176 protein-coding genes, 1 tRNA gene and 2 pseudogenes (2 of these 179 only partly in view) are annotated in these 230686 nt (G+C 62.6%); 74 read left to right on the top strand and 105 right to left on the bottom strand.

What is annotated here, in order from left to right:
* From BLU37_RS27810 to BLU37_RS27790, 5 genes are all read left to right on the top strand, one after another.
* Positions 1–312, top strand: partial view of a hypothetical protein gene (locus tag BLU37_RS27810; RefSeq protein ID WP_090210663.1) — the 3' portion only. The gene continues 207 nt to the left of window position 1, outside the view; only the last 312 of its 519 coding nucleotides appear in the window; its start codon lies off the left edge, out of view; it ends in the stop codon at positions 310–312.
* A 149-nt stretch (positions 313–461) separates the two neighbouring features.
* Entirely contained in the window at positions 462–716 is a 255-nt protein-coding gene (locus tag BLU37_RS27805) for a YkgJ family cysteine cluster protein (RefSeq protein ID WP_010447116.1), read from the top strand.
* A 34-nt stretch (positions 717–750) separates the two neighbouring features.
* The gene (locus tag BLU37_RS27800; RefSeq protein WP_010447115.1) at positions 751–1356 is read left to right on the top strand and encodes an START domain-containing protein; all 606 of its coding nucleotides are present in this window, start codon (positions 751–753) and stop codon (positions 1354–1356) included.
* Between the two features lie 136 nt (positions 1357–1492).
* Positions 1493–1729 (top strand): hypothetical protein, encoded by a 237-nt coding sequence (locus BLU37_RS27795; RefSeq protein WP_090210661.1) that lies wholly within the window; start codon positions 1493–1495, stop codon positions 1727–1729.
* Between the two features lie 212 nt (positions 1730–1941).
* Positions 1942–2280, top strand: coding sequence for a ribonuclease E inhibitor RraB (locus tag BLU37_RS27790; protein WP_010447113.1), 339 nt, complete (start codon positions 1942–1944; stop codon positions 2278–2280).
* Positions 2281–2677: 397 nt separating this feature from the next.
* Here the strand turns inward: BLU37_RS27790 and BLU37_RS27785 are convergent, their stop codons facing one another.
* Together BLU37_RS27785 and BLU37_RS27780 are read right to left on the bottom strand one after the other, a co-directional pair.
* Positions 2678–3487 (bottom strand): cytochrome c, encoded by an 810-nt coding sequence (locus BLU37_RS27785; protein WP_090210659.1) that lies wholly within the window; start codon positions 3485–3487, stop codon positions 2678–2680.
* Positions 3488–3496: 9 nt separating this feature from the next.
* Positions 3497–3973: a rhodanese-like domain-containing protein gene (locus BLU37_RS27780; protein WP_090210657.1), complete on the bottom strand. Its 477-nt coding sequence runs from the start codon at positions 3971–3973 to the stop codon at positions 3497–3499.
* Between the two features lie 590 nt (positions 3974–4563).
* Here BLU37_RS27780 and BLU37_RS27775 point away from each other — a divergent pair.
* Positions 4564–5292, top strand: coding sequence for an amidotransferase (locus BLU37_RS27775; protein ID WP_090210655.1), 729 nt, complete (start codon positions 4564–4566; stop codon positions 5290–5292).
* A 57-nt stretch (positions 5293–5349) separates the two neighbouring features.
* Here BLU37_RS27775 and BLU37_RS27770 read toward each other — a convergent pair whose 3' ends face one another.
* The 3 genes from BLU37_RS27770 to BLU37_RS27760 all read right to left on the bottom strand — a co-directional run bounded on the left by BLU37_RS27770 (position 5350) and on the right by BLU37_RS27760 (position 8111).
* On the bottom strand, positions 5350–6321 hold the full coding sequence (locus BLU37_RS27770) for a magnesium and cobalt transport protein CorA (RefSeq protein ID WP_090210653.1): 972 nt from the start codon (positions 6319–6321) through the stop codon (positions 5350–5352).
* A gap of 161 nt (positions 6322–6482) precedes the next feature.
* Positions 6483–7205: a lysophospholipid acyltransferase family protein gene (locus tag BLU37_RS27765; protein ID WP_090210650.1), complete on the bottom strand. Its 723-nt coding sequence runs from the start codon at positions 7203–7205 to the stop codon at positions 6483–6485.
* A 216-nt stretch (positions 7206–7421) separates the two neighbouring features.
* On the bottom strand, positions 7422–8111 hold the full coding sequence (locus tag BLU37_RS27760; protein ID WP_029533351.1) for a crotonase/enoyl-CoA hydratase family protein: 690 nt from the start codon (positions 8109–8111) through the stop codon (positions 7422–7424).
* A 319-nt stretch (positions 8112–8430) separates the two neighbouring features.
* Between BLU37_RS27760 and BLU37_RS27755 the strand changes: the two genes are divergently transcribed.
* A tRNA-Ser gene (locus BLU37_RS27755) sits at positions 8431–8520 on the top strand.
* Positions 8521–8784: 264 nt separating this feature from the next.
* Here BLU37_RS27755 and BLU37_RS27750 read toward each other — a convergent pair.
* The 4 genes from BLU37_RS27750 to BLU37_RS27740 form a co-directional block, all read right to left on the bottom strand.
* Entirely contained in the window at positions 8785–9201 is a 417-nt protein-coding gene (locus BLU37_RS27750) for a type II toxin-antitoxin system YafO family toxin (RefSeq protein WP_090210648.1), read from the bottom strand.
* Positions 9202–9206: 5 nt separating this feature from the next.
* Complete coding sequence (locus BLU37_RS29310) at positions 9207–9353, bottom strand: hypothetical protein (RefSeq protein ID WP_019360843.1); 147 nt, start codon at positions 9351–9353, stop codon at positions 9207–9209.
* A gap of 343 nt (positions 9354–9696) precedes the next feature.
* Positions 9697–10644, bottom strand: coding sequence for an alpha/beta fold hydrolase (locus tag BLU37_RS27745; protein ID WP_090210646.1), 948 nt, complete (start codon positions 10642–10644; stop codon positions 9697–9699).
* A 96-nt stretch (positions 10645–10740) separates the two neighbouring features.
* Positions 10741–11376, bottom strand: a complete 636-nt coding sequence (locus BLU37_RS27740; protein WP_090210644.1) for a LysE family translocator — start codon at positions 11374–11376, stop codon at positions 10741–10743.
* A 119-nt stretch (positions 11377–11495) separates the two neighbouring features.
* On the opposite strand from BLU37_RS27740, the gene BLU37_RS27735 reads away from it, so the two are divergent.
* Complete coding sequence (locus BLU37_RS27735) at positions 11496–12413, top strand: LysR substrate-binding domain-containing protein (protein ID WP_232000434.1); 918 nt, start codon at positions 11496–11498, stop codon at positions 12411–12413.
* A 7-nt stretch (positions 12414–12420) separates the two neighbouring features.
* Here BLU37_RS27735 and BLU37_RS27730 read toward each other — a convergent pair whose 3' ends face one another.
* Positions 12421–12915, bottom strand: coding sequence for a DUF1543 domain-containing protein (locus BLU37_RS27730; protein ID WP_090210640.1), 495 nt, complete (start codon positions 12913–12915; stop codon positions 12421–12423).
* A gap of 414 nt (positions 12916–13329) precedes the next feature.
* Here BLU37_RS27730 and BLU37_RS27725 point away from each other — a divergent pair, with 414 nt between their 5' ends.
* A complete protein-coding gene (locus BLU37_RS27725) occupies positions 13330–13848 on the top strand; it encodes a DUF4142 domain-containing protein (protein WP_010447094.1) in 519 nt (172 codons plus the stop codon).
* Here the strand turns inward: BLU37_RS27725 and BLU37_RS27720 are convergent, their stop codons facing one another.
* On the bottom strand, positions 13849–14109 hold the full coding sequence (locus tag BLU37_RS27720; protein WP_010447093.1) for a hypothetical protein: 261 nt from the start codon (positions 14107–14109) through the stop codon (positions 13849–13851).
* Positions 14110–14294: 185 nt separating this feature from the next.
* Here BLU37_RS27720 and BLU37_RS27715 point away from each other — a divergent pair, with 185 nt between their 5' ends.
* Positions 14295–14555, top strand: a complete 261-nt coding sequence (locus tag BLU37_RS27715) for a DUF1652 domain-containing protein (RefSeq protein WP_090210638.1) — start codon at positions 14295–14297, stop codon at positions 14553–14555.
* 17 nt (positions 14556–14572) lie between these two features.
* Here the strand turns inward: BLU37_RS27715 and BLU37_RS27710 are convergent, their stop codons facing one another.
* From BLU37_RS27710 to BLU37_RS27700, 3 genes are all read right to left on the bottom strand, one after another.
* The gene (locus BLU37_RS27710; protein ID WP_090210637.1) at positions 14573–14953 is read right to left on the bottom strand and encodes a termination factor Rho; all 381 of its coding nucleotides are present in this window, start codon (positions 14951–14953) and stop codon (positions 14573–14575) included.
* A 62-nt stretch (positions 14954–15015) separates the two neighbouring features.
* A complete protein-coding gene (locus BLU37_RS27705) occupies positions 15016–15348 on the bottom strand; it encodes a hypothetical protein (protein WP_090210634.1) in 333 nt (110 codons plus the stop codon).
* A 95-nt stretch (positions 15349–15443) separates the two neighbouring features.
* Positions 15444–15743, bottom strand: a complete 300-nt coding sequence (locus BLU37_RS27700; RefSeq protein WP_090210633.1) for a DUF6388 family protein — start codon at positions 15741–15743, stop codon at positions 15444–15446.
* A gap of 271 nt (positions 15744–16014) precedes the next feature.
* Between BLU37_RS27700 and BLU37_RS27695 the strand changes: the two genes are divergently transcribed.
* Entirely contained in the window at positions 16015–16719 is a 705-nt protein-coding gene (locus BLU37_RS27695) for an HAD-IA family hydrolase (protein WP_010447083.1), read from the top strand.
* A gap of 53 nt (positions 16720–16772) precedes the next feature.
* On the opposite strand, the gene BLU37_RS27690 is transcribed toward BLU37_RS27695, so the two are convergent.
* Positions 16773–17519 (bottom strand): 3-oxoacyl-ACP reductase family protein, encoded by a 747-nt coding sequence (locus tag BLU37_RS27690; RefSeq protein ID WP_090210631.1) that lies wholly within the window; start codon positions 17517–17519, stop codon positions 16773–16775.
* Positions 17520–17657: 138 nt separating this feature from the next.
* Here BLU37_RS27690 and BLU37_RS27685 point away from each other — a divergent pair, with 138 nt between their 5' ends.
* Complete coding sequence (locus BLU37_RS27685) at positions 17658–18590, top strand: LysR family transcriptional regulator (protein WP_029534052.1); 933 nt, start codon at positions 17658–17660, stop codon at positions 18588–18590.
* A 23-nt stretch (positions 18591–18613) separates the two neighbouring features.
* Here BLU37_RS27685 and BLU37_RS27680 read toward each other — a convergent pair whose 3' ends face one another.
* Together BLU37_RS27680 and BLU37_RS27675 are read right to left on the bottom strand one after the other, a co-directional pair.
* Complete coding sequence (locus BLU37_RS27680; RefSeq protein WP_010447077.1) at positions 18614–19342, bottom strand: aspartate/glutamate racemase family protein; 729 nt, start codon at positions 19340–19342, stop codon at positions 18614–18616.
* Between the two features lie 61 nt (positions 19343–19403).
* Positions 19404–20924: an NCS1 family nucleobase:cation symporter-1 gene (locus BLU37_RS27675; protein WP_090210629.1), complete on the bottom strand. Its 1521-nt coding sequence runs from the start codon at positions 20922–20924 to the stop codon at positions 19404–19406.
* 468 nt (positions 20925–21392) lie between these two features.
* Here BLU37_RS27675 and BLU37_RS27670 point away from each other — a divergent pair, with 468 nt between their 5' ends.
* Positions 21393–22421 (top strand): Ldh family oxidoreductase, encoded by a 1029-nt coding sequence (locus BLU37_RS27670; RefSeq protein WP_090210627.1) that lies wholly within the window; start codon positions 21393–21395, stop codon positions 22419–22421.
* A gap of 30 nt (positions 22422–22451) precedes the next feature.
* Here the strand turns inward: BLU37_RS27670 and BLU37_RS27665 are convergent, their stop codons facing one another.
* On the bottom strand, positions 22452–22772 hold the full coding sequence (locus BLU37_RS27665) for a DUF883 family protein (protein ID WP_029534056.1): 321 nt from the start codon (positions 22770–22772) through the stop codon (positions 22452–22454).
* Positions 22773–22939: 167 nt separating this feature from the next.
* On the opposite strand from BLU37_RS27665, the gene BLU37_RS27660 reads away from it, so the two are divergent.
* On the top strand, positions 22940–23194 hold the full coding sequence (locus BLU37_RS27660) for a hypothetical protein (protein WP_010447072.1): 255 nt from the start codon (positions 22940–22942) through the stop codon (positions 23192–23194).
* Between the two features lie 9 nt (positions 23195–23203).
* Here the strand turns inward: BLU37_RS27660 and BLU37_RS27655 are convergent, their stop codons facing one another.
* Both BLU37_RS27655 and BLU37_RS27650 read right to left on the bottom strand, forming a co-directional pair.
* Complete coding sequence (locus BLU37_RS27655; RefSeq protein WP_090211021.1) at positions 23204–23686, bottom strand: GreA/GreB family elongation factor; 483 nt, start codon at positions 23684–23686, stop codon at positions 23204–23206.
* Between the two features lie 14 nt (positions 23687–23700).
* Positions 23701–24126 (bottom strand): hypothetical protein, encoded by a 426-nt coding sequence (locus tag BLU37_RS27650; RefSeq protein ID WP_090210625.1) that lies wholly within the window; start codon positions 24124–24126, stop codon positions 23701–23703.
* A 125-nt stretch (positions 24127–24251) separates the two neighbouring features.
* Between BLU37_RS27650 and earP the strand changes: the two genes are divergently transcribed.
* Both earP and efp read left to right on the top strand, forming a co-directional pair.
* Complete coding sequence (earP, locus tag BLU37_RS27645; protein WP_090210622.1) at positions 24252–25385, top strand: elongation factor P maturation arginine rhamnosyltransferase EarP; 1134 nt, start codon at positions 24252–24254, stop codon at positions 25383–25385.
* Positions 25386–25433: 48 nt separating this feature from the next.
* Positions 25434–26003: an elongation factor P gene (efp, locus tag BLU37_RS27640; RefSeq protein WP_010447065.1), complete on the top strand. Its 570-nt coding sequence runs from the start codon at positions 25434–25436 to the stop codon at positions 26001–26003.
* 215 nt (positions 26004–26218) lie between these two features.
* On the opposite strand, the gene BLU37_RS27635 is transcribed toward efp, so the two are convergent.
* From BLU37_RS27635 to BLU37_RS27620, 4 genes are all read right to left on the bottom strand, one after another.
* A complete protein-coding gene (locus BLU37_RS27635; RefSeq protein WP_090210620.1) occupies positions 26219–27238 on the bottom strand; it encodes an alpha/beta hydrolase in 1020 nt (339 codons plus the stop codon).
* A 27-nt stretch (positions 27239–27265) separates the two neighbouring features.
* On the bottom strand, positions 27266–27685 hold the full coding sequence (locus tag BLU37_RS27630) for an organic hydroperoxide resistance protein (protein ID WP_029534105.1): 420 nt from the start codon (positions 27683–27685) through the stop codon (positions 27266–27268).
* Between the two features lie 303 nt (positions 27686–27988).
* A complete protein-coding gene (locus tag BLU37_RS27625; protein ID WP_010447060.1) occupies positions 27989–28441 on the bottom strand; it encodes a MarR family winged helix-turn-helix transcriptional regulator in 453 nt (150 codons plus the stop codon).
* 92 nt (positions 28442–28533) lie between these two features.
* The gene (locus tag BLU37_RS27620) at positions 28534–29490 is read right to left on the bottom strand and encodes a LysR family transcriptional regulator (RefSeq protein ID WP_010447059.1); all 957 of its coding nucleotides are present in this window, start codon (positions 29488–29490) and stop codon (positions 28534–28536) included.
* Positions 29491–29592: 102 nt separating this feature from the next.
* Between BLU37_RS27620 and BLU37_RS27615 the strand changes: the two genes are divergently transcribed.
* Both BLU37_RS27615 and BLU37_RS27610 read left to right on the top strand, forming a co-directional pair.
* Complete coding sequence (locus BLU37_RS27615) at positions 29593–30342, top strand: sulfite exporter TauE/SafE family protein (protein WP_010447058.1); 750 nt, start codon at positions 29593–29595, stop codon at positions 30340–30342.
* 113 nt (positions 30343–30455) lie between these two features.
* Positions 30456–31667, top strand: a complete 1212-nt coding sequence (locus tag BLU37_RS27610) for a winged helix-turn-helix domain-containing protein (RefSeq protein ID WP_090210618.1) — start codon at positions 30456–30458, stop codon at positions 31665–31667.
* A gap of 78 nt (positions 31668–31745) precedes the next feature.
* Here the strand turns inward: BLU37_RS27610 and BLU37_RS27605 are convergent, their stop codons facing one another.
* Entirely contained in the window at positions 31746–33092 is a 1347-nt protein-coding gene (locus BLU37_RS27605; protein ID WP_010447054.1) for a class II 3-deoxy-7-phosphoheptulonate synthase, read from the bottom strand.
* A gap of 154 nt (positions 33093–33246) precedes the next feature.
* Here BLU37_RS27605 and BLU37_RS27600 point away from each other — a divergent pair, with 154 nt between their 5' ends.
* Together BLU37_RS27600 and BLU37_RS27595 are read left to right on the top strand one after the other, a co-directional pair.
* On the top strand, positions 33247–34002 hold the full coding sequence (locus BLU37_RS27600) for a spermidine synthase (protein ID WP_010447053.1): 756 nt from the start codon (positions 33247–33249) through the stop codon (positions 34000–34002).
* Positions 34003–34356: 354 nt separating this feature from the next.
* Positions 34357–36030 (top strand): DEAD/DEAH box helicase, encoded by a 1674-nt coding sequence (locus BLU37_RS27595; protein ID WP_010447052.1) that lies wholly within the window; start codon positions 34357–34359, stop codon positions 36028–36030.
* 97 nt (positions 36031–36127) lie between these two features.
* Here the strand turns inward: BLU37_RS27595 and BLU37_RS27590 are convergent, their stop codons facing one another.
* Positions 36128–36895: a DODA-type extradiol aromatic ring-opening family dioxygenase gene (locus BLU37_RS27590; RefSeq protein WP_019360822.1), complete on the bottom strand. Its 768-nt coding sequence runs from the start codon at positions 36893–36895 to the stop codon at positions 36128–36130.
* 103 nt (positions 36896–36998) lie between these two features.
* Here BLU37_RS27590 and BLU37_RS27585 point away from each other — a divergent pair, with 103 nt between their 5' ends.
* Positions 36999–37655: a thiopurine S-methyltransferase gene (locus BLU37_RS27585; protein WP_090210616.1), complete on the top strand. Its 657-nt coding sequence runs from the start codon at positions 36999–37001 to the stop codon at positions 37653–37655.
* A gap of 9 nt (positions 37656–37664) precedes the next feature.
* On the opposite strand, the gene htpX is transcribed toward BLU37_RS27585, so the two are convergent.
* Both htpX and BLU37_RS27575 read right to left on the bottom strand, forming a co-directional pair.
* Positions 37665–38552, bottom strand: coding sequence for a protease HtpX (htpX, locus tag BLU37_RS27580; RefSeq protein ID WP_010447049.1), 888 nt, complete (start codon positions 38550–38552; stop codon positions 37665–37667).
* Between the two features lie 318 nt (positions 38553–38870).
* Complete coding sequence (locus BLU37_RS27575) at positions 38871–40082, bottom strand: pyridoxal phosphate-dependent aminotransferase (RefSeq protein WP_010447048.1); 1212 nt, start codon at positions 40080–40082, stop codon at positions 38871–38873.
* A gap of 227 nt (positions 40083–40309) precedes the next feature.
* Here BLU37_RS27575 and msrB point away from each other — a divergent pair, with 227 nt between their 5' ends.
* From msrB to BLU37_RS27560, 3 genes are all read left to right on the top strand, one after another.
* The gene (msrB, locus tag BLU37_RS27570; protein ID WP_010447047.1) at positions 40310–40711 is read left to right on the top strand and encodes a peptide-methionine (R)-S-oxide reductase MsrB; all 402 of its coding nucleotides are present in this window, start codon (positions 40310–40312) and stop codon (positions 40709–40711) included.
* A 274-nt stretch (positions 40712–40985) separates the two neighbouring features.
* Complete coding sequence (locus tag BLU37_RS27565) at positions 40986–41471, top strand: glutathione peroxidase (RefSeq protein ID WP_090210614.1); 486 nt, start codon at positions 40986–40988, stop codon at positions 41469–41471.
* Positions 41468–41920 (top strand): MarR family winged helix-turn-helix transcriptional regulator, encoded by a 453-nt coding sequence (locus tag BLU37_RS27560; RefSeq protein ID WP_090210611.1) that lies wholly within the window; start codon positions 41468–41470, stop codon positions 41918–41920. The genes BLU37_RS27565 and BLU37_RS27560 overlap by 4 nt, the downstream gene beginning before the upstream one ends.
* On the opposite strand, the gene BLU37_RS27555 is transcribed toward BLU37_RS27560, so the two are convergent.
* Positions 41913–44228 carry a hybrid sensor histidine kinase/response regulator gene (locus BLU37_RS27555; protein WP_090210609.1) on the bottom strand — a complete coding sequence of 772 codons (2316 nt, stop codon included), beginning with the start codon at positions 44226–44228 and terminating at the stop codon, positions 41913–41915. The genes BLU37_RS27560 and BLU37_RS27555 overlap by 8 nt on opposite strands.
* 178 nt (positions 44229–44406) lie before the next feature.
* Here BLU37_RS27555 and BLU37_RS27550 point away from each other — a divergent pair, with 178 nt between their 5' ends.
* Together BLU37_RS27550 and BLU37_RS27545 are read left to right on the top strand one after the other, a co-directional pair.
* Positions 44407–45297, top strand: a complete 891-nt coding sequence (locus tag BLU37_RS27550) for an ATP-binding protein (protein WP_090210607.1) — start codon at positions 44407–44409, stop codon at positions 45295–45297.
* Positions 45294–45776: a GAF domain-containing protein gene (locus BLU37_RS27545; protein ID WP_010447036.1), complete on the top strand. Its 483-nt coding sequence runs from the start codon at positions 45294–45296 to the stop codon at positions 45774–45776. Before BLU37_RS27550 ends, BLU37_RS27545 begins: the two co-directional genes overlap by 4 nt.
* A gap of 7 nt (positions 45777–45783) precedes the next feature.
* Here BLU37_RS27545 and BLU37_RS27540 read toward each other — a convergent pair whose 3' ends face one another.
* The 3 genes and pseudogenes from BLU37_RS27540 to BLU37_RS27530 all read right to left on the bottom strand — a co-directional run.
* Positions 45784–48735 carry an HD domain-containing phosphohydrolase gene (locus tag BLU37_RS27540; protein WP_090210605.1) on the bottom strand — a complete coding sequence of 984 codons (2952 nt, stop codon included), beginning with the start codon at positions 48733–48735 and terminating at the stop codon, positions 45784–45786.
* A 143-nt stretch (positions 48736–48878) separates the two neighbouring features.
* The gene (locus BLU37_RS27535; protein ID WP_090210603.1) at positions 48879–52562 is read right to left on the bottom strand and encodes a transporter substrate-binding domain-containing protein; all 3684 of its coding nucleotides are present in this window, start codon (positions 52560–52562) and stop codon (positions 48879–48881) included.
* A gap of 8 nt (positions 52563–52570) precedes the next feature.
* A pseudogene (locus BLU37_RS27530) lies at positions 52571–52654 on the bottom strand (DNA-binding response regulator); the annotation flags it as partial.
* 50 nt (positions 52655–52704) lie between these two features.
* Here BLU37_RS27530 and BLU37_RS27525 point away from each other — a divergent pair.
* A complete protein-coding gene (locus BLU37_RS27525) occupies positions 52705–54273 on the top strand; it encodes a recombinase family protein (protein WP_090210601.1) in 1569 nt (522 codons plus the stop codon).
* Positions 54274–54733: 460 nt separating this feature from the next.
* A complete protein-coding gene (locus BLU37_RS27520; protein ID WP_090210599.1) occupies positions 54734–55270 on the top strand; it encodes a DUF6945 domain-containing protein in 537 nt (178 codons plus the stop codon).
* A 395-nt stretch (positions 55271–55665) separates the two neighbouring features.
* Here the strand turns inward: BLU37_RS27520 and BLU37_RS27515 are convergent, their stop codons facing one another.
* Positions 55666–56082: a hypothetical protein gene (locus BLU37_RS27515; protein WP_090210597.1), complete on the bottom strand. Its 417-nt coding sequence runs from the start codon at positions 56080–56082 to the stop codon at positions 55666–55668.
* A gap of 30 nt (positions 56083–56112) precedes the next feature.
* The gene (locus BLU37_RS27510; protein WP_090210595.1) at positions 56113–56421 is read right to left on the bottom strand and encodes a hypothetical protein; all 309 of its coding nucleotides are present in this window, start codon (positions 56419–56421) and stop codon (positions 56113–56115) included.
* A gap of 112 nt (positions 56422–56533) precedes the next feature.
* Here BLU37_RS27510 and BLU37_RS27505 point away from each other — a divergent pair, with 112 nt between their 5' ends.
* From BLU37_RS27505 to BLU37_RS27495, 4 genes are all read left to right on the top strand, one after another.
* On the top strand, positions 56534–56755 hold the full coding sequence (locus tag BLU37_RS27505) for a helix-turn-helix domain-containing protein (protein WP_090210593.1): 222 nt from the start codon (positions 56534–56536) through the stop codon (positions 56753–56755).
* A 44-nt stretch (positions 56756–56799) separates the two neighbouring features.
* The gene (locus tag BLU37_RS27500; protein WP_090210591.1) at positions 56800–57648 is read left to right on the top strand and encodes a DUF4393 domain-containing protein; all 849 of its coding nucleotides are present in this window, start codon (positions 56800–56802) and stop codon (positions 57646–57648) included.
* A 278-nt stretch (positions 57649–57926) separates the two neighbouring features.
* Complete coding sequence (locus BLU37_RS29725) at positions 57927–58055, top strand: hypothetical protein (protein ID WP_269457975.1); 129 nt, start codon at positions 57927–57929, stop codon at positions 58053–58055.
* A gap of 52 nt (positions 58056–58107) precedes the next feature.
* Positions 58108–58323 carry a hypothetical protein gene (locus tag BLU37_RS27495; protein ID WP_090210589.1) on the top strand — a complete coding sequence of 72 codons (216 nt, stop codon included), beginning with the start codon at positions 58108–58110 and terminating at the stop codon, positions 58321–58323.
* A 99-nt stretch (positions 58324–58422) separates the two neighbouring features.
* Here the strand turns inward: BLU37_RS27495 and tnpC are convergent, their stop codons facing one another.
* The 4 genes from tnpC to BLU37_RS27475 all read right to left on the bottom strand — a co-directional run bounded on the left by tnpC (position 58423) and on the right by BLU37_RS27475 (position 61142).
* Positions 58423–59958 carry an IS66 family transposase gene (gene tnpC, locus BLU37_RS27490; RefSeq protein WP_029530957.1) on the bottom strand — a complete coding sequence of 512 codons (1536 nt, stop codon included), beginning with the start codon at positions 59956–59958 and terminating at the stop codon, positions 58423–58425.
* A gap of 63 nt (positions 59959–60021) precedes the next feature.
* Complete coding sequence (tnpB, locus tag BLU37_RS29640; RefSeq protein ID WP_157696370.1) at positions 60022–60357, bottom strand: IS66 family insertion sequence element accessory protein TnpB; 336 nt, start codon at positions 60355–60357, stop codon at positions 60022–60024.
* Complete coding sequence (gene tnpA, locus BLU37_RS27480) at positions 60354–60674, bottom strand: IS66-like element accessory protein TnpA (RefSeq protein ID WP_080589852.1); 321 nt, start codon at positions 60672–60674, stop codon at positions 60354–60356. The genes tnpB and tnpA overlap by 4 nt, the downstream gene beginning before the upstream one ends.
* A gap of 96 nt (positions 60675–60770) precedes the next feature.
* The gene (locus BLU37_RS27475) at positions 60771–61142 is read right to left on the bottom strand and encodes a hypothetical protein (protein WP_157696419.1); all 372 of its coding nucleotides are present in this window, start codon (positions 61140–61142) and stop codon (positions 60771–60773) included.
* A 199-nt stretch (positions 61143–61341) separates the two neighbouring features.
* On the opposite strand from BLU37_RS27475, the gene BLU37_RS27470 reads away from it, so the two are divergent.
* Positions 61342–61884 carry a recombinase family protein gene (locus BLU37_RS27470; protein WP_090210584.1) on the top strand — a complete coding sequence of 181 codons (543 nt, stop codon included), beginning with the start codon at positions 61342–61344 and terminating at the stop codon, positions 61882–61884.
* A gap of 382 nt (positions 61885–62266) precedes the next feature.
* Positions 62267–63280 carry a RelA/SpoT domain-containing protein gene (locus BLU37_RS27465; protein WP_090210582.1) on the top strand — a complete coding sequence of 338 codons (1014 nt, stop codon included), beginning with the start codon at positions 62267–62269 and terminating at the stop codon, positions 63278–63280.
* Between the two features lie 47 nt (positions 63281–63327).
* Here BLU37_RS27465 and BLU37_RS27460 read toward each other — a convergent pair whose 3' ends face one another.
* The 9 genes and pseudogenes from BLU37_RS27460 to BLU37_RS27420 form a co-directional block, all read right to left on the bottom strand.
* Complete coding sequence (locus BLU37_RS27460) at positions 63328–63579, bottom strand: bacteriocin immunity protein (RefSeq protein ID WP_090210580.1); 252 nt, start codon at positions 63577–63579, stop codon at positions 63328–63330.
* Complete coding sequence (locus BLU37_RS27455) at positions 63579–64892, bottom strand: S-type pyocin domain-containing protein (RefSeq protein ID WP_232000432.1); 1314 nt, start codon at positions 64890–64892, stop codon at positions 63579–63581. The genes BLU37_RS27460 and BLU37_RS27455 overlap by 1 nt, the downstream gene beginning before the upstream one ends.
* Before the next feature lie 265 nt (positions 64893–65157).
* Positions 65158–65712 (bottom strand): annotated as a pseudogene (locus BLU37_RS27450) (response regulator); the annotation flags it as partial.
* Positions 65713–66040: 328 nt separating this feature from the next.
* Entirely contained in the window at positions 66041–66436 is a 396-nt protein-coding gene (locus BLU37_RS27445) for a response regulator (protein ID WP_010447028.1), read from the bottom strand.
* 265 nt (positions 66437–66701) lie between these two features.
* Positions 66702–68033 carry a deoxyguanosinetriphosphate triphosphohydrolase gene (locus BLU37_RS27440; RefSeq protein ID WP_090210576.1) on the bottom strand — a complete coding sequence of 444 codons (1332 nt, stop codon included), beginning with the start codon at positions 68031–68033 and terminating at the stop codon, positions 66702–66704.
* 108 nt (positions 68034–68141) lie between these two features.
* The gene (locus BLU37_RS27435) at positions 68142–69305 is read right to left on the bottom strand and encodes an EAL domain-containing protein (protein ID WP_090210574.1); all 1164 of its coding nucleotides are present in this window, start codon (positions 69303–69305) and stop codon (positions 68142–68144) included.
* A 126-nt stretch (positions 69306–69431) separates the two neighbouring features.
* On the bottom strand, positions 69432–69773 hold the full coding sequence (locus tag BLU37_RS27430; RefSeq protein WP_010447022.1) for a hypothetical protein: 342 nt from the start codon (positions 69771–69773) through the stop codon (positions 69432–69434).
* Positions 69770–70147 carry a phage holin family protein gene (locus BLU37_RS27425; protein WP_010447020.1) on the bottom strand — a complete coding sequence of 126 codons (378 nt, stop codon included), beginning with the start codon at positions 70145–70147 and terminating at the stop codon, positions 69770–69772. The genes BLU37_RS27430 and BLU37_RS27425 overlap by 4 nt, the downstream gene beginning before the upstream one ends.
* A gap of 2 nt (positions 70148–70149) precedes the next feature.
* Positions 70150–70464 carry a DUF883 family protein gene (locus tag BLU37_RS27420; RefSeq protein WP_010447018.1) on the bottom strand — a complete coding sequence of 105 codons (315 nt, stop codon included), beginning with the start codon at positions 70462–70464 and terminating at the stop codon, positions 70150–70152.
* A 327-nt stretch (positions 70465–70791) separates the two neighbouring features.
* Here BLU37_RS27420 and BLU37_RS27415 point away from each other — a divergent pair, with 327 nt between their 5' ends.
* Positions 70792–72000, top strand: coding sequence for an ammonium transporter (locus BLU37_RS27415; protein ID WP_090210571.1), 1209 nt, complete (start codon positions 70792–70794; stop codon positions 71998–72000).
* A gap of 22 nt (positions 72001–72022) precedes the next feature.
* On the opposite strand, the gene BLU37_RS27410 is transcribed toward BLU37_RS27415, so the two are convergent.
* Positions 72023–73978: a monovalent cation:proton antiporter family protein gene (locus BLU37_RS27410; protein ID WP_090211020.1), complete on the bottom strand. Its 1956-nt coding sequence runs from the start codon at positions 73976–73978 to the stop codon at positions 72023–72025.
* A 173-nt stretch (positions 73979–74151) separates the two neighbouring features.
* On the opposite strand from BLU37_RS27410, the gene BLU37_RS27405 reads away from it, so the two are divergent.
* The 6 genes from BLU37_RS27405 to BLU37_RS27380 all read left to right on the top strand — a co-directional run bounded on the left by BLU37_RS27405 (position 74152) and on the right by BLU37_RS27380 (position 78339).
* Complete coding sequence (locus BLU37_RS27405) at positions 74152–75258, top strand: acyltransferase family protein (RefSeq protein ID WP_090210569.1); 1107 nt, start codon at positions 74152–74154, stop codon at positions 75256–75258.
* 6 nt (positions 75259–75264) lie between these two features.
* Complete coding sequence (locus tag BLU37_RS27400) at positions 75265–76236, top strand: acyltransferase family protein (protein ID WP_090210567.1); 972 nt, start codon at positions 75265–75267, stop codon at positions 76234–76236.
* Between the two features lie 76 nt (positions 76237–76312).
* Positions 76313–76549, top strand: coding sequence for a glutaredoxin family protein (locus BLU37_RS27395; protein ID WP_010447009.1), 237 nt, complete (start codon positions 76313–76315; stop codon positions 76547–76549).
* 135 nt (positions 76550–76684) lie between these two features.
* A complete protein-coding gene (locus BLU37_RS27390) occupies positions 76685–76885 on the top strand; it encodes a hypothetical protein (RefSeq protein ID WP_026145429.1) in 201 nt (66 codons plus the stop codon).
* Between the two features lie 147 nt (positions 76886–77032).
* A complete protein-coding gene (locus tag BLU37_RS27385; protein WP_090210564.1) occupies positions 77033–77368 on the top strand; it encodes a transcriptional regulator in 336 nt (111 codons plus the stop codon).
* An 80-nt stretch (positions 77369–77448) separates the two neighbouring features.
* The gene (locus BLU37_RS27380; RefSeq protein ID WP_090210562.1) at positions 77449–78339 is read left to right on the top strand and encodes a pseudouridine synthase; all 891 of its coding nucleotides are present in this window, start codon (positions 77449–77451) and stop codon (positions 78337–78339) included.
* Between the two features lie 106 nt (positions 78340–78445).
* On the opposite strand, the gene BLU37_RS27375 is transcribed toward BLU37_RS27380, so the two are convergent.
* On the bottom strand, positions 78446–78667 hold the full coding sequence (locus BLU37_RS27375) for a YgdI/YgdR family lipoprotein (RefSeq protein WP_010447001.1): 222 nt from the start codon (positions 78665–78667) through the stop codon (positions 78446–78448).
* Between the two features lie 64 nt (positions 78668–78731).
* Entirely contained in the window at positions 78732–79331 is a 600-nt protein-coding gene (mobA, locus tag BLU37_RS27370; RefSeq protein ID WP_090210560.1) for a molybdenum cofactor guanylyltransferase MobA, read from the bottom strand.
* 93 nt (positions 79332–79424) lie between these two features.
* Here mobA and moaB point away from each other — a divergent pair, with 93 nt between their 5' ends.
* Together moaB and BLU37_RS27360 are read left to right on the top strand one after the other, a co-directional pair.
* On the top strand, positions 79425–79964 hold the full coding sequence (gene moaB / locus BLU37_RS27365) for a molybdenum cofactor biosynthesis protein B (protein ID WP_010446999.1): 540 nt from the start codon (positions 79425–79427) through the stop codon (positions 79962–79964).
* Positions 79948–81174 (top strand): molybdopterin molybdotransferase MoeA, encoded by a 1227-nt coding sequence (locus BLU37_RS27360; RefSeq protein ID WP_090210558.1) that lies wholly within the window; start codon positions 79948–79950, stop codon positions 81172–81174. Before moaB ends, BLU37_RS27360 begins: the two co-directional genes overlap by 17 nt.
* Before the next feature lie 113 nt (positions 81175–81287).
* Here BLU37_RS27360 and BLU37_RS27355 read toward each other — a convergent pair whose 3' ends face one another.
* The 17 genes from BLU37_RS27355 to BLU37_RS27275 form a co-directional block, all read right to left on the bottom strand.
* Positions 81288–81836, bottom strand: a complete 549-nt coding sequence (locus BLU37_RS27355) for an adenine phosphoribosyltransferase (RefSeq protein ID WP_029533746.1) — start codon at positions 81834–81836, stop codon at positions 81288–81290.
* 58 nt (positions 81837–81894) lie between these two features.
* Complete coding sequence (gene fnr, locus BLU37_RS27350; RefSeq protein WP_090210556.1) at positions 81895–82629, bottom strand: fumarate/nitrate reduction transcriptional regulator Fnr; 735 nt, start codon at positions 82627–82629, stop codon at positions 81895–81897.
* 110 nt (positions 82630–82739) lie between these two features.
* Entirely contained in the window at positions 82740–84122 is a 1383-nt protein-coding gene (hemN, locus tag BLU37_RS27345; RefSeq protein WP_090210554.1) for an oxygen-independent coproporphyrinogen III oxidase, read from the bottom strand.
* A gap of 113 nt (positions 84123–84235) precedes the next feature.
* Positions 84236–84919: a sulfite exporter TauE/SafE family protein gene (locus tag BLU37_RS27340; protein WP_090210552.1), complete on the bottom strand. Its 684-nt coding sequence runs from the start codon at positions 84917–84919 to the stop codon at positions 84236–84238.
* On the bottom strand, positions 84912–85130 hold the full coding sequence (gene ccoS, locus BLU37_RS27335) for a cbb3-type cytochrome oxidase assembly protein CcoS (RefSeq protein ID WP_019361773.1): 219 nt from the start codon (positions 85128–85130) through the stop codon (positions 84912–84914). The genes BLU37_RS27340 and ccoS overlap by 8 nt, the downstream gene beginning before the upstream one ends.
* A 106-nt stretch (positions 85131–85236) precedes the next feature.
* Positions 85237–87642: a heavy metal translocating P-type ATPase gene (locus tag BLU37_RS27330; RefSeq protein ID WP_090210550.1), complete on the bottom strand. Its 2406-nt coding sequence runs from the start codon at positions 87640–87642 to the stop codon at positions 85237–85239.
* 149 nt (positions 87643–87791) lie between these two features.
* The gene (locus BLU37_RS27325; protein ID WP_010446985.1) at positions 87792–88331 is read right to left on the bottom strand and encodes a FixH family protein; all 540 of its coding nucleotides are present in this window, start codon (positions 88329–88331) and stop codon (positions 87792–87794) included.
* An 11-nt stretch (positions 88332–88342) separates the two neighbouring features.
* The gene (gene ccoG, locus BLU37_RS27320) at positions 88343–89758 is read right to left on the bottom strand and encodes a cytochrome c oxidase accessory protein CcoG (RefSeq protein WP_090210547.1); all 1416 of its coding nucleotides are present in this window, start codon (positions 89756–89758) and stop codon (positions 88343–88345) included.
* A 313-nt stretch (positions 89759–90071) separates the two neighbouring features.
* Positions 90072–91046, bottom strand: coding sequence for a cytochrome-c oxidase, cbb3-type subunit III (gene ccoP, locus BLU37_RS27315; RefSeq protein ID WP_010446980.1), 975 nt, complete (start codon positions 91044–91046; stop codon positions 90072–90074).
* The gene (locus BLU37_RS27310) at positions 91043–91228 is read right to left on the bottom strand and encodes a CcoQ/FixQ family Cbb3-type cytochrome c oxidase assembly chaperone (protein ID WP_003175465.1); all 186 of its coding nucleotides are present in this window, start codon (positions 91226–91228) and stop codon (positions 91043–91045) included. The genes ccoP (BLU37_RS27315) and BLU37_RS27310 overlap by 4 nt, the downstream gene beginning before the upstream one ends.
* A 6-nt stretch (positions 91229–91234) precedes the next feature.
* Positions 91235–91843 (bottom strand): cytochrome-c oxidase, cbb3-type subunit II, encoded by a 609-nt coding sequence (gene ccoO, locus BLU37_RS27305; protein ID WP_019361778.1) that lies wholly within the window; start codon positions 91841–91843, stop codon positions 91235–91237.
* Positions 91843–93285, bottom strand: a complete 1443-nt coding sequence (ccoN, locus tag BLU37_RS27300; protein WP_090210545.1) for a cytochrome-c oxidase, cbb3-type subunit I — start codon at positions 93283–93285, stop codon at positions 91843–91845. Before ccoN (BLU37_RS27300) ends, ccoO (BLU37_RS27305) begins: the two co-directional genes overlap by 1 nt.
* A gap of 334 nt (positions 93286–93619) precedes the next feature.
* Positions 93620–94558, bottom strand: a complete 939-nt coding sequence (ccoP, locus tag BLU37_RS27295) for a cytochrome-c oxidase, cbb3-type subunit III (RefSeq protein WP_090210543.1) — start codon at positions 94556–94558, stop codon at positions 93620–93622.
* The gene (locus BLU37_RS27290; protein WP_010446961.1) at positions 94555–94749 is read right to left on the bottom strand and encodes a cbb3-type cytochrome oxidase subunit 3; all 195 of its coding nucleotides are present in this window, start codon (positions 94747–94749) and stop codon (positions 94555–94557) included. Before BLU37_RS27290 ends, ccoP (BLU37_RS27295) begins: the two co-directional genes overlap by 4 nt.
* 3 nt (positions 94750–94752) lie before the next feature.
* On the bottom strand, positions 94753–95361 hold the full coding sequence (gene ccoO, locus BLU37_RS27285) for a cytochrome-c oxidase, cbb3-type subunit II (RefSeq protein ID WP_019361782.1): 609 nt from the start codon (positions 95359–95361) through the stop codon (positions 94753–94755).
* 10 nt (positions 95362–95371) lie between these two features.
* The gene (gene ccoN / locus BLU37_RS27280) at positions 95372–96796 is read right to left on the bottom strand and encodes a cytochrome-c oxidase, cbb3-type subunit I (protein ID WP_090210541.1); all 1425 of its coding nucleotides are present in this window, start codon (positions 96794–96796) and stop codon (positions 95372–95374) included.
* A 225-nt stretch (positions 96797–97021) separates the two neighbouring features.
* A complete protein-coding gene (locus BLU37_RS27275) occupies positions 97022–104455 on the bottom strand; it encodes an Ig-like domain-containing protein (RefSeq protein ID WP_090210539.1) in 7434 nt (2477 codons plus the stop codon).
* 178 nt (positions 104456–104633) lie between these two features.
* On the opposite strand from BLU37_RS27275, the gene BLU37_RS27270 reads away from it, so the two are divergent.
* Positions 104634–105293: an alpha/beta family hydrolase gene (locus tag BLU37_RS27270; protein WP_090210537.1), complete on the top strand. Its 660-nt coding sequence runs from the start codon at positions 104634–104636 to the stop codon at positions 105291–105293.
* 34 nt (positions 105294–105327) lie between these two features.
* Here the strand turns inward: BLU37_RS27270 and BLU37_RS27265 are convergent, their stop codons facing one another.
* The 3 genes from BLU37_RS27265 to BLU37_RS27255 all read right to left on the bottom strand — a co-directional run bounded on the left by BLU37_RS27265 (position 105328) and on the right by BLU37_RS27255 (position 109931).
* The gene (locus BLU37_RS27265; RefSeq protein WP_090210535.1) at positions 105328–106053 is read right to left on the bottom strand and encodes a hypothetical protein; all 726 of its coding nucleotides are present in this window, start codon (positions 106051–106053) and stop codon (positions 105328–105330) included.
* Positions 106054–106088: 35 nt separating this feature from the next.
* Positions 106089–107906: an addiction module component gene (locus BLU37_RS27260; RefSeq protein ID WP_090210533.1), complete on the bottom strand. Its 1818-nt coding sequence runs from the start codon at positions 107904–107906 to the stop codon at positions 106089–106091.
* 126 nt (positions 107907–108032) lie between these two features.
* The gene (locus BLU37_RS27255) at positions 108033–109931 is read right to left on the bottom strand and encodes a hypothetical protein (RefSeq protein ID WP_090210532.1); all 1899 of its coding nucleotides are present in this window, start codon (positions 109929–109931) and stop codon (positions 108033–108035) included.
* Between the two features lie 340 nt (positions 109932–110271).
* Here BLU37_RS27255 and BLU37_RS27250 point away from each other — a divergent pair, with 340 nt between their 5' ends.
* The gene (locus BLU37_RS27250; RefSeq protein WP_232000430.1) at positions 110272–112518 is read left to right on the top strand and encodes an autotransporter outer membrane beta-barrel domain-containing protein; all 2247 of its coding nucleotides are present in this window, start codon (positions 110272–110274) and stop codon (positions 112516–112518) included.
* Between the two features lie 72 nt (positions 112519–112590).
* Here the strand turns inward: BLU37_RS27250 and BLU37_RS27245 are convergent, their stop codons facing one another.
* From BLU37_RS27245 to acnA, 4 genes are all read right to left on the bottom strand, one after another.
* Positions 112591–114348, bottom strand: coding sequence for a hypothetical protein (locus BLU37_RS27245; protein WP_232000428.1), 1758 nt, complete (start codon positions 114346–114348; stop codon positions 112591–112593).
* A 432-nt stretch (positions 114349–114780) separates the two neighbouring features.
* Positions 114781–116346: a methyl-accepting chemotaxis protein gene (locus BLU37_RS27240; RefSeq protein WP_010446940.1), complete on the bottom strand. Its 1566-nt coding sequence runs from the start codon at positions 116344–116346 to the stop codon at positions 114781–114783.
* A gap of 213 nt (positions 116347–116559) precedes the next feature.
* Entirely contained in the window at positions 116560–117351 is a 792-nt protein-coding gene (locus BLU37_RS27235) for a CPBP family intramembrane glutamic endopeptidase (RefSeq protein ID WP_090210526.1), read from the bottom strand.
* Positions 117352–117484: 133 nt separating this feature from the next.
* A complete protein-coding gene (acnA, locus tag BLU37_RS27230) occupies positions 117485–120226 on the bottom strand; it encodes an aconitate hydratase AcnA (RefSeq protein ID WP_090210524.1) in 2742 nt (913 codons plus the stop codon).
* A 190-nt stretch (positions 120227–120416) separates the two neighbouring features.
* Here acnA and rlmM point away from each other — a divergent pair, with 190 nt between their 5' ends.
* Positions 120417–121487 (top strand): 23S rRNA (cytidine(2498)-2'-O)-methyltransferase RlmM, encoded by a 1071-nt coding sequence (gene rlmM, locus BLU37_RS27225; RefSeq protein WP_010446934.1) that lies wholly within the window; start codon positions 120417–120419, stop codon positions 121485–121487.
* On the opposite strand, the gene BLU37_RS30155 is transcribed toward rlmM, so the two are convergent.
* Complete coding sequence (locus BLU37_RS30155; RefSeq protein ID WP_090210522.1) at positions 121468–122883, bottom strand: prenyltransferase/squalene oxidase repeat-containing protein; 1416 nt, start codon at positions 122881–122883, stop codon at positions 121468–121470. The genes rlmM and BLU37_RS30155 overlap by 20 nt on opposite strands.
* Positions 122884–123270: 387 nt before the next feature.
* Between BLU37_RS30155 and BLU37_RS27215 the strand changes: the two genes are divergently transcribed.
* On the top strand, positions 123271–124368 hold the full coding sequence (locus BLU37_RS27215) for a terpene synthase family protein (protein ID WP_232000427.1): 1098 nt from the start codon (positions 123271–123273) through the stop codon (positions 124366–124368).
* Between the two features lie 51 nt (positions 124369–124419).
* Positions 124420–124671 carry a sulfurtransferase TusA gene (gene tusA / locus BLU37_RS27210; protein WP_019363002.1) on the top strand — a complete coding sequence of 84 codons (252 nt, stop codon included), beginning with the start codon at positions 124420–124422 and terminating at the stop codon, positions 124669–124671.
* A 181-nt stretch (positions 124672–124852) separates the two neighbouring features.
* Here the strand turns inward: tusA and BLU37_RS27205 are convergent, their stop codons facing one another.
* Positions 124853–126247, bottom strand: a complete 1395-nt coding sequence (locus BLU37_RS27205; RefSeq protein WP_090210519.1) for an MATE family efflux transporter — start codon at positions 126245–126247, stop codon at positions 124853–124855.
* A 190-nt stretch (positions 126248–126437) separates the two neighbouring features.
* On the opposite strand from BLU37_RS27205, the gene pdxB reads away from it, so the two are divergent.
* Positions 126438–127580 carry a 4-phosphoerythronate dehydrogenase PdxB gene (pdxB, locus tag BLU37_RS27200; protein WP_090210517.1) on the top strand — a complete coding sequence of 381 codons (1143 nt, stop codon included), beginning with the start codon at positions 126438–126440 and terminating at the stop codon, positions 127578–127580.
* Between the two features lie 104 nt (positions 127581–127684).
* Here the strand turns inward: pdxB and BLU37_RS29305 are convergent, their stop codons facing one another.
* Complete coding sequence (locus BLU37_RS29305) at positions 127685–127861, bottom strand: PA1571 family protein (RefSeq protein ID WP_010446922.1); 177 nt, start codon at positions 127859–127861, stop codon at positions 127685–127687.
* Positions 127862–128110: 249 nt separating this feature from the next.
* Here BLU37_RS29305 and BLU37_RS27195 point away from each other — a divergent pair, with 249 nt between their 5' ends.
* From BLU37_RS27195 to BLU37_RS30100, 3 genes are all read left to right on the top strand, one after another.
* Positions 128111–129883 (top strand): ABC transporter transmembrane domain-containing protein, encoded by a 1773-nt coding sequence (locus BLU37_RS27195; protein WP_090210515.1) that lies wholly within the window; start codon positions 128111–128113, stop codon positions 129881–129883.
* Between the two features lie 61 nt (positions 129884–129944).
* Positions 129945–130088 carry a hypothetical protein gene (locus tag BLU37_RS30105; RefSeq protein WP_408003640.1) on the top strand — a complete coding sequence of 48 codons (144 nt, stop codon included), beginning with the start codon at positions 129945–129947 and terminating at the stop codon, positions 130086–130088.
* Positions 130079–130132 (top strand): hypothetical protein, encoded by a 54-nt coding sequence (locus tag BLU37_RS30100; RefSeq protein WP_408003689.1) that lies wholly within the window; start codon positions 130079–130081, stop codon positions 130130–130132. The genes BLU37_RS30105 and BLU37_RS30100 overlap by 10 nt, the downstream gene beginning before the upstream one ends.
* A 108-nt stretch (positions 130133–130240) precedes the next feature.
* Here the strand turns inward: BLU37_RS30100 and ppnP are convergent, their stop codons facing one another.
* Positions 130241–130522: a pyrimidine/purine nucleoside phosphorylase gene (gene ppnP / locus BLU37_RS27185; RefSeq protein WP_010446917.1), complete on the bottom strand. Its 282-nt coding sequence runs from the start codon at positions 130520–130522 to the stop codon at positions 130241–130243.
* Between the two features lie 187 nt (positions 130523–130709).
* The gene (locus BLU37_RS27180) at positions 130710–131246 is read right to left on the bottom strand and encodes an exonuclease domain-containing protein (RefSeq protein ID WP_090210511.1); all 537 of its coding nucleotides are present in this window, start codon (positions 131244–131246) and stop codon (positions 130710–130712) included.
* Between the two features lie 256 nt (positions 131247–131502).
* On the opposite strand from BLU37_RS27180, the gene BLU37_RS27175 reads away from it, so the two are divergent.
* A complete protein-coding gene (locus BLU37_RS27175; protein WP_090210509.1) occupies positions 131503–132126 on the top strand; it encodes a TetR/AcrR family transcriptional regulator in 624 nt (207 codons plus the stop codon).
* Positions 132127–132290: 164 nt separating this feature from the next.
* Positions 132291–133043, top strand: coding sequence for a substrate-binding periplasmic protein (locus BLU37_RS27170; protein WP_051026159.1), 753 nt, complete (start codon positions 132291–132293; stop codon positions 133041–133043).
* Here the strand turns inward: BLU37_RS27170 and BLU37_RS27165 are convergent, their stop codons facing one another.
* On the bottom strand, positions 133044–133592 hold the full coding sequence (locus tag BLU37_RS27165; RefSeq protein WP_010446913.1) for an RNA polymerase factor sigma-70: 549 nt from the start codon (positions 133590–133592) through the stop codon (positions 133044–133046).
* Positions 133593–133897: 305 nt separating this feature from the next.
* On the opposite strand from BLU37_RS27165, the gene BLU37_RS27160 reads away from it, so the two are divergent.
* Positions 133898–134656: a thioesterase II family protein gene (locus BLU37_RS27160; RefSeq protein WP_090210507.1), complete on the top strand. Its 759-nt coding sequence runs from the start codon at positions 133898–133900 to the stop codon at positions 134654–134656.
* 72 nt (positions 134657–134728) lie between these two features.
* Positions 134729–147742 (top strand): non-ribosomal peptide synthetase, encoded by a 13014-nt coding sequence (locus tag BLU37_RS27155; RefSeq protein WP_090210505.1) that lies wholly within the window; start codon positions 134729–134731, stop codon positions 147740–147742.
* 56 nt (positions 147743–147798) lie between these two features.
* Here the strand turns inward: BLU37_RS27155 and BLU37_RS27150 are convergent, their stop codons facing one another.
* From BLU37_RS27150 to dsbD, 4 genes are all read right to left on the bottom strand, one after another.
* Positions 147799–149910, bottom strand: a complete 2112-nt coding sequence (locus tag BLU37_RS27150) for an RICIN domain-containing protein (protein WP_090210503.1) — start codon at positions 149908–149910, stop codon at positions 147799–147801.
* A gap of 189 nt (positions 149911–150099) precedes the next feature.
* Complete coding sequence (dsbG, locus tag BLU37_RS27145) at positions 150100–150879, bottom strand: thiol:disulfide interchange protein DsbG (RefSeq protein WP_090210501.1); 780 nt, start codon at positions 150877–150879, stop codon at positions 150100–150102.
* A complete protein-coding gene (locus BLU37_RS27140; RefSeq protein ID WP_090210499.1) occupies positions 150855–151724 on the bottom strand; it encodes a TlpA disulfide reductase family protein in 870 nt (289 codons plus the stop codon). The genes dsbG and BLU37_RS27140 overlap by 25 nt, the downstream gene beginning before the upstream one ends.
* Positions 151725–153482 (bottom strand): protein-disulfide reductase DsbD, encoded by a 1758-nt coding sequence (dsbD, locus tag BLU37_RS27135; protein WP_090210497.1) that lies wholly within the window; start codon positions 153480–153482, stop codon positions 151725–151727. It lies immediately after the preceding gene.
* Positions 153483–153655: 173 nt separating this feature from the next.
* On the opposite strand from dsbD, the gene BLU37_RS27130 reads away from it, so the two are divergent.
* From BLU37_RS27130 to BLU37_RS27110, 5 genes are all read left to right on the top strand, one after another.
* Entirely contained in the window at positions 153656–154330 is a 675-nt protein-coding gene (locus BLU37_RS27130; RefSeq protein WP_010446895.1) for a response regulator, read from the top strand.
* Complete coding sequence (locus tag BLU37_RS27125) at positions 154327–155658, top strand: ATP-binding protein (RefSeq protein ID WP_026007907.1); 1332 nt, start codon at positions 154327–154329, stop codon at positions 155656–155658. Before BLU37_RS27130 ends, BLU37_RS27125 begins: the two co-directional genes overlap by 4 nt.
* A gap of 90 nt (positions 155659–155748) precedes the next feature.
* Complete coding sequence (locus BLU37_RS27120; RefSeq protein WP_090210495.1) at positions 155749–156225, top strand: GNAT family N-acetyltransferase; 477 nt, start codon at positions 155749–155751, stop codon at positions 156223–156225.
* 143 nt (positions 156226–156368) lie between these two features.
* Entirely contained in the window at positions 156369–157781 is a 1413-nt protein-coding gene (locus BLU37_RS27115) for an aspartate aminotransferase family protein (RefSeq protein WP_090210494.1), read from the top strand.
* Between the two features lie 83 nt (positions 157782–157864).
* Positions 157865–158089, top strand: coding sequence for an MbtH family protein (locus BLU37_RS27110; RefSeq protein WP_019363720.1), 225 nt, complete (start codon positions 157865–157867; stop codon positions 158087–158089).
* 40 nt (positions 158090–158129) lie between these two features.
* Here BLU37_RS27110 and BLU37_RS27105 read toward each other — a convergent pair whose 3' ends face one another.
* The 11 genes from BLU37_RS27105 to BLU37_RS27055 form a co-directional block, all read right to left on the bottom strand.
* Entirely contained in the window at positions 158130–160967 is a 2838-nt protein-coding gene (locus BLU37_RS27105) for a membrane-targeted effector domain-containing toxin (protein ID WP_232000425.1), read from the bottom strand.
* Between the two features lie 10 nt (positions 160968–160977).
* Complete coding sequence (locus tag BLU37_RS27100; RefSeq protein WP_090210492.1) at positions 160978–162447, bottom strand: hypothetical protein; 1470 nt, start codon at positions 162445–162447, stop codon at positions 160978–160980.
* Positions 162444–163442: a hypothetical protein gene (locus BLU37_RS27095; RefSeq protein WP_090210490.1), complete on the bottom strand. Its 999-nt coding sequence runs from the start codon at positions 163440–163442 to the stop codon at positions 162444–162446. Before BLU37_RS27095 ends, BLU37_RS27100 begins: the two co-directional genes overlap by 4 nt.
* Positions 163443–163609: 167 nt before the next feature.
* Entirely contained in the window at positions 163610–164572 is a 963-nt protein-coding gene (locus tag BLU37_RS27090) for a metal ABC transporter solute-binding protein, Zn/Mn family (RefSeq protein ID WP_090210488.1), read from the bottom strand.
* Positions 164573–165472: a metal ABC transporter permease gene (locus tag BLU37_RS27085; protein ID WP_090210486.1), complete on the bottom strand. Its 900-nt coding sequence runs from the start codon at positions 165470–165472 to the stop codon at positions 164573–164575.
* Positions 165469–166221, bottom strand: a complete 753-nt coding sequence (locus BLU37_RS27080) for a metal ABC transporter ATP-binding protein (protein ID WP_090210484.1) — start codon at positions 166219–166221, stop codon at positions 165469–165471. The genes BLU37_RS27085 and BLU37_RS27080 overlap by 4 nt, the downstream gene beginning before the upstream one ends.
* The gene (locus BLU37_RS27075; RefSeq protein WP_029531914.1) at positions 166218–167147 is read right to left on the bottom strand and encodes a metal ABC transporter substrate-binding protein; all 930 of its coding nucleotides are present in this window, start codon (positions 167145–167147) and stop codon (positions 166218–166220) included. Before BLU37_RS27075 ends, BLU37_RS27080 begins: the two co-directional genes overlap by 4 nt.
* 62 nt (positions 167148–167209) lie before the next feature.
* On the bottom strand, positions 167210–167785 hold the full coding sequence (locus BLU37_RS27070) for a DUF6162 family protein (RefSeq protein ID WP_090210482.1): 576 nt from the start codon (positions 167783–167785) through the stop codon (positions 167210–167212).
* Entirely contained in the window at positions 167782–168138 is a 357-nt protein-coding gene (locus BLU37_RS27065; protein ID WP_090210480.1) for a hypothetical protein, read from the bottom strand. Before BLU37_RS27065 ends, BLU37_RS27070 begins: the two co-directional genes overlap by 4 nt.
* Positions 168135–168674 (bottom strand): thiamine pyrophosphate-binding protein, encoded by a 540-nt coding sequence (locus BLU37_RS27060; RefSeq protein ID WP_090210478.1) that lies wholly within the window; start codon positions 168672–168674, stop codon positions 168135–168137. The genes BLU37_RS27065 and BLU37_RS27060 overlap by 4 nt, the downstream gene beginning before the upstream one ends.
* On the bottom strand, positions 168671–169891 hold the full coding sequence (locus BLU37_RS27055) for a PepSY-associated TM helix domain-containing protein (RefSeq protein ID WP_090210476.1): 1221 nt from the start codon (positions 169889–169891) through the stop codon (positions 168671–168673). Before BLU37_RS27055 ends, BLU37_RS27060 begins: the two co-directional genes overlap by 4 nt.
* Before the next feature lie 281 nt (positions 169892–170172).
* Here BLU37_RS27055 and BLU37_RS27050 point away from each other — a divergent pair, with 281 nt between their 5' ends.
* From BLU37_RS27050 to BLU37_RS29635, 6 genes are all read left to right on the top strand, one after another.
* Entirely contained in the window at positions 170173–171156 is a 984-nt protein-coding gene (locus tag BLU37_RS27050; protein WP_090210473.1) for a TauD/TfdA family dioxygenase, read from the top strand.
* 166 nt (positions 171157–171322) lie between these two features.
* Positions 171323–174736 (top strand): non-ribosomal peptide synthetase, encoded by a 3414-nt coding sequence (locus BLU37_RS27045; protein WP_090210471.1) that lies wholly within the window; start codon positions 171323–171325, stop codon positions 174734–174736.
* The gene (locus BLU37_RS27040; RefSeq protein ID WP_090210469.1) at positions 174733–182565 is read left to right on the top strand and encodes a non-ribosomal peptide synthetase; all 7833 of its coding nucleotides are present in this window, start codon (positions 174733–174735) and stop codon (positions 182563–182565) included. The genes BLU37_RS27045 and BLU37_RS27040 overlap by 4 nt, the downstream gene beginning before the upstream one ends.
* Positions 182566–182602: 37 nt before the next feature.
* On the top strand, positions 182603–189160 hold the full coding sequence (locus tag BLU37_RS27035; protein WP_408003638.1) for an amino acid adenylation domain-containing protein: 6558 nt from the start codon (positions 182603–182605) through the stop codon (positions 189158–189160).
* A 1-nt stretch (position 189161) separates the two neighbouring features.
* Complete coding sequence (locus BLU37_RS27030) at positions 189162–197099, top strand: non-ribosomal peptide synthetase (protein ID WP_090210465.1); 7938 nt, start codon at positions 189162–189164, stop codon at positions 197097–197099.
* 15 nt (positions 197100–197114) lie between these two features.
* On the top strand, positions 197115–207689 hold the full coding sequence (locus BLU37_RS29635; RefSeq protein ID WP_090210463.1) for an amino acid adenylation domain-containing protein: 10575 nt from the start codon (positions 197115–197117) through the stop codon (positions 207687–207689).
* 257 nt (positions 207690–207946) lie between these two features.
* On the opposite strand, the gene BLU37_RS27020 is transcribed toward BLU37_RS29635, so the two are convergent.
* The 5 genes from BLU37_RS27020 to pvdM all read right to left on the bottom strand — a co-directional run bounded on the left by BLU37_RS27020 (position 207947) and on the right by pvdM (position 216099).
* The gene (locus BLU37_RS27020) at positions 207947–210448 is read right to left on the bottom strand and encodes a TonB-dependent siderophore receptor (RefSeq protein ID WP_090210461.1); all 2502 of its coding nucleotides are present in this window, start codon (positions 210446–210448) and stop codon (positions 207947–207949) included.
* A gap of 248 nt (positions 210449–210696) precedes the next feature.
* On the bottom strand, positions 210697–212361 hold the full coding sequence (locus tag BLU37_RS27015; protein WP_090210459.1) for a cyclic peptide export ABC transporter: 1665 nt from the start codon (positions 212359–212361) through the stop codon (positions 210697–210699).
* A gap of 82 nt (positions 212362–212443) precedes the next feature.
* Entirely contained in the window at positions 212444–213292 is an 849-nt protein-coding gene (pvdO, locus tag BLU37_RS27010) for a dihydropyoverdine dehydrogenase (protein ID WP_232000530.1), read from the bottom strand.
* Positions 213293–213398: 106 nt separating this feature from the next.
* Positions 213399–214685 carry a pyoverdine-tailoring periplasmic protein PvdN gene (pvdN, locus tag BLU37_RS27005; protein WP_090210455.1) on the bottom strand — a complete coding sequence of 429 codons (1287 nt, stop codon included), beginning with the start codon at positions 214683–214685 and terminating at the stop codon, positions 213399–213401.
* Between the two features lie 82 nt (positions 214686–214767).
* Positions 214768–216099 carry a pyoverdine-tailoring dipeptidase-like protein PvdM gene (gene pvdM, locus BLU37_RS27000; RefSeq protein ID WP_090210453.1) on the bottom strand — a complete coding sequence of 444 codons (1332 nt, stop codon included), beginning with the start codon at positions 216097–216099 and terminating at the stop codon, positions 214768–214770.
* Between the two features lie 179 nt (positions 216100–216278).
* Between pvdM and pvdP the strand changes: the two genes are divergently transcribed.
* Positions 216279–217892, top strand: a complete 1614-nt coding sequence (gene pvdP / locus BLU37_RS26995) for a pyoverdine maturation tyrosinase PvdP (RefSeq protein ID WP_090210451.1) — start codon at positions 216279–216281, stop codon at positions 217890–217892.
* Between the two features lie 132 nt (positions 217893–218024).
* Here pvdP and BLU37_RS26990 read toward each other — a convergent pair whose 3' ends face one another.
* Genes BLU37_RS26990 through BLU37_RS26980 form a run of 3 tightly spaced genes read right to left on the bottom strand, consistent with a single transcriptional unit; the run spans position 218025 to position 222555 of the window.
* Entirely contained in the window at positions 218025–219398 is a 1374-nt protein-coding gene (locus BLU37_RS26990; protein ID WP_090210450.1) for an efflux transporter outer membrane subunit, read from the bottom strand.
* A gap of 7 nt (positions 219399–219405) precedes the next feature.
* On the bottom strand, positions 219406–221379 hold the full coding sequence (locus BLU37_RS26985; protein WP_090210449.1) for a MacB family efflux pump subunit: 1974 nt from the start codon (positions 221377–221379) through the stop codon (positions 219406–219408).
* Positions 221380–222555: an efflux RND transporter periplasmic adaptor subunit gene (locus tag BLU37_RS26980; RefSeq protein WP_090211018.1), complete on the bottom strand. Its 1176-nt coding sequence runs from the start codon at positions 222553–222555 to the stop codon at positions 221380–221382.
* A gap of 276 nt (positions 222556–222831) precedes the next feature.
* Here BLU37_RS26980 and BLU37_RS26975 point away from each other — a divergent pair, with 276 nt between their 5' ends.
* The 4 genes from BLU37_RS26975 to BLU37_RS26960 all read left to right on the top strand — a co-directional run bounded on the left by BLU37_RS26975 (position 222832) and on the right by BLU37_RS26960 (position 228263).
* Complete coding sequence (locus tag BLU37_RS26975; protein WP_010446826.1) at positions 222832–223332, top strand: sigma-70 family RNA polymerase sigma factor; 501 nt, start codon at positions 222832–222834, stop codon at positions 223330–223332.
* 475 nt (positions 223333–223807) lie between these two features.
* Positions 223808–226573: a magnesium-translocating P-type ATPase gene (gene mgtA, locus BLU37_RS26970; RefSeq protein WP_090210447.1), complete on the top strand. Its 2766-nt coding sequence runs from the start codon at positions 223808–223810 to the stop codon at positions 226571–226573.
* Between the two features lie 110 nt (positions 226574–226683).
* A complete protein-coding gene (locus tag BLU37_RS26965; RefSeq protein WP_090210444.1) occupies positions 226684–227400 on the top strand; it encodes an MgtC/SapB family protein in 717 nt (238 codons plus the stop codon).
* Between the two features lie 236 nt (positions 227401–227636).
* Complete coding sequence (locus BLU37_RS26960) at positions 227637–228263, top strand: response regulator transcription factor (RefSeq protein WP_090210442.1); 627 nt, start codon at positions 227637–227639, stop codon at positions 228261–228263.
* Between the two features lie 8 nt (positions 228264–228271).
* Here the strand turns inward: BLU37_RS26960 and BLU37_RS26955 are convergent, their stop codons facing one another.
* Positions 228272–228493 carry a helix-turn-helix domain-containing protein gene (locus BLU37_RS26955; protein ID WP_010446818.1) on the bottom strand — a complete coding sequence of 74 codons (222 nt, stop codon included), beginning with the start codon at positions 228491–228493 and terminating at the stop codon, positions 228272–228274.
* 9 nt (positions 228494–228502) lie between these two features.
* Positions 228503–229054, bottom strand: a complete 552-nt coding sequence (locus tag BLU37_RS26950; RefSeq protein WP_090210440.1) for a DUF2975 domain-containing protein — start codon at positions 229052–229054, stop codon at positions 228503–228505.
* A gap of 262 nt (positions 229055–229316) precedes the next feature.
* Between BLU37_RS26950 and BLU37_RS26945 the strand changes: the two genes are divergently transcribed.
* Together BLU37_RS26945 and BLU37_RS26940 are read left to right on the top strand one after the other, a co-directional pair.
* Positions 229317–230183 (top strand): pirin family protein, encoded by an 867-nt coding sequence (locus BLU37_RS26945; protein ID WP_090210438.1) that lies wholly within the window; start codon positions 229317–229319, stop codon positions 230181–230183.
* Positions 230184–230260: 77 nt separating this feature from the next.
* Positions 230261–230686: the beginning of a mechanosensitive ion channel domain-containing protein gene (locus tag BLU37_RS26940; protein WP_090210436.1), read on the top strand. Its footprint extends 1038 nt past the window's final position; 426 of the gene's 1464 nt are visible here — the first part of the coding sequence; the start codon lies at positions 230261–230263; its stop codon lies beyond the right edge, outside the window.

The following is a 230686-nucleotide window of genomic DNA, read 5'->3' as shown; positions in this document are numbered from 1 at the left end:
GTTCCGACAAAAAAGGCCGCAACGAAAAAGTCCCGTTCGGTCAGCAATGAGGTGGTGAAGACCCGCCTTCCTCCCGCCAAGCTGGACCTGAGTCTGCCCCAGGAGCTGGTCAACAAGATGCAGCCGGTCGGTAAGGTGCCACTGTCCAAGAGCCGACCGCTATTGCCGCAGATGTTTGTCGAAAAGCCGGCCTCCCAGACGCCGTTTCAGCTCAACGGTCGACTGCTGAGCAATGAGATGGATCTGCAATTGCGCAACGAAAGTCGCCGGGAAGTGGAAGGCGCAGCCCTGGACTTCGAGTTCAAACAGTAGATTCCGACAGTCAGTTACGACATTTCGTCAGTGACTGGTGAGTCATCGTCCTTATTATTGAAAAACCATTGTGCGACTAATTTTAAACAGCCGTTTTAGCGGTTACTCTGTCTTTTACACCCCGGGTCCGTTGCAGGGAGCGTGTCGCCATGAACTGCCGTGAAGGGTGTGGTGCCTGCTGTATCGCTCCTTCCATCAGCTCGCCGCTGCCTGGCATGCCTGCTGGAAAGCCGGCCGGAGAACGTTGTGTGCATCTCTCGGTCGAAAACCTCTGTGAGCTGTTTGGCAGGCCGGAGCGGCCGGCCGTGTGTGGTGGTTTCAAGGCTGACCCGCAAGTGTGTGGCAGTAGTCGTGAAGAGGCTATCCGGCTGATCGGCTGGTGGGAACAAATGACGTCGGCTTGAAGCTTGTTCACCTTCAACAATAAGGAATAAGAAAATGGGTTCGCTGCATCGTATGGCTGTGGTTTGTGGTTTGACTGTGCTGTTGACCGGTACCGCGTATGCGGAAACCTGGGAGACGGCCAAGGACGAAAACGGGATCAAGGTGTCGCTCGCCGAAATCGCCGGTTCCAAGTACAAGGCCTACCAGGGTGTCACGACGATCAAGGCTTCTGTCGCCAAGATCCGTGCCCTGCAGGATGACGTGGCCAGTGCCTGTGCCTGGATCCACGAGTGCAAGTCGCAGAAGCTGGTGGACAAGAAAGGCGATGAGAGCTGGACCTACACGCAGTTCAAGGCACCTTTCCCGGTCACCGATCGCGATTCCTACCTGCATATCACCACGATTCAGAACGCCGACGGCAGCTTGACCCGTAAGCTTCAGGGCGTGCCGACCTACAAGCCGGAAGAAAAAGGCTATGTGCGTGTGGCCCAGGTTGAAGGCTTCTGGAAACTGGTGCCCAAGGGCGACAACCTCACCGAAGTGACCTACCAGGTGCACACCGAGCCGGGTGGCAGCGTGCCTTCGTGGCTGGCGAACAAGTTTGTGGTCGAAGCCCCTTACAACACGCTGCTGGCCCTCAAGGAACGCGCCGAGAAGTGATCGGCTGACGCCTGTCTGCTGCCACGCCTGTGGCAGCAGATTCTTCAAGACTGACGGCGAACCCCTTGAACGATCCTGCTGATCTCACGGTCCAGATACCTGTGAGCCCGTGCTGGGCTTGAGCGAGGAGACACCGATGAGGATGTGGGCAGTCACTTTTGTGGATGATCATGGTGTTCAGCGCGTCGAGCGCTTCGATTACGAGCAACAACCGAGTATGGAACAGGCAGCGCAATGGATTCGCGCCAGGCTGTTGCCGGTTACCGCCGAGCTGGATCTCAATGACCTCGATGGGCGCATGGCCGAGCCGACACTCAAGAGTCTCAAGGAGCAGAACAGTATCCAGATCCTGCGCATCGCGCCGGCTTCATGAAAGTCGATTTTTCCACCGTAGCGCCTCTGGCAGAGATGCTGGCATCGCGCTACTCTGCAAACGAGATCAGCGAATGATTCGCTAAGGTTGTCTGATCTTGTCAGCTACATGCTTGTTTCCCGGCGACGGACATCTGTCGTACTGCCAGCGCCGTGGGTGCCTGGTTCGGGATCGCGGAAAGTCTATCCAACGCTTGCTGAGGAGGACGTTTCATGAGCACAGCCTATCAAGAAGACATCAGCAGCCAAGTGCTGCGCCGCATGAAAGAAGGCGGTTTTGATTTCGCACGTATCCATCCCATCGAGTTCTATGCCATTTTCCCGGACGAGGAGCGGGCGCGCAGGGCTGCAGGTCAGTTTCGTGGTGAATCCTTGAACGCTCAGGTCAGCCCCAGGGACGACGGTGCCTGGTATCTGGAACTGAGCAAGGTGATGTACGCCACCTATGGCGGCATCGATGATTTCGAGCACGACTTCGGCGCGGTGGTCGAGCCGCTGGGTGGGGTGATCGAGGGGTGGGGGGTCAAGCATCCGATACGGGCGCTCAACTGAGCGCACTGAGTGTCTGGTAACAACGGCTGGCCTGCGGGTCGGCCGTTTTTGTCTGGGGTGTTTGTGCCGGGCAAAAAAAGGCCACCGTCAAGGGTGGCCGAATGGGAAGCTCATTATGTGGACGCGTATGGGGTCGATCCACCTGCCGACGTGTTTGAGCGCCTGGCAAAAAGGGGACAAGTTGCGCAATGGCTCCGGGTCGGTCGCCTTGGCTGGCTTGATGGAGTGATTATCCGCCAGCCTTTGCGCAAGCGGAAATCAACTCTGGCTATGTGCGTGATAGCTAAAGGCCATTGACTCTTGGCTTGAAGGTCACGCTGGGATTTATCCGCGAACAGGCCCGTAGGCCTTGCTCAAAACCATAAGGCCTACTGAATGGAACCCAGTGAACGGGCACCTACTGAAGCGGCACCTTGCGTTTGCTCATGTGCCTGAGATAGTCCACCAGCAGATCCAACTCACCCTCCGGCAGCACCGCCGGGGAGAACGCCGGCATTTTCGCCTGCGGCCAATGGCGCAGACTCTGCGGATCGCGGATGTAACGCTTGAGATAACCTTCGGCGAAATACTCGGTCGGGCTGTATGGCACGTTCAGGTCCGGCCCCACTTGTGCGTCACCCGCGCCATTGAGCGTGTGACAGGCCAGGCAGTTTTTCTGGAACAGCGCGAAGCCCCGGTTCACCGGATCATTGGCCGCCAGCTTGGGATCCGGCAGCAGTGCGGGGAAACGCTCGGCTACCGAGGCCAGGCGTTGAATGCGGGCTACCTGAAAAGGCCATTGCTCGGGGCCGATGTGCCCGGCTTCCGGGTGCGTCCACACCAGGTAGAACGGCCCGGCGCCTGGCTTGCCCTCGGCCAGTGGTGGCCAGGGTTTGGCCGGGTCCTCCACCGCCAGCCAGGCCTGGGCGCCGGTCTTGCCGAGCAGCGGCGCGGCGTTCATCTCGGCGGCAAACCCGTCCAGCGCCACGGCCTGCAAGTGATCGTCCGGCCGGATGCCCTTCAGCAGCGCCGCTAACGGCACGGCGCGATACGTCATCTGGCGTTTGTAGGAGACGTCGTTGTCGATGGTGATGGTCTGTGCCTTGGGGTGCGCCAGCAATGCCTCGGTTTCCCAGGTCTGACGGCCGGAGCCGAGATCGAGGGTCAGTTGCGCGGCATGCAGGTGGCTACAGAGCAGTACGGTCGTCAGCAGTATCAGGCGTTTCATTCGTGGTTTTTATTCGATCGGGGTGGTGGTAGGGGTGGATTGGTCGGCAATGTCATCGTCGTTGTCGAAGACCCAGGTCGGGGTGTCTTCGACATGATCGAACAATGCATCGCGCAATTCGTTGTAGTTGCCGCCGTTGACGATACCGAAGTAGCCACGCCGGATCAGCGTGTCCTCGGCTTCCAGGGCATGCTGATTGGTGTCGCTGTAGATCACCACGGTGGCATTCGGGTCGAGCACCACCAGGCGCAACTGATAGGCCAGGCCTTCGGCGCTGATGCCGGTGCCATTTTCCAGGGTCAGGTCGACCTGCAGGGAGTTATGGATATTGCCGGCGGCGAAGTCACTGTTGTTGCGCAGATCGAGGATCAGTGCACCGTCGCGGATTTCGTCGACGGCGCGGTTCACATCGATGATGCCCGCCTGGGCGCAGAAGCTAGCGAGTAGTGTCGTTGCCGTTACGGCTGCGGCAATCCATATGCGCATGAGCCTGTCTCCATCAAGTCATGGCTCAAGATTGGCACACAAAACCGTACCCCGGTAGTTGACCAGGGTGAGAATTCGGTTTTGTGGAAAAACGCCACGGTCTCTAGCCGGCCAATTTGGTGAGGTTCGGCAAGATGAGCAATAAAGTGGTGGCGAAAACGATCAAACCGGCTTGACGGACTTTCGATTGCTTGAACATGGCTAACTGCCTTTTTTTGTTATTCCTGGGGTAAGACTCAACACACGCTATGAAGTGCCCCGGCAAAACCCGGCGGCACTTTCCACAGAGATAACCTTAGGGCCCGCGTTTCATTTGGCTTAGAACTATTTGGTCTTTTGATTTCAATTTTTTATTTAAAACTGCATGAGATCTACAGCCAGCTGGCTAGCGGGCCTTTTGCTAGACGCCTGCAAGCACTCAAACGGTTAAGCACTTAGCACACTACCGTTCGTCCGAGCGTGACGGGCAAGGTCCATGAGGGCTTCGAGCTGAACCCGGGCTGGCGCCGGTGCGTTCTACACTTGCCTTGAACGTGGGTTTCAAGGCAGGCTCGGAACTCACTCTTTGATCTTTTGTGTCAGGTACTTTTATGTCGTTACACATCTGCATTCTGGAAACCGATGTCCTGCGTCCAGAGCTGGTCGAGCAGTATGAAGGTTATGGGAAAATGTTCGAGCGTCTGTTCTCCCGTCAGCCGATCAGTGCCGAGTTCAGTATCTACAACGTGATGCAGGGCGATTATCCGAGTGACGACCTGACCTTCGATGCCTACCTGGTGACGGGAAGCAAGGCCGATTCCTTCGGCAGCGACCCCTGGATCCAGACGCTCAAGACCTACCTGCTCAACCGTTACGAACGTGGCGACAAGTTGCTGGGGATCTGTTTCGGCCACCAGTTGCTGGCATTGCTGCTCGGTGGCAAGACCGAGCGTGCCCATCAGGGCTGGGGCGTCGGTATTCATCAATACAAGCTGGCAGCCAAGGCACCCTGGATGAACCCGGTGCGTGAAGAGCTGACGCTGTTGATCAGCCATCAGGACCAGGTGACCGCTTTGCCGGAAAACGCCACGGTGATCGCCAGCAGCGATTTCTGCCCTTACGCGGCGTACCACATCAACGACCAGGTGCTGTGCTTCCAGGGGCACCCGGAGTTCATCCATGACTACTCGCGGACACTGCTGGAGATTCGCCAGCAGCATCTCGGCGAGTCGATTTACTCCAAGGGCATCGCCAGCCTGGACCAGGAGCACCATGGCACCACCGTGGCAGAGTGGATGATGCGCTTCGTCGCCCACAAGCCTGAGGCCAAGTCCGCCTGATTCCACGCATCACCACAGGCTGACAGCTCCCCACGCTGGCAGCCTTCACGAGCGTATCTACAGCCAGCCCGATCTCTTGAAGCTGACCCACAACCCTGTGCAGCCGATCGCAATCGCACTGAGCACGGCGAAGTAGCCGTAATGCCAGCTCAGCTCCGGCATGTTCTGGAAATTCATTCCATAGATGCCCGCGACGGCGGTGGGAAATGCCAGGATCGCCGCCCAGGCGGCGAACTTGCGTTGCACGATGCTCTGCCGAGTCGACTCCAGCAGCGCGCCGACCTCGATGGTCTGGCTGGCGATGTCGCGCAGCGTCGACAAGTCTTCCATTTGCCGGGTCACATGGATCTGCACATCGCGAAAATATGGTCGCATGTTCTTGTCGATGAACGGGAAGTCCAGGCGCGAAACCTCCTCGCTGATCTCCACCATCGGTGCCACATGGCGGCGCAGACGCAGTACGTCGCGGCGCAAGTGATGGATGCGCTGGATATCGCCCTCGTTGAGTGTGCTGCAGAGCACGTTCTTTTCCAGCTCGTCGATCTCGGCATGGATGGCTTCGCTGACCGGTTGGTAGCTCTCGGTCACGAAGTCCAGCAAGGCATAGAGCACAAAATCCTCACCATGCTCCAGCAGCAGCGGACGCGCTTCACAGCGTTGTCGGACATGGGCGTAGGATTTTGAGTGACCATTACGGCAGGTGATGATGTAGCCCTTGCCGGCAAAGATGTGGGTTTCGATGAACTCCAACTTGCCTTCATGGCGGATCGGCGAGTAGGTGACGATGAACAGCGCGTCGCCGAAGGTTTCCAGCTTGGGACGGCTGTGTTTTTCCAGGGCATCCTCAATGGCCAGTTCATGCAGATTGAACTGTTTCTGCAGGTTGGCCAGTTCCTGGGCATTGGGCTCTTCCAGGCCGATCCAGACGAAATGCCCCGGCTTTGCCGCCCAGGCCGCGCCTTCGTCGAGGGTGATGTTGGTGACTTTCTTACCGGCGCTGTAGACCGCTGCGGCAACGACTCTACCCATAATACTGATCGCTTCTTCTTTTAAAGGGAAAAGACAGACAGCAGCTTAGCCTGTCGACGCTTTTCAGAGTCGGCAAAGTAGCGGGAGTTCGTGGGAAAACCGCAACTTTCATGTTGCGGCGCGAAGAGGGTAGGGCGTGCGCGTTGACGGTCTGGAAGAGATCAGGCCGCTTGCAGCTGTCGATCCATCGTGGCGATGCACTCACGCATCTGCTCCCGGCATTGGGCGATCAGCATGGGTATGTCGTCGAGTGTCAGCCCGGCGGTGGGGATCGCCGGCAGCGAGCGAATCAGCACCTCACCGCTGTGCCAGCGATTGAGGCGCATCTGTTTGATGTAGCTGCTGACACACACCGGCACGATGGGGACGCCGGCCGCGATAGCCATCTGGAAGGCCCCTTTCTTGAACGGCAACAGGTCTTCGCCCAGATTGCGCGTGCCTTCGGGGAAGACCCAGATGGAGGTGTCCTTGTGCCGCAAGGTTTCGGTGGTGCTCAGCATCGACTGACGCGCCTTGTGGGCCTTGCCCCGATCGATAAGCACATTGCCCGACAGCCAGAACAACTGACCGAACAGCGGTACCCACTTCAGGCTTTTCTTGCCGATGCACACAGTGCGCCTAGGTACCACATTACCGAACACGAACAGGTCGTAGTTGGACTGGTGGTTGGCGATGACCACGCAGCTTTGCTGCTTCTCCAGTAACGATTCCGCCTCGGCCTGGACCCGTAGACCCAGGATGCGCATGGCCGGCCAGGCATAGAGGCGTGCGCACAACCGGCTGTTGTCCGGATTGAACGGACGGCAGAGTCCGAGCAGTACACCGATCACGCCAGCAACGATAAAGTGCAGCCCCATCAATAACATACGTAACAAAAACAGCATCTAACGGGCTCGCCAGGATAAAAGGTGATGCAGTGTACGGATGTGCACTGTCTTCGGCAATTAGCCGGCCATAGGCGGGAGATAGGCGATGTTTTAGCGCATGTTTCTTAGACGGCTGTGAGGTATGGGGCAGAGCGGTTGTAGGGATGGTGAATGTGTTTGTAGGAAAGAGCCCGGTTCAGGGCTGGGCTCTTTTACGGATAATGGCTTCGAGGATCAGGCCATGTAGTCCTGGTCGAGAATGATCGCGTGATCCAGGGTCTCCAGCAGTTCCTTGCGCACTTTCAGCTTGGTCTTCTTGTGCGCGTTCATGTTGATTTTCTTCAACTGCCGGGCGGCATTCAGCGCCGTTTCCTGCAGGTCCTGCGGGGCGACCAGCTTGTCGAGGAAGCCGGCGTCTACCGCGTCTTGTGGGGAAAACATCTCGCCATTGATCACCGAGCGGTGGAACGCCGAGCGCCGCAGCCGATCACGGGCCAGCTCGATACCGGCGTGGTGCATGGTCATGCCGATCTGTACTTCGTTCAGGCCGATGCTGAAGGGACCGTCGACGCCGATGCGGTAGTCGGCCGACAGCAGTAGGAACGCGCCCTTGGCGACGGCGTGACCGGGGCAGGCAACGATCACCGGGAACGGATGGGACAGCAGGCGGCGGGCGAGGGTGGAGCCGGCGGTCACCAGGCTGACGGCTTCCTTGGGCCCGGCGGTCATCACTTTCAGGTCATAGCCTCCGGACAGGATGCCGGGCTGGCCGGTGATGATCACCACGGCGCGGTCGGTGGTGGCCTGGTCCAGGGCGGTATTGAAGGCGGCAATCACGTCCGGGGAAATGGCGTTGACCTTGCCATTGCTCAAGGTCAGTGTCGCGATACCGTCTTCGAGGTGGTAGGAGATCAATTCACTCATGACGTCATTCCTTATAAAGAAGTGGGACAGACGTTACCCAGCCGCAGGGGGCAGGTAAAGCGCCATGACTGACTGGTGAGTCAGGCATTGCGGCCCGGATGGGCGTGCCAGGTGCAGCCAAGCTCCTCCTAGCCCTGGGTTGAAGAGGGCAAGGTAAGCCGGAGATTGGCAGGTTTGCCCTGATCAACCGGAGCGCCCCTGGCGAAAAACCGGTGGTTTGACTTAAGCGCATGAAAATTCTGAAAAAAACCTTTGCCATTGGAAACGCTTTCGACTAAATTAGCGCGCCTCGACAGACTGAATCGGTTTGACGAGATACGGTGAAGTGTCCGAGTGGCTTAAGGAGCACGCCTGGAAAGTGTGTATACAGGAAACTGTATCGAGAGTTCGAATCTCTCCTTCACCGCCAAATTCTGCAAACACAACCCCCTGATTTTCCTAGAGAAAGTCGGGGTTTTGTGGTTTTTGGCGTCTGAAAAAGGGCGATATGGGAACACGAAGCTGTTTTCATTGGATAGTTAAGGTGGCGCTGGCGATGTGTCAACAGATGGCGTTTATCCCGCACAATCTGGGCGACCCTCGGCGATTGCGCCAGAGATCAAAACCTTCGAGCGGCCAGTTCAGTTCCTGAACATTGAGAATAATTACCTTCTCCGCACCATTTAGTGGTGGCTCATTTGTCCATGTCAGGATAGGTCACAGTTCCAAGTATCCAAGGTTTCACAATCTGGCTATGGATGTTGCGCAAGTACGACCCCCACTCCTTACGACTATGGGCATCCGGGCCAACGATAGTCAGCAGCAGGTATTCGTCGTGGTAGTCGTCGTAGGCGTAGATCAGCCAGAAATCGTTGTCTGGGTCGTTCAGGAGAGTCGTGCGGTGAAACTGGCTGCTTTTTTTAGCCCAACGCTGTTGCGTCTCCTGGTTGTTGGCCAGGTGCACGTGATGCATGTCGCTCAGGTCAAGCCTTTCGTCACGGCCAAAAATGTCGGGTAGGTCTCCGCACACCTTGTAGTTATAGAAGTGTGCGTAGAAATTCTGCCAATTACTGATTTGCTGAAAAAGCGGCGAGACTTTAACCGCTGTCATTCAGCTTACTTGGTGACTGGCAGCTTGCCAGAGACGACGAACGCCTCAAAGGCTTTTTGCCCGTCACGCGCCGCTTGGCGCACGTCAAGGTAGGTCAGCTCGTTGCTGATTACCTTTTTACGCGGCTGTTCGACTTTCTTGGTGGTGGCCATGGATGCCTCCAGAGATTCGGTATTCATGCCCGAATACTAGGCGATTACTCATTTTTGAGCAATCAGTCAAGCCTTGCCGGCCTGCAGCCGTCTCCATTCCCGATCCACTGACCGCTTGCCCTAGGCTTTGTTGGCGTACAGAGGGTCGGCCGAGAGCCAGGCTGTAACGGAGGGTGGCGCTGCCGATGAGCCAACAAAATTCGACAGGGATTAGCCGCGCCCAGGCCCATTCGATAGCGAAAAACCCCTGACATTGCTCAAGAATGTCAGGGGTTTTGTGTTTTTATAGTGGGTAAATACTCGTTCTCAGCCTGCCGTTTCGTCGAAATGCCCCTGAGTTTCCCTACGCGTAATTACGCCCAAGAAAATCGAGCAACGCCGCATTCACTTCCTCGGGTTTTTCGTTCTGGATCCAGTGCCCGCAATCCTTCAGCACCTGTTGCTCCAGGCGTGGCACCACACTGGGCATGCGCTTGATCGTATGCGCTTCCAGAGCGCCCACCGGGTCGCGGTCACCGATCAGGAACAGCGTCGGTTGCTGCACCTGGGCTCCGGCGAGGAATTCGGTGCTCTGCCAGTTGCGTTCAAAGTTGCGGTACCAGTTCAGGGCGCCGTGAAAGCCTTTTCCAGCGAAGGTCTGGCGATAGGCTTCGAAGTCTTCCTCCGTGCACCAGTGTGGGAGTGCCGAGGGCACGTCCACGCCGTCAAACAGCTTGGCATCGACTGGCTTGCTCTGCAGGAACACCTCGGCGTCGCCCATGAAGGCCCGCAGGGTGCGGTCGATATCCGCATCCAGTTCCTGCTCGGCGACACCCGGTTGCTGAAAGTAAAGGATGTAGTTGAAACGGTCGGCGAAAACCTCGCGCATGCCTTCGATGGCCGGGCGTTTGGCGCGGCCGGCGAAGGGGACCGACAGTGTCACCAGCGCCTGGACCCGCTGCGGTTCGAGTAGGGCCAGGTGCCAGGCTACCGGGGCGCCCCAGTCGTGGCCGATCATCGCGACCTGTTCATGGCCGAATGCCTGCATGGCCGCCTGGATATCGCCACAGAGAGTCAGCAATGCGTAGGCGGCACTCTCCGGCGGCGCGCTGCTGCGGCCATAGCCGCGCATTTCCGGGATGAAGACCCGATAACCGGCCTGGATCAGCGCGGGTACCTGGTTGCGCCAGGAATGCCAGCATTCCGGGAAGCCATGCAGCAGCCAGACCGGTCGACCGTCGTGTGGTCCTGCAACGTGCACACTCAACGTGATGCCGTTGACGGACAAGCTGTGCGGTTCGAGTACGGTCATCCCATGGGCCCCCTGATCGGATGTCTCGACCCTAGCAGAAACCTGAAGCAGCGCTAAGCACCATTCAGAGGTCGAATGATGATTGAAATACGTCTTTCAATGCAGCGCTACCAGCATCGAACGTGCCGCATAGCCGCCGCCGAAGATTGCCACCAACAGCAGCATCACGCTGGAGGCGAATGTCACCTTGGCCTTGTGCCGAGCGGAGAACATGCGGTTGGCCAAGTGGATGTAGAGACCCAGGATGGTGAAGTCGACCACCGCCCAGAGCACGGTCAGCAGCACGGCGCTGTGGCCGAACGAAGGCGTGATCTGGATGAACTGGGGGAAGAAGGACACGAAAAAGATAATGTCCTTGGGGTTGGAAATACCCACCAGGAAACCTTTCACGAAACCGCTGTGGGCACTGGGCAGCGGTTGTTGCACGGTGTCGTCGACCGGCGTACGCAGGGCGTCCTTGAGTCCCTGTACGCCGAGATGACCGATGAACAGGCAGCCGATGAAGCTCATCAGGTTCAGCAGGTGTTCGTTGAGCGACAGGCTGCCGGCCAGAATCATTATCGCCAGAAGTGCCAGTACCAGCGAAGCCCCGTTGGTGCCCAGCACCGTGAGAACGGCACGGCCGGTGCCGGCCTTCAGGCTGGTGTTGACTGCCAGGGCGACCACCGGGCCTGGCGTGACGATCAGCAGTGCAACGCTGAACAGGTAGAGCAGCATCAGCGAAAAGTTCATGGCAGCCAGGTCACCAGTATCCGGGGAATTGTGAGAGCCAAGACTGAAGCGAGGCGCAAGGTTTGAAAAATGGATAAATATGTGACCAACTATGATTATTAATCATGATGGGTTCTTTCATGTCAGAACGTATCCCTCCGCTTTACGCCCTTCGAGCGTTCGAGGTAGCGGCTCGGTCCTGCTCGTTTACCCGGGCGGCTGAGGAGTTGTCGCTGACCCAGAGCGCCATCAGTCGCCATATCCGTAACCTGGAGGAGTTGTTCGGCTGTCATCTGTTCGAGAGAAAAGGCCCGAAACTGCAACTGACCGACGCCGGACAAGGCCTGGCCCAGGAACTCAAGGCCGGTTTCAAACTGATCGAGGACGCCTGCCTGCCGTTTCGGGCCAATGCCGGTCACCTGCGTCTGAAGGCGCCATCGAGCCTGACCATGCGCTGGCTGTTGCAGGTGCTGGAGAAACTCAATGCTGCGGATCCGGGGCTGGCGGTACAGCTGTCCAGCGTGTGGATGGATATCGACAGCGTGGACTTCTACGCCGAGCCCTACGACTGCGCGATCCTGCTCGGGGACGGGCACTTCGGTGCACAGACCGAATGCTGCAAGTTGTTCGATGAGTGGCTGATCCCGATCTGTTCGAGCAAGGCGCTGGGCGCTGAAGCGTGGAGCCTGGAGACGCTGGAGCACCATGAGTTGATTCACCCGTCCTCGGATCGCCGGGACTGGCGGCGCTGGTTACGCCGCCTCGATCTCGACGAGCGAGTCCGGCTCGACCGCGGCAAGGTGTTCGGCACCCTCGACCAGGGTATTTCCGCAGCGATGCGCGGCCACGGCGTATCGATCGCCGACCTCGGGCTGGTGCTGGAGGACGTGCGCGACGGCCTGCTGGCCCTGCCGTTCAAGACCGCCGTCGGTACCGGCGACAGCTATTACCTGGTCTGGCTCAAAGGCAGTCTGCGCAAGGAGCGGATCCTGGCCTTCCGCGATTTTCTCAACAGCCAGTTGCCGCAACTCATGCTGCCGGGGATTGAGTTCTGCTGAGTCTGAATCAGGACAGAACGATGTAGTCGTTACGCTGCTCGATGCCCTGGTGAGGCGCTTCCAGCAGCTCGACATAACGGCCGTCGACCTGGTCGATCGGCAGGCAGTCATCGATATCGAGCAGGGCATCGGTATGGGGTTTTTCCCACCTCCGGAGCATCTGCCGCTTGCCTTTGATTTTGGCCTGTTCCCTGTTTTCGGCGACCACCAGCAGATACCGGTGGGCCTCGCCATAGACGCCGGCCTCGTAGCCCCCGAGGTTGATGAAGAACAGCCGGGGGGAGTCGGGCGCCGGGGCCAGGTTACTGAAACCGACTTTCCAGCGCTCGACGCCATCGACCCGCATCCAGGCATCGATATGCAGCCCCGCCGGACTGCCGAACCAGTCCTGGCGCAACTGTGGATAACTCGCCTCCAGGCTGTCGGCCCGGACGAAGGCCACATCATGCACTTCTATTTTTGCCCGGGGATGTTTTCCACCGAGCATCACCACCCACAACATTGCTGTTCCTTTCTTCGAGAGAGCGGCGTGGGCCGCATCGTGGTTTCTGTGTGCCGTTCATTATGTCGCGGTTGAGCGCAGAGAGTGGCCTCGCTGAAAAGTGCTGCAGCCGTGGGATTCACCCTGGGTGCAAGGACGCTGCGCTGCCTGGGCCAATTCCGGTCAGTCACGTTCGGGAACGTTGTTGCAATGACCTGGAGCAAGACGCCGCGAAGATGAAAATTCTTTCACTGTGAGGCGCATACGGCGCCTATATAGTGCAATCGCTCGTTCAAAAGCTTCCCTTGCCCGCCCTCCCGCGGGCTTTTTTTTTGCCTGCCGTTCGTCGCTCCCGTAGGTTTTTTCTAAACCTTTGCCGTCCGATGCATTCCCAATTCGGTATCGAGCACGGATTTTTCCAACAGGAGGACAGCCATGAGCCGCAAGGCCCCACGACTACGCCCGATGTTTTTCAGCCTGATCCTGGGTGTGAGCCTGGTCAGCCAGGTACAGGCGCAAACCCCGGCCGAGTTTATCGACAGCGCTTCGGCGGCCGGGATCGCCGAGATTGAAACCAGCCGTCTGGCGATCCAGAAAACTTCCTCTACGGATATCAACAGTTATGCCGTGGAAATGATCAAGGACCATACCGACGCCAATCGTGACCTCAAGGCCCTCGCCAGCAAGCACAACCTGCCGATGGCCTCCGAGGAGCAGATCATGGACCGCGCCCGCAAGCTGATGTTGCAGGTGCAGGAAGGGGAGTCCTTCGATGTCGCCTACGTGGCCAACCAGATCAAGGCCCACGAGCAGGCCATCGAACTGTTCGAGAGTGAGGCCGGCCAGTCACAGTCGCCCGAGTTGAAGGCATTCGCCGAACAGACCCTGCCCAAATTGCGCATGCATCTGGACATGGCCAGGAAATTGGAGATGAGTCATCACAAGGGCAGTTGATCACAGCGACTGCAATCGACTGGTTTTGCTGCCCTGGCGTGACAGCACCATTTCCTCGAGTATCTCCCGCGCCAGCCGGGACAGGGCTTCACGTCCCTTGTAGTCGGCCCGGACGATGCCGGTCACGGCGAAGTGATCGGCATTCGGGCCGCTGAGAATCGCCGAAAGTGTGCCATCAGGATGCAGCGTGCACTGCACTGTGTAGCTGGGCAAACGGGAGGCCAGTTCAGTCTCGATTTCCGACTTGCTCAGTGTGTCCATTCCAAAAGCTCCATTTCCAGGGCCATCCACTCGAAAGAATCTCGAAAGAATAGAGCGCAACGGTTGTGCCGTCGTCCACGAATGTTAGTTGAACCATTGAGCTTGAGCCTTGGCGATGGGCTGCTAGGCTCACAAACGGGCAATGATTGCCCGTTTCTCTTGTCACTCCAAAAGGATGTACCGACGTGATTTCCATTCTTGAACTGCGCAATATCATCGAGCTCGGGTTTCTGCCCCTGCGCTGCCAATGCACGGTGGGCCCTGATTCATCGCTGACGGTAAAGGTTTTCGACGAGCAGACCGGCCGGGTCGACCTGCTGGTGACCGGTATCTCCAGTAATACCCTGACCAGTGCCAGGGCGATTGCCAACCTGCTGGCCGAGTTGCGCGCGGAGTTACAGGCGAATCAGGTTGCCTCTGCGCGCGGTGCGCGAGTGACCGGCTAGATCACTCGCTGTCTGGATCAGGCCGCGTGGCGCAGGGCCTCGATCAATTCCTGCTTGCGCATCCTGTAGCGCCCGACGATGTGCTGGGCGCGAGCCTCCTGCAACAGGCTGGCCTTGCTCTGGGTCTGCAACGAATCCTGGCTGTTGCGTGGGTAACCCTTGCGACTGGCTGCTGCGCGTTTCGAGGAATCGGAACGTGTCCTGGCCTTGGCCGCTTCGGGTTTGTTGCGTCCGGAGCCGCCGGCGCGCTCGCCACCGCCCGACTGCTTGTTGACGGTGGCCCAGGCGCGGGCCTCGGCTTCTTCAGGAGGCAGGCCTTTAGCTTCGTAGCTGGATTCGATATGAGCCGCCTGGCGCTTTTGCGCGGCGGTGTATTTGGCTTTGCTGGCGCGTGGCATGGATAGACTCCTTCGTCGATGGCAGGAAGGGCGCCCCGTGTCGCGAGGCGCCATCGTCGGATCTACGGCTTGGCGGAGCCTTCCGGCTCCAACCCATTGTTGCCGGAACCGGGTGCTTTACCCTCGCCGATGGGGCCGTTGCCATCGGTATTCATGCCGCCCTGACGCCCGGTGTCGTTGCCCTGGGTGCGCGGGTCGACACCGGTGCCGGGAGGCAGGGCGCCATTTTTGATCACGCTGTCGTTGTCGGGATTGATGCCGCCCGGCAGTTGTGGCGGCTTGGGTTCCTGCACCGGGTTGGTCGGCCCGGTGGAGGGTTGCGCGGCGAAGCCCGTCAGGGATATCGATGACAGCAGGCCTGCCAGCAGCAGTGTCGCAAGTCTTGAGGCAATCATGGTGAGTCTCCTTGTTCGAGAGTCCTTACCTGATCTTGGGCCTTGCGTGCCGGGGATTGGTGCCGGCGAATCGACGAATGGCGGGCGGGAAGGGCTCAGTCTTCGGCAATATCGTTGAACGAGCAGTACTCGTCCCAATCCATACCCAGCGCTTCGGCCACTTCACGGTGCACTTCCAGGCGCATGGCCTGCAGTTCCTGCGGGCTTTCGGCGATCAGTTGCAGGGTCAGTTCCCAGGGTTCGATGCCCTGGTTTTCGGCTTCGTCGTCGAAGGCCCATTGAAATTGCTGTTGCTGCTCGGTCGGGCTCAGACCCTGGGTTTCCTCGCGCAGGTGTGGATTGGCGTCGAGGAACTTGGCGAGGGCGACCTCACTGCGGGATTCTTTGGGGATCATGCTGGCGTCTCTGTGTGATGCGATGGCGTGGTAGGGGGCCACGGGCCTGGAAAATTGCCGACATGATAGTGCGTCGGATCGAAAATGACTGCTCAAATCTGGCGTGGGGTGAGCGCGCGGGAGGGTCGGGGCGCAACCGGGCTTTTTCCGCGAGTGGACATCAAGACGTCATTCAATGATGGAAACAATCTCGCAGCTCTGCGAGGCTTGCAGTTCCCTGGCCGCACCTGAGCCGCCCTGTGTTCCACTTCCTGTATACGGATCGGATGCGATGACTGCTGCAGACTTTTCTTCCCCGGGCCCGATCAAGGCCGTGATTTTCGATATGGATGGTTTGCTGCTCGATACCGAGGGTATCTACTCGGAGGTCACGCAGATCATCGTCGGCCGTTATGGCCGCCGTTTCGACTGGAGTCACAAACAGAACATCATCGGTCGCGGCGCGGGCGACCTGGCGCGCTATGTGGTGGAGGCGATGGATCTGCCGATCAGCCCCGAGGAATTTCTCGCGGTGCGCGAGCCGCTGATGCGCGAGCGTTTTCCCAAGGCCGGCTCGATGGCCGGTGCCGAGGCGCTAGTCCGGCATCTGTCGGCGCACAACATTCCGATTGCGGTAGGGACCAGTTCATCGCGGGGCTCGTTCGAACTCAAGACCACCCTGCACCGGGAGTGGTTTGCGCTGTTTGACACGATTGTCACCGCCGATGACCCGCAGGTCGGCCAGGCCAAGCCGGCTCCGGATATTTTCCTGCTGGCGGCCAGCCGTCTCGGTGTGGCGGCCGAGGATTGCCTGGTGTTCGAGGATTCGCCGTTCGGTGTGACGGCGGCGAAGGCGGCCGGCATGTATGCGGTCGCGGTACCCGATCCGGCGATGGCGGTGGAGAAGTATCACCATGCGGATCGGGTGGTGGCGTCGCTCAAGCATTTCGCCCTGGAGCCGGTGGGGTTGCCGGCGATCGATTGGGCAAGTGACTGACGCCGAACCGCCCGTGGCGGATGCCTGCGGGCGGTTCGACAACTTCCCTGCTATCAGGCGCTGAAGCCGCCGTCGATGGTCAGGCTGGCCCCGGTGATGTAACCCGCTTGCGGCCCTGCCAGGTAGGCCACGAAACTGGCGATTTCATCGACGTTGCCATAACGCCCGCTGGCCATCAGCCCCAGCAGGCTGTCGGCGAAGTCACTGCTGGCCGGGTTCATGTCGGTGTCCACCGGCCCCGGCTGCACGTTGTTGACGGTGATACCGCGTGGTCCGAGGTCGCGGGCCAGGCCCTTGGTCAGCCCGACCAGCGCCGATTTGCTCATCGCATAGGCGGCACCGCCGGCAAAGGGCATGCGGTCGGCATTGGTGCTGCCGATGCTGATGACCCGTCCACCTTCACCCATGTACCGGGCGGCTTCCTGGGTGGCGACGAAGACGCTGCGCACGTTGACAGCCAGGGTCCGGTCGAAGTCTTCGAGGCTGAACGATTCGAGTGGCCCCATCGCCAGTACACCGGCATTGTTGACCAGGATATCCAGCCGGCCGAAGGTTTCGACTGTGCTCTTGACCGCCTGGCGCACCGCCGTGGCGTCGGCGCTGTCGGCCTGGATCGCCAGCGCCTTGCCGCCGCTGGCGATGACGCCATCGCGCAATTGCTCGGCCTTGGCCGCAGAACTCACGTAGGTGAAGGCCACCGCAGCGCCCTGGGCTGCCAGGCGTTTGACAATGGCCGCGCCGATACCCCGGGAACCACCCTGAACCAGGGCCACTTTACCGCTCAGATCATGTTCGCTCATTTTCATGCTCCATCGTTCAAGGCCGGAAAGGGAAGGGGTAGGGCCTTGTCGTTGGAGGCCAGTATCGACCGTGAATGGATGACCCGGTAGACGGACATTGCTACAGTCTGTGTAAACCAGAAGTTTATAATGGTGATCATGGAAAGCCTCGGTAGTATCGAATGTTTTGTCCGCAGCGCTGAAGTCGGCAGCTTTGCCGAAGCGGCGCGGCGCCTCGGGCTGACACCTGCTGCGGTCGGCAAGAGTGTCGCCAAACTGGAGGCACGTCTGGGTGTGCGGCTGTTTCAGCGCAGTACCCGTCGGCTGACCCTGACCGAAGCCGGGCAATTGTTCCTGGCCGAGGTCGGCGGCAGCCTGCACAGCATCCAGAATGCGATGGCCAATCTGGCCAGCGCCAAGGGGCGCCCTGCCGGAACGCTCAAGGTCAGCATGGGCACGGTGTTCGGGCGCTTGTACATCGTGCCGTTGCTCGGGGAGTTCCTGCGGCGATTCCCGGATATTCGCCCGGACTGGCATTTCGATAACCGCCAGGTCGACCTGATCGGCCAGGGCTTCGATGCAGCGATTGGCGGTGGCTTCGACTTGCCCCTGGGGGTGGTGGCGCGCAAGCTGACGGTGGCCCATCGGGTGCTGGTCGCTTCTGCGGCATATCTGGAGGGGCAGGCCCCTGTTCGGGAGCCGGACGATCTGCGCCGTTGTACTGGCATCCTGATTCGCTCGCCTCAGACCGGGCGTGTGCGCTCCTGGCAACTGACGGGGCGGGACGGCGAGCAGCAACCGTTGAACCTGCCCTCGTGCATGACCCTGAGCGATTCGGACGCGGCCTGCGCGGTGGCGGCCCAAGGTCTCGGTGTTGCCCTGGTGAGCATGCCATTCGCCGTGCCCTGGCTGCGGGCCGGGAGCTTGCAACGGGTGTTGCCCGACTGGCATGTGGACGATGGGCATATCTCGATCTACTACGCCGACCACAAGCTGCTGCCTGGCAAGACCCGCGCCTTTGTCGACTTCATCATCGAGCAGTTTGCCGAGCAGCAACTGGCGGTGCACTTTGACGCCCGCCCGTCATCCTGAGGGAACTGCCTCGTCCTGGTCCTTCAGCGGCGCAGATGCCCCGGCCAGCCAATGATCTGCTTCGGCCGGGGTTTGGCGTAGGTTCGCACCTTGGAGGTCGACAGGCCCAGGCGCACCAGCGATTCGGCGATGGTCACAGCCGCGGTCACGCCATCCACCACCGGGACGCCGGTGCGCTGGCGGATCTGTTCGTCGAGACCGGCCATGCCGCCGCAGCCCAGGCAGATGACTTCGGCCTTGTCGTCCTGCACGGCTCGCTCGGCCTGCCGGACGATGGCGTCCACTGCCCGTTGCGGGTCTTCCTCAAGTTCCAGCACCGCCAGGCCACTGGCGCGCACCGACGCGCAGCGCTGATAGAGCCCGGCCAGCTTCAACCGGTCCTCGATCAGTGGCACGGTGCGGTCGAGGGTAGTGACCACCGAATAGGCATGGCCGAGAAACATCGCCGTGCTGGCGCCGGCCTCGGTGATGTCCACCACCGGCACGTCGAGCAGTTCCTGCAGGCCTTCGCGACCATGTTCGCCGTAGCCGGCCTGGATCACTGCGTCATAGGGCTGGTCGTAGGCCAGCACCCGGTCCATCACCGCGATGGCGGCCAGGTAGCTTTCGAAGTTGCCCTCTACCGAGTCGGCGCCGAAGTACGGCGTCAGGCCGACGATTTCGGTACCCGGCGCCGCGACGGCCTGAGCCTGGCGGGCAATGGCCTCGGTGATCGAGGCGGTGGTGTTGACGTTGACGATCAGAATCCGCATGGAGCAATCCTTGTTCGGCTGTGATGGCGGCCCGCGTCAGGCAGGCCGGCCTGTTTCGTGTTCAGTGGCTGGGGTTGTCGACGGCGATGGCGGCGCCACTGATGTCGGCGTAGATCGTTTCGCGCTTGGCGATCACCCCGTAGATCAGGCCGGCGATGCCAGCGCCGAACATCCAGGAGAACGGCGCGACGCTGGCGAAGCCCGGTACCAGGGCCAGCACGATGGCGATCAGTGCCGCCGGAATGAATGCCGCCAGCGCCCGCAGGTTGATGCCACCGCTGTAGTAGTAGGGGCCGCTCGGGTCTTCGCTGTAGAGCGCCGGGACGTCGATGCGACCTTTGCGCAGCAGCCAGTAGTCGACCATGATCACGCCATACAGCGGGCCAAGCAGGGCACCGAGCCCGGAGAGGAAATAGACGATGACCAGCGGGCTGTTGTAGAGGTTCCACGGCAGGATCAGCACGGCGATCGCGGCGCTGATCAGCCCGGCGCGACGGAACGTCAGCAAACGTGGCGCCAGGTTGCTGAGGACGAAGGCCGGGGCCACGAAGTTGGCCATGATGTTCACCGCCACGGTGACGATCAGGAACGCCAGGCAACCGAGCACCAGGAAAAAGGTGTTGGGAATCGTGGCGATGATGTCGGTCGGGCTCTGGATCACCTGGCCGTTGATCTGGAACTGGGCGCCGCAGAGCAGCACGGTGATGCTGGCGAACATCAGGATATTCACCGGCAGGCCCCAGAAATTGCCGACCAGAATGGTCCGGCGGCTTGGCGCGGACCGGGCGAAATCGCAGAAGTTGAGGATCAGCGTGCCGTAGATCGACAGCCACAGCGCCGCACCGGCAAAGATGTTGCGCCACATCTCGCCACCGCTCAGCGGCTCGCGGATCGACCAGGCAATGGTGGCGCCTGCTTGTGTGTACATCCAGCCGGCGAGGGTGGCCACAGTGAGCAGGATCACCGGTCCGGCGAAACCTTCGTAGCGGCGTACCGTCTCCATGCCGTAGGCGAGGATCACCAGTTGCACGAACCAGATGATCACGAAGCAGACCCAGCCGAGTGTCGACAGGCCGAGGACCGAATCATGATCGTACTCGGCGAAGCCTGGGTGGATGGCGGTCAGCAGCACTCGGAAGACCACGGAGGCCAGGTAGGTCTGGATGCCGAACCAGGCAATCGCGATCACTGCCCTGATCAGCGCCGGTAGTTGTGCGCCATGGATGCCGAAGCTGATCCGGCTCATGACCGGGAAGGGCACGCCGGTCTTCTGGCCCATGAAGCCGGAGAGGTTCATGAAGAAGTACACCAGTGCCGCGCCGATACCCAGCGACAGGAGGATCTGCCAACCGCCCAGGCCCAGCGCATAGAGGCCGATGGCAAAGGAGTAGTTGGCGATGTTGTGTACGTCATTGGTCCACAGGGCGAAGATGCTGTAGCCGCCCCAGCGCCGACCCTGGACCTTGGTGGGCGCCAGGTCCGGGTTGTGCAGGCGCGGGCTGAGGCTGCTGCTCGACTGGGTCGGGTCGAACGATGAGACAGGGACATCCAGTGCGACAGGTGACGAGAGACTGGTAGGCATTCCGGCTGGCTCCTGGCCCCGGGCTGAGCCCCCTCGGAGTAACGGGGCAGCGCTCGGTCAGCTTTTTGTATATGGGTTGTTTGATAATTTGTATACAAGTTTACTGTCGAGCTAAGCCAGTTCTGTGCCAGTTTTTGATCTATAAAATACTCTGCTAATTTCGGTTTCTTCTATTTCTATAGATAACTTTATGAAATAAAAGAAATATAAGTTGACCAGTCGAACAGTAATTTTATTGAGCCATTTAGCGCTGATGGGTTTTAGCTCGCATCGCTCTGACAAGGGGCTGTCACTTTGTGGTGCGCGCAGAATTAGTGTGCACATCGATGTGGCACTTATGGTTACAGCTATGTGTACAGTTTTGTCTCAATTGACAGCCTCACGTTAGCCGTTCGATAGTGCCGATGCCTGCCCATGTACCGCGTTCTCTCGTTCTCCCCATAAAAACCATCGGAATCGGAGTCTTGGATGTCTGCACCTTGCGATACGGCTACTCAACACATTGCCTACGCTGATCTGGTTGTGCTGTTACAGCAGGTTTTCCAGCGCCACGGCACTTCGGCTCCGGTTGCGCAGGTGCTGGCCGAGAACTGTGCCGCTGCCGAGCGCGACGGTGCCCATAGCCACGGGGTGTTCCGCATCCCCGGTTATGTTTCGACACTGGCCAGCGGCTGGGTCGATGGCCACGCCGTGCCGGTGGTGGAGGACGTCGCTCCCGGGTTCGTGCGGGTCGATGCCGCCAATGGTTTCGCCCAACCGGCCTTGGCCGCAGCGCGCGAGCTATTGTTGGAAAAGGTCCGCAGCGCCGGGATTGCACTGCTGGCGATTCGTAACTCCCATCATTTCGCGGCGCTCTGGCCGGATGTCGAGCCGTTCGCCCACGAAGGCCTGGTGGCGCTGAGCGTGGTCAATTCGATGACCTGCGTGGTGCCCCATGGCGCCGAACGGCCGTTGTTCGGCACCAACCCGATTGCCTTCGCTGCGCCCCGGGCGGGCGCGGAACCGATCGTGTTCGACCTGGCTACCAGCGCTATCGCCCACGGCGACGTGCAGATCGCCGCACGCAAGGGCGAGCAGTTACCGGCAGGTATGGGGGTGGATCGTGAAGGGCGCCCGACCTGTGACCCCAAGGCGGTCCTGGACGGCGGCGCGCTGCTGCCGTTCGGTGGGCACAAGGGCTCGGCTCTGTCGATGATGGTCGAGCTGCTGGCGGCGGCGCTGACCGGGGGCAACTTCTCTTTCGAGTTCGACTGGTCGCAGCATCCCGGCGCGAAAACGCCATGGACCGGACAACTGATTATCCTCATCGACCCCGCACGGTCGGCCGGGCAGGACTTCGCCGAGCGCAGTCAGTTTCTGGTCAGCCAGATGCAGGGCGTGGGTTTGCAGCGCTTGCCGGGTGATCGGCGGCACCGCCAACGAGCCATTTCGCTGGCTCGTGGCATTGAATTGTCGATCGAGGAGTTGCAGCAGTTGCGCGAGCTGGCCGGTCAATAGGCCAGCTCGGCGGTGAGGCGGGGCAGTCGGTCAGGGGCGGCGGCCCAGCAGCAGGCCAACCACCAGGCCGAACCCGGCGGAGATCGCCACGGTCTGCCAGGGGTGCCCGCCGATGTAGGTCTCGGTGGCTTCGACCACCGGGCGGGTGCTTTCGCGCACGTGGGTGACCGAATCCAGCGCCTGCTTGAGTTTCTGGCTGACCTGGGCGCGCAGGCTCTCGCCTTCCTCGCCGACCAGCGAAGCGCTGTCCTTGAGCAGTTTTTCCGACTCCTGGATCAGCGATTGCAACTCGCTGAAGGCCTGGTCCTTGATCTGATCCTCGGCGGCTTGTACGGCGGATTTACGGGCCATGACAATATTCCTTTGCAAGTGAATGAGGTGCTTGAGAATGGGAGTCGAGCGGGACGGGGAAAGTTGCAAATTTTTCCCACGACGTTCGACTCGAGCGAAAAATCCCCGGTCAGATGTTGCTAGCGACAGTGTAAGATACGGCTCTATTTGCACCGCAGGATTTTCCAATGAGCTTCAATCTGGCTAACAAGTCCCTGGCCGAGCGGGCCGCCATCGAGGATGAGAAATCCCGTTTGTTCGAGCTCTGGCAGAGTAACCTGGGCAAGGCCAAGGGCGAGGCCGCGCGGCTGTTCGGCGAGCGCGCCAAGCGCAAGGGCAAGTGGGCGGAATGGGTGCGTGCCGAACTCGACACCCTGTCGCCGCCGGAGTACACCAGCATGGTGCGCAGTGAGGTCAACCGCCTGATGGCGGCCGCCAAGTAACGTGGTGGCTCAATTGACGCCGGTCACCCAGTAGCGCTGGCGCACGCCCGCCACGGCGATCTGCACCTCGTCGCCCTCGAGTTTGCCCAGCAGGGCTTGGCCCAGCGGCGAACGCGGGCTGATCACGGTGATCGAACCTGCCTGCCATTCCACCTTCAAACCGGCGGCATCCGGCGCCAGGAACAGTTGCTGTTCGCTGCCGTTCTCGGCTTCGAGGGTCAGCAGGGCGCCGAGCTGGATGCCGGCCGCTTCGTCATAGGGGCGCAACGGCAGTTCCCGGCAGGCTTTGAGCGCCTGGCGGATTTCCTCGGTACGCCGTGCCTGGCCGGTCGCCAGGTAGGAAGCTTCCAGCCCGAGTGTGTCGTATTTGTTCTCGGCGACATTCTCTTCATGCGTCGCCGCCTCGTAGGCGGTTTGCGCAGCCCGCTGCAGGACATCCAGATTGACCGCCAGGGTATCGATGATCCGCTGATGTAGCGCCTGCTTGTCCACGCTGGCCAGTCCGTTCAATTGCAGAACTGCAGGACGTTGGCCCGGCTCTTGTCGCTAGGGGCAGTCTGGTCCTGCTGCAGCCAGAACTGGCACTTGGGGTTGGACAGGTTGCGATAGCTGTTGCGGGCCTGTTCCAGGCGCTGCTGCTCTTCGTTCTTGCGCAGGTTGTCCTTGTACTGTTCGAACATCTGCGTCGAGTCGCTTGGGGCCTGTGCTGCGGCGGGGGCGGCAGGGATGGCGGCGGCTTTGGGTTGGCTCAACTGCCGGGCGGCATCGGCCAGCGGCGCCAGTGGCTGGGCCACGAACACCCGCGCCAACAGCCAGGCGGTGAGGGCTAGTGCAACGAAACCGAGCCAGATGCCCAGGGCGATGCAGCCGGTCAGTTGCAGTGGGTTGAGCGTGACATACAAGCGGCGCTGCGGTTGTGGGCGATAAGCCATGGCGGGCTCCTGGCGGTTGGGTCGGTGCAGGATGCAATTGTCCCATGAAGATTAATCGACGTGGGCTCTTCTGCGCAGGGGGATTTGCGCGGACAATCGACGCCTTTGCCAAACGGAGCCCGTGCATGCCGGCCAACTGGGATATTTTCTGCACCGTCGTCGACAACTATGGCGATATCGGCGTGACCTGGCGCCTGGCCCGACAACTGGTGGCGGAACACGGATTGGCGGTACGCCTGTGGGTCGACGATCTGCGCTCGTTCGAGCGTCTGTGCCCGGAACTCGATAGCGATTGCGCGCAGCAGATGCAGCAGGGTGTCGATGTGCGCCGCTGGTCGGGCGACTGGCAGCCGGTGGCGGCGGCCGATGTGGTGATCGCGGCGTTTGCCTGTCAGTTGCCCGCCGAATACCTGGAGGCGATGGCTGCGCGCCAGAACCGTCCCTTGTGGCTCAACCTGGATTACCTGAGTGCCGAGGACTGGATCGTCGGCTGCCACGGCCTGCCGTCGGTCAAGTACAAGCAGGTGCAGAAGTTCTTCTTTTTCCCCGGCTTCGTTCCGGGTACCGGGGGCCTGCTGCGCGAGGCCGGGTTGCTGGAGCAGCGTCGGGCGTTTCAGGCCGATCCGCAGGCACGCCGGGATTTCCTGCATGGGTTGGGCGTCGAGCCTACTCGCGATGAGCGGTTGATCTCACTGTTCGCCTACGAGAATCCGGCTGTGGCCGGTTGGCTTGATGCCTTGGCGGCCGATACTCGGCCGACCCGGCTGCTGGTGCCGGAAGGTCGGGTGCTGGCTGATGTTCGCGACTGGCTGGGGGTTTCGGCCCTCGACGTCGGCGATTGCCAGGTGCGTGATGCGCTGACAGTGCAGGTTCTGCCGTTTGTCTCCCAGCAGGACTACGACCGTCTGCTGTGGAGTTGCGACTTCAACGCCATACGCGGTGAAGACTCGTTCATTCGGGCGCAGTGGGCCGGCCGGCCGTTCCTCTGGCATATCTATCGGCAGGAGGAGGATGTCCACCTGGACAAGCTGGAGGCGTTTCTCGTGCTTTATACCCGTGGTCTGTCGGAATCTGCCCGGGAGGCGTTCAGCGGCTGGTGGCGGGCCTGGAACTGCGCGGGCGATATCGGACCGGTCTGGGCGGCGGTATTGCGTCACGAACAGGAGTTGAACACGCACGCCGAGCGCTGGTGCCGGGAGCAGGGCTCGCAGGTCGACTTGTCGACAGCGCTGGTACAGTTTCAGCAAAGTTCGATATGATATGCGGCCTAGATTTTTGTACATCTCATCCAAATTCGGATATTCGCAATGAAAACTGGTAAAGAACTGAAACCCGGTACCGTGCTGCGTATCGACAACGATCCTTGGCTGGTCCAGAAAACCGAGTTCACCAAGTCTGGTCGTAACAGCGCGATCATGAAGACCAAGCTGAAGAACCTGCTGACCGGTTACAAGACCGAAACCGTCTACGGTGCAGACGACAAGCTGGACGACGTGATCCTGGATCGCAAGGAAGCCACCCTGTCCTTCATCAGCGGTGACTCCTACACGTTCATGGATACCTCTGACTACACCATGTACGAACTGAACGCCGAGGACATCGAGTCCGTTCTGCCGTTCGTCGAAGAAGGCATGGAAGACGTCTGCGAAGCCGTTTTCTTCGAAGGCCGCCTGGTCTCCGTAGAGCTGCCGACCACCATCAGCCGTCAGGTTGTCTACACCGAGAACTCTGCTCGTGGCGACACTTCCGGCAAGGTCATGAAGCCTGCCAAACTGAAGAACGGTACTGAAGTTCAGGTTGCCGACTTCATCGAAATCGACGAGTGGATCGATATCGACACCCGTGACAGCTCCTTCAAGGGTCGCAGCAAGAAGTAATTGCGCGATGTCACATAAAAAAACCCGGACTTTTCCGGGTTTTTTTATGCCTTTTCGCAGGGCCTGGTTTGGGATCGCCAAAAGCTTCGCAGGCAAGCCTGGCTCCTGCAAGGGCGGTGTCGACGTCGAATTTCCACGACACCGCAGACCCTGCAGGAGTCAGGCTTGCCTGCGAATGGGCCCTCGAGATCACGAAGGCCTGCGCAGGGACGCGCTTACTTCAGGTGCTGCTTGAGCTCTTCGGACGCCTGCAACAGGGCCGAGCGGACTTCCGGCACCTGGCTGACCACGTTGAGCAGGCCGAAGTCGTGGATCATGCCGTTGTAGCGCACGCTGGTCACCGGCACGCCGGCTTCATCCAGCTTGCGACCATAGGCCTCACCTTCGTCGCGCAGCACATCGGCGCCGGCAGTCTGGATCAGCGCAGGCGGCAGACCCTTGAGCTGCGCGGTGGTGGCCCGCAGCGGCGAAGCGTAGATCTCGTTGCGCTGCGCGGCATCGGTGGTGTAGTTGTCCCAGAACCACTTCATCATGTTCTTGGTGAGGAAGTGTCCTTCGGCGTACTGGTTGTAGGACGCCGTGTCGAAATTGGCGTCGGTCACCGGCCACAACAGCAGTTGGAACTTGATGGCCGGGGTGCCCTTGTCCTTGGCCATCAGGCTGACCACGGCTGCCATGTTGCCGCCGACACTGTTGCCGGCCACCGCCAGGCGCTTGCCGTCGACGCCGATTTCCTTGCCGTGCTCGGCAACCCATTTCGTCGCCGCGTAAGCCTGGTTGATCGCCGTCGGGTAATGGGCTTCGGGGGACGGGGTGTAGTTGACGAACACCGCCGCCGCGCCGGAACCCGCCACCAGGTCGCGTACCAGTCGCTCGTGGGTCGGGAAGTCGCCCAGTACCCAGCCGCCGCCGTGGAAGAACATGAACACGGGCAAGGTGCCCTTGGCCCCGGCCGGCTTGACGATGGTCAGACTCAGTGGCTTGCCGTCGACCTGAATGGTCTTCTGGCTGATGTCGGTGCGTGGCAGGGTCAGTTTGACCCCCGACTGCGCCCCGGACAGTACGGCGCGGGCCTCGGTTGGCGTCATCTGTTCCATCGGTTTGCCGGTGCCGGCATTCAGCGCATCGAGAAATGCCTGGGTGTTGTGTTCGACACCGGTATTTTCGGCGGCGAATGCCCCCTGGATGGACAGGGCGAGCAGAGTACCGGTCAGGACCTTGCTGAAAGTGTTCATGTACGGCTCCTTGGTTGACGGCTCGGTTTAGACGGCTACGTGCAGACGGACGTCGACATTGCCACGGGTGGCGTTGGAGTACGGGCAGACCTGGTGGGCGGCATCGACCAGGCTCTGGGCGTCGGCCTGTTCCAGACCTGGCAGGCTGATGTGCAGGTCGATGTCCAGACCGAAACCGCCAGGGATCTGGCCAATGCCGACATGGGCAGTGATCGACGCGTCAGCGGGGATCTGGCGTTTGCTCTGGCTGGCGACGAACTTCAGTGCGCCGATGAAGCAGGCCGAGTAGCCGGCGGCGAACAGTTGCTCTGGGTTGGTGGCTTCGCCGCCAGCCCCGCCGAGTTCCTTCGGCGTAGCGAGTTTCACGTCGAGGATGTTGTCGCTGGAAATCGCGCGGCCATCACGGCCACCGGTGGCGGTTGCAACTGCGGTATAGAGAGCTTGCATGGTGGACCTCGTCATCTCAGGTTTGATTTGCGCTAAATGTTTGCGCACTAAGTAAGTACGATTTAAATGTATACCGCAAATATTTTGCGCGCAATATAAATATTCAAAAAAATTGCTCGCCGGCTTTTGAGGCTGCCCGGGAGCGGGTTGCTGCGGGTGGTATTGTCGCGGGGGCCAGGGCTCTCGGCTTGTGTGCTGGTGCTGTAATCGGCGGGGGCGGCAGGAGGGAATTGTGGTTGTGGCGATCTGACAAGGCCGCTCGCCACACCGAGAACATTGGCTCACGGGGGAGCCGGGTTGTCCTTAGAGACTGTCCTGCAGATGCCCGCGCAAGGCGAGCAGTTCGGCCTGCAGGGCCTTCAGGCGTTCCATGGACCCGCCACCGGCGGCCAGGATGCAGCGTGGAATACTCCGGGCCTGCTCGTGCAGGGCCCGTCCGGCCTCGGTCAGCTCGATGATGACCACGCGCTCGTCTTCCTTGCTGCGGGTTCGGCTCAGCAAGCCTTCGGCCTCGAGTCGCTTGAGCAGCGGGGTCAGTGAGCCGGGATCGGTCAGCAGTCGGCTACTGATCTCGCCGACGGTCAGGCGGTCCTGTTCCCACAAGACGATCATCGCCAGATATTGGGGGTAGGTCAGGTTCAGCGCCTGGAGCAGGGGTTTGTAGACCTTGGTCATCAACAACGAGGTGGAGTGCAGGGCAAAGCACACCTGGTTATCCAGGAGCAGGTCTTCGCAGTGGTCAGTGGTGCTGTTCATCGTCAAAGCCTTGTGTGTCACGTCTGTTGAATCTAGCGGGCGAATCTTTAATGCGCCAGGGAATTTTCCCGTGCCAGTCGCCGAAAAGACCACTAGTGGCGGCCCAGCCCGCTTTGCAGTGCCAGGTCCCAGGGTGGTACCGGGCTGAACCGGCTCTTGAGGAACTCCAGCAGCAGGCGGCTACGGGAGTTGGCCGGTTGTTCCAGGCGCAGGGCATACACGCCGGAGGTTTCCGGGGCTGGCAGGCCGTTGTCGCAGAACAATGGCAGCAGTTCACCGCGCAACAGGTATTCGCTGATCAGCCAGGTCGGCAGATGGGCGATGCCCAGCCCGGCCAAGGCGCCGGACAACAGGGCCTCGGCGTTGTTGGAGGTCATGCGGATGCGCGACGGGCGATGCAGCTGCACCTGTCCATCCTGCTGGAAGCGCCAGGCCATGGGCGGCGCCAGGGCATCCCAATCGAGACCGTCATGCCCGCTCAGTTCATCCGGGCGCAGGGGCGTGCCCCGGCTTTTGAGATAGCCCGGGCTGGCGCAGGCGATACGCACGATACTCGCCAGCGGCGTCGCCACCAGGCGTGTATCGACCATTTGCCCGGCGCGCAAGACCAGGTCGACCTTGCCCAGGTTGGAGCCCTGCATATCGACGAAGCTGTCGATCAGGTGCAGTTGCACGTCGAGTCCGGGGTAGTCGACCAGGAAGTCGGCAATGGCCGGGGCCAGATGGCGACGGCCGAACGCGGCGGGGGCATCGATGCGGATCAGCCCTTCCGGGGCGTTGCTCAGCGAGACCGCCTCGGCCCGGGCCAGGCGCAGTTCGGCAACGATCCGTCGGGCCCGTTCGGCGAAGGCCAACCCGGCAGGTGTGGCGCGCACCGCATGGGTACTGCGAATGAACAGGCGGGAGCCGACCGAGGCTTCCAGGCTGTCGATTCGCCGGGCTACCGCCGAAGGTGTCAGCGGGTGGCGTCGGGAGGCTGCGGAAAAGCTCCCGGTTTCCAGGACATCGAGAAACAGACCGAGTTGATCCGTGAGGCTGGTGGGATTCATGACATCTGCTTGTGCGAGATTGGCATAGCCATTGTGCGTTGTTGTGCGTTTCCCTGCCAGAGTCGACTGCGTAGCATGGGCCGCATTGAGCGGGAGGTCGTTGTGGTTGAATTGATTGAGTACCTGGTACTGGGTGTGACGATGGGCGCGGTGGGTGGCCTGTTCGGGATCGGTGGTGGTCTGATTGCGATTCCGGTGTTGGGCATTCTGTTCGGCCTGGACCAGCAGATGGCCCAGGGCACGGCGCTGGTGATGGTGGTACCGAACGTGGTGCTGGCGTTGTACCGCTATCATCAGCGTAATCGCATTCAGTTGAAACACGCATTGCCCCTGGTGGTGACGAGTTTCTGCTTCGCCTGGGTTGGCGCCCTGTGGGCGGTGGGGCTGGATCCGCGCAGCATGCGCCTGGGGTTTGTCGGCTTCCTGCTGGCCTTGGCGTTGTTCTACCTGGTGCGCTCGTTCATGGCTGCGTCCGCGGTGTCGGCGCAGATGCGTCATCCCTGGCCGTGGCTGGGTTTGCTGGGCGCCGGTTCCGGGGCCATGGGCGGGTTGTTCGGCGTGGGCGGGGCGGTGGTGGCCACGCCCTTTCTGACCATCGTCTTCGGTACTTCCCAGGTCGTGGCCCAGGGCCTGTCGCTGGCCTTGGCGTTGCCCAGCACCAGCGTCACTCTGTTGACCTATGCGCTGCACAACGAGGTGGACTGGAACATGGGAATTCCCATGGCCATCGGTGGCCTGCTGAGTATCAGCTGGGGCGTGAAAATGGCCTACGCCTTGCCGGAGAAGGTCTTGCGCGCGCTGTTCTGTATCTACCTGGTGATCGGCGCGCTGTTGCTCAGTTTCAAGGTTTGAAGCCCTCGACGATGTGCTCGGCCAGGCGCTCGACCCTGCCAGTCCAACACGCGTCGGGTACTACACAAACAGGTATCGGCTGGAGTAGTTTGCGGGATCATCAGGAGGCGTGCATGCCCGCAGATCTGTCGTTCTCGTTGAAGCAAGCCCGCCGCCTGGCGTTGGCGGCCCAGGGATTCCAGGGCCGTCGAAGCCCGGTGGTGGTCCAGCCGTTGCACGTCAATCGCCTGATCGAACGCCTGGGCGTGGTGCAGATCGATTCGGTCAATGCGCTGGTACGCTCGCATTACCTGCCGCTGTTTTCCCGGCTGGGCAACTATGCCGCCGATCTGCTCGACCAGGCCGCCTGGAGCCAGGGGCGGCGACGCACCTTGTTCGAATATTGGGGGCACGAGGCTTCGTTGCTGCCGATGTCATTGTATCCGCTGATGCGCTGGCGCATGGCGCGGGCGGCGCGGGGCGAAGGCATCTATCAACAGATGGCGCGTTTTGGTCGTGAGCAGCAGGCGACCATTCGCCGGGTGCTGGCGCTGGTCGAAGAGCGTGGCGCACTGGGTGCCGGCAGTCTGTCGAGTCGCGAGGAAAAAGCCGGTCCCTGGTGGGACTGGAGCGCCGAGAAGCATGCATTGGAATGGTTGTTCGCGGCTGGCGAGGTCACCGTGGCCGGGCGTCGCGGCTTCGAGCGGCTCTACGATCTGCCGGAACGGGTGATTCCCGGGGCGGTGCTCGGGCAACCGCCAATCGACGAGGCTGAGGCTCAGCGCGGGTTGTTGCGTCAGGCGGCATTGGCCCTCGGGGTGGCGACCGAGAAGGATTTGCGCGACTACTACCGGCTCGACCCGGCCGACAGTCGGGCGCGCCTGGCGGAACTGGTCGAGGCGGGGGAGATAGAGGTTTGTCAGGTGCAGGGTTGGCGCCAGTCGGCGTACTGCCCGATGGGGATCAAGGTACCGCGCAAGGTCGAGGCCAGTGCCTTGCTGTCGCCGTTCGACTCGCTGATCTGGGAGCGCAGCCGTACCGAGCGCCTGTTCGATTTCCGCTATCGACTGGAGATCTACACACCGCAGCACAAGCGGGTGTATGGCTATTACGTGTTGCCCTTCCTGCACGGCGAACGCATTGCCGCGCGGGTCGACCTGCGTGCCGAACGGGCGCAGGGGCGGTTGGCGGTGCATGCGGTGCACGAGGAAGAACAGGGGTTGGATGAGGCGGGAATGTTGGCCTTGGCCACCCATCTGCGGCAACTGGCGGACTGGTTGGGGTTGGCGGATATCCAGCTCAATTGCCCGCGGGAGAGTGCGCAGCGGTTGCGCGCGGTGCTCTGACGGGTGGGTGTCTGTTCTGGCGCATTCGCGGGCTTGCCCGCGAATGCGCCCTGACAGACTGCAAAAAAAACTACTGGCTCAACGCCGCACCTGCTTCAGCGTCTCGGCAATCAGGAACGCCAATTCCAGCGACTGATCGGCATTCATTCGCGGGTCGCAATGGGTGTGGTAGCGGTCCGACAAGCCATCCTCGGTAATCGGCCGTGCACCACCGATGCACTCGGTGACGTTCTGTCCGGTCATCTCGATGTGAATCCCGCCGGCATAGCTGCCTTCGGCCTGATGCACCTGGAAGAACTGCTTCACTTCGCTGAGGATCTGCGCAAAGTCGCGGGTCTTGTAGCCGCTGCTGGCCTTGATGGTGTTGCCGTGCATCGGGTCGGAACTCCACAGCACCCGCTTGCCCTCGCTTTCCACCGCACGAATCAGTGCTGGCAGGTGTTCGCCGACCTTGTTCGCGCCCATGCGTACGATGAGGTTCAGGCGGCCTGGGTCGTTGTCCGGGTTGAGGATGTCGATCAACCGGAGCAGCTCGTCGGTGTTCATGCTCGGGCCGACCTTGACCCCGATCGGGTTGTTCACCCCGCGCAGGAATTCGACGTGGGCACCGTCCAACTGGCGGGTGCGGTCGCCGATCCAGAGCATGTGCGCCGAGCAGTCGTAATAATCGTTGGTCAGGCTGTCGCGGCGGACGAAGGCTTCCTCGTAGTTCAACAGCAGGGCTTCGTGGGCGGTGAAGAAGCTGGTCTCACGCAGTTGCGGCGCACTGTCGAGACCGCAGGCGCGCATGAACGCCAGGGTTTCGTCGATGCGGTCGGCCAACTGGCTGTACTTCTCGGCCAGGGCCGAATTGGCGATGAAATCCAGGTTCCATTTGTGCACCTGGTGCAGGTCGGCGAAGCCGCCCTGGGCAAAGGCTCGCAGCAGGTTGAGAGTGGCTGTCGACTGGTGGTAGGACTGCAGCAGGCGCTCAGGGTCGGGGGCGCGACTCTTTTCGTCGAAGCCGATGCCGTTGACGATATCGCCACGGTAGGCCGGCAGGCTGATGCCGCCGATGGTTTCGTCGTTGGCCGAGCGCGGTTTGGCGAACTGGCCGGCCATGCGGCCGACCTTCACCACCGGGCAGCCGGCGGCGAAGGTCATCACCACGGCCATCTGCAGCAGCACCTTGAAGGTGTCGCGGATCTTCGCCGCCGAGAACTCCGCGAAGCTTTCCGCACAGTCGCCGCCCTGGAGCAGAAAGGCACGGCCCTGGGTCACCTCGGCGAACTGGCGACGCAGTTCCCGGGCTTCGCCGGCGAACACCAGCGGCGGATAACTGGCCAGACTCTGCTCGACGCGCAGCAGGTGAGCGGCGTCCGGGTACTGCGGTTGTTGCTGGATCGGCAGGGGGCGCCAGCTATCGGGGCTCCAGGGTTGGCTCATCATGCACTCGAGTTATTGACGGTCGGAGGCCCATGTTAGCAGCAATTAGTACGTGACCTGCTGCTGTGGCTTGGCCGACAATCGCGCTTTCCCGCTCGTTGCCGAGCGGCTGATTCATCGCGACGGCACCGACCGCTCGTGGCAAGGAGATGAAATGACTGAGGAGCGCGTCGAGCGTCTGCTGGCTGAGGTCCACGATGACTTCGGCATGATTCGCGTGCTGGAAGTGGATGATTACCGCTTCCTCGAATTTGGCGATGCGATCGAACAAAGCTGCGTGTTTACCGCCGATCCGAGTTGGCTGGAGTATGACTACACCCGCGCGATGCTGATCGGCGCCCTGTGTCACGAACAGCCGGAAAGTGCGCTGTTTCTCGGGCTGGGTGCCGGGACGTTGACCCAGGCGTGCCTGAAGTTCCTGCCGCTGGAGGATGTCGAGGCCATCGAGCTGCGTCCCGAGGTACCGCGGCTGGCCATCGAGTTCCTGGGCCTGGACGACGACCCGCGCTTGTACATTCGTGTCGGCGATGCTCTGGACCTGTTGGGCACGGCGGAACCGGCGGATCTGATCTTCGTCGACCTGTACACCGATGTGGGCCCTGGCGCGGGGCACCTGGCCTGGGTCTTCCTGGAGAATTGCCAGAAGAAACTCAATCCGGGCGGCTGGCTGGTGATCAACCAGTGGGCCACCGATGATGGCAAACCCCTCGGTGCAGCGCTGTTGCGAGGTCTGTACCATCGACATTACTGGGAACTGCCGGTGAAGGAGGGCAATGTCATTCTGATCATCCCGGCCGACCTGGACCAGACGTTGGACATGCAGGCCTTGCTCGACCGGGCCGAGGCCCTGGCGCCACGCCTGGGTTACTCGCTGCGGCCGTTGATCAAGGATATCCGTGCGGCGAGCTGATCAGTGAATCGTTTAAGCTTCCAGATCAGCGGATAATCACCACCCGTCGGCCGGTTATCCGCAAAGCCCGATACAGACGGGTTTGAGCTGGCGGGTTGCGATAAAAAAATCTCCCTTTTTTCGCCAATTCCGGTATAGTGCGCGCCGGCCTTTAGACGGGCCGCGTTTAGGTATGCAATTTCCCGAAGTCAACTTCGGGTGCTGTCCGCCCTGCGGATTACCCTCGACGATCCTTTCATTCAATCGTTTTCGCAAATCCCCGCCGACAAAGCTGCCAGGGTGACTCTCAGGGTCTTACACGGCATGTGCAGCTTTGGAGCATGGGTCTTTGCGGATGCACTTAGAGGCAGACCCATGACCCAGGAAATCGGCGGCTTCGCCGCTCTTGAACTTCATCCCAGTATTGTCGCTGCAGTAGTCGCCACCGGCTACGAAGAGCCTTCGGCCATTCAGCAGCAGTCGATCCCGATCATCCTTGCCGGTCACGACATGATTGGTCAGGCACAAACCGGTACCGGTAAAACGGCCGCGTTCGCCCTGCCTATCCTGCACCGCATCGATCCGTCCAAGCGCGAGCCGCAAGCTCTGATCCTGGCCCCAACCCGTGAGTTGGCGCTACAAGTTGCAACCGCTTTCGAAACCTACGCCAAGCAGATGCCGGGCGTGACGGTCGTGGCTGTCTACGGCGGCGCGCCGATGGGCCCACAATTGAAAGCAATCCGAAATGGCGCACAGATCGTTGTCGCCACCCCGGGCCGTCTGTGCGACCACCTGCGTCGCGACGAAAAAGTCCTGACGACCGTGAACCACCTGGTTCTCGACGAAGCGGACGAAATGCTCAAGCTCGGCTTCATGGATGACCTGGAAGTCATCTTCAAGGCCATGCCGGAAAGCCGCCAGACCGTACTGTTCTCGGCGACCCTGCCAGCTTCGATCCGTGCCATCGCCGAACGCCATCTGCGCGATCCGAAGCACGTTAAGATCCAGAGCAAGACCCAGACCGTCACCGCGATCGAGCAGGCTCACCTGCTGGTTCACGCCGACCAGAAGACCTCGGCCGTGCTGAGCCTGCTGGAAGTCGAGGACTTCGACGCGCTGATCATGTTCGTACGTACCAAGCAGGCCACCCTGGACCTGGCCAGCGCGCTTGAAGCCAAGGGCTACAAGGCTGCCGCCCTGAACGGTGACATCGCCCAGAACCAGCGTGAGCGCGTGATCGACTCGCTCAAGGATGGTCGCCTGGACATCGTGGTTGCTACCGACGTGGCAGCCCGTGGCCTGGACGTTCCGCGTATCACCCACGTGTTCAACGTCGACATGCCGTACGATCCCGAGTCCTATGTTCACCGTATCGGCCGTACCGGCCGTGCCGGTCGCGAAGGTCGTGCGCTGCTGCTGGTGACGCCGCGTGAGCGTCGTATGCTGCAGGTGATCGAGCGTGTGACCGGTCAGAAGGTGGCTGAAGTGCGTCTGCCGGATGCCCAGGCCGTTCTCGATGCGCGCATCAAGAAGCTGACCAACAGCCTGTCGCCACTGGTTGCTGACGCCGAAGCGACTCACGGTGATCTGCTCGATCGCCTGACCGCCGATATCGGTTGCAGCCCGCGTGCTCTGGCCGCTGCGCTGCTGCGCAAGGCTACCAATGGTCAGGCGCTGAACCTGGCGGCGATCGAGAAAGAGCGTCCGTTGGTGCCTAACAACATGCCGCGTGGCGATCGTCCGGAGCGTTCCGGTGAGCGTTCCGAGCGGGGTGAGCGTGAGCGTCGTGCACCAATGCCACTGGGCGAAGGCCGTGCCCGTTGCCGTACCGCCCTGGGCGCGCGTGACGGTATCGCGGCAAAGAACCTGCTGGGCGCCATCCTCAACGAAGGTGGTCTGGCACGTGAAGCCATCGGTCGCATCCAGGTGCGTGACAGCTTCAGCCTGGTGGAACTGCCGGAAGACGGTCTGGATCGCTTGCTGACCAAGCTGAAAGACACCCGCGTTGCCGGCAAGCAGCTCAAGCTGCGTCGCTACCGCGAAGATTGATCAGCCCCTGGCTTGATTGATCGATAAAAAAATCCCCGACTGGTTCGGGGATTTTTTTTGCCTGTCGCCAGGCGTTGGAGGTGGGTGCCTGCCATGTTCAGTCGAAGCGGTAGATGTCCATGCCCAGAGCGCCCAGGGTGAAACCCTGGTGGACGATCCCCATCCGCTCGCCGGCACCCCGGGCGAAGTACAATGGCAGCAGGTGTTCGTCGCTGGGATGGTTGCGCACGGCGTATGGTGCCTGGCGACGATAGTCATTGAGGGCCATGTCGTCATTGGCGGCGAGCTTGTCCACCATCCAGTCACGAAACGCCTTGGCCCAGGGCTCGATGACCTCCGGGCCGGCGCGCCAGTTCAGTTCGCCGAGGTTATGGGTGATGCTGCCGGAACCCACCAGCAGGATGCCCTGCTCGCGCAAGCCGCGCAGGACTTGTCCGATACGGGTCTGCAAGGCCGGCCCCATGTGGCTGGGCAGCGAGACCTGGACGATTGGGATATCGGCATCGGGATACATCAGTTTCATCGGTACCCAGACCCCATGGTCGAAGGGGCGGGTGTTGTCCAGTCGTGCCGGCAGGCCCGCGTCCGTCAACAGCCCGGCGACCTCGGCGGCCAGTTCCGGCTGGCCCGGTGCCGGGTACTGCACGGCGAACAGCTCGCGGGGGAAACCGCCGAAGTCATGCCAGGTTTCCGGCTGCGGGTGGCTGCTGACCAGCAGGCCCTGGCTTTCCCAGTGGGCCGAGACCACCACGATCGCCTTCGGGCGTGGCAGTTCGGCAGCCAGCCTGGCCAGCGCCGGACCGCTGGCGCCGGGTTCCAGGGCGAGCATCGGCGAACCGTGGGAGATGAACAGGCTGGGGAGCATGATGAGGGTCCTGAGCGTTAAGATGACGCCATCTTCATTCAAATCATTGATCTAAATCTAATATAAGTTTTAGTGGATTCTGATCGAATTATTGAGGTTAAACATGCAGCCTGAGTTTTGGCACACCCGTTGGGAACGAGGTCAGATCGGCTTTCATCTGGAACAGGTCAATCCTTGTCTGCAGCGCCACTGGCCGAGCTTGTCGCTTGGGCCTGAGGCCCTTGTGCTGGTGCCGCTTTGTGGCAAGAGTCTCGACCTGGCCTGGCTGGCGGCACAGGGGCTAAGGGTGTTGGGTGTCGAGTTGTCGAGCCGGGCGGTCGAGGACTTTTTCCTCGAACACCAGCTCAAGCCCCAGGTGTCTGAGTACGGTGATTTCCGGATCTACGAGGCCGGGCCCCTGCAGCTTTGGTGTGGAGATTTCTTCGCGCTGACGGCCGAGGACGTTGCCGATTGTTCGGCACTCTATGACCGTGCGGCGCTCATCGCCTTGCCAGCAGCGATGCGTGAGCGTTATGCGCACCATCTGACGCAGATTCTACCGGGTGGCTGCCAGGGCCTGCTGATTACTCTGGATTACGATCAGTCGCTGCTCGACGGACCGCCATTCGCGGTGCTGGATGGCGAGGTGCGTAGCTTGTTGGAGCCCGGGTGGGCACTGCGTGTGGAGGAAGAGCAGGATGTGCTCGGCGAGAGCTGGAAGTTCCTCAAGGCGGGGGTCACTCGCCTTGAGGAACGGGTGTATCGCTTGGAGAAGCGATAGGCGCAAGGATCAGCCGCGACGACGCAGGGCGTCGATACGCTCTTCCAGGGGAGGGTGGCTCATGAACATCTTGGCCAGACCCTGTTTCAGGCCACCGTTGATACCAAACGCGTTCAGGGTGTCGGGCATATGCACCGGCAGGCCCTGTTCGGAGCGCAGGCGTTGCAGTGCGCCAATCATCGCAGCGGTGCCGGCCAGGCTGGCACCGGCTTCGTCGGCGCGGAATTCGCGCTTGCGCGAGAACCACATGACGATGGCGCTGGCCAGGAAGCCCAGGACCACTTCGGCGAAGATGGTTGCCACGTAGTACGCGACACCCTGGCCTTCCTCGTTCTTGAAGATGACCTTGTCGACGAAGTTGCCGATGATGCGCGCGAAGAACATCACGAAGGTGTTCACCACGCCTTGTACCAGCGCCAGGGTGACCATGTCGCCGTTGGCCACGTGACCGATCTCGTGGGCCAGTACGGCTTTCACTTCATCGGGCGAGAAACGCTCCAGCAGGCCCTGGCTGACCGCCACGAGGGCGTCGTTCTTGTTCCAGCCGGTGGCGAAGGCGTTCGCCTCGTAGGCCGGGAAAATCCCGACTTCCGGCATCTTGATCCCGGCTTCGCGAGACAGTTGCTCGACAGTTTGCAGCAGCCACTGTTCGTGGCGGGTGCGTGGCTGGGTTATGATTTGGGTACTGGTGCTCATCTTCGCCATCCACTTGGAGATGAACAGCGAGAACAGCGAGCCGGCAAAACCAAAGACCGCACAGAAGATCAGCAGCTGATTGAGGTTGAGATCAACCCCGTTGGCCGCCATGAACCCGTTGAAGCCGAAAAGGCTCAGGGTGATGCTGGCAATCAGCACGACCGCCAGGTTGGTAGCCAAGAACAGCAGGATGCGCATCATGGTTGAAAGTTTCTCCTCATCTAAAGATGTAGCTTCATGCGGGGTATATAAGGTGCCGCCAACGCCTATTCAACCGGGTGACTATTTCAAACTGTGTCCTACAGCTCGATTGTAGAATCCTGCCGGCCATTTCCGAATCGCAGAGGTCGGCTTTTTTCTCCCGGCAGACGCTCCCGGTCCGCGAAAACTGCGCTGCAGAGGCTTTGACAGCATGGCGCGGGACAGTTCGGCGAATGACGTAAGTGCATACAAAAAACAGCTGATGAGAGAGAGGTGCACAGCGACTCCATGGGGGGAGTCGCCGTGGTGTGTAGGATATTACTGACGATAGGTTTTCAGGAATTGACCGATACGGCCGATGGCCTGCTCCAGGTCATCGACCCGCGGCAGGGTGACGACGCGGAAGTGATCCGGCCATGGCCAGTTGAAGGCCGTGCCTTGCACCACCAGCAGTTTTTCCGAGAGCAGCAGGTCGAGGACAAACTTCTCGTCGTTGAGGATCGGGCAGATCTTCGGGTCGATCCGTGGGAAGGCGTACAACGCGCCCATGGGCTTCACGCAACTGACGCCTGGGATATCGTTGAGCAGTTCCCAGGTGCGGTTGCGTTGCTCCAGCAGACGGCCGGGCGGTAGCACCAGGTCGTTGATGCTCTGGTAGCCGCCGAGGGCGGTCTGGATCGCATGCTGGCTCGGGACGTTGGCGCACAGGCGCATGTTGGCCAGTATATCGATGCCCTCGATGTAGCTCTGGGCATTGTGCTTGGGACCGGAGATGGCGATCCAGCCTGAGCGGAAGCCGGCGACCCGGTAGGACTTGGACAGACCGTTGAAGGTCAGGCACAGCAGGTCCGGCGCCAGCGAGGCGGTGCAGATGTGCACGGCGTCGTCGTAGAGGATCTTGTCGTAGATCTCGTCGGAAAACACCACCAGGTTGTGCTGGCGGGCCAGTTCGAGCATGCCCAGCAGGACTTCCCTGGAATACACCGCGCCGGTCGGGTTGTTCGGGTTGATGATCACCATGGCCCGGGTGTTGGGGGTGATCTTGGCCTTGATGTCGGCCAGATCAGGCCACCAGTTGGCCTGCTCGTCGCACAGGTAGTGCACCGCCTTGCCGCCGGACAGGCTGACTGCGGCGGTCCACAGCGGATAATCCGGTGCCGGGACCAGCACTTCGTCGCCGTTGTTGAGCAGGGCCTGCATCGACATCACGATCAGCTCGGAGACGCCGTTGCCCAGGTAGATATCCTCGATGCCGATCCCTTCGACCTGCTTCTGCTGGTAATACTGCATCACGGCCTTGCGGGCGCTGAACAGCCCCTTGGAGTCGCTGTAGCCCTGTGCGGTCGGCAGGTTGCGGATCACGTCCTGGAGGATTTCGTCCGGCGCTTCGAAACCAAAGGGCGCCGGGTTGCCGATGTTCAGCTTGAGGATGCGATGGCCTTCCTCTTCCAGGCGTTTGGCGTGCTTGAGCACCGGGCCGCGAATGTCATAGCAGACGTTGGCGAGCTTGTTCGATTTGCTGACCTGCATGGTGATGTGATCCCGAAAGTGGACGATCCAGGCGACCCGCTGGGGTCGTTGTGACAATACTGTGTTTGCGGCGCGTCCCGTGGCCCCTTGCCGCCGCTGCGGAAAATCCGATTTGAATGCGGTTCAAGCGGGTGCCAGACTGGCGTTCAACGAGGCGCAATCATACGTGCCACCCGATCCGTGGAAAAGATACAGATCGGGGTTTTATCAGCCGCCGAGGTACAACGATGGAAAAGCTGGAGAAAACCCTGGAAGAGTGGCGCGCAATGCTCGATCCGGAGCAGTACAACGTCTGTCGCCTGAAAGGCACGGAGCGGCCGTTTTCGGGCAAGTACAATGGCACCAGGACCGATGGGGTCTATCATTGCATCTGCTGCAATGAGCCACTGTTCGACTCGAAGGCCAAGTTCGACTCCGGTTGCGGCTGGCCGAGCTTCTACGAACCGATCGACGGCCAGGCGATGGTCGAGATCCGCGATACCAGCCACGGCATGATCCGGACCGAAGTGGTCTGCGCGCGTTGCGATGCTCACCTGGGCCATGTCTTCCCCGATGGGCCGCCGCCGACGGGCTTGCGCTACTGCATCAACTCGGTGTGCCTGGATCTGGTGCCGCGCGCTCAAGCCTGAATCCGAGTGCTGTACCGGACTTGTGGGTGCAGCACCGAAGCTGTGGGACCCACCGAACCTGTAGGAGCCAGGCTTGCCTGCGAAGCTTTTGGCGGTCTGAAGGTCCCCTTCGCAGGCAAGCCTGGCTCCTACAGGTCAGGTGTTGCGCTTGCCGGCCTTGTGGTTATCCCCAGGGGGATTTGTCTGGGGTATGAGTCTCTATAAGCTTGAGCAATTGAATTGTGTGCAATTTAATTGTTCGCTATCTTGATCGGCATTCAATGGAGGATCCGTCATGACTGCAAACCTGCTGAACATCCCGTGCACCACCATCAAGGGCGAACAAAAGACCCTTGCCGATTTCTCCGGCAAGGCCCTGTTGGTGGTCAATACCGCCAGCAAATGCGGATTCACCCCGCAATACAAGGGGCTTGAGCAGCTCTGGCAGCAGTACAAGGATCAGGGCCTGGTTGTCCTGGGTTTCCCCTGCAACCAGTTCGGCAAGCAGGAGCCGGGTAACGAAGGGGCGATTTCCGAGTTCTGCGAATTGAACTACGGCGTCAGCTTTCCCCTGTTCAAGAAGATCGACGTCAACGGTGACGGTGCGCACCCGCTGTTCGTACAGCTCAAGAAGGACGCCCCTGGCCTGTTGGGTTCCAAGCGTATCAAGTGGAACTTCACCAAGTTCCTGATCGGCAAGGACGGCAAGCTGGTCAAGCGATTCGCCCCGCTGACCAAGCCGGAAGATCTGACCCGCGAGATTGAAGCCCTGCTCGAATGAACGACCTGCCCACCGATTCGCTGCGACTCGACCGCCAATTGTGCTTCAAGCTTTATGCCGCGTCACGGGCCGTTATCCGTGGCTATAAACCGATGCTCGACCAGTTGGGGCTGACTTATCCACAGTATCTGGCGATGCTGGTGTTATGGGAGTGGCATGATCGTGCCCCAGAACACCCTACGGTGAAGGCGCTGGGGGAGCGGCTGCTGCTCGATTCGGGAACCCTGACGCCCTTGCTCAAGCGCCTGGAACAGGTGCACCTGGTGCAGCGCCAGCGTGCCTCCGATGACGAGCGCGCCGTGCACTTGAGCCTCACTCCGGCGGGCTTGGCCCTGCGTGAGCAGGTGGCGCCGCTCAAGGCCCGGCTGCTCTGCGACAGTGGGGTCGATCTGTCCCGGCTCGATGAGTTGCGCGACGGCCTGGATCAGTTGCTGGCTTACGTCAGGTAGCCGGCGCGACCCAGAGTTCGAGCAGCGCCATCAGTTCTTCGCGGCGGAAGGGCTTAGCCAGGTAATCGCTCATGCCCGCCGCCCGACAGCGCTCGCGCTCCTCGGGCATGGCGTTGGCGGTCAGGGCAACGATCGGCAGGTTCGGCCAGCGACCGCTGCGGCGTATCTGCCGGCTGGCTTCGTAACCGTCCATGACCGGCATGTTGCAATCCATCAGCACCAGATCGAAATCCTGCTGTTCCAGCTGGCTCAGCGCTTCGCCGCCATGAGCCGCGACGGTCACCTCGCAACCCAGCTTGCCGAGCATGCCCTTGGCGACCAGTTGGTTGACCGGGTTGTCCTCGACCAGCAGGATGCGCGCCCTGCGTTGTGGCGTTTTGTCCTGGGGGCGGGCTGCCAGCTCCGTGAGGTCGTCGACCTGCAAGGTCCGTTGCAGAATCTGGTACAGCGCATTGCGCGCCAGGGGCCGCGCCTGTTGCTCCAGCGGTGCCAGGGCGGTGGCTTCCTCGCTGGGCATGAAGCTGCCATAGGCGGTGACCAGCAGGATCGGCGCGGTGATGGCCGGGCGCAGACCGAACAGGCACTCCGGGCAGTCGGTGATCAACAGGTCGATCTGCAGGCCGGCGAGGCTGTCGTCGATCCCGTAGCGTTGGTATTCCAGGCCCCAGGCCGGCAGTTGGCTGTCGAGCAGTTCGCTCAGGCCGCTGCTCTCCGAGCTGACGGCGATGATCCGGCCCTTGAGCGGTTTCGGCGCGGCAGCCGGGGTATGGCAGGGCAGTGGCAGTTCAGCGCAGAACTGGCTACCGAAGCCGACCTCGGAATTGAGGGTCAGGCGACCCTTCATCGCTTCACAGAGGTTGTAGGTCAGCGCCAGTCCGAGCCCGGTGCCGCCATACTGACGGGTGATGCCGGAACCGGCCTGGGTGAACGGCTGGAAGATTTTTGCCTGGGCATCCTGGGCGATGCCGATGCCGGTGTCGCAGACCTCGATCCGCACTGCGCCATCGCGTGCGGTCAGGCGCACATCGACGCGACCGAAACGGGTGAACTTCAAGGCATTGGACAGCAGGTTGCTGACGATCTGCCGTACCCGGGTCGGGTCACCCAGCACCAGGGCCGGGAACTGCGGCTCGATCAGGCAGGCCAGTTCGACACTTGGCGCGGCGTTCTGCGAGAGCAGGTTGGCAGTGTCCTCGACCAGGGCACCGAGGTCGAAGGGGATCCTCTCCAGATCCAGTTGCCCGGCGTCGAACTTCGACAGGTCGAGAATATCGTTGAGCAGTTCCACCAGAACCTTTCCCGAGTCATGGGCAATCGACAACTGCTGGCGTTGCTCGGCATTCAGCGAACTGTCGAGCGATAGCGCGATCATGCCGAGCAGGCCATTCAACGGTGTACGGATTTCATGGCTCATGTTGGCCAGGAACGCCGAGCGCGCCTGGGCCATGTTCAGCGCGGTGCTGCGGGCGATTTCCAGCTCCTGGTTGGACTGGCTCAGGCGGGCGTTGATCGCCTTCAATTCGGTGGTGCGGGCCGAGACGATGTTTTCCAGTTGCCCAAGGTAGTCGGTCAGGCGGTTTTCGGCGTTGCGCCGCTGCTGGATCTCGGTGGCCATGGTATCGAACTGCTGGTTGGCCACCTTGACCAGAATGCCGATCTCGTCCTTTTCATGGCCGGGCGGATACTCCAGCCGTGCCTGTCTGGGCGCCCCCGGCTGGGTGCTGGCGAGGGCGTGGATGACCTTGACCAGGGGCTTGGTCAGCATCATGTAGAACAGCGTCAGGAGGATACCGGTCAGGATCAGTCCGTGGATAAGTCCATTGAGCAGGGTGATCTCGGCGCGCTTGAGGAAGCGGATGCCGAAGGTGTAGGTATCGATATCCAACTGCAGGGTGCCGAGGGAGTCCTTGGGCAGATGATTGAGGAACAACCGGTCTTCGAACTGCCGGTCAGCGCCGAACAGCATGTCGCTGATCGCCCGGTAGCGGCCGGTCTGGCGCGGCCGTTCGACGCTGGCCAGGACAGAGTTGTTGTTGTCGATCAATTGCGCTCGCAGCACCGCCGGTGAGTGCAACAGGCCCAGCGCCAGTTCCTGAGCCAGTTCGGCGTCGATGTTATAGGCGATTCTGGAGGCCGGGTTGTGGCTGATTTCCAGCAGGGAAAGGATTTCGCGATTGATGGAGGCATTTTCGCTGGCATAATCGAGACTGATCTGCAGCAGGCTGAGCAGCGTTCCCAGAATGAACCCGACTATCACGGTCAACCGGGCTTGCTTGTAGGACAAGCGCTGGGTGAATTTTATATCCATGGGATGATGCACCACGTTCGTTTCCCTTCGCCGGGCAAGCATAGCTGATCCTCAGGAACCGCCGACAGACAAGCCCGGTGGCCTTGATCAACTGCCTGCCGAAACAGCCTGCTTGATTTTCAGGCGCCGTGTGGCGCCGACGCGACATCATGAGTGTGAACTTGCCCGAGGAAAAGTCGTGGATGCCCGATTGAATGCCTTTCTGGAGCGCGCCGACGCGTTCCTCTCCCGCCTGGAGCCGCTGTTGCCCGCCCCCCGCCAGGTGATCGACTGGGATCGTTGTCTGGCGGCGCGCTGGCAGCGCGAAGGCCGCAGCGGTTTTCTGTTGCCGCTTGAGGTCAGTCTGGACATGCGTCTGTCCGACCTGATCGGCGTCGACAGGCAACGTGAGCAACTGGCACGCAATACCCGGCAGTTCATCGATGGCCTGCCGGCCAACCACGCCCTGCTCTGGGGGTCGCGAGGTACCGGCAAGTCTTCGCTGATACGAGCCCTGCTGGCCGAACATGCCGGTGCCGGCCTGCGCCTGATCGAAATCGAGCGGGATCACCTGGCGGACCTGCCACGGGTGGTGGAACAACTGATGAAACTGCCGCAACGTTTCGTACTGTTTTGCGACGACCTTTCGTTCGAGTCCGGCGAGGGCGACTATCGGGTGCTCAAGAGCGTCCTCGATGGTTCGCTGGAGCAGGCCCCGGATAACGTGCTGCTGTATGCGACGTCGAACCGGCGGCATCTGGTCCCGGAGAAGGAAAGCGACAACGAGAACTGGCAACGCGTGGACGGCGAGTTGCATCCCAGCGAAGCGGTGGAGGACAAGATAGCCCTGTCTGATCGATTCGGGCTGTGGCTGTCGTTCTATCCGTTCACCCAGGAGCACTACCTCAGTGTGGTCGAGCACTGGATCGGCGAGCTGGCGCGCAAGGCCGGCTTGCCATGGCAGCGCGATGCCGAGCTGGATGTCCTGGCGGTACGCTGGGCCACCGGACGGGGTAATCGCAATGGTCGCTGTGCCTATCAGTTTGCACGTTACTGGGTTGGATTGAAGTTGTTGGAGCAGGCACGATGATCGATTTGCAAAAAGCGGGAGCTGGGTTGGACGGCTACGGATTGCTCCATGCACAACTGGAGTCGCTGCTGGCGGACGAGCGGGATTTCATCGCCAACGCGGCGCAGTTCTCAGCGTTTCTGTTCAATCAGTTGGACGACCTGAACTGGGCGGGTTTCTACCTCAATCGCGATGGCGAGCTGGTGCTCGGACCGTTCCAGGGGCAGGTCGCCTGCGTGCGGATTCCCTTCGGCCGCGGGGTCTGCGGGGCGGCGGCGGCCAGTCTGCAGACTCAACGGGTCGAGGATGTGCATGCGTTTGCCGGGCATATTGCCTGTGACAGCGCATCGAACAGTGAACTGGTGGTCCCGCTGGTCAAGGACGGCCGCCTGATCGGCGTACTTGACCTTGACAGCCCGCGCCTGGCCCGTTTCACCGAGGCCGATCAGGCCGGCATCGAGCAACTGGCGGCGATTTTCCTGCGCCTGACCGATTGCTGAGGCGGGTTCAGCCTTGTAGCCCGGCCTTGGCCAGCAGCCCTGGTACGTCGATTGCGTCGATCTGCTGGGGTTGCAGGTAACTGTTGGCGTACTGCAGGTAGATTTCCTCCTGCATGAACAGTTCGAACAACTGCGGGTCGATGTGGGCATCCCGGCACATCGCGGCCATGATGCCCAGCGCCTCGCTCAGCGACTTGGCTTTCTTGTAGGGGCGATCGGCGGCGGTCAGCGCCTCGAAGATATCGGCAATCGCCATCATGCGCGCCGGCAGGCTCATCTGTTCGCGTTTCAGCCGTTTCGGGTAGCCGGTCCCGTCCATTTTCTCGTGATGACCGCCCGCGATTTCCGTGACCGTCGACAGGTGCCCGGGGAAGGGCAGGCGACTGAGCATCATGATGGTCTGCACCATATGATCGTTGATGATGAAGCGTTCTTCGTGGGTCAGGGTGCCCCGGGTAATGCTCAGGTTGTAGAGCTCGCCCCGGTTGAACTTGTAAAACGGCACGTCGAGTTGGAACCCCCAGGGGTTGTTGGCCGGCATCTGTTCGCTGTCGTTGCGTTCGAGCAGGTGCTCGGGCTTGTCGGCCAGCAGGTATTCGCTGACGGGCAGGTTGGGGGCGGGCGTGCGCGCCTGCCGTCGGTTCTCCTCCCAGGAGACGCCGAGGCGATCGTCCAGGGTCCGTATCCAGGTGCGTTGGGCGATGCCGCGTAGCCGTTCCAGGTCGGCCTCGGCCATGGCCTCACTGCCGAGGTTGCACTGGGCGACAAAGGCAAAGTCATCGTCCAGGGCATTCAGGCGGGCATCGCGCGTCGCCGCGAGCGCCTGTTCATCGCCGCCCTCCAGCACGCGCGCCTGCCAATAGTCGACCCAGGCATCGCGTTTGAGGACTTCGAAGCGCGTGCGTATTTCATGGATGCGGTCGTTGAGGGTCTCCAGCTTGGTCGCCTTGTCGACCACATATTCAGGCGTCGTGATCTTGCCGCAATCATGCAGCCAGGCGGCCACGTGCAAGGCTTCCCACTCATCTTCCGACGGGACGTAGTCCTTGAATGCCGGCTGCTCGCTGGCGGCGGCGGCTTTGGCCAGCATCATGGTCAGTACCGGGACACGTTGGCAATGGCCGCCGGTATAGGGGCTCTTGGCGTCGATGGCGCCTGCCAGTAGTTGAATGAATGCGTCGAGCAGTTGTTTCTGCCTGACCTGCAGGTGCTGGCTCTCGATGCACGCCGCCGCGGTACCGGATATCGCGCTGATGAAGGCGATCCGGTCCGGCTTGAGGCTTTCCAGATCGTTTTCGGTGCCGCTGTCGGGTAGCAGCAGTGCCAGGACGCCGACGGTTTCGCCGTGACGGTTATGCAGGCGGATGCCGATCAGGTGAACGCTCGGCATTTCCAGGGCGAGCATCACCTTCTGCAAGTCTTCGGCCTGCTCGAAGCCCAGGGTGCTGACCGTATTGTCGTGGCTGTCGAGTTGGCTCAGCCAGCTTGCTCGCCGGCTATCCGTGGCGGCATCGCTGCGGATGTCGAACGCTTGCGGATTTTGCTGGACGCCGTCGATGATCAGACCCTGCGGCTCGAGCCGCCGGTTTTCGCCGTTGACCAGGTAGAGCAGGCCCGCCCGGGCCTGGCCGATCTTCATCGTTTCGTTGAGTACCCGCTGCAGTAATTGTTCGAAGCGGGTTTCCGCCGAGAGGCTGGCGGATATTTCGAAGAAACTGGCGAGGGTGCTCTTCATGCGACTCATCGACACCGTCAACTGGTCGATTTCCAGCACGGGCGAACTCGGCGTGGCCGGGTAGTTGAAGTTGAAGCTGCGGATCGCATCGGCCTCACGGACCAGCGCATTCAGGGGTTTGACCAGGAGCCTGGAGGTCAGCCAGCCCAGCGGCAGGCACAGCAGCAATGTCGCCAGGGTCAGCAGCGCGCCTTGCCAACGTAGCTGATAGGCCTCGGCCAGCAACTGGTCCTCTGGCACCAGCAGGGCCAATTGCAGGCCGGTCGGCCCGCCTTCGGAGAGAGTGCTGCGGGCGACGATCCATTGCCTATCCCGGGTACGCATGTGATGGTCGCGTGTATTGGCCGGGTCCATGAACTGTTGCAACGCAGGGCTCAAGTCACGGACCGGCATCAGCCGCTCGTCACCCAAGGCGCTCAACTTGTCATAGTCGGGATAGGCCACCGCGTTGCCCTGGTCGTCGAACAGGACGATCTCGGTATCGGGAGTGACCTTGTGCTTGCGCAGAGTGGCCGACAGGTCCGCCAGGGTCAGGTCGGCGGCGATCACCACCGTCGAGGAACTGCGCCGGGCCAGTGTGGTGCCAACATTGTGGGTGGAGAAAAACACGTAGGGCGTGGTGGTGATCTGGCCGATGTCGCCCAGGGCCGTGCCGAACCAGGTGCGGGTGCGTGGATCGTAGATCTCTTCGTGATTCTCCTGGCGACTGATCAAGGTCAGGTCGGCATCGTAGAACAGTGATTGCGATTGCAGGCTGCCGGTGCTGGCATCGCGCTCGATGCTCCAGACCTGGAAGGCCGCATTCGCTGGCCCCTTGACGTAGGCCCGCACGGCCGGATCGCGCAGCGGCCGGACCATGAAGAAGTCTCCGTCGGTATAACCGAGGTACAGCGAGGCGAGGTCGGGGTTGTCATTGAGTGCCTGAGTGAAGGGCCTGAGCAGGGCCAGGCGTTCTGCCAGGGTAGTTGCCGAGTTGCATTTATCGATGGCCAGCAGGCTCAGCAGATGTCGAATGGGTTGATAGGTGTTTTGCAGGTCCTGTTGAACATCCTCCTGGATCTTGCCGAAGAGCTTTTCGCTGCTGGAGAGGATGATGCGGGTGGTGTGCCGGTAGTTGAATATCCCCAGAAGGGTGCCGGTCAGCAGCAGCAGGCAGGTGAACAGGATGCTGATATGGATGTGCAGGGGAAACCGGCGCTTGCGCATGGGCGTCGAACTGGGCATCGCAGCTATCTCCTTGGTGGTGCGGTGCACTGCTCAGCGTCCAGGGGCAGCCGATGCTTAGCCCAAGAGGCAGGCGGTCGCATTGTCCTTCATGGCCCTGCCTGAGGTGGGGCGGACACGGACAAGGCGCCACCCAGTCTGTTTTACTCCATTTCGGGGGGATTTGTCTGGGCGGCGGAGCCATCCTTCGCGGATTTTTTTCTCTCCTGTCCGTCAAGGTACTGCCGCAAGGCATCCTCCAGCGTCGAGAGGGTCTGGATGACCGCCGCGCGGGCACTTTCGACTGCAGTCTCCGGGGCATTGCGCTCGCAGGCGGTTTCCAGCGCCTCGCAATCCTCGACCAGTCTCGCGGCCTGGATGATGCGGGCCGCGCCCTTGATCTTGTGCGCCAGATCGATGAAGGCCGTGGCGCCGAGTTCCAGGGGCATTGCCTGCAATTCCTGACGGTCGGCCTGGCAACTGTTGAGCAACTCGTCCATCAGTCGACGAACCAACTTGGGTTCGCCGCCGGTCAAGGCGTACAGGCCTTCGACACTGAACGGCGGCTCGAAAGGCAATGCGCGCAGGTCGGCGAGCTTGCTGTTCAGTGCGGTCAGGCTGATCGGCTTGAACAGGCAGTCATCCATCCCGGCCTGAAGGCAGCGGGTGCGCTCTTCCGGCTGGGCATTGGCGGTAAAGCCGAACACCGTGCAGCGCGGCAGCGCATGTTGTGTTTCGTGCTCGCGCAACTGCCGGGTCAGCTCATAACCATTCATGACAGGCATGTTGCAATCGACGATCACCAGGTCGAAATGCTCGTTCTTCCAGATCTGCAAGCCGATGGCACCATTCTGTGCGGTGCTGTATCGATGGCCCAGGTAGCCCAGTTGCTGGCACATCAACAGACGGTTGGCGGGGTGGTCGTCGACCACCAGAACATTCAGTTCATGCACGGCAGGAGATATCTGCGGTTCACGTTCGACCTGTCCCTGTAGCGGTTCCAGACTGTCCAGCCGCAGGGAAACGTTGACCTGCGTGCCCTGGCCCGGAACGCTGGCAAGCGTCAGCGTTCCGCCCATCATTTCACAGAGGCTGCGGCAGATCACCAAACCGAGTCCGGCACCACTGCGGGCCAGTTGCCCGGAGTTGTCGGCCTGGGCAAAGGGCTGGAACAGACGCATCTGGTCGGCTTCGCTGATCCCGATGCCGGTGTCTTCGACCCGCAGTTGTACCTGGACCTGTCGTGCCGATTCGCCGGGTTGAAGGGTCAGGCCGACGCTGACCTGGCCCCGCTCGGTGAACTTGATGGCATTGCTGATCAGGTTGGACAGAATCTGTTTGAAACGCAGTGGGTCGACCAGCACATCGCAGCGTTGCTCACGGGCTGGCGCCTCGATCACCAGGCTCAGGCTTTTCTGGCGCGCCAGGCCATCGAAGACGCGAACGACCGACTCCACCAGCTCCTCCAGGTTGACCCGTTCGGGAGAGAGGCTCAGACGACCGGATTCAATACGGGCGATATCGAGAATATCGCCGATCAGTTCCAGCAGATCCCTGGCCGAGTTATAGGCGACCTCGATGGCCGGGCGATCCAGATGTCCCTGGTCGGCACGTTTGAGGGTCAGTTCCAGCATGCCGATCACCGCGTTCATCGGCGTGCGGATTTCATGGCTCATGGTCGCCAGGAAGGTGCTCTTGGCCCGGTTGGCCTCGTCGGCCTGTTCCTTGGCACTGCGCAGTTCCTCGACCAACTGGCGCCGCTCGCTGATGTCGATCCAGCCGCCAATGATGCCTTGCACCTCTCCCAGCGAGTTCCGGTAGGGCAGTATCCAGTGGTAGAGCGTCAGCTCGCGGCCGCCGATGTGCAGCGTGCGGTCGCAGATCAGCGGTTTGCCTTCCTCGATGACCCGCAGGTAATCGGCCTGGTACTGGCCGGCTTCCTGTTCGTTGCCGAGGGCGCGTGCGCCCTCCAGCGCGCTTTTGCCGATCAGATCTTCCAGCTTCGCCGAAAAGGCTTCCAGATAACTGTCGTTGCAGGTCTGCAACAGGCCCTGGCGGTCACGCACGTAGATCGGGTGCGGGGTGCCGTTGACCAGGGCGCGCATGAATTCGAACTGGTCGCTCAGGGCCCGTTCCGCCAGTTGGCGCTGCCTGATCTGGCGGCGCATGTAGGCATTCCAGCCCAGTGACAGCAGCAACAGCACGCTGGCACCGATGATGATCTGGATGATCAGCCGATGATAGTTGCGCCAGTAGCTGTCGGAAGCTGGCGTATAGCCCCGCCAGCGACTGTTGACGATCCCCAGTTCGTCGGGAGCGATGCTCAGCAGTGCCTTGTCGAGGATCGAGCCGAGTTCGGTCGCGCCACGGGCGGTGGCGAGGGTGAAGACCGCTTGCTGGGTACCGATGGTGGCGCTGATCTGCAGCTTGTCGTCGAACACTTGCGAGGCGATCAGGTAGTTGGCGATCACCAGCGACCCCACCGCGCCTTCCACCTGGCCCTGGGCAAGCAGTTCGACCGCCTTGAGGCTGTCGTCGGTTTCCACCAGACGGATCTGTGCGAACTCGCGGCGCAGGTAATCGATCAGGGGGTTGCCGCGCGTGATGGCCAGGCGCTTGTTCTGCATCTGCTCGAGATTGACGGGGCTATCCCGGCCTTTGGTGGTGAGCAGGACGAAGGAGTTCTCCATGTAGGGCCGACTGAAGTGCAGGCGGTCCTCCCGGGCGTTGGTCGGGCTGATGGCGGCGATGATATCGGCCTTGCCACTGTCGATCCGGCTGATCATGTCGTCCAGGCTGCGGGACTTCTGGATTTCGAAGCGCAGGCCGGTGCGCAGCCGGATCAGTTCCAGCAGGTCGGCGGTCACGCCACGGAAATTGCCATCGGCATCGAAGAAGGTGATCGGGGCCAGGGCCTCGTTGACTACCACGCGCACCTGCGGATTGGCCTTGAGCCATTGCTCTTCGCGGGGGCTCAGTTGCAACTTGTGATCGGTCAGCAGGATATCGCTGCCGGCACTCCAGCGTTGCGCGATGCTTTCACGCTCGCCGGTCGGGATGGCCTTGAGGATGTTGTTGACGATGCCCAGCAACAAAGGCTCGTCACCCTGTACGGCAAAGCTGAAACCGTAGGCTTCATGCTTGCCGAAGTTGGCCATTTTCACATTGCGCAGGTAGCCCTTGTTGATCAGGTAGTGGGTCGAGATGGTGTCGCCCAGGAACACGTCGGCCTGGTCGAAGGCCACGGCGTTGATGGCATTGAGGTAGGAGGGATAGAACTGGATGATCGCCTCGGGATACTGGGCCTTTATTTCGTCCAGGGGCAGGTAGTGATAGACCATGCTCAGGCGCATCCCGGCCAGGCCATCGGTCAGCGAGCGGGTTTCACCCTCGCGGGTGACCAGCACCGGCTGGTCGATGGCGTAGGGGATCGACAGCGAGATGTTCTTGTTGACGGCTTCGAAGCCGTTGGCGCTGCCCAGCAGATCGATCTGCCCGTCCTCCAGAGCCTGGATGGCGGCTTCCCGGGTGGCGAAGCTGTGTACCTTGATGGGCAGCCCGAGGGCGCCGGAGAGAATGCCCGCGTAGTCCGCCGTGATCCCTTCGTAGTCACGCCCGCTGGCAGTGATATCGAAGGGCGGATAATCCGGGGACGAAGTGCCCAGGACCAACCCCCGCCTGTCCTGCAGCCAGCGGCTCTGCTCCTTGTCGAGCCGCACCTCCATATGGCCAGGGCCTGAACGGCTGAGCAGGGCGAAGCCGGTGACATCGCCGGGTTTTGCATGCGCTGACAGGCACAGGAGTATTCCCGTGATGATTGTCAGATAATCCTTAAAGCGCGTGGGCATCCGTTTTCTCACACTACCGCGTTGCGTTTGGCCATTTCGATCAACTCTACAAGGGTCTTGGCTTTCAGTTTCTGCATCAGGCGTTTCTTGTAAGGTTTTCATATGTATACAATAGGCGTTCAAGTAACGGTCAGAGGGCGCCATGCCTACAGCATTCAGCTACGCACGATTCTCCAGTGCCATTCAAAAGAAGGGCTCAAGCCTTGAGCGTCAGCAGGCAATGGTCGGTAGCTGGTTACATCGACACCCCAATTACGCTTTGGGTGACCTGACGTTCCAAGACTTGGGCAAGAGCGGTTGGAAGGGCGATCACATCAAAGAAGGGGGTGGTTTTGCTGAGTTGCTAGCCGCTGTAAAAGCTGGCGTGATTCAGGCGGGGGATGCTGTTTTGGTTGAGTCTATCGACAGGGCGGGACGCCTAGACACGCTGGATATGCTTACAAGAGTTATCGCACCGATTCTGGACGCTGGCATATCCATCATTACCCTTGACGACAATGTCGCCTACACACGCCAGAGCTTGGATGGCGGTTCCATCTACATTCTGCTGGGTAAAATCCAAGCTGCTCGCCAGTACAGCGATAACTTGAGCCGTCGTCTCACGGCCTCCTACGACTCTCGCCGTAGGCTTGCGGCAGAGGGTAAGACGCCCAAACGTATTACGCCCGTATGGCTTACCTCGCATGGTGTTGTGATCCAAGAGGTTGCAGCTCAGGTGAAACAAGCCTTTGAGTTGTACACATCAGGACTTGGTAAGGCAGTCATTGCGAAACGGATGCGTGAGTCTGGTATTGCTGCACTAGCTAAAACGTCTGGGCCAGGTGTGGAGGGCTGGCTTCGTAATGAGGCTGCGATAGGGCGATGGAATGGCTCACAGGTATACGAACCAATCGTAGACATCTCGCTGTATCAGCTTGCACAGATTGAAGGCGAGAAACGCAAGACGGCCCCCAGAGCAAAGACAGCCACTCATTTTCTTGTAGGGTTGGTGAAATGCGGATGCTGTGGCCACAACTTCATCATGCGCACCATCCAAGGTGTTCAGGTTTCCATGAGGTGCAGGAAGCGGCAGGAACTGAATGGTTGCGATAACAAGAAAGTGATTCCCAAAGAAATCATTGATACGGTTTACAAATACACATCTGTCACCGCTGCTTTGGAGGTTGCAAGCCGCGAGCATAGTGGCGTGAATGAAAAGGCGATCATTGCCGCTGAATCCAAACTACTTGAAGTCTCCAAACAGTTGCAGGAGCTATCCTCTGCAATTTTGACTGTAGGTGCCATTCCTGAAGTGTTAGCCCAGCTCCAGCAGGTGCAAGAAGTACGGGAGGCCACCGAGCGAGAATTGGCCGTGCTGAAAGCCACTGTAGTTCCGTCAGCTAACGGATGGATCGAACAGGGCAGAGTGTGGGAGCTTGAGCGAAACGATCCTCAGCGCCTCTCCGCTTTGCTCCGTAGCGTTGGTTACAAAATCACGATTCATCCTGATGGTCGTCTCGTCTCTGATTCCGGTATTACATATCGCTACGCGGGCGTTGATCGAAAGGAGAACCGATACAGGCTGATGCAGGGTGACAAGCTCATGTTGATCCTGAAAGGGCCAGAGGAAGATTACCCGTACTGGGAACCGTTTGAGGAAGTGGCGGGGGAATCGACGTGGGATGAGGCGGATTATGAAGACCTGCGACGCCAGTACGAAACATCAGATTGAAATGGATGGTAGGTTCGCCGAAGGGGTGACTGTCTTGAAAACCCCTTCAAAACCCTCCAAAACTAGTTAAAAACGCAACGCACTTTCGCCACACTTCAATCCCCAACATCAGTTTCATCCCGTGTTTACGGGACTTAACGAGCCTGCGAACCAAGCAAAGGGCGCATTCCGCACCGGAAATCAGTTTTCTACAGATTCGCACTGCAATGGGCGAGGAATAGACTGGGCACCAATGATGTTATTGCCATTTTCTAGATCAACAAGTTCACGCCACGTCAACTGATGGATTGACAGAAAGTGGCGCCTCGTGTAGAGTTCACACCCTCAGCCAAACATGCCGAATACGTCCCGCACTCATACAGTGCCAGATGATCGGTAGAGTGTTGTCTGCAATTATCTACTAACCGGCAATACCCGAGGTAACGTCTATAGATCGAACTAACCACAGGAGAACAATCGCATGACCGAATCATTCTGCAAACTGCCACGCCCCTTAATGGCTGCCACGCAATGGGTTAGCTTAACAACTGGTGAACACTTGGCTCTCAGTGGTCAAGACAAGATTCTTTGGGTCTGGATGAAAGACCGATACGACTTCTTCATCGCCCAACGCAAAGACTGGTTTGATAACCAAGATGAAATCGCCAAGTTCACTGGTTGCAGTGTCAGCACGGTGAAGCGATTCATTGGTCTCTTGAGTAAACATGGTTACATGAAAAAGACTCAGCGTCGGATGCATGGGTGTGCTCACTCCAACAGTTACACCATCGTTCAAGACTTGATGCTGGCGCCTGTTGTAAAAGCTAAGCCTTCGCCACTGCCATTGGTGCAGCAGATGCAGGAAGAGCGTTCAGAATATGCACCAATCATATTCCCTGTATCGGTGACATACACGAAGCCAGTGATCGTGCCTCCTGAACCGGTGAGCTTCCATCCGAGCGTACAAGACTATTCGGATGATGAGCCTCAGTGGGGGGAAGTCCGAAGCTCAGGTTGACACCTCCGTAGCTCATCCTTATACCTGTCATAGCTCATCCTGACACTTGCGGTAGGTCACATTGAACCTCGTGGGGTAGGTCAGAATGAGCCTGTAGTAAGAACGATATTTAACAAGAACGAATAGCAAAAACGATTAACAAGAACCGTGCACCAAAAAATAGAGTCAAGATCAAAGACAAGAGCTTGATTTGATTTTAGTGTTTTGTTGTGTTGCTTGACCGGTAGGTCATGGGTTGATTCTCATGTTTGGATGAATTGTTGAAAACTAAAGTTTTCGGTGCGAGAACACTGGCGAAGCTAGGAGGCATTATCCCTTCAAGCTCCGCTTGGCTAACACACATCATCTGTTGAACTGGCCACTGTGCTACAAGCGTTCCATTTGGAGTTGTGCGGTTATAGTGCATCATCTATATCGTCCACTGTGACAGTGAACTTATCGTTTACTTGGCTTATGGTTAGTCCCGACTTCTTGCAGGTGGCAATGCCACGTCGATAGATGTCATTGATTTTCTCTTTGTCATTGTTCTTTGCGGCTGTTGTGAAGTAGTTGACTATTATGCTGGCGGTGTTGCTTGAGGTATCTGTCATTATCCTCAGCGTGGTTGCTGGATACTTGTTCTTCGCAGCTACTGCTTTCATCTTGACTCCAGCGATATCGCTAGAGTTATCCATCATCTTTGGGTTTATGTACTTTTGTGATGCAATGAATCCAACGCATTTCGATATGTCGTTTTCTTCTTCGGATAGTCCCCCTGCAAGGCTGGAGGTGCTGAGTGCAAGCAGGGCTGCTGAAAGAATCAGTTTTTTCATCGAGTCATGTGTCCTTTCGAAGGTGCTGGCTTATCGGAGATAGAAGTAGAGGAACACGACAACCAGAATCACGAATATCACTCGGCCTTGAAGTACGTCGTAGTTTAGTTCGTCTTTTTTGATCTGCTGGTACGTATCGGTGTCACTCAGCCCCTGTGTTTTGTAAAGCATGATCTGATTAATCTGCATGTCGATTCTCTTGTTGTGGGCGTCATTGCTGCGCATGGTTATCCCCCACACCAGCAGCCATAGTCCTCCTGTCAGCACCGTCAGAATCACGTGCAGGATGTGATTTGTCGTCTTCTTCTGGTTGGTGAGTAAAAACAGTTTTTCGTTCATGGGGCATCCCTTTCAGGTGCAAGCTGGTGGGCAACAAGGATATCAATGTATCAGTTAGTGTGTCATCAGCTGGTGTGTTCACGATTGGAGCACGTCCCACCATCATTCGGGCATGCAGCCAAATCAGAATCTGAGAAAGGGCTTCGGCCAACGAATCCGAGAACTACGCACCAGTCAGGGCTTCAGTCAGGAAGCTTTCGCTGATCGGTGCGGGTTCGTTCGTACGTACATGTCACGAATTGAGACGGGCACAGCTAACCCCAGCCTAGATGCGGCCAAGGTGCTTGCTGATGGATTGGGAATAACCTTGTCAGAGCTGCTACAAGGGCTTTGATCTCGCCGTTAATTTCACAGAAGACGACACCCTAGGAGCGGTACATGAGCGAGGAAGAGAGCGGCGAACGTAGCAACACCGTCAAGGGCACCATAGAAGCCGCTACCGGATTAGTGAAGGCGATCCCCATTTACGATGACATGCTTCAGCCAGCCGCAAAGCAGCTTGGAAAGACACTGGAAACAGTCTGCAAGGCTGTGAACATGGCTCTCGCACCGGTTAGCGGCTTGGTCTGGGGTTATGAACAGTTTCAGGCGTTCATCGATACCAAGGTTGCAGACCGCCTCAAAGATATTCCTGCTGAAGACATCATAACGCCCAAACCAAACGTCGCAGGCCCCGCTATTGAAGCGCTCCGGTATGCGGGACACGAAGAATCATTAACAGACATGTACGCCAACCTCCTTGCTGCTGCGATGGATAAGAGCACCGCCGATGGCGCTCACCCCGCGTTCGTGGAAATCATCAAGCAACTCACTCCCGATGAAGCGAGATTAATAGCATATTTCATGCGTGTAGTGCCGTTTCCATTAATTACTATTCGTTCAGAATCAAAGGCAAATGGGGGGGGATTTGATGCTATGAAGAATGTCTCTCTGTTTGGGCGAGAGGCAAGTTTGGAGGTGTCAGATCTGATTCCAAGCTACTTGGATAACCTTTGTCGTCTTGGCCTGATCCAAATCCCAGAGAATTACAGTTACACAGGCTCCGGAGTCTATGATGAATTAGAGGGTAGCGAAACCGTAGTAGCGATGAAGCAAGTTATTGAGCAGCATCAAGAAGAGCGTGTATGCAGGTTTGATAGGAAGGCGGTAGTTGTTACCAGTCTCGGTAAGCAATTCGGAAGTATTTGTGTAAAAAATCATCAGGGAACCCCTAAAAACCCTGCTTAAACCCATAGAAAGTGATGCTGGCAAGGTAGGTTATAAAAACGGAGGTTCTTAGGTAGCTATCCTCTAAACCAGCAATTACGAGGCTTCCAGTATTCTATGGATAAGCTCGACTCTGTGTAGACGCTTCTATCTGAGGATTCTTCGTTAAAACGGCAGCTTGAGCCGGAATCGCTGATTTATGCAAAAGCACGCGCTCCCCGGTGACCTTGCGGAAAGACCTTCCTGAACTAGCTTTAATGGTGTCGTCGACGTGGCGATAGGCTATCAAGGAGCAAGGTATGGCTAATAAGCGTGGCAGGGATTCTGGGAGCGGGCAGTTCATTCCCATCGAAGAAGCTAAGAAAAATCCGAAGACGACAACAGTAGAAACCATCCCGAAACCAAGCCCGAAGAAAAAGGGTAAATAGCTTCATCGTGAGGGTGTCGTTAGGCTCCCTCACACCTCTCAAGGATGACTCCATGCCAGATAGCCCAGAAGCCAATATCGCTACAGCGGATGCACTCACGCTCCTGTTGCACAACCAACATGCCATAGCCACTGCAATCGAAGAGTTGTCCCTGTGGGTAAGGGCACAGGGCGAGCCTGTTGTTCATTTGAATGTCAGAACCGCATTGCAGACTCTCGATGCAAATGCATCCGCCATCACCGCCGTGATTCTCAAGCTCCGGCAATAGCTACGACCACGAAAGTCGAAAGTCTGCGAGAAATGGCGTCGTCAAAAGGAAAAGTTGTTCTTTTCGTGGTAAGCGTCCGCCCAACTCACCTTGCGTAAGTTAGGCAGGCACCCACTGATGCGGCAGCAACTGCCCGATCTCACTGGCCCGCTGTGTCGGCAGCCGCGCCAGCACATCTTTGAGATAGGCATACGGATCATGCCCATTCATGCGTGCCGACTGGATCAGGCTCATGATTGCAGCCGCCCGTTTACCACTGCGCAGCGACCCGGCAAACAGCCAGTTCGAGCGCCCGAGTGCCCATGGCCGTATCTGGTTCTCGACCTGATTGTTATCGATCGGCACAGCTCCATCGTCCAGGTAGCGCGTCAGCGCTACCCAGCGTTTCAGGCTGTAGTCGAGGGCTTTGGCCGTGGCTGATCCGTTGGGCACCAAGTCGCGCTGGGCCAACATCCAGTCATGCAGTTTTTTGAAGATCGGTACCGCCATTTCCTGACGTATTCGCCAACGATCTTCATCACTCATGTCCCGCGCTTGGCGCTCGACTTCGTACAAGCCGCTGATCGAGTGCAGCGCTTGTTCGGCCAACTGACTTTTGTTCGCAACATGCAGGTCGAAAAACTTGCGACGGGCGTGGGCCATGCAGCCGATTTCAGTGATGCCTTGCTCAAAACCTGCTTTGTAGCCAGCGAAGTCATCGCAGACCAACTTGCCGTTCCAGTCGCCCAGGAAGTTGCGCGCATGTTCGCCTGCACGGCTTGGGCTGAAATCGTAAACCACAGCTTTGAGCGCCGAAAACGGCGTCGTGCTGTAGGCCCAGACATAGGCTCGGTGGGTTTTCTTCTCACCCGGCGCAAGCATTTGCACCGGTGTTTCATCAGCGTGAATCACACCTTGGTTCAGCACGGCTTCACGCAGTGCATCGACAAGCGGCTGGAGCCGCACACCGGTTTGTCCGACCCACTGGGCCAAGGTCGAGCGAGCGATTGCCAGCCCGGCGCGGCCAAAAATTTTCTCCTGCCGGTACAGCGGCAAGTGATCGGCAAACTTGGCCACCATTACGTGGGCCAGCAAGCCTGCGGTCGGGATACCTTTGTCGATAACCTGCGCTGGCACCGGCGCTTGGATCAGTGTTTCGCACTGACGGCAGGCCCATTTACCACGTACATGCTGCTCGACGGTAAACACGCCTGGCGTGTAATCCAGCTTCTCGCTAACGTCTTCGCCGATGCGTTGAAGTTGGCAGCCACAAGCGCACTGAGTGTTTTCCGGTTCGTGACGAATCACCGTGCGTGGAAACTGCGGTGGCAATGGCGCACGTTTGGGGGATTGCCGTGGCTCGGCCTGTGACGAAGCTGGGAGGAGCTGTTTCAGCTCTGCCTCGATAGCTTCAAGGTCTGTATCGAGCAGGTCATCCAGCAAGCTGCCTTGCGCCGGACTGATTTGCTCGCTGCGCTTGGCAAACTTGTGGCGTTTGAGCAGGGCAATTTCGTAAGTGAGCTGCTCGATGATGGTTTCATCGTTCTGGATCTTTCTGCTCATCGCCTCGACTTGGGACTGCAACTGCAACGCCTGTGCCGCCAAGGCACGAAGCTGTTCCGGGGTCATCTGGTCGAGGTTGGGCGAGAAAGTCATGCCACCGATTGTGCCAGAGCAGGCCCGAAACGACGATAAGCAGACCGGTCAAATGGCCGGCGATTACAGCATGCTGATCACGCCACCCGCGCCGACTCGCTGCCACGGCAAACCCAGTACCAACGCCTGGAGTTGTTCGCTGTCGAGTTCGACCTCGCAGCCGTGGCGAATGCCGGGCCAGTGAAACTTGCCTTGATTCAGGCGCCGCGCGGCAAGCCAGACGCCCACACCATCATGCACCAGCACCTTCATCCGGTTAGCCCGGCGATTGGTGAACAGATAAGCGCAGTGCGGCTTCGCCGCACCGAACACCGCTATCACCCGGGCTAATGCGGTTTCGGTACCGGCGCGCATATCCATCGGCTCGGTGGCCAGCCAGATCGCATTGATGCGGATCATTGGGCCACAGCCCGTATAAATTGCGCGCAGCCCTCGGGATCTGAGGTTGGCCATTTCACTGTGATCACTTGGCCGGCCATGGGCAACTCGATGATCACTGACGCTTCGGCTGGCCGTTTAGGTGCGGCTTTTAGCGGAACGAATGCCGGTAGTGAAGTCGCTGCAGGCTGGTCTCGATAGAGCGGCATCCATTTGCGGATGACATTGGCATTGATGCCGTGGCTGATGGCAACACTCGACACGGTTGCCCCTGGTTGCAGGCATTCCTGAACGACCTGGGCTTTGAACGGTTTCGGATAAGAGCTTCGTTGGCGCATGAAAATCCTGGCGATAAGGGTGATTGCGTCCGCTTAAAAATACGCGGACACCATCGCCCTTAATGCTGGAGTTCGGAAGGTGAGTTCGCCGTACGCTTACTTTTCGTGCTCTTCAACGTCATGCTCATCGACTCGGACAGACTCCAAGTAAAGACGGACCGGGGGCTTATCGTCATGTTCAAACACGCTGTAATTCTCAGTCCTCCACTCGGTAACGTCAGTTTTTCGATATCCCTGTGCGACTAGATCGGCTTGTGCAGCAACGAGTGCGTGTGATCCCAGCTTGTATTCCAGTGTGTAGCAGCCCATGTCTCCACTCATTTTCAGAGGCACAGAATCACCATCGCTCTTTCGCCATGAGCGTTGCTGGAGCTCTTGAAGCTCAAAGAGCGCCAGTTCGAGTAGCTTCTTCAGATGCTCAGCAGACTTCCCTTCAACGTTTATCGTCAGCGAATGAATCGTGCTCATGGTCAGCTCCCCCCCCCTATGGATGAATGTGCATGTTAAACGGTTGAAGTGCTGAGCAACCACCCCGTATTCAATTAGGTACACCCTAGTGACCGTCTGTCTGTGAATACAGTATCTGTATTCAATAGGGTTGATTTCTATTTTCGAATACATGCACAATCCCAACCTCTAGAGGCAAATGAATACAGAAGGCGGGAATATGGCGAACATCGGCTATGTACGGGTTTCATCGGTTGACCAGAACACGGATCGTCAGTTGGACGGTGTTGCACTGGATGAAGTGTTCACCGACAGGGTGTCAGGAGCGACAACAGACCGCCCTGAGCTACAGGCAATGCTTCGCCACATCCGCAAGGGTGATGTTCTTCACGTCCACAGCATCGACCGTCTGGCTCGTTCATTAGAAGACCTGCTGTCTCTGGTGAAGGGGATGATTGCCAAGGGTGTGGCGGTGCAGTTCCACAAGGAAGGTCTCCACTTCACTGGCGAAGCCAGCCCTATGCAGGAACTCATGTTGGGCCTGTTGGGCAGCGTCGCTCAGTTTGAGCGTGCATTGATCCGTGAACGTCAGGCAGAAGGCATCCAGAAGGCCAAGGCAGCTGGTGTCTACAAGGGGCGTGTGAAGACGGTGGATGATGCAGCCATCCGCAAGGCAATGGCAGAAGACGGGGCTTCATTTCGCAAGGTGGCAAAGGCTCTTGGCGTGAGTCTGAGCAGTGTACAGCGGGCTATGAAAAACTAGCCCCTGTGAAGGCCCTACAAGCTCGCTCAAGGCGAGCTTTGTTGTTTTCTGTGTCGAGGGATTGATATAAAGCAGCGTGCCCCTAGCGGTCTTGTAAGAGCCTCTGGGCGTGCAGGGTTATTTCTATTTTTCTCGGGTTTCCATTTGGCCTTGTCGCACTTGGCTTAGCGCCTCAGGCAGAACTACCGGTTATTATTTTCTGTGCTTCAAAATCAACCGACTGTCGAATAACACCAGAAATTTTGGCGGGCAGTGGGGGGCGTCTGGAAAGGGCTCCCGGTTGGGCAGGGCCAAGGGGTGGCTTTTTCTTTTCACCTCTCATACCCTCCAACAAGAATCCATCGCGCATTGCTGCCAGCAAGGACGAAATCGAGTGAATGATATGGTCGTAGGTTTTCCGGGGGGCTCGAAATCGCGCGTCAATGCTGCTGGCTATAGCATCCGCGACCAGCGTGCGAGCGTTGAAGATATGCACGTAATTGATGAGTGGCGAGCTGCCCACCGTATCGTCTTGAATACATTCCAAGCGAGCTTGCGAAGTCGCACTCGAGGTAAGCAAATCGTTGTTGCTCAAAGGCATAAACGCAAGAACACGATCTTCCATAAGTTGATGCGACTTCCAAAGATGGAACTATCCCGCATGGATGATGTAGCGGGATGTCGCCTCATATTTCGCTCGATTGAAGAACTATATGAGTTTCGCGAGAGCTTTCATAAGGCACGATTCAATCACAAGCGCAAAAATGAAACCGACAAATACGATTACATCAAGCGCCCGAAACAAACAGGCTACAGAGGCATCCACGATGTCTACTCATATGATGTGCGGTCAAAGAATGGTGATCAGTACCGTGGGCTGTTACTCGAAATCCAGTATAGAACCCTAGTTCAACATGCGTGGGCAACGGCAGTTGAAGTTATTGGCTTCATCACTGAAAGTCAGCCAAAGTTCCAGCAGGGCGACAAAAGATATGAAAATTGCATGGCTCTTGCCAGCGAGATTCTCAGTAGAGCCCACGAACGCAAAACTGGTCCATTTCCTGATTATAGCGATGGGGAATTGCTGCAGAGATTTGAAGCTGTTGATAAAGAGATTCATATCATCAGAACCCTTACAGGGCTGAATTCTTCGGAAACGGTGTACACAGACAGTCGAAACTCCATTCTCATTTTCAAAGAAGATGGCAGCCTCGAGGTGAGGAGCTTTAAAGAAGCTCCAGATGCATTAAGGGAGCTATTTCGATTGGAGAGGGACTATCCCACCCTTGATGTTGTTCTCGTAAAGGCGGACACGAACGAAGAGATTCGTATGGCGTTTAAGAACTACTTCTCTGATGCAAAGGATTTCATAAAACTACTGACAGAAGGACAGCATATCCTCGAATTGACGGCCTGAATAGGCAAACGTCTAGAGCCCGCCTTTGAGCGGGCTTTTGTTTTCACTCAGTTCTTAAAGCCCGGTAGACCATTCGCCCGGCAATAGTCGCTCACTGTGCGTGCCACGCCATCTGCTGAATCATCCTCGCCAGCTTCTGGATAAAATAGGAGGTCGCTTCCTGCTGGATGGGGAACAATCTTGTTGAAGTGATCGACAAGCTCACCACGCTCTTCCTCAGTCTTTGCATCTTCAATCGCCTGAATCAGAGCTTTGAACTCCTGTTCCGTGTAGTCGGCCAATTGGATCTTCAATCCCATTACTCAACTCCCCTGTGAATGTCGATATGCCGCCTTGGGGTGACGACATTTATGTTGTCGGTATCGTACACCTCACCACCATCTTTAATTAATTCGATGTGGTGCAGCTCAAATGCGATTCGCTTTCCTGCATGTCCGGCTCTCGGTGTAACAGGCGCCAGACCATTCAACATGCCTTTCAGATTGCGTTCGTTGAACTGCTGACTTAGCTCCGGGTCGTTGGCTACCAGCTCCCAAAATGCTTGCCGAAATGAGTCGAAGTCCTTGAATTCACGCCCCCGCAGTTGATCTGCGATCTGTGAGGGGGCAGGTACGCCCAACCCTACGCCAGCATCTGCAAGCCAGACTCCTACCACGTCCTGCCCTTGGCCAGTAACAGTGCCTGGCTTTCTACGGACGTTCATCACGATGTAAAGCGGTTGTACTCCCGAGTCAGCAGGAAATACCAGAATGAAGTCTTTGTACTCGGGCGGGTAAATCGGGTTGACGATGATGTTATCTGCTTTTTCAGATGGCGGATAAATCCATATCTGAGGCGCTTGAGGGGCACCCTCTGACGGTGGGATTCCTGACGTGCTGGACGGGTCAACGGCTGGCGTCCATATCAGGGTTACCCCATCACCAAAATCTGCGACCTGTTGAGAACCTTGCTCAACGAATTGCACCACTGGAATCATCTCCCAGTCAGTGCGGCTTTGGGTGTTGTACCCATACCCTTTTAAGGTGCCGTCGGCCTGTTGCTCAACGTGAATCCGAAGCCGCGTGCGGCCTTGCTTGAGGGATTGAAGTTGTTCTTCTGTGTACAGGCTGCTATCTCCCAGACTGGAAGGCCACAGCAATGCAACAAAGCCAGCCAAAGCACCAGCAGCTACACCAGTAGTCAGCACTCCACCAACAGCACTAGAACCTGTTAAACCACTACCGCCAGCAATGGCAGTTCCAGCAGTGCATAGGCCGCCACAAGACACACCAGCAGCCGTAGCAACGCCACCCAATAGAAGGGTGCCCAGTGTTGCCGGTACAGCACCGCTCACTTTCTTGAGGGGAATATTTCCCTGTGCATCCGTTTCGCGACCACCGAGAATGGCAAACTCGCCGTAGTTGCCTACCTTCTCGACAGGGATAAATCCGGCTAGTCTCTTGTGATCGATGATGCCGTTTGGAAGATCGCAGCTCTTAGCGAACACACAACCCAAGCTGTTGGGCTTGGCTTCTTCTTTCGGAGGAAAGTCTTTGTATTCGGCCCAACGCTGGGCATGGATATCAACAGGTTCAACGCCGCTATTCTTGTAGCCCTTTGGCGGGTTCGGCACGTATCCGCTTATGTGAGCTTCCTTGTTCGTCCTTGGGGAATTCCAGCACGAGGCTGGAGCAGGATGACGTTACCGGGAAGCTCAGACGCTGACTGTAGGACAAATCCCAAAAGCTCTGCTGAATGTTCTCTTTCTTCTGTGTCATTTGCCGAGATGAGGAGATAACCGGTTGAGTAGAGGGGATGATGGTGGCTTCTTGCACTGAGATTTGCCGTTCCTAGCCGACGTAACGCTCCGTGAAATTTTTTGTGTACATATGAAATTATTGCTTGTAGGTGCTGACGGTCTTGTTGCTGAGGAACATGCCCTTGGCGATTTCCTTGTTTGTCCTGCCTTGGGCGAACAGTTGCAATACCATCAGTTCCCGGTCATTGACCAGTTTGAAAAGTTCCATTTCCGGATTGATGACTTCATCTTTTCGGCCGCCGATCAGCGCCTGGCTGGGAAAGTAATTGTAGCCGGATAATACTGCCTTGACTGCACTCATCAGTTCGCTCAAGTCTTCGGTCTTGCAGACATATCCCGCAGCTCCCGATTGCATGCAGCGTATGGCGAACAGCGAGGGTGACTGTCCGGTCAGCACCAGGGTTTTCAGCGGCAGATTCATTCCGTCCAGGCGGGCTAGCACTTCCAGGCCGTCCAGCTTGGGAATGCTGACATCGAGAATGACCAGATCCGGCATGCACTCGCGGACCATCTGCATCGCGTCTACGCCGTTATCCGTTTCCCCTACTATTTCATAACAATCTTCCTGTTCCAGCAATATCCGGATGGCAAGGCGGACAACCGGGTGGTCGTCGACGATAAAAACCGAGTTCATAATAAATCCCATACGAGCTGCGTAGAAAGCGCGCACATTAGCTCAGTTGCTTCCCGGGACGCATGAATAGAGAGGCCTACAGAAGCTGTATAGGAATATTCTTACTTTAATTGAGCTGTCGACTTACATCCTGAGAGAGATAAAATTGAAGTTATGCCGTCTTTTATAATTTTTCGTTATTAATGGTAGGAAAATGGCTGAGGGTGTTTAACAGTATTTGGGATAATTCTTACGTATCAACGAGATTGTTTTTGTAGTCCTGTTTAGGTGGTGGCGAAATATGGCGCGGGATGTCCTCAGGTATTCGTCTGACAGACGTTGCGGTCTTCTACGAAGCCCCTCGACTGCCCAATACGCTTTTCAGTGCCAGGCCATTGAGCGGTTTGCTCAGGCAGCCCAACAGGGGGATGTGCCGCAGCAACGCGGTCTGGTTGAGTATCCGCAGTTCTTCGAGGCTGAGACTGCTGAGCAGGATAGCCTGCCTGATCTTGCCGCGCTGATTGGCTCGGTGGATCAGCTCAAGCCCGGGAATGTCGGGTAGGCACTGATCGCACAGCATCAGGTCGAAGGGGGTTGGCGTGGCTTCCATGGCTCTCAGGGCCTCGGTGGCGTTCGACGCCGGAGTGAGGAGGTGGAAGCCATAGCTGTGGAGCAGGCTCTGCGTAGCGGCCAGTTGAAAGGGATGGTCCTCCACCAGCAATACGCGCAGGTTTTCTTTGGGCATATGATTTTCCAGGCGGGCTCCCTGTTTCGAACAAGGCTTGAGTGCAGGCACGCCGTGAGGTTTCGAGCCTGAAGAGGGGCGCTTGTTGAGCGAGGAGGCGGATTGAGTCCAAGCGGCAGACTAAGAGGGGAAGAGATTATTTCAGCGTGCCGAACGAAAGCTCCATCAGCTGATTCCACGGCAGATGTAGGTTTCCTCTACAGTGCTCGGGAGGTATCGCTCTTGGGCCTGGACGGTGCCCCGGCCCAAGAGCGGCTTTGCGTTGTCACTGGGGGCTGGAACGTCCGGTCATTTCCCGGGCCATTTCAGTGGCGTAGCTGTCGGTCATGCCCGCGATGAAGTCGATCATGCGCAGGAACGAGCTGTGCAGCGATACGTTCGCAGGTGGGGCGTTGTTGCCGAGCAGGTCGAGAATCCGTCGGTTCTTGAACGACGGCGTACGACCGCCGTGCTGCTCCAGGGCCGCGCCGCAGAAAGCGTTCAGGAGAATTTCCAGGGTGGTGTAGGCGCCGATCTCGTGCAGCGTCTTGCGTTTGTCCTGGAAGATCTTCTTGCGGGCGATGTCCTTGGCGTTGAGCACGCAGCGTTTGGCCGGACCTTCCATGTGTTCCACCAGATCACCCGGCAGGGTGCCCGCCAGCAGGGCGTCCTGCTGTTCGACGAAGGCCCTGGCGGCGGCATTGGTCAGGTGTTCGATGGCCTTGCCGCGCAGGATGGCCAGCTTGCGGCGGCGCGAGTCCTGCGGGCCCAGCAGGCGATAGGTTTCCGGCAGATCGTCACCGACCAGATCGAGCAGCAGCGATTCGACCTGCTCATAGTCGAGCAGATCCATCTCCAGCCCGTCCTCCAGGTCGATCAGCGCATAGCAGATGTCATCGGCGGCCTCCATCAGGTAGACCAGCGGATGGCGGGCCCAGCGCTGCTCTTCCAGCTGGGGCAGGCCGAGCTTGTGGGCGATCTGTTCGAGGATCGGCAGTTCGCTCTGGTAGCAGCCGAACTTGTGCTTCTTGTAACCCAGCGAATCGGCGTGGCGGGCGCTCCAGGGGTACTTGAGGTAGGTACCCAGGGTCGCGTAGGTCAGACGGGTGCCACCATCGAACTGATGGTACTCAAGCTGGGTCAGAACCCGGAATCCCTGGGCATTGCCCTCGAAATTGAGAAAGTCGGCCCGTTCGGCAACGCTCATGTCGTCCAGCCAGCCGCGTCCGGCGGCCTGTTGGAACCAGTGGCGGATCGCATCTTCGCCCGAATGACCGAACGGTGGGTTACCTATGTCGTGGGCCAGGCAGGCCGATTGCACGACCATCCCCAGGTCGCTCGGTTCGCACCAGTCGGGCAGGGCACCGCGCAGCGTTTCGCCAACGCGCATGCCGAGGGAGCGACCGACGCAACTGACTTCCAGTGAGTGGGTCAGGCGGGTGTGGATGTGATCGTTGCTCGAGACCGGGTGAACCTGGGTCTTGCGCCCCAGGCGGCGAAACGCTCCGGAGAAGATGATGCGGTCATGGTCTTTGTGGAAAGGGCTGCGGCCCAGCTCTTGCGGGCTGTGCAAGGGCTTTCCCAGGCGTTCGCGGTTAAGCAGGGTTTGCCAGTCCAAGGCGGATTCTCTCCGTCGAATGATCGAACTGCCAGCTTCCCGGTTAGCCGGCGCGCCTGCAAGCAAAAACTGGCTGCGCGCGATAAAAGCCAGGGTTCTCGCCGGCCATCAGAGACCGGCGGCATCGATATCGATGAGCAGCAGGCGCCGGCCATCGTCGAAGAACTGCCCGGCGGTGAGGCAGTACTGGTTGGTGGTGGCGTCGCGGTAGGTGCCGGACAGGGTCAGGCGGCGTTCGTCCCAACCTTCGGCCAGCAACTGGTAGAAATACGGGCGCCATGACCAGTTGTGCCCCACGTAGCTGCTGTCGGCCTGCCAGGCTTGGTGGCGCCATTCCAGGTTCGGCGTGAGCTGCGTACCGTGTCGGTCGCACTGGTAAAAGCGCAGCAGCCAGGGATAGTTGTCCAGCTGTGGCAATTGGCTGAGTGGCGCCTGGGCCTGTGCCCAAGCCTGGAGAAGGCCCATGAGTTCGCCCAGTTGCAGGCGCAGTTTCATCAGCCGCGCCCGTTCGGCGAGTTTCTGCTGTACATAACGTTCGCGCAGTTCGGCGAAGCGGTCGACGAAGGCGTCGCTGCGAAAAAACGCCTGCTCGGCCTTGGCGAACAGGTAACCCTGGACATAACGCGAGCCGCATTCCAGGGCAAAACTCAGTTCCGCCTCGGTCTCGACCCCTTCGGCGATGATCCAGCAACCGGTCTTCTCTGCCATCTGCGCGAGCGCCTTGACCACCTCGCTGCTCGGACCGCCACGGGCTGCGGCCTGGAACAGGCGCATGTCGAGCTTGAGAATATCCGGCTGCAAGGCCAATACCCGGTCCAGTTGCGAATAGCCGGCACCGAAGTCGTCGATGGCGATCCGGGCGCCGGCGGTACGATAGCGAGCAACCACTTCGGCGAGCTGCTGGCTGTCGCCACCCAGTTCGGTAATCTCGAAGACGATACGGCGTGGGTCCACGCCATGCTGTTGCAACTGTTTCAGGCTCGGTAACGCCTGCCCCTGTCTCAGGCGACTGATCCAGCGGGGCGATATGTTCAGGCTCAGAAACCACTCGTCCGGGGCTTCATGCAGCCGGGACAAGGCATTGTCGCGGACCTGCCGATCGAGGCGGCGCAAGGCCGTCGCGGGCGTACGCGGGTCGGCGAACAGCGGTCCGACCGAGGTCAATTGTCCATCTGCCTGGCGCAGTCGGCCCAGTGCCTCGACACCGGCTATCCGTCCGGTGGCGGTATCGATGAATGGCTGAAAGCAAGCGAGCGGTTGCCCGTCGATCACGGCGCCTCCTCGGGCAGTTTCGGTTGGTCACGTGCGGGCGGTCACGGAGCTGCCAACCGCCGAAAACAACCGGCGGTTATTGTTCGATCCATTACCTTTGCAAGAATGCAGCCAGATGCGCCGCCGTCAGCGTTTTCCCGCTGAGCCTTGCATGGCCAGCCGGATCAGCGGCAGCAGGCTGGTGCCCAGCCGCACCAGGCGGGACAGGCCGCCAAGGCCCGAGCCCTTGGCACCCTTGCCGCCGAGGAAGCCGAGCAGCGTGACCACGCCGATTCCCCACAGCGGTGCATGCTTGATGCCCAGGTTCGCCTGCCATTGGCTGCCCAGTCCGCGCATGCGTTGCAACGGCTGCAGCAATTGCTGCGATTCGTGGCGGATTTCCTGTCGATGCATTTCCATGCGCAAGCGAATCAGCGCCTTGCGCATTTCCTTGCGGGAGGGATTGTGTGGCAGTTCAGGCAGGCTCATGGCAGCAGTCGCTTGCGGTCGTTGGCCAGCTCTTCGAGCGTGGCATGGAAGGGAGAGGACTCATCGAAGATCGCCGCTTTCAGGCGCAGGCCACAGAACAGCGCGGCCAGGCTGTAGAAAACGCACAAACCGATGATGCCGGCCAGGCGGTAGGTGTCCCAGACCAGGATCAGCACCAGCGCCGACAGCCCGACCAGCAGCAGCATGCCGAAGACCAGCGCCAGCCCGGCGAACAACAGCAGGCTGACGGTGCGTGCCTTCTGTTCCTGCAACTCGATGCCGAACAGTTCGACGTGGCTGTGCAGCAGGCCGAGGAAGGCCGCGCCGAGGCGTCGGGTGGAGGACCCGGTGTTTTCCGATTCGTCGCCAGCCATGATCAGCGCCGTGTCATCAGCAGGCCGACCAGGAACCCGACCCCGGCGGCGATACCCACCGATTGCCAGGGGTTGGCCTGGACATAGTCTTCGGCCGCCACCACAGCTTCCTTGCTTCGTTCGCGCAAGGAGGCTTCGGTCAGTTGCAGGGTTTCCCGGGCGTTCGACAGGCTGTCTTGGATCTGCGCGCGCAACTCGTCGGCCTGGTCGCCGGCCAGGGTCGCGGTGTGCTCCAGCAGACGCTCCGTATCCCTGACCAGGGTCTGAAAATCCGCCATCAATATTTCCTGAGCAGTCTTTGCCGTTTTGCTGGCCATCGGGGCATATCTCCTTGAGGGGCGTGTGAAAGGTTCGAGTGCGGGCCTTGTCCGAAGGTTCACTGCAATCGACTGGTACAGCTTTTGCTGTGTACTGGTGCGTGGTCGCGGACTCGTGCGCCGTCTCTGGGCGTTTGTGGGCGCGAACTGCGAAAACCATACCCTAAATAATCGAAATACGCGGAAAAAACCGAAGTGGCCACTGGCCTGGTTTTTCGTGCTGCGCCAAAGCGGTTCGTGATCGCTCTGGCGTGCGCCAATAGAGTGCGAAAAACCGAGATCCGGAACAGCCGCGGTGCATTTCCCTGACTTCAGGTCTGCCGTCCGATGGAAAATTTGCAAAGTGCCGTGGAGAGTCTGGTCCATGGCTCCAACACCCTGTTCATCCTGATCGGCGCGATCATGGTGCTGTTCATGCACGCCGGCTTCGCTTTTCTGGAAGTCGGCACCGTACGCCAGAAGAACCAGGTGAACGCGCTGTCGAAGATTCTCAGCGATTTCGCCATCTCGACCCTGGTCTATTTCTTCATCGGCTACTGGATTGCCTATGGCGTGAGCTTTCTGCACCCGGCGGCGCAGATCAGCGGCGATCACGGCTACGGACTGGTCAAGTTCTTCTTCCTGCTGACCTTTGCCGCAGCGATTCCCGCGATCATTTCCGGCGGGATCGCTGAACGTGCCAGGTTCGCCCCGCAATTGTGCGCCACGGCGCTGATCGTCGCCTTCGTCTACCCGTTTTTCGAAGGCATGGTCTGGAATGGCAATTTCGGCCTGCAAGCCTGGTTGCTGGCGCATTTCGGTGCCGGTTTCCATGATTTCGCCGGCTCCGTGGTGGTGCACGCCATGGGCGGCTGGCTGGCGCTGGCGGCGGTGTTGCTGCTGGGACCGCGCCAGGGTCGCTACCGCGAAGGGCGGTTGGTGGCGTTCGCCCCGTCGAGCATTCCGTTCCTGGCACTGGGGTCGTGGATTCTGATTGTCGGCTGGTTCGGCTTCAACGTAATGAGCGCACAGACCCTGCAGGGCCTCAGTGGCCTGGTGGCGGTGAACTCGCTGATGGCCATGGTCGGCGGTACGGTGGCGGCACTGATCATCGGTCGCAACGATCCTGGGTTCCTGCATAACGGTCCCTTGGCCGGGTTGGTAGCGATCTGTGCCGGCTCCGACCTGATGCATCCGGTCGGGGCGCTGGTGACCGGCGCGGTAGCGGGTAGCCTGTTTGTCTGGTGCTTTATCGCCGCCCAGAGCAAATGGAAGATCGACGACGTGCTGGGTGTCTGGCCGCTGCATGGTTTGTGCGGGGTATGGGGCGGGATCGCCTGCGGGATCTTCGGTCAGCAGGCGCTGGGTGGCCTGGGCGGCGTCAGCCTGGTCAGCCAGTTGATCGGTACGGCGCTGGGCGTGGTCGTGGCGCTGATCGGCGGTTTTGCAGTGTATGGTTTGATCAAGGCGGTGTATGGCCTGCGGCTGAGCCAGGAGGAAGAGTATTACGGGGCCGACCTGTCGATTCACAAGATCGGCGCCGTAAGCCAGGACTGATACCTGGGGGCCACACCGGTCACTAGCCACCGAGCAATCGTGCTTCGCAGGCCTCGATGGCGGCCAGTGGCCCGGACACCCGCACGGTGTCTCCGGCACGCAGCGTGGTGTCGGCGTCGACCTCCCGTTCGCTGCCATCGCGTTGCAAGCCCTGGATCTCCACCCCCAGTTGTTCCAGGGCCAGGGTGTTGAGCGAGCGGCCACAGGCATGGGCGTCGGCCACCAGGTTTACCGCATGCATCAGCACCTTGGGCTGGCCCTGGCTGCCCAGCAGATTGGTCTGCGCGCCATGGTAGAAACCGCGTAGCAGTTTGTAGCGGCTGTGCCGTACTTCGTTGACCCCGGCCTGCACCCGCTGCTCCTCGACCCCCAGCATGATCAGGGCATGGGAGGCGAGCATCAGGCTCGACTCCAGCAACTCCGGCACCACCTCGTTGGCACCGGCTTCCTTCAACTCCGCGAGCTGGCTGTCATCGCGGGTCCTGACCAGGATCGGTACCGTGGCACTCAGCCGGCGGGCTTCCTTGAGGATCAGCAGGGCGATATCGGTCTTGTCCACTGCGACCACCAGCAGGCGTGCCCGTTCGAGGCCCACGGCGCTCAGCAGGTCGCCACGGCGCGAGTCGCCGTAATGCACGCAGCTCTCCCCGGCGGCGGCTTCGCGGACCCGTACCGGGTCGTCGTCGAGCGCGACGAAGCGCTGCTGTTCACGGCGCAGGAAACGGCCGATGGACTGGCCGACGCGGCCGTAGCCGCAGATCACCACGTGCCCGTGCAGCTCGGCGTTCAGCGCACTGATTTCCTCCAGGTGGGCTTCCTGGTTCGGTTTGCGGTGCAGCCCGGCGGCGATACGCGGCGCCGCGCGCAGCAGCAGAGGCGTCATGACCATGGAGCAGAAGGTCGCGGCCAGCAGCGGCCCGCTGATCTGTGCCGGCATCAGCTGATTCTGTTGCATCTGCGCCATCAGCGCGAAACAGAACTCACCGCCCTGGGCCAGGGCCAGGCCACTGCGCCAGGCGGTTTCCACATCACTGCCGCGGCCCCTGACCAGGATCGCCACCACCGTGCCTTTGATCAGCAGCAGGGCCAGGGTCAGGCCAAGAATCAGCAGGCCATGGTGGGCGAACAGTTGCAGGTCGATCAGCATGCCGATACTGACGAAGAACAGGCCCAGCAGAATGTCGCGAAACGGACGGATATCGGCCTCGATCTGATGGCGATAGTGGCTTTCCCCCAGCAGCATGCCGGCGAGGAATGCGCCCAGGGCCGGCGACAGACCCAGCAGATGGGTCAGCCAGGCGGTCAGCAGGACGATCACCAATGCGAGCAGCACGAACAGTTCCGCCGAATGCGACGCGGCGACCTCATGGAACAGCCGTGGCAGCAACCAGCGGCTGGCCAGCAGCAGGCCGACAAACAGCACCAGGGTCTTGCCCAGGGTCAGCGGCAGGGCCCAGTACCAGGCCTGGTCACTGCTGCCGGCGAACACCGGGACCAGGGTCAGCAGCAGGACCGCGATGACATCCTGGAACAGCAGTACGCCAATCGCGTTCTGGCCGTGGCTGCTGAAGATTTCCCCGAGGCTGGTCAGTTCCTTGCTGACGATGGCCGTCGAGGACAGGGCCAGCCCCGTACCGAGCATCAACGCCGCCGCCAGCGGCATGCCGAACAACGCCAGCAGGCCACCCAGCACGGCGCCGCTAGTGACCACCTGCAGGCTGCCCAGACCGAAGACCACGCGGCGCAGGGCGAGCATTTTCGACAGGGAAAACTCAAGGCCCAGGGAGAACAGCAGGAACACCACGCCCAGTTCGGCCAGGTCCGGCAGGGCTTCGTTGTCGTTGACCCAGTCGAAGGCAGTCGGCCCTACCAGCAGGCCGACGCACAGGTAGCCCAGCACGGGTGGCAGTTGCAAGCGCCGGAACAGCGCAATCACCACCAGTGACGAGGCGAGAATGATCAACAGATTGGCAAACACGAGCATCTCCGCACTGATCCGGAAAAGGCACCGGAAAAAGCCGCCAGTATCGCGCGTAAGGGCAGAACACCGATTGATCGAAGTCATCAGTCGATGGCAATGTCTCATATCCGGTACGGTTCGCTATGCTCAATCTCGCAATGCCGGTCAAGGGTGCGACAACGGAGAGAAGCATGGAACGGCTGTATTCGCTGCAGGGCCTCAGAGGTGCGGCGGTAGTAGGGGTAGTGCTGTTTCATATGGCGGCGGTGGAACTCAAGTACGCCGGGGGCGATGTGTTGCTGCCGGCGCTGGTGGAGTTCTTCCAGTTGGGCGTCGACCTGTTCTTTGTCATCAGCGGTTTTGTCATGGTGATCGTCACGCGCGGGCGCTTTCAGGACAAGGTCCAGTTCCAGCGCTTCCTGTTCAATCGCGTGTCGCGGATCTATCCCAATTACTGGCTGTATTTCTTTATCACCCTGGCGGTGTATCTGGCCGCGCCGGCGCTGGTCAACAGTTCCCATGGCGGCTCCAACCTGTGGCTGTCGTTCCTGTTGTTGCCCAACGAACGCGTGCTGTTGGTGATGGTGGCCTGGTCGCTGGTGTTCGAACTGTGGTTCTACCTGGTGTTCAGCGTGCTGCTGGCTTTTCGCGAGCGCTGGCTGCCGCTCCTGCTGCTGGCCTGGGCGCTGGCACTGCTGCTGTTCAACCTGCTCGACTCCTGGCAGCACTCTGCGCCGGCGCTGAAAATCATCCTGCATCCGTATGCGCTGGAGTTCATCGTCGGCAGTGCCCTGGCCCTGTTTTTCTATGGCTCGCACAGTGCGAAGGTGCCGACACCGCTGGTTTGGCTGCTGCTCTGGACGAGCCTGCTGGTGGGTTTCCCCCTCATCTACCACTACCGGTTGTTCCAGGACGAAGGGCTGGCACGGATGCTGGTGGTGGGGCTGGTCTTCGGTAGCCTGATCCTGTCGCTGGTGCTGCTCGAACGGCGTCAACGGATCCGTGTCCCGACGCCGCTGGTGTTCACCGGCGATATGTCCTACACGATCTATCTGTCGCATTTGCTGGTGCTCGGCGTGGTCGGGCGGGCCTGGCAGGTGCTTGGCAACTGGCCGTTCAGTCTGCTCGACAACCTGTTGTTCCTGGTGCTGATGATGACGGCGGTACTGTGCTACGGCTGGGTCGGCTACTCGTTTTTCGAGAAGCCGGTGCTCGACCGGGCGACCCGCTACTGCAACCGCTGGTTTCGTCGCGAGGCATCGCGCAAAACCACCGATTCATTGCCAGGCAGCAGGTGAGTGCCGATGTCCAAAGTCCTCAACGGTAACCTGGATGCGCTGAAAGTCCTGCTGGCGGTGTTCGTGGTGGTGCTGCACTGCCATTTCATGGGCGGCAACTACACGGCGGTGGGCTACCTGCTGTGCAACGGATTGTTCCGGGTCGCGGTGCCGACCTTCTTCGTGATCAACGGCTACTACCTGTGGAAAACCCTGGATGCCGGCCATTCGTTCACGGCCTGGTTCAAGCGCGGGCTGCTGTTGTATCTCTTCTGGATGCTGGTCTACAGCCCGACCTACGTCAGTCTCGACGCCTTGAGCAGTGTCGGCGGGGTGGTGTGGATCGTGAAGCAGTTCGTGATCGGCTACTTCCACCTCTGGTACCTGCTGGGCATGCTCGGCGGTGGCCTGATCCTCTATCTGTTGCGCAAGCGTTCGAGCGGATTGCTGGCAGTGCTGGCTCTGGGCGCCTTTACGGTCGGCCTGATGCTGCAATATGCGCGAGTCTATTTCGAACTGCCCAATGCCTTTCTGCAGCATTTCAACCAGAACGACTACACCGCGCGCAATTTCCTGTTCATGGGCTTCCCGTTCATGGCGCTGGGGTTTGTGCTGGCCCGTCATCGGGTACCGGAGCGCGTCACCCGACAGCAGGTATGCACGGCGCTGGTGATCAGCCTGGTGCTGGTGTTCGGCGAGGCGTGGCTGAATTATTCGCACCAGGCCGATGCCCGGCAGAATTTCGATTTCCTGCTGTCGTTGCCGCTGATCACCCCGGCACTGTTCCTGTTGCCGTTCGTGTTTTTCCGCGCCTCCACCAGCAGCCGCAATGCCAAGCTGTCCTCGGCGCTGTACTACGTGCATCCGCTGTTTCTCTTTGCGGCGCTGGCGCTGGGGATACCCTACGGCAACGGCATGACCGCCATGGTGTTGGCCCTGGCGTTGGTCGCGGCGCCGTTGCTGATCCTGGCGAGTCGCCGGCTGCGCTTCATTCTCTGAGGGCCGCGCCAGCGGCTCGACGAGGGCGGGGGGCGGGCCTAGAATAAGGCTTTCCCCCTACCCAGGACCCCTTGTCATGCTTCCTGAATGCCAACTGTTTGGCACCCTGGGCTGTCACCTCTGCGAAGTCGCCGAAGCGGTACTGATGCCGCTGGTCGAGCATGGTCTGTTGGTGGAGTTGGTAGACATCGCCGACAGCGAGTCGCTGTACGAAGCCTACGGTCTGCGGATTCCAGTGTTGCGTCGGGTCGACACCGGCGCGGAACTCGGCTGGCCCTTCGATGCCGAACAGGTCGTCGCCTTCGTGCGCTGAGCACGCCTGTTCAGTCCCTTCGCTTAACCTTCTGTTTCATCAGATTACCCTGGCTTGCACCTGGAAAATGCCTGTGCTTACGTCGAACCATGATGTTTTGACGCAGCACATGGCGTGGTGCACGGAGGAAGAGAAATGAAAGGGAGACAAGTATTGCTGGTCAACCAACTGGGGGGACGCAAGTTTCTCGCGATGTTGGTGGTGGGTATGAGCACCGCAACCCTGACATGGTATGGAAAGATTGATGGCGCAACCTATGCCATGGTGATCCTGGGCACGGTGGGTTCGTTCATCGGCGGCAACGTCTATGGAAAGGTCCATCCCAGGGAGTCATGACGCTTCGCGCAATTGGCAATCCGTTGGCGAATTGCGAAAAAATCAGTTACTGTATATTCATACAGTTTTGTCCCGGTGTTGGTGACAGGATGTCCACCATGACATGCGCACCCAGGGACAGAACCAGGAAGATCAAGAGGGTAAAGCATGGTCAATGTCGAACAATTGAAATCCAGCGTGAATCGCATGTCCGCGGAGCTGGTCCGCGAAGCGGTGCTGGAACTGCGGCTCGATGGGCTGGTGACGGAAGGCAAGACACCGTTCAACAAGCTGCACTTCAACACCTGTTTCGCGGAAATCGAGGCGCTGTTCCAGCGAGCGGGCTATCACCGCCAGCTGGATGTGGTGGGTTACCAGGGGCTGCTCTATGCGCTCTACGACCCCGGGCGCTGGGAGGCGGTCGATGTGCTGCGCTGGCTGAAGGACTACACCGAGGCGGCCAGTGGTTCGCCGTTGCTCAAGAACCAGTTGGCTGCGGGGTGAGGCCCGTACGCACGATCGATTGACGCAGCGGCGGGGTCTTGCCGGATAATGGCGCTCCAGCCCGCCGTCAGAGCCCCGTCATGTCCGCTTCACCGTTCAATGCCGCTGAAAACCAGGCCAGCACCCTGTACCTGCCACCGGGTCGCTGGCCCACCGTGCTGGATTGCCTGTGCGAGCACTTCCCGGCCATCGACCGGGAGCAGTGGCTCGATCGGATTGCCCGTGGGCGGGTACTCGATGCACAAGGGACGCCGATCACAACGCACCTGGCGTACCGCGAAGGCCTGAAAATCTACTACTTTCGCGAAGTGCCGAACGAAGCGCCGATTCCGGTCACTGAAACCATTCTCTACGCCGATGAGCATCTGGTGGTGGCGGACAAACCGCATTTCCTGCCGGTGACCCCGGCGGGTGAGTATGTCGAGCAAACCTTGCTGCGCCGGTTGATCCGTCGCCTGGATAACCCCCATCTGGTGCCGTTGCATCGTATCGACCGGCACACCGCCGGGCTGGTGCTGTTCTCGGCGAACCCCGCGAGCCGTTCGGCCTATCAGTCATTGTTTCCGACCCGACAGATTGATAAGTACTACGAGGCGATTGCCCCGGCCTTGCCCGAGCTGTCCTTTCCGCGGGTACACAAAAGCCGGCTGGTCGACGGTGAGCCGTTTTTCCGCATGCGCGAAGGCGAGGGGGCCAGCAACACCGAGACGCTGATCGAGGTGGCCGAGCAGAATGGCGACCTCTGGCGCTACGCCCTGTCTCCGGTGACCGGCAAGAAACACCAGTTGCGCGTGCACATGGCGGCCTTGGGGGCGGGCATCTGCAATGACCCGTTTTACCCCCAGGTGCTCAAGGATGCCGAGGACGACTACGCCAATCCGCTCAAGTTGCTGGCCCGGGGTTTGCGTTTCGTCGATCCGCTGAGCGGCCAGGAGCGTCGTTTCGAGAGCGAAATCACCCTGCAGTGGTAGCCCAGGACATTCGGTGCCTCAGGGGGCGGGGCTGGTCGCAGCCTTCCGGTCATCGAAAACGACAAAGCCCGCACAGGGCGGGCTTTGCCGATAATCGTGAAAGGGCTTACAGCTCTTTGACGGTACGCACCTGATCCTTGTTGATACGGGTGTTCTTGCCGTCCAGTTGCTTGAACTCGTAGAAGCCCGACGAGGAATCGTACTTGGGAGTGTCCACCGCCTGGATCTCACGCCCGTCGTTCAGGGTGATCACGGTAGGCGTCGAGCAACCGGCAAGGGTGGCCAGGCCCACAGTCAGCATGAGTGCAGCGAGGGTCCGTTGGGTCATGGTGCTTCTCCAGAAAGAGTACGGATTAAGTGCTGTTCAGACGACAGTATTTTCGGCAAGTTCCCTACAACTGTCCATCGACACGGCTGTCGCGATGCTGAAGCAACTGCGGAGTGTTGAGGTTGGCCAGCCTGGAATCGCCCGCCGGGCACTGCAGAGCCTGGACCTGCAACGCTAGCATGACCTGGCGCGGGCTGCGCTCGCCTGCCGCCCAGGCGCGCTCGAACGCATCGGCCAGCGCGACGGGGATCACGCAGAACAGCGGTTCCCAGTATTCGCCCTGGCGCACCATCAGCGGTTGTTGCGGATGCTCGCCAGCGCGTTCGAGCATGCTCTGCAACAGCGTCCGGTCAACCTGCGGCACATCGCAGGGCAGTACCAGCAGGTGCGGGTGACGCGCTACCGCCAGGCCTGCGCGAATCCCGGCCAGGGGCCCGGGGAAGTCGCTGCTGTCGTCCGTCACCAGGCGATCGGCATAAACCGCATAACGTTCGTTGTTGCGGTTGCAGGAAATGATCAGATCGTCCGTCAGGGGGCGCACCGTGGCGTGCAGGTGGGCGATCAATGGCTGGCCGTGCCAGGGCAGCAGGCCTTTGTCCTGGCCGCCCATGCGTTGGCCACGGCCGCCGGCCAGGAGCAGTATGGAGAAGTCGGTCAGCGGCATGGCAGGTCTCGAAGGGGGGATCGCGAAGGTTACAACAAGCAGCGCTGTGATATAACACCGGGCTGTTTCTTCTACAACGACTGGACCAAGCCTATGAAAGCCAAGGCTGATACACCTTTTGTCCCGCTGAACATCGCGGTGCTGACCGTCAGCGACACCCGTACCTTTGAAACCGACACTTCCGGGCAGGTCTTCGTCGACCGTCTGACCGCCGCCGGCCATCGTCTGGCCGAGCGGGTCCTGCTCAAGGACGATCTGTATCGGATTCGTGCACAGGTCGCCACCTGGATCGCCGAAGATGAGGTCCAGGTCGTGCTGATTACCGGCGGTACCGGTTTCACCGGCCGTGACAGTACTCCCGAAGCGGTCGCCTGCCTATTGGACAAGCAGGTCGACGGTTTTGGTGAACTGTTCCGGCAGATTTCCGTGGCTGATATCGGCACCTCCACGGTGCAGTCCCGTGCCTTGGCCGGGCTGGCCAACGGTACGCTGGTCTGCTGCCTGCCAGGTTCGACCAACGCGGTACGCACCGGCTGGGACGGTATCCTCGCCGAACAGTTGGACTCGCGCCATCGTCCGTGCAATTTCGTGCCTCATCTGAAACAGGCGGCCCCTTGTGACTCCCGTGGGTAAGCCGGGCAAGCAGGGCGCGCTGATGCCGGTCGAGGTCGCTCTGGCCCGGCTGCTCGAACTGGCCGAGGCAGCACCGATCCGCGAGGTCGAGCGCTTGCCGCTGGCGGCCACCGAAGGACGGGTGCTGGCTGAGGATCTGATCTCCAGTCTCGACCTGCCGCCTTGGCCCAACAGTGCAATGGACGGTTACGCCTTGCGCCTGGCCGACTGGCAGGGTGAGCCGTTGCCGGTCAGCCAGCGGATTTTCGCCGGACAGTCCCCGGAGCCGCTGTTGCTCGGCACCTGTGCACGGATCTTCACCGGGGCGCCGGTACCGGCGGGGGCCGACTGCGTGGAAATGCAGGAAAACGCCGAGGTCCTGGATGACCAGCGGGTGCATTTCAGCCAACCGCTGACGCTACAGCAGAACATCCGGCCCCAGGGCCAGGAAACCACCGTCGGTGAACGGGTGCTGCCTGCCGGGACCCGCCTGGGGCCAATAGAGCAGGGACTGGCCGCCTCGCTGGGGTGTGCCGAGCTGGCGGTGATCCGTCGGGCGCGGGTCGCGGTGCTGTCGACCGGCGACGAACTGGTCGAGCCGGGCCTGCCGCTGGGGCCGGGGCAGATTTACAACAGCAACCGGGTCCTGCTGTGCAACTGGCTCAAGCGCCTGGGCTGTGAGGTGGTCGATGCCGGCATCCTCCCCGACGATCTGCCGACCACCCGCCAGCGCCTGGCCGAACTGGGCGATGTCGACCTGATCCTGTCCACCGGCGGCGTCTCGGTCGGCGAGGCGGACTTTCTCGGCATCGCCTTGCGCGAAGAGGGCGAGCTGGATCTGTGGAAACTGGCGATCAAGCCTGGGAAGCCGCTGACCTTCGGGCATTTTCGCGGTGTGCCGGTGATTGGTTTGCCGGGTAATCCGGCCTCGACCCTGGTGACCTTTGCCCTGTTGGCGCGGCCTTACCTGCTGCGTCGCCAGGGCGTGCAGGAGGTCGCGCCGTTGCGCTTCCAGGTGCCGGCCGGGTTCGTCTGGGCCAAGCCGGGCAACCGCCGTGAATACCTGCGTGCGCGCCTGGAAAACGGCCGGGCGATTCTCTACCGCAACCAGAGTTCCGGTGTACTGCGCAGTGCGGCGTGGGCCGAGGGGTTGGTGGAAGTGCTGGAAGGAACGACCTTGGCCGAGGGCGACTGGCTGAACTTCATTCCCTTGAGCGAAGTGCTCGGCTGATAGTCGATGGGGCTGATGTGCGCAGGCCTGTCAGGCAGAAGCCCGGTCCCCAGGCGGTGACCGGGTTCGGCGACGGGTCGAAGCGCCAACCGGCAGACCCGCGCCGTATGCCGTTACTTTTCCGCCAGGGAGAACTGGGTCAGGCAGTAGGTCGGCACATTCATGTCGTTCAGCCGCTGGGAACCGCCCAGTTCCGGCAGGTCGATGATGGCTGCCGCTTCGAAGACCTGCGCGCCCATGCGCCGGACCAGGTTGGCGGCGGCGATCAGCGTGCCACCAGTGGCAATCAGGTCATCGAAGATCAGCACCGAGTCGCCTTCGCAAAGGCTGTCGGCGTGCACTTCGAGGAACGACTCACCATATTCGGTCTGATAGCCTTCGGATAACACGTCCGCGGGTAACTTGCCCTGCTTGCGGAACAGGATCAGCGGCTTGTTCAGTTGATGGGCAATGATCGAGCCGATCAGGAAGCCACGTGCATCCATCGCGCCGATATGGCTGAAGTCGGCTTCGACATAACGATGGATGAAGCTGTCGGCCACCAGGCGGACCGCCCGAGGCGACTGGAACAGGGGCGTAATGTCGCGGAAGATCACGCCGGGTTTCGGAAAGTCGATAACCGGGCGGATCAGGGATTTGATGTCGAAGGTGTCGAAAGCCATCGTCGCAGGTTTCCTGGAAAGCTGTAGGCCGGCAGTATACCCGCGACTGACGTCTTGATCAGCTTTCCAGCGATCCGCCAGCGAGGGCGCAGAGCTGGATCGGATCGAGGAGGTGCACTTCCTTGCCTTCTGCGGCGATCAGTTCGCTGGCCTGGAAGCGGGTGAACACCCGTGAAACGGTTTCCACCGCCAGGCCCAGATAGTTACCGATCTCGTTGCGCGACATGCTCAGGCGGAACTGGTTGGCGGAGAATCCGCGGGCACGGAAACGTGCCGAGAGGTTGACCAGGAAGGTGGCGATACGCTCGTCGGCGGTCTTTTTCGACAACAGCAACATCATCTGCTGGCCGTCGCGGATCTCCCGGCTCATCACCCGCATCAACTGGCGGCGCAACTGTGGCAGTTGCAGGGCCAGTTCGTCGAGACGCTCGAAGGGGATTTCGCAGACAGACGTGGTTTCCAGCGCTTGTGCCGACACCGGATAGGTCTCGGTGTCCATGCCCGACAGCCCGACCATTTCGCTCGGCAGGTGAAAGCCGGTGATCTGTTCTTCGCCGCCGTCGCTCAGGCTGAAGGTCTTCAGGGCGCCGGAACGTACCGCATAGACCGAGCCGAAGGTATCACCCTGACGAAAGAGGAATTCGCCTTTCTTCAGCGGGCGCCCGCGTTTGACGATTTCGTCCAGCGCATCCATGTCTTCCAGATTCAGAGAAAGTGGTAGGCACAGAGGCGCCAGACTGCAATCCTTGCAATTGGCCTGGCTGTGGGCGCGGAGCTTCACTGGCTCGGACATTTCTTAAATCCTTGTGGGAAATCACACATAAGGCGTAAGGGTACCCCAGCGAAGCCCATTGAGGCCAGCCTGCGCCAAAATGGCGCACCTGCAAGTAGCGGTTTTCGGTTCTAGATCACCCTGGAAAAACGCTGGCGATTCTGTTGTTCGAGATAGGCATCGAACACCATGCACACCGAACGTACCAGCAGCCGGCCGGCCGGCAGGACGGTGAGGCGTTCGTTGTCCAGCTCGATCAGGCCGTCGTTGGCCATGGCCATCAGGCGCGGCCAGAGTTCAGCGAAATAACCCCGGAAGTCGAGGGTGAACTGCTTTTCGATGTCGGCGAACTCCAGGCTGCAATTGCAGATGATCTGCTGGATCACTTCCCGGCGCAGCCGGTCGTCGGCGTTGCACAGTAGGCCGCGGCTGGTGGCCAGTTGCGCGCTGGCCAGGGTGTTCTGGTACTGGTTCAGATCGCTGCTGTTCTGGCAGTAGAGGTCGCCGATCTGGCTGATGGCCGATACACCGAGGCCGATCAGGTCGCAATGGCCATGGGTGGTGTAGCCCTGGAAGTTGCGTTGCAGGGTCGACTCTTCCTGGGCGATCGCCAGTTCGTCGTCCGGCAGGGCGAAGTGGTCCATGCCGATGTAGCGGTAGCCAGCGGCGGTCAGTTGCTCGATGGTGCGATGGAGCATTTCCAGCTTGTCGGCCGGGGCCGGCAGCTCGTGGCTGTTGATCCGCCGCTGGGGCAGGAAACGCTCGGGCAGGTGGGCGTAATTGAAGACCGAGAGACGGTCGGGTTGCAGGTTGATCACTTCGTCGACGGTGCGGGCGAAATTTTCCGGGGTCTGCTTGGGCAGGCCGTAGATCAGGTCGATATTGATCGAACGGAATTGCAGAGTCCGCGCCGCCTCGATCACCGCGCGGGTTTCCTCAAGGCTTTGCAGGCGGTTGACTGCCCGCTGCACGTTCGGGTCGAGGTCCTGCAGGCCGATGCTGATCCGGTTGAAGCCCAGTTCGCGCAACAGGCCCATGGTTGACCAGTCGGCCTCCCGCGGGTCGATCTCGATGCCGTAGTCGCCGGAATCGTCATCCAGCAGATTGAAATGCTGGCGCAACCGGGCCATTAACTGGCGCAGTTCGTCATGGCTGAGGAAGGTTGGCGTGCCGCCACCGAAATGCAATTGTTCGACTGTCTGGTTCGGATCCAGGTGGCAGGCCACCAGTTGGATTTCCTGTTCCAGGCGTTGCAGGTACGGTTGGGCGCGGCCGCGATCCTTGGTGATGACCTTGTTGCAGGCGCAGTAGTAGCAGATGTTCGCGCAGAACGGCACATGCACGTACAACGACAGCGGCCGTGAGGCCTTGCGGCTCTCGCGCAGGGCATGCAGCAGGTCGAAGGTGCCGACCTGGCTATGGAATTGTACGGCGGTGGGGTAGGAGGTGTAGCGCGGCCCCGCCAGGTCGTAGCGGTGGATAAGATCAGAATCCCAACGAATGGCGTCGAGCATGCGGGCGTTCCCCCGGATTGGCTGCAATGGCCGGAGTCTAGGGGGAACGCGGGTGCGGCATGTTGACTTGTATCAAGGCCCTCAAGCCTTGCTCGCAACGACGGCACCGACGCTCAGTGTCCCATCAACCAGTGCTGGTGCGGGCCGGGCAGGGTCCACAGGCCGAACAGCATCACCAGCAGACCACCGCCCTGGCGCACGCTGCGTTTGCGCAGTAGCGCCGTGACCCGTTCCGCGGCCAGTCCGGTTGCCAGCAGCACCGGCCAGGTACCCAGGCCGAAGGCGAGCATCAACAGCGCGCTGTCCAGTGCGTTGCCCCGGCTCGCCGCCCACAGCAGGGTGCTGTAGACCAGGCCACAGGGCAGCCAGCCCCAGAGTGCGCCCAACAGCAGGGCACGGGGCAGGCTCGACACCGGCAGCAGGCGGTTGGCAATCGGCTGGATGAACCGCCACAGACCGCGCCCGAGGCTTTCGATACGGGTCAGGCCACTCCACCAGCCGGCCAGGTACAGGCCCATGCTGATCAGCAGCAGGCCGGCCACGACCCGCAACACCGTCGCCGCCGGGCTGCTGGCCACTGCCCAGCCGGCCAGCCCGGTCAGCAACCCGGCTGCGGCGTAGCTGAGCACCCGCCCCAGGTTGTAGGCCAGCAGCAGGCGCCAGCGCCGTGCCCGCTGTTCAGGGGGAATGGCCAGGGTCAGGGCGCTCATCAGGCCGCCACACATGCCCAGGCAATGACCGCCGCCGAGCAGGCCGAGAATCACCGCCGAAACCAGCAGTGGCGCCAGTTCAAGCATGGGGCGGATTCCGTCGCTCGTGGTCTTCGCCCGTGCCGTCGGCCTCGTCGATGGCGGCCTTGTGGTTCGGATCCTGGTCATCGAACAGGATACTGTGGGCCGGCCCGTCGAGGTCGTCGTACTGGCCGCTGTCCACCGCCCAGAAGAAAATGTAGACGGCGATAGCGACGATCAGCAGTGCCGCCGGGATCATCACATAGAGTGCTGGCATCTTTACTCCAGGCCCGCCCGGCTCAGGCCGGTTGCAGGTTTTATTTTCCCATGATCCTTCTGGCCCCTGTCGCGCGAAAACGTAGCCTGTTTTAACGCAGGCGTTTTCACGTGATCTGGCGAGTCAGGCGCAAGGCGTTGAGGACCACCGTCAAAGAACTGATGGACATGCCGACCGCGGCCCACACCGGAGTGATCCAGCCGAGGGCGGCGAACGGCAGCATGAGACCATTGTACAGCGCCGCCCAGGCCAGGTTCTCGATGATGACCCGGCGAGTGCGGCGAGCCAGGTCGAAGGCCTTGGCCAGGGCATCGAGGCGGTTGGACAGCAGCACCGCATCGGCGCTGGTTTTTGCCAGATCGGTGGCCGAGCCCATGGCGACGCTGATATCGGCCGCCGCCAGCACCGGCACATCATTGACCCCATCGCCGAGCATCAGCACCTTGCGGCCCTGTTGCTGCAGTTGCTTGAGCATGTACAGCTTGTCATCCGGGCTCAATCCGCCACGGGCTTCGTCGATGCCCAGTTGTGCCGCGACATCGGCGACCATCGGCGAATGGTCGCCGGACAGCAGCAGGGTCCGCCAGCCACGTGCACGGCAGGCATCGACCAGGCCCGAGGCATCGCTACGCAGGCGATCGTCGAGCACGAACCAGGCCAGTGCTCCCTGTTTGTCGCCGAGCAGCAGCCACTGCCCGCTGGCATCTGGTGCGGCCGGCATGGCGCAGCCGCTGAACTCGCAGACGAAGTCCGGCTGGCCGATTCGCAGGTAATGTTCGCCAACCTGGCCTTCGAGGCCGCGTCCCGGGCTGGCGAGAACGTCTTCGGCGGCTTGCGGGGCACGCCCGAAGGCCTTGGCGATCGGGTGTTCGGAGCGGTTCTCCAGGGCTGCGGCGAGGGCCAGGCAACGTTCGCTGTCCAGCGCTCCCAGGGGGTGGATGGCGCGCAAGGCCAGGCGGCCTTCGGTGAGTGTGCCGGTCTTGTCGAAAATCACCGTGTCGATCTGGTTCAGCCCTTCGAGGACATGACCACGGGTCAGCAGCAGGCCGAGCTTGTGCAGGGTGCCGGTGGCTGCCGTGAGGGCGGTCGGCGTGGCCAGCGACAGGGCGCAGGGGCAGGTCGCCACCAGCATCGCCAGAACGATCCAGAACGCCCGTTGTGCATCCACCTGCCACCAGAGCAGGCCAATGGCGGCGGCGGCGATCAGCGACAGCAACAGGAACCATTGCGAGGCCTGATCGGCGATTTGTGCCAGGCGCGGTTTCTCGCTCTGGGCGCGATCCAGCAGGCGGACAATCGCGGAAAGCCGGGTGTCCTGGCCCAGGGCCAGGACTTCGACGGTGAGCGCGCCTTCGACATTCAGCGTACCGGCCGTGACCGTTTCGCCGGGGCCGCGTGGTTGGGGCAGGTATTCGCCGGTCAGCAGCGATTCGTCGATGCTCGATTGGCCCTGGAGAATCCGTCCGTCGGCTGGCAGCACCGCTCCGGGATGCACCAGCACGTGATCGCCCAGACGCAGTTCGTCGCGCAGGATCCGTTCGCTCTGGCCGTCCGCCTGCAGGCGCAGGCAGGACGCCGGCAGCAGGTTGACCAGTTGCGCGGTGGCCGCCGCCGTGCGCTCGCGGGCACGCCGCTCCAGGTAGCGGCCGGCCAGCAGGAACAGCGCGAACATGCCCACTGCATCGAAGTACAGCTCGCCGACGCCGGTGATCGAGGTCCAGATTCCGGCGCAATAGGCGGCGCCGATTGCCAGCGAGACCGAAACGTCCATGGTCAGGTGGCGGGTGCGCAGGTCGCGCAGGGCTCCGCGAAAGAACGGTGCGCAGCTGTAGAACACGATCGGGGTGGTCAGGAACAGTGCGACCCAGCGCAGAATGACATGCAGTTCCGGGCTCAGGTCGATGTTGAATTCCGGCCAGGTGGCCATGGTCGCCATCATCGCCTGGAACCACAACAGGCCGGCCACCCCCAACTGGCGCAGGGATTTGCGGTTTTCGCTGGCCAACTGTTCGCTGGCGCGGTCGGGTTGATAGGGGTGGGCGGCGTAACCGATCTGCCGCAGCTCGGCCAGCAGTGTGCTCAGGGGCAACTGACTGTCGGCCCAACTGACGTGCAGGCGGTGATTGGACAGGTTCAGCCGCGCCTCGACAACCGCTGGCAACTGGCGCAGATGCTTTTCGATCAGCCAGCCACAGGCCGCGCAACTGATGCCTTCGATCATCAGGGTGGTTTCGGCCAGTTCGCCGTCGTGGCGGACGAAGGGCTGCTGGACATCGGCCCGGTCGTACAGCGCCAGTTCATCCGGCAGTTGTACCGGCAGCGCATCCGGGTTGGCGGAGTTTTCGCTGCGATGGCTGTAGTAATGCTCCAGTCCACCGGCGACGATGGCTTCGGCCACCGCCTGGCAGCCCGGGCAGCAGAACTCGCGGGTTTCGCCCAGCACTGCGGCGGTGAAGCGGCTGCCCGAAGGAACGGGCAGGGCGCAGTGGTAACAGGGGAGTGGGGTGGTCATGTCGATGGGGATTGATCGATTCCAGTGGGGCTTTGGTGGTGTTCAGCATCTCATGCCGAGCGAGCTTTTGTGGCGAGCGGGCTTGCCAGCTCGCCACAAAAGCAGGGGACGCTCACAAGAGACGTTTCAGTCTCACTCACTCGCTACCATCACTTGTCGAGGTCTTCGGCACCCTTGAGCGGTTCATCGCCCAGCAGCAGGTCGCGATCATGGCTGACCTGTTCTTCCTCGAACATGCGCCAGGTCTTGTCGCCCTGGGTTCCCAGCAACTCGACGAAGCGCCGGCCCTCGATCTTGTCGCTCAGTTGGCCGATGTAGCGGCCCTGCTCGGTCTGGCTGCGGTTAAGGCTGATCTTGCGGTCCTTTTCCGGTTGGGTCGGCGAGATCAGATTCAACTCCAGGGTCGCAGGTTGGCTGTCACCGCTCAGGCGCAGGTCGACTTCGCCGGTCACATCGTCAAAGTGCACATTGGCGCGCATCTTCAGCGACTGGGCGAGCAACTCGCGGTCCAGCGAGCGGTTGATGCCCTTGCCGGCTTCGTAATAGTTGTCGTTGACCAGATTGTCCGGGTTCTTCACCGCGATGGTCACCATCGAGAGGGTCAGGGTCACCGAGCAGGCGAGGATACCGATGATGATCCAGGGCCAGAGGTGCTTGTACCAGGGGCTGGTGGCGGTTGCGACGGACATTGTGGGTTCCCTTAGCGGATTTGCGGGCCGATGAAACGGCTCTTGGCTTCGATGTGGACGCTGTCGTCATCGGCATCCTTGAGGATGAACTTCACCTCGTTGGTGCTCGACGGCAGTTGTTCGGGAGCGCTGGACAGTTCGACCGGCATGCTGACGATGTCCCCGGCCTGCACGCGGATTTCCCGTCGTCCCTGCAGACGCAGGTCCGGCAGGCCGGCAGCGTCGAGCACGTAGGTGTGGTCGCGCTGGTCCTTGTTCATGATCTTCAGGCTGTAGACGTTTTCGATCCGGCCTTCGGCATTTTCCCGATAGAGCACGCGGTCCTTGCTGACGTCGAAGCCCACCAGCGGACGCATGAAGAACGCCGTCGCCAACAGGCTGATCATCGCCAGCAGCACCGCCGCATAGCCGATCAACCGAGGGCGCAGCGTGTGGGTCTTCTGCCCGGACAGGTTGTGCTCGGTGGTGTAGCTGATCAGCCCGCGTGGGTACTCCATCTTGTCCATGATGTTGTCGCAGGCGTCGATGCACGCGGCGCAGCCGATGCACTCGACCTGCAGGCCATCGCGGATATCGATGCCGGTCGGGCAGACCTGCACGCACATCGTGCAATCGATGCAGTCGCCCAGGCCCTGGGCCTGGTAGTCCGCGCCTTTCTTGCGTGGGCCACGGCTTTCGCCACGGCGCGGGTCGTAGGAAACGATCAGTGTGTCCTTGTCGAACATCACACTCTGGAAGCGCGCATACGGGCACATGTAGATACACACCTGCTCACGCAACCAGCCGGCGTTGCCGTAGGTGGCCAGGGTGAAGAACCCGACCCAGAAATACGACCAGCCATCGGCCTGTCCGGTGAAGAAGTCGATCACCAGTTCGCGGATCGGCGAGAAGTAGCCGACGAAGGTCATGCCGGTGACGAAGCCGATCAGCAGCCACAGGCTGTGCTTGCTGAACTTGCGCAGGAACTTGTTGGCGCCCATCGGCGCCTTGTCGAGCTTGATGCGCTGGTTGCGGTCACCCTCGGTGACCTTCTCGCACCACATGAAAATCCAGGTCCAGACGCTTTGCGGACAGGTATAGCCGCACCAGATGCGCCCGGCGTAGACGGTGATGAAGAACAGGCCGAAGGCGGCGATGATCAGCATGCCCGAGAGCAGGATGAAGTCCTGCGGCCAGAAGGTCGCGCCGAAAATGAAGAACTTGCGCTCCGGCAGGTTCCACCAGACGGCCTGGTGGCCGCCCCAGTTCAACCAGACGGTACCGAAGTAGAGCAGGAACAACAGGGCACCGCCGGCCATCCGCAGGTTGCGGAACAGGCCAGTGAAGGCACGGGTGTAGATTTTTTCACGTGAAGCGTAGAGGTCGACAGTGTTGTTCTGTTTCTTGGCAGGCGGAGTAACGTCGTGTACCGGAATCTGATTGCTCATCATTGCATCCCACGGCAGGGGGGGAATGTCTCGGTCAGTACATGCCGACCGTGATCGGATAGCTGGTTGAAGCTTAGTGCAGTGGCTTGATGATACGCCTCTGACCTGGTCCAAAGGGTGCGACCTTTGGTCGCGTTGGGTGAACGCTCAGGATGGTGTAGCGAATGTAACAAAGGATGACGCAGGTCAATTGACTATAGGTCAAACCCGTGGATGGGACTGACCGATTTCGTCAGGCGTGACGCGGTGCGGCAATGAAAAGGCCCCGCCAGTCTGCACGGGCGGAGCCTTGGGTGACGCGGCCAGCCGAGGGTTATTCGGCCGGCTTGTCGTTACCGTGGGACAGGCTGTAGACGTAGGCGGCCAGCAGGTGGACCTTGTCATTGCCCTGGATCTGTTCCTGGGCCGGCATCTGGCCCTGGCGACCGTAACGGATGGTCTGTTGCAGTTGCGCGAAGCTCGAACCGTAGATGAACGCGGCCGGGTGCGTCAGGTTCGGCGCGCCCATGGCGGGTGTGCCTTTGCCTTCCGGCCCATGGCAGGCCACGCAGTTGGCGGCGAACAGCTTCTGGCCATTGACCGGGTCGGCCTTGGCGCCTTCCGGCAGCTTGCGACCGTCCAGGTTGGTCAGCACGAACGCGGCCACATCGGCCACGCCCTGCTCGCCAATCACTTCGGCCCAGGCCGGCATCACCGCATGGCGACCGGCCATAATGGTCTGCTTGATGGTCTGCGGATCACCGCCCCAGCGCCAGTCCGCATCGGTCAGGTTGGGGAAGCCATAGGCGCCCTTGGCATCGGAACCGTGGCACACCGAGCAGTTGGAGGCGAACAGGCGGCCCCCCATCTTCAAGGCTTGCGGATCCTTGGCCACCTCTTCGATGGGCATGGCGGCATATTTGGCGAAGATCGGCCCGAACTTGGCGTCCGATCGGGCCATTTCCTTTTCCCATTCGTGCACGCCGGTCCAGCCGGTCTGGCCGTTGGCGAAGGGGGTCTGCTTATCGTTGTCCAGGTAGTTGTAACCTGGCAGCACGCCTTTCCAGTTGCCCAGGCCCGGGTACATCACCAGGTAGCCGAGGGCAAAGACGATGGTGCCGACGAACAGCATGAACCACCATTTCGGCAGTGGGTTGTCGTACTCCTCGATCCCGTCGAAGGAGTGGCCGACGGTCTCGTCGGTCTGCTCGGCGCGCTGCCCCTTGCGGGTCGACAGCAGCAGCCAGGTCAAGGCGAAAATGGTACCCAGACTGAGGACTGTGACGTACAGACTCCAGAACGTAGTCATTCTTTGTTACTCCTAGAAGCTTGCTCGACGTGCTTGATGGCTTCGGGATCGTCCGCGAAAGGCAGCAAGGTCGCGTCTTCAAACTCCGACTTGCGCTTGGGGCTGAACACCCACAAGGCCAGACCGATAAAAGCCACCATCACCACGACGGTGCCCAGGCCACGAATCATCCCGATATCCATGAACAATCACCGTTTGCTTTTGATGATGGTGCCAAGGCCTTGCAGGTAGGCCACCAGTGCGTCCATTTCGGTCTTGCCCTTCACGGCGTCTTTTGCACCGGCGATGTCTTCGTCGGTGTAAGGCACGCCGAGGGTGCGCAGGACTTCCATCTTCTTCGCGGTGTCCTTGCCGTCGAGCTTGTTTTCCACGAGGAACGGGTAGGCCGGCATTTTCGACTCGGGCACCACGTTGCGCGGGTTGTACAGGTGCGCGCGGTGCCAGTCATCGGAGTAACGACCGCCGACACGGGCCAGGTCCGGCCCGGTACGCTTGGAACCCCACAGGAACGGGTGGTCCCAGACGCTTTCACCGGCCACCGAATAGTGCCCGTAGCGTTCGGTTTCAGCGCGGAACGGCCGGATCATCTGCGAATGGCAGCCGACACAACCGTTGGCGATGTAGATGTCGCGGCCTTCCAGTTCCAGTGCGGTGCGGGGCTTCATGCCCTCGACCGGCTTGTTGGTGACGTCCTGGAAGAACAGCGGGACGATCTGGGTCAGGCCGCCGATGCTCACGGCGATGACCATGAAGAAGGCCAGCAGGCCGATATTCTTCTCGACTACTTCGTGCTTCATCAGTGAGCTCCAACGACAGCGATCCGAGCGGCGGCTTCAGCTTCAGCCGGGTTCGAGGCGCGAACGGTACGCCAGGTGTTGTACGCCATCAGCAGCATGCCGCTGGCGAAGAACGCACCGCCCAGGGCGCGAACGATGAAGCCGGGGTGGCTGGCCTGCAGCGCTTCGACGAAGGAGTAGGTCAGCGTGCCGTCGTCGTTGACCGCCCGCCACATCAGGCCCTGGGTGATGCCGTTGACCCACATCGAGGCGATGTAAAGCACGGTACCGATGGTCGCGAGCCAGAAGTGCGCGTTGATCAGGCCGACGCTGTGCATCTGCTCGCGGCCGAACAGTTTCGGGATCATGTGGTAGACCGCACCGATCGAAATCATCGCCACCCAGCCCAGCGCGCCGGCATGGACGTGGCCGATGGTCCAGTCGGTGTAGTGGGAGAGGGCGTTGACGGTCTTGATCGCCATCATCGGACCTTCGAAGGTCGACATGCCGTAGAACGCCAGGGATACCACCAGGAACCGCAGGATCGGGTCGGTGCGCAGCTTATGCCAGGCGCCCGAGAGGGTCATCATGCCGTTGATCATGCCACCCCAGCTCGGGGCCAGCAGGATGATCGACATGGCCATGCCCAGCGACTGCGCCCAGTCCGGCAGGGCGGTGTAGTGCAGGTGGTGCGGGCCGGCCCAGATATAGAGGGTGATCAGCGCCCAGAAGTGGACAATCGACAGGCGATAGGAGTAGATCGGGCGTTCGGCCTGTTTCGGCACGAAGTAGTACATCATTCCCAGGAACCCGGTGGTGAGGAAGAAGCCCACCGCGTTATGCCCGTACCACCACTGGATCATCGCATCGGTGGCGCCCGAGTAGGCCGAGTAGGACTTGAAGAAGCTCACCGGCAGCGAGGCGTGGTTGACGATGTGCAGCATGGCGGTGACGACGATGAAGGCGCCGTAGAACCAGTTGCCGACATAGATGTGCTTGGTCTTGCGCTTGACGATGGTGCCGAAGAACACCAGGGCGTAGACCACCCAGACCACGGCCAGCAGGATAGCCAGCGGCCACTCCAGTTCGGCGTATTCCTTGGTGGTGGTGTAGCCCAGCGGCAGGGTGGCCAGCGCGCCGATGATCACGGCTTGCCAACCCCAGAAATGGAAGGCCGCGAGGCTGTCGGAGATCAGTCGCACCTGGCAGGTGCGTTGCACCACATAGTAGGAGGTGGCAAACAGGGCGCAACCCCCGAAGGCGAAGATCACCAGGTTGGTATGCAACGGGCGCAGGCGTCCAAAACTCGTCCACGGCAGACCGAAATTCAGCTCCGGCCAGACCAGTTGAGAGGCGATGAAAACGCCGAGCCCCATGCCAAGGATCCCCCAGACCACCGTCATGATGGCGAACTGGCGGACTACCTTATAGTTATAAGCCGTCTGACTTATTGCTGTGCTCATTCTAAGGTTCCACGGTTTGGATATAGTTATTAGGGGTGAAAATCGGTCGCAAGTATGGATAAAGCGTAGGGTCATTGCAACGCGCCATGACCTGGGTCAATACCGTGCGACGCTGATTCTGCGGCCTTTCCATGCTCGGAGTAGGGTCAAAACGCGCCCTCGCCAACGCCGTGACCGGCCGGTTGGCGAGGGGTTGCGGATTGATCTGGGTTTGGAAAGCGTAGTACCGATTCCCGGGAGTGGGTAGGCGGACTGAAAGGGAGGTGCGACACTCGGTCGCGCAACGGCGGGGAACTGCCGCATCTTGATCGATGCGGCAGGAAATATCCGGTATTTATTGAGCTTTGTTTTCTCCTTGACTGCCGTGGGAAAGGCTGTACACGTAAGCGGCCAGCAACTGCACCTTATCGTTGCCGAGCAGTTCGCTCTGGGCCGGCATATGGCCTTGGCGACCGTGGCGGATGGTCTGTTGCAACTGGGCCAGGCTGCTGCCATAGATGAAGGCGGCAGGCGTGGTCAGGTCGGGGGCGCCCATGGCCTGGGTTCCCTGGCCGGTGGCACCATGGCAAGCCACGCAGGTAGTGTTGAAGGCTTGCTGGCCGGCGGCCAGGTCAGCGCCGGTGCCTTCCGGCAGTGGCAGCTTGGCCAGGTCGTGGCGAACATAGGCGGCGACGTTCTTCACCCCGTCCTCGCCGAGGATTTCACCCCAGGCCGGCATGGCTGCGATGCGCCCGCCCATGATGGTGGCCTTGATCGTGTCGGCACTGCCGCCCCAACGCCAGCTGTTGTCGGCCAGGTTCGGGAAGCCATAGGCACCCTTGGCGTCCGAGCCATGGCAGACCGCGCAGTTGGAGGCGAACAGGCGTCCGCCCATTTTCAGCGCTTGTGGGTCCTTGGCCACTTCTTCCAGGGGCATGGCCGCGAACTTGGCGAAGATCGGTCCGAACTTGGCATCGGCCTTGTCCATTTCCTTTTCCCACTCGTGAACGCCGGTCCAGCCGTTCTCGTAGCCGGGCAGGATGCCTTTCCAGTTGCCCAGGCCCGGGTAGAGGATCAGGTAGCCGACGGAGAACACCAGGGTGCCGGCGAACAGCATGAACCACCACTGCGGCAACGGGTTGTCGTACTCCTCGATGCCGTCGAAGCTGTGGCCCATGGTCTGGTCGACGCTGCCCTTGGTTTCGCCCTTGCGCGTGCCGATCAGCAGCCAGGTCAGGCCGATCAGGCTGCCGATGGTCAGTACGCAGATGTACGTACTCCAGAAGGTGGTCATGGCCGGTTGCTCCTTGTGACGGGGTCTTGTTCAGGTGTTTCAGGCAAGGGATCGTCGGCGAACGGCAACATGCGTGCCTGGGCGAACTCCGGATTGCGCTTGGCGTTGAACACCCAGATGGCGAGGCCGATGAAGGCAATCATCACCACCAGGGTGCCGAGGCCGCGGATCATTCCGCTACTCATCTCCATGGCTCACCTCTTGCTCTTGATCGCGGTGCCGAGCACCTGCAGGTAGGCGACCAGCGCGTCCATCTCGCTCTTGCCCTTGAGGCTGGCCACGGCGCCGGCGATGTCGTCGTCGGTGTAGGGCACGCCGAGGGTACGCATGGCGCGCAGCTTGGTTTCGGTGTGGCTGCTGTCCAGGGCGTTGGCGACCAGCCACGGGTAGGCCGGCATCTTCGATTCCGGTACCACGTTGCGCGGGTTGTACAGGTGCGCGCGGTGCCAGTCGTCCGAGTAGCGGGCGCCGACGCGGGCCAGGTCCGGTCCGGTGCGCTTGGAGCCCCACAGGAACGGGTGGTCCCAGACGCTTTCACCGGCCACCGAGTAGTGCCCGTAGCGTTCGGTCTCGGCGCGGAACGGCCGGATCATCTGCGAGTGGCAACCGACGCAGCCTTCGCGGATATAGATGTCGCGCCCTTCCAGTTGCAGCGCGGTGTAGGGCTTCATGCCCTCGACCGGCTTGTTGGTGACGTCCTGGAAGAACAGCGGGACGATCTGGGTCAGGCCGCCGATGCTGACGGCGAAGACCATCAGCAGCATCAACAGACCGACGTTCTTTTCGATCACTTCGTGTTTCATGGCGGACTCCTCAGGCCATCTGCGCGTTGGCGGTGGCGGTGGCAGGTACTGCACCGCGCACGGTGCGCCAGGTGTTGTAGGCCATCAGCAGCATGCCGCTGAGGAAGATGGCGCCGCCGATCAGCCGCACGATGAAGCCGGGGTGGCTGGCCACCAGGGTTTCGACGAAGGAGTAGGTCAGCGTGCCGTCTTCGTTGACCGCGCGCCACATCAGGCCCTGGGCGATGCCGTTGACCCACATCGAGGCGATGTAGAGCACGGTGCCGATGGTGGCGAGCCAGAAGTGCGCGTTGATCAGGCCGATGCTGTGCATCTGCTCGCGACCGAAGACTTTCGGGATCATGTGGTACAGCGCGCCGATGGAAATCATCGCTACCCAACCCAGCGCGCCGGCGTGGACGTGGCCGATGGTCCAGTCGGTGTAGTGGGAGAGGGCGTTGACGGTCTTGATCGCCATCATCGGACCTTCGAAGGTCGACATGCCGTAGAACGCCAGGGACACCACCAGGAACCGCAGGATCGGGTCGCTGCGCAGCTTATGCCAGGCGCCCGAGAGGGTCATCATGCCGTTGATCATGCCGCCCCAGCTCGGTGCCAGCAGGATCAGCGACATCACCATGCCCAGCGACTGCGCCCAGTCCGGCAGGGCGGTGTAGTGCAGGTGGTGGGGACCGGCCCAGATGTACAGGGTGATCAGCGCCCAGAAGTGGACGATGGACAGGCGATAGGAATACACCGGACGTTCGGCCTGTTTCGGCACGAAGTAGTACATCATCCCGAGGAAACCTGCGGTCAGGAAGAAGCCCACGGCGTTGTGACCGTACCACCACTGCACCATGGCGTCGGTGGCCCCGGCATAGACCGAATAGGACTTGGTCAGGCTGACCGGGATTTCCAGGTTGTTGACGATATGCAGGATCGCCACGGTGATGATGAATGCACCGAAGAACCAGTTACCGACATAAATGTGCTTGGTGGTGCGCTTCATCACGGTGCCGAAGAACACGTAGGCGTAGGCCACCCAGACGATGGTGATCAGGATGTCGATCGGCCATTCCAGTTCGGCGTATTCCTTGGAGCTGGTGTAGCCCAGCGGCAGGCTGATGGCTGCCAGCAGGATCACCAGTTGCCAGCCCCAGAAAGTGAATGCCGCCACTTTTGGCGAAAACAGCTGGGTCTGGCAGGTGCGTTGCACCGAATAGTAGGAACTGGCGAACAGCGCGCAGCCGCCAAAGGCGAAGATCACCGCGTTGGTGTGCAGTGGGCGCAGACGACCGAAGCTGGTCCACGGCAGGTTGAAGTTGAGTTCGGGCCAGACCAATTGGGCCGCGAGGAAAACCCCGAGCCCCATGCCGACGATGCCCCACACCACCGTCATAATGGCGAATTGGCGGACCACCCGGTAGTTGTAGGCGGTACTGATTGAAGTGTTCATGGTTCCCCATCCACGGATCAGGCCAGCGCACAGACGGCCTGCCTGGCGGTCTGCATGTCCGGCCCGGAGTTATAGGCAGACTAAAGCACGTCAAGCATGGGCAAATAGCCAGCGCCGGGTATTGACGGGGGTCAATGGGCTCCCCCATGAGCCCTTTTCAGGGCGTCAATGGGAGAGCCACGTGGGCGTCACCGCAGGTTTTCCGGTGACGCCCGACGCGCACTGTCAGTGACAGGGCAGCAGTTGGGTGCCGATGCCCAGGCCGGAGGCATGGTGGGTCAGCGTTACCAGACCCAGGTCCAGGGTGAGTCCGGGGTGGGTTGTTTCCGGGGCATCCGGCTTGTTCATTTCCAGCACCAGCAGAATCAGCCCCAGCGAGCCGGTCTTGGCGGTCATCGACCAGGTGAACTTCTCCGTGTTGGGCTGCAAGGGCCAGCGGCTGCCATAGAGTTTACGGATGCGCTTGAGCTCATCGATGTCCGGCAGCCGCAGGCCTTTGGCCTTGGCGCGCTGGGCGGTCTTGTCACTGTTGCCGATGCCCAGGTCGTAGCACAGCAGCACGCCGTAGACATTGACCGGGTACTTCTTGAACTGCCCGGCCTTGTCCCGAACCACGATATGGGTGCTGCCATTGCTGCGCACGGTCACCCGGCCTTGCGCGTCGACCACGGCCACCCGCGGGTTTTCGCTGCTGTAGGTGTAGCCGGGGACCCCGCCGCTGGCGACCCGCTTGACCGAGGTGCCCGGGCCGAACTCCGGCAGTACCTGTGGCCGGCAGGGAATCAGGAAGATCTGCCCATGCAGGTTGACCGGGCTGGTGTCGAGGATCAGTTCGGGTACCCGGACTTTCGCCCGCACGGTCAGGGTCAACCTGGGAAACACCAGCGCCGAGGCTTCGTCGAGGCTGCCGTCGAAGCTGACCTTGAAGGTCAGTGTCAGGCCGCTCAGGTCCTTCAGACTGTCGAGGTCGGCCCGGGGCAGTACGCCGTCGATGACATCCGCGATACCGGTGACGACCTCCGCGTTCCACAGGGTGAAGTGGTAGGGCGTACCGTTGCTCCGCGTACCGGCAACCTGCAGCCAGATGCGTTGGCCGACCTGGATATGCGGCCATTTGCCGACTTCGACGGTGGCGTCGGTAGCGAAGGTGTTGAGGTCCAGTATGCGGTTGTCCGGGGCCTGGCGTACGAACGGCGTGGGCAATTTCTCCTGGGCGATGGGCAGTACGTCCAGTGGCAGGATTTCGGCGGGCGACAGGACGCTGCCGCGAGTGACGACATAACCGACATCCACGCGCTTGCCGATATTGGCGCTGACGGCGGTGTGCTCGGTGAAAAACGCCAGGGTTCCCCCGGGGCTGCCGGCCTGGGCGGGGATCGTCGGTGTGCCATCGCCGGGTGTCCCGCGCCAGTAGGCCTGGACACTATCGCTGCCGCGCATGTCGGCATAGCGCACGTCGATCGTGGCGCCGCGCAGGGCCAGTTCTGGCAGCAGCACGGTGTCGAATGCTTCGCGCACCTGGGGGCGGGGCAGGTCGAGGGCACCGGCGCTGACCGGCAACAGCAACGCCAGCGAGGTGAAGGTGTCCGCGGCGGTGGTGGTGACCTCGTAATGCAGGGTGACGGAACCGCCGCCCAGGACGCTGACCTTGTCGTCGGGGATCAGGAACTGGATGTCCTTGTCGATTTCATCCTCGCGCAGAGTGATGGTCTGATCGTAGGGCACCTCGGCGCCGCTGGCCGTCTTGCCGAGCCAGACCAGCTTGACCTGCTGGTGGGCCGCGATGAACGCGTAGGGTTCGACATGGGCGATCACATTGCGAAAGGCCGGGTCCAGTACATTGCCGTTCTGCTCGGCGACGGGTACCCGTGGGGCCTTGAGGATACGTGCCTGGCCGGTGATGCGCAGGGGCAGGCTCTTGGAGCGGCGAGTCGGCTGCTCGGCCACTTCGACGAAATAATAGAAGCGTGCCTGGCCCTGGAGGATGGCGAGGAACTGCGGGTTGGGTACCCGGAACGAGACGAAGGGGGCCGTGTCATGGCCGGGGAGGGTTTGGCTGTAGGGCTCCAGTTGCCGACCTTCGGCATCTTCGCGCTCGACCACCAGGCGCACGCGGTGCAGGCTGTCCATGCCCTCGTAGCGCAGCACCAGCACCTGGACATCGGTACCGGCGAGTTCGTCCAGGTTCAGCATCATGCCCTGGGCGCGCGGGACCACCGGGGCCTGCAGCGACGGGTCGCCGATACCGACTTCGATGATGGCCGGGCGTGACCATTGCGACCAGTTGTCGACCGCGTCGCGAATCTCGTAGCGCACGATGATCGAGTCGGAGTTGCCCGCATCGCCGATGATGGCCGGATCGATGGGAATCACCACTTCATCGCTCGGCTCCGGCAGTGCCGGGTGCTGGATAGGGCGACCATGCCACGACACCCTGATCCGGTCGCCGGCGGCCATGTTCGCATAACGCTTGACCACCACGCTGACGCCTTCCGGGTTTTCGATCACCCCGGGCGGCAGAATCTGCGGCAGTTCGAGTTTTTCGTTCTCGCAGACCGTGGTGCCGTTGTCGGTCTTGCATGAGCGCTCGGGAGCCCCCGGAATGTCCAGTTTGACCCGTATGGTTTTTTCCGCCTCTTCCGGTTCTCCGCCGGGGAAGGGCGTAAGGACGTAACGTACTGTCGTCATGCCCGAGGTGATCCAGCGGGTTTCGACTTTCAGCGTGATATGACCGCCAACCGGAGCCGTGTCCTGGTGGGTATAGGTGGCGACGGGGTCGGGATGAGTGCCCCAGTACAAGTCGATCCGGTCCCTGGGTTGCAAGGGCAGGGGGCCGATCAACACTGGCAGCGCGCGTTGCGGATCGATCACATCGGTGGCACCTACGCCCAGATCATGGAAGCTGTTGATCAACGGCGGTGCCAGTAGCCGTACCGCTCTCGGCAGGCGCGCGCTTGCACTCGCTGCCGGTTTCCAGGTGCTGTCCACCGGGCCCGGGCGCGTCCACTGCGGGCTGCCGAGCAGTACGCTCAGGTTGCCGGTGACCGCGACTTTCTGCACGAAGGCGGCGTCGGCCAGCTCGAACAGTTGATGGTCGCTCGAGGCCGCCGCTTGTACTGCTGTGCCGTTATCGCACAACTGACGTTGGGCCTCGGAAGCCCGTGGGGTGTACTTGAGCAGCGCGCCATCGGCGGCGGACAGATAAAGCCCGCTGAGGTAGATCTGCTGTCGCTCCAGGGTCTGGGTGACGAAGCAGATGGACGTGCTGGAGAAGAAATCCGCGACTGCCGGGCGGCCGTTGCCCAGGTAGGCCGGGCCCGTGGCGTGGGCGGTGTGCAGACCGTGCAGGACGTAGGTGTCGTCGAAGGTCAGCGCCAGGCGTTCCTGCTCCAGTTCCTGGGTGCTGGTTGCGGCGATGGCGCGCGTGACCTTGACCGCGTGGTCGCGGCTGAAGGGTTCGAGGCTGGCATAGCTGTGATTGTCCTGGCGCTGGTAGATGGCATTGACCAGCAATTGGTCATGACGGCGGTTGATTCGCTGGTGACTGTGGTATGCGGCGTCATCGGGGTGATTGAACAACGGGCCGACGTCATAGCGCTCCAGCACGGGAGCGGCGGTCGCTGCCGGGTCCCAGGTCTCGGTGACCGGTCCCCGTGCCGACCAGAAGGTACCGCCGTGCAGGACCTGTAACCGGCCCGTGGCCGCGACCTGGCGCAGATAGGCCAGTGGCGTCAGGCTGCCACTTTCCAGCTGGTCCTGGGTGGCGATACCGTCGCCGGCAAATATCGCGCCCTCGGCGGTTTCGTCCTTCAAGGGAAACAGCTCGACCTGATACTGGAGCAGTGCCCCATCGGCACTGGACAGGTAGAGGTTGACGCTCGATTCCAGTCCCGGAGTCTGCGACACCGGGCAGACACCGCGCGCGGTGGCGATCAGGTGGGCGAAGTCGCGGGCGCCGATGAAGTGCCGGTACAGCGGTTCGTCCTGCAGCCGGGGCGGGCCTTGCCGGGCCGGGGCGACATAGACACCGGCGAAGTCGTAGCCCTGGGCAATCATCTTGAACAGGTCGACATGTTCCGGAAACACACGATAGCGGTTGAACCGGGAACCTTCGTCGGGGACGGCAGTGGTCGCGACATATTCTTCACGGCCGGTCTTCTTGAAGATGAAACCGAACAGCGTGGCGCTCTGCTGCCGTACCTGGGCCAAGGCATGGCGCAGGGCGTCCTGGGCGTTGATATGCACCGGGCTCAGCTCCGGGAAGGCCGTGGCATGTCCGTGATTGGTGGCCTGGCGACCGTTGCCGGCCCTGAACCCGTCGGCCGTGGAGTTCAGGCTGGAAACCACACCCTTGTGTACCCAGATGGCGCTTGGCACCAGCACCAGCAATTCGCCGGCCTGCAGCAGATCACGGGCATAGGTGAGGAGCACGCCCTGGTCTTCGCTCTTGCCGCTGCCGATCCGGCGCTGCAAGGCATTGTCCATGCGCTCCAGCGGTCGGTCGATGGCGGGCGCCAGTTGTTTGAACAGCACCTGCTCGTGGGCGGAGCCGCTGGCGGTGTAGCGGATCAGCGAGCCGTCGCTGCCCGAGAAGTAGCGATAGCGGATCGAACTGCGCTCCTGGATCGCCTGGTAGAGGTCCCAGGTGGGGAACAGGTTGTCATGCAGTTCGGCCTCGTCTTCGGGCAGGTGAATGTCGGCAGCGCCCAGTCGTGAGTGGTAGACGCCGATAATGCTGTGGTCTTCGGGGAAGAATGTTTTTCTGACCTCGCTGGGAAAGATCAGATTGTGATCGAAGGTCGCGGTCGGCGACGGCCATGGCTCGGTGGCGACGAACAGACCGTCCGGGCGTTGCAGCACCAGGCCGCCATGGAGCTGGTCGTAGCGGTTGGGGATCTGCTCGTGAGCATGGCGCGCGGCATCGTCGGCGCGGGAGAACAGCGGCCCCAGCCGACGACGCTGGAAGTGCTGGTAGGGCTGCCAGCTATCGCTGACCATGCCTTCTCGATCCCAGATCTCGCTGGTCCGCAGTACGCTCAGGGTGCCGGCGCGCGCCAGACCATGGACGAAATAGCGCGCCTCCAGATTCCCCAGGGTGACCTGTTCTCCGAGGCTCGGTTCGCTGCCCTGGCGCTTGAGCAGCAGATCGTCGGCCTGAGCCTCGTGCGACTGATACTTGAGCAAGGCTCCCTCATGGGTGCTGAGGTAGAGGGGCAGTGCCTCGTCCTGCGAATCATCCGCACGCAGATAGGGCAGGGCTGCGCTGAGGTCGCTGGGGGTGAAGCCGTTGCGGTATTGCCAACTGTCCCCGCCAGGCAGTGGCGTGGGGTACAGCGCCGCCCGGTAGCTGATGGCCGCCAGCTCGAAGTCGCTGGGCAGGCGTGGGTTGCCTTCGGCGTCGATGCCGAACACCGAGGCCGGGGCGAATGCCGGCGTACCGGCCTTGAGCGGCTCGCTGGCGACATAACGCGCCAGCCGTCGATGTTTGAGGATGAAGCTGACCCGCTGCTCCGGGGACTTGCCGGCGAGGCGTTGGTGGGCATGCTCCGCCGCGGCTTGCAGGGTGTCGAACAGCGGCCCCAGGGCTGGCGCCGGCGGGAGCGCCGGTTGCGTGATCGGATAAGGACTCCATTGCGCTGGCAGTTTACCCGGCGCACCCCAGTAACGGTCGCCCCGGACCAGATGCAGGCCCTGGGCCTTGGCCAGCAACTTGATGAAGTCGCTGGGCAGCAGTTCGCCATTGTCCAGCTGTTCGTCGAGGGCACTACGGCCCGAGCGCGTCCTGGGCAGCAGGCGGATGACCAGTTCGTCCTCCTCGCGGCTGTCGCTGGGCATGTACTTGATCAGGTTGAGGTCGCTCATCAGTACATAGAAGGCCTGCAGGCCGGTGGAGCGGCCGGCGATGGTGGCGAGCACTTCCGGGCCGGTGATGCTTCGGTGAGCCAGGCGGAATTCGTCCTCGGGCAGGTTCGCCAGCGAACCGCTGCGGCTGACTTCCCTCAGGTTGATATTGGAGCGATACACGGCATGCAGTTGGTGGCCGTCCGGGAAGGCCGGCAAGCCGGTTTCCGTAATGGGGTAGAGCTGGCTGGCATCGAATTGCCGGCCTTGGGTGGCTTGCGGTCGGGTCGCCACGAAAGTCTGGTCCTGGCGCTGAAAGATCAGCCCGCCCAACTGTTGGGCACGGCCTCCGAGGGTGATCTCCTGGGCATCACGGGCGGCATCGTCGGCGGATAGAAACGCCTGGCCCAGCTCGGGGATGGGGAGATCGGCGAAGGGGCTCCAGGTATCGGCCGAGACGATGCCCGGACGATTCCACAAACGGCTGCCGAGCAGTACCCGCAGGGTCCCGGCCTCGGCCAGCCGGCGCACCCATTGTGAGGTCGTCAGTGCCCCGTCGAGCAGTTCCTGGTGAAAACGCTCGGCGCGTTCCTGCCAGCTTCCGTGGGAGGGAAACAGCACCCCTTCCAGCTCGCTGTCGCGCGACTGATAACTCAGCAGGGCACCGTCGGCGGTGCCCAGGAACAACGGCAGTGGCGCGGCCCCTGGGGGGCGCAGGCGGCGGGCCTGGTCGAGCCCGGCAAGCAGGTCGTGTGGGCGCAGGGTGTTTTCATAGAGCCAGTTTTCCCGCAGGGGCGACTGTGCGGGCAGCGTATCGGCCTGGGCGTAGAGACCGACCAGCACCACAGCGGGGGGTAATTGCTGCAGGCCGACAGGGGTGAACAGCGAGGCGGCGGCGACGGGTTCGGTGGCGGCGTACTCGTCCTTGAGCGGGTTTTTCACGATCAGCGACTGCTGCCGGTACAGGCCCTTGAAACCGATCTGGCCATGCACGTGCTGTACCGCCTCGTCCAGGCTGGAGAAGGTCCGGCTCAAGGCGGGCATGTGCTGCTCCTGGCGCGCACGGGTGGTCCTGACCCCGGAGGCGATCGGTTTCCAGGCGGCATCGATACGTTGCGCCGGTCCCCAGAAGGCATCCGTGTTGACGCTGGACAACTCGCCCGCTGCGGCCACCCGATGAATCAGCGCCAGGGGCGTCAGGGTCCGGTTCTGCAGGGCCGAGACCAGCGGGGCCGACAGTTGCAGCAGATGGCCGAGGATGGCGGAAGGCGGCTCCAGACCGGCCTTCAGCTCCTGCTCGGCCTTTGAGTTGCTGACCACGTAGCGCAGTAGCACCGTATCGTCCACCGCCAGGTAGAACGTCTTGAACAACGGGCGGCGGGCCAGCGCCTGGTAGAGATAGCCGATCTTGTCGGCGAACCCCGACGCCAGCGCCTGCTGGACCTGCTCGTCCGAGGACAGGCTGGCTGCCACAGGGCTGTCGCTGTAGGACACATAGCCCGCCTCGATGCGGTAGCCTTCGGGCAGCCCGATGTCTGGCGGCGCGGAGGGCCACAGGGCACTCGTGCTACCCTCGCGGGCCATCAACGGCAGCGGGATGCTGGCGTGAAACAGGCCCTGGGCGTCTCGGGCGAGAATCCCCTTGAGGCGGATATCGGTGCTGAATGCCGAGGACTGGTAGGCCGCTCGCGCCTCGATGCATTGGCGTCGGGCGTCGAGCATGGCGGCATCGAGCGTGCTGAAGGCGGCGCCGAAGGTGGGCGAAGTAGGGGGCGAAACAGTGTCGCGCGGATCGTTGTGCGACGGTTCTGAGGTCATGACATTACCCGTTTGGAAAGGGAAGGCGGGTGGCCGTGCCCAGGGGCGGCGGCCCGAGGCTTCTGAGTCTTCAGAAGGTGTGCCGTCATTCTCGAAAAATCCCCCGGGAGGGGGCGTTACATATCTAGTGAATGAGCCGGCCCCATCGGGGCGAGTGAGTTGAACAGTGAGGAGTGGGATGGACGGACAGGCAGCAGCACGACAGCAGGACTGGCTTCACGACACCGCGGACACCGACGAATCGGCGCCGACGCTGATCCTGGCCCATGGTGCCGGTGCGCCGATGGACAGCGATTTCATGAACCACATGGCCGCTCGCCTGGCGGTGCTGGGCATTCGGGTCCTGCGCTTCGAATTCCCCTACATGGCCCAGCGGCGTCTGGACGGCGGCAAGCGCCCGCCGAACCCGCAAGCCAGGCTGCTGGAGTGCTGGCGCGAAGTCTTCGAGGCGGTCCGGCAACAGGCCCGTGGCCCGCTGTTCATCGGTGGCAAGTCGATGGGCGGGCGCATGGCCAGTCTGCTGGCCGACGAACTCGGCGCTCGCGGCCTGGTCTGCCTGGGTTATCCCTTCTATGCCGCTGGCAAACCGGAGAAACCCCGGGTGGCACACCTGGCCGATATCGCCACGCCGACCCTGATCGTCCAGGGCGAGCGTGATGCCCTGGGCAATCGGCAAACGGTGGTGGACTATGCGCTTTCACCACGGATCGAACTTTGCTGGCTGCCCGCCGCCGATCACGATCTCAAACCGCTCAAGTCCAGCGGTTTCAGCCATGAACAGCATCTGGATACGGCGGCGCGGCAGGTGCGCGAGTTCATCGCCCGGCAGGCCGGCTGACCAGCCCCTGGCCCGACGCCCGGCCCGGTACGGCTCAAGACGAGCCGAGGCTGACCACGACCGGGTTGGCAGGCGAATGTTTCGACCAGTTGCCGACCCGGTCATGGATTTCGTAGCGCACCGGCAGGGCGCTCGAGTTGCCGGCTGATTCGACCAGGCTGGCCGGGATCGCAATGACCACTTGCCGCTCCAGGTCGGTGCTGTCCAGGGGCGGATGGTCGAGCCTCAAGCGGCCCCAACTGATGCGGACCCGATCACCTTCGCTCATATGCGGGTAAGGCGGGACGATCACCCTGACCCCCTGTGCGCTGACGATCACCCCCGGCGGCTGCACCGGTGGTGCCGGCAGGGCTTCGTTCTCGTAGGGGGTCGCCGGATCGATATCGATGCCGCCGGGTGCTTCCAGTTTCACCCGCAGGCGCGTGATATCGGAGTCCTGTGAGGTGCCCCCCGGAAAGGGCGTGAAGCGATACCACACCGGCACCGGTTCCGGGGCGGATCGGATGTCGCCGACGTCCACCGTCAGTGTCACGAAATCATTGATCGGCGGTTCGTCCTCGGGATGTTCGTAGTGGCTGAGGGGGGCATCGGCATCGCCCCAGTACAGGTCGATATGATCGCCGGGCTTGAGGTTCAGGGGGCCGACCAGTACGGGCAGCGGCCTGGCCGGATTCTCCACGTCGATGGCGCCGACGCCGGCGGGATGGGCGCTGAGAATCAGCGGTTGATCGAGGTTGCGCGGTTTGAGGTTCCCGGACATGTTGAAGTCTCCAGAAAAGGGAGGGGAAGGGCGGCTCAGGCGCCTGGCGGGCAGATACCGCTTACGCGCATATCCACATAGACGCTCTGGCGTTTCGAACGGCCGATGCCGCTGACGCTGTCGACGCTGAAGCTGGCTTCGGCGTGGCCATAGCAATGGCTGTCCAGCGCCGTCTTGGGGACGCGCAGGTTGTAGCCCTCGCGTTCCTGTTGCGCCGTCAGTGGTTCGGAGGTGTGCTGCCATTCGTGCTTCTTGTCCCCGCCAATCAGTCGGTCGAAGCCCTCGTAGAGGAAATGGATCACATCGCCCTCGCGGATATTGAGATACGGCGCGATGTGGACGGGTGCGCCGTCGCGGCCATTGACCGGGTTGATCGCGCCATGCTCGTTCAGCTCGGTGAACACCGGGGCCTGCGGTCCGGCCGGGCCGCCGGGCAGTTCCTCGCGGGAGCGAACGATGATGCCTTGCTCGGCCGACCGGGAGGTATTCGGGTTGCCGGCCTGGGTGACGCTGTAGCGGACCCGGATATCGGTTCCGGTGCCAATCGGCCGGAAGCGGCTGTTGGGTACGGGACGGTTCAGCTCGCGGCCAGCGCTGATGTCACCGTTGCTGATGACGTAAGGCGGTTCGAACATCGGTTGTCCGCCCCAGTACAACTGCAATTGCTGCCCTTCGACGAAGCCGGGGTTCCAGGCAATGAGGGCGCTGGCGTCACGCTCGAAGTCATTTTCGTCGATCAGGTTGTCGACGGCATCCGGCGAGGCGCCGCGAATGCGCGGTTGCCGCAGCGCGCCAGGCACCGGCAGCCGAGCCCGGACGACGATATCCAGCGGTAGCGAGTAACCGATGACACGGCCTTCGCGGCTGAGGTCATAGCGCAGGCGGATATCACCGTCTCCGGCCCGCTCGATGGTTTCGAAGTTCGCGTCGATGCGCAGGATGATCGGTTGGCCGAAGGATTCGGCGGCGAACGGGCCCAGCTCGACAGTGCCCCAGTGCAGCAGGATCCGGTCGTCTGCATCGACCAGGTCCGAAGTGGGAATCGAGACTTCGATGCCGGCTTGTGCCTGCTCATGGTCGATGGGCTCGGCATAGCCGACGATGATCGGCGCCGGCAGGTCGGTCACCGGTTCGTTCAGCAACAGCAGGACATCGGTTGCGGTCGAGTCCTGGGAGAGGTTGCCGGCGCGATCGGTGACGGTGTAGTGCACCGGGCCGTTGAAGTCGCCCAGCGATTCGAGAAAGGTCCGGGGAAACTCGATGATGACCTTGCGCGCCGCCATGTCGTCCTCGTCGACCTGCCCCCCAGGGCCCTCGGTCGCGCCCCAGAACGTCCTGATCCGGTCGCCGAGGTCGAAACCGGTGTAGCCGTGGACAGTGCCCGGCAGTACGTCGCCCAGTTGCGTCAGTTCCTCGCGGGTCAGGCCATCGCGGACCTCGATGGGAAACTCCAGCGGGGCGAGGGTCGGGAAACCGGGCGCGGTGGTGTCGATTTCAATCGGCGTGGGGAACGACTCGGTCGTACTGTTGTTGTCGGTATTGCGCACCCGGTAGGCCAATTGGTACTGGCCTTGGGTCAACACGTCGATGGGAAGCCAGAGTGTCAGCCGATCGCCGGGGGCATCGTCGTCTTCAATCGGGGTCGGCGTTCCCAGGGGCACCCGGTTCCAGAGCAACTGATAGGTTTCGTTGGTACTGGGGTTGTCCCAGACGTCGAAGGTCACGGGAACCGGGGCGTTGAGGACGGCGATGGGAAGCAGCCCTTCACCGTCGTCAAGGGCGGATTCGACCCTGGGTTTTTCCAGGGCCGGTTCGAGGGTACGGCGGTTTTCGTTTTCCAATGAGTGGTTCATGTCATTTCATCCCCAGTCCAGCCTGGCTGGACGGTAGGCGCGGGCAGGTCGCTCAGACCTGCCGCGTGTGGTTGACGAGTGGCTGTGCAAGACAAGCCCGGGCCGCAGCGGCCCAGGAGCCGGCGGTTACTGGCAGCCGAATCCGGGGCGGCTCATGTCGACGCGCACGTGAGCCACGGCGGACGTGGCCGGTTCCTGGTTGTGCTCCGGCTTGGGTTCGACGCGGAACGTGGCTTCAGCGCGGCCCACGCACAGCGTGCGCAATACCGTGGCCGGTATCTGGAAGCTGTAGCCGTTGACGATGTCCCACTGGTCCAGCTCGCGCTGGTCGATATGGTGGGTGCCCGGGATCGGGTTGTTGTTGCGGTCATAACCGTCAAAGGTCAGGTGGACCGTATGACCGGCCTTGATGTTGTCGTACGGGTCGACATGCAACGGCGTGCCATCGGGGTTCTCGATGGGGCCCACGACACCGCCAGGGGTGGTCCGGGTGAAGCGGGGTGCCTGCGGGCCGGCTTCTCCACCGGGTTGTTCCTGCCGGGAGCGCACCGCCACGTTCTGCACGGGGGCCATGACCGTGTTCGGGTTGCCGACACGGGTGACGCTGTAGCGCACGGGAATGGCCGCTCCGGTGCCCTGGGCCTTGAGAATCGCGTTGGCGATCGCGATGGTGAAGTCCACGCCGGCGTCGAAGTCGGACTGTTTGATTTCATACCACTGCGCAACCTCCTGCTCCCCCCAGTGCAGATTGAGCCAGTCGCCGGCCCGCAGACCGGTCACCCAGCGGAAGAGGGCGCGGGCCTCGAGCTCGTAGTCATCCGGGTCGATGACGTTGTCATCGACGTTCGGGTTGCCGCTGGTGCCCTGTAGGGTCAGGGGTCGCAGGTTGTCTTCGGCGACGGGCAAGGTCAGGAACACGTCCACCGGCTTGATCAGCGAGCTGCCTACCAGGTCGCCCTGGCGATAGACCTCGTAGCGGACGTCGACCCGGCCTTCCGGAATCAGATTGATCACGTCGAACTGCAGGATGGGCTCGAGCACCGGGTCATTGTTTTCGTCGCCTGGACGCAGTTCCAGCTCCGGTAACGGATTGTCGGCACCCCAGAACAGCCGGATCCGATCACCCGCCAGGGCCCCGTCATAGTGGGGAATACCGACGGTGACACCGGACTTCGCGTCCTGGTAATCGATCAGGCCGTCATCGGCCTGGGCAACCAGCGGCGCTGGCAGGTCGTCCGGGATGTCGGCCAGCAGCAACCTGACATAGGCTGGCTCGGAGCGTGGCGAAATGTTCAGCGCGCGGTCGGTGATGAAGTAGGTGATCGCGGCTTCGCTGCTGCCGATCTGCGCCTCGACCTGCTCAAGGAAGGCGCGACTGAAGGACAGGGTGACGCGCTCGTTTTCCACATCGGACCATTGCACCGGAATGCTCGGGCCTTCGACAGGCCCCCACCAGGTCTGGATGACATCACCATCGGCCATGGTGCTGTAGCTGGTCACCAACACGTCCAGTTTGTTGCCCAGTGCGGCCAACTCCGCAGAGGTCAGGCCGCCTTCCACTTCGCGGGGAAAGATCATCGGGCCATGGTGTGGCAGGCCCGGGGAAGTCTGGTCGATTTCCAGCAGGTAATCGAAAGACGGTTCCTTGAGGCCGTTATCGTTGTTCTTGATCTCGTAGCCCACCCGGTACTTCTTGTCCGTGGGGTTGAGCGGATCTCGTTTTTCCTCCAGATAGTCCTGCGGAACCTGCAGGCGCAAGTGTCGGGTCGGGTTCTCCAAGTCTTCCTTGGTGATATCTTTCCAGTCTTCCGATATTTCCTCGCCTTCCCATAATAGTCGATAGGAATAATGCAACCCGGCATCGGGGGGTAAGGGAAAGGTGATATCCAGCGGCGCGTTCAAAGCGGTGATCGGCAACAAACCATCTATCAGGGCCAGCGGCACGTCGGGTGGCGGGTATCTGTCGAGTTGAGTCCTGTGGTAGCCGGTCAGTCCCAGGCTGATATGAGTCTTCAGGTTGCACATATTAAAGTTCCTTATAAGTGTTTTTACGGACGAGTGTCTGCTGTTCATGAATAATGAATGGGTCGACAATGGAATCCACTTTTAATAAGTTATGGCGATAAAGAAACTTCAGTTCTTTATCTGGTTTTGAAGTAATCGGCTTTTGTCTGGGGTGTCAATGGCTTTCTTGATAAAAACAACAATGTTTAATCTGTAAGTATTCTGTAGGAAATTTTTTATTGGATTAAAGGAATCACCTTGTCAGTGCTGCGGAGATGTTTCGTGTTAACACTAATGAGTGCTCCGCAAAATGATTCCCTTAACACTCAGGCGAGGGAAATGTATGTTGTACCAAAAGCGAATGAGCACAGGGCTTATCCATAAAACCGGATTGAAGGTCATAGGATTATCCTGTGGTGCAACGCTGAGCCTTCAGGTCCAGGCGGTTCAGATCGATAACGGCAATGCCATCACCGGCACTGTCAGCAATCGGATTGAAACCCTGAATGCCTCCAGTCCGGTTGAGTCCTGGTCGGTGATGGATCGTGGTCTTTTGCAGATTTTCGATGGGGCGGTGACCCAGTCGGTGAGTGTCAGGGGAAATGCCCGCGGGGTTTCCGACGTCCAGATCAACAATGGAACGGTGAACGGTGGGTTGGAGCTGACCCATGGCCGGGCCACCATCGTCAACGGCACCATCAACAATCCCACCGGCCGGGCATTGCAGGTCTCTACGCTGATGAATGGCGGCTCGCCGTTGAGTTCCTCGGCGAGTCTGCAGGACAGCAGCGTGTCCGGCATGGGTATCGGAGCGATTGTCTCGCCGTTGGGACAACTCTCGCTGAACCATTCCAGCGTCACCGCCGTGGCCGGTGCCGGCAATGATGGCGAGGCCATCCGGCTGGCGGGGAGTGCCTTGCAGATGACCAACGGCAGCTACGCACGCGGGGAGTCGGTTGGTCTGCATATCATCGGTGACACCAGCGGCCCCGGTTCGCCCCCGATCGATAGCTCGACCGAGGTGGTGCTGGACCATTCGACGCTGGAAGGCTTGAGCGGGCCGGCCATCCGCATCGTCGACGGGTCCAGGGCCGACATCGTGGTCCAGAACGGCTCCAACCTGTTGTCCGGCAACGGCACGTTGCTGGATGTCAGGGAAAACAGCACGGTCGGCTTCACCGTCGGCAATTCGGTCTTGACGGGGGACCTGATCGCCGACGGTAGCAGTACCCTGGATGTCACCCTGCAGAACAATGCCCAGCTCACCGGCAACCTGGTCAATACCCACAGCGTCGCCATCAACAGTAGCGCGAACTGGACGATGGTCGCCGATGCCGAACTCAACTCCCTGTCGCTGGGCGGCGGCAGCGTAACCCTGGGATCGGCCGGGCAGTTCCATACCCTGTCGCTGGGCGAATTGTCCGGTACGGGGCTGTTCAACATGCAGGTCAATCTGCTGGGCGGCACCGGCGATCTGCTGAATGTCGAGGGTGAGGCCAACGGCAGGTTCCTGCTCGATGTCGAGAACACCGGCCAGGAACCCGACTCACCCGAGATCACTCCGCTGCAGGTGGTGCATACCGAAGGCGGCGATGCGCTCTTCGAGGTGGTCGGCGGCAGTATCGATCTGGGCGTCTATTCCTACCAGTTGGAACGGCAGGGCGACGACTGGTTTATCGTCGGCTCCGGCAAAACCATCAGTCCTTCGACCCAGGCTGCCCTGGGCCTGTTCAGTGTCGGGCCGACCGTCTGGTACGGTGAGCTGGCGACCCTGCGCAGCCGCCTCGGCGAAATCCGCACCAGCGGTGCAGGGGGCGGCTGGATACGCGGCTATGGCAGCCAGTACAACGTGACGGCGGATGCCGGGTTCGGCTACAAGCAGCGTCAGCGCGGGCTGTCCCTCGGGTTCGACGTGCCGGTGCCGGTGCGCGATGGACAACTGCTGGTCGGGGTACTGGCCGGGCATAGCGAATCCGATCTGAGCCTGAGCCGTGGCACCGCTGGCAAGGTCGGCAGTGGTTACATTGGTGCCTACGGGACCTGGTTGAGGGATGACGGCTACTACCTCGACGGGCTGGTCAAGGTGAACCGCTTCCGTAACCAGGCGGATGTGGCGATGACCAATGGCGTCAAGGCCAAGGGCAGTTATGACAATATCGCCTATGGCGGTTCGCTGGAGTTCGGTAAACACATCGTTTTATCGCAGGATGTGTTCATCGAGCCCTATGCCCAATGGTCGACGGTTGTGGTCAAGGGTGATCGTTACACCCTGGACAATGGCCTGTCGGCGCAAAACGATCACACCCTGTCGATGCTCGGCAAGGCCGGTGCGACGCTGGGGCGCAACCTGGAACTGGCCGATGGCGGCTTGTTGCAGCCTTACCTGCGGGCGGCTGTGGTCCATGAGTTTTCCCGCAGTGGCAATACCGTGAAGGTCAATGATGCCGCGTTTGACAACAGCCTGTTCGGCACCCGCGCCGAGCTTGGGGCCGGTGTGTCCGCTGCGTTGTCGAAGAATCTGCAGTTGCATGCCCACTTCGACTACATGAAGGGCGAACACATCGAGCAGCCCTGGGGGGTTAACGTCGGGCTGCGCTACGGCTTTTGATGGCGGGTGCCAGCGTTGACGATCGGCAAGCCCTCGACGAGTCTTCGTCGAGGGTTTTTTCATGGGCGCGGATCAGCGCACCGCAACCGGAGCGCGTGACGAGATGTAGACGTCGGCCGGTAGCGAGGTGACGTGGCCCAGGCTGTTGCTGACCTCGTAATGGGCCCGGCCACGACCGTGCTCGACGGCCATCAGGCGGGCCAGCGGCACCCGGAAACGGCAGCCGTAGCGCAGGTCGCGCGCGCTGACCAGACGTTCGCTGGTGAACGTCGCCCGCTCGATGGTATTGCCGCCGGTCAGTGCATCGAAGCCGCAGAACCGCAGGACGATGCGATCACCCATCTGCATGTTGCGGTAGGGCGCCACGTGCACCACGGTCCCTTCCGGGTCCTTGCGCGGATCGACCACGTTGAGCACGCTGGCGTCGCTGAACACCGGCTCCAGCAGCCCCTGCGTGCCGCCCGGCAGTTGCATCTGGAAGATTACCGCGACCGACTGTTTGGGCGAATAGGAGGTGTTCGGGTTGCCCTCGCGGGTCACAGTGTAGTGCACGCGGATATCCACCCCGCAGCCCTGTTCGACGATCAGGCTGTTCGGCACGTTGATCACCAGGTCGCAGCGGCTGTCGACGTCCTGTCGGGTGATGGAGCGCAGCAGCGGTTGTGGCGATCGGCCCCAGAACAGGTTGATCCGGTCGCCGGCCTGGAACGCATCGCGCCAGGCGATGATCACGTCGGCGCTGCGTTGCGCATTGTCTTCATCGAGGTAGTTGTCCAGTGCCCGGGCATTGGGTTGCTTGCCTCTGATCACGGGGGCCGCCAAGGCTTCGTTGACCAGCGTTTGCGGCGTCGGGTCCTGGGGGCCGGGCAGTTGCAGAAAAACCTCGAGCCGCAGGTCCGGGGAGGTGAAGGTTTCACCGTTGCGGCATACCTGGTAGCTGACCCGGGCCGGGCCATCGCCATGACGGGAGATGCACAGGTAGCTCACCCGGACATTCAGTAACAACGGCTTGTTCCGTTCATGATGGCTGATCACCCGCTTGCCGGCGACGGGCTCGCCGTTCCAGAACACGCGGATTTCGTCGCCAGGCGCGACGTGGCCATAGGTGGGCACGGCGATCTTCACCCCAAGCCGTGCCTGAAGGTCGTGAACCTGGCCATTGTCGATCTTCAGGGCGACAGGGGCGCAAAGCCTGGCGGGCAACTGTTGCAGGTGCAATCTGAGGATCGCCGGTTGCGAGCGTATCGAGACATTGCCGGCCCGATCGCGAATGCGGTAGCTGACGGTGTACTCGCCGTTGCCCAGTTGTTCGAGGAAACTGCGTTCGACGCTGATCCGTACTTTGTCGCTGCCCGGTTCATCGGCCTGGACTGTATAGGTGGGGCCGACCTGTTCACCCCAGTAAGTGTCTATGACATCGCCCCATTGCATATCGAAGTAGCCGGGGACAATCGCGGTCAGTTGATTGCCCAGTTCCGTCAGTTCGCTGGAGGTTAAACCCCGGGTCGTGATACACGGCAGTATAAGCGCCGCAAGAAGTTCGCCGCCGGGTGGTGTGCGATCGATAAGAATGGGCGTGATGGGGGAGTCGATCGAGTGTTCGCCGAGCGTGTCATGGACCCTGTAGCAAAGCTCGTTTTTACCCTCGCCAGAGAGCATTTCACCCGGCAGTAGCAAGGTCAGTGGAGTGTCTGTTTGATGAGCCGAGACTGGGGTCGGAGTACCGACCGGGATGCCGTTCCAGATCAACTGGCAGGTTTGCGTAGTGCTGACTTCGCGCCACGGGTTGATCGTCACGCGCAGGGGCTGGTCCAGATCGGTTGCTGGCAAGAGTCCGTCTTCGGGAGCCGCCGTTTCAACGAGTGGGGCTTGTAGTAAGGGGCATGGGATTTGAATCGCCAAGTCCTTCATGAGGATACTCCTTTTATCGGGTTGAGTGTTGTCAGGGAGGGGCCGCGACTGGACGCTTTACTGATTGTTTTAAAGTTCTACGTCTGTCCGTGGTTTTTTGGCAACTAAGGCATTCAAGAGGCAGGTATTAACCGTCTGTGCGTTAGTTTGCCAAGCACTCAACGAATATTAACTCCCTGGTGTTGTCAAGGAGTTTGGCTGTTTGTTTGTTTTGTACTTTCCATGTAAGCAGTAAGTTCATTTTCACGAAGAAATTTCTTACTTATAAAAAAGAAGTTTTTAGTGTTGTCGCGGGCAATAAAAAACCCGGGGCCTGTCGGGCACCGGGTTTTGCGGCTGCGCGGCTTGCGATCAGCGGTTGAAACGCTCCACCAGCGAATACTGCGTATGGGCCGTGTGCGTCAGTTCCTCGCTCAGTTGCGCGGAGTTGTGCGCCTGTTCCGAGGTCTGGTCGGCCAATTGCGCGATGGTGCTGATGTTGCGGCTGATCTCCTCGGCCACCGAACTCTGCTCTTCGGTGGCGGCAGCGATCTGGGTGGTCATGTCGGTGATATTGGCGACCGCTTCGCTGATCCCCACCAGTGCCGCATCCGCTTCCAACACACGCGCCACGCCTTCCTGGGCCTGGCGATGGCCGGCGTCCATGGTCTGTACGGCGGTATTGGCGGTCTGTTGCAGCTTGGCGATCAGGGCATGGATCTGCCCGGTGGATTCGCTGGTGCGTTGCGCCAGTTGGCGCACTTCATCGGCCACCACCGCGAAACCACGGCCCATCTCGCCGGCACGGGCCGCTTCGATGGCCGCGTTCAGTGCCAGCAGGTTGGTCTGGTCGGCAATGCCCTTGATCACATCGACCACGCCACCAATCTCGTCGCTGTCCTTGGCCAGCTGGGTCACGGTACCGCCGGTTTCGCCGACCACCACCGACAATCGCTCGATGGCGTCGCGGGTTTCCCCGGCGATATCGCGGCCGCGGCTGGTCAGGCGGTTGGCTTCCTGGGTGGCATCGGCCGTACGTTGCACATGGCTGGCAACTTCCTGAGTGGTGGCAGCCATCTGGTTGACGGCGGTTGCGACCTGTTCGGTTTCCAGACGCTGACGGTCGAGACCGTCGGAACTCTTCTGCGCCAGGTCGTCGGACTGCCTGGCCTGGGCATTGAGATGTTCGGCGGTGTCCTGCAGACGGGTCAGGCAGGTCTTCAGGCGTGCTTCCTGGCTGAGGATCGACATCTCCAGGCGGGCCTGGGCGCCTCGGCTGTCGGTGTACATCTGGGCGATCAGCGGGTCCGAGGTGGTCTGTTCGGCCAGGCGTAGCAGGCGCTTGAGGCCGCGTTGCTGCCAGCTCAGGCCCAGCAGGCCAAGTGGCACCGAAACGGCGGCGGCGAGGGCGAAGCCCCAGTGGGAATCGAGCCAGGCACCGATCAGGAAGCTCACCTGGCTGACCAGTATGAACGGCAGCCAGTCCTGTAACATCGGCAGCCACTTGTCCTTGCGCGGAATCGCCGACTTGCCCTGGTTGATGCGCAGGTAGAGCGCTTCGGCACGGCGGATCTGTTCAGCAGTGGGCTTGACCCGCACCGATTCGTAGCCCACCACCTGGTTGCCTTCGAAGACGGGGGTCACATAGGCGTTGACCCAGTAGTGGTCACCGCTCTTGCAGCGATTCTTGACAATGCCCATCCATGGCAGGCCTTGTTTAAGCGTGTTCCACATATGCGCAAACACCGCTGTCGGAACATCCGGGTGCCGCACCAGATTGTGCGGAGCGCGGATCAGTTCTTCGCGTGAGAACCCACTGATTTCGACGAAAGCGTCGTTGCAGTAGGTGATCACGCCTTTGGCGTCGGTAGTGGAAATCAACCGTTGCTGAGCAGGAAAGGTGCGTTCGCGTTGGGTGATGGGTTGGTTGTTACGCATGGTTTTTCAATCCGCAAGGCTATGGCAAGTTATCGGCATGACTGTGAAAATGTTGAATATTTTTTCGACTTTCATGACCGTTTCATGATTGGGCTCTTGCGTACCCGCACTCGTCCTTGAATACGAGTCGAACACGCTGGGAATTAACACGCTCAGCTCCTCGCCGAGCTTTTCATCAAACAACTGTACCTCTTGCTACTTTCATCCTTGATATCACGATTGCAACATTGGATAAGTGAAAAATACGAAGTGAACGGTATTGAGCGCGACATGGGTCAGGATGGCCGCAGCCAGACCGCCAAAACGGTAGGCCAGACCATAGCCGACCCCGGCCAGTGTCGCCAGCAGCATCCATTGCCAGCCCGCGCCCACATGGGTGAGCCCGAAAATCAGCGCGGCGCCCAGCAAGGCCAGGGTTTCACCGTGTGGCAAGGACTTCAGGCAGCGGCTCAGACCGCCCTGAATATAACCACGGAACAGCACTTCCTCGACCAGGCTCACCAGCAAGAGGTTGTTCAGCAGCCACCATCCACCGGACTCAGGCCATTTCGGCGCCCAGCCGACGATGCCCAGTAAACTGGCGCAGCCCAGGGCGAGCAGCGAGGTCGCGACCCAGGCGCTTGCTGCGCTGAGCAGGACGCGTCCTGGCGAGTGGCGCTGGACCAGCCAGGGGCAGATCAGCAGCAGCCAGAAGCCGATCAGCGGCTTGTCGAGATTCAGGTACAGGTTGAACGGTATGGCATCCGGGGTCAGGCGCATGGCGCTGATCACCTGGCCGCTGTGGAAACCCGGCAACCTGTGCAGGGCCAGGGCGACGGCCACCAGCACGAACAGCCCATGTCCCAGGTAGCGGCCTGCCCGGCTGCGGGTTTGCCGGGCGGCCAGGCCGCTTGCCAGCAAGAGGCTGAAACCGAGCAGGCTCGGCAGGCTCAGTTGGCCGACACTCAAGGCCAGTGCATAACCCAGGGACAACAGGGCCAGATAAGGCCAGGGCAGGATGGACATGCAGCTCCTTGGCGAGTTGGACAGCCCCGCCAAACCCGGCGGGCGAGTCATCATAACCCGCACCCCGGGGTGCCTGACTAATGAAAAAATAATGGTCAGACCACTGTTTTTTCAACGTGAGGCGCCGCTTTCCTCAGCCTGCGATCAGTTGTCGCAGCACATAATGCAGAATGCCTCCGGACTTGAAGTATTCAACTTCGTTGAGCGTGTCGATACGGCACAGCACTTCGATCTTCTGCGAATGACCCTCTTCATGCCTGATGATCAGGTCGAGGTTCATTCGCGGTTGCAGTTCGACGCCAGCCAGGCCTTCGATGCTCAAGGTCTCCCGGCCAGTGAGCTGCAGGGTCTTGCGGTTCTGCCCGGCCTTGAACTGCAGGGGCAGCACGCCCATGCCCACCAGATTGGAACGGTGGATACGTTCGAAACTCTCGGCGATCACCGCCTTGACCCCCAGCAGGTTGGTCCCCTTGGCTGCCCAGTCGCGACTGGAGCCGGTGCCGTACTCCTGGCCGGCGATCACCACCAGCGGCGTGCCCTCGGTCTGGTAGCGCATGGCGGCGTCGTAGATCGCCAGCTTTTCCCCCGAGGGCACATGCAGGGTATTGCCGCCTTCCTCGCCACCGAGCATTTCGTTGCGGATACGGATATTGGCGAAGGTGCCACGCATCATCACCTCATGGTTGCCGCGCCGTGAACCGTAGGAGTTGAAGTCCCGCGGCTCCACGCCCTGCTCACGCAGGTAGCGCCCGGCCGGGCTGTCGACCTTGATATTGCCGGCGGGGGAGATGTGGTCGGTGGTCACCGAATCCCCCAGCAACGCCAGTACCCGGGCATCCCGAACATCCTCGATCACCGGCAGCGGGCCGGCGATCTCGTCGAAGAACGGTGGGTGCTGGATATAGGTCGAGTCCTGTTGCCAGGCATAGGTAGCGGCCTGCGGCACTTCGATGGCCTGCCACTGGGCGTCGCCGGCGAACACCTCGGCATACTCCTTGTGAAACATCTCGGTATCGACCCGGGCCACGGCGTCGGCGATTTCCTGGCAGCTTGGCCATATATCGCGCAGGTACACCGGCTGGCCATCGCTGCCGGTACCGAGGGGCTCGCGGCTGAGGTCGATGCGCACACTGCCGGCCAGGGCGTAGGCGACCACCAGGGGGGGCGAGGCCAGCCAGTTGGTTTTCACCAGCGGGTGCACCCGGCCCTCGAAGTTGCGGTTGCCCGAGAGCACCGAGGCAACGGTCAGGTCCGACTGCTGGATGGCTTTTTCGATCGGCTCCGGCAGCGGCCCCGAGTTGCCAATGCAGGTAGTACAGCCATAGCCGACGAGGGCAAAGCCCAATTCATCGAGGTAACGGGTCAGGCCGGCTGCCTCGTAGTAGTCGGTGACCACCTTGGAGCCCGGGGCCAGGGAACTCTTGACCCAGGGCTGGCGTTTGAGCCCCTTTTCCACGGCCTTTTTCGCCAACAGCCCGGCGGCCATCATCACGCTGGGGTTGGAGGTGTTGGTGCAGGAAGTGATGGCGGCGATCACCACCGCACCGTTTCTCAGACGATGGGTCTGGCCTTCGTAGCGATAGTCCGCCTCGCCGACCAGATCGGCATTGCCGACCGCCACGCCACCGCCGCCTTCGCTTTCCAGGCGGCCTTCCTCCTTGCTGGCCGGCTTGAGCTGCAGGCCGATGAAGTCTTCGAAGGCCTGCGCCACCTTGGGCAGCGGCACCCGGTCCTGCGGGCGCTTGGGCCCGGCCAGGCTGGCTTCGACGTTGCCCATGTCCAGCTCCAGGCTGTCGCTGAACAGCGGCTCCTGGCCTGGCAGGCGCCAGAGACCCTGGGTCTTGCTGTAGGCCTCGACCAGATCGACGGTTTCAGCCGGCCGGCCGGACAGGCGCAGGTACTCCAGGGTGACGTCGTCGACCGGGAAGAAACCGCAGGTGGCGCCGTACTCCGGGGCCATGTTGGCGAGCGTCGCGCGGTCCGCCAGGGGCAGCTCAGCCAGGCCGTCGCCGTAGAACTCGACGAATTTGCCGACCACGCCCTTCTTGCGCAGCATCTGGGTGACCGTCAGTACCAGGTCGGTGGCGGTGATGCCTTCCTTGAGTTTGCCGGTCAGCTTGAAGCCGATCACCTCGGGAATCAGCATCGACACCGGTTGGCCGAGCATCGCCGCTTCCGCCTCGATCCCGCCGACGCCCCAGCCGAGTACGCCGAGGCCGTTGATCATGGTGGTGTGCGAGTCGGTGCCGACCAGGGTATCGGGGAAGGCGTAGGTGCGACCGTCCTCGTCCCGGGTCCAGACCGTGCGGCCGAGGTATTCGAGGTTGACCTGATGGCAGATCCCGGTCCCCGGCGGCACCACGCTGAAGTTGTCGAAGGCGTTCTGGCCCCAGCGCAGGAAGGCATAGCGCTCGCCGTTGCGCTGCATTTCGATGTCGACGTTTTCGCCGAAAGCGGCAGGGCTGGCGAACTTGTCGACCATGACCGAGTGGTCGATCACCAGGTCGACCGGCGACAGCGGGTTGATCCGCTGCGGATCGCCGCCGGCCTTGGCCACGGCGGCACGCATGGCGGCCAGGTCGACCACCGCCGGCACGCCGGTGAAGTCCTGCATCAGCACGCGAGCCGGGCGGTACTGGATTTCCCGCTCGGAACTGCGCGTCTGCAGCCAGGCGGCGAGGGCCTTGAGGTCGGCGTCGGTGACGGTCTTGCCGTCTTCCCAGCGCAGCAGGTTTTCCAGCAGGACCTTGAGCGACATCGGCAACCGGTCCAGGTCGCCAAGTGTGCGGGCGGCCTCGGGCAGGCTGAAATAGTGGTAGGTCTTGGCGCCTACCTGCAGAGTTCTCAGGGTTTTCAGGCTATCGAGAGATGACATGAAATGACTCCTTGAGGCCCGCACGGCACGGGCCGGGTGGTACAAGCAGAGCCTTGAATCTAGCCCTGTTCGGATGATCTGGCTACTTCACTGGACTGCACGGGCGAGCTCAAGGTTCCGAACTCGGCTATCATGCGCGGGTTTTTGACAGGCTCCTGCCGAGTGGCTGTCGACACCCAGGAGAATCGAATTGAACACCCTCTTCATGCATTGCCGGCCAGGCTTCGAAGGCGAGGTCTGCTCCGAGATCGCCGAGCATGCCGCGCGCCTCGACGTGCCCGGTTATGCCAAGGCCAAGCCGAGCAGCGCCTGCGCCGAATTCGTCTGCGGCGACGCCGCCGGTGCCGCCCGGCTGATGGCCGGCCTGCGTTTTGCCGAGTTGATCTTCCCACGCCAGTGGGCCCGTGGCCGCTTCCTCGAGCTGCCGGAAACCGACCGGATCAGCGTGATTCTGGAAAACCTGGCGGACTATCCGGTGTGCGGCAGTCTCTGGCTGGAAGTGCTCGATACCAACGACGGCAAGGAATTGTCGAACTTCTGCAAGAAGTTCGAGGCGCCGTTGCGCAAGGCGTTGCTCCAGGCCGGCAAGCTGGTGGAGGACGCCGGCAAGCCACGGTTGCTGCTGACCTTCAAGAGCGGTCGGGAAGTGTTCCTCGGCATGGCCGACGCGGGCAATTCGGCGATGTGGCCGATGGGCATTCCGCGCCTCAAGTTTCCCAAGGACGCACCGAGCCGCTCGACCCTCAAGCTGGAAGAGGCCTGGCACCACTTCATTCCCCGTGATCAGTGGGAAGATCGCCTTCATGGCGACATGACCGGCGTCGACCTCGGCGCAGCGCCCGGCGGTTGGACCTGGCAGTTGGTCAACCGCGGCATGCTGGTGACCGCCATCGACAACGGGCCGATGGCCGAAAGCCTGATGGACACCGGGCTGGTCCAGCACCTGATGGCCGACGGCTTTACCTACAAGCCGAAACAGCCGGTGGACTGGATGGTCTGCGACATCGTCGAGAAGCCGGCGCGAACGGCCGCCATGCTGGAAAGCTGGGTCGGCGAGGGCCATTGCCGCGAGGCGGTGGTCAACCTCAAGCTGCCGATGAAGCAGCGTTATGCCGAGGTCCGGCGTCTGCTGGAACGTATCGAGGACGGCTTCAAGGCGCGTGGCATCAAGGTGGCGATCGGCTGCAAGCAGCTGTATCACGACCGTGAGGAAGTGACCTGTCACCTGCGTCGACTGGATGTCAAAAAGAAAAACGGCTAGCGGCCGTACGGGCCTGGCGCAGTTCGCCCAAGGCATTCAAGACGAAGATATTCGCCAGCACCGGAAAGTCGTAGGCAAAGGGGCGCGGGCCTGCCTGGTCGGGGATCGAGAGAAACCGGCCATCCGCCAATTGCCGGCTCTGAAGGTAGTGCCAGCCGCTCGCCATCAGGCCGTCGTGGTTCAGTAGCGCTGCAGCGCACAGGCCATGGGCCGAACTGATGACGTCGCTCGCTTCGCCCAGCGTGTGGCCCCAGCCGCCGTCCGGGTTACGGGCCACCAGCAGGTAGCGCGTGGCCTTTTCGTACACCGCCTCGATGGCGCCGTGCAGCGTGTGGGGACAGCCATCCGGAATTCGTTTCAGGGCGGTCAGCACCCGGGAGATGGCGAAGGTTTCGCTCAGGCTCCAACTGCGCTCGAAGGCACCGCTGGGTTGTTGTGAATGACATAGAAAGCCGATGGCCGCTACCAGCAGGTCGGTATGGCGTTGCCAGTGCGCAATGAAGGCGATGAGCGCATTGGCGGTCATCGTCACTTCCGACGGTTGCTCACGCAGGTAGGTGGGAAAACCGCCGTCCGGGTTGACCCGCGCTGACAGGTAGGCCAGGCCACGCTCGATCACTTGAGCATGGCGCTGCGCCGCGCGGGAAACCAGATAGTCGATGACACAACAGGTGCAATCGACGTCGGTCTGGCGCACGCCCTCGCTGTAGGGCCAGCCGCCGTCGGGTGCCTGCTGCCCGGCGAGATAGTCGGCCATCTGTTCAAGCCGCTGGGGAGCACCCTCGGTTTTCCCCAGGGCGATGCCGGCGAAGGCGCTCAGGTAGACCGTCATGTGGCTGATAAAAGGCAGCCCGCCGTCCGGGTTGCGCTTGTCGAGAAGGATGGCGAGGCCGCTGTCGAGCAAGGGATGCACCGGTTCGAGGGCCTGCAGGGCGAGCAGGGCCCAGAGATGGGCCAGGAGATTGCCCTCCCAGGGCTCTCGTTGGCTGCCATGCTCCAACTGGTCGACCAGGAACTGGCGGTCCTCGGGTTCGAGCAGCACCTGACGTTGCCTGGCACAGGCGTTCACCACCTTGAGCGCACAGAGCATCATGCCGACCCAGGACACCTGGCTTTGATGATGGATGGCGGCAATGTCCGCGTCGGCCAGGTAGGGCGCGGCGCCCGACAGGGCCAGGCAGGTCGAGAGCATCCAGCGTTTGCGCGGCGTGCCGAGGTGCGTGGGCGCCAGGTCCACGAAGGCTTGCGGGGGAATGACCCGGGTTGCCAGGACGGCGTCCAGTAACAGTGTGTCCAGTGGGGTGTTGCCGCCGCCCCGATGGCGCTCCCGCAGAAACGCGAGTAGCCGATCCTGGATTGCCGGATAACGGTCTGATCGAACTAAAAGGCGCAACATCAGGACTGATTCCAGTACCCGGCTGCGACAACGCTGATGGATGGCGCCTCGATCATCGATTTCCGTCTGTAGATGATCACTCACCTGACGAATGCAAAGGTCAATGGATGATATGAGAGCGCCCGGTGCGGCAGGCGTGCTCATGCTCATTTCTCTACATCGTGTTTGTCCGGCGAGCATAGCGTTATTCGTTTGACTTGAATAATCGTCGCGGCTCCCGGCATAGAACTTTTCGAGATAGGCGATGATTTTCAGGCGTCTTTGGTTATTCCTTATATTGCGCAGAAGGATTTGGCGGTTGGCTTATTGCCTTAATAGCGTTGACGAATTATTTGCCCTGGGTGTTTGCTGCTGGCGTTGTTACTTCCGTTGAATGGAGCATCGACGATGCGGCCTATCAGACTTCCCCCCATCTACTGCCCACTTCCCCACGCGCGCCACCCCCATACCGATCTGTTGTTGCCACGCTGCCTGAACTGGCTGGAGCGTTGGGGATTGTTTGTTGATGATCGGCATCGCCAACGCTTGGCCGTCAGTGGTATCGGCGAGTTATGCGGCATGATCTATCCCCAGGGCACGGATGAACTGGTCCAGGTCGGTACCGACTACATGATGTGGACCTTCGCCTACGATGATGAAGTGTGCGACGAAGGTCCCGAGAGCCAGGACCCTCGGGCCTTGATCGATACGACCAGCCGACTCCAGCGCAGCCTGGAGTCTGTCGAGTTGCCAATGGATGCGCAGGACCGCTACGGGATGGCCTTGCGGGACATCCGGCTGCGCCTGCAGGCGCACGGCCTGTCGTGCCATGCGACACGTTTCGCCACGGTCATGCGCACCTACTTCATGGCTGAGATGTGGAAGTCCGTCAGTTTGCAGCCGTCATTGAATGACTACATCATCCAGCGTCTTTTTGGCGGTGGCGGCATGACCTTTCCGCCGTTCTGCTACATGGTTGCCCGTATCGATATCAGTGAGGACGAGTTGGCGAGCCGGCCGGTCGTGGCCTTGACGGAAATGGCCGCGACGTTCGCGACCTGGGACAACGACCTGTTCTCTTTCCCCAAGGAAATGATGCGCAGCCGTGACAAGCGTGGACACAATCTGATCGATGTCATCAGGCGGACACAGGGCTGTTCGGTGGAGGACGCCATCGTCTCGGCGGTTCGCATGCGCGATCGGGTCCAGGGTCTGTTCATGCGCTTGCAGGAACAGCTGATGACGTACGGGACACCGGCGATCAGCGCGTATGCCGAACGCCTGAGTTACTACATCAGTGGTGTGCTCAAGTGGCACTTGAACAATCCGCGTTATGTGTTTCTCAATGGGTTGGACGGTGATATCTGCGTAGAGGGTGCGGAACTGGCAGATCGGCCTCTGGATGAGAGCACCGAGCCGTTGCCGATTGCCTCCATCGCCTGGTGGTGGCACCACGATCCGGCGCGTAGCCGGCGCGTGACGGTGGCCGAAGGCCGTGGCAGGTGACGTCGGGTTGCTGTTTGCGCGACAATGGGTGCTTGGTTTCAGGAGTTAAGCATGACCCAGCCCCACGACCCCAACGTTGATGGCACCCTCGATGCCACCGGCCTCAACTGTCCCGAGCCGGTGATGATGCTGCACCAACATATCCGCGACCTGCCGCCGGGCGGCCTGCTCAAGGTCATCGCCACCGACCCGTCGACCCGCCGCGACATCCCCAAGTTCTGCGTGTTCCTCGACCATGAACTGGTGGAACAGCGCGAAGAGGCGGGCAGCTACCTGTACTGGATCCGCAAGAAGCCCGAATAACCCGGGCCGCTGCGCAGGCTTGAGGCTTGCGCAGAATCCTTGTAGGAGCAGGGCTTGCCCGCGAATAGGCCCTCAAGCCTGGCGTCGCCCATACAAACGCCTTCGCGGGCAAACCCTGCTCCTACAAGGACAGCGCCAGACCGTTGGCTCCCAGCCAGAGATCCTGTAGCGGCCTTGTCATCTACCCCCGGCTCATCCTGATCCGCTTGCGCGCACTGCGGGTCAGGCGGATCGACAGCATCACCGCCGCACACGACAACCCGACGATCAAGCCTTCCCACAACCCGCTCGGGCCGCTCGGGGCGCCGAACCAGTCGGTCAGCCCCAGGGCATAACCCACCGGCAGGCCGATACCCCAATAGGCGAACAGCGTCAGGATCATCGTCACCCGGGTGTCCTGATAACCCCGCAGCGCGCCGGCCGCTGTCACCTGAATCACATCCGAGAACTGGAACAGCGCCGAATACACGATCAGCATGGTCGCCACCTGGATCACCACCGGATCGCTGGTGTAGACGGTCGCCAGGTGTTCGCGAAACAGCAGCATCAGGCTGGCGGACAGGCAGCCATAGGCCAGCGCGGTAGCGACCCCGACCCCGGCGGTGAAACGCGCCTCGCGCGGCTGCTCGCGGCCCAGGGCCTGGCCGACACGGACAGTGATCGCCATACCCAGAGAGTAGGGAACCATGAACACCAGAGAGCTGATGTTCAGGGCAATCTGGTGCCCGGCCACCACATGGGCGCCGAGGCTGCCGATCAGCAGGGCGATCACCGCGAAGATGCTCGACTCGGCGAACACCGAGATGCCGATCGGCAGACCGATGCCCAGCAGGCGCTTGATCACCGGCCACTGCGGCCAGTCGAAACGGCTGAACACCTGGCTCGGCTGATAGACCTTGGCCCAGCGAACCCAGCCGGCCATGCCCAGCAGCATGACCCACATCACGATCGCCGTGGCCCAGCCGCAACCAGGACCGCCCAGCGCCGGCACCCCGAGGTGACCGTAGATGAATACGTAGTTCAGCGGGATGTTCAGCGCCAGTCCGCACAGACCCAGGACCATGCTCGGCCGGGTGCGCCCCATGCCGTCGCTGCAGCAGCGCAGCACATGGTAGAGCGCCACCGTCGGCAGGCCGCTGCCGATACCCCGCAGGTAATCCATGCACGGCCCGATCAGTTCCGGGTCGACCTTCATCAAGTGCAGGATCGGCTCGGCGTTGTACAGGATCAGCCCGGCGCCGAGGCCGACCACCAGCGCCAGCCAGAGGGCCTGGCGCACGACCGGGCCGATCTGCGCCGGGGTCCCGGCACCGTAGTGCTGGGCGACCTTGGGCGTGGTGGCGAGCAGGATGCCGGTCATCAGCAGGAATACCGGCACCCAGATCGAGTTGCCCAGTGCCACGGCAGCCAGGTCCCGCGGGCCGACGCGCCCGGCCATCACCGCATCGACGAAGCCCATGGCGGTATGCGCCAGTTGGGCGATGATGATCGGCAGGGCCAGTCCCAGCAGGTTGCGCATTTCCAGCAGGACGCGCGCCGGCCGGGCGAGGGCAGAGGTGTCAGTAACGGTATTCACCAGTGATGTATCCAGTATTGCGAGGAAAACCGCTGATATTACCTGTTGACGCAGCGGTCAGGAAATTTCCTCTGTAGCGTATTTGTAAGAGGGCAGGCGGTTTACCTGGCTTTTCTGCGTCGGCAAACGATCGTGGCTGGTGGCGGTGGGCGATCTGCGCCACACTGCCGGCCTGCCAAAGGAGCCTGCCATGCTGATTGTTGCCGACGAGAATATTCCCCTGCTGGATGCGTTTTTTGCCGGTTTCGGCGAGATCCGCCGTTTGCCGGGGCGCGCCATCGATCGAGCGGCGGTCGCCGACGCCGATGTGCTGCTGGTGCGCTCGGTGACGCCAGTCAGCCGCGAACTGCTTGAGGGCAGCCGGGTGCGCTTCGTCGGTACCTGCACCATCGGCACCGACCACCTGGACCTGGGGTATTTCCACGAGGCCGGCATCCACTGGTCCAGCGCCCCCGGTTGCAACGCCCGTGGCGTGGTCGACTATGTGCTGGGCAGCCTGCTGACGCTGGCGGAGATCGAGGGTGTCGAGCTGGTCGGGCGCACCTATGGTGTCATCGGCGCCGGCGAAGTCGGTGGGCGTCTGGTCAAGGTGCTGCGAGGCCTGGGCTGGAAGGTTCTGGTCTGTGATCCACCGCGCCAGGCGACCGAAGGGGGCGAGTATGTCGATCTGGAACAGATCATCGAGCAGTGCGACGTGATCAGCCTGCATACCCCGCTGACCCGCTCCGGTGACCTGGCCACCTGGCATCTGCTCGACCGCGAACGCCTGCAGCGGTTGCGTCCGGGGGCTTGGCTGATCAACGCCGCGCGTGGTCCGGTGGTGGACAATGCTGCCCTGCGCGAAGTGCTGCTGGATCGCGACGACCTGCAGGCGGTGCTCGATGTATGGGAAGCCGAGCCGCAGGTCGATGTCGAGCTGGCCGCGTTGTGCCTGCTCGGTTCGCCACATATCGGCGGCTACAGTCTGGATGGCCGGCAACGGGGTACGGCGCAGATCTACCAGGCTTACTGCGCGTTCACTGGCCAGGAGCCCGTGGTGCGTCTGGAGGATTTGCTGCCCGAGCCTGGTCTGGCGCAAATCACCCTCAACGCCAGCTGCGATCTGGCCTCGGCCATGGCGACGATCTGCCGCGCGGTGTACGACCCGCGCCGCGACGATGCAAATTTTCGCCGCAGCCTGGTCGGTAGCGTCGCCGAGCAGCGGGCGGCCTTCGACCTGTTGCGCAAGCACTACCCGCCGCGCCGCGAGATCGAGGGGCTGGCGGTGAAGATCAACGGTGAGTCCGAGGAACTGCGACGGATGGTGCTGGCGCTGGGTGCCGTGCTCGTCTAACCATCCTGCTCCCACAAACCCAGCAGCCCACAGGTTCGATGCTACCCCCCACAGGCAGAAAAAACCCGGCATCAAGGCCGGGTCGGTAAAAAGACTTCGGGCTATCAGTCTTGCTGCGCAGGCTTGACCAATCGCTGTTCCAGCTCACGGCAGGCGTGCTGGATCATTTCCTCGGTGATCGGGACTTCGCGTCCCGCCGCGTCGATAATTGCACAGCCCAGTGTTTCGGGCTTGGGATGACGAATCACCGGAATCTGGTTGGTGTTGTGTTGCAAGTCCATGGCCTGTCTCCTCATCAGGTGCCTATCGAGTTTATAACCGCAGCATGACCAGGCTGTGACAACCTTCTACAGCACAGGAACGCCTGATTGCAGTGCAACAGAAACCACGCGTTCCCGCCAGCCGGGCGTTAGACCGATCCTTTCTAGGGATGGCTACTCGCGGTCATAATTAACCTGACTGATTGCGTTTCACGCAAGTTCACTCGAACTTGGGTGTAGGCTCTGCTCATCGCACAACGGACTCCAACCATGCTTTCTGCTCGTCAACGCCGGGCCATCCGTCTGGCCAGCCAGTTTGTCGCCCCTTATCGCTGGCAGGCGGTCGCGGCGCTGCTGGCCCTGATTGTCACCGCCGGCATCACCCTGTCCATGGGCCAGGGCATCCGCCTGCTGGTGGACAAGGGCTTCATGACCCAGTCGCCGCACCTGCTCAACCAGTCCATCGGGTTGTTTCTGCTCCTGGTGCTGGGCCTGGCGGTCGGTACCTTCTCCCGGTTCTACCTGGTGTCGTGGATCGGCGAGCGAGTGGTGGCCGATATCCGGCGCCAGGTGTTCAACCACCTGATCTACCTGCATCCGGGGTTTTACGAGAACAACCGCAGTTCGGAAATCCAGTCACGGCTGACCACCGACACCACCTTGCTGCAATCGGTGATCGGTTCCTCGCTGTCGCTGTTTCTGCGCAATGCGCTGATGGTGATCGGCGGCGTGGTGCTGTTGTTCATTACCAACCCCAAGCTGACCAGTATCGTGGTGATCGCCCTGCCGCTGGTGCTGGCGCCGATCCTGATCTTCGGCCGGCGAGTGCGCAGTCTGTCGCGCCAGAGCCAGGATCGCATCGCCGATGTCGGCAGCTATGTGTCAGAGACCCTCGGCCAGATCAAGACCGTCCAGGCCTACAATCACCAGGCGCAGGATGAGCAGCGCTTTGCCGCGACCGTCGAACAGGCGTTCCAGACCGCGCGCAAGCGTATCGTCCAGCGCGCCTGGCTGATTACCCTGGTGATTGTGCTGGTGCTGGGGGCCGTGGGCGTGATGCTCTGGGTCGGCGGCATGGACGTGATCGCCGGGCGGATCTCCGGTGGTGAACTGGCGGCCTTCGTGTTCTACAGCCTGATCGTCGGCAGCGCCTTCGGCACCCTCAGCGAGGTCATTGGCGAGCTGCAACGGGCAGCGGGGGCCGCCGAGCGGATTGGCGAGTTATTGCAGTCGAGCAATGCCATCACCGCTCCGGCTGACGGCGCAGTCCGGCTGGCCGAGCGGGTCGCCGGCCACCTGGTGCTGGAGAACCTGTGGTTCAGCTACCCATCGCGCCCCGACAGCCATGCCATCGATGGCCTCGACCTGAGCGTCCGGGCCGGTGAAACCCTGGCGTTGGTCGGCCCTTCGGGGGCGGGCAAGTCGACCCTGTTCGATTTGCTGCTGCGTTTCTACGATCCGCAGCAGGGTCGCCTGCTGCTCGACGGGCAACCGCTGACCCAGCTCGATCCGCTGGACCTGCGGCGCTGCTTTGCCCTGGTGTCGCAGAGCCCGGCGCTGTTTTTCGGCAGCGTCGAGGAAAACATCCGCTACGGCAACCCGACGGCCAGCGACGAGCAGGTCCGTGAGGCGGCGCGAATCGCCCATGCCCACGACTTCATCATGCAGATGCCCCAGGGCTACCAGACCCACCTGGGCGATGCCGGTCTCGGCTTGTCCGGTGGCCAGCGTCAGCGCCTGGCGATTGCCCGGGCATTGCTGGTGGATGCGCCGATCCTGCTGCTGGACGAGGCCACTAGCGCCCTCGACGCCCAGAGCGAGCACCTGATCCAGCAGGCCCTGCCGAGCCTGATGCAGGGCCGCACCACCCTGGTGATCGCCCATCGCCTGGCCACGGTACAGAACGCCGACCGTATCGCGGTGATGGATCAGGGCAAGCTGGTGGCCATCGGCACCCATGCCCAACTGATCGCCAGCAACCCGCTGTATGCGCGGCTGGCGGCTCTGCAGTTCAATGCCCGGGGGCATGAGAATGACGGCTGAGATGCCGCAGTCCAGGGGGATCAGGCATTATGGTGCCCTTGTCAGTCTTCCGGATCAGGCGATGTCCCTTTACCAACCCCCCCTGACGTTGACCCCGCGGATGTTCTCCCTGATCGCCGAGATCAGTGAGCATCTTGGGCAGTTGTCTGCCGTGAGTGGCCTACCTGCCTGGCACCTGCCTTGGCTGCTGGCTGGGTGGAAATGACCGATCCGGCATCACCCCGCAGCCCGGCCAGAGGTATCGCCTGACCGAAAAGGGGGGTGAGGTGCTTGCTCGCCAGTGTTGAGGTCGGATACCCCATGAAAAACGGCGCCTTTGGGCGCCGTTCTGCTGTTGCTCACAGTGCTTGGCTGAACTCAGCGGTATTCGCACAGGTAGGCGGTTTCCACGGCGACCTTCAGTTGGAACTTGCTGTCGGCTGGCACGTTGAACTGGCTGCCACTGGCGAAGGTTTCCCACTCGCTGCTGTCTGGCAGCTTGACGGTCAGCGCGCCGGAGACCACGTGCATGATTTCACGCTGGGCAGTGCCGAACTCGTATTCGCCCGGAGCCATGACGCCGATGGTGGCCGCGCCTTCGGCTTGTGCGAAGGCAATCGACTTGACGGTGCCGTCGAAGTACTCGTTGACTTTAAACATGGGCGATTCCTCGAAATGAGCTGGAAAATTGGGCCGGCCAGTATGCCCAAGCCGTCTGTTCCCGTCACCTGCTGCCGATCCGATTCAAGGCATGCCGCCCACCTGTAGGAGCCGGGCTTGCCCGCGAATGCGGACCTGAAATAGTCAAAAGCTTCGCGGCGGTTCGGCGTCCCGACAAGCCGGGCTCCTACAGGATCAACGGCAACAACCGCGCGGTATTGCGCGCATCCTCCAGCGCCCGATGCTGTTGCCCACTGAATTGCAGCCCCGCCAGTTGCAAGGCGCCATTGAGCCCGAGCGGCTTGTGCAGCTTGCGCGCCTTGGCGAAGCGCTGCTTGAGATTGGCATGGGGCACCTGGCTCAACAGGCTGGTCAATTGCAGTTTTTGCCAGTCCTGTTCCAGTTGTCGGCGATCATAGTCGCCCCAGCTGGCCCAGCCCTCCAGTCGCGCCTGATGCTGGCCGAGCCAGCGCTCGAACGCCCCCCAGACCTCGATCAGGGGCGCAGCCGTATCGATGTTGGCCTGGCTGATATGCGTCAGCTCACGGCAGAAAGGGGTCAGCAGCGGCCTGCGCAACGGCCGTACAAAACGCTGGAAGTGATCCAGCTCCCGGCCTTCGCGGTTGACCAGGGTGGCACCGATTTCGATGATTTCCATCTCTGCCAGCGGCCAGCCCCCGTCGTCCGTCGTGGCTTCCAGATCAATCACCAGCCAGTGGGGCATCTCAAGCTCCGAAGACAGCATCCTAGTCCGCCCCAAGCGTAGCCAATGCCGCACGATCCGCCCAGTGGTCTGTGTGGCTAATTCGTGCGCCTGACTCAGTGGTCAGGGCTTCACAGGCCCCGAATTCCGATGATGTGGTCGACTTGCGCCGTCTGGGCCGGTTTATCCCAAGCGCTTGCCTGGGCGCGCGCGTCGGCTTAAATTGCGCGCGCAACCTCCCGGTTTCCGGGCGTGCACCCGCATTGAGGAGAATGCCGTGAACGAGCAACAAGCCCAGCAGGTCATGGCGGATCTGGTACAGGCCGGGCAATTGACCGATCCGGACAGTGCCCGTGGCAAGTTGCTGCAGACCGCCGCGCACCTCTTTCGCAACAAGGGTTACGAGCGCACCACGGTGCGTGACCTGGCGAGTGCCATCGGTATCCAGTCCGGCAGCATCTTTCACCATTTCAAGAGCAAGGATGAGATCCTGCGGGCCGTCATGGAGGAGACCATCCTCTACAACACCGCCCTGATGCGCGCGTCCCTGGTCGAGGCCGGCAGCGTGCGCGAGCGGGTCCTGGCGCTGATTCGCTGTGAGTTGCAGTCGATCATGGGCGGTACGGGCGAGGCCATGGCGGTGCTGGTCTACGAGTGGCGCTCACTGTCGCCGCAGGCGCAGGCCAAGGTCCTGGCACTGCGTGATCTCTATGAGCAGATCTGGCTGCAGGTGCTCGGCGAGGCGCGCGAAGCCGGCTATATCAAGGGTGATGTGTTCATTGCCCGGCGATTCCTGACCGGCGCGCTGTCCTGGACGACCACCTGGTTCCGCCCCCAGGGTAGCCTGACCCTGGACCAATTGGCCGATGAGGCCCTGGCGTTGATTCTCAAGGACGGCTAAGTGCGTGTTGTGCAAGCGATTAATTCGCTGGCAGAAAGTTGTCTATGTGAACAAAAACGCCTAGCTTAGTGATATAGACGATATTTATTCTGAGGTGTGTGGCCTTGAAGCTTTCGCCAGTGCGCAGGGCATTCCGAATTCCAGGGTTGGTGCTGGGTGTGCTGATGGCTCAAACGGTATGGGCGGCGCAGGAAGTCAGGATTGGTGCCGCGCATTTCCCGCCCTATACCATTCGACCCGAGCAGGGCGCCGATACGGGCTTGCTGCCACAGCTGGCCGAGGCACTCAATGCCTTGCAGGGCGACTATCACTTTGTTCTGGTACCGACCTCGATTCCCCGGCGCTTTCGCGATTTCGAGGAGGGCCGTACCGATATGGCGATCTTCGAGAACCCGCAGTGGGGCTGGAAGGGGATTGCCCATGTGAATGTCGACATGGGCCTGGAAGACGCCGAAGTGTTCGTCGCCCAGCGCAGGCCGGATCGGACCCAGAGTTATTTCGCCGATCTCAAGGGCAAGCGGCTGGCGTTGTTCAGCGGGTATCACTATGAGTTTGCGCACTTCAATGCCGACCCCAAGTACCTGGCCGAAACCCATAACGCCACCTTGACCTACTCCCACGACAGCAACCTGCTGATGGTACTGCGGGGCAGGGCCGACATTGCCCTGGTAACCCGCTCGTACCTGTTCGACTACTTGAGCCGCAACCCGGGGACCGCCAAGGAACTGCTGATTTCCGAGCGGGTTGACCAGGTTTATCACCACTACGCGCTGCTGCGGCCGAAGGCACCGATCAGTGGCGAGGCGTTCAGTCAGTTGCTGGAGCGGTTGCGCAGCAATGGGGAACTGCTGAAGATTTTTCAGCCTTATCGGATCGAAGTGATGCCTACGGCGAATGCGGTGAACAAGCACCTCTGATCAACGCCGAGCCAGATGCTCGCCGCGGTTGGCCGATACCTTGCGGCAATGTACCAGCGCATCACGGATCATGAAGTTCACCAGGGTCGGCGAGACGCCCAGTTCCTTGGCGATGTCCTTTTGTGGCACGCCGTGCAGACGATACATCTCGAACGCATAGCGGGTGCGCTGTGGCAGCTCGGTCAGGGCATCGGCGATATGTTCCAGCGTCGAGAAGTTGATGTGCGAGGTTTCTGGCGAAGCACCGTGAATGACCACATTCAAGCCTTCCTCTTCCGGGCCCGAATACTTCAGCTCCAGAGCCTGTTTGCGGTAGTGGTCGATGGCCAGGTTGCGCACGATCTGGAACAGGTAGCTGAGCTGCGCCTTGAACGACGAGGTGATCTGCGGCGCTGACTGCAAGCGGAAAAACGCGTCCTGTACCACATCTTCGGCCCGCGACCGGCAACCGGTGATACGCGCAGCGATCTTGACCAGGATCAGTCGATTGTCGACAAACGCCTGGAGTAACGGTGAATCACACCTGCTTGTGGATACTTCTTCCGTCATGGAAATCACCTTGTGCGAATAGGTCGTAGGCCGAATGCTTGTCAGCGTCTGGCTACATATCGAGCGACAAATTATTCTTAATGATAATTATTGTCAATTGAGAAATATAACTAATGATTCCTCTCAGTGCGTTACCCGAATATGACAGGCCTTTTCAGGGCCCGCGAACGCGCCGTTCACGCGGTTTACAGGACTAATTATTTGCCAGTGCCATCCGTTCTCAGTTGACAGACCGGGCGAGCGACCCGGTCAAGGATCGAGACCCGTGAGGAGGGCGCAATGGTTAATCGCAACGGTGGCTGGGCATGAGCACCTCCCTGAGCCTTCGTCTGTTCTGCCTTCCCTATTCCGGCGCCAGTGCCATGGTCTACAGCCGTTGGCGCCGGCAGATGCCGCAATGGCTGCAGGTACGACCGCTGGAGCTGCCCGGTCGCGGCATGCGGATGGGCGAGCCGCTGCAGAGCGACATCGTCCGGCTGGCCAATCAGTTGGCCGATGAAATCGCCACCGAACTGGACTGCCCCTATGCATTGTTCGGTCATAGCCTGGGTGGCCTGCTGGCCTTCGAACTGGCGCACGTGCTGCGGGCTCGCGGGCTGCCGGCACCGTTGGCACTGTTCACCTCGGCGACAGCGGGGCCGTCGCGACGCGATGTCAGCGAATACGCCGAGGCCAAGACCGACGAGCAACTGATGGCGCGCCTGCGCAAGCTCAAGGGCACCACCGAAGAGGTGCTGGCCAACCATGACCTGATGCAGTTGATGCTGCCGATCCTGCGCGCCGACTTCCTGCTCTGCGGCAGTTTCCAATACGGCGCGCGTGAGCCGCTGGCGGTGCCGATCCATGTGTTTGGCGGCAAGCAGGACAGCGTGCGCGCCGACGAACTGCTCGACTGGCAGGTGGAGACCAGTACCGGTTTTTCCCTGGACATGTTCGAGGGGCACCACTTCTACCTGATCGATGAGGAAGCGGCCCTGTTGCGTCACCTGCGCCGCTATGCCGATGAGCATCTGATGCGCTGGCACAAGGGCACGGTCCGCCAACTGGCCCAGATCGCCGGCTGAAGCCCAGTGCTGCACCACGGGCGCAGCCTTTTCCCGAATCCAATTTGCTAGCCGACTCCAGGCAGGAATCCCATGATGGACGCGTTCGTACTCCCCAACACTCTGGCCCAGGCCCTTCAACGTCGCGCGCAGCAGACGCCGGACCGATTGGCGCTGCGTTTTCTCGCCGAAGACCAGGAGCAGGGCGCGGTCCTCAGTTACCGGGACCTGGACTTGCGGGCCCGGACCATCGCCGCCGCCCTGCAAGCCACTGCGCAAGTGGGGGATCGGGCGGTCCTGCTGTTTCCCAGCGGCCCGGACTATGTCGCGGCGTTCTTTGGCTGCCTGTACGCCGGGGTGATTGCAGTGCCGGCCTATCCGCCGGAGTCGAGCCGTCGTCATCACCAGGAACGGCTGCTGTCGATCATCGCCGATGCCGAGCCGCGCCTGGTGCTGACCAGCGCTGACCTGCGTGAGCCGCTGTTGCAGATGGACGAACTGTCGGCAACCGATGCACCGCAACTGCTGTGTGTTGACACCCTCGACAGTACGGCGGCCGATAACTGGCAGGATCCCGGTATCGAGCCAGACGACATCGCCTTCCTGCAATACACTTCTGGATCCACTGCTTTACCCAAGGGCGTGCAGGTCAGCCACGGCAACCTGGTCGCCAACGAAGTGCTGATCCGCCATGGCTTCGGCATCGACGTCAATCCTGACGACGTGATCGTCAGCTGGCTGCCGCTGTACCACGACATGGGCCTGATCGGCGGCCTGCTGCAACCGATCTTCAGCGGCGTGCCGTGCGTGCTGATGTCGCCGGCGTACTTCCTTGGCCGGCCACTGCGCTGGCTGGAAGCGATCAGCGAATACGGCGGCACCATCAGCGGCGGTCCCGACTTCGCCTACCGCCTGTGCAGCGAGCGGGTCAGCGAATCCGCCCTGGCACGGCTCGACCTCAGCGGCTGGCGGGTGGCGTATTCCGGTTCCGAGCCGATCCGCCTCGATACCCTGGAGCGCTTCGCCGAGAAATTCGCTGCCTGTGGTTTCAGCGAGCAGAGCTACTTCGCCTCCTACGGCTTGGCCGAGGCCACCCTGTTCGTCGCCGGTGGCCAACGTGGCCAGGGCATTCCCGCGCTGCGTCTCGATGAGGCGGCACTGGCGCAGAATCGCGCGCAGCCGGGCGATGGCAGCCCGGTCATGAGCTGTGGCACCAGCCAGCCCGAACATGCGGTGCTGGTGGTCGAGCCGAGCAGCCTGCAGGTGCTCGGCGACAATCTCGTCGGTGAAGTCTGGGCCGCCGGCCCGAGCATCGCCCATGGTTACTGGCGCAATCCCGAGGCGTCGGCCAAGACCTTCGTCGAGCACGAGGGCCGGACCTGGTTGCGCACCGGCGACCTGGGTTTCCTGCGCGAAGGCGAGCTGTTCATCACTGGCCGCCTGAAAGACATGCTGATCGTGCGCGGGCACAACCTCTACCCGCAGGACATCGAACAGACCATCGAGCGGGAAGTCGACGTGGTGCGCAAGGGCCGTGTCGCCGCCTTTGCCGTCACCCACGACGGCCAGGACGGCATCGGTATCGCGGCGGAAATCAGCCGCAGCGTGCAGAAGATCCTGCCGGCCGAGGCGTTGATCAAACTCATTCGCCAGACGGTGGCCGAGGCTTACCAGGAAGCGCCGAGCGTGGTGGTGCTGCTCAATCCGGGGGCCTTGCCGAAAACCTCCAGCGGCAAGTTGCAGCGTTCGGCCTGCCGCAACCGCCTGGCCGATGGCAGCCTCGACAGCTACGCGCTGTTCCCTGGCCAGGCGACGGCCGCGGACGACGTCGCCGAGACGCTGGTCGATGACTTGCAACTGCTGATCGGCGGGATCTGGCGTGAACAACTGCAGGTGGAAAGCATCGCGGCTGACGACCATTTCTTCCTGCTGGGCGGCAACTCGATCCTCGCGACCCAGGTGGTCGCCCGCCTGCGTGAAGCGTTGGGCATCGAACTGAACCTGCGTTTGCTGTTCGAAGCGCCGACCCTGGGCGCCTTTGCCGCCCAGGTCGCCCGACTGAAACAGGAGGGTGGCGCAGTCCAGGGGGCCATCGCACAACTGTCGCGTAGCCAGGAGTTGCCACAATCGCTGGCACAGAATCGCCTGTGGTTCCTCTGGCAACTGGACCCGCAAAGTAGCGCCTACACCATTCCCGGGGCCCTGCGCCTGCGTGGCGAACTGGATGAAACGGCGCTGCGCCGCAGCTTCGAGCGCCTGATCGAACGCCACGAATCCCTGCGCACCCGCTTCTACGAGCGCGATGGCCAGGCCATGCAGCGCATCGACGCCAGCGCCACGTTCGACCTGCAATTGATCGACCTCAGCGACCTGCCCACCGACCAGCGCGAAGCCCGCGCCCGGCAGGTCCGTGAAGATCAGGCACGTACCCGGGTCGATCTGGAAAAGGGTCCGCTGCTGTGGGTAACTCTGGTCCGCCTGGACGACCAGGAACACCAGTTGCTGGTGACAATGCACCACATCATCGCCGACGGCTGGTCGCTGAATATCCTGATCGACGAGTTTGCCCGCCTGTACGCGGCGGCGGCCCAGGGCCAGGTGGCCGAACTGGCGCCACTGCCGTTGCAGTACGCCGACTACGGCAGTTGGCAACGCCAGTGGCTGGCCCAGGGCGAAAGCCAGCGCCAGTTGGCCTACTGGAAAGCGCAGCTCGGTGGTGAACTGCCGGTTCTCGACCTGGCCACCGACCACCCGCGTTCGGTCCAGCAGCACCACAGCGCCTCGCGCCTGACCCTGCGCCTGGATGCCGGGCTCAGTGCGGCCGTGCGCCAGACCGCCCAGGTCAGTGAATCGACGCCGTTCATGTTGCTGTTGTCGGCGTTCCAGAGCCTGCTGTTCCGCTATAGCGGCCAGCGCGACATCCGTATCGGCGTGCCCAGCGCCAACCGGCCGCGCCTGGAAACCCAGGGCCTGATCGGCTTCTTCATCAACACCCTGGTGCTGCGCGCCGAGTTGGATGCGCGCTTGCCGTTCATCGAGCTGCTGGCGCAGGCCCGCCAGGCCACCCTCGATGCCCAGGCCAACCAGGACCTGCCGTTCGAGCAGTTGCTCGAAGCCTTCCCCGAGGCACGCGAACAGGGCCTGTTCCAGGTCATGTTCAACCACCAGCAGCGCGACCTGGGGGCCTTGCGCCGCCTGCCGGGCCTGCTCGCCGACGAGCTACCTTGGCACAGCCGCGAAGCCAAGTTCGACCTGCAACTGCACAGCGAGGAAGATCGCAGCGGTCGCCTGAGCCTGGCCTTCGACTACGCCGACGAGCTGTTCGACGAGGCGACCATCGCCCGTCTGGCCGAGCATTTTGTCAGCCTGCTGCAACAGGTGACCCGGCAGCCGCAGCAGGCTATCGGTGACCTGGCGCTGTTGACTGCCGGCGAGCTTGAGCAGCAGGCCGAGTGGGGCGTTGCCCCCTGCGCGCCGGCCAGCGAATGGCTGCCGGAGCTACTGAACCGCCAGGCGCAACTGACCCCGGAGCTCACCGCGCTGCTGTGGGACGGTGGCCGCCTCGACTTCGCCGAACTGCATGCCCAGGCCAACCGCCTGGCCCACTACCTGCGGGACAAGGGCGTCGGCCCGGATGTTCGCGTGGCCATCGCCGCCGAGCGTTCGCCGCAATTGCTGATCGGCCTGCTGGCAATCCTCAAGGCCGGTGGCGCCTATGTGCCGCTGGACCCGGATTACCCGAGTGAACGCCTGGCCTACATGCTCGCCGACAGCGGTGTCGAACTGCTGCTGACCCAGAGCCACCTGGTCGACCGCCTGCCATCTGCCGCGGGCGTCTGTGCGGTGGCGATGGACCTGCTCAAGCTCGACACCTGGCCGAGCCAGGCGCCGGGCCTGCACCTGCATGGCGACAACCTCGCCTATGTGATCTACACCTCCGGCTCCACCGGCCAGCCCAAGGGCGTCGGCAATACCCATGCGGCCCTGGCCGAGCGCCTGCAGTGGATGCAGGCGACCTACGCGCTGGATGCCAGCGACGTGCTGATGCAGAAGGCCCCGATCAGTTTCGACGTGTCGGTGTGGGAATGCTTCTGGCCGCTGATCACCGGCTGCCCCCTGGTGCTCGCCGGCCCTGGCGAGCACCGCGATCCCTACCGGATCGCCCAGTTGGTACAGACCTTCGGCGTGACCACGCTGCACTTCGTGCCGCCACTGCTGCAACTGTTCATCAACGAGCCGCTGGTGGCACAGTGCAGCAGCCTGCGCCGGCTGTTCTGCGGTGGCGAGGCGCTGCCAGCCGAACTGCGTAACCGGGTGCTGGAACAGTTGCCACAGGTCCATCTGCACAACCGCTATGGCCCGACCGAAACCGCAATCAACGTCACCCACTGGCACTGCCAGTTGAGCGATGGCGAGCGTTCGCCGATCGGTCGACCGCTGGGCAACGTGATCTGCCGGGTGCTCGATGCCGAACTGAACCCGCTGCCCAACGGTGTGCCGGGTGAGCTGTGCATCGGCGGTATCGGCCTGGCCCGGGGTTACCTGGGCCGCGCCGGACTGACTGCCGAGCGTTTTGTCGCCGACCCGCTGGGCGAAACCGGCGAACGCCTGTATCGCACCGGCGACCGTGCTCGCTGGGCCGCCGATGGTGTGCTGGAATACCTCGGTCGTCTCGACCAGCAGGTCAAGCTGCGCGGTTTCCGTGTCGAGCCCGAGGAAATCGAGGCACGCCTGCTGGCCCTGGAAGGGGTAGCCCAAGCCGTGGTGCTGGTGCGCGAGACCGTGGCCGGTGCACAACTGATCGGCTACTACACCAGCCCCGGTTCGACCGAGACCGAGCAGGCACAGGTTGCCGGGCTGAAGGCGGCCCTGGCGGCGGAACTGCCGGAGTACATGGTGCCGGCACAACTGCTGCGCCTGGATGAAATGCCCCTGAGCCCGAGTGGCAAGCTGGACCGCAAGGTCCTGCCGGAACCGCAATGGCAGGTGCGCGAGCACATCGAGCCGGTGACCCCGTTGCAGCAGCAGATCGCCGCGATCTGGCGCGAAGTGCTCGGTCAGCCGCAGGTCGGCCTGGGCGACGATTTCTTTGCCCTCGGCGGCCATTCGCTGCTGGCCACCCAGATTATTTCCCGTACCCGCCAGGCCTGCGATGTCGAGCTGCCGTTGCGGGTGCTGTTCGAGGCCCCGCAGTTGGGTGCGTTTGCCGAGCAGGTGCAGCAACTCCAGGCATCCGGCCAGCGCAACCAGCAGGCGGCCATCGGCACTGTCGATCGCAGCCAGCCGGTGCCGCTGTCCTACTCCCAGCAGCGCATGTGGTTCCTCTGGCAGATGGAACCGGACAGCCCGGCCTACAACGTCGGCGGTATGGCGCGCTTTACCGGCGTGCTCGATGTGGCCTGCTTCGAAGCCGCGTTGCAGGCGCTGATCCAGCGTCATGAAACCCTGCGCAGCACTTTCCCGAGCCGCAACGGCGTGGCACACCAGCGGGTGTCCAGCGAGACTGGCGTACGCCTGGCCTGGAAGGATTTCTCCGGCCTCGAGCGCGAAGCTCGCGAACAACGCCTGCAACAGTTGGCCGACAGCGAGGCGCACCTGCCGTTCGATCTGGAAACCGGGCCGCTGCTGCGCGCCTGCCTGGTCAAGGCCGCCGAGCAGCAGCATTACTTTGTCCTGACCTTGCACCACATCGTCACCGAAGGCTGGGCGATGGACATTTTCGCCCGTGAGCTGAGCGCGCTCTACGAGGCCTTTATCGAACAACGTGAGTCGCCGTTGCCGCCGCTGCCGGTGCAGTACCTGGACTACAGCGTCTGGCAGCGCCAGTGGCTGGAGTCCGGCGAGCGCCAACGCCAGTTGGACTACTGGACCGCGCAACTGGGCAACGAACATCCGCTGCTCGAACTGCCGGGCGACCGCCCACGACCGCCGGTGCAAAGCCACCGGGGCGAACTGTACCGCTTCGACCTCAGCGACGAGTTGGCGGCCCGGGTACGCGCCTTCAACGCGCAGCATGGCCTGACCCTGTTCATGACCATGACCGCCGCGCTGTCGGTACTGCTCTATCGCTACAGCGGCCAGACCGACCTGCGCATCGGCGCGCCGGTGGCCAACCGCATCCGCCCGGAAAGCGAGGGGTTGATTGGCGCCTTCCTCAATACCCAGGTGCTGCGTTGTCAGCTCGATGGACAGATGACGGTCGGCGAGCTGTTCGAGCAGGTCCGTCACACCGTGATCGAGGGCCAGTCCCATCAGGACCTGCCGTTCGATCATCTGGTGGAAGCCCTGCAACCGCCGCGCAGCGCCGCCTACAACCCGTTGTTCCAGGTGATGTGCAACGTCCAGCGCTGGGAGTTCCAGCAGAGCCGGACCCTGGGTGACATGCGCGTCGAATACCTGGTCAACGACGCCCGGGCGACCAAGTTCGACCTCAACCTGGAAGTCACCGACCTCGACCATCGCCTCGGTTGCTGCCTGACCTACAGCACCGACCTGTTCGACGAGCCGCGCATTGCGCGCATGGCCGCCCACTGGCGCAACCTGCTGGAGGCGCTGATTGGCGATCCGCAGCAGCGCCTGAGCGAATTGCCGCTGCTGCAGGCCGACGAGCAACAGGCGCTATTCGCCAGCCTTGGTGCGCAAGCCGGCGAGCAGCGGCTCGACCAGTGCATTCATCAACTGTTCCGCCAACAGGCCGAAGCCCGGCCGGATGCGCCAGCACTGACCTTTGCCGGCCAGACCCTGAGCTACGCCGAACTGAACGCCCAGGCCAACCGCCTGGCCTGGCGCCTGCGCGAGCAGGGTGTCGGCCCGCAGGTGCGGGTCGGCCTGGCGCTGGAGCGGTCGCTGGAGATGGTGGTCGGCCTGCTGGCGATCCTCAAGGCCGGTGGCGCCTATGTGCCGCTGGACCCGGAATACCCGCTCGATCGCCTGCATTACATGATCGAGGACAGCGGCGTCGGCCTGCTGTTGAGCCATCGGGCGCTGCTCGAAGCCCTGGGGCCATTGCCTGTCGGCGTGGCTCAGTGGTGCCTGGAGCAGGACGGCCCGGCGTTGGCCGGTTACCCGACCGAGGAACTGCCGTTCATCAGCCTGCCGCAACACCAGGCATACCTGATCTACACCTCCGGCTCCACCGGCAAGCCCAAGGGCGTGGTGGTGTCCCACGGTGAAATCGCCATGCATTGCCAGGCGGTGATCCGGCGTTTCGACATGCGTGCGGACGATTGCGAACTGCACTTCTATTCGATCAACTTCGATGCCGCCACCGAGCGCTTGCTGGTGCCGCTGCTCAGCGGCGCTCGCGTGGTGCTGCGGGCCCAGGGCCAGTGGGACGCCGAGGAAATCTGCCAACTGATCCGTCAGCAGCAGGTCAACATCCTCGGATTCACCCCCAGTTACGGCAGCCAGTTGGCCCAGTGGCTGGCCACCCAGGGGCAGAGCCTGCCGGTGCGCATGTGCATCACCGGCGGCGAGGCACTGACCGGCGAGCACCTGCAGCGTATTCGTGCGGCGTTCCAGCCGAGCCTGTTCTTCAACGCCTACGGCCCGACCGAGACCGTGGTCATGCCGCTGGCCAGCCTGGCGCCGGAGCAGTTGGAGGAGGGCGCGGGCAGTGTGCCGATCGGTACGGTGATCGGTGCGCGGCTGGCGTATATCCTCGATGCCGACCTGGCGCTGGTGCCGCAAGGCGCCACCGGGGAACTGTATGTTGGCGGTGCCGGCCTGGCCGTGGGTTATCACCAGCGTCCGGGGATTACCGCCGAGCGCTTTGTCGCCGATCCGTTCGGAGCCGAAGGCGCGCGTCTGTATCGCACCGGTGACCTGGTGCGCCAGCGCGCCGACGGGCTGGTGGAATACATGGGCCGGATCGACCATCAGGTGAAGATTCGTGGGTTCCGTATCGAGCTGGGGGAAATCGAGAACCGCCTGCTGGAGCACGAGGCGATTCGCGAGGCTGTGGTGCTGGCGCTGGACGCGCCGGGTGGCAAGCAACTGGCCGCCTATCTGGTCAGTGATGTCGTGGCCCAGGCTGAAGCCGAGCAACTGCAACTGCGCGAAGCGCTCAAGGCGCACCTGAAGAGTCAGCTCCCGGACTACATGGTGCCCACTCACCTGATCCTGCTGGAAAGCATGCCGCTGACCGCCAACGGCAAGCTCGACCGCCGCGCGCTGCCGGCGCCGGACCCGGAGCTCAACCGCCAGCAATACGTGGCGCCGAGCAACGAGCTGGAGCAGCACCTGGCCGGCATCTGGCGCGACGTGTTGAACGTGGCTCAGGTCGGCCTGAATGACAACTTCTTCGAACTCGGTGGCGACTCGATCCTGTCGATCCAGGTGGTCAGCCGTGCGCGGCAGTTGGGCATTCACTTCAGCCCCCGCGACCTGTTCCAGCACCAGACCGTGCAGAGCCTGGCGGCGGTGGCGACCCGCAGTGAGCGCATTACTGCCGAGCAGGGCCTGCTCAGCGGCACGTCGAGCCTGACGCCGATCCAGCACTGGTTCCTCGACAGCGACATTCCCGAGCGCCAGCACTGGAACCAGGCGCTGGTCCTTGAGCCGGTTCGCGCCCTCGAACCCCATGCCCTGGAACAGGCCCTGGCGGCCCTGCTGGAGCATCACGATGCGCTGCGCCTGGGCTTCAGCCGTGAGGAGGGCCAGTGGCGCGCCGAGTATCGCGTGCCGGATGAGGCGACCCTGCTGCAACAGGTACAGGTCACGGCGATGAGCCAGTGCCCGGCGCTGTTCACCGAGGCGCAACGCAGCCTCGACCTGCAACACGGTCCGCTGCTGCGTGCCTTGCTGGTGGATGGCCCGCATGGCGAGCAACGCCTGCTGCTGGCGATTCACCACCTGGTGGTCGACGGCGTGTCCTGGCGGGTGCTGCTGGAAGACCTGCAGAACGCCTACCGTCAGATACTGGCCGCCGAGCCGGTGCAACTGCCGGCGAAAACCAGCTCCCTGCGCGACTGGGCGAACCGCCTGCAGGCCTATGCCGGCAGCGAGTCGCTGCGTGAGGAACTGGCGCTGTGGCAGGCACAACTGGCCGGACCGAACCTTGAGCTGCCGTGCGAACACCCTGAAGGCGGTCGGCAGAACCGCCATGCCGAAACCGTCAGCGTGCGCCTTGATGCAACGCGTACCCGAGCCTTGTTGCAACAGGCACCGAGCGCCTACCGCACCCAGGTCAACGATTTGCTGCTGACCGCCCTGGCACGGGTGGTCTGCCGCTGGACCGGCCAGCCGTCAGCGTTGGTACAGCTGGAAGGCCACGGCCGCGAGACCCTGTTCGATGAGATCGACCTGACCCGTACCGTTGGCTGGTTCACCAGCGCCTACCCGGTACGGCTGACCCCGCTGAACATCGAGGAAGCCGCGGGGCAGGGCGGCTCGATCAAGGCGATCAAGGAGCAGTTGCGCGGCGTGCCGCACAAGGGCCTGGGCTACGGCGTGCTGCGCTACCTGGCCGAGCCGTCGCTGCGCGAGGCGATGCTGGCGCTGCCGGTGGCGCCGATTACCTTCAACTACCTGGGGCAGTTCGATCAGAGTTTCGGTGACGCGGCGCTGTTCCGACCGCTGGAAGAGTCGGCGGGTGAAGCCCACGGTGCCGAGGCACCGCTGCCCAACGAATTGAGTATCGACAGCCAGGTCTATGGCGGCGAGCTGGTGCTGCGCTGGACCTTCAGCCGCGAACGCTTCGACAACGCGACCATCGCCGAACTGGCCGAGGCCTACCTGGGCGAGTTGAGCAGCCTGGTCGAACACTGCCTGCGCGCCGATGCCGGTGGCCTGACGCCTTCGGATTTCCCGCTGGCGCGTCTGACCCAGGCACAACTGGATGCACTGCCGGTGCCGGCCGGGCAGATCGAGGATGTCTACCCGCTGACGCCGATGCAGGAAGGCATGCTGCTACACACCCTGCTGGAGCCGGGGACCGGCCTGTATTACATGCAGGATCGCTACCGGATCAACAGCGCACTCGATCCGCAGCGTTTCGCTCAGGCCTGGCAGGCGGTGATCGGCCGTCACGAAGCCTTGCGTGCCTCGTTCTGCTGGAACGTTGGCGAAGACATGCTGCAGGTTATCCACAAGCCGGGCGGCACACCGTTCGAATACCTGGACTGGAGCGCCGAGGTCGAGGAACAGCAGGAGCCCCGTCTGCAGCAGTTGCTCAAGAGCGAACGCGAGGCCGGCTTCGACCTGTTGAACGAGGCGCCGTTCCACCTGCGCCTGATCAAGGTCGGGGAGGCGCGCTACTGGTTCATGATGAGCAACCACCACATCCTGATCGATGCCTGGTGCCGTTCGCTGCTGATGAACGACTTCTTCGAGATCTACACCGCCCTCGGTGAAGGTCGCGATGCACAACTGGCGCTACCGCCGCGCTACCGTGACTACATCGGCTGGTTGCAACGCCGCGACCTGGCCGAGGCCCGGCGCTGGTGGCAGGGCAACCTGCGGGGCTTCGAGCGCGCCACCCATATCCCCAGCGACCGGCCGTTCCTGCGTGAACACGCCGGCGACAGCGGCGGCATGGTGGTGGGCGACCGCTACACCCGTCTCGACCCACGTGACGGCGTGCGCCTGCGGGAACTGGCGCAGCAGCACCAGTTGACCGTCAACACCTTCGCTCAGGCGGCCTGGGCCCTGGTCCTGCGTCGTTTCAGTGGCGAGCGTGACGTGCTGTTCGGCGTCACCGTGGCTGGACGCCCAGTGGAAATGCCACAGATGCAACGCACCGTCGGCCTGTTCATCAACAGCATCGCGCTGCGGGTGAAACTGCCGGAAGACGGCACCCGCTGCAGCGTGCGTGACTGGCTTGGCGGCCTGCTGGAACGCAACATGGAGCTGCGCGAGTACGAATACCTGCCCCTGGTGACCATCCAGGAGCAGAGCGAGCTGCCCAAGGGCCAGCCGCTGTTCGACAGTCTGTTCGTGTTCGAGAACGCGCCGGTGGAAGTCTCGGTGCTGGATCGGGCGCAGAGCCTCAACGCCACCTCGGACTCGGGTCGTACCCATACCAACTTCCCGTTGACTGCGGTCTGCTACCCGGGCGATGACCTGGGGTTGCACCTGTCCTACGACCAGCGTTACTTCGAGGCGGAAAGCGTCGAGCGCCTGCTGGGCGAATTCAAGCGCCTGCTGCTGGCGCTGGTGGACGGTTTCCATGGTGATATGGACCAGTTGCCGCTGCTGGGTGCCGAGGAGCGCGAGTTCCTGCTCGACGGCTGCAACCAGAGTGCCCATGACTATCCGCTGGAACAGAGCTATGTGGCGCTGTTCGAGGCTCAGGTCGCCGCCCATCCACAGCGTATCGTCGCCACGTGCCAGGACCTGCAGCTCAGCTACGAGCAGTTGAACCACTCCAGCAACCGTTTGGGGCATGCCCTGGTGGCGGCCGGGGTGGCGATCGACCAGCCGGTGGCGCTGCTGGCCGAACGCAGCCTCGACCTGTTGGGCATGATCGTCGGCAGCTTCAAGGCCGGTGCCGGCTATCTGCCGTTGGATCCGGGCCTGCCGAGCCAGCGCCTGAGTCGGATCATCGAACTGAGCCGCACACCGTTGCTGGTCTGCACGGCGGCCTGCCGGGCCCAGGCCGAAGCACTGCTCGGCGAACTGAGCGGCGAGCGGCCTCGGCTGCTGGTCTGGGAAACCGTGCAGCAGGGCGCGTATCCGCTGGTCAATCCGGGTATCCACAGCGGCCCGGACAACCTCGCCTACGTGATCTACACCTCCGGTTCGACCGGGCTGCCCAAGGGCGTGATGGTCGAGCAGCGCGGCATGCTCAACAACCAGTTGAGCAAGGTGCCGTACCTGCAACTGGACGAGAACGACGTGATTGCCCAGACCGCCTCGCAGAGCTTCGACATTTCGGTCTGGCAGTTCCTCGCCGCGCCGCTGTTCGGTGCGCGGGTGGACATCGTGCCGAATGCCATTGCCCATGATCCGCAGGGCCTGCTCGAGCATGTTCGGCTGCAACGTATCAGCGTGTTGGAAAGCGTGCCGTCGCTGATCCAGGGCATGCTGGCGCAGGAGCACATCAGCCTTGATGGCCTGCGCTGGATGCTGCCCACCGGCGAAGCGATGCCGCCGGAGTTGGCGCAGCAGTGGTTGCTGCGTTATCCACAGGTCGGGCTGGTCAATGCCTACGGCCCGGCAGAATGTTCGGACGACGTGGCGTTCTTCCGCGTCGACCTGGCCTCGACCCGTGGCAGCTACCTGCCGATCGGTACGCCGACCGACAACAACCGCCTGTACCTGCTCGACGGCGCCGATGAGCTGGTACCGCTGGGGGCGGTGGGTGAGTTGTGCGTGGCCGGTACCGGGGTCGGTCGTGGTTATGTCAGCGATCCGCTGCGCACGGCCCAGGCGTTTGTTCCGCACCCGTTCGGGGCGGCGGGCGAGCGGCTCTACCGCACCGGCGATCTGGCGCGGCGGCGCAGCGATGGTGTGCTTGAATACGTCGGCCGGATCGACCATCAGGTGAAGATCCGCGGTTACCGGATCGAACTGGGGGAAATCGAGGCGCGCCTGCACGAGCAACCGGAAGTCCGCGAGGCGGCGGTGGGCGTGCAGGAGGGCGTCAACGGCAAGCACCTGGTCGGTTACCTGGTGGCCAGCGACTCGGCGCTGAGCCAGGCCGAGAGCCTGGACCGGATCAAGCAGCGCCTGCGTGCCGAACTGCCGGAGTACATGGTGCCGTTGCACTGGCTGTGGCTGGAGCGCCTGCCACTCAACGCCAACGGCAAGCTCGACCGCAAGGCCCTGCCGGCCCTGGAGATCGGCCAGTTGCAGAGCCAGGACTACCTGGCCCCGCGTAACTCACTGGAAGAAACCCTGGCGCTCATCTGGGCCGAGGTGCTGAAGGTCGAGCGGGTCGGTGTACGGGACAACTTCTTTGAACTGGGCGGGCATTCGCTGTTGGCCACGCAGATCGCGTCACGGGTGCAAAAGACCCTGCAACGCAATGTACCGTTGCGGGCGATGTTCGAGTGCAGCACGGTGGAGGAACTGGCCGGCTATATTGACGGGCTGCAGGCCAGTGAAATCAGTGAGGAGAAGGTCGATCGCCTGAGCGACCTGATGGCCGAGCTGGAAGGCTTGTAAGGCAGGTTCTTCGGGTTGCTCGTGTCCCTTGGATGTGAGCAACCCGAAGCCGAATGTTACGCAGCGCCCCTGTAGGACCATGTAATGTGTTCGGTGGGGATGCCCAGTGCCTTGAATTTCTCCTCGACCGAGCCGAGGCAGGCTCCTCCATCGGGTTTGTAGTGACCCGACGCATCGTTCACCATGGCGATGACATCGACGACGCCGTCGATATCCTCTCTTCTCTCTATTCTGAATTCGCCCGCGCAGATCACCGATCTGCCACTGCCCAGTTGGCTGTGTCGGATATAGCCCGCGCTGTCGTCATGGTTCCAGAGACGATAGATGATCGCGCCATCCGGGGTGAACACCCAGGTGTAACTGTTGTTGCCCTCATTGGGTTTGAGTGCCTCACAGTCCCGGGTCTTGAGGATTTCGCCGATGAGCCGACCATGGTTCATGCCGATCAATTGGCCGACCCCGTCAATGCTGGACGGATCGTAGTTGCGCCAGGCTTTCAGGTCGCCGATGTAGGGCATCAGCGTCACCGGGTAGGTCTGGCCGTTGAAGTCGATGTGCCGGTTGTGGCGGATGTCCCGCCAGTTGCACCAGGAGATCGTACTGCCCCAGGAAATATGTGCGGAACGGAAGGGCGGCGAGACCCAACGATTGATGTTGCGCAGCGAGTCGTTGAGGTAGCGGTCGTTGGCCTTGAGGACGATCGATTCCAGTTTCCATTGGTCGTTGCCACCCGATACGGCGCGTGACTCCTGGTAGAACAGGATCGTATGGACATCGCGCATGGGGATGCTCGGTTTGCCGAACATCGCCTGGATATCGATATCGAGGGTGACCGAGTCGCCGGCATGGGGTGCATCGAACAGGCGCACGGCCTTGTCGAGGGAAGTCAGGGTCAGCATGATCTTGTCCGAGGTCCCGCCCCAGAAAACATTGGCGATGGTGACGGTGATCGACAGTTTGCTGATGTAGCCCAACGGTTGGGGTTCGAAGACCGCCATGCTGGCCCGGCGCTGGCGGAAGTGGCGGATCTGCCAGTGTGCGTGGGCGGGGCGCAGCAGGTCGTAGTCCATGAGCCGGACTTGCCCGTCCTCGAATTCGAGCACTTTTGCGTTGAAGGGCTGAATCAGGCAACCGTCACTGCTCATGTACCACTGCTGATGGGCGTCCTCATCCCGAGGCGTTGCGAGCAGGATCTGTTCCGACTGTGAGGTCAGCGCCAGGCCGCTGGCGCTATCGATCAGCTTGCCCTGTGCGTAGCGCCAGGCACCGTGTTGCGCCTCGGTATCGGTTGCCGGCAGCCATTGCGCCTGCGCAGCCGTCAATGCCCACCTGAACCCCGGGTGTTGGTCGCACTCGAGAAAGAACGGTTGTTCGGGCAGCAACTGCGCCAGCGGGTTCTCCCGGGTGAACGGCGACACGAGGTAAGGCTTGAAGCGCCAGCGTTGATGTTCGGCCAGCGTCGCCGTGTGCTCGGCGAGCTCCACGCTGTGTTCGCCGGTTTGTGTCCAGGCCAGGTCATTGCCGAACGAGCGGATAAGGCCCTGGTGGTCGATGTTCCATTGGTCATGACCGGTTTCGTCACTGTCCATCAGGTGCAGGGAGGACAGGGCCAGATCGCCTTTCGGGGCTGACAGGCGGCGGTTGCCGCGGCCGGTGAAGATGGCGCCAATGGTGTCGACGACCCAGATCTGCTGGCGGGTCGCCGCGAGCGGTTGCAGGGTCACGTCCGGGCTGTCGCTGTCCCAGCTCAGGGCGGCGCCGCTGTGGCTGTTGATGATCCAGAAGTACTGGTGAGTATCGTGCGCGGTCTCGTCCAGGAGCGTGCGGTTGCGGGTATGACGTGCGTGCTGTTCATCAAGGAAGACCAACCGTTCCGACTGCTCGATCTGTACCGACACCAGCTTGCGGTCGCCCAGCTTCAGCACCTTGTGTCCCAGCAGCTCGCGGGCCGGCCCGTAGGCCAGCAGATGCAGTTCACCCGGGTTGCCGAGGTTGTTGAGTGGCCAGTAGTCGATGCAGCCCTGGCTGATGACGAGCAGCGGGCTATTGGACTCCATGGTCGGCACTTGGCCGGCCTGGGCCCAGATCGGTTCCAGGTGCTCGGGAAACGGCAGGGCGCGCGAGCGTGGGACAGGGCGTATCTGTGCCAGGTAGATATTGAGCGACATGACTGACCTTCAGCGGGATGACGAGTGAAGTCAGCAGCTTAGGGAGTCGTGCCCTTGCCTGTCGTTTGTGCTTTGCCGACAGCCCTCGCCGGACAATCGGCAGGCAATCGGTAGGAGGAGCGCCGCGCAGGGGAATTTCCCGAATGCTCCCACAGGCGCGAAGGAGCGTTCATCCGGCAGGCGGGCCTATTACTTGGGGCCGAGAATCTTCACCAGCAGGTCCGCTGACGGCGCGCCCTGCTGCTGTTGCAGTTCGCCGTTGGCGTCGAGGTAGAAGATCGCCGGCGTGGCCGACACCTCCAACTCGTCCATCAGCTTGGTGTTGGCATCGAGCTTGGCCTGCAGGTCCGCCGGGATCTTCGCCAGGGGCTTGAGCGAGCTGGCCTTGCCGGCCTTTTCATGGTCGTGCAGGGCCTGTTGCGGATCCTTGGCGGCGAACAGGGCGGCCGCCTTGGCCGGGCTGTCCTCGCGGATGATCCCGACCATGATATGCCGCAACTGCACCTTGCCGGACTCGACCCAGGGCCGGGCCTGTTCCCAGAACATGTTGCAGTACGGGCAGTTGGGGTCGCTGAACAGATAGACGATGCGTGGCGCATCCTGTTTGCCGTCCTCGATCCAGTTGCTCTTTTCCATCTCGCCCCAGACCTGCCTGGACATCGGCGCATAGACCAGCTTTTGCAGTGGCGCCTGGCTCAGGTCCTTGCCCTCGGCGTCATACAGGTTGCCGGCGATCACATGCTTGCCGTCGGGCGTCAGGTACAGGGCCATGCCGCGATTCTGATACTGGGCGGCGTAGCCGCGCAGGCCATCGGGGGCATCGAAACTCCCGACGATCTTCGCCCCCTTGGCTTCGATGCTCCTGATCGGTGCGGGCAGCTCTTCGGCCCGTGACGCTGGCGCCTGTATCAGCAACGCGCCGAAAGCGGTGCTCAGACTCAGGTTCAGCAGGCGGCGGTGGACGGACATAGCGGTTTCCTTGCAGTGGCCGAAGCGGCCTTGGCGGGGTGTGGAGGGCCGAAGTTTTCCAAGACGCGGGCCAGGCTGGCCTCGGACAATTCACCCAGGTGACTGTCGAGCAGATGACCTTCGGCGTTGTACAACAGAGTGGTGGGCAAGGCCATCGAGCCCACGTTTTGTGCCAGCTGGCCGCGGCCGTCGAACAGGACGTTGTCCAGATTCAAGCCCTGGGTCATCAGGAAGGTGGTCACGCTTTGCATGCTTTCGGCCTGGTTGACGAACAGGAAGGTCACGTCCTGGCGTTCCCGCTGGGCCTTCTGCAGTACGGGCATTTCCCGGCGGCAGGGTGGGCACCAGGTGGCCCAGAGGTTGATCACCAGCGGCCCGCCCTGATAGTCGCTCAGTTGCACCGCCTGGCCCTCGGCGTTGAGCAGGGTGATGGCCGGCAGGCGCGAGCCTTGCTCATAGAGGGTCGTGGAAAAGCTTGCCAACAGCCAGAACGCCAACCCGCTGCCCAGCCCGAAACCCAGCGGCTTGCGCAGCGCCGGCCGGCGCCAGGTCCAGGCCAGGGCGCCGAGCAGTATCGCCAGCAGGCCGGGCCAGGGCAGGAAACCCCCGTCGCGAATATCGAGGATCTGTAGCGGGTCGTTGCGAAAGTAGCTCCAGTAGGCGATCACGAAGCTGCCCCGGGCGGCGACCAGTGCCAGGATGAACAGGCTGAACAGCACCGACTCCGGGTTCTCGCCACCGCGCTTGGCCACCCACCAGCCGACCAGCGTCGCCAGGGCGAGGGCCAGCAGCAACAGCAGGTGGTTGATCGACAGGGCGAAGGTTCCGAGGGTCAGGGTCAGCATTTAGCGGGCACCTCGTGTGTTGTTCCAGTTCTGCAGGAAACCTGCGGCATCGACTTCGCCGGTGATACGGCTGGCCCGGCGCTCGTCGCCTTCGGGGGCGATCCACAGCAGCGTCGGGGGCCCGGGGACTTCGAAGCGGCTCAGCAACTGGTGGCTGGCGGCATTGTCGGTGGTCACATCCAGGCGTACCAGGTGCACATCGCGCAGGGCATCGATCACCTCGGGCTGGGTGAACACCTGTTTCTCCATGACCTTGCACGAGGTACACCAGTCGGCGTAGTAATCCACCAGGACCCACTGGCCGCTGGCCTTGGCGCGGTCCAGCTCGCGCTGCAGCGCGGCGGGGTCGTTGACGGTGACAAAATTTGCGTGGTTCACCACGTTGCTGCCGGCACCGCCGCTGTAGATCTGCAGCGGGCGCCACAGGTCACTGCCGCCACCCGCGCCGCCGATCACCAGCAGGCTGCCCCACAAGCCCAGCAGCAGGCTGATGCCGGCGGCAGGCAGGGCGCCGCGACCGGGTTGGCGCGACAGCGACCAGAGCGCGCGAGCCACCAGCAGCGCCAGTGCGCCCCAGAGGATCATCCACAGCGATTCGTCGACTACCGGGCGAATCATCAATATCGCGGTGCCAAGGAACAGGAAACCGAACAACGCCTTGACCCGGTCCATCCACGGCCCAGGCTTGGGCAGGAACCGATTGCCCACGGTCACCAGCAGCAACAACGGCAGGCCCATGCCGATGCCGAGGCTGAACAGCACCAGGCCGCCGAGCAGTACGTTGCCGCTCTGGGCGATGTACAGCAGGGCGCCGGCCAGCGGCGCGGTCATGCACGGGCCGACCAGCAACGCCGACAGCGCGCCGATAATCCCGGCGCCGACCAGGCTGCCGCCACGGCGATTTTGCCCGGCGCGTTCCAGACGATCGCGCAGGGCGCTGGGCAGTTGCAGTTCGAAGAAACCGAACATCGGCAGCGCCAGCACGATGAACAGGGCGGCGAAGCTGCCCAGCAGCCAGGGTTGTTGCAGGAAGGCCTGCAGATTGCCGCCCAGCAGCGCGGCGAGCATGCCCAGCCCTGCGTAGACCAGCGCCATGCTCAACACATAGCTGCCCGCCAGGGCGAAACCGCGCCGTGGACTGGCGCCGCTGCCGACCACGATACCGGCGAGAATCGGCAGCATGGGCAGGGTGCAGGGGGTAAACGCCAGCAGCAGGCCGAGGCCGAAGAAGGCCAGCAGGCTCCAGCCCAGCGTCTGTTCGCTCAGGCTGCTGGCCAGGGACTGGTCGCGGGCTTGCGCCGGTTGGCTGGCTGTCGTCGCAGGGCCGGCCTGCTTCCCAGGCGTCGGGTTACCCAGGTCGACCACCTGGGTCTGCGGTGGATAACACAGCCCGGCATCGGCGCAACCCTGCCAGCCGACGCTGACCTTGCCGCTGGCATCGGCCGGAATCAGCACTTCCAGTTCGGTGCGATAGACCGGCTGATCGCCAAAGAACTCGTCGTTGTGGGCCAGCGCTGCGGGCAGCGAGGGGCGATGCGCCGGATCCAGGCCATCGAACTTCAGGCGTTTCTGATAAAGGTAATAACCGTCGCTGATCTGCCAGTACAGGCGGGTCTGGCCCGAGGCCAGCTTTTCCGAACTGAAGACGAAAACCTGATGGGCAGGCGGGAACTCCGGCTTTTTCACCGCGAACGGGTCATTACCGGCTTGGGCCAGGCTGGCGAAGATCAGGAAAAAAAAGGTCAACACCCAACGCATAAAAAGTCCTTGGTGCACAAGCTTGTCCGGTCAAGAGTGCTGGGCAGCGATTAACCGATCATTAACCCGCACCAGCGGTCGCCGACGCGAACGTTACTATCCTTACGGAGTCACGGCATAATCGCCGCTTAATCCGTCCGGGTTTCAATGGACATATTTGCACAGGTAATCCCATGCACGTACTGGTTTGCGAAGACGATGAGTTGATCGCCAGCGGCATCGTTGCCGGCCTGACCGCCCAGGGCATGACGGTGGAGCACGTCGCCACGGCGTCCGCCGCGCGGGCCATGCTGCGTGCGGCGCAATTCGACGTGATGGTCCTGGACCTTGGCCTGCCCGACGAAGATGGCCTGAAACTGCTGACCCAACTGCGCAGCAAGGGTCTGGAACTGCCAGTGCTGATCCTCACGGCCCGTGATTCGGTGACTGATCGGGTTGACGGCTTGCAGGCCGGTGCCGACGACTACCTGCTCAAGCCGTTCGACCTGCGCGAACTCTTCGCCCGCCTGCAGACCCTGTTGCGCCGGGTCGCCGGGCGCAGCGTCAACCTGATCGAGCATGGCCCGCTCAGCTACGACCCGAGCAGCCGCGTGACGACCCTGAATGGCCAGTCGGTGGACCTCTCGCGCCGCGAGCAGGCGCTGTTGCAGGCACTGCTGCACAACCGTGGCCGGGTGCTGTCGAGCGAGCAGCTCAAGGACAGCGTCTACGGGTTCAGCGACGAGCTGGAAAGCAACGCGCTCAACGTGCATATCCACCACCTGCGCCGCAAGCTGGGCAATGGCATTGTCGAGACCGTGCGCGGCCTGGGCTATCGCCTCGGTCCTGCGGGTGACGTAGACGCATGATGAGCCTGCGCCTGCGCCTGAGCCTGACCATCGGCTCGGCATTCATCCTGATCTGGGCCCTGGCCGCGACCTGGATGCTCAGCGACCTGCGTCACCAGATGATGTTCTCTCTCGACCAGCGGCTGGTGGCGTCGGCACGGATGGTGGCCGGTTTGCTGGAGCAGTTGCCGGCGATGTCGGGCAAGGGCGAGGTCACGCATTTCAGTTCCGAGCAGCTCAATATCACCGGCGGCATGGCCTGCCAGGTCAGCTCCCTGCGCGGGGAAGTGCTGGCCCGCAGCCATAACAATCCCGAGCAGGCCCTGGAGGCTCATAGCGTCGGCTTCCACGATCAGATGATCGACGGCGCGCCCTGGCGCACCTTTACCCTGGTGCGGGGTGACATCCATATCACCACCGCCGACCGCCAGGTCGAGCGTGAGGCGTTGAACCTCTCGGTGCTGCTCGCGGCCTCGGTGCCGGTCGGGGTGGCGCTGCTGGTCTGCCTGATCCTGCTCTGGCTGGGCCTCGGTCAGGGCCTGGCACCGCTCAAGCGCATGCGTGACGCGCTGAAGCGGCGCAGCCCCGACTCTCTCGAACCGTTGCAGATCCATCCGTTGCCCAGCGAATTGAAGCCCCTGCTCGAAACCCAGAACCAGTTGCTGCAACGCATCGGCAAGGCCATCGAGCGTGAGCGCCGCCTGACCGGTGATGCCGCCCACGAATTGCGCAGCCCGCTGACGGCGATCAAGACCCACCTGCAAGTGGCGCGCATGACCGACGGCGCCGCCCGCGACCAGTCCCTGGCCCATGCCGAGGCCGGTGCCGACCGCCTGCATCGAACCCTGGAACAGTTGCTGTTGCTGGCTCGGGTCGAAGGCAGCCTGTCGTTCGACGATGGCGTGCAATGCACTGCCGAACAGGTGGCGCGCCTGGCGATCCAGGACGCGGCCAATGGTGACCGGCGGCGGATCGAGCTGCATTTGTCGGAGCCATGTTCTGCGGCGCCGCTGGAAATGCCTTCGACGCTGTCCATCGCCGCCTTGCGCAATCTGCTGGACAACGCCCTGCGCCACACGCCGGGCGACGCGCCGGTGGAGTTGAATGTGCGCACCAGCGGCAATCGCGTGTGTTTCCAGGTCCGCGACCATGGGCCGGGCATCGCCGAAGACGACCTGCAGCACCTGACCCAACGCTTCTGGCGCAACGGCAAGAGCACCGGTTGCGGCCTGGGCCTGGCGATTGTCCAGGCGATCGTCCAGCGCTGTGGCTGCGAGCTGCATTTCGACAGCCGGCCGGATGGGCTGCGGGTCGAGTTGAGCATGCCGCTACAGGCCATTGAGAGCTGAAAAATCCTGTCACCGCGTCCGGCTCGCCCGGGCGTATCCCCAGGCAGTATCGTCTGGCGCTTGTCACTCAACGGATTGAGGTCATGCACCATGGACACCGCCATCGACATTCGCCCGGCCGTAGCCGCCGATGCTGGCATCATCAGCCGGATACTCCTGCGCTCGATCAGGGTTGGCTGCTCGCTCGACCACCGCAACGAGCCGTTGCGACTTGAGGCCTGGACCCGCACCCGCAGTCTCGAGCATGTCTTGCCCTGGCTGGCCGACCCGCGCCTGTGCCTGAACCTGGCGCACCTGCGGGGCAAGCCGGCGGGTGTGGGCATGGCCCGCGACGATGGCCGCATCCTGTTGTGCTACGTACAGCCGGAGTGGTTTCGGCACGGCGTCGGCCGGGCGCTGGTGGCCGGGCTCGAAGCCTGGCTGGTGAAGACGGGGCACGGCACGGCTTGGCTCAACAGCACGCTGACCGGCGAGGGTTTCTACCGGCATCTGGGGTATCGCCAGACGGACGGTGCGTTCAGCGTGCTGGGGTTGACCGCGATCCCGATGCACAAGCGACTGCTGTGAGCGAGGCCTTGGCGGATAAATCCCCTGGCGGGTGTAAATCCCGACTTGGCTGGTGCGTTTCCTGAACATGAAATTCGCGTGCACGCACCCGCGCGCGGATGGAAGGTCTTGGCCATCACACCTGCGTATTGAGGGATAGAGAGATGTCAGTCGCTACCAGCCTTATCGAAAAGCCGTCGGTCCACTCCGACCAGCCTGCGGCGGAAACGCTCTACCAGTTCGACGAGTCGCCGCTGTTGGCCCGGCAGAATCGCCAGGAGTCCAACGCCCGCAGCTACCCTCGGCGTATCCCGCTGGCGCTCAAGCGGGCCAAGGGACTGTATGTCGAGGACGTCGAGGGCCGCCGGTTCATCGATTGCCTGGCCGGTGCTGGCACCCTGGCGCTGGGCCACAACCATCCGGTGGTGATCGAGGCGATCCAGCAGGTGCTGGCCGACGAGTTGCCGCTGCATACGCTGGACCTGACCACGCCGGTCAAGGACCAGTTCGTCCAGGACTTGTTCGGCCTGCTGCCCGAGGTGCTGGCCCAGCAAGCGAAAATCCAGTTCTGCGGCCCGACCGGCACCGATGCGGTGGAGGCGGCCCTCAAGCTGGTGCGCACTGCCACCGGGCGTAGCACCGTGTTGTCGTTCCAGGGCGCCTACCACGGCATGAGCCAGGGCGCCTTGAGCCTGATGGGTAGCCTGGGGCCGAAGAAACCGCTCGGCGCGCTGCTGGGTAACGGCGTGCAGTTCCTGCCGTATCCCTACGACTACCGTTGCCCGTTCGGCCTCGGTGGTGAGGCCGGGGTGAAGGTCAACCTGCATTACCTGGAAAACCTGCTGAACGACCCTGAAGGTGGCGTGCAATTGCCAGCGGCGATCATCGTCGAGGCGGTGCAGGGTGAGGGCGGCATGATCCCGGCGGATCTCGACTGGTTGCGCGGTTTGCGCCGAATCACCGAAAAGGCCGGTGTAGCGCTGATCGTCGATGAGATCCAGAGCGGTTTCGGCCGCACCGGAAAGATGTTCGCCTTCGAACATGCCGGCATCATCCCGGATGTGGTGGTGATGTCCAAAGCCATTGGCGGTAGCCTGCCGCTGGCGGTGATGGTCTATCGTGACTGGCTCGATACCTGGGCGCCGGGTGCCCATGCTGGCACCTTCCGTGGCAACCAGATGGCCATGGCCGCTGGTTCTGCGGTGATGCGCTATCTCAAGGAGCACGATCTGCCGGCCCATGCAGCGGCCATGGGCGAGCGCCTGGGCGAACACCTGCGGTTATTGCAGCGCGATTTCCCGCACCTGGGGGATATCCGTGGGCGCGGGCTGATGATGGGCGTCGAGCTGGTCGACCCGAACGGCACCCCGGATGCCCAGGGCCATCCACCGGCCTTGCCGCGCCTGGCGCCGCTGGTCCAGCGCGAATGCCTCAAGCGCGGGTTGATCCTCGAACTCGGCGGTCGTCACGGCGGGGTGGTGCGTTTCCTGCCGCCACTGGTGATCACTGCGGCTCAGGTTGACGAAGTGGCACGGATTTTCGCCAAGGCCCTGGCGGCGGCCGTGGCTGCCCTCTAATTTTTCGGCGGGGCCGAACGTTTTCATCTACACGGGTGCCGCGCGATTGACGCGGCCTCATTCCACGCTTAGGGAGAACCGCAATGACTTCAGTATTCGACCGCGACGACATCGTCTTTCAGGTAGTGGTCAACCACGAGGAACAATATTCCATCTGGCCGGACTACAAGGCGATCCCCAACGGCTGGCGCACCGTCGGCAAGAGCGGTTTCAAGAAAGAGTGCCTGGAATACATCGAAGAGGTCTGGACCGACATGCGTCCCTTGAGCCTGCGCCAGAAAATGGATGCCCAGACCCTGGCCGGTTGAGGGGTGGCCCCCGTGCCAGCAGGCTGGTCGGGGGCGGTGCTCAGAGGTCCGTGGGCACGCTGTAGGGCACCAGGCCCGTTCGCCGGGCCAGCTCGCGGCTGAGATCCTCCCGGCTGGCAAACAGCTGGGTGTCGTCGTAACCCCAACGTCTGTGCTGAATGTACAGCTTGCCGGACGGAGTACGCCGGATCGGCGTCACGCTCAACGAGCGGTCCCTTGAGCGGTTGATCAGCACCGGACCGTTCGCCGACTCATCGATGATGAACATCCCTGGCCGATTGAGCTGCGGATGGGTGTCGAGCCTGGGCACGGCGGGGATCGGAATCACGCCGGGAATCTCGGCAACCTGTACCTTGCCCTCGCCCTTGAGCCCCCAGACCAGATCCGCGATGCTGGCGTATTGCACACCGTTGGACAGCGGGGTGCCGGGGGCGATGGAATATTTGCCATCCTGTACTTCGATCACGGTCTCGCGGTAGTGATCTTGCCCCGTGCGATAGATTCTCTGCACCAGTATGAAGTGGTCGCCCTGTCGTTCAATCAGGAAACTTGGCTCAACCTCCAGCCAGCCCAGGCAACTCCTGGGATCCTGCGAGGCCCGTGGCATGGGCCCGGAGTCGGTGTTGACCTCCAGCACCAGATCCGCACGGACATACTCATTGCGCCCATAGACACGTTCCACGTAACCCGGATCGGGGCTTACCCGCGCCGCAGCTTGCGGCCCGATGGCGACCGTTCGCAGGGCCGCGGCGCCTTGCAGTTGCGCCAGGCCGGGTATACCCCTGACAGGGCCGGCGTTGACGTTCAACACCAGGGCCAGCCATTTGTGTGCCCCGTGCTGTTGTTGATCGCTGGCGATGATCTTGTGGGCGACGTAGTTGAAGGCTGGCACATTGTGCTTCTGCCGCTGTTTCCTGTAGCTGGCGGCCGTGTCGAGGGCCTGGATGACGATGCCATGCTCACGGGCGCTCAGCAGCAGGCGCTGCAGGGAATATTCATTGGCCAGACCAAATGACTGCCGTAGATCCTCGGAGGCCAGGGCCTGTTGAAAACGCTCGGGCAGGTTGCCCGTTGCCTGGAAACCGTCAATGAACGGCTGGTCGAGATCCGTCAGCAGGTTTTGCACATAGAGTTTCCTGACGTTGAGCGTCGCCAATGCCGGCAGGTTTTCGAGCAGCAGTTTGCGAGCGGTCAGCGAGCCCTGCTCAGCGGCCAATACCACGCCCTGATTGTTTTCATAGAGCATTTCAAACACTCGTGCAGGCGTGCTGTCAGCGGGCACTTCGGGGATGTACGGCTGGGCATGGCGTCTGCCGTCGGCCCCTGAAAAAAACTTCTCGCTGGTATTTCCCAGGTGTTCTTCGCGATCGAGAAAGTCAGTGATGGCAGCCTCGTCGTGCGCCCGTTCACCCAGTTTGAAGTGGGTCCTGCGCGCAATCTCTTCCGGGTTTCGAATACGCTCCTGCAGCACCTTGCGGTAGGGCAGGGGGATTTCAAGCGACTCTAGCCAGGGGACCTTCACGGTCAATTTGAGGTCAGGGCTGACGAGGCGCATGGGATCCTTGATGTCCGGTTTCGCCACCGTCATCACGCGTATTGCCGGTCCGCTCATGGCGTTCTTGATCTCCAGCCCGATCACGCCCCGCAGGCGGATCAGTCCGGGGGTGCTTTTCGGCGCGTAGCCACTGGCGTGATACAGATTGACCAGGGCCAGCCACTTACCCTTGCGTCCACCCACCTGATCGGCCTGGATGACCCGGTCGGCGTGGTAGTTCAGTGCCGTTGCCCGAGTGAACATTTGCGCATCGGGTCCGCGCCGGGAGTCGCTGGCGGCGCAATCGAGGGCCTGCACCCGAATACCGTGGGCGCGTGCGCTGATGATCAGGCTACGGTAGCTGTGAGGCCCCGCTGGCGCATCCGCGTAATCGCCATCGAGTGTGCGCAGGTGACTGTCCAGCGCGGCGCTCAGATTTCCGCTGTGGTGGAAGTCATCCAGGTGAACCTGGTCGACGTCGGTTCTCAGGCGCTCCACATAGAGCGTCATGACGCCGTTTTCCGCGAGTGTCGCCATATTGCTGATCAGGAACAGCTTGCTGCCAGAGTCGGTATATCTTTCGCCGATGACCACGCCTTGGCCGTGTCGGTAGAGGATTTCGATCAGCGTCCGCTCGCCGACATCGGCGGGCAGCTCGGGCACGGGCGGGCGAGCGGGCAGCCGGTGCTGCTTGAAGAAGTTCTCGGCGTCGGCCAGCAATCGCGTGCGGATTTGCTGGAGTATCAGGTCGTGGGCGGCCTCGTCGGGGTGCCGGCCATCCACTGTGGGGCTTCTGCCCGGTTGCGGCGTGACGGCGGGCCGCGCTGGCAGTTGATAGGAGCGCAAGGCGCTGGCTACAGGGTTTTCTTTCCAGATATCCGTGCCTGCGAGCCGGTACAAGGCCGGGCCCGAAGGCAGGTGTTCCTCCCTGGCCTGGGCGCAGTAGGCGCGTACGCTCTCGTCGTAGCGGACCATGACGATCCGGCCATCCTCGAGATTGACGAACCGACGCTGCTGGGCGATGCGCAAGCCGTCGCTGTCGGGGGGTGGCAGGCCTCTCGGCGCCGGCCTGGCGTAAGCGCTCAAGGCGCGGCCTGGTGCCAGGCGGTTGGCCACGGTGCTGGTGATACTGCTGATCGCCAGCGCTGCCGCTCCAGTCGTCGGCACGCTGGGCGGCGGCGTGTCGGCCGACAGGTGGGCGGCAGGGATGCCGGGCAGTAGCGGCTGGCCTGTACCGGGAAGGCGGGGAGGGAGTGCCGGGCTGAGCTCGGTTGGCCTGATTGTCGGTGTATCGGCTGATCCCGCGCCAGGCATGCCTGGGCGAATGGGTGCTTTCGGGGACATGGTGCATTCTCTAGCGGGGGGTGTGGATAAAAAGATCCCTGGGGTCGACGACCGCCGAATCGTCACTGTCCGTGGTCCACTGCCGGGTCAAAGTGTCGTAGTTGATCGCGCCGTAGACCGCTTCGGTCCGGGGGCCGTAGGCCGATGGGGTGGTCACCCGGAGGCTCTTGACCCTGACGCGATGACTGGCCAGTTCGTTGGCGGCCTGGTGCCGCTCGATGGCGTGTTGCAGGGCGTCGATATCGGGGTAGGCGCGGGCGTCCAGCTCATGCAGCAGAAGCTGGTTGAACAGCCGATCGACCTCATAGGTTTCGCCGGACGCCAGCACGATGTAGATCAGGTCCAGGGGTTGCTGCGGATCGTCGTCCGCCGGCAGCACGACGCGAACATTGTCGATCCAGAATTGCCGAGGGCTGATCCTGATGTCGCTGCGCGCCACCCCCCGAGCGTTTTCCGGGGCATGGATGTACCAGGTCGAGGCGTTGGCGACCTTTGCCAGCGCGCCCGGTGTCGACAGATGAAGGGTCGCTCCGGCGCGGGGGTGCAGTTCATAGATGGAGCTCATGCCCTGCAGGTTGTAGATCGTCGAGTCGCTGCCGGTGTGGAAGTCGACGCGTTGCGGATGCTCGCGCAGCAGGGTGTCGCGGTTTTCCGGGGTACGGAACAGACGTCGGCCACGACAGCGCTGCAAGGCATCGCGGCCATCAAGGGTCCTGAGGCCCGGGTTGTGCTGGTCTTCGAGATAGCGGGCGGGCAGCGCGCCGACCTTGTACGAGCTGCCATCGCGCAGCACCAGGACAATCGGATGGCTCGGGTCCAGGCCGGTGGTATGCAAGGCAGCGCCGACATCGCTCGGCTTGCCGGCACCCTTGACCATCCAGTCCTTCAGCGTCAGTTGGGTCTGGTCGCTGAAGCGCAGGGTCAGGCTGGCATCGCTGTAGTGCAGGTAGTTGAAGGCGCCGACGCGGGTCATGGCCACCTCGTAGCGTGCACTGACCTGTTCGATCTCGGCGCTGTCGTAGTCGAGGAACAAGGTGGTGGCGGGTCGTGTGTCGTCGGCCGTGACCTGGAACGTGGTGTCCGGGGTGTTCCGGGCGAAGCAGTAGCTGCCCGTCGAGCCTCCCGGCAGCCGGTATTCGCCACCATTCACCGGCTGCGGGGCTGGCGGGAGCTGGCCGAGGGTGAGGGTCGTGACCTGGATGTCCCGGTCTTCCGTGCCCTCCAGTGTGGCGGGCAGATTGGGCTTGAACAGGTAGCCGTCCTGGGTGGCGAACAGCAACAGATCGTTTTGCAAGCGCCGACCGTTGTCATCCCGGTAGACACCCCGCAGCGTCAGCTGATGAGCGGGCTGTTCGCCATGCTCGTCACGCAACGAGGTCACGATCAGGTTGGTGTCGACGATACGCCAGCGCTGGATACGCTCCATGGGCCAGGCCAGCTCGACGATGCTCGGCTCGCGTCCATCCTCGTCAATGATCACGCGCCGGCGGCTGCGGCCGCGCCGAGTGCGACGGACAACGCCGCGCTGGCAACGCTGAAACCGGCCGTGACGTAGTGGTCCATGGCCTCCTTGCCGTGGCTGTTGGCGGCACTGCGAAAGGCGGTCACGGCACTGTGGATATCGAACGGCAGGGTCAGCACGTTGCCCAGCAGGCCGGCGCTGCGGCTGATCAGCAGACCGGCGGAGGTGGCGCGAAAACCGAGGAAAACTCGGCCGCCCTGGCCAAGCAGGGTTTCCCCGGTCTTGCGCAGGCCGCGTTCGAGCAATATCGAGGTCAGTTCGGTGGCAATTCTGGCGCTGTTCACCACGGCATCGCTGACGTTGCCGGTTTTCAGCGCCTCGCGGATACCCACCAGGCCGCTGTAGATCCCGTAGGCCTGCATGCCGGCGCCAGAGGTGAGCATGCCCCGGCTCTTGGCAGCATCGACCCAGCCGGGAAGGCTAAAGGTGACATATTTGTGCGCGAGGATTTGCAAGCTCTGTAGCCGGGCGAGCAACTGTTCGAACTGCCGCATCAGATTATGGGCCAGTGGCTGTCGGCCTGTTCCGAGTATGGGCGGGGCCTTTGAGGAGCGCCGAGAGGCTATTTCAAAAAGCACATCGATCGGGCGCGCGTCGCCAGCGTCGCCGGTCAGCAGATGCTGTTGCAGTTGCTCTGGTTCGAACTGCAGGCCATCGAGCAGGGGCTGGCCATTGTCCTGCAAGGGTGGGTCGCGATCGAGCGTGCGACCGTTGAGGCGGGCGCCCATGTCGTAAAGTTCCACCCGACTGAGGGTGAAGGTATCCAGGGTGATGGGCCCCAGGCGTGTGTCCAGTTCGGCGAGGTCGGCCCGCGTCCGGGGTGGCGTAAGCGGATGAGCTGGCGCTGCCGGGCGGGCAGGGCCTTGCGGGGTCGGGTTTGAAACGCTGTCCGAGATGACGATGCCGTCGAGGGGCTCGGTGCCCCCTTCATGCCGGCTGCGAGTGTTTGCCATGGATAAATCCTTTTATCGTGCACGTTGAAGAAAGGCACGAAGGAGTATCGCCAGCAGGGTCGCGAGGGATGGGGTAGTTGTTTATGGAGGCGTCGGCGCCAAAAGGGCGGCGCCGACAGGCCGGAGACGATTTGCCGTATACCGGGGGTGCCTCTGTCACGAAGCCTTTATAACGGTGCCAGCGTCGCCAGCACCTGTTTGACCGAGTTCTCCAGCCCGGTCACGGGGTCGCTGCCTTCGTTGTCGAGCACCAGCAGGGTGCTGCCGGCCTGGGCGATTGCCGCCTTCACCGCTTCCGGCGGCTGGCGATGGTCGAGCACCAGCTTCACATCGGCAGTCTTGAGGGTTTCGCCGAGCTTCGCCAGGGCCTCGGGCGTCCACTGTTCATCGCTGCGCGCATCGACCTGGACCAGGTCGAGGTTGAGCCCGCCGACCAGGTAGTTGAAGCGCTCGGACAGGCTCAACACGCTGAGGTTGTCGGCCTTGGCCAGGCGCGTCTCGCTGTCGGCGCTGAGCTTGAGCAGGCGCTGCTTGAGGGCCGCCAGGTTGCTCTCGATCTTCGGCTTGGCTGCGGGCGCCAGGCGTACCAGGTCGGCGGCGGTCACATCGGCCATGCGCCCGAGGTTGTTGCTCGACAGCCATGGCTGGCTGTTCAGGCCATCGGTGCCCTGGCCCGGTTGCACCGCGATGCCTGGCAGGGCTCCGTCCACCGGGCGCGCGGCGTCGACTTCGACGATACGCACATTGCTGCGCCGGGCCATGATGTAGAGCGGATCGTCGGGCCACAGCGAGCGCAGGCCGATCACCGCGTCGGCATCGTTCGCCAACTTCTGCAGGGCCGGCGCGCCTCGACCGCTGAAGTAGGCGCTCTGGCGGCTGCCGGGCAGATTGGCGTCGGCGGCGCGTTGCAGTTGCACGCCGCTGTTCTTGAGCAGGATTTCGCCCAGGCCGTAGGTGACCGGCAGGCTGGCCAGAATAAGCACCGGCTTGTTCTCGGTGCTGGCGTGCAACGCGAGAGTCCCCAGGCCGTGATTGGCCGTGATCGGCATCTGCGCCTGGCCGGATAACGATGCACTGCTGTACAGGCCGCTCAGCAGCAGGACGAGGGCGAGAGGGCGAAGGTTCGGCATTTATCCAATATTCCCTTTGAGGCTGGGCACGGTGCCACGGGCAATCGCTGCCAGGGCGAAGGCAGTACCGGCCATCAGAATGATCGCCGCACCGGACGGCACGGGCAGGTCGAACAGGATCGGCAGCAGGATGCCGCTCAGGGTGCTGACGGTGGCGATCGCCACGGATATCCAGAAGAAGCCCTTGAGCGACTGGCTGAGCAGGCGTGCGGCGGCCGCCGGAATCACCAGCAGGGCGCCGACCAGGATAGCGCCAATGACCTTCACCGCAGCCACGGTGATCAGCGTCACCAGCACCACGAACAGGTAGTCGAGGGTTTTCACCGCGACCCCGCGCACGGCGGCCAGTTGCGGGTTGAAGCTGGCGAGCATGATGCGGTTGTACAGCGGCAGGCTCAGGCCCAGCACCAGCGCACCGACCACCAGCAATACCAGCAGGTCGTTGCCGTTGACCGTCAGCACCGAACCGAACAGCACGTTTTCCAGAATGTGCACGTTGATCTTGCCGGCCAGCACCAGCAGCAGGCTGGCGCCGAGGGCCAGGGACACCGAGAGGAACACCCCTATCAAGGTGTCGGGGGCCAGCCCGGTGCGGTTGCGCAGGTAGTTGAGCAGCACGCCGAACAGCAGGCAGTAGCCGAACAGGCTGCCATAGGGGCCGGTGTAGGGCTCGCCGAGCAGGATGCCGATGGCCACACCTGTCAATGCTGCGTGGCCCACCGATTCGGAAAAGAACGCAAAGCGCTTGACCACCACCAGGGTACCGAGACCGCCCAGTACCGGACCGATCAGCAGGCCGGCAAGCAGTGCGTTGATCACGAACCCGTAGGCCAGCGCCGCTGGCAGCAAACCGTCGGCGGCCCAGCCCTGGATCAGCAGACGAAAGGCTTCATAACTCATGCTCGGTTGCCCTCGCCGCGTGGGTGGGTGGAGAACAGCGTCAGCAGGCGCTCCGGGGTCAGTGCCTCGGCAGGGGAGGCATCGAACAGGATTCGTCGGTTGAGACCGGTGACCCGGTCGGCCAGGCGCTTGACCGCTTCCAGGTCGTGTTCGATCCACAGCACGGTGATGCCGGCGCGGCGCCAATCGCCGAGCAGGCGTTCGAACACCTGGATGCCGGCCTCGTCCAGCGCCGACATCGGTTCGTCGAGCACCAGCAGTTGTGGTGGCGGGATCAAACCCTGGGCCAGCAGCACCCGTTGGCGTTCGCCGCCGGACAGGGCGCCCATGCGCCGCTTGCGCTTGTCCTGCATGCCGACCCGTTCCAGCGCTTCGCCGATCGCCCCGGCGAAATGCCGGGACAGGCCGAGGAACGCCGGACGGCGTTGGCACATGGCGGCCATGAAATCGTCGACGGTCATCGGCAGGCCGCGATCGAATTCCAGGGCCTGCGGGACATAGCCGATGACCCCGGGCGGGCCCGGCCATTGCAGGCTCAGGCGACCCTGGTGCGGCATCTGCCCGAGCAGGGTCTTGATCAGCGAACTCTTGCCGCCGCCGTTGGGGCCGACCAGCGCATGCACATGGCCGGGGCGGACCTGGAAACCGACATTGTCGAGAATGGTGGTGCGACCCAGGGTCAGGCTGATCGCGTCGAACTGCAGGGTCGGCCCGATGGCAACCCGGTCGATGCTCTCGGCGGCGGTCATGCTCCGGCCTCCTGAATCGCCCGCACCACCGTATTGAGGTTATTGGTCATTTCCTTCTCGTACTTGTCGGCGGTGTAGTCGCCATAGGAAATGTGCGACAGCGGGTAGAGCTTCACCCCGGACTCACGCTGGATGGTTTCGACATAGGTCGACGGGAAGTCCAGTTCCGAGAAGATCACCTTCACATCCAGCTCGCGCAGTTGGTCGATGGTCTTTTTCAACTGGCTCGGGCTTGGTTCGATCCCATGAGCCGGCTCGACCACGGCGGTAACCTCCAGGCCAAACTCGCGCAGCAGGTAGTCATACGCCGCATGCACCGTGGCCACGCGCAGGTCGGCGTTGGGTGCCTGGGTCAGCCGGGCCAGGGCATCGGCGCGTATCTGCCGCAGGCGCTTGCCATAGGCGCGGGCGTTGGTGGTGTAGAGCCTGGCATTGTCCGGGTCGAGCTTGCCCAGTTCGCGGGCGATGTTGTTGACCTGGGCGATGGACGCGCTGATGGACAGGAAGGTGTGCGGGTTGACCACCTTGCCGGCGCCGCGGGCGGCGATTCCGGTGGCGGCCAGCAGCGGCACGTTCTCGTTGGCTTCGATCAGCGCAATCTGTGGTTTTTCACTGGCCTCGATCATGCGGTCGGCGAAGTCGTCATGGCCGACGCCGTTGAGCACGATCACGTCCAGCGTGCCGATGCGCTTGATGTCCTCGGCCCGTGGCTCATAGGCATGGGGATTGAAACCGGCCGGGATCAATGGCACCACGTCGGCCTTGTCGCCGACGATATTGGCCACGTAGCTGTAGTAGGGGTGCAGGGTGATGCCGATACGCAGGCGCTTGGCCGTGTCGGCGTGGGCCTGGGCGGTCAGCAGGAGCGGCGAGAGCAACAGGGCCAGGAGCAGGCGACGGCGGCTGAACAGGGCTGAAATGGACATGGGTAAAGGGCTTCTCCGGGTGGAACGGTCTGCTTCGAGAATCTCGCAAGGACTCGGAAGGTTCAGTGCCGATGCTGGCGGGTCACGCCGGCGTCGAATTGCGCGACGACCTGTTGCCAGCCTTCCGCGATCAGGGCGCTGTCGTCCAGATCGCTGGGGACGGCCAGGTTGGCGCGGCGATTGAGCCAGATATCCGGCTCGGTCTTCGGGTCGCTGCCGACTCGCATCAGGAACGAACCGGCGGTCGTCGTGGCCTGGCTCAAGCCGAGATAGGCGTGCTGCGCCAGTCCTTGCCAGGCATGGCCGCCGCGACTGACCGAACTGGCGTCCCGGGCAAAGGGGGCGAAACCTTCCTCGGCGAGTTGCTCGGGAGTGGGCAGCGCCTGCTGTTCCTGTTGCAGCAGGCGGATCTCGTCGAGGGTGACCCGCAGGTCGGCGTAGATGCCCTGTTCGCCAGGCGTCAGGTCGCGGCGGGCGTCCAGTTGATGGGCCGCGACCGCAGCGACGTCCTGTTTCTCGCCGTGCAGCGCCACCACGGAACCGGCGACCAGCAGCACGATCAGGCAGAACAGCAGCACATAGAGGGTTTCATGGCCGGCGCCAGCCGGGCGTACGATCTGGGTGGTGGAGGTGCTCATGGGGCTTCGATGTCCGCTTTGTCGACTTCCACGACGTGACCGGGGCCAGCGTCGAACAGGACGTAGAAATCGGCGTCGGGTTTTTTGAAGGTCAGCGTCGAGTCGCTGCCCAACTTGCCCGGCAGCAGGATGGTTTCGTCGTAACCGATCACATCCAGGGTCACACCCGGTGCGCCGCTGCCGTCGGAAAAACCGCCTTTGCATTGAATCTGCTGGGCGTCGATCTGCTTGCATTCGCACATCGGGTTATGTGCCTGGGCGGTCAGGCTCAGGCCACTGGCGGCCAGCAGCACGGTGCGGGTCAGCAGGCTGCGGGTTGTTCGGGAACGGGTCAGGCGATGCAGTGGGCTCATGGGCGGGCACCTCGTTTTTTCAGCCAGGCGACGGTCAGCGGCGAGGCCTGGCTCAGGGGAATGGAGGCCTGGTGCACCGAGCCGTCCCAGCCTTCCAGGGTGACCCAGAGCTCGGCATCGGTACCGTTGTTTTCCGGAATCGGGACCACGGCGCCCATGCGATAGGGCGTGCCGAAGAAAATCACGCCGGCGGCCCGCAGGCTGCGAGGCTTGCCGATGCGCAGGTAAGTGGCCTTGACCTGGCTGACGCAGGCGGCGCACAGGCTGGCGTTGAAACTCTTGAAATAGCCCGCGGGGCCGTCGCGTCGCGGCGCCTCGTCCCACAGTTCAGCCAACTGCAGGCTCCAGGGCCCGGCCTGCAGTTCGTTGACATGCTGGCCCAGGCCGGTATCGCCACGGAACAGTGCCGCATCGGAAAAATACCGTGGCATATAGCCCAGCGGTATCAGCACCAACAGGATGTTCAGGTGGAAGCGCCATTTATGCCAGAAACGGCCCAGGGCAGAAGTGGTGGGTGCCACGGCTGTCTTGCTCACAGGCTACCCTCCGGGGTCTCGGCGCCCAGGACGGCGCGGGGCTTGGTAGGGGGAGGGGTAGGGGCGGTGCGTTCAGCCCTGGTCGTGCGCTTCAGGGCATTGACGGTGGCCAGGGCGGTGCGCTTGCTCCAGATCAGCAGGCCGCTGAGGACCATCATGCTCAGCACCAGGCCAAAGAAAAACCAGATCAACTTGATCCACAGGCCACCGAAGTCGCCGGTATGCAACGGGCGCATCGACTCGGTGACGAACTCCAGGCCGGTGCGATCGGAAAGCAGGCGGGACTTTTCGATCTTGCCTGTGTAAGGGTTCAGTTCCAGGGTCTGGTACATCAGCGGGTACCAACTGCGACCGCCGACCTCGAATGGGCTGAAGGCATTGCCGGGCAGGCTGATGAAGCTGGCGTCGAGTCCGGGGACCTGTTCCCTGGCGATGCGCAGGGCCTCGTCGGCAGGGAGCATCGGTGCCGGTCGGCCGTCCGGCATCAGGGGGGCGCTGTCGTGGGAGATGATCGCCGGGATGGGCCGGGTAGCAATGCTGATCTGGTTGTCGGCGAGGATCGCCTGGATCAGGAACCAGATGCCGGTGATGGAGATCACGGCGATGAACCAGATCGACCAGATGCCGCTCAGGCGATGGAAGTCGCCCCAGAATATTCGAGCGCCGTGGTTGAAGCGCAAGGTGGGTTTGAAGAAGCCTTTCCAGAAGCGCTTGTACACCACCAACCCGGTGACCAGGGACGCGAGCATGGGGATGCCCAGCAGCGATACCAGGTACCAGCCCCAACTGTAGCCATCGGTGAACGGCACCAGCCACCAGCCGTGCAGGGCACGGGTGAAGTTCTTGAAGTTGAACTGCGGGCTGATGCCCTGGATGACGCCGGTGTAGGGATTGACGTAGACCGTGACCGAACGACCGTCTGGATAACTGATATCGGCCAGCAGGGCGAAATGGCTTTCGTCCGGGCGCTGGATCAACTGCACGATCAGCTCGGGTTCATGCTGCTTGATGGCCGCCAGCACCTGGTCATAGCTCAGCAGCGGGGCGTCACCCGAAGGCTTGTTGGCGCGGATTTCCGGGTTGGCCAGCCAGACGATCTCCTGGCTGACCACCGCCAGGGTGCCGGTTACGCAGACGATCAGCACAAAGAACCAGATCGGTAGCGCCAGCCAACTATGAACCAGGAACCAGATTTTCGAACGGGACTTCTTGGACATGGAAAGCGGATTCTCGACATCGGAGGAGGGGGCAGGGCCTGAGAAGGGACCTTGCACCCGAAAAAACCGCTCGTGGCTTTTGCCTACGCGAACGGCTGCATCTTGATGAGACGAATGAGCGGGCAAAAAACGTAAGGCTTTATGAAAGTAAATGTTTCAGCGGCTGGCAGCCGACAGCCGCTAATTTTCCCCTTCGACCATCCGTCCCTCCTGTGAAACCCGCTATATCTCACGCTTGGGTGTGGGTGCCGGCGGCCGAGGATCAAGGGAGTAAAGTCGTCATGAACAATGCGTTGAGTTTGGATATCCGGCCGCTGCTGACCGGTTCGGGCACCTTGCCCATGCTGATCCAGGCGCCTGAACCCGGGCTTGATCTGCGCGAGGCGTTTGCCGAGTGCAAGGTGTTGATCGATCAACACCTGTACCGGGCTGGCGGCGTCCTGATGCGCGGTTTCGATGTCGGTGGTGCCGAAGCCTTTCGCGAATTCGCTGCGGCTTTTGGTCACCCGCTGCTCAACTACGAGTTCGGTTCGACCCCGCGCAGCAACGTGACCCAGGGGGTATACACCTCCACCGAATACCCGGCGCACCAGAGCATTCCACTGCACAACGAGCAGGCCTATACCCTCGAATGGCCGATGAAAATCTGGTTCTACAGCATGATTGCCGCGCAGACCGGTGGTGAAACGCCGATCTGCGACAGTCGGGAAGTCTATCGGCGGGTCCCGGCGAAGATTCGCGAGCGTTTTATCAGCAAGGGGCTGATGTACGTGCGCAACTACGGTAACGGCCTGGACGTGGACTGGAGCCAGGTGTTCAACACCGAGGACGAGGCGGTGGTCGAGGCCTACTGCCGGGCCCATGCCATCGAATGCGAGTGGAAGGAGGATGGCGAGCTGCGCACCCGCCAGCGTTGTCAGGTGGTGGCGCATCATCCGGTGACCCGGGAAATGGTCTGGTTCAACCAGGCGCACCTGTTCCACGTTTCCAATCTGCAGCCCGAGATACGCGAGACCCTGCTCGATGTGGTGGACGAGGAGGACCTGCCGCGCAACGTCTACTACGGTGACGGTTCGGCCATCGAGGTCGACCTGCTCGATGAGGTGCGCGGGGTGCTGGATGAATGCACCATCAGTTTCCCCTGGCAGGAAAACGATGTGCTGATGCTCGACAACATGCTCGCCGCCCATGCCCGTTCGCCGTTCACCGGCAAACGCAAGGTGGTGGTGGCGATGGCCGAAGGTTATTCGCAGCCCGTCGTCTGACCACCCGGGGCCGCCACTCGCCCCTTGTCCGCAGATTTTCACCGCTCTGCTTCGCCATACCCGAGACACCGCCCGTCGGTACGCTAAATCCTCGGGTTGGCGGTTCGTCCTTGTTGATACGACCAGGCCCCCCGGCCGTGCCGCCGATCAGCAAGGACCCCCTCACATGAAGCCCCAAGACGCACAGAAACTCGCTCGCCGTTTCATCGAGTTGCCCCAGGAGAAGCGCAGTATCTTCCTGGCGGCCATGGATCGGGAGGGTGTCGATTTCTCGCTGTTGCCCATCGTTGCCTGCGATGGCGTCGCCGAACGGGACGGCCTGTCCTATGCACAGCAGCGCATGTGGTTCCTCTGGCAACTCGATCCCCAAAGCTCGGCATACAATCTGCCGATGGCCGTGCGTCTGGACGGTCGATTGGACCTGGCGGCGCTCGAACAGGCCTTCAGTGCCCTGGTTGCCCGGCATGAGTGTCTGCGCACCACCTTCGGCCAGGATGGCGAACGGGCCTTCCAGCGTGTCGCCCCGTCGACGGCAGCGTCGGTGCGGGTCGATGATCTGCAGGCCCTGGCCGAGCCGCAGCGTCGGTCGCGTCTGCGGCAGGTCATGGCCGAGGAGGCCGGGCAGGCATTTGACCTGCAGCAGGGGCCGCTGCTGAGTATTCGTCTCGTCCGTCTGGCCGAGCAGGAGCACGTGCTGCTGTTGACCCTGCACCACATCATCGCCGACGGCTGGTCGATGAATATCCTGATCGAGGAATTCAGCCGTTGCTATGACGCCTGTGTGGCGGGCATCACGGCTGAGTTACCGACGCTGAGCGTACACTACCGCGACTACGCGCTCTGGCAGCGCAGTTGGCTCGAGGCCGGCGAACAGGCGCGGCAACTGACCTACTGGCGTGAGCACCTGGGGGAAGAACACCCGGTACTTGAACTGCCTACCGATCGACCGCATCCAGCCCAGGCCAGCCATCGGGGGGCGCGCCTGGAAGTACAGGTGGACAGCGAGCTGCGTCAGCAACTCAAGACCCTGGCTCAGCGCCAGGGTGTGTCGCTGTTCGTGGTACTGCTGGCCTCGTTCAAGAGCCTGCTGCATCGCTACAGCGGCCAGAGCGATATCCGCGTCGGCGGTCTGATCGCCAACCGGACCCGCAGCGAGACCGAAGGCCTGATCGGTTTTTTCGTCAATACCCAGGTGCTGCGCAGTGAAGTGCACGGCCAGACCCCGTTCACCGAACTGCTGCAGAGCCTGCGTCAGGCGTCCCTGGGCGCGCAGGCGCATCAGGAGTTGCCGTTTGACGCCTTGATCGAAGCCCTGCAGCCAGCTCGCAGCCAGAGCCACAATCCGCTGTTCCAGGTGATGTTCAACCATCAGCCACTGGTTACCGATGTGCAGGGCCGGCAGTTGGCAAGCGGGCTGCGGGTGGCGCATCTGGATGAGGAACAGGGCGTCGGGCAGACGCGCCAGCATGCGGCCGCCAGTGACCTGATGCTGGAAACCCGCGAGGAAGGCGAGCAGCTTTTCGCGGCCTTCACCTATGCCACCGATATATTCGACGGGGGGACCATCGAGCGCCTGGCCGGGCACTGGCGCAACCTGTTGGTCGCCGTGTGCAGCGATCCGCAACGACCGATCAGCCAACTGCCCATGCTCGCGGCAGAGGAAGTCGACAACCTCCTGAGCCAGGTTGATGAAACGGTGGCAACGGCAGGCAACCCAGTGTCGATGGTGCATTTGTTCGAGGCGCAGGCCCGGCGCACCCCGGAGTCCACCGCATTGATCCTCGCCGATGCGGCCCGGGCACCGAGCCTGAGTTATGCCCAATTGAACCGCCGGGCCAATCGCCTGGCGCATCTGCTGCGCGGCCATGGTGTCGGTCCTGAGGTGCTGGTGGGGCTGGCGATCGGCCGCACGTTGGACCTGGCGGTGGCTATATTGGCGGTACTCAAGGCCGGGGGTGCCTATGTGCCGCTGGATCCGCAGACACCACCAGCACGCCTGGCCCATGTGCTGCAGGACAGCGGCCTGAAGCTGCTGCTCACCCACAGTCAGTGGCTGGAAGGCCTGCCGCGGCTGGAGGAGGTCGAGGCTCTGTGTCTGGATCGAATCAACGACAGCGGTTATGCCGAAACCGATCTGGAATGGACGCCGGCTGCGCAGTCGCTGGCTTATGTGATTTACACCTCGGGCTCCACCGGACGACCCAAGGGGGTCGCTATCACTCACTATGCCCTGGCCGAGTTCGTCGCCCGGGCCACGCAGTACAGCCTGCTGGAGGAAACCGATCGGGTCCTGCAGTTCGCCACCAGCAGCTTCGACGGTTTCGTCGAGCAGTTTTTCCCGCCATTGAGCCTGGGTGCCTGCGTGGTGCTGCGTGACGAGCGGTTGTGGGACAGTGCCACGCTGCACGACGCGATCCTGCGGTATGGCATCACCCTGGCCGATCTGCCGGCGGCCTACTGGCATCTGCTGGTACAGGACTGGGCGGCCCGCCCACCCGCCGGTTATGGCGCCCTGCGCCAGATCCACATCGGCGGCGAAGCGATGGCCGTCGACGGTCTGCGCCTGTGGCAGCAGGCCGGACTGGGCGGCGTGCGCCTGATCAATACCTATGGCCCGACCGAGGCGACGGTGGTTTCGAGCACCTACGATTGCACCACGCTATCGGTCGAGGCGGTGTCCTGGCGTGGCGTACCTATCGGTTTCGGCCTGGAGCAGCGGCGCTTGCTGGTGCTCGACGGCGATCTTGAGCTGCTGCCCCAGGGTGCCGTGGGCGAACTGTACATCGGCGGTCCGGGACTGGCCCGTGGTTATCAGGGCCAGCCGGGCCTGAGCGCCGAACGGTTCATTGCCGATCCGTTCACCCCTGGCGAGCGCCTGTATCGCACCGGCGACCGCGCCCGCCTGCGCGAAGACGGCGCGGTGGAGTACATCGGCCGGGTCGATCACCAGGTCAAGATCCGCGGTTTCCGCATCGAGTTGGGTGAAGTCGAGTCACGGCTGTTGCAAGGCCCCGGCGTACGCGAGGCGGCAGTGCTCGCGTTGCCCTTGGCCGGCGGCACGCAACTGGTTGGCTATCTGGTTGCCGACCAGCCCCTGGAACCGGCGCAACAGAGCGTCTGGCGCCTTGAGGTCAAGGCATCCCTGCAAGGCCGGCTGCCGGACTACATGGTGCCCTCGCACCTGTTGATCCTGCCGCGCCTGCCCCTGACCCCAAGCGGCAAGCTCGATCGCAAGGCCCTGCCGGTTCCCGATCCGAGTCAGTTGCAGGCCCGTTACCGCGAACCGCAGACCGAAACCGAACGCTGCCTGGCGACGATCTGGGAAGAGGTGCTGCGGGTGCCGAGGGTCGGCCTTGATGACCATTTCTTCGAGTTGGGCGGGCACTCGCTGCTCGCCGCCCAGGTGATCGCCCGGGTCAAGACGCGCCTGGCGGTCAGCCTGCCGCTGCGCAGCCTGTTCGAGAAACCCCTGCTGAGCGAACTGGCTGCCGAGCTGGCGACGCTGGGGCAGGGCACTGCAGATAACGACTGGGCCGATATGGAACAGTTCATGAGTTCGTTGGAGGAGTTGGGAGCATGAGTGGCAACCCTGCGGTACGTATTGCCAAGCGATTCATCGGTCTGCCCCTGGAACAGCGCCGCCAGTTCCTGGCGAAGCTGAGCGAGGAGGGCAAGGACTTCAGCCTGCTGCCGATGCCGGTCAGTCGCCATGACGTGACACCGATTCCCCTGTCCTATGCCCAGCAGCGCCTGCTGTTCCTCTGGCAACTCGACCCCGCCAGCGCCGCCTATAATATGGCCGCCGGTCTGCGTTTGCGTGGTCAGCTCGACGAGCCGGCCCTGCAGCGCGCCTTCGAACATATCGTCGAACGTCACGAAGTGCTGCGCACGGTGTTCCAGGTGGACGCTGAGCAACCGTATCAACGGATCCTCGATAACCTGTCTGTACCGTTGTTCCGGCTCGATCTGTCGGCTTGCAGTGCCGAGGTGCGTGAAGTCGAACTGGCCGAGCGGGTGCAGGCGTTTACCGGGCAAGCCTTCGATCTCGTCAACGGCCCCTTGCTGCGTGCCAAGCTGATCCGCCTGGCTGCGGACGAGTGGGTGCTGGTGGTGAGCATGCACCATATCGTTTCCGACGGCTGGTCGATGGATGTGATGGTCAGGGAGTTTGTCCAGGCCTATCAGGCATTTACCCAAGGGCATGAGCCGGTTCTGGTACCGCTGCCGTTGCAGTATGCCGACTATGCGATCTGGCAACGCAGCTGGCTGGAGGCCGGCGAGGGCGAACGACAACTCGATTACTGGCGTCGGCAGTTGGGCGAGGAACAACCGCTGCTGGATGTCGCTGCAGATTTCCCGCGCCCGCCGGTACAGAGCTTCGAAGGCCGAACCCTGGGCTTCGACTTTGGTGTAGAGCGCTCGCGGCAACTGAATGCCTTCGCCCGCAGCCAGGGCATCAGCCTGTTCATGCTGGTCCTGGGCGGCTATTCGCTGTTCCTGTCGCGCCAGTCCGGTTTGCGCGATATCCGCGTCGGCGTGCCGAACGCCAACCGCAGCCGTGCGGAAGTCGAAGGCCTGATCGGCTTCTTCGTCAACACCCAGGTACTGCGTTGCGAAGTCGACGAGCGCCAGAGTTTCCTCGACCTGCTGGGCCGTCTGCGTGAGAGCAGCTTCGGTGCCCAGGCGCACCAGGAGTTGCCGTTCGAGCAACTGGTGGATGCCCTGGCGCCCGAGCGTAACCTGGACCACAACCCCTTGTTCCAGGCAAAGTTCAACCAGAACGTCGGCATGCAGAAACAGCGTTCGATGCAGTTGCCGGGCCTGAGCGTCGCGGAATACCCGCTGCACAAGGACGGTACGCATTTCGACCTGGCACTGGATATCACCGACGACGGTACGCTGATCCATGGCGAGCTGACCTATGCCAGCGATCTCTACCAGCACTCGACGGTCGAGGGCTTCATTACGACGTTGCTGACACTTTTCGATGCGTTGTTGCAGGCACCGCAGGCACCGCTGTTCAGCCTGTCCCCACCTGCGCCGCAACTGCCGGCAGCTCGCCTGGAGAACGCGCCGCTGGTGTTGCAGCACTGGGATGCCCAAGTGCTTCGCCAGCCCGAGGCGTTGGCTGCCCGTTGCCTGGACAAGACCCTGAGCTTTATTGCCTTGGATCAGGCTGCCAACCGCCTGGCTCATCATCTGCAGACTCTGGGCGTGGGCACCGGCGAGCCGGTGGCGCTGCTTATGGAGCGTTCGCTGGACTGGCTGACCAGCCTGCTGGCGATTCTCAAGGCCGGTGCGGTGTACATGCCGCTCGACACCAAGGCTCCGGATGCACGCCTGCGGCAGATGCTCGAGCGGGCCGGTGCGCGCCTGCTGCTGTGCGCCGCAGGGGATGCGCGGCTCGATGGCCTGGTGCCGTCCGGGTGCGTCGCGCAGGCCTTCATCCCGGCGGATTGGGATGAACAGCCAGCCCGCGCACCGTCGCTCGATCTTTCGGCGCAGTCTGCGGCCTATGTGATTCATACCTCCGGTTCCACCGGCCAGCCCAAGGGCGTGCTGGTCAGCCATGGCGCGCTGGCCAGCTACGTTCAGGGCCTGACGCAACGCCTGGCCCTGGCGCCTGGCGCCAGCATGGCGCTGGTCTCGACCATCGCCGCCGACCTGGGACACACCATGCTGTTCGGCGCGCTCTGCGGCGGTCGTACCCTGCATGTGCTGCCCGAAGCCCTGGGTTTCGATCCGGACGGTTTTGCCCGGTACATGAGCGAACATCGCGTCGGCATCCTGAAAATCGTTCCCGGTCATCTGTCGGCCCTGTTGCAGGCTACCCGGGCGGCGGATGTCCTGCCGGAACAGGCGTTGATCGTCGGTGGTGAGGCCTGCTCGCCAGCGTTGCTGCGCCAGGTGCGCGAACTGAAGCCGGCCTGCCGCTTCATCAACCACTACGGCCCCAGTGAAACCACCGTTGGCGTGCTGACCCACGAAGTGCTCGCCGACGCGCCACTGGAGCGCGGTATCGCCATTGGCCAGCCGTTGCCCGGTGCCCGGACCCTGGTACTGGACGACGTGCTCAACATCGCTGCGGCACAGGTGCCGGGTGAACTGTACATCGGGGGTGCCAGCGTTGCCCTGGGCTACCTCGGGCAGCCGGGGCTGACTGCCGAACGCTTCCTGCCGGACCCTTATGGCGAGCCGGGCAGCCGGGCCTATCGCAGCGGTGACCGGATACGCTGCAACCGCCAGGGCCTGCTGGAGTTCATGGGCCGTAACGACGACCAGGTGAAGATCCGTGGTTATCGTGTCGAACCCGCGGAAATCGCCCGCTTGCTGCAGGGCTTCGATTCGGTCGCCCAGGCGGCGGTGCTGGCGCTGCCGATGGACGACGACACCACGCGCCTGCAACTGGTGGCCTACTGCGTGCCGGCGGCCGGTGCGACGTTGCAGGTCGAGGACCTGCGCCAGCGTCTGCAGGCGTCCCTCAGTGACTACATGGTCCCTGCGCAGATCCTGCTGCTGGAACAGCTGCCGCTGACTGCCAACGGCAAGCTGGACAAGCGGGCGCTGCCCAAGCCGGGCCTGATCAAGCAGCACTACACCGCCCCGGTGGGCGAGATCGAAGAGAAGCTGGCGGCGGTCTGGGCCGATGTGCTCAAGCTGGAGCGGGTGGGTAGCAGCGACAACTTCTTCGAACTGGGTGGCGACTCGATCCTCAGCCTGCAGATCATCGCCCGGGCCAAGCGCCAGGGGATCAAGCTTAGTCCCAAGCAGTTGTTCGAGAAGCAGACCATCGCGCAACTGGCGACGGTGGCGAGGCTGATCGAGAAAAAGGTGACGGTCGAAGCGCCGCAGCAGATCAGCGGCGAGCAGCTGTTACTGCCGATCCAGGCCCGCTTCTTCGACATGGATATTCCCCAGCGTCAGCACTGGAACCAGTCGGTGATGCTCAAGCCGCTGCAGGCCGTGGATGCCACCCACCTGGAGGCGGCGTTGGCCAGCCTGCTGGCGCATCACGATGCCTTGCGTCTGAGCTTCGTCGAGCAACAGGGACAGTGGCAGGCGCGTTATCAGTCCGACAGTGCCAGCGTCCTGTGGTCGCGGGAACTGGATGATATCGCCGGGCTCGGCGCCTTGGCCGAGGAAGCCCAGCGCAGTCTCGATCTCAAGGACGGCCCGCTGTTGCGGGCACTGCTGGTGCACTTGCCCGAGGGTGAACAACGCCTGCTGCTGGTGATCCATCACCTGGTGGTCGATGGCGTGTCCTGGCGGGTGCTGCTCGAGGATCTGCAGAGCGCCTACACCGCCATTGCTGCCGGTCGCGCCGTGCAACTGCCGGCCAAGAGCAGTGCGCTCAAGCTGTGGGGCGAGCGCCTGCAGGCCCATGCGCGCAGCGAGGCCCTGGCGGCCGAGCGCGACTACTGGCTGGGCAGCCTCGACGGTGCCACCGCGCAACTGCCCCACGACGACCTGGAACAGCCGCTCCCTGGCGTCGGCCACGCCACCTCGCGGTTGAACAAGGCACTGACCCGGCAACTGCTCAGCGTTGCCCCGGCGGCCTACCGGACCCAGATCAACGACCTGTTGCTGGCCGCCCTGAGCCGGGTCCTGTGCGACTGGAGCCGGCAGCCGTCGGTACTGATCCAGCTGGAAGGCCATGGTCGCGAGGAGCTGTTCGACGACCTTGACCTGAGTCGTACGGTCGGCTGGTTCAGCAGCCTGTTCCCGGTGCGCCTGACCCCCGGGGCTGACCTGGGCGGTTCGATCCGGGCGATCAAGGAACAACTGCGGGCGGTGCCGAACAAGGGGATCGGCTACGGCATCCTGCGTTACCTGGCGGACGCGGAGGTCGCCCACCCACTGCTGGCCCTGCCCGAAGCCCGGGTGACCTTCAACTACCTCGGCCAGTTCGACGGCAGCTTCGACCGGGCCGAGGGCGCGCTGTTCGTACCCAGCGGCGAAAGCAGCGGCGCCAACCAGGCCGAAGAACGCCCGGCCAATGGGCTGAGTCTCAACGGCCAGGTGTTCGATGGCGAGCTGGAACTGGATTGGGGCTTCAGCCGTGCGCTGTACCTGCCTGCGACCATCGAGGCCCTGGCCCGGGCCTATGAGCAGGAGCTGAGCCGCCTGGTCGAGCATTGCAGCCAGGGCGGCCAGTTGGGCGTGACACCGTCCGACTTCCCGCTGGCGACGCTGACTGCGGCGCAACTGGAGCGTCTGCCGGTGGTCATGGCGGATATCGAGGACATCTACCCGCTTTCACCGATGCAGCAGGGCATCCTGTTCCATGCGGTCGACGAGCCGGATGGTGCGGCCTATACCAACCAGCTACGGGCCGATGTGCGGCAGCTGGACGTCGAACGGTTCCGCGCCGCCTGGCAGCAGGCGCTGGATAGCCATGAGGTCCTGCGCTCGGTGTTCGTCTGGCCACAGGACCTGGCCGCACCGCTGCAGATCGTGCGGCGCCGGGTGGACATCCCGCTGGTGGTGCATGACTGGCGCGAGCACAGCGACCTGCCGGCGGCCCTCGAACAACTGGCGCGGGACGACCTGGCGGCAGGTTTCGCGCTGGACCAGGCGCCGCTGTTGCGCTTGACCCTGGTGCGGACCACGGCCAGCGATTACCACCTGATCCATACCAGCCACCATATCCTGATGGACGGTTGGAGTACGTCGCAGTTGTTCGCTGAAGTACTCCAGCGCTATGCCGGTGCCGCCGTGCCCCAGGGGGCTGGCCGTTACCGCGATTACATCGAATGGCTCGGCCAGCGTGATGCCCAGGCCAGCCGGGCGTTCTGGGCCGCGGCCCTGGCCGACCTGCAGGAACCGACCCGCCTGGCCAATGCCGTGGGCAAGCGGCAGGCCCTGGCGGTCGGGCATGGCGAGCATGAGCAGGCGTTTGGCGCGGCCCTGACCGCCGACCTGAACCGCTTCGCCCGCGAGTACAAGGTCACCCTCAACACCCTGGTGCAGGCGGCCTGGCTGGTGCTTCTGCAACGCTACACCGGGCAGGATTGCGTGGCCTTCGGTGCCACCGTGGCCGGTCGGCCGACCGACCTGGCCGGCGTGGAGCAGCAGATCGGCCTGTTCATCAACACCCTGCCGGTGGCGGCTGCACCTTCGCCACAGTTGCCGGTGGCGGCCTGGTTACAACAGGTGCAGGACCTCAACCTGGCGTTGCGCGAGCACGAACACACGCCGCTGTACGATATCCAGCGCTGGGCCGGGCTGGGGACGGGCGGGCTGTTCGACAGCCTGCTGGTGTTCGAGAACTACCCGATGGCCGAAGCGCTCGGCCAGGCGGCCGGCAGTGCCCTGGAATTCTCGGCCATCAGCCGTCAGGAGCAGACCAACTATCCGCTGACGCTGGTGGCGGTCACCGGTGCCGAACTGAGCCTGGGGCTGAGTTATGACCGGGCCTGCTTCGACGCGCCGACCGTGGCGCGCCTGGGGCGTGAGCTCGAGCACCTGCTGCGGGCCTTCATGGCCGCGCCGCAACAGGCGCTGGGCAACCTCGAACTGCTTGCCGGCGAGCCGCGCCAGGCGGCGCTGGACTGGGGCAAGGGCACCGTCACGCCGCTCGACTCGGGCGACGTGCTCACCCGGATCGATGCCCAGGTACGGGCTCAGCCACAGGCGCCGGCGATCCTGTTTGCCGAGCATGAAGTGGATTACGCCAGCCTGGATCGCAGCGCCAATCGCCTGGCCCACAAGCTGCGCGAGCTGGGGGTAGGTCCGGAAGTGCGAGTCGGCGTCTGCCTGAGCCGCACCCCGCGGATGATCGTCAGCCTGCTGGCGATCCTCAAGGCCGGCGGCGCCTATGTGCCACTGGACCCCGAGTATCCGCAGGAGCGCCTGCTGCACATGCTCGAAGACAGCCGAGCAACCGTGCTGCTGAGCGAGTCGCGCCTGTTGCAATACCTGCCACAGGAGCTGTCGTCCCGGGTACTGCTGGTGGAGGAAGGCGAAGACTGGCTGCAGGCCTATCCGGCCCAGGCTCCTGCGGTTTCGATTCAGCCGCAGAACCTGGCCTATGTCATCTACACCTCCGGCTCCACCGGCAAGCCCAAGGGCGTGGCGATCAGTCACGACAACCTGGCGGCGCTGATCCACTGGTCCCTGGGGGTCTATGGTATCGAGCAGCTGCGCGGGGTGCTGGCCTCGACGTCGATCTGCTTCGACCTGTCGGTGTGGGAAATCTTCGTCACCCTCGCCGCGGGCGGCTACCTGGTGCTGGCGGACAACGCCCTGGCCCTGGCCGAGCTGCCGCAGCGCGAGCGGGTCAGGCTGATCAACACCGTGCCGTCGGCGATTGCCGCCCTGCAGCGGGCCGGGCAGATTCCGGCGTCGGTGAGCACCATCAACCTGGCCGGTGAGCCCCTGAAGCAGACGCTGGTGGATACGCTCTATGCCAGCACGTCGGTCAACCAGGTCTATGACCTCTATGGCCCTTCGGAGGACACCACCTATTCGACCTTCACCCTGCGCACCGCCCAGGGTTCGGCGAATATCGGCCGGCCGCTGGACAACACCGATGCCTACCTGCTCGACAGCCAGCTGTTGCCGGTGCCGGAAGGGCTGGCGGGGGAGTTGTACCTGGCCGGCGCCGGGGTGTCCCGTGGCTACCTGATGCGGCCGGCGCTGACCGCCGAACGCTATGTGCCGAACCCGTTCGGGGCCGCAGGCGAACGCCTGTACCGCACTGGCGACCTGGTGCGCCAGGGCGGGCAGGCGCAGATCGAGTACATCGGACGGGCCGACCACCAGGTGAAGATCCGTGGCTTCCGTATCGAACTGAGCGAAGTCGAGGCCTGCCTGCTGCAACAGCCGGCGGTGCGTGAGGTGGTGGTATTGGCCCAGGACGGCGCGGCGGGCAAGCACCTGCACGGCTATGTGGTGGCAGTACCAGGCGCTGGCGATGCGCGGGCCTTGGTCGACGGCCTGCGGACGGCGCTGGCCGGGCAGTTGCCGGCGCACATGGTGCCGAGCCACCTGCACCTGATCGATGCCTTGCCGCTGACCCCCAACGGCAAACTCGATCGCAAGGCCCTGATCGCGCTCAGCGGTAATCCGTTGCAGACGCTCTACCAGGCGCCGCAGACGGACCTGCAGCGCGAGGTCGCCAGCCTCTGGGAGGAAGTGCTGGAGGTCGAACGGGTGGGCCTGGGCGACAACTTCTTCCAGTTGGGCGGTCACTCGCTGCTGGCGACCCTGGTGGTGACGCGGATTGCCGAGCGCCTGGGTGACAAGGTTGCCCTCAAGGAGTTGTTCGCGGCGCAGACGCTGCAGGCGTTCTGTGAACGCATCGAGACCCTGCGCGGTGGTTTGTCGCCTGCCCAGGATGAATTGGCTAAATCGCTGGAGGCCCTCAAACGTCTATCCCTCGACGATCTGGAAAAACTGGTTTCCTGACCGGTTTCTTGACTGATTTTTTGAGAGGGAACAACGCGTGCAGGAGTTAATCGAGTCGGTAGGGCAACTCTCGGCGATGCAGCGAAAGGGGTTGGCCACTCTGCTCCGGCAGAAGGGCATCAACCTGTTCGAGATCGCGCCGGTGTTCAAGCGGGCGGCTGATGAGCCGCTGCGCCTGTCCTATGCTCAGCAGCGTCAGTGGTTCCTCTGGCAATGGGCGCCGCAGAGTGCGGCGTACAACATTGCCATGGCCCTGCGGCTGCAGGGCCGGCTCGATGTGACGGCGTTGCAGGGCAGTCTGCAGGCCCTGCTGGCGCGTCACGAGCCCCTGCGCACGGTATTCACCGAGACCGACGGGCAACCCCTGCAAGTGGTGTTGCCCGCCGGGACCATTGAACTGCAGATTGAAAGCCTGGCTGCCGACGAAGGTGACGCGCGGATCCAGGCCTTCGTTCTCGAGCACGGACAGGCGCCCTTCGACCTGCGCCACGGGCCACTGATGCGGGCGGCGCTGCTGCGGGTGGCGGACGAGGAGCACGTACTGGTGCTGGCGTTGCACCACATCGTCGCTGATGGCTGGTCGCTGCAGGTGATGATCGAGGAACTGCTGCAGGGCTACCAGAGCCTCAGTCAGGGGCTGGCGGTGACGCTCCCGGACTTGCCGATCCAGTATGCCGACTATGCGTTGTGGCAACGCCACTGGATGGAAGCCGGAGAGCAGGAGCGCCAGTTGGCCTACTGGCAGCAGCAACTCGGTGGCGAACAGCCGGTGCTGGAGCTGCCGACCGATCATCCACGGCCCGTGTCCCGCAGTTTTGCCGGGGCCAGTTGCAACCTGACCCTTGATCCTCTGCTCAGTGAAGGCCTCAAGGCCCTGGCCCGGCGCGAGAGCGTCAGCCTGTTCAGCGTGCTGCTCGCTTCATTCCAGGCGCTGTTGCATCGCTACAGCGGCCAGGCCGATATCCGGGTCGGCGTGCCGGTGGCCAACCGCGAGCGGCCGGAAATCGAACGCCTGATCGGCTTTTTCGTCAACACCCAGGTGCTCAGGGCCGAGGTCGACGGCCAACAGACCTTCGAGCAGTTGCTGCGCCAGGTCTGGCAGACCGTGCAGGAGGCGCAGGCCCATCAGGACCTGCCCTTCGAGCAACTGGTCGAGGCCCTGGAGCCGGGCCGTAACCTGAGCCACAGCCCATTGTTCCAGGTGATGTTCAATCACCAGGCGCAGAGCCGGGTCAAATCAGCCAGCGCCCTGGACGGCCTGCGCATCGAACCGTTGCCATGGCAGAGCCAGACCGCCCAGTTCGACCTGGTGCTGGACACCAGCGAGCAGGCCCATGGCATCGAAGCGGTGTTCAAGTACGCCACCGACCTGTTCGAGGGCGCTACCGTCGAAGCCCTGTTGCAGCACTGGGCGAGCCTGCTGCGGGCGATCGTCAGCGATCCGCGCCAGCGCATCGCCGAGTTGCCGCTGCTCGACGCGGCGCAACAGCGGCAGGTGCTGGCGCGCTGGAACCCGGCGCCGCAGGTGCATCCGGTCGGGCGTTGCCTGCACCAGTTGATCGAGGAGCAGGCCGAGCGGCGTCCAGACGCTGTCGCCGTGGTCTGTGCCGGTGAGCGGCTGACCTATGCCGAACTCAATGCCCGGGCCAACCGCTGGGCCCATCGGCTGATCGCCCGCGGGGTGAAAGCCGATGTGCTGGTGGGGGTGGCGGCCGAACGGTCGCTGGAGATGATCGTCGCCCTGCTCGCGGTGCTCAAGGCTGGCGGTGCCTATGTGCCGCTGGACCCGGCCTATCCGGAAGAGCGCCTGCGCTACATGATCGACGACAGCGGCCTGAAGCTGCTGCTGGGCCAGGGGCACCTGCTGGAGCGCCTGCCGGTGCCGGCGGAGGTCGAATGCCTGGACCTGGGGAGCGCCGGCGCGGACGGTCACCAGGACAACCCGGTGTGCCAGGTCGATGTCGATAACCTCGCCTATGTGATCTACACCTCCGGTTCCACCGGCAAACCCAAGGGCGCGCTGCTGCCCCACGGCAATGTGCTGCGCCTGTTCGACGCCAGCCGGCACTGGTTCGGCTTCGACAGCCAGGACAGCTGGACGCTGTTCCATTCCTACGCCTTCGACTTCTCGGTCTGGGAAATCTTCGGTGCCTTGCTCCATGGCGGCCGGCTGGTGGTGGTGCCCCACGAGGTCAGCCGCTCGCCCGAGGCCTTCCATGCGCTGTTGTGCGACGAACGGGTGACGGTGCTCAACCAGACCCCCTCGGCCTTCAAATCGCTGATGGCGGTGGCCTTGGAGTCGCCACGCGAGTTGGCACTGCGCCAGGTGATCTTCGGTGGCGAAGCCTTGGAAGTGCAGAGCCTGCGCCCCTGGTTCGAGCGCTTTGGCGAGCGTTCGCCGACCCTGGTCAACATGTACGGCATCACCGAAACCACTGTGCACGTGACCTACCGGCCCTTGTCGCGGGCAGACCTCGAACAGTCGGCGGGCAGCCCGATCGGCGAGCCGATCGTCGACCTGTCCTGGTACCTGCTGGACGATGCGCTGAACCTGACACCGCCGGGTTGCATTGGCGAGTTGTACGTCGCCGGTGCCGGCCTGGCCCGCGGTTACCTGAACCAGGCGGGACTGACGGCCACGCGCTTTGTCGCCAATCCTTTCGACCCGCAGGGTGGGCGGCTGTATCGCACCGGCGACCTGGCGCGCATGCGCAGCGATGGCGTGATCGACTACATCGGTCGCCGCGACCAGCAGGTCAAGATCCGCGGCTTCCGGATCGAGTTGGGCGAAATCGAGTCGCGCTTGCAGTGCCATGCCCAGGTCCGTGAGGCCGTGGTGCTGGCCCTGGATGGACAACTGGTGGCCTACCTGGTGGCGATGGATCCGACGCTGCTGGGCGATACCGCGCGCCAGGCCGCGCTGCGCCTGGAACTGCGCGATTACCTGAAACGGCACCTGGCCGACTACATGGTGCCGGCTCACCTCATGTTGTTGTCGGCCCTGCCGTTGACCGCCAACGGCAAGCTCGACCGCAAGGCCTTGCCAGCTCCCGATACGGCGCTGTTGCAGCAAGCCTATGTCGCGCCGCGCAGCACCCTCGAACAACAACTGGCGGCGATCTGGAGTGAAGTGCTCAAGGTCGAGCGGGTAGGGCTGAGCGATAATTTCTTCGAGCTGGGCGGCCACTCGCTGCTGGCAACCCAGGCGATCGCCCGTGCACGCCAGGTCCTGGGCATCGACGTGGAGCTGCGCAGCCTGTTCGAAACCCCTGACCTGGCGGCCTTCGCCGCCAGCGCCGGGCAGGGCGTTGGCACGTCTGCGCCGGCCTTCGTCGCCGCCGATCGCCAGGCGCCGCTGCGCCTGTCCCATGCCCAGCAGCGCCAGTGGTTCCTCTGGCAGTTGGAGCCGGACAACAGCGCCTATCACATTCCAGCCGCCCTGGCCCTGAACGGCCATCTTGACCCGCAGGCGCTGCGCCGCAGCTTCGTGGCGCTGATCGAACGTCACGAGAGCCTGCGCACCACCTTCGCCGAGCGCGATGGCGAGGTGCTGCAGGTGGTGCATCCGACAGCGACCTTCGAACTGCCGGTCGAGGTGCTGGACAGCACCGATAGCGAATCCCTGATGACGCGCATCGATCGTGAAGTGCTGGCGCCTTTCGACCTGCGGCAGGGGCCGCTGCTGCGGGCGCGCTTGTTGCGCCTCGGCGAGGAACGTCATGTGCTGGTGGTGACCCTGCACCATATCGTCTCCGATGGCTGGTCGATGCCGATCATGGTCGATGAGCTGATCGAGGCCTATGTCGCCTTCAGCCAGGACCGCTTGCCGCAACCCAAGCCGTTGCCCTTCCAGTACGCCGACTATGCGCAATGGCAGCGCGGCTGGATGGAGGCCGGCGAGCAGGCCCGGCAGTTGGCCTACTGGAGCGCCCAACTGGGCAGCGACCAGCCGGTGCTGGAATTGCCGGCCGACCGGCCACGGCCGTCGCTGCAGAGCCATGCCGGCGCCCGTACCCAGGTCGAACTGGAGCGTGCCCTGGTACAGGGTCTCAAGGTCCTGGCGCGGCAGCAGGGTGTGACCCTGTTCATGCTGTTGCTGGCCTCGTTCCAGGCCCTGCTGCATCGCCATTCGGGACAGAACGATATCCGCGTCGGCGTGCCGGTGGCCAACCGCAGCCGGGTGGAAACCGAAGGGCTGATCGGCTTCTTCGTCAACACCCTGGTGCTGCGTGCCGAGTTCGACCTGCACACCCGCTTCGACCAGTTGCTGCAGCAGGTCAAGCAGGCGGTGCTGGGCGCCCAGGCTCATCAGGACCTGCCTTTCGAACACCTGGTGCAGGCTCTGCAACCGGAACGCAGCCTGAGCCACAGCCCGTTGTTCCAGGTGATGTACAACCACCAGACCGAACTCAAGGGGGCGGTGCGGCCGCTGCCGGGGCTCGAGGTCGAGGCGCTGGACAGTGGCAGCCATACCGCCCAGTTCGACCTGACCCTGGACACTTTCGAAAGCGAAGACGGCCTGCGCGCGGCACTGACCTACGCCACCGCGCTGTTCGAGCCGGACACGATCGAGCGCCTGGCCGGCCATTGGCGCAACCTGCTGCAGGCCCTGGTCAATGCGGGTGTGGAGCAGGCGGTCGCCGAACTGCCGCTGCTCGATGCCCTGGAAACGCAGCGGGTGTTGCAGGACTGGAGCCGGATCGAAGGCCATTACCCAGCCGAGCAGTGTGTTCATCAACTGATCGAGGCCCAGGCGCAGCGCACCCCCGACGCGGTGGCGCTGGTATTCGGCGAGCAGCAGTTGAGCTATCGCGAACTGGAGCACCAGACCAACCGCCTGGCCCACACGCTGCGGGACATGGGCGTCGGCCCGGAAGTGGCGGTGGGTATCGCGGTCGATCGCGGGCTGGACATGGTGGTCGGGCTGCTGGCGATCCTCAAGGCCGGCGGTGCCTATGTGCCGCTGGACCCGGAGTTCCCCGAGGACCGCCTGGCCTACATGATGGAGGACAGCGGCATTCGCCTGTTGCTCAGCCAGCGTCCCTTGCTGGCGCATCTGCCAGTGCCGGCGGCGCTGCCGGTGCTGTGCCTGGACCAGGCCGAAGACTGGCTGCCGGGTTACGACGGGCAAGCGCTGTCGAGCCCGGCCCAGCTGCACAACCTGGCCTATGTCATCTACACCTCCGGTTCCACCGGCAAGCCCAAGGGCGTGGCCATCGAACACCATGCCCTGAGCGCCCATTGCCAGGTGGCCATCGAGTACTTCCGCCTGGTGCCAGAGGACCGTGTGCTGCTGTTCTCGACTCTGAACTTCGACGGTTTCGTCGAGCAGCTGTTCCCGGCCCTGTGCCGTGGGGCGGGCGTGGTGATACGTGGCAACGAGGTCTGGGACAGCAGCACTTTCCAGCGCGAGGTGCTGCGTTCGGGGATCACCGTGGCGGACCTGAGTACCGCCTACTGGTACCTGCTGGCCCAGGACTTCTGCCGTCTGGGGCTGCGCGACTTCGGCGCGCTGCGCCAGGTCAGCGCCACCGGCGAGGCGATGCCGGCCGAGGGCATCAGCCTGTGGAAGCAGGCCGGGCTCGAACATATCCGCCTGCTCAACACCTATGGTCCGACCGAAACCACCATCACGGCGAGCTACCTGGAATGCGCGCCCTATGTGCGCGGCGAACTGCCCCGGCCGGCGCTGATGCCGATCGGCCGGCCCCTTGGCGCGCGACGCATGTACATCCTCGACGCCGCGTTCAACCCGGCGGTGCAGGGCGGCAGTGGCGAACTGCTGATCGGCGGCGCGCTGCTGGCCCGAGGTTATCACCAGCGTCCGGGCCTGACCGCCGAGCGTTTCATCCCGGACCCGTTCGACGAACAGGGCGGTGGCCGGTTGTACCGCACCGGCGATGTCACCCGTTATCGCGACGAAGGCCTGATCGAGTACGTGGGGCGCCTCGACCACCAGGTGAAAATCCGTGGCTTCCGTATCGAACTGGGCGAGATCGAGGCGCGCCTGCAGGAGCATGCCCTGGTCCGCGAAGCCCTGGTGATCGACATCGACGGGCCTTCCGGCAAGCAGTTGGCGGCCTACCTGGTGCCGAACGATCCGGCGCTGGCCCTGGCCGATGCCGCCACCCAGCAGGCGCTGCGGGGGCAACTGCGTGACTACCTCAAGGTCGGCCTGCCGGACTACATGGTCCCGGCACACCTGCTGGTGCTGGCACAGATGCCCATGACGCCCAACGGCAAGCTGGACCGCAAGGCATTGCCCAAGCCGGACCCGAGTCTCTGGCAACAGGACTATGTGGCGCCGCGCAACGAGCGCGAGCAGCAGTTGGCGGCGATCTGGGCCGAGGTGCTGCAGGTGGAACGGGTTGGCCTGCACGACAACTTCTTCGAGCTGGGCGGCCATTCACTGCTGGCGGCCCAGGTGATCTCCAGGATTCATTCGAGTCTTGGCATCGACATTCCTCTGCGACTTATTTTCGAGAAACCGCAATTGAACGAATTTTCCCAAGCATTTGAAGACGCGGGTCTGGCCTTGACCGATGACGGGCTGTCCGACATCGAACGCATGATGAACGAAATGGCGGAGGCCTGAGATGGACAAGACCACAGCACAACGGATTGCCCAGCGCTTCGTCGGCCTGCCGCTGGAACAGCGCCGCCAGATCCTGCAGAAAATGAGCGAGACCGGGCAGAGTTTCAGGCTGCTGCCGATCGCCGAAACCCGCCATGACGTCGCTCGTATCCCGCTGTCCTACGCCCAGCAGCAGATGCTGATCCTCTGGCAGTTGGACCCGGACAACAGTGCCTACAACGTGCCCATGGCGGTGCGCCTGACGGGCACCCTGGATGAGCAGGCGATGAGCCGGGCCCTGGTCCTGCTGGTGCACCGCCACGAGGCCTTGCGTACCCGTTTCGTCTCGGTCGAAGGCGAGTTCCACCAGGAAATTCTCGACGAGTCGCTGGTGGCCCTGCAGCGGGTGGACATTGCCGCCGAACCCGGCGAGGACCGCGAGGTGCGTCTGCAGGACCTGGTGGCCGCCGAACTGGCCGCACCGTTCGACCTGTTGCAGGGGCCGTTGCTGAGGGTCCGGCTCTGGCGCCTGGACGAGCATGAGCACGTACTGACCCTGTGCATGCACCACAGCGTCTCGGACGGTTGGTCGAGCGAGTTGCTGGTGCAGGAGTTCATTCGCTTCTACCTGGCCGAGGTGAACGGCAGCCCGGCCGGGCTGGCACCGCTGCCGATCCAGTATGCCGACTATGCGATCTGGCAGCGTGCCTGGCTGGAAGCCAGCGAGGGCGAGCGCCAGTTGGCCTACTGGAAGCAGCAATTGGGTGAGGAACAGCCGCTGCTGGAACTGCCGCTGGACCATGAGCGTCCGGCGGTGGCCAGTCATCGTGGGGCCGTCGTCCACGCCAACCTGTCGCCTGGGCTCTCGGCGCAACTCAAGGCCCGGGCCCGGCAGAACGGCCAGACCGTGTTCATGCAGGCACTGGCGGCGCTGGCCGTGGTACTGGCGCGCAGCAGCGGCCAGGCGGATATCCGCATCGGTGCACCGAACGCCGGGCGCAACCGCGAGGAGTTGGAAGGGCTGATCGGTTTCTTCATCAATACCCAGGTGCTGCGCATCCAGGTGGATGAGCGCGACAGCCTCGAACAGTTGCTGGAACAGGTCAAGCAGGTTGTCAGCGGCGCGCAGTCCCATCAGGAACTGCCCTTCGAACAACTGGTGGATGCCCTGGCACCGGAACGCAACCTGAGCCACAACCCGCTGTTCCAGGTCAAGATCAACCAGAACGTGCTCGCGGCGCGCAGCAGCAGTGCCCCGGTGCAGTCGGCCCTGAGCGTCGAGGCCTTCGCCATTGGCGTGGCCGATGCGCGGTTCGACCTGGCCCTGGACTTCACCGACACCCCGGAGGGGATCGAGGCCGAGTTCACCTACGCCACCGACCTGTTCGAGGCCGCGACCATCGAGCGGCTGGCCCAGGCCTGGCAGCAGGTGCTGGAGCAGATGGTCAGCGCCGCCGGGACGAGCCTGCTAGAGCAGCCGGGCCTGCCTGCCGATTCCCCGGCAGCAGCCCAGGCGCAGTTCCCTTGCAGTGATTTTCTCGCACTCTGGCAGCAGGGCCTGCACGCCGGGCGGGGCAAGCCGGCGCTGCGTTGCGCCGCAGAGTTGATCGACTACGACGAGCTGGAGCGCCGTTCCAACCAACTGGCGCGCCTGCTGCAAGCCGAAGGCATGGGCCCCGGTGATGTCGTCGCATTGTGTCAGGAGCGCTCCATCGACTGGGTGGTGGCAGTGCTCGCCGTGCTCAAGGTCGGAGCGGTGTACCTGCCCCTGGATAACCGCCAGCCGGCCGAGCGTCTGCAGCAACTGCTCAGGGACAGTGCCGCAGCTTTGCTGATCCACACCCCGGGCGATAACGTCTCGGCCAACCTGGGAGTGTGTCCGGCGCTGGCCGCCGAGGCGCAGCAATGGGCCGATCTGGACAGCTCGGCGCTGACGCTGCAGGTCGATCCCGAGCAGCCGGCCTACCTCATCTACACCTCCGGTTCCACCGGGCAGCCCAAGGGCGTGCTGATCAGTCACCGTAGCCTGGCCAACTACGTACAGGCGGTGCTGCAACGTTTGCAACTGGCGACCGATGCAAGCCTGGCGCTGGTCTCGACCATTGCCGCAGACCTGGGGCACACCCAGCTGTTCGGTGCTCTGGCCAGTGGCCGGCTGCTGCACCTGATGACCCATGAACATGCCTTTGACCCGGACAGCTTCGCCTCCTACATGCACGAGCATCAGGTCGATGTGCTGAAGATTGTCCCCAGTCATCTGCAAGGCCTGCTGCAGGCTGGCCGTGCGGCGCAGGTGCTGCCGCGACAACTGCTGATCCTCGGCGGCGAGGCCAGCAGCTGGGCGCTGATCGAACAGGTCCGCCAGTTGGTGCCGGACTGCCGGATCATCAACCACTACGGCCCGACGGAGACCACCGTGGGGATCCTGACCCACGAAGTGCATGAGCGCCTGGAGGGTTGCCGCACGGTGCCGGTTGGCCTGCCGTTGACCAACGACCAGGCACGGGTGCTGGATGCCTACCTGAACCCGGTGGCCGAGCGTGTGCCGGGCGAGCTGTACCTGGGCGGCGCCGGCCTGGCCCAGGGCTACCTGGGACGTGCGGCAATGACCGCCGAGCGTTTCGTGCCTGATCCTGCTGCGCAGCAGGGTGAACGCCTGTATCGGGCTGGCGACCGTGCACGTTGGGTCGATGGCCGAGTGGAATATCTGGGACGTGCCGACGATCAGGTGAAGATTCGTGGTTATCGGGTCGAACCGGGAGAAGTCGCCCAGTTGCTGCTGGGGCTTGATGGCGTGGCTGAAGCGGTGGTGCTGGCACTGCCTTTGGAAAGCGATGCCACCCGCCTGCAACTGGTGGCGTATTGCGTGGCGGCCAACGACGTCACCCTGCAGGGAGACGCCTTGCGTCAGCAACTGCAGGCGGGTCTGCCGGAATACCTGGTGCCGGCGCATATTCTGATACTGGAGCGCCTGCCGCTGACTGCCAATGGCAAGCTGGACAAGCGTGCCTTGCCCGTACCGGGCGTGGCTCGGCAGCGCTACATCGCGCCGGTGGGCGAGATCGAAGAGAAGCTGGCGGCGGTCTGGGCCGATGTGCTCAAGCTGGAGCGGGTGGGCAGCAGCGACAACTTCTTCGAGCTGGGTGGCGACTCGATCCTCAGCCTGCAGATCATTGCCCGGGCCAAGCGCCAGGGGATCAAGCTCAGTCCCAAGCAGTTGTTCGAGAAGCAGACCATCGCGCAACTGGCGACGGTGGCGAGGCTGATCGAGAAAAAGGTGGCGGTCGAAGCGCCGCAGCAGATCAGCGGCGAGCAGCTGTTACTGCCGATTCAGGCCCGCTTCTTCGACATGGATATTCCCCAGCGTCACCATTGGAACCAGTCGGTGTTGCTCAAGGCGCGCGATACCCTGGACGCCGCTCATGTCGAGCGGGCGCTGGCGATTCTGATCGAGCAGCATGATGGCCTGCGCCTGAGCTTCGAAGCACTGGGCGATGGCTGGCGGGCCAGCTACCGGGAAACTCAGCCCGCCGACATGTTGTGGGTTCGCGATCTGTCGTCAGTGGCGCAACTGGCTGGGCTGTTGGACGAGGCCCAGCGCAGCCTGAACCTGGCACAGGGGCCGTTGTTGCGTGCCGTGCTGGTGAATCTGCCCGCCGGTGAGCAACGCCTGTTGCTGGTGATCCACCATCTGGTGGTCGATGGCGTGTCCTGGCGGGTGCTGCTGGAGGATCTGCAGTCGGCCTACAGTGCGATCGCCCAAGGGCAATCGCCAGCATTGGCGGCTCGCAGCAGTTCGCTGAAAAGTTGGACCGAACACTTGCACCGCCATGCGCAGAGCCCACTGATGGAGCAGGAACTGGCTTACTGGCAGGAGCAGTTGCGCGGTGCCAGCGACGCCTTGCCCTGTGATCATCCTGAAGGCGGGCAGCAGCGCCTGCATGCTGCCTCCGTGCAAACCCGGCTGGGGGCCGAACTGACCCGTCAATTGCTCCAGCAGGCGCCCGCCGCCTATCGGACGCAGATCAACGACCTGCTGCTCACTGCCCTGGCGCGGGTCATCAGTCGCTGGACCCGGCAGCCCGACGTGCTGATCCGTCTCGAAGGACATGGTCGTGAAGACCTGTTCGAAGGGCTTGACCTGAGTCGTACCAGTGGCTGGTTCAGCACCCTCTATCCGGTCCGCCTGAGCCCCGAGGATTCGCTGGGTGGCTCGATCATGACCATCAAGGAGCAACTGCGCGCGGTGCCGAACAAGGGCATCGGCTACGGCCTGCTGCGCTACCTCGGTACGCCGTCGGCGCGGCAGACCTTGCAGGCCCTGCCCGAGGGCAGCATCGTTTTCAACTACCTGGGGCAGGTCGAGCAGGGTGTCGACAGCGGCACTGGCTTGTTCCAGCTCGCCGGCGAGGACAGCGGCCAGGGCCAGGACGAATCGGCGCCGCTGGGCAGCCTGGTCAGCATCAATGGTCAGGTGCAGGGCGGCGAACTGCAATTGCACTGGGAGTTCAGTCGCGAGGTGTTCGACACCGCGACGCTGCAGCACCTGGCCGACGAGTATGCCCGGGAACTGGAGGCCCTGGTCGTCCACTGCGCCGCAGGCGCCGGCCAGGGCGTAACGCCCTCGGACTTCCCGCTGGTACGCCTGAGCCGTGAGCAACTGCAGCGCCTGCCGGTGGCGGCGCGGGACATTGCCGATATCTATCCACTGTCGCCGATGCAGGAAGGGTTGCTGCTGCATACCTTGCGTGAAGCCGGGTCCGGTATCTACCTGATGCAGTACTGCTACCTGATCGACCATGCTATCGATCAGGCAGCCTTTACCCGTGCCTGGCGCTCGGTGGTCGAACGGCATGAGGTACTGCGTACCTCGTTCTGCTGGGATATTGGCGACACCATCGTGCAGATCGTCCGTCGCCCTGTCGCTCCGGACATCCGTTACATGGACTGGCAAACGGTGGAGGCCGCCGATTACGAGGCCCGCCTGGAGGCCGAACTGAGCGCCGAATTGCAGCAGGGCTTCGACCTGGCCGGCGAAGTGCCGTTCCGTCTGCGGCTGATCCAGCTGGGCCCGCAGCGCTACGGTTTTGTCCTGAGCAATCACCATATTCTGCTCGATGCCTGGTGCCGCATGGGGATCGTCGCGGAGTTCTTCGAGCTTTACGCTGCCGAGGTCGAAGGTCGCTCCACACAACTGCCGTTGCCACCGCGCTACCGGGATTTCATCGCCTGGTTGCAGGGGCACGATGAGCAGGTGTCGAGGGCTTTCTGGGAGCGTGAGCTGGCCGGTTTCGAGCAGCCGACCGCGTTGCCGTTCGACCGGTTGATCAGTCGTGATGCCGGTACTTCGTCGACCGGCGACTGCCTGGCTCGCCTCAGCAATGAACAGACGCAGCAACTGTCGCGGATCGCCCAGTCCAGCCAACTGACCCTCAACACGCTGGTGCAGGCGGCCTGGTCGGTGGTCCTGCACCGCTACAGCGGCGAGCGCGACGTGCTGTTCGGGGTCACGGTTTCCGGGCGTCCCGTCGAGTTCCCCGAAATGCAGGCCACGGTGGGACTGTTCATCAACAGTATCCCGCTGCGTGTGGGGATTCCGGGTGCGCACAACCCGCAGACGGTCAAGGCCTGGCTGCAGGGGCTGCAGGAGCACAACCTCGAATTGCGCGAGCATGAGCATCTGCACCTGGTGACCATCCAGGGCGGTAGCGAGGTCGGCAAGGGCCAGGCGCTGTTCGACAGCCTGTTCGTCTTCGAGAATGCGCCGATCGAGGACAGCATCGGTGAGCAGGCCGATAGCCTGAAAATCGAGTCCGGTTCCTCGCGGACCCACACCAACTACCCGATCACCGTGGTGATCTATCCGGGCTCCAGCCTGGGCCTGCACCTGTCTTATGACCAGCGCCTGTTCGAGGTGGCAACGGTCGAGCGCTTGTTGGGTGATCTGCGTGAGGTGCTTGAGGCGTTTGCCACAGGGATCGAGCTGGACTTCCAGGACCTGGTGGCGACCTTGCAGGCGCCGATGGCCTTGGGTATCGATACCGTCAGCGCGGTCGATGGTGACCTCGAGCAGGGTTACGCATCGCTGTTCCAGCGTACCGTGCAGCGCGTTCCGGATCGTTTGGCGGCTACCTGTCAGGGCCAGAGCTGGAAATACGCCGAGCTTGATCAATACAGCGCACGCATGGCGCAGGCGCTGCGAGCCGCCGGAGTGATGGACGATGATCTGGTGGCCGTTCTCGGTGAGCGCGGCCTGCCGCTGCTGGGCATGGTGGTCGCCGGATTCAAGGCCGGCGCCGGCTACCTGGGGCTTGACCCCGCGCTGCCGGCCCAGCGGTTGGCGGAGATTCTCTCCCTCAGCGGCAGCGGTGTACTGGTCTGCAGTGCCGGTTGCCAGGCGCTGGCCGAGCAATTGCTGGCGCCTATTGCTGCACAGGCCCGTCCGCGGTTGCTGGTCTGGGAGCAGGTACTGGAACAGGGCGGGGCCGACGGGTTGTCGCTTGACCTGCCTGTGAGCAGTGCCCGGCACCTGGCCTATGTGATCTTCACCTCGGGTTCCACCGGCCTGCCCAAGGGCGTGATGGTGGAGCAGGGCGGGATGCTCAACAACCAGTTGAGCAAGGTGCCCTACCTGGGGCTGACCGAGCACGATGTGATCGCCCAGACCGCCTCGCAGAGTTTCGACATTTCCGTCTGGCAACTGCTGACCGCCGGCCTCTGCGGAGCCCGCGTCGAGATCGTGCCTTCGGCCATCGTCCAGGACCCGGCCGCGCTGCTCAGGCATGTGGAGCAGACGGGCATCACCGTGCTCGAGGTGGTCCCGGCGCTGATCCAGGGGCTGCTCGACCAGCCCGTGGCCCGCCTGGCAAGCCTGCGCTATCTGCTGACCACCGGCGAGGCGATGGCCCCGGCGCTGGCCGAACGCTGGTTGCGCCAGTACCCGGCAATTCCGTTGATCAACGCCTACGGTCCGGCCGAATGTTCCGATGACGTTGCCCTGCACCGGGTGCAGTTGCAGGACCGTGAGCGTGCCTATCTGCCGATTGGCCTGGATACCGATCACAATCGTCTGAGCGTTCTCAATGATCTGCTCGAACCGATGCCGGCACGCGCCACCGGGGAACTGCATGTTGCCGGCCTGGGGGTCGGCCGCGGCTACCTGGGCGACCCGAAACGCACGGCGCTGAGTTTCGTGCCGAATCCGTTCGGCGATACGCCGGGGGAGCGCCTTTACCGCACCGGCGACCTGGTTCGGCGCCGGGCCGGCGATGGCGTGCTGGAGTACGTCGGGCGCACGGACTACCAGGTGAAGATTCGCGGCTTCCGCATCGAACTGGGCGAGATCGAGGTCCGGCTGCAGCAGCACGAGGCGGTGCGCGAGGCAGTGGTAGTCGACATCGATGGCCCGGGTGGCCGGCAACTGGCGGCCTACCTGGTGCCAAGGGACAGCGACTGGACGGCGGACGATGTCCCGGCCTTGCGCGATGGGCTCAAGGCGCACCTCAGGGAGCATCTGCCGGAGTACATGGTCCCGACGCACCTGGTGGTGCTGGAGCGGATGCCGTTGACCGCCAACGGCAAGCTTGATCGCCGGGCCTTGCCCAAGCCGGATGTCAGCCTGTTGCAGCACCACTATGTGGCGCCGCAGACCGAGCAGGAACAGCAATTGGCAGATATCTGGGCCGATGTGCTGAAGGTCGAGCGGGTGGGCATGGACGACAACTTCTTCGAGCTGGGTGGGCATTCGCTGTTGGTCATGCAGGTGATGGTACGCCTGCGTGACCAGTTGCATATCGACGTGTCGCTCAACGAGTTGTTCGAGTTGCCGGTGTTGGCCGACTTCAGTCGCACGATCCGGCAGAAAACCGGCCAAAGTGGCCAGGCACAGGATGAATTGGCTAAATCGCTGGCCGCCCTCAAACGTCTTACTGCGGAGGAAATCGATAATTTGATCGCATAGCGGGAGAACATCAAAGTGCAAGAGCTGCTCGACTCCGTAAAATCGCTGTCCATCCGGGAGCGCAAGGCGCTCTCGGCGTTGCTCAAGCGACAAGGGGTGAACCTCTATGGGGTGACCCCGATTTTCAGACGGGAGTCAGAGTCGTCTTCGGCGCTGTCCTATGCCCAACAGCGCCAGTGGATCCTCTGGCAACTGGAGCCGGGCAGTGCCGCCTACAACATCCCCACGGCCTTGCGCCTGAAGGGCAGCCTGGACACCGAAGCGCTGCGGCGCAGTTTCGAGGCGCTGATCCGGCGTCACGAAACCTTGCGCACGACCTTGCGCCAGGACGCCGGGCATGTCCTGCAGGTGATCCATCCGGCCGATGTGTTCTCGCTGGCGCCGGAGCGCCTGGCGCCCCCCGTTGCCGAAGACCTCGATGAACAGATCCGCGCCTGCGTGGAGGCTGAGGTGCAGCGACCCTTCGACCTGGAACACGAGCCCTTGCTGCGGGTTCGGCTGCTGCAGATCAGCGAAGACGATCATGTCCTGATCCTCACCTTGCACCACATCGTCTGCGATGGCTGGTCGATGCCGATCATGGTCGATGAACTGGTCCGTCTGTACGATGGTTTCCGCCAGGGCCGCGAGGTCGAACTGGCGGCCTTGCCGATCCAGTATGCCGACTACGCCCAGTGGCAGCGTGACTGGATGGAGGCGGGCGAACAGGAACGCCAGCTCGGCTACTGGAAGGGCCAGCTGGGGGGCGAGCAGCCGGTGCTTGAGTTGCCCATCGATCGACCTCGTCCGACCCACCAGAGCCTGGCCGGACACAGCCTGGCCATCGACCTGCCGGCGCCACTGGCCCAGTCCCTGAAGGTAGTTGCCCGGCAACAGGGCGTCACCCTGTTCATGCTGTTGCTGGCCTCCTTCCAGACCCTGTTGCACCGCTATTGCGGCCAGACCGATATCCGCGTCGGGGTGGCCATCGCCAACCGCAGCCGGGTGGAAACGGAAGGGCTGATCGGTTTCTTCGTCAACACCCAGGTCCTGCGGGCCGAGATCGATGCCCAGGCGCCCTTTGCCCAGTTGCTGCAGCAGGTGAAGAGAACGGCGCTCGACGCCCAGGCCCACCAGGACCTGCCCTTCGAGCAACTGGTGGAAGCCCTGCAACCGGAGCGCAGCCTCAACCGCACCCCGTTGTTCCAGGTGATGTACAACCACCAGACCCAGGTTCGTGGCGAGGTGCGCGAGCTGGCCGGCTTGCGTGTCGAGGGGCTGCCGTGGGAAAAGCGCACCGCGCAGTTCGACCTGGCCCTGGACACCTTCGAAAGCGACGCGGGCCTCGGAGCGTCGTTCACCTACGCCAGTGACCTGTTCGAACAGGCCACCATCGAGCGCCTGGCCGGGCATTGGCGGCGCCTGCTGGAAGCCATTGGCTCGGACCCGCAACAACGTATCGCCGCCTTGCCGATGCTGGACCGGGTGGAGCGGCAACACACCCTCCGGGCCTGGAACCCGGCGCCCGCGGCGTACCCCGCCACAGCCTGTGCCCACGAACTGATCGAGGCCCAGGCCCTGAAGGCGCCGGATGCGCTGGCGGTGACCCATGGCTCCCGCAGCCTGACCTATGGCGAGTTGAACCGCCGGGCCAATCAACTGGCGCACCATCTGCGCGCCTGCGGAGTCGGCCCGGATGGGCTGGTGGGGCTGGCGGTGGACCGGGGCCTGGAGATGCTGGTCGGCCTGCTGGCGATCCTCAAGGCCGGCGGTGCCTACGTACCGCTGGACCCGGACTATCCCGAGGACCGCCTGGCGTACATGATCGAGGACAGCCGCATTCGCCTGCTGCTGACGCAGAGCCACCTGCTCGGCCGGTTGCCGATTCCCGACGGCGTGCACAGCCTGTGCCTGGACCAGGAAGGCGACTGGCTGGAGGGTTACCCACAGCACAACCTGCCGACGCTGACCGACCCCGACAACCTCGCCTATGTAATCTACACCTCGGGCTCCACCGGCAAGCCCAAGGGCACGCTGCTGCCGCACCGCAATATCCTCCGGCTGTTCCAGGCCACTGAAGAATGGTTCGGGTTCGGGCCGCAGGACGTCTGGACGATGTTCCATTCCTATGCGTTCGACTTCTCGGTCTGGGAGATCTTCGGTGCGCTGATGCACGGCGGTCGCCTGGTCATCGTGCCGCGTGATATCAGCCGTTCGCCGCAGGATTTCTACCCGCTGCTGCTCAGCGAAGGAGTCACGGTACTGAACCAGACTCCTTCAGCGTTCAAGCAACTGGCACGGGTCGCCTGCGAGGCGCCGCCGTCGTCCTCGCCGCTGCCACTGCGCTACGTGGTGTTCGGGGGCGAAGCCCTGGATGTCGGCAGCCTGCAACCCTGGTTCGAGCGTTTTGGCGATCGTTCGCCACAGCTGGTCAACATGTACGGCATCACCGAAACCACGGTGCACGTGACCTACCGGCCGATCGGGCGTGAGGATCTGTTGCAGGCGGGCGTCAGCCCGATTGGCGAGGTCATCCCCGACCTGTCGTGGTACGTGCTGGATGCCGACTTCAACCCCGTCGCCCAGGGTTGCAGCGGTGAGCTGCATGTGGGGCGCGCGGGCCTGGCGCGAGGTTACCACCAGCGTCCGGCGCTGACCGCCGAGCGTTTCGTCCCCGATCCGTTCGATGAGCAGGGTGGTGGTCGTCTGTACCGGGCGGGCGACCTGGCCCGTTATCGGGCCGAAGGCTGCATCGAATACATCGGGCGCCTGGACCATCAGGTGAAGATCCGTGGTTTCCGCATCGAGCTGGGCGAAATCGATGCCCGGCTGCGCGAACATGCCGCGGTCCGGGAGGTCAGTGTCATCGATATCGACGGGCCGGGCGGCAAGCAACTGGCAGCCTACCTGGTACCGTCCGATCCGCTGCTGCTGGATGCCGATCCAGAGGTCCAGGGACAATGGCGGCGTGAGCTGAGGGAACACCTCAAGTCCGTACTGCCCGACTATATGGTGCCAGCACACTGGATTCTCCTGCGGCAGATGCCGCTGACCGCCAATGGCAAGCTGGACCGTCGAGCCTTGCCCGCACCGGATGTTGCCCAGGCGCAGAAAAACCATGTGGCCCCGGTGACCGCTGTGCAGCAGCAGGTGGCGCAGATCTGGGCCGAGGTGCTCAAGATCGAGCGGGTGGGGCTGGACGACAACTTCTTTGAACTGGGTGGGCATTCGCTGCTGGCGACTCAGGTCATCTCGCGGATTCGCCAGAGCCTTGCGCTGGAACTGTCGTTGCGTGACCTCTTCGAGGCTCAGGACCTGGCGGCGTTCGTGCGCAAGGCCGAAGGCGGCTCCGCTGTCCCGACCCTGATCGCGACGATCGAACGGGCCGACCGGACGCAACCGCTGCTGCTTTCCCATGCCCAGCAGCGCCAGTGGTTTCTCTGGCAGTTGGACCCGGACAGTGCGGCCTACAATATCCCGGCTGCGCTGCAGCTCAGCGGCACCCTCGACGTCGAGGCCCTGCGGCGCAGCTTTGAAACACTGATCGCCCGCCACGAAACCCTGCGTAGCACTTTCCGCGAGGAGGGTGAGCAGACCGTACAGGTGATTCATCCGCTCACGCCATTCGATTTGCCCGTGGAGCGCCTCTCGGATATTTCCGGGCCTGAGCGCGCAGCGGCCATCCGCGAGTACGTCGAGCGCGAGGCCGGGCAGGCTTTCGACCTGATACAGGGCCCCCTGTTGCGGGTTCGCCTGCTCAGGGTGGAAGACACCGAGCACGTATTGGTGCTGACGGTCCACCATATCGTCTCCGATGGGTGGTCCACGCCGATCATGGTTGATGAACTGGTGCGTCTGTACAGTGCCTATCATCAGGGCTCTGCCGCCGACCTGGCTGACTTGCCGGTGCAGTATGCCGACTACGCCCAGTGGCAACGGCGCTGGATGGCCGAGGGTGAGCAGGCCCGTCAGTTGGACTACTGGACTGGACAATTGGGCGGTGAGCAACCGGTGCTCGAGTTGCCCATCGACCGACCGCGCCCGACCCTGCGCAGTCATGTCGGTGAACGGCTGGCCATCGACCTGCCGCCGGAGCTGGTCGATGCCCTCAAGGCCGTGGCCCGGCAGCAGGGGGTTACCCTTTTCGTGTTGCTGCTGGCCTCGTTCCAGACCCTGCTGCACCGTTACAGCGGGCAGGCCGATATCCGTGTCGGGGTGCCGATCGCCAACCGCAACCGGGTCGAGACCGAACGCCTGATCGGCTTCTTCGTCAACACCCAGGTGCTGCGCGCCGGGTTCACCTCGAACATGACCTTCAGCGAACTGCTGCAACAGGTCCGGCAGGCCGCCCTGGAGGCCCAGGCGCATCAGGACCTGCCGTTCGAACAATTGGTGGAGGCGCTGCAGCCGGAGCGCAGTCTGAGTCACAGCCCGTTGTTCCAGGTGGTCTACAACCATCAGACCGAAGGACCTGGCGAGCTGCACAGGTTACCGGGCCTGACTGTTCAGGGACTGTCCTGGGACAGCCATGTCGCCCAGTTCGACCTGGCCCTGGACACCCATGAAAACACTGACGGCCTGAGCGCCGCCCTGACGTATTCCAGCGCGCTGTTCGACTCCTCGACCATCGAGCGCATGGCCGCCCACTGGCGCAATCTGTTGGGTGCCATTGCCGTCGGTGCTCATCGTCGTGTCGTCGAGTTGCCGATGCTGAGCGACGACGAGCGCCAGCGGATCGTCGTGGATTGGAACCAGAGCGAAGCCAGCTACCCGACGGATCGTTGCATTCACCAACTGATTGCCGAACAGAGTCGTGAAACGCCGCAAGCTGCGGCCTTGCTGTTCGATGATGGGCAGATGAGCTATCAGCAACTGGACCTGCAATCCAATCGCCTGGCGCGCAAGCTGCGTGAGCTGGGCGTCGGGCCGGATGTGCTGGTGGGCGTTGCTCTGGAACGTGGCCCGCAGATGCTGGTGGGTCTGCTGGCGATCCTCAAGGCCGGTGGCGCTTACGTGCCGCTGGACCCGGACTTCCCGGCGGATCGCCTGGCGTACATGGTGCAGGACAGTGGGCTGGCGTTGCTGCTGACCCAGCGTCACCTGAGTATCCACCAGGCCGTTGGTGCTGAGGTGCGCAGCCTGTTTCTCGACCAGTCGCAGGACTGGCTGGGCGAGGTCAGCGATGCACCGCTGGGCAATCTGGCACAGCCGGACAATCTGGCGTACGTGATCTACACCTCCGGGTCCACCGGCAAGCCCAAGGGCGTTGCGGTGTCCCATGGCGCGCTGGTGAACTTCCTGTTCAGCATGGCCGAGCAGCCGGGGGTGGAGTCTTCGGATCGGGTGCTGTCGTTGACCTCGCTGTCCTTCGACATCGCCGGGCTGGAGCTGTACCTGACCCTGATGCGCGGTGCGGCGGTCGTTCTGCTGCGCCAGCAACAGAACAAGGACCCGCAGGCGTTGCTGGAGGTTATCGGCAAGCACCAGGTCACGGTGATCCAGGCGACGCCGTCGACCTGGCGCATGCTGCTCGACAGCGCGCCGCCAGGATGGCTGGCGGGTTGCAAGGTCCTCTGCGGTGGCGAAGCCCTGAGTGCCGAACTGGCGCAGCGGCTGATCGAGCAGGCCGGACACGTCTGGAACGTCTATGGCCCGACCGAAACCACCATCTGGTCGGCGCGACACTACCTGACGTCGAGCGATGACATCTGGCTCGGCCGGCCGATCGCCAATACCCGCCTGCATATCCTCAGCGACGATTTCGACGTGTTGCCGCCGGGCGCCCGCGGCGAGCTGCTGATCGGCGGCGACGGCCTGGCGCGCGGTTATCACCAGCGTCCGGGGCTGACCGCCGAACGCTTCATTCCGGATCCGTTCGACCCGCAGGGCGGGGGCCGCCTGTACCGTACCGGTGACCTGACCCTCTACCATGACGACGGCGTGATCGAGTACGCCGGGCGCCTGGACCATCAGGTGAAGATCCGTGGTTTCCGCATCGAACTGGGAGAAATCGAGGCGCGGCTGCAAGAGCATGCCGCGGTCCGCGAGGCCGTCGTCATCGATATCGACGGCCCGGCGGGCAAGCAGCTGGCCGCGTACCTGGTGGCCGAGGACGTGAGTCTTCTCCAGGCCACTGAGGCGTCGCAGGAAGCGTTCCGGCGCGAGCTCAAGGAACTGTTGAAGGCGGGCCTGCCGGACTACATGGTGCCGTCTCACCTGATCCTGCTGGAGCGACTGCCGTTGACCCCGAACGGCAAGGTCGATCGCAAGGCCCTGCCGGCCCCGCAGGCAGACCTTTCGCAGTCCCGCTACCTGGCCCCGCAGACTCCGCTGGAGCAAGCGCTGGCGCAGATCTGGCAGGCGGTGTTGAAGGTCGAGCGGGTGGGCTTGGGCGACAATTTCTTCGAGCTGGGCGGGCATTCGCTGATCGCCACCCAGGTCATATCCCGGGTGCGCCAGGGGCTGGAGGTCGAGCTGCCGCTGCGTGCGTTGTTCGAGGCCGACAACCTGGCCGAGTTCGCCGAACGGGTTGCGCAGGGTACGCTCGACAAGGCGCCCGCCCTGCTGCCGATCGGGCGTGACCGGCCGTTGGCGCTGTCCTATGCCCAGCAACGCCAGTGGTTCCTCTGGCAACTCGACCCGCAAAGTGCCGCCTACAATATTCCGGCCGCTCTGCGGCTGGATGGCGCACTGGATATCGAGGCGTTGCGGCGCAGCTTCGAGGCATTGTGCACACGCCATGAAATACTGCGTACGACTTTCCGTCAGGAGGGTGAGCGGGCGGTGCAGGTCACTCATCCGGCCGCGGCGTTCACACTTTCTGTCGATGTCGCCGCGCAGCCAACTGTCGAGGCGGACATCACCCGATATGTCGATGAGGAAATCCGCCGTCCGTTCGACCTGGAACAGGGACCGCTGTTGCGGGTGAAACTGCTGCGCCTGGCGCCGGATGCCCATGTGCTGGTCCTGACCGTGCACCATATTGTTGCCGATGGCTGGTCGATGCCGGTCATGGTCGACGAACTGGTGCAGTTGTATGAAGCCAGCAGCCAGGGGCGTGAACTCGAGTTGCCGGTACTGCCGATTCAATATGCCGACTATGCCCTGTGGCAAAGAGAGTGGATGGAGGCGGGCGAACAGCGTCGGCAACTGGAATACTGGCAAGCTCAACTGGGTGGCGAGCAGCCGGTACTCGAACTGCCCCTGGACCGTCCACGTCCGACCCAGCAGAGCCATGCCGGCGATCGGCTGTCGGTCGAGCTGGACACGCACCTGGTGCAGGCCCTGAAAGCCAAGGCCCGCGAGCAGGGTGTCACCTTGTTCATGCTGCTGTTGGCCTCGTTCCAGACCCTGTTGCAGCGCTACTCGGGGCAGGCCGACATCCGTGTCGGTGTCCCCGTCGCCAACCGCACACGTGTCGAGACCGAGCGCCTGATCGGTTTCTTCGTCAACACCCAGGTGCTCAAGGCCGAGTTCACGCCGGCGCTGACCTTTACCGAGCTGTTGCAGCAGGTGAAAAGAACTGCCCTGCAAGCCCAGGGGCATCAGGATCTGCCGTTCGAGCAACTCGTCGAGGCCCTGCAGCCGGAACGCAGCCTGAGCCATAGCCCGTTGTTCCAGGTGATGTACAACCACCAGAGCCAGGTGAGTGGTGAAGGGCATCAATTGTCCGGGCTGAGTGTGCAAGGGCTGGCGTTGGACAGTCACACCGCACAGTTCGACCTGACCCTGGATACCAGCGAGCATGAGCAGGGGGTGGGCGCCACCCTGACCTATGCCACCGCCTTGTTCGAGCGCAGCACGGTCGAGCGCATGGCGCGTCATTGGCGCAGGTTGCTGGCAGCGATCAGCACCGATGCCACGCAACGGGTCGCTGACCTGCCGTTGCTGAGCGAGGCCGAACGGCAGCAGATCGAACGGGAGTGGAACCAGACCGCAGCGGCTTACCCTGCCCAGGCCTTCGTGCAGGGTTTGATCGAGGCCCAGGTTGCTCGTACGCCCGAGGACACGGCGCTGATCTGGCGCGAGGGACGCATGAGCTACCGGCAGTTGGACCAGCGTTCCAACCAGTTGGCGCATACCTTGCGCCAGGCGGGCGTGGGGCCGGATGTGCTGGTGGGGATTGCGGTAGAGCGTGGTCCGGACATGCTGGTGGGCCTGTTGGCGATTCTCAAGGTCGGTGGCGCCTATGTGCCGTTGGACCCGGACTTCCCCCAGGATCGGCTGGCCTACATGATGCAGGACAGTGGCCTGCAACTGCTGCTGACCCAGAGCCCGCTGCTGGAGCACCTGCCGCTCCCCGAGGGCGTGCGCAGCCTCTGCCTGGACCTTGAAGCGCAATGGCGCCATGGCGTGGACGATGCGCCGCTGGCGAATCTGGCTATGCCGGATAACCTGGCCTATGTGATCTACACCTCGGGCTCCACTGGCAAGCCCAAGGGCGTCGAGGTCCGCCACGAGGGGTTGAGCAACTTCCTCTTCAGCATGGCCCGGCAGCCGGGGATCGATGCCCGCGACCGGGTGTTGTCGCTGACCTCGCTGTCGTTCGATATCGCCGGGCTGGAACTGTTCCTGCCGTTGATGTGCGGCGCTTCGGTGGTGTTGCTGGACAACGGTGGCAACAAGGATCCGCAGGCGCTGGTCGAGTTGATCGAGCATCACGCGGTCACCCTGATCCAGGCGACGCCATCGACCTGGCGCATGCTGCTCGACCAGGCCCCGGCCGGCTTCCTGGCCGGGCGCAAGATCCTCTGTGGTGGCGAGGCGCTGAGTGCGGAACTGGCGCAGCGGCTGATCGAGCAGGCCGGGCATGTCTGGAACGTCTATGGCCCGACCGAGACGACGATCTGGTCCGCCGCCCATTACCTGACGGCCAGCGACGATGTCTGGCTGGGGCGGCCGATCGCCAATACCCACCTGCATATTCTTGGGGAGGACTTCGACACCCTGCCACTGGGCGCGCGTGGCGAGCTGCTGATTGGCGGCCACGGCCTGGCCCGCGGCTATCATCAGCGTCCGGGATTGACGGCCGAACGTTTTGTCCCCGATCCGTTCGACGAGCAGGGAGGGGGGCGCCTGTACCGCACGGGTGACCTGACCCGTTATCGCGAGCAGGGGGTGATCGAGTACGTCAGCCGTCTCGACCACCAGGTGAAGATCCGTGGCTTCCGCATCGAGCTGGGCGAAATCGAAGCCCGCCTGCAGGAACATGCCGCGGTCCGCGAAAGCAGTGTCATCGATCTCGATGGGCCGACCGGCAAGCAACTGGCCGCCTACCTGGTGCTCAGTGACGCGGGCGCCGGGCAACCCTGGGAGGCATTGCACGCGCAGCTCAAGGCGCACCTGAAGGCCGGCCTGCCGGACTATATGGTGCCCACGCACCTGGTGCTGCTGGAGCGGATGCCGCTGACCCCGAACGGCAAGCTTGACCGCAAGGCGCTGCCGCTGCCGGATGCCCGCGCGGTACAGCGCCGCCATGTCGCCCCGCGGACCGAACTGGAACAGCGCCTGGCCGATATCTGGGCGCAGTTGCTGAAGGTCGAAACGGTCGGTCTGAACGATAACTTCTTCGAGCTGGGCGGGCATTCGTTGCTGGTGATTTCCCTGGTCGGCCGGCTGCGCGAAGTCTTCGGTGTGACGATCAAGCTGCACGACTTCCTGTTGATGGAGACACTGGCCGACCTGGCCGACTTCATGCGTGAAGGCGAGGCGAAAGTGCAGACACCGGTGATCAGCATGAACGGCTGCCGCACGGATTGCGCACCGTTGTTCTGCCTGCCGCCGGGCGGTGGTGGTACCTATTCCTACTATCCGTTGGCGGGGCAACTGAAGGACAACCGGCGGGTCTACGGGCTGGTCAACAAAAGCTATGTGGTGCCGGGCTGGTTCGATCGTTCCTGGGATGAAATGGTCGGTTACTACGTCCAGCAGATCAGGCAGACCCAGCCTCAGGGACCGTACAACCTGCTGGGTTGGTCCCTGGGCGGTGCCCTGGCGATGGAAGTGGCGCATGTGCTGGAACAGGGCGGTGACGCGGTCAGCTTCCTCGGCCTGGTGGACACCAGCCTGCCGACCGCGCTGGAGGTCTTTGCGCCTGAGCCAGAACCGGCGCCGGATGTTGCGCAGGAAGAGCAGAGCCTGTTCGCGAATCTGGTGGGCAGTCTCCTGGCATTTGTCCCCGGCATCGAGGAGCAGACCATTGTCGGTCTGATCGAACAGGCCAGGGCGCAATTGGACGATGAGCAGGCGATTGCCGACTGGGTCATCGACCAGGTCGCGTTGGCTGGCGGTGTCAGTGCCGAGGGCTTGCGCGAGGTCTATCGCGATATTGCGGTACAGGACGAAATCGAGACCGGTTACCGTCTGTTGCGAACCAATGCGCTCTTGAGCGAGGCCTTCACCCTCAAGCCCCTGCAGGTCAAGCCGGACTGCTGGTGGGCGGGGGCAAGCAAGACTGCCCAGGAAATCGGCGCGGCGCAGGCGGTGCTGGTGGAACAGTGCGCGCGCAATGGACTGGGCGTTTCAACGGCGCTGGAGGAGAACCATGACAGCATCATTCTCTCCCAGGGCTTGTTGACGGCGGTGCTGGAGCGCCTGAAGTTGCCTGAGTGACGAAGTGAACATGAAAAAGCCAGGGCATCTGCCCTGGTTTTTTTTGCACGGGATTCAGGGTGCAGCTACTGCAATCCTCGAACCTTGGGATGAGTCTTTCTCATGGTGGGCTTCTCTGGCAGGAAGCCGTTTTCAGGGCCACTACGCGCCCCAGCGGGGGCAAGTCCGCTCGCCACAACAGGGCCGCTGACCACCAGCGTGCGCCCATGAAAAAACCAAGGGTCGCCCCTTGGTTCTTGTGACGCCAACCGCCTGTGTCAGAAGTCGCCGCGCAGGGTGACCATGAAGTTGCGGGGTTCGCCGTAGTAGCTGCCGCGGCGCAGTTCGCCGGTCGCTTCGTAGTACTTCTTGTCGAAGACGTTCTTCAGGTCGAACGACAGTTTCCAGTGGTCGTCCAGCTTGTACTGCGTGCGCGCATCCCAGATGGCCCGGCCCGGGTTGGGAATGTCCTGGTCGTTGAAGTGCGATACGTAACCGCTCTGGGTCGACACGCCACCGCCCACGCTCAGGCGATTGAGGTTGCCTTGCAGGTTGTACATGGTGGAAACGCGCAGCATATGCTTCGGCGTTTCGGAGTCGATGGAAGAACCATCGTCGTTGCGGGTGATGTTGTAGGTGTAACCCGCGCTCATCTGCCAGCCGGTAGCGACTTCGCCGCTGGCTTCGAGCTCTACGCCCTTGCTGGTGCTGGGTGGACCGTTCACGTAGCAGGAGCCGCTGCTGGGGTTGTTTCGCAGGCAGGCCTCGGGGGTAGCACTGGTAGCGGCGTCGTCTGTCTGGAACAGGTCTTTCTGTTTGATGTAGAACACTGCAGCGGACAGGTTCAGGCGGCCATCATACAACGCCCCCTTGATGCCGGTTTCATAGTTGGAGCCGAGTGTTGGGTCCAGGCCTTTACCCGATGCATCCCGGTAATTGCTTTGCGGACGGAAGATATCGGCATAGCTGGCGTACCACGACCATTCTTCGTTCAGATCGTAGATAACTCCGGCGAACGGTGTGAACTTCTTGTCTTCGCGGTAGTTGTTGGGCGTGGTTTGGGTGGCCGTTATACCCGTGATGTCACTGGGGTAGTCGTATCGTGTGTTGTCGTTCTTGTACCAGCTCAGACGGCCGCCGAGCACCAGGCTCAGAGGCTCGGCCAGGCGCAGGCGCAGTGTGCTGTACAGGCCGTACTGGCGCTGGGTGATATCGTCCAGGCTCTGCCAGGACGGTTGCTGCGGCTTGGAGATGAGATGGTGATTGGGGTCGAAGACGTCGATCGGCAGGTCGATCGGTACCAGTGACTGTTTACTCAGAATATGCTGCTGCGACCAGTTGGCGCCGACCATCAACTCATGGGTCAGGCCAAAGGCATCGAAGTTGCCCGCGATATGACCGTCGATGCCCTTGCTGGTGACGTATTCACGGCGGAACTGGGTGTTGCTGAGTTCGGTGCCACTTTGAGTCACAGGGTCCAGAGCACCCTGTGAGTAGGCCACGCGCTGGTTGAACATGCTCTCCGATTGCGTCACCGATACCTTGCTGGTCCAGTTGTCGTTGAGATGATGTTCCAGGTCGGCGAAGACTTCGTTGACTTCGATTTCGTGGCGGTTCCAGTCCTGGCCCAGCGAGGTGGAGCGCGAGACGTCAATCTCGCGACCGTTGCTGTAGCGGGGCAGGCCGAAAATCGTGTAGCCCTGGTAGAGCGTGCGCTGATGCCGCAGGCCGACAGCCAGGGTCGTGGAGTCGTTCAGGTCGGCTTCGACGATGCCGTACAGCAACGGCGTCTGGGAGTTGAGCCCATCCTGGAAGTAGCCACGGTCCTCATAGGCGACCACTGCACGACCGCGCAAGGTGCCTTGCTCGTTCAGTCGGCCACTGCCGTCCAGATCCATGCGGTAGTTGTCCCAGGACCCGGCGCTGGTGCTGATCGAGAAGTGCGGATCGGAGGTCGGACGCTTGCGCACCAGGTTGACCGCGCCACCGGGGTTGCCCGCACCGACCAACAGACCGGAAGCTCCGCGCAGGACCTCGACGCGGTCGAATACCGCCATGTCGGGCCGGAGCCAGCCGGTGAGGTTGTAGGCCAGCCCCGGAACGCCATCGATCATGTAACTGTCGTCTTCCAGGGTAAAGCCTCGGGAGTTGAAGACGTTGCCGCCGAAGTTACGATTGGAACGAGTGATACCAGTGGTCTGGGCCATCACCTCATCGAGCTTGGTGAGGTTCTTGTCATCCATCTGCTGGCGTGTCACCACCGTGACCGACTGTGGCGTTTCACGCAGGGAGTGTGGGGTCTTGCCGATGGTGACTGCACCGGTCGTGTAGGAGCCAGTACCGTCAGTGCTGGTACCCAGGGTCTGGGCCTGGGCGCTGATGGTCGTGGCCGCCAGGTTCAGACCTGAACCGGTGGCGCTGGCTGGGGCACTGCTCAGGGTCAGGGTGTCGCCCTGGAAGCTGTAGTTCACACCGGTGTTCTTCAGCAATTCACTGGCCGCCTGGCCGGGTGTGAGTTTGCCCTTGACCGCCGCCCCCTGCAGGCCCTGCACCCGCTCCGGGTTGTACAGCACCTGGATATTGCCCTGGCGCCCGAGTTCATGCAGGGCCGCCGGCAGTGGCTGGGCAGCAATGTCGAATTGGAACTCCTGGGCCTGTACCTGCGCAGCCATCGGCAGTGCCAGCGCCATCCCCATGGCGCCGAGCGTGACAGGCGAGCGCAGCATCTTGCGAACCAGCAAGGCCTTGCTCAGGGGTGTCAGTCGGTGTGTTGTCGGCATTCTTTCAGCTCTTTCTAAGTGTGGAAAAGCAACTAGGAATTGTTATTACTTGAGAAGAAGACGCACCAGCCCGACAAAATCGGAAAACAAAGCGGAAAAATTTTGCTGAGGGGGCTTTCTTCCATGGGCGCTGCTTGCGCAACGCAATGCCGGAGGGACTGTCGGGTCGCTGGCTATAGGAAGAACGAAGTGACGGCGGGGGAATTTAGGCGGGTTGGCCCCGCGCGTTGCGCGCGGGGTGACCGGGTTCAGGCGGGCTCAGTCGCCCGTTGTACGCGTTCGACCTGGATCTGCCCCGCCTGCATGCGCACCAGCTGGTCGGCCACCGGGAAGTAACGGTCATCGTGGGAGATGACGATGATGGTCTTGCCCTGGTCGCGCAGTTCGGGCAGCAGCTCGGTGTAGAACACCCGGCGAAACGCCGGATCCTGGTCCGCTGCCCATTCGTCGAACACCAGCACCGGGCGTTGCTCCAGCCAGGCATTGAGCAACGCCAGGCGCTTGCGCTGGCCAGTGGAGAGGTCGGTAGTGCTGAAGCTGCCGTCGCGGATGCTGACCTTGTGGGCGATGTCCAGGCGTTGCAGGTACTTGATCGACTCCGGTGGCAGTGGAGTACCCCCTTGGGCCACTTCGTCGAACAGGTAGTAGTCGGCGAAGATGGTGGTGAACAGCTGACGATAGTCGTCCAGGCCCTGGGCGGTGACCGGCGCGCCATTGAGGCGGACCTCGCCCTGTTGTGGTGTGTACAGGCCCAGCAGCAGTTTGATCAGGGTGGTCTTGCCACAGCCGTTCTCACCGACGATGAAGACGATCTCGCCCTGGCGGATGGTCAGGTCCACCGGCCCCAGGTGAAACGGCGGGACGCCTTCGACCGAGGGGTAGTCGTAGCGCAACTGACGCAGTTCGATGCTCTGCAGTGGCGTCGGATCGAGGTCACGGTCGCTGACCAGCAGGTGCGGCTCCGGCGAGGAGAAGCGCCACGACAGCTCGGCGATGCGGCGGAAGGCGATCTCGGCACGGCTGATGCTCGGGATCGTGGTGACCAGTCGTTCCAGTGGGCCCTTCATGTACAGCATGACCAGCACGAAGCCGCCGAGCACGGTCTTGTCGGTGGTCGGCCAGAGGGCCTGGAAGGTGATGGCGATGCCGATGACCGCGAAGAACAGCATCGAGCCGAAGGTTTCGGCGCTGACGAAGATGTTTGCCGCGCGGATGTTGGCCTGGCTGATGCGTTCGGTGGTGCCATGGATCTGCTGGTCGTGCATGAACTGGCGGCGCTGGCGCTGGATACGCAGTTCCTTGGCCCCGGCGGAAATCGCCTGGTAGTGCTTCTGCAACTCGTCTTCGCCGTCCCGGGCACGCAGGATGCTGCGCATGCCAACGCGATGGGCGAGCCACTGCGCGCCGCTGCCGATGACCACGGTCAACAGGGTCAGGGCGAGAATCTGCCAGGACAGCGCGGCCAGGTAGGCCAGGCAGCCGAGGGTGACGGTGAAGGCAATTACCATCGGCGCCACCGACAGGGCAAAGGTGCTGATGGTGCTGACGTCGTTGAGCAGCACCGGGATCAGCCGGTGGGCACGATAACGTTCCAGTTGCTCGATAGGCGCCACCAGGACCTTGGCGGCCAGTTCCTGTCGCAGCCGGGCGACCACCCGCTGGCCGACGTAGTTGGTCAGCAGGTTGGAAACGGTCGAGCAGGCCAGGGTCAGTAGGCACAGGCTGCCAAACAGCAGGGCGATGCGGGTACCCGGGCCGCCGTCCGCGTTCATGGCGTCGTTGATGGTCGCCAGCAGGGCCGTGACACTGAGTCCGCTGACCACCCCCAGGGCGGCCGAGAGGACCACCAGCAGCCAGAAGGGCTTGAGGATCCTCAGGGTTTCCTGGGCGAGGCTTTGTGCTTGGAGAGGCATGGGGGCTACTCGTGAAGGACTTGGGAAACAGGCGCCGCGCACGGCGCCTTGAACTCTTTAGACGAGTGTTTCGCGGTGGGATTTAGAGTTCGCGGGCAACGCGCAAACCCAGCCAGTCACCGCGGGTGTACTCGCTGCGTTCGTTGCGGTTGGCGGAACGGGAGAAGACCGGCGCTTCAGTCCAGTCATTACCGCGGATCGAGCGGCGGTCCTCGCATTCCTGGCTATCCAGGCGTGGACTGCCGTCGGTCGGTGCGCCCTGGTAGGTATCGACATAGCAGTCGGCGGTCCATTCCCAGACATTGCCGTGGCCGTCATAGACGCCAAAGGCATTGGCTGGGAAGCTGCCGGCCGGCGAGGTGTAGCTGAAGCCGTCTGCCGGACCGTAGGTGTTGGCATGCTGGGCGATGCTGTACGCCTTGCCCTCGTCGAAGGGGAACGGGAAGGGCCCCGTGGTGCCGCCGCGCACGGCGTATTCACGCTGGGCCTCGCTGACCAGGTGATAGGCTTTGCCGGTTTTCTTCGACAGCCACTTCGCATAGGCCTCGGCCTCGCGCCAGTCCATGCAGACCGCCGGTTGCCGGTCGCTCATGGGATAGCGCGGCTCGCCGGCCAGGCACTCGCGGCCCGGGCGGGTATCGCCATCCGGCATCTTGTAGCCGGTGCTGTGCAGGTAGGCTTTCCATTCGCCGGCCAGTACCTGGAAGCGACTGATGGCGAAGGCTTTCTTGAAGGTGACCTCGTGCATCGGCCCTTCATCCGGCTCGCGGCCGACCTCGTCCTCGGGGCTGCCCATGGTGAAGGTACCCGCGGGCAGCACCACCATTTCCGGGCAGTCCTTGCAGTCCTTGAACACCTTGCCCGGCAACGGGGCGCTGGCGGCGCAGGCATTGCCGCACAGCCCGGCGGCGAACAGGGCGGCGAGGGTCATGGCCGACCGGAGGCCGACACGGGAACGGGTGCTGGGGCATTGTGCTGTCATGGGATATCTCGCAGGCAGAAATCTGAAAACGCTGGGCCGTGCCGCCGGGCCCGATTCATAGTTGCTGGCCGAGCAGGGTCATGAACCGGTCCAGTTCGGCTTCGCTATTGAGCAGGCCGGGGGCGGTGCGCACCACGGGCCCTACGTCGCGGTCCACCGCATCGACCACCACCTTGTTCTTGAGTAGCCTGGCTGCGACCTGGTCGCTGTCCTGGCCCTTGACCCGGAAGAAGCTGAAACCGGCCGACAGTTGCGGGCTCATGGGCGTGACCAGTTCGATACGCGAGTCGGCCTGCAGGCGCTGCTTGAGTTCAGTGTTGAGCGCATGGATCCGCGCCTGGACCTCGGCCTTGCCCAGTTCCAGGTGCAGTTCGAAGGCCTGGTCCAGGGCCCAGCGGTGTTCGAAGGCGTGATAGCCACCTGGGCTCATCGAGGTGGCGAAGTTGGTGTCTTCGGAGAAGGTCGGTTCCAGCGGCGTGACGTCCCTGACCTCTTCCGAGCGGGCGCAGACAATGCCGGTGCCACGCGGGCCGAACAGCCACTTGTGGGTACCGGCAATGAAGAAGTCGCAGTGCATGTCCGGGAAGTCGAGGTTGTCGACGCCGAAGCCGTGGACCCCGTCGACCACATAGAGGATGCGGTCCTTGTCGTCGCGATCGCGGTTCTTTTCCTCCACCAGCTTGCCGATCTCGCCAATCGGCAGCTTGACCCCGCTGCCCGATTGCACCCAGGTCATGCCCAGGACCCGGGTTTGCGGCTTGATGGCTCGGGCGATATTACCGAGCACTTCATCGGCCGAGACCCGCTGGGGGGCCTTGAACAGGCTGATCTTGCGCACGCGGGTGCCTTCGCGTTCGGTGCGCAGCCGCAGGGTGTTGCGGGTCGAGTAATGCTCGTGCTCGGTGGTGAGAATTTCCTGGTCGGGGCGCACATGGATGCCGCCGTAGATCATCGCCAGGCCTTCGGTGGTGCTGCCGGTCAGGGCGATCTGGCCCGGCTGGGCCTTCAGGTAGCGTCCAGCGGCCTGGCGTACCTGGTTTTCGCGCTTCCAGGTTTCGGCCAGGTCCCAGTCCATTGCCAGGCCCGGGTTGCGATCGATGGCCGCGCGATGGCGCTCGATGGCGTCGCGTACGGGCTTGGGGTGGCTGGTGACCAGGAAGTTGGAGAAGTGCAGGTAGTCCGGGTCCTGGTCGAACAGCTGGCGCAGTCGCGTCCATTTATCGCCGCTCTGCGTGGGGGCGGCGGCCGGTGTGGAGGCGGCGGCCAGGTCCAGGCGGGCACCGAGCGGCAGGCTGGCAGCGAGCAGGCCGGCCTGCTTGAGAAAGGTTCTGCGGTCAGTCATGAGTGATCACTTGGACGGTCTGGATAATGGATCGGCGCACGGGCTGAAGTGGGCAATCCCGCTTCAGGCCGGGCGCAGGCGTTCAGGGTTTGGCGGCCTTCTGTACCTGGTCCCAGACTCGCAGGAAGTTGCCGCCCCAGAGCTTGGCGATATCGGCTTCGGAATAACCGCGCTGGAGCAGTTCGGCAGTCACGTTGCGTGCTTCGCTGACGTCCTTGAAACCGTCGATGCCGCCGCCGTCGTTGAAGTCCGAACTGATGCCGACGTGGTCGATGCCGATTTTTTTCACCGCATAGTCGATGGCGTTGCCGAAGTCCTTGAGGTCGGCCTTGGGTTCCTTGTCGAGGATCGCGTACAGCTCGCTGGCGTATTCGCCGAAGCGCTGTTCCGGCCAGACGGTGATGATCGGATCGCCGGGCATCAGTGCCATGGCCAGGTTCGTCAGGGGCTGCAGGTCGAAACGCTTGCGCAGGGCATTGAGCTTATCCAGGGTGGGCTGGCTCAACGGCCGCAGGTAGGCGGGGAACGCGACGATCTGCACCACGCCGCCGCTGTTCTTGATCAGTTGCATTTCCTGGTCGCTGAGGTTGCGCGGAATGTCCACCAGCGCGCGGGGCGCCGAGTGGGACGCGACCATCGGCGTGCGGCTCAACTGGCTGACCTGTTCCAGGGCCTTGGTCGACATCTGCGAGACGTCGATGATCACCCCCAGGTCGTTGAGACGCTGCACTGCCTGCTTGCCGATGTCGGACAGGCCGCCGAGGGCGTCTGGGGTATCGTTGAGAAACGGCAGTGGTCGGGACGAGTCGGCCCAGTCGTTGTTGCCCACGTAGCTGAAGCCGAACATGCGCATGCCGCGTGCGGCCCAGGTGTCCAGCAGGCTGAGGTCGTGGCCCAGCGGATAGGCGTTGAGCATGCTGATGAAAATCGCGAACTTGCCTTCTCCATGCAGCCGGCGCATGTCATCGGGGGTGTAGGCGATCCCCACCTGATTGGGAAAGTCACGGACTATCCCTGTAATGATCTTGTAGCGAACTTCCTGCTGTTTGCGGGCCTCATCGACGAAACCCGCTGTCGGGCGATGCGGAGCATTCGGGCCGTTCCAGATTTCCGGCCAGCCGAAAACCGTCAGTGCCGCACCCGACAGACGCCCGCGTGCCGCTTTCGCCAGGTCGAACTGAGTGGCGCCATCCTTGTCGGCCTCGCGGCCTTCGGCACCGAAGGTCAGGGGCACGGTAATATGGCTATCGAAAGAGATGATCCGGTCCTGCAACTCATCCGCCTGCTTGACGATCTTCAGCGGATAACCCGGATCTGGCCAGTACTGCCAGCCCAACCAGGCAGAGGCTGCGCCGATGGCCAGGGCCAGTGGCAGACCGATATAGAGAGCCTTTTTCGAGCGCGGTTTTATCATTGCCATCTCATTCTGGTTCGCAGGTCACAGGCAGCCCCAAGGGCTTTTGCTATCTGGGAGGAACGAGTGGAGAGGCACGGAATTTAGCGCTTTTGCAAACTGACGGAGGCTAAATTTTGCCCCGGGTTCAACGTCCTAGCTGGGATAGAGCCTGCTTCAAGGCTGACACAGGTAGGGCGATGACGATTTCTCGACGAGGGTTCATAGCGGGCCTGGCGCTTACCGGCGCTGCCATCCCCGCGGCTTATTACGCACACCGTGAACTGATGCGCGAGGACGAGCCCATCACGCCAGGTGAGGCCACGGTCGATCTGCTCGACACGGCCGGCCAGCGTCTGGCCAACCACTTGCGTGGCGTCTGGAATATTCGTTTCGAGGGCCGTGATGCCGGTCTGGCCGGGCTGCCCCTGGAGGGTGTGCAGGTATTGCTCGATATCGCTCCACGCGGCCGTGCGGTCTGCGGGTTCATCGACACGGCCGAGGGCCTGCGTGGCAAGGCCGAGCCCCGTCTGCGCGTGGTCGCTGACCTGGCGGTGGCTGATGGCGCGCAACTGTTCTGGCGCCTTTTCCGTGCTGGGCAGGCGTTTCCCGAATACGAATTGAGCATGACCCTGGATGAGGTCTGGGCGACCTATGGCAATGCCGGTACGGGTACTCTCTCCGGGCGCATCGAACGCCTTGACCGGCCACTGGCGCTGACCCAACTGGACAGCCGTTTTGTCGCCACCAAGCATACTTTTCCCGAAGCTCGCGAGCGTATCGGCCTGAGTGCGCCCCTGCTCGCCTGGCTGGTGTCGCCCGAGCATCGGTTGTTCCACCAGCTCTGGCACGCCACCCGGGACAAGTGGCACAAGTTGCCCGAGGAAAAACGCGATGGCCTGCGTGGCATCGGTTGGCAGCCCGGGCCCCGGGACAAGGAACGTGACGCCCGCGGTCCGCGCAAGGACCGCAATGGCTCGGGTATCGATTTCTTCTTCATGCACCGGCATATGCTGCGGGCCGCCCGCGCGATCCAGCCGCTGCCGTCCTGGCGCCGTTTCCCGCAGCCGCAGCCGGAGTTGGGGCGTGATCGTCAGGGCTTCATCGAGTATTTCGATAACCATGACGGCTGGGCCGTACCGCCGACCTGGCTGGCCGAAGACGATGATGACTACAGCCAGTGGGTCAGCGATATCAAGAGTGCCGACACCTACCACAGCAACTTCCAGGTCTGGGAGTCGCAGTACACCGACCCGCGTTACCTGTCGAAGCTGACGCTTGGCCAGTTCGGCTCCGAACTCGAACTGGGCCTGCACGACTGGCTGCACATGCGCTGGGCCGCCGTGCCGCGCGATCCGTCCAACGGCGCACCGGTACCAATGGCTCGCGAATTCACCGATTTCGCCCCGCGCTGGTTCGAGCCGGAAAACGACTTTCTCGGCGACCCGTTCTCTTCCCATGTACACCCGGTGTTCTGGCTGTTCCATGGCTGGATCGACGATCGCATCGAGGACTGGTTCCGTGCCCACGAGCGTTTCCATCCGGGCCAGGTCACGCGCCTGGAGGTCAATGGTGTGCCGTGGTTCGCGCCTGGGCGCTGGGTCGAGGTGGAGGATCCGTGGTTGGGCCCGAGCACCCATGGCTGCAGTACCACGCCGGGCCTGAGCGTCGGCAAGTCGGTGGAGATGGACCCGGAGACCATGAAGTTGGCGCTGCGTATCACCTTCGCCGACGAGAAGGGGCTGCCCGACCTGCTGCGACGGGTGCCGCGGCGCCCGTGGTATGCCCGTCACCTGTCGCTGAAAGATCGCTGAGGGGCTGCAGAGGTCGGGGGGGAAGGGCTGCTGAGGCCTGGTGTGGCGAGCGGGCTTGCCACCAGACCACCAGACGGTGTTCGGCCACCCAGGCGCTGAAGGCCGTTCTGGGCAGCCATTGACTCAGCAGGCTCAGTGTTCGGTCCAGCCCCCGCCCAGCGCCTTGTACAAGGCGATGCTGGCCTGTACGCGGCTCAGTCGCAGTTGCACGTTCAGGTCTTGTGCGGCGTACAGCGTGCGCTGGGTTTCCAGCACCGTCAGCAGGTCGGCGGCGCCCGCCCGGTAGCGGCTCTGGGACAGCTCGAAGGCCGCCTTGGCCTGGCGCAGTTCTTCTTCCTGCCATTGGCGTTGCTGGTCCAGGCGCTCGATGCTGTTGAGCGCTTTCTCGACATCGGCGAAGCCGTTGATGATCGCCCCGCGATAGGTCTCCAGCAGTTCCTCTTCACGGGCCGTGGCCTTGTCCCGCTCCGCCCGCAGGCGGCCGTGGTTGAACACCGGTGCAACCAGCCCGGCGGTCAGGTTGTAGAACGGTGTGCGCAGGGCCTCGGAGGTCTCACTGGACTCCGAGCCGAGTCGGGCGCTCAAGGTCAGCTTGGGCAGCAACGCCGCCCGCGCCACCTTGACATCGGCCTGGGCCGCCGCCAGTTGGGCTTCGGCCCGGGCGATGTCCGGGCGGCGGCTCAGCAGCTCGCTGGGCAGGCCCGCGTCGATCCGTGGCCAGCTCAGGCTGGAGAAGGGCTGGCTGCCGACTTTCAGCGTCTGTACCGGTTGGCCGAGCAGGGCGGCCAGGCTGATCAGCGACTCTGCGGCCTGTTGCTGGATCAGCGGCAATTGGCGCTGCTGGGCGGCCACCAGGCTTTTCTGCTGGGCCAGCTCCAGTGCTGTGGCCGAGCCCGAGTCGTAGCGGGTCTGCACCAGCTTGAGTACGTTCTGGGCATTGACCAGGTTCAGTTCGGCGATGTGCTGCTGTTCGCGAGCGGACAGGGTGCGGGCGTACTGGTCGGCGACGCTGCCGAGCAGGGTCAGCTCCACCGTGGCCCGGTCGAACTCGCTGGCCCGCAGGCTCTGCAGGGCGCTATCGCGGGTGGCGGCCAGCCCGCCCCAGAAGTCCACCTCGTAGGTGGCGCTGAGGCCGGCGCCGAAGCTCTTGCTGTTGTTGTCGCTGTCGGCAGTGCCGTGCAGCAGCTTGTTGCGGCTGGCGTCCAGATTCAGATCGACCTGTGGCAGTAGCGGGGCGCCGGCGATCACCGCGCTGGCCCGGGCCTGACGCACCCGTGCGGCGGCAGCGGCGATGTCATGGCTGCCCAGGAGTGCCTGGTCGATCAGTTGGTCGAGTTCGGGGCTGCCAAATTGTCGCCACCATGGGCGATTGTCCTGTTGCAGTGCCTGGCGCTGGGTAAACTGCCAGGCTGTCGGCGGCGCCAGGCCGCTGTCCGGATGGGCAGCGGGGCCGCTGCAGGCATTGAGCAGCAGGCAGATTGTAAGCAGGGAGAGTTGCGGCTTCATAGATCGATCATTCACTGGTAAGGGCGGCCACCGGATCGAGCCGGGCGGCTTTGCGGGCAGGCATGAAGCCGAAGATCACGCCGGTGACCAGGGCGCAGGCGAAGGCACCGGCAACCGCGGCCAGGGAGAACGCCACGGCGACCTTGCTGAGTAGCAGGATGCCGCCGACGGCCATTGCCAAGACCACGCCGGTCAGGCCTCCCACCACCGAGAGCATCACCGCTTCGGTGAGGAACTGGCGCAGGATGTCCCGCTGGCGGGCACCGGTGGCCATGCGAATGCCGATTTCCCGGGTGCGTTCGCGGACGGTCATCAGCATGATGTTCATGACCCCGATCCCACCCACCAGCAGAGAGATGGCGGCAATCGAGCCGAGCATCAGCGACAGCGTGTTCTGGGTTCGGGCTTCTGCCTGGATCATTGCCGCGTTGTTGGTCAGGCGGAAGTCGCGGCGGTCGTCATGCATGGTCAGCATCACTTGGTCGATGGCACGTTCGGCGTCCTTGACGTTGCGTCCGTCACTGGTGGCGATGGCCACATACTCCGGATTGCGGGTGCCGAACAGGCGGACGCTGGCGGCGGTGTAGGGAATCGCGACACGTTCGTCGCTGTCGGTCTCGCCGGAGGTGGCGCCTTTTTCCTGGAGTACGCCGACTACCTGGAAGGGCACGTTCTCGATCAACAGGTATTGTCCGACGGCAGTGGGCAGGTCGTGGAACAGCTTGTCGCGGATCTTGTGGCCGATCACCGCCACGGCGGCGCCGCTCTGGGCATCGGCCTGGGTGAAGTAGCTGCCTTCGACCACCGGCCAGTTGAAGATCGCCGGGAACTGGGTGTCATTGCCGCCGACATAGGCGTTGTGGTCCAGATTACCGAAACGTACGGTGGCGTCGTTGCCATTGACCGGCATGATCATTTTCACCTGGGGCAGGGCTGACAGTGCCGCCACGTCGTCCAGGGTGATCACGCCCAGGGGAGCGCGCGGGGCGGGCGATGCGCCGCTGAGGTAAATGATATTGGAGCCGAAGGCGCCCATCTGGGCGATGACCTGGCGCTTGCTGCCTTCGCCCACCGCCAGCATGACCACCACCGAGGCGACGCCGATGACGATGCCGAGCAGGGTCAGGGCGGTGCGGAAGCGGTTGATCCACATCACCCGCCAGGCGGCCTGCACGGCCTCGAGCAGTTCACTTTTCCAGGCACCGTTGTATTCGCTGCCATTGCTCAGGCGCTGGCGCAGATCCACGGCCTGCAGGGAGCCGGGGTTGGCGTTGGGCAACGGCGCGTCGGCCTGGCTGGCGTTGTCGCTGATGATCAGGCCATCGCGGATTTCGATGATGCGCTTGGCACGGGCGGCGACTTCGCGGTCATGGGTAATCAGTATCACCACGTGGCCCTGGCTGGCCAACTCGTCGAGCAGGCTCATCACCTCGGCGCCGCTATGGCTGTCGAGGGCGCCGGTGGGTTCGTCGGCAAGAATGATATGGCCGCCGTTCATCAGCGCCCGGGCGATCGATACCCGTTGCTGCTGGCCGCCGGACAATTGGTGCGGGCGGTTGCCGCGGCGGCTGGCCAGGCCCAGGCGGTCGAGCAGGGCGGTGGCGCGGGCATGGCGCTCGGCCGCCGGAGTGCCGGCATAGATGGCCGGCATTTCGACGTTTTCCTGGGCCGAGCCGGAGGGGATCAGGTGATAACCCTGGAACACGAACCCGAAGGCCTCGCGACGTAGCCAGGCCAGTTCATCGGTGTCGAGTTCGGCCACCGGCTCGCCGGCGAAGCGGTAGCTGCCGGAAGTGGGGCGGTCGAGGCAGCCGAGAATGTTCATCAGGGTCGACTTGCCGGAGCCTGAGGCGCCGACGATGGCGACGAATTCCCCGGCATGGATCGACAGGTCGATGCCGCGCAACACTTCCACCAGCGGGCTGTCGTCGCCACCGTAGGATTTACGGATGTCCTGCAGTTCGATCAGTGGCGTTTGCATTCAGCCTCCGCTACCGAAGGCCGGACCGATCAGCAGGTGATCGCCTTCGGCCAGGCCTTCGAGTACCTCTATGCGCAAGCGGTCGCTGATGCCGGTGCGGACTTCGCGAGTCTCGATCCGGCCTTGCGGGGTAACCACACGGGCGGTCTGTCGGTGCGGTTCGTGGCCGCCCTGCAGGGCGGCGATCGGTGCGGTGAGGACGTTCTGCGCACGGTCGGCGACAAAGAATACCTGGGTGGTCATTTCCGCCATCAGCGCCTGGTCGGCGTTATCGACATCCAGCAGCACGGTATACAGCACCACTCGAGCGGCGCCGCTCTTGCCACTGCCACTGGGGCTGCTGCTGCCGCTCTGGCTGGACTGCTCCAGCGGCTTGGGCGGCACTGGCAGAATTTGCCGCACGGTGCTGCTCCAGCGTCGGTTGCCACCGCTGAGGGTGGTGAAGTAGGCGCTCATGCCCGGTTTGACGTGGCCGATGTCGGCTTCGGAGACCTCGGCCCATACCGTCATCGGCGACAGCCTGGCAATCCGCAGGATCAGCGGGGTCTGCTGCTGCGCGTTGAGGGTCTGGCCCTCGCGGGCATCGAGGGCGACCACGGTGCCGTTCATGGGCGCATAGATGCGCGTATAACCCAGCTCTGCCTCGTCGCTGCGCAGGCTGGCCTGGGCCTGGAGAATCTGTGCCTGGAACATATTGATGCGTGCCTGGGTGGTACGCATTTCGGCCTGGGCACTCTGAATGTCCTCGACCCGGGTCGCGCCGCCGGCATTGAGTTGCAGTTGGCGCTGGTACTTCTGCCGGGCCAACTCGTGCAGGGCACGTTGCTCCTGCAGCTGGGCCTTGAGGTTTTCGATGGAATAACGGCCTGCGTCGAGCTTGGCTTTCTGCGTCGATGGGTCGATCTCCACCAGCAACTGGCCTTCCTTGACCTGATCGCCGGCTTCGACGTGGATCTTGTGGATTTGCCCGGAAGCCTGGGCACCGACATCGACATAACGACGGGGCTGCAGGGTGCCAAGCGCGGTCACGCTGCTTTCTATATCACCGCGGCTGACCGTGACGGTGGGGAAGCTGTCGCGCCCGGGTGGCAGGATCTGCCAGGTGGCGAAGGCGACGACAGGGATCAGGCAGAGTGAGACAAGCAGGGCGCGTCGGGTGCGTCGAGGACGTTTCATGCAGGGTTCCAGCCGATGGAAGATCGAACCGTGGCCACGCGACAGTGTGATATCGGTCGCTGGCAGGAGCACGGGAGCTTTCAGTTAGACGAGGAGCCCTGTGGCGAATTTAAGCCTTTGTCCGATGCTGTTTTTCCAGACATTGCAGTCTTTTCTTCGGTAACACTTTAAATCTATATGAGAATTACTATAAATTACACGTTCTCAAACTGCCATCATCGAAATCGTCGATGACGCAAGGACCGGCCCCCGCCCCGCGTGCGAACAGGAGTCACATTGGAAAACTACTACCGCGAACTGGTGTGTTTCCTCAATGCGAGACTGGGTAACCGCGAGATTGTCGAGGATGTGGTACATGATGCCTATGTGCGGGTGCTGGAACGCTCCCATGACACACCGATCGAACAGCCGCGGGCCTTTCTCTATCGCACGGCGATGAACCTGGTGATCGATGACCATCGGCGCAATGCCGTGCGCCAGAACGAGTCGCTGGAAGTGCTCGATACCGATGAACGGTTTTTCAGTCCTTCGCCGCAAACCGAACTGGACCACGACCTGCGCCTGCACATGCTGCAGCGTGCCCTGACTGAGCTGCCGCCTTTGTGTCGAGACAGTTTCATGTTGCGAAAGCTGGAGGGGCTGTCGCATCCGGAAATCGCCGAACGCCTGAATATCTCCCGCAGCCTGGTGGAAAAACATATCGTCAATGCGATGAAACACTGCCGTTCCCGTATGCGTCAGTGGGACTGCGAAGGCTGTTCGTCCTCCCCAACCTGAACCCTGCCTGAAGAACCTTTCGGTAGCCCTGCGAAACGCCTGGTTACCGTTTACGCTGTAAATGTCGAAGTGTAAGCTTCGCGCGTTTTCATCCATTGCGGAGGCCCATGTGGGTACTTGTTCGAGTGACAGTAGTCGGCCGGTTCCGATGACCGGCATATTCTCGGCAAGATAACGCGCAGCCTCCACCTGCCGTTGTCTCGCCCGAAAGCGAGAAGCGGCATTCCGATCACAGCCCCTGGCGGCTGTCTTGCGAAGTCCCTTTTCCCGACACTGAACAGTGTGTGATGTGGCCCCTGGCCTGTCGCGACGCTATCGACGCGCCTGGCATTTTTGCCTGGCGGCCAACCGTGACTGTCCGATTGGGCCTGGCACGCGCTGGCGGTATCGCGCATGTGGATTCTGCTCGCACGATCAATGTCGACCGTCTTTCTGCCGTTGCAGGAGCCGGGTCGGTGGAGCGGGAGTCAGCCCCATGAACCTCACCCTGTTGAAGGAATTCTTTGCCGGTTTCCTGCGGACCCGGCATTTCGCCCGGCACTTTCGCCGTCTGGCCTTGCTTGAAAGCCTGACCAACGCCACGGTCAGCCGCGAGGTTCCGCCCACCCTGGCGCAGACCCTGGTGTCGGCCGCCAACGATCACCCCCTGGGCTTGCTGGAGCGCCTTGGCGCCCATGCCGACGGCTTGAGCGAAGCCCAGGCCCAACAGTTGCGGGAAAAGTTCGGGCTCAACGAGGTCGAGCATGAGCAGCCGCTGAAGTGGTGGGTACACTTGTGGCACTGCTACAAGAATCCTTTCAACCTGCTGTTGACCCTGCTGGCGCTGATTTCCTGGCTGACCGATGACCTCAAGGCCGCCACGGTGATCTTCTCCATGGTGGTGCTCTCGACCCTGCTGCGTTTCTGGCAGGAAGCCAAGTCGAACAAGGCCGCCGATGCGCTCAAGGCCATGGTCAGCAACACCGCGACGGTCATGCGCCGGGATTTCGCCGCACACACCACCCCGGTGTTCGGCAAGTTCCATGCAGCCTCGGCTCAGGTTCAGGGTGCCCAGCGTATCGAGTTGCCGATCCGCCAGTTGGTGCCGGGCGACCTGATCGTGCTCTCGGCCGGCGACATGATTCCCGCCGACTGCCGGGTGCTGACCGCCAAGGACCTGTTCGTCAGCCAGGCGGCGATGACCGGCGAGTCCATGCCGGTGGAGAAATTCGTCCGTCAGATCGACCCCAGCGCCAATAACCCGCTGGATCTGGACAACATCCTGTTCATGGGCACCAACGTGGTCTCCGGGGCGGCCACCGCAGTGGTGCTGACCACCGGCAACAACACCTATTTCGGCGCCCTGGCCCAGCGGGTCAGCGCCACCGACCGCGCGCCGACCTCGTTCCAGCACGGGGTGAACAAAGTCAGCTGGCTGCTGATCCGCTTCATGTTCGTCATGGCGCCACTGGTACTGTTCATCAACGGCTTCACCAAGGGCGACTGGATGGAGGCGCTGCTGTTCGCGCTGTCGATCGCCGTCGGCCTGACGCCGGAAATGCTGCCGATGATCGTCACCTCGACGCTGGCCAAGGGCGCGGTGTTCCTGTCGCGCAAGAAGGTCATCGTCAAGCGCCTGGATGCGATCCAGAACTTCGGCGCGATGGATGTGCTGTGCACCGACAAGACCGGTACCCTGACCCAGGACAGGATTTTCCTGGCGCGGCATGTCGATGTCTGGGGCGAGGAGTCCGAGGATGTGCTGGAAATGGCCTACCTCAACAGCTATTACCAGACCGGCCTGAAAAACCTGCTGGACGTCGCGGTGCTCGAACATGTCGAGGTGCACCGTGAGTTGCAGGTCGGTACCGCGTTTCAGAAGGTTGACGAGATCCCGTTCGACTTCAATCGTCGGCGTATGTCGGTGGTGGTGGTCGAGCAGGACCATCCACACCTGCTGATCTGCAAGGGCGCGGTAGAGGAAGTCTTGTCGGTGTGCACCCGGGTGCGTCACGGCGAGGCCGAGGAACCGCTGACCGACGAACTGTTGGCGCGGATTCGCCAGGTCACTGCGACGTTCAACGAAGAGGGGTTGCGGGTGGTGGCGGTCGCGGCGCGCTCCATGGAAGCCGGTGAGGATGTCTACAGCCTGGCCGACGAACAGGATCTGACCCTGATCGGCTACGTGGCCTTCCTCGACCCGCCCAAGGAAAGCACCGCTCCGGCCCTGCGTGCGCTGGCTGAACACGGCGTCGCGGTGAAAGTGCTGACCGGCGACAACGAGCTGGTGACCGCCAAGATCTGTCGCGAGGTCGGTCTGGAGCAGCAGGGCCTGTTGATGGGCAACGACATCGAGCGCATGAGCGACAAGCAGTTGGCCAAGGCGATCGAGACCACCAACGTGTTTGCCAAACTGACGCCGTCGCACAAGGAACGTATCGTTCGCCTGCTCAAGGCCAACGGCCATGTGGTCGGTTTCATGGGGGACGGCATCAATGACGCACCGGCCCTGCGTACCGCCGATATCGGCATTTCGGTGGACAGCGCGGTGGACATCGCCAAGGAAGCGGCCGACATCATCCTGCTGGAAAAGAGCCTGATGGTGCTGGAGGAGGGCGTGCTCGAAGGGCGTCGCACCTTCGCCAACATGCTCAAGTACATCAAGATGACCGCCAGCTCGAACTTCGGCAACGTGTTCTCGGTGCTGGTGGCCAGCGCCTTCATTCCGTTCCTGCCGATGCTGCCGATGCACCTGCTGGTGCAGAACCTGCTGTACGACATCTCGCAGATCGCCATCCCGTTCGATAACGTCGACGAGGACCTGCTGCGCAAGCCGCAGCGCTGGCAGCCGGCGGATGTCGGGCGCTTCATGTTCTTCTTCGGGCCGATCAGTTCGATCTTTGACATCACCACGTTCGCCTTGATGTGGTATGTCTTTGATGCCAACACCCCGGATCACCAGACGTTGTTCCAGTCGGGCTGGTTCGTGGTCGGCCTGCTGACCCAGACGCTGATCGTGCACATGATCCGCACGCCGAAGATTCCGTTCCTGCAAAGCCGCGCGGCGACGCCGCTGATGATCATGACGTTGGTCATCATGGTGGTGGGGATCTTCCTGCCGATGGGCCCGCTGGCGCATTACTTCAAGTTGCAGGCGTTGCCGTCGCTGTACTTCGTGTTCCTGCCGGTGATCCTGCTGGCGTACATGGCGCTGACGCAGGCGGTGAAGGGCTTCTACTGCCGTCGATTCGGCTGGCAGTGAGGTGGGTGCCGTGTTGTGGTGAGTGAGCCATTTGTGCCATGGGGTTTTGGGGAGTGACTGCCACAGCCCGATAGCCCCCTGGACCCCATCATCGAAAAGGGAGTGAACGGATGAAGGCTCTGGACAACATCAACCTCGACTCGCTGACCGATACCCTGGTCAGCCTCGGTGCAGCGTTCATCCTCGGTGGGTTGATCGGCTTCGAGCGTCAGTATCGCCAGCGCACCGCCGGCCTGCGCACCAACGTGCTGGTGGCGGTCGGGGCGGCGATCTTTGTCGATATGGCCAACCGTCTTGGCGGTGCCGAGGGCGCGGTGCGGGTGGTTGCCTACGTGGTGTCCGGCATCGGCTTTCTCGGCGCCGGCGTGATCATGCGTGAAGAGGGCAACGTTCGCGGCCTGAACACCGCCGCCACGCTCTGGGCCTCGGCGGCTGTGGGTGCCTGTGCCGGTGCCGACCTGATCCTCGAGGCGCTGCTCGGTACGTTGTTCGTCCTGGCGGCCAACACCCTGCTGCGACCGATCGTCAACTATATCAACCGCCAGCCGCTGGACGTGGTTTCGGCGGAAGTCACCTATATTCTCTATCTGACGGCCCGGCGTACCGAGCAGAAGATCGTGCTGTCCCTGCTGGAAAAGGAGCTGGAGCGCAGCAACTACCCGGCCAGTGATGTCGAGGTGCGGCCGTTCGATGATGAGGAAGTGGAAATCGAGGCAACCCTGGCCGTCACCTCGATCGATGGTGACGAGCTGGATGCGCTGGTGGCGCGTCTGTCGACGTCCAGCAGGGTGCTGCAGGCGTTCTGGAGCCCGAGTACCACCGATTGAACGAAGTCTTCCGTTGCGGCACGCCAGTCTTGGGATTATTCCTACATATCTGAGCGGACCCTGCCGCTAAAGTGCGCGATCCGTCCGGTCGCCCCTCGAGGTCGCAAGGGGGCTGTGCCCAGGCAAGTATCCGAGAACTTTCCTACACTTGAGTTCGTTGGATTCCTTTCTCTTTCGATCGATGCAAGCACGTTCCCGTCTCAAGCAGTGGCTGGCGTACTTCTCAAGGATTTGCGATGCGTACAGCACTGATTGTGGATGACCATCCGTTCGTTCGCCTGGCCATCAAGATATTGCTGGAGAAACTCGATTACGAAGTGGTGGCCGAGGCCGATAACGGCGTCGACGCGGTGCAGCGCGCGCGCGAGCTGGAGCCGCAACTGATCGTGATGGACCTGAACATTCCCCGGCTGGATGGCCTGGAGGTGATCACCCGTATCACCGCGCAGGGGCTGTCCAGCCGGATCGTGGTACTGACCGAGCAATCGCCGGCGTTCTATTCCGAGCGGTGCATGCGTGCCGGTGCCCTGGGCTATGTGTCCAAGACCGCCGAACTCGATGAACTGCAACTGGCGGTGCGAGCGGTGATGCTCAACAAGAGCTTTTTCCCCAGACTCGAGGATCATGGACGGGTGGCCAACCACGTCAACGAGTCCGAGTCGCGGCAGATCGAGAATCTCAGCAATCGCGAGTTGAGCATCCTGCGCTACATTGCCCGGGGCATGAAGAACAAGGAAATCAGCGAACTGATGCTGCTCAGCGACAAGACCGTGAGCACCTACAAGACCCGGCTGATCGACAAGTTGAACCTCAAGTCGGTGGTCGCGCTGGCAGAGTTCGCCAAGCGCAATCAATTGATCTGAGGCTCTCTTCAGCCCTCGGTCGGCCCGGTGTCGGTATAGCTGAGCAGGTCGCCCGGCTGGCAGTCGAGGTAGGCGCAGATCGCTTCCAGGGTCGACAGGCGAAACCCCTTCACCTTGCCTTGCTTGAGCAACGACAGGTTCTGTTCGGTGATGCCGATGGCCGCCGCGAGGTCCTTGGATTTGACCTTGCGCCGGGCGAGCATGACATCGAGTCTGATTTCGATCGGCATGGCGCTGTCCTAGACAAACTGCTGGTTTTCACGGGCCAGCGAGCAGGCCGTGTAGAGAATCTTCGCGATCAGCATGATCGAGGCGGCCAGGAACAACGCGACCAGTTGCGCCGAACTGAAGCCCAGGCTGAGCATGCGCTGCCCGGCGGGCAATAGAAAGGTCATCCACACACTCAGGGCCGGCTCCAGCAGCACGCTGGTCACTACCCAGAGGGCAACACTCTTGCCGACCCTGCCCAGATACCCGGCGGTGTTCGCTGAGAAGTAGTCGCCCCGGGCATAGGCCTGGAATAGCCGGCGCAGAGCCAGCAGCCCCCAGGCGAGCACCAGCAACGGCAGGCTCGACAGCACAATGCAGCCGGCTACCTGCCAGGCGGGCATATCCGCCACGCTGGTGTTGTAGCGGGTGGCCAGCAAGCCCAGGTTGAACCCGATGTCGTAATCGCTGACCAGGCTGGGGTAGAACCAGCAGGCGATATTGACCAGCAGCATGGCAAGAATCAGCAGCAGGGTGGCGTGAGCCAGGCAGCGGCTGTGTTGGGACAGGCGATCGGGAGTCATGACACGTCCTTTGGCAAGGTCGGTGATTTCAAGGGTATGCGCCGCAAGTGAGGGCGTTTAATGACTATATTGCAGCAATTAATTACTGCAAAACGATAATTTTATGGGTTTGTAAGTATTCGATTCCGGATCTGGATCGGGCCGGACGATCAGCGCGACTGAGCTGGCCGTTCCATATGTGGAACGATCAGGCTGGTTTTTCCTGACTACCGCTATAAACGCGACGAACCTAAGCTATGCCCCATGACTTGATGGAGGCTCCATGAAAAAGATTCTCGGTATCTACACCAGTCCCCGTGGCCATTGGGTCGGTGACGGTTTCCCGGTTCGCACGCTGTTTTCCTACGACGGCCTGGGTCAGCAGATCAGTCCGTTCCTGATGCTCGATCACGCAGGCCCCGCCGACTTCACTGCGACCACCGAGCGTCGCGGTGTCGGCCAACACCCCCATCGCGGTTTCGAAACCGTGACCATCGTCTATGACGGCGAAGTCGAGCATCGCGACTCCACCGGCGCCGGTGGCGTGATCGGTCCGGGTGACGTGCAATGGATGACCGCAGCGGCGGGGATCATCCACGAGGAGTTCCATTCCGAGGCCTTTGCCCGGCGGGGCGGCAAGCTGGAAATGGTCCAGCTCTGGGTCAACCTGCCCGCGCGTGACAAGTCGGCACCGGCTGGTTACCAGGGCATCCTCGACCGTGATATCCCGAACATCGCCCTTGAGGATGACGCCGGCAGCCTGCGCCTGATCGCCGGTGAGTTCGCCGGTCAACGTGGCCCGGCGCGGACGTTCACCCCGATCGATGTCTGGGATATTCGCCTCAAGGGTGGCAAGGCGCTGAACCTGGCCCTGCACGCCGGCCATAACACGGTGCTGGTGATGCTGCGCGGCAGCGTACGGCTCAATGGCGAGGCCGTGGCGAGTACCGGGCAGTTGGTGGTGTTCGAGCAGGCCGGTGAACGTCTGCACCTGGAGGCAGATGCCGACGCCATGCTGCTGTTGCTCAGTGGCGAGCCCATCGACGAGCCGATCGTCGGCCACGGTCCGTTCGTGATGAACACCGAGGCGGAGATCCACCAGGCCTTCGTCGATTTCCACAGTGGACGTTTCGGCCAGATGAGCGACTGACGGCGGACTGTAAGCCGCGGGTGAAAGCGGGCTATCCTTGGCACCTGCAGCTGTCCAGCTGTTTGTGGAGCCATGCGATGCCTGACCTGTTCACCTTGTACCCCTTTCTGTCCGAGCACCCGCTGTTGTGTGCGTTGTTCTTGTTGGTGATCGATCTGCTGCTGTGGCGCCTGCTCGGTTCGCGCAGCAACAACTGGAAGCTGGTGGTACGCCCGACGGTGTTTTTGTTGTACAGCCTGGTGCTGTTCAACGAGGGCATGAACCCGATGCAGATCGCCCCCTGGCCCGAGGATATCCCCCGGCATCTGGCGGCCACCGGCTTGCAGATCGGCTGGTGGCTGTTCGGCGCCCGGACCCTGACAGTACTGGTCGGCACGGTGATGATGCAGCGGGTCGGCCATGCCGGGCGGCTGCTGCAGGACGTGCTGGGGGCGATCATTTTCCTCATCGCGATCATCGCCGCGGCGGCCTATGTGCTCGACCTGCCGGTCAAGGGCGTGCTG

The organism is Pseudomonas asplenii (assembly GCF_900105475.1).
In the GTDB taxonomy this organism is placed as follows: Bacteria; Pseudomonadota; Gammaproteobacteria; order Pseudomonadales; family Pseudomonadaceae; genus Aquipseudomonas; species Aquipseudomonas asplenii.
The sequence above is the reverse complement of the archived record's forward strand: the minus strand, read 5'-3'. Positions and strand labels throughout refer to the sequence as shown.

What these genes read in the sequence shown, in the direction of transcription:
- tnpC (WP_029530957.1), bottom strand. Translation starts at nt 59,958, where the DNA reads ATGACTTTCTCGCCCAACCTCGACCAGATGACCCCGGAACAGCTTCGT.
- BLU37_RS27095 (WP_090210490.1), bottom strand. Translation starts at nt 163,442, where the DNA reads ATGGCAAACACTCGCAGCCGGCATGAAGGGGGCACCGAGCCCCTCGAC.
- BLU37_RS27650 (WP_090210625.1), bottom strand. Translation starts at nt 24,126, where the DNA reads ATGGCTTATCGCCCACAACCGCAGCGCCGCTTGTATGTCACGCTCAAC.
- BLU37_RS27160 (WP_090210507.1), top strand. Translation starts at nt 133,898, where the DNA reads ATGAGCACCTCCCTGAGCCTTCGTCTGTTCTGCCTTCCCTATTCCGGC.
- mgtA (WP_090210447.1), top strand. Translation starts at nt 223,808, where the DNA reads ATGAACCTCACCCTGTTGAAGGAATTCTTTGCCGGTTTCCTGCGGACC.
- BLU37_RS26945 (WP_090210438.1), top strand. Translation starts at nt 229,317, where the DNA reads ATGAAAAAGATTCTCGGTATCTACACCAGTCCCCGTGGCCATTGGGTC.
- acnA (WP_090210524.1), bottom strand. Translation starts at nt 120,226, where the DNA reads ATGTCATCTCTCGATAGCCTGAAAACCCTGAGAACTCTGCAGGTAGGC.
- BLU37_RS27195 (WP_090210515.1), top strand. Translation starts at nt 128,111, where the DNA reads ATGCTTTCTGCTCGTCAACGCCGGGCCATCCGTCTGGCCAGCCAGTTT.
- BLU37_RS27150 (WP_090210503.1), bottom strand. Translation starts at nt 149,910, where the DNA reads ATGTCGCTCAATATCTACCTGGCACAGATACGCCCTGTCCCACGCTCG.
- BLU37_RS27475 (WP_157696419.1), bottom strand. Translation starts at nt 61,142, where the DNA reads ATGAGCACGATTCATTCGCTGACGATAAACGTTGAAGGGAAGTCTGCT.
- BLU37_RS27710 (WP_090210637.1), bottom strand. Translation starts at nt 14,953, where the DNA reads ATGCCACGCGCCAGCAAAGCCAAATACACCGCCGCGCAAAAGCGCCAG.
- BLU37_RS27040 (WP_090210469.1), top strand. Translation starts at nt 174,733, where the DNA reads ATGAGTGGCAACCCTGCGGTACGTATTGCCAAGCGATTCATCGGTCTG.
- BLU37_RS27805 (WP_010447116.1), top strand. Translation starts at nt 462, where the DNA reads ATGAACTGCCGTGAAGGGTGTGGTGCCTGCTGTATCGCTCCTTCCATC.
- BLU37_RS27770 (WP_090210653.1), bottom strand. Translation starts at nt 6,321, where the DNA reads ATGGGTAGAGTCGTTGCCGCAGCGGTCTACAGCGCCGGTAAGAAAGTC.
- BLU37_RS26950 (WP_090210440.1), bottom strand. Translation starts at nt 229,054, where the DNA reads ATGACTCCCGATCGCCTGTCCCAACACAGCCGCTGCCTGGCTCACGCC.
- BLU37_RS26980 (WP_090211018.1), bottom strand. Translation starts at nt 222,555, where the DNA reads ATGAAACGTCCTCGACGCACCCGACGCGCCCTGCTTGTCTCACTCTGC.
- BLU37_RS27595 (WP_010447052.1), top strand. Translation starts at nt 34,357, where the DNA reads ATGACCCAGGAAATCGGCGGCTTCGCCGCTCTTGAACTTCATCCCAGT.
- BLU37_RS27130 (WP_010446895.1), top strand. Translation starts at nt 153,656, where the DNA reads ATGCACGTACTGGTTTGCGAAGACGATGAGTTGATCGCCAGCGGCATC.
- BLU37_RS27065 (WP_090210480.1), bottom strand. Translation starts at nt 168,138, where the DNA reads ATGAGCCCACTGCATCGCCTGACCCGTTCCCGAACAACCCGCAGCCTG.
- BLU37_RS27610 (WP_090210618.1), top strand. Translation starts at nt 30,456, where the DNA reads ATGCCCGCAGATCTGTCGTTCTCGTTGAAGCAAGCCCGCCGCCTGGCG.
- tnpB (WP_157696370.1), bottom strand. Translation starts at nt 60,357, where the DNA reads ATGATCCGCATCAATGCGATCTGGCTGGCCACCGAGCCGATGGATATG.
- BLU37_RS27380 (WP_090210562.1), top strand. Translation starts at nt 77,449, where the DNA reads ATGTCCGCTTCACCGTTCAATGCCGCTGAAAACCAGGCCAGCACCCTG.
- BLU37_RS27730 (WP_090210640.1), bottom strand. Translation starts at nt 12,915, where the DNA reads ATGTTGTGGGTGGTGATGCTCGGTGGAAAACATCCCCGGGCAAAAATA.
- BLU37_RS29725 (WP_269457975.1), top strand. Translation starts at nt 57,927, where the DNA reads ATGGCTAATAAGCGTGGCAGGGATTCTGGGAGCGGGCAGTTCATTCCC.
- efp (WP_010447065.1), top strand. Translation starts at nt 25,434, where the DNA reads ATGAAAACTGGTAAAGAACTGAAACCCGGTACCGTGCTGCGTATCGAC.
- BLU37_RS27375 (WP_010447001.1), bottom strand. Translation starts at nt 78,667, where the DNA reads ATGACCCAACGGACCCTCGCTGCACTCATGCTGACTGTGGGCCTGGCC.
- BLU37_RS27215 (WP_232000427.1), top strand. Translation starts at nt 123,271, where the DNA reads ATGCGGCCTATCAGACTTCCCCCCATCTACTGCCCACTTCCCCACGCG.
- BLU37_RS27510 (WP_090210595.1), bottom strand. Translation starts at nt 56,421, where the DNA reads ATGAACGAAAAACTGTTTTTACTCACCAACCAGAAGAAGACGACAAAT.
- BLU37_RS27470 (WP_090210584.1), top strand. Translation starts at nt 61,342, where the DNA reads ATGGCGAACATCGGCTATGTACGGGTTTCATCGGTTGACCAGAACACG.
- mobA (WP_090210560.1), bottom strand. Translation starts at nt 79,331, where the DNA reads ATGCCGCTGACCGACTTCTCCATACTGCTCCTGGCCGGCGGCCGTGGC.
- BLU37_RS26990 (WP_090210450.1), bottom strand. Translation starts at nt 219,398, where the DNA reads ATGAAGCCGCAACTCTCCCTGCTTACAATCTGCCTGCTGCTCAATGCC.
- BLU37_RS27170 (WP_051026159.1), top strand. Translation starts at nt 132,291, where the DNA reads ATGGCTCAAACGGTATGGGCGGCGCAGGAAGTCAGGATTGGTGCCGCG.
- ccoS (WP_019361773.1), bottom strand. Translation starts at nt 85,130, where the DNA reads ATGCCAGCACTCTATGTGATGATCCCGGCGGCACTGCTGATCGTCGCT.
- BLU37_RS27425 (WP_010447020.1), bottom strand. Translation starts at nt 70,147, where the DNA reads ATGGCTGGCGACGAATCGGAAAACACCGGGTCCTCCACCCGACGCCTC.
- BLU37_RS27405 (WP_090210569.1), top strand. Translation starts at nt 74,152, where the DNA reads ATGGAACGGCTGTATTCGCTGCAGGGCCTCAGAGGTGCGGCGGTAGTA.
- BLU37_RS27500 (WP_090210591.1), top strand. Translation starts at nt 56,800, where the DNA reads ATGAGCGAGGAAGAGAGCGGCGAACGTAGCAACACCGTCAAGGGCACC.
- pdxB (WP_090210517.1), top strand. Translation starts at nt 126,438, where the DNA reads ATGCTGATTGTTGCCGACGAGAATATTCCCCTGCTGGATGCGTTTTTT.
- tusA (WP_019363002.1), top strand. Translation starts at nt 124,420, where the DNA reads ATGACCCAGCCCCACGACCCCAACGTTGATGGCACCCTCGATGCCACC.
- BLU37_RS27015 (WP_090210459.1), bottom strand. Translation starts at nt 212,361, where the DNA reads ATGCCTCTCCAAGCACAAAGCCTCGCCCAGGAAACCCTGAGGATCCTC.
- msrB (WP_010447047.1), top strand. Translation starts at nt 40,310, where the DNA reads ATGGAAAAGCTGGAGAAAACCCTGGAAGAGTGGCGCGCAATGCTCGAT.
- BLU37_RS27630 (WP_029534105.1), bottom strand. Translation starts at nt 27,685, where the DNA reads ATGCAAGCTCTCTATACCGCAGTTGCAACCGCCACCGGTGGCCGTGAT.
- ccoG (WP_090210547.1), bottom strand. Translation starts at nt 89,758, where the DNA reads ATGAGCAATCAGATTCCGGTACACGACGTTACTCCGCCTGCCAAGAAA.
- BLU37_RS27790 (WP_010447113.1), top strand. Translation starts at nt 1,942, where the DNA reads ATGAGCACAGCCTATCAAGAAGACATCAGCAGCCAAGTGCTGCGCCGC.
- BLU37_RS27415 (WP_090210571.1), top strand. Translation starts at nt 70,792, where the DNA reads ATGGAAAATTTGCAAAGTGCCGTGGAGAGTCTGGTCCATGGCTCCAAC.
- BLU37_RS27620 (WP_010447059.1), bottom strand. Translation starts at nt 29,490, where the DNA reads ATGAATCCCACCAGCCTCACGGATCAACTCGGTCTGTTTCTCGATGTC.
- BLU37_RS27740 (WP_090210644.1), bottom strand. Translation starts at nt 11,376, where the DNA reads ATGAACTTTTCGCTGATGCTGCTCTACCTGTTCAGCGTTGCACTGCTG.
- ccoN (WP_090210541.1), bottom strand. Translation starts at nt 96,796, where the DNA reads ATGAACACTTCAATCAGTACCGCCTACAACTACCGGGTGGTCCGCCAA.
- BLU37_RS27565 (WP_090210614.1), top strand. Translation starts at nt 40,986, where the DNA reads ATGACTGCAAACCTGCTGAACATCCCGTGCACCACCATCAAGGGCGAA.
- BLU37_RS27605 (WP_010447054.1), bottom strand. Translation starts at nt 33,092, where the DNA reads ATGAGCCAACCCTGGAGCCCCGATAGCTGGCGCCCCCTGCCGATCCAG.
- BLU37_RS27795 (WP_090210661.1), top strand. Translation starts at nt 1,493, where the DNA reads ATGAGGATGTGGGCAGTCACTTTTGTGGATGATCATGGTGTTCAGCGC.
- tnpA (WP_080589852.1), bottom strand. Translation starts at nt 60,674, where the DNA reads ATGCGCCAACGAAGCTCTTATCCGAAACCGTTCAAAGCCCAGGTCGTT.
- pvdP (WP_090210451.1), top strand. Translation starts at nt 216,279, where the DNA reads ATGACGATTTCTCGACGAGGGTTCATAGCGGGCCTGGCGCTTACCGGC.
- pvdN (WP_090210455.1), bottom strand. Translation starts at nt 214,685, where the DNA reads ATGACTGACCGCAGAACCTTTCTCAAGCAGGCCGGCCTGCTCGCTGCC.
- BLU37_RS27235 (WP_090210526.1), bottom strand. Translation starts at nt 117,351, where the DNA reads ATGTCCATCCTGCCCTGGCCTTATCTGGCCCTGTTGTCCCTGGGTTAT.
- BLU37_RS27270 (WP_090210537.1), top strand. Translation starts at nt 104,634, where the DNA reads ATGGACGGACAGGCAGCAGCACGACAGCAGGACTGGCTTCACGACACC.
- BLU37_RS26965 (WP_090210444.1), top strand. Translation starts at nt 226,684, where the DNA reads ATGAAGGCTCTGGACAACATCAACCTCGACTCGCTGACCGATACCCTG.
- fnr (WP_090210556.1), bottom strand. Translation starts at nt 82,629, where the DNA reads ATGTCCGAGCCAGTGAAGCTCCGCGCCCACAGCCAGGCCAATTGCAAG.
- BLU37_RS27750 (WP_090210648.1), bottom strand. Translation starts at nt 9,201, where the DNA reads ATGACAGCGGTTAAAGTCTCGCCGCTTTTTCAGCAAATCAGTAATTGG.
- BLU37_RS27180 (WP_090210511.1), bottom strand. Translation starts at nt 131,246, where the DNA reads ATGCCCCACTGGCTGGTGATTGATCTGGAAGCCACGACGGACGACGGG.
- BLU37_RS30155 (WP_090210522.1), bottom strand. Translation starts at nt 122,883, where the DNA reads ATGTTGCGCCTTTTAGTTCGATCAGACCGTTATCCGGCAATCCAGGAT.
- BLU37_RS27780 (WP_090210657.1), bottom strand. Translation starts at nt 3,973, where the DNA reads ATGCGCATATGGATTGCCGCAGCCGTAACGGCAACGACACTACTCGCT.
- BLU37_RS27670 (WP_090210627.1), top strand. Translation starts at nt 21,393, where the DNA reads ATGTCTGCACCTTGCGATACGGCTACTCAACACATTGCCTACGCTGAT.
- ccoO (WP_019361778.1), bottom strand. Translation starts at nt 91,843, where the DNA reads ATGAAGCACGAAGTAGTCGAGAAGAATATCGGCCTGCTGGCCTTCTTC.
- BLU37_RS27090 (WP_090210488.1), bottom strand. Translation starts at nt 164,572, where the DNA reads ATGCCGAACCTTCGCCCTCTCGCCCTCGTCCTGCTGCTGAGCGGCCTG.
- BLU37_RS27385 (WP_090210564.1), top strand. Translation starts at nt 77,033, where the DNA reads ATGGTCAATGTCGAACAATTGAAATCCAGCGTGAATCGCATGTCCGCG.
- BLU37_RS29310 (WP_019360843.1), bottom strand. Translation starts at nt 9,353, where the DNA reads ATGGCCACCACCAAGAAAGTCGAACAGCCGCGTAAAAAGGTAATCAGC.
- htpX (WP_010447049.1), bottom strand. Translation starts at nt 38,552, where the DNA reads ATGATGCGCATCCTGCTGTTCTTGGCTACCAACCTGGCGGTCGTGCTG.
- BLU37_RS27085 (WP_090210486.1), bottom strand. Translation starts at nt 165,472, where the DNA reads ATGAGTTATGAAGCCTTTCGTCTGCTGATCCAGGGCTGGGCCGCCGAC.
- BLU37_RS27240 (WP_010446940.1), bottom strand. Translation starts at nt 116,346, where the DNA reads ATGCGTAACAACCAACCCATCACCCAACGCGAACGCACCTTTCCTGCT.
- BLU37_RS27720 (WP_010447093.1), bottom strand. Translation starts at nt 14,109, where the DNA reads ATGGACACACTGAGCAAGTCGGAAATCGAGACTGAACTGGCCTCCCGT.
- BLU37_RS27785 (WP_090210659.1), bottom strand. Translation starts at nt 3,487, where the DNA reads ATGAAACGCCTGATACTGCTGACGACCGTACTGCTCTGTAGCCACCTG.
- BLU37_RS27535 (WP_090210603.1), bottom strand. Translation starts at nt 52,562, where the DNA reads ATGCCCACGCGCTTTAAGGATTATCTGACAATCATCACGGGAATACTC.
- BLU37_RS27110 (WP_019363720.1), top strand. Translation starts at nt 157,865, where the DNA reads ATGACTTCAGTATTCGACCGCGACGACATCGTCTTTCAGGTAGTGGTC.
- BLU37_RS27660 (WP_010447072.1), top strand. Translation starts at nt 22,940, where the DNA reads ATGAGCTTCAATCTGGCTAACAAGTCCCTGGCCGAGCGGGCCGCCATC.
- BLU37_RS27260 (WP_090210533.1), bottom strand. Translation starts at nt 107,906, where the DNA reads ATGAACCACTCATTGGAAAACGAAAACCGCCGTACCCTCGAACCGGCC.
- ccoP (WP_010446980.1), bottom strand. Translation starts at nt 91,046, where the DNA reads ATGACTACGTTCTGGAGTCTGTACGTCACAGTCCTCAGTCTGGGTACC.
- BLU37_RS27545 (WP_010447036.1), top strand. Translation starts at nt 45,294, where the DNA reads ATGATCGATTTGCAAAAAGCGGGAGCTGGGTTGGACGGCTACGGATTG.
- BLU37_RS27585 (WP_090210616.1), top strand. Translation starts at nt 36,999, where the DNA reads ATGCAGCCTGAGTTTTGGCACACCCGTTGGGAACGAGGTCAGATCGGC.
- BLU37_RS27390 (WP_026145429.1), top strand. Translation starts at nt 76,685, where the DNA reads ATGAAAGGGAGACAAGTATTGCTGGTCAACCAACTGGGGGGACGCAAG.
- BLU37_RS27330 (WP_090210550.1), bottom strand. Translation starts at nt 87,642, where the DNA reads ATGACCACCCCACTCCCCTGTTACCACTGCGCCCTGCCCGTTCCTTCG.
- BLU37_RS27735 (WP_232000434.1), top strand. Translation starts at nt 11,496, where the DNA reads ATGTCAGAACGTATCCCTCCGCTTTACGCCCTTCGAGCGTTCGAGGTA.
- BLU37_RS27540 (WP_090210605.1), bottom strand. Translation starts at nt 48,735, where the DNA reads ATGCCCAGTTCGACGCCCATGCGCAAGCGCCGGTTTCCCCTGCACATC.
- earP (WP_090210622.1), top strand. Translation starts at nt 24,252, where the DNA reads ATGCCGGCCAACTGGGATATTTTCTGCACCGTCGTCGACAACTATGGC.
- BLU37_RS27070 (WP_090210482.1), bottom strand. Translation starts at nt 167,785, where the DNA reads ATGAGCACCTCCACCACCCAGATCGTACGCCCGGCTGGCGCCGGCCAT.
- BLU37_RS27525 (WP_090210601.1), top strand. Translation starts at nt 52,705, where the DNA reads ATGCCTACAGCATTCAGCTACGCACGATTCTCCAGTGCCATTCAAAAG.
- pvdM (WP_090210453.1), bottom strand. Translation starts at nt 216,099, where the DNA reads ATGATAAAACCGCGCTCGAAAAAGGCTCTCTATATCGGTCTGCCACTG.
- BLU37_RS27045 (WP_090210471.1), top strand. Translation starts at nt 171,323, where the DNA reads ATGAAGCCCCAAGACGCACAGAAACTCGCTCGCCGTTTCATCGAGTTG.
- ccoN (WP_090210545.1), bottom strand. Translation starts at nt 93,285, where the DNA reads ATGAGCACAGCAATAAGTCAGACGGCTTATAACTATAAGGTAGTCCGC.
- BLU37_RS27420 (WP_010447018.1), bottom strand. Translation starts at nt 70,464, where the DNA reads ATGGCCAGCAAAACGGCAAAGACTGCTCAGGAAATATTGATGGCGGAT.
- BLU37_RS27560 (WP_090210611.1), top strand. Translation starts at nt 41,468, where the DNA reads ATGAACGACCTGCCCACCGATTCGCTGCGACTCGACCGCCAATTGTGC.
- BLU37_RS27340 (WP_090210552.1), bottom strand. Translation starts at nt 84,919, where the DNA reads ATGCTTGAACTGGCGCCACTGCTGGTTTCGGCGGTGATTCTCGGCCTG.
- BLU37_RS27140 (WP_090210499.1), bottom strand. Translation starts at nt 151,724, where the DNA reads ATGCTGACCCTGACCCTCGGAACCTTCGCCCTGTCGATCAACCACCTG.
- BLU37_RS27325 (WP_010446985.1), bottom strand. Translation starts at nt 88,331, where the DNA reads ATGTCCGTCGCAACCGCCACCAGCCCCTGGTACAAGCACCTCTGGCCC.
- BLU37_RS27775 (WP_090210655.1), top strand. Translation starts at nt 4,564, where the DNA reads ATGTCGTTACACATCTGCATTCTGGAAACCGATGTCCTGCGTCCAGAG.
- BLU37_RS26960 (WP_090210442.1), top strand. Translation starts at nt 227,637, where the DNA reads ATGCGTACAGCACTGATTGTGGATGACCATCCGTTCGTTCGCCTGGCC.
- BLU37_RS29305 (WP_010446922.1), bottom strand. Translation starts at nt 127,861, where the DNA reads ATGGACTTGCAACACAACACCAACCAGATTCCGGTGATTCGTCATCCC.
- BLU37_RS27020 (WP_090210461.1), bottom strand. Translation starts at nt 210,448, where the DNA reads ATGCCGACAACACACCGACTGACACCCCTGAGCAAGGCCTTGCTGGTT.
- BLU37_RS26985 (WP_090210449.1), bottom strand. Translation starts at nt 221,379, where the DNA reads ATGCAAACGCCACTGATCGAACTGCAGGACATCCGTAAATCCTACGGT.
- BLU37_RS27495 (WP_090210589.1), top strand. Translation starts at nt 58,108, where the DNA reads ATGCCAGATAGCCCAGAAGCCAATATCGCTACAGCGGATGCACTCACG.
- BLU37_RS27680 (WP_010447077.1), bottom strand. Translation starts at nt 19,342, where the DNA reads ATGCGGATTCTGATCGTCAACGTCAACACCACCGCCTCGATCACCGAG.
- BLU37_RS27575 (WP_010447048.1), bottom strand. Translation starts at nt 40,082, where the DNA reads ATGCAGGTCAGCAAATCGAACAAGCTCGCCAACGTCTGCTATGACATT.
- BLU37_RS27430 (WP_010447022.1), bottom strand. Translation starts at nt 69,773, where the DNA reads ATGAGCCTGCCTGAACTGCCACACAATCCCTCCCGCAAGGAAATGCGC.
- BLU37_RS27395 (WP_010447009.1), top strand. Translation starts at nt 76,313, where the DNA reads ATGCTTCCTGAATGCCAACTGTTTGGCACCCTGGGCTGTCACCTCTGC.
- BLU37_RS27625 (WP_010447060.1), bottom strand. Translation starts at nt 28,441, where the DNA reads ATGAACAGCACCACTGACCACTGCGAAGACCTGCTCCTGGATAACCAG.
- BLU37_RS27105 (WP_232000425.1), bottom strand. Translation starts at nt 160,967, where the DNA reads ATGTCCCCGAAAGCACCCATTCGCCCAGGCATGCCTGGCGCGGGATCA.
- BLU37_RS27075 (WP_029531914.1), bottom strand. Translation starts at nt 167,147, where the DNA reads ATGTCCATTTCAGCCCTGTTCAGCCGCCGTCGCCTGCTCCTGGCCCTG.
- BLU37_RS30105 (WP_408003640.1), top strand. Translation starts at nt 129,945, where the DNA reads ATGTCCCTTTACCAACCCCCCCTGACGTTGACCCCGCGGATGTTCTCC.
- BLU37_RS27290 (WP_010446961.1), bottom strand. Translation starts at nt 94,749, where the DNA reads ATGGAGATGAGTAGCGGAATGATCCGCGGCCTCGGCACCCTGGTGGTG.
- ccoP (WP_090210543.1), bottom strand. Translation starts at nt 94,558, where the DNA reads ATGACCACCTTCTGGAGTACGTACATCTGCGTACTGACCATCGGCAGC.
- pvdO (WP_232000530.1), bottom strand. Translation starts at nt 213,292, where the DNA reads ATGACCCTCGCCGCCCTGTTCGCCGCCGGGCTGTGCGGCAATGCCTGC.
- BLU37_RS27355 (WP_029533746.1), bottom strand. Translation starts at nt 81,836, where the DNA reads ATGGCTTTCGACACCTTCGACATCAAATCCCTGATCCGCCCGGTTATC.
- BLU37_RS27690 (WP_090210631.1), bottom strand. Translation starts at nt 17,519, where the DNA reads ATGAGCGAACATGATCTGAGCGGTAAAGTGGCCCTGGTTCAGGGTGGT.
- moaB (WP_010446999.1), top strand. Translation starts at nt 79,425, where the DNA reads ATGAAAGCCAAGGCTGATACACCTTTTGTCCCGCTGAACATCGCGGTG.
- ccoO (WP_019361782.1), bottom strand. Translation starts at nt 95,361, where the DNA reads ATGAAACACGAAGTGATCGAAAAGAACGTCGGTCTGTTGATGCTGCTG.
- BLU37_RS27665 (WP_029534056.1), bottom strand. Translation starts at nt 22,772, where the DNA reads ATGGCCCGTAAATCCGCCGTACAAGCCGCCGAGGATCAGATCAAGGAC.
- BLU37_RS27120 (WP_090210495.1), top strand. Translation starts at nt 155,749, where the DNA reads ATGGACACCGCCATCGACATTCGCCCGGCCGTAGCCGCCGATGCTGGC.
- dsbD (WP_090210497.1), bottom strand. Translation starts at nt 153,482, where the DNA reads ATGCGTTGGGTGTTGACCTTTTTTTTCCTGATCTTCGCCAGCCTGGCC.
- BLU37_RS27505 (WP_090210593.1), top strand. Translation starts at nt 56,534, where the DNA reads ATGCAGCCAAATCAGAATCTGAGAAAGGGCTTCGGCCAACGAATCCGA.
- BLU37_RS27460 (WP_090210580.1), bottom strand. Translation starts at nt 63,579, where the DNA reads ATGGGATTGAAGATCCAATTGGCCGACTACACGGAACAGGAGTTCAAA.
- BLU37_RS27445 (WP_010447028.1), bottom strand. Translation starts at nt 66,436, where the DNA reads ATGCCCAAAGAAAACCTGCGCGTATTGCTGGTGGAGGACCATCCCTTT.
- BLU37_RS27675 (WP_090210629.1), bottom strand. Translation starts at nt 20,924, where the DNA reads ATGCCTACCAGTCTCTCGTCACCTGTCGCACTGGATGTCCCTGTCTCA.
- BLU37_RS27555 (WP_090210609.1), bottom strand. Translation starts at nt 44,228, where the DNA reads ATGGATATAAAATTCACCCAGCGCTTGTCCTACAAGCAAGCCCGGTTG.
- BLU37_RS27600 (WP_010447053.1), top strand. Translation starts at nt 33,247, where the DNA reads ATGACTGAGGAGCGCGTCGAGCGTCTGCTGGCTGAGGTCCACGATGAC.
- BLU37_RS27115 (WP_090210494.1), top strand. Translation starts at nt 156,369, where the DNA reads ATGTCAGTCGCTACCAGCCTTATCGAAAAGCCGTCGGTCCACTCCGAC.
- BLU37_RS27155 (WP_090210505.1), top strand. Translation starts at nt 134,729, where the DNA reads ATGATGGACGCGTTCGTACTCCCCAACACTCTGGCCCAGGCCCTTCAA.
- BLU37_RS27310 (WP_003175465.1), bottom strand. Translation starts at nt 91,228, where the DNA reads ATGGATATCGGGATGATTCGTGGCCTGGGCACCGTCGTGGTGATGGTG.
- BLU37_RS27515 (WP_090210597.1), bottom strand. Translation starts at nt 56,082, where the DNA reads ATGAAAAAACTGATTCTTTCAGCAGCCCTGCTTGCACTCAGCACCTCC.
- BLU37_RS27635 (WP_090210620.1), bottom strand. Translation starts at nt 27,238, where the DNA reads ATGAACACTTTCAGCAAGGTCCTGACCGGTACTCTGCTCGCCCTGTCC.
- BLU37_RS27760 (WP_029533351.1), bottom strand. Translation starts at nt 8,111, where the DNA reads ATGAGTGAATTGATCTCCTACCACCTCGAAGACGGTATCGCGACACTG.
- BLU37_RS27165 (WP_010446913.1), bottom strand. Translation starts at nt 133,592, where the DNA reads ATGACGGAAGAAGTATCCACAAGCAGGTGTGATTCACCGTTACTCCAG.
- BLU37_RS27125 (WP_026007907.1), top strand. Translation starts at nt 154,327, where the DNA reads ATGATGAGCCTGCGCCTGCGCCTGAGCCTGACCATCGGCTCGGCATTC.
- BLU37_RS27055 (WP_090210476.1), bottom strand. Translation starts at nt 169,891, where the DNA reads ATGTCCAAGAAGTCCCGTTCGAAAATCTGGTTCCTGGTTCATAGTTGG.
- BLU37_RS27250 (WP_232000430.1), top strand. Translation starts at nt 110,272, where the DNA reads ATGAGCACAGGGCTTATCCATAAAACCGGATTGAAGGTCATAGGATTA.
- BLU37_RS27685 (WP_029534052.1), top strand. Translation starts at nt 17,658, where the DNA reads ATGGAAAGCCTCGGTAGTATCGAATGTTTTGTCCGCAGCGCTGAAGTC.
- BLU37_RS26955 (WP_010446818.1), bottom strand. Translation starts at nt 228,493, where the DNA reads ATGCCGATCGAAATCAGACTCGATGTCATGCTCGCCCGGCGCAAGGTC.
- BLU37_RS27725 (WP_010447094.1), top strand. Translation starts at nt 13,330, where the DNA reads ATGAGCCGCAAGGCCCCACGACTACGCCCGATGTTTTTCAGCCTGATC.
- BLU37_RS27765 (WP_090210650.1), bottom strand. Translation starts at nt 7,205, where the DNA reads ATGCTGTTTTTGTTACGTATGTTATTGATGGGGCTGCACTTTATCGTT.
- BLU37_RS27255 (WP_090210532.1), bottom strand. Translation starts at nt 109,931, where the DNA reads ATGTGCAACCTGAAGACTCATATCAGCCTGGGACTGACCGGCTACCAC.
- BLU37_RS27080 (WP_090210484.1), bottom strand. Translation starts at nt 166,221, where the DNA reads ATGACCGCCGCCGAGAGCATCGACCGGGTTGCCATCGGGCCGACCCTG.
- BLU37_RS27050 (WP_090210473.1), top strand. Translation starts at nt 170,173, where the DNA reads ATGAACAATGCGTTGAGTTTGGATATCCGGCCGCTGCTGACCGGTTCG.
- hemN (WP_090210554.1), bottom strand. Translation starts at nt 84,122, where the DNA reads ATGCTCGACGCCATTCGTTGGGATTCTGATCTTATCCACCGCTACGAC.
- BLU37_RS27265 (WP_090210535.1), bottom strand. Translation starts at nt 106,053, where the DNA reads ATGTCCGGGAACCTCAAACCGCGCAACCTCGATCAACCGCTGATTCTC.
- BLU37_RS27745 (WP_090210646.1), bottom strand. Translation starts at nt 10,644, where the DNA reads ATGACCGTACTCGAACCGCACAGCTTGTCCGTCAACGGCATCACGTTG.
- ppnP (WP_010446917.1), bottom strand. Translation starts at nt 130,522, where the DNA reads ATGTTTAAAGTCAACGAGTACTTCGACGGCACCGTCAAGTCGATTGCC.
- BLU37_RS27700 (WP_090210633.1), bottom strand. Translation starts at nt 15,743, where the DNA reads ATGATCCCCAAAGAATCCCGCAGTGAGGTCGCCCTCGCCAAGTTCCTC.
- BLU37_RS27275 (WP_090210539.1), bottom strand. Translation starts at nt 104,455, where the DNA reads ATGACCTCAGAACCGTCGCACAACGATCCGCGCGACACTGTTTCGCCC.
- BLU37_RS27465 (WP_090210582.1), top strand. Translation starts at nt 62,267, where the DNA reads ATGGTCGTAGGTTTTCCGGGGGGCTCGAAATCGCGCGTCAATGCTGCT.
- BLU37_RS27800 (WP_010447115.1), top strand. Translation starts at nt 751, where the DNA reads ATGGGTTCGCTGCATCGTATGGCTGTGGTTTGTGGTTTGACTGTGCTG.
- BLU37_RS27705 (WP_090210634.1), bottom strand. Translation starts at nt 15,348, where the DNA reads ATGATTGCCTCAAGACTTGCGACACTGCTGCTGGCAGGCCTGCTGTCA.
- BLU37_RS27400 (WP_090210567.1), top strand. Translation starts at nt 75,265, where the DNA reads ATGTCCAAAGTCCTCAACGGTAACCTGGATGCGCTGAAAGTCCTGCTG.
- BLU37_RS27590 (WP_019360822.1), bottom strand. Translation starts at nt 36,895, where the DNA reads ATGCTCCCCAGCCTGTTCATCTCCCACGGTTCGCCGATGCTCGCCCTG.
- dsbG (WP_090210501.1), bottom strand. Translation starts at nt 150,879, where the DNA reads ATGTCCGTCCACCGCCGCCTGCTGAACCTGAGTCTGAGCACCGCTTTC.
- BLU37_RS27695 (WP_010447083.1), top strand. Translation starts at nt 16,015, where the DNA reads ATGACTGCTGCAGACTTTTCTTCCCCGGGCCCGATCAAGGCCGTGATT.
- BLU37_RS27030 (WP_090210465.1), top strand. Translation starts at nt 189,162, where the DNA reads ATGGACAAGACCACAGCACAACGGATTGCCCAGCGCTTCGTCGGCCTG.
- BLU37_RS27520 (WP_090210599.1), top strand. Translation starts at nt 54,734, where the DNA reads ATGACCGAATCATTCTGCAAACTGCCACGCCCCTTAATGGCTGCCACG.